Raw genomic sequence first — 230,686 nt, 5'->3', positions numbered from 1 at the left:
ACAACAAAAAGGCCTCTAACGAATTAGAGGCCTTTTTGTCATGTATAACTGCTTTATTGTCTATATATTGCTATCAATATTATTCAGCAGTTTTTGATACCACTTCATTTAGAATCCAAACTGGCTGCACTACATTTGAGCCTTCTGCGGTTACTGCTTCTTGGCGTACATCTAGGACATAACGATAGTTCGGCTCATAGGTAAAGCCTTGAATATTACCGTTTAGCGTGGTGTAGTTTTTCTGATAGGTTTGGCGATACTGCAAGCACTGTGATTCAACCATGCTGCCATCAGTAGCAGTCAAGTCACATACTGCTTTACGCGGTGCAATTTCCACTTCAAAGCTTGGGATATTAACTACTTTTACATTCATAGGTTGTCCTTCAACGACCATCGTGCGCTCATCATCCATATTCATCGTAGAGCAACCAGAAAGGGCAAAAGTTGTCATCAATGCTGCAAGTGCTAATTTCTTCATTATTCAATCCTCAGATAATTGTTATTAATTCTTTATTAATAGTTTAGTTACTGGCTTATTTATTGGTTTAGCTACTGACTTATCGTTACTTAAATAAGTTTATTATTTTGAACACCTTATCTTGCTTTGATACAAGCTAACAAGGCTGTTGGCTTTTTACTGAAACTAGTATAGGTCGCTAGTCGCCTTACCCTCTATGACTACTTTGTAAATTAACGTCAGCTTTTGCAACTGATGTTAATGAAGCGTATTGAATAGCAGAGTTATTTGCTACTGAGCAGAAGTTTGACATTAAAAAGCCAGAACAAATATTGTTCTGGCTTTGATTCAACTACACAAATTCTGTTTTATGGAGAAGTACTAGCTACGATAATCAGCGTTTATTTTGACGTAATCGTATGACAAATCGCAAGTATATACGGTATCGCTGGCATCGCCACGTGCAAGGTCGATATGAATGGTAATCTCAGATCGGCTCATGACTGTTTTGCCCGCCTCTTCTGTATAGTCAGGTGCAACACCGCCATTTTGGCAAATCATTACCTCGTCTAGATACACATCGACTTGCTCTGTGTCTAGATCTTCGATACCAGCATAGCCCACTGCTGCTAATATGCGACCCCAGTTAGCATCACTAGCAAAAAATGCCGTTTTTACTAAAGGTGAATGTGCGACTGCATAAGCCACATCGCAGCATTCTTGCGTGGTTTGACCGCCAGTCACTTTGACCGTCATGAATTTGGTAGCGCCTTCTCCATCACGTACAATCAATTGTGCCAGACGGACAAACACATCAGCTAATGCATCGAATACAGGCTTATAATATGGGTGCTCTGGACTATCAATCACCTCTGAGCTAGCAGCACCTGTTGCGATTAACACACAACAATCATTGGTTGAGGTATCGCCATCGACAGTAATGCGGTTGAAAGACTGCTCATTGATAGCGCTTAGCATTTCTTGTAATAAGTCAGCTGCGATGTTGGCATCTGTCGCCACATAGCCCAGCATAGTCGCCATATTTGGGCGTATCATTCCTGAACCTTTAGACATACCAGTAATATGATAGCTAGTACCTGCTACATCAACTTTTTGGCTGGCCAATTTAGGAATGGTATCCGTCGTACGAATGCCATTAGCAGCAGCTAACCAGCTATCAGGCGCTAGATTAGCCAATGCATTATCCAGACCTGCGATGACCGCATCACTATTTAACGGTTCACCAATCACGCCGGTAGAGAATGGCAATATTGTGTTGGTATCTACACCGGCCTTTTCAGCCAACGCTGTACAGATATCAATAGCGCGGCGCTTGCCATCAGCGCCCGTACCTGCATTTGCGTTACCCGTATTGGTGACTAAATAGCGCGGACTGACTGTAGCAAAGTGCTCACGCAATACTCGCACTGGCGCGGCGCAAAAGGTATTTTTAGTGGTTACAACCGCAGTAGTAGCTTTGTCAGGTATTTCGATAACTACTAGATCATCGCGGTCTTTGTAGCGAACGCCTGCCGCTGTGGCACTGAGTTTGATACCGTCGATAGGATAGATAACATCAGGTACTGATACATTTCCAACAGCCATAATAAAATCCTTATTTTTCAATTTTTATCGTTATTTACGGAGTACAAAGTGATAAATACTATCGTCATTTCAAGACAGTTCAGATACAAGAAGAACTAGCTACAACACTACAATAAGCAGACTGAACAAGCTGAGCGCCGTCGCTAATTGACATGAGATTGACTACATATAAATATTACGGTTTCTTTAGGTCAAATGCTGACCAAATTGGTGCATGGTCAGATGGTTTTTCCATAGCACGTAGCTCATAACTGATACCAGCATCGATACATTTACCGATTAAGTCTGAGGTACATAGAATATGATCAATACGTAACCCGCGCTTAGGTTCATCATTGAAGCCGCGACTGCGATAATCAAACCAGCTGTATAACTCAGTGCTCTCTGGATAATGCAGACGGTAAGTATCTGTTAACTCACGTGACATCAATGCTGAGTACCATTCGCGCTCTTCCGGCAGAAATGAGGTTTTTCTGTTTTTCAACCAACGCTTGGCATTAACTTCACCAATACCAATATCGATATCTTCTGGTGCAATATTCATATCACCCATGACGATAATCGAACGACCTTCCGCTTTTAGCGTATCAATATAAGCCATCAAATTGGCATAATAAGTACGCTTCATAGGAAATTTGGTCGGGTGATCCTGGCTTTCTCCTTGCGGAAAGTAACCATTGAGCACATCCACTTCACGACCTTCAAACTCATAACGTGCATGGATAAAGCGCTTTTGGGCTTCTTCATCTTCGCCAGGGAAGCCTTTTTGTACGAATATAGGTGCAGCTTTGGATAATAGTGCGACGCCGTAATGCCCTTTTTGTCCAAAGTACTCTACGTGGTAGCCCAGACCTTCAATATCGCTAAGCGGAAATTGATCATCATGAACCTTGGTTTCTTGTAGGCCCATGACATCAGGATCGATTACCTCGCGCACCGCCTCGAGCTGATGCTGACGTGCACGGATACCATTGATGTTAAAACTGACAAAACGGGTCATAAACTGTCCTATACTGATTGGTTGGAATATAGCGCTCTATAAATGGGGGAAATATAAACGGCTATGATAACAAATGTAAGCGGTTCTAGCGGTTGCATGGCCTGATATCTTGAGCTAGAGTAACTCTATTATAAGCACTATCTAATATTGGTCTATCTGAAACACTTTTATTCAACAATACTTATTAAAAATATCGAGCATCGCTATGACAACAATTAAGCAAAAAAATACGACATCAGCCATGAATGATGATACCAAACCACTATTTGCTAAAGATTATAACGTCTATATTAACCATACTGATGCTGGCGGTATAGTCTATCACGCCAATCATTTGGTGTTTTTTGAAAACTGCCGACGCGACTGGTTTACTGAGCTAGGCTTAAATGGATATTTTTTGCAGACTGACAGTGGTGAAGTACAGCATTTTGTCGTGAGTCAGGCGGACTTGCAATACAAAAGAGCCATTCTATTAGATGAGGTAATTAGCGTACGTATTGATAAAGTGGAGCTAAAACCTGCCAGCATCATATTTTATCAAAGTATATATCGCAATCTACCAAATCATGGCACTACCGAAACAGATGATAGCCAGCTACTAAGCAGCACCAAAATCGTCATTGCCTGCGTACAAAACCTCGTCAAACCAGAGCCAATGAGTAATGACGAAATAGGCAGCGATAAACCAGATACTTCAGCGACAACCCCACCAATGCGTCCTATTCGTGTACCAAAAAAACTGCGCGTTACGATCGAACAGGCTATCTCTGAGCAAGTGCATGGTCAGCAGTAGAGCGCTATGAGCATAGATACGGGTAGAGTGTTGCTTGAATTTGATAACCTATGGGTACATAGCCAACGGACGATAAATGCTCAAAGCATTAAAAATAGCAAAGAAGCACTGAAAAAACCTTCTATGCCGTCTAGCATTTATCAAAACTGGACAAGCAAGCTAACCGCAAACACTTCACTGGATAAAGAGCCATCAATTCATGATCGAACGCTAATAAGCGGTGCGAGCGGTACGCTATTGTCAGGGCAAGTCACTGTTTTGACAGGAGCGTCTGGCAGCGGTAAATCCGTACTATTGCGAATATTGGCAGGATTACTGCCAATGAGCAGCGGTACTGTTCGTTTGGATGATGACACGTCGAGTAATGTTTATCACGATATTCATGAGACTGCACCTGTACTGTGGCGCCAACAAGTTGCCCTACTTGCTCAGCATCCACAGCTGTTAGACGGTAGTGTCCTTGAAAACTTACAAATGCCTTATCAACTGTATGCTCATCAATCGCAGACTTTTAACATAGACTGGCATATTGTTCAACTTGAACACTTAGATAGAAGTGCAGATTTTTTGCAACAAGACGCCAAGCATTTATCTGGTGGCGAGCGCCAACTGGTCAATACATTGCGTCTATTGCAGCTTAGTCCAAAAGTTCTATTACTAGACGAGCCAACTGCTGCTTTGGACATTGACACTTCAGCACAGCTAGTCAACTTACTCATAAACTGGTTGCATGCAGATGCACAGCGCACACTCCTATGGGTGACTCACGACACAAAAGATATCATGCCTTTGGCAAATAGACATTGGCATATGCAAGCAGGTGTGCTCATTGCAGACTCTTGAAGAACTTTTATACAAGAATATCTAATTAAATAAGTAAGTCGTCGTATAGTTGCTCAGACAATTTAGCACGTTAATGACCTCAACCCTCACCTTCTATTATTACCATAATTACTTCCTAAATAAGCTCATATGAGTGGTACGAATGATATGCAAATTTTTCTCACTTATAGTGATATCGCTCTTGCTAGCAGCCTAATTATCATTGTATTACTCATCTCTTGGCGCTTACGTTTAAAACTAAGCAAGACCCTTCTAATAGCGGCCTTTCGTACGATCATACAACTTAGCTTTATTGGGCTGATACTGGCGTGGATTTTTGCACGTGAACAATGGTATGAAGTACTAATTATCTTAACGGTCATGACTCTAATTGCAGGAAGTGCCGCCAAAAATCGCGTTAAACGCAGCTATAAAGGGCTATTAACAGATACGTTATTGGCAGTCGGTATCTCAGCAATACTAGTAACGACGATTGCGATTATCGCGATTTTGAATGTGCAGCCTTGGTATACACCGCAATTCATTATTCCTATATTGGGTCTGATATTAGGAAACTCCCTGACTGCCATTTCGTTGACAAGCAATCAATTGATTGAATCCTTTCATGAGCAATCAGGGCGCATAGAAATGATGCTCAGTCTATCTGCTAGGCCATTCGAAGCCGTCCATGAGCAGATAAAGGCAGCTATCACTAATGGCTTGACCCCAACTTTAAACTCTATGCTAGTCGTTGGTATTGTTAGTTTACCAGGCATGATGACTGGTCAAATCCTAGCGGGCGCCGATCCCACTCAAGCCGTACGCTATCAAATAGTCACTATGTTTCTGATATGTGTCAGCAGCACGCTTGGCTGTACTATCAGTGCATTACTCATCTATCGACGTTTCTTTAATAAAAAAGATCAATTCATTTTACCGCAATAGTCTTAGCATTTACATTCCTTTGTTTTTTGTCAGCTCATCAATATTAATTATCTAATCCTTCTTTTATCAGCTAACAAAGGTAATATATTCTTATAAGTTAATATATGTACTGATCAGTATCGCTTACTGTTATTGTTTTAGACTAAATTCATGCTAATGTATTGCTCAAATGTATCGTTTTTTTGATACTTTATTTTTAAGCAGTAGATAAATAGTTTTAGGACGAACATCACTTTTATTACTAAACTTTTTATTTGTTCTATTTAACGCTTTGTTTAAATATTTATTGAATAAAATGCTGTGACAGCAGCAAAAAAACTAGCTATTAATCAATAGACAGGGATGCTATTGAATACGGTAGATACCACTTAAATCAGTAGTGGTTTGTACCATTGATAGATTGACAACTACCTTTTCAAAATACTTTAGCCTATATCAAATCGCAAGGATGCTAACTATGATATCGAACAAACCTTGGCTTTCTCAATATCCAGCCGGTGTGCCAAAAACCATTAACCCCGATAGATATAGCAGCATCATGGAGCTATACGAAGAATGCTTCGATCGCTTCCGTGGACATCCGATGAGCATTTGTATGGGAGTGACTCATACCTATGGTGATATCGATAACGCTTCAATGGCAGTCGCTGCTTGGCTACAGAACCAAGGCTTGCCAAAAGGCAGTGTCGTCGCTTTGATGATGCCAAACGTGCCACAGTATCTACCAACCATGATTGGAATACTGCGTGCAGGCTACGTTTGTACCCCTGTCAACCCACTATATACTGGCCGAGAATTACGCCATCAGCTTAATGATTCTGGTGCTCAAGCAATTTTTGTAGTCGATAACTTTGCCCAAGCGCTTGAGCAAGTCATTGAAGAAACGGCTATCAAACGTGTCATCCTATCGAAGATGGGCGATATGATGGGTTTGAAAGGTATTTTGGTCAATACAATTATTCGTCAGGTCAAACGCTTAGTACCCAAGTACAATCTTAATGACCCTAAGTACCACGTTACTAAATTCCCTGAAGTATTGAAAAAAGGTAAAAACCTACCTTTTCAACAACCAACCATGTCTCTGGACCAAAAAGCATTTTTGCAATATACAGGTGGCACTACAGGACTCTCAAAAGGCGCTATTTTATCGCAGCGTAATATTGTAGCAGCAGCGATGCAATCAGAAGCATGGACTCGCCCTATCACATCAGAAATTAACGAAGTATATATCAATATGGTGATGGCGCTGCCGCTGTATCATATTTTTGCATTCATGCTTAGTCTACTTGGTATGCGCTCAGGCTATACCTTTATACTAGTACCTAATCCGCGTGATATTCCTGGATTTGTTAAAACTTTATCAAAACAACCGTTCCATATTTTCCCTGCGGTTAATACCCTCTTTAAAGGACTGCTCGATAATCCAAACTTTAAAGATTTGGACTTTAGCTCTTTACGTATCTCACAAGCTGGTGGTATGGCGGCTACTGAGCAAACTGCGAATCGCTGGTTAGAAGTGACGGGCTGCGCGATGATCGAAGGTTGGGGTATGACAGAAGGCGTTGCAGTTGGTACCGCCAACGTTATTACCAATCGTGAGTTTAACGGTACTATCGGTGTACCAGCACCTGGCGTAGATGTCATCATTATTGATGAAGATGGCAAGCATGTAGGTTTAAACGAAGGGGGCGAGCTATGTATTAAAGGCCCTAACGTAACCTCTGGATATCTCAATAGAGACAGTAGTGCTGATTTTACTAGTGATGGTTATTTCCGTACTGGTGATATCGTCAGTATGGATGACAAAGGTTATATTAAACTGCTAGATCGTAAGAAAGACATGATCTTGGTTTCAGGCTTCAATGTATTTCCGAACGAAATTGAGTCCGTAATGCTTGACTGTGACGGTATTCTTGACTGCGCGGTAATTGGTATTCCTGATAGTCATCAAGGTGAAGCAGTCAAAATATACGTAGTGCCTGAAGACAATAACGTTACCAAAGAAGTCATTACAGATTTTGCATTAGATAATCTAACGGGTTATAAGTGTCCACGCCACATCGAGTTTGTGAGTGACCTACCAAAAAGTAATGTCGGTAAAGTACTGCGTCAAAAATTGCGTGAAAAACACAATGCAGACCATCCACAAAGATAAACGAATATCAAAATTTTAATTTTTCAAAAATTTGATTTTATTTTCACTCAAGAGCATTTTACATTTAATGTAAGATGCTCTTTTTATATATTCACTTTATGTCATTCAATTATGACACTACCCCACTATAATTACTGCAAATCTACTTTTATATTCAGTTATATAACATTTTTTGAATAAATGTCATGTTAATTACTTGATAAGAAAGTAAATAATTCTTCTAGGCGTTTTCTAACTATTCAACATATATTATTTCATTTATCAAATTTAACTGTAAACTATCAAGTTCTTGTATAAGAATAACAGGCACGGTTGTAGTTATGTTAATGTATTGCCAAAATGTGTCACTATACTTTCTGTTACTTTGATCTTATATAATTATGACTCATATCGATTGATTAGCAGCATTACTAGTAGCTATTTTCATTACCAAAACATTAATTGGTTTTTTAATCTGATGAGTTATTTATACTCTGTGGTTAAATCAAACTTTATAAGGGCCTCGTATTTTAGCAGTATGTGAATATATAGGATAACACTCGACAATTTCTTGCTAACGGAACAGCGATTTAAATTGTTGACATGGATGTGACTACTTTTTTATAGAGCCTTAATTTATTTTAATATTTAAGGACGCTAATCATGACTGTAGATAAACCTTGGCTTGCTCAATACCCAGAAAACGTACCTAAGACGATCAATCCTGATCAGTATGAAAGCCTCATAGAGTTATATGAAGAGTGTTTTAACCGCTTTCGTATGCATCCGATGACTATCTGTATGGGTGTTACGCATACTTATGGCGACGTTGATAACGCTTCACTTGCAGTCGCAGCATGGTTACAAGCTCAAGGTTTACCTAAAGGCAGCGTAGTGGCTCTGATGATGCCAAACGTTCCACAATACCTACCGACTATGATTGGGATTCTGCGTGCAGGTTACGTTTGTACACCTATTAATCCACTATATACAGGCCGTGAGCTGCGTCATCAATTGAATGACTCAGGTGCTCAGGTTATCTTTGTTGTTGACAACTTTGCCCAAGCGCTTGAACAAGTTATTGAAGAGACCAATATCAAACGTATCGTACTATCGAAAATGGGCGATATGATGGGTCTGAAAGGTATTTTGGTCAATACGGTTATTCGTCAGGTTAAACGCTTGGTTCCAAAATACAACCTGAATGACCCTAAGTACAATGTCACTAAATTCCCTGAAGTATTAAAAAAGGGAAAAAACCTACCGATTCAAGCACCAAAGACTACCCTACAACAAAAAGCGATTTTGCAGTATACAGGTGGTACAACTGGACTATCTAAAGGTGCTGTCCTAACACAACGTAATGTCGTTGCTGCTGCTATGCAATCAGAGGCATGGTATCGCCCTGTGACCTCAGGTATCAACGAGGTATATATCAATATGGTTATGGCCTTACCGCTGTATCATATTTTTGCCTTTATGCTGAGTTTGCTCGGTATGCGTTCAGGTTATACCTTTATCCTAGTGCCTAATCCGCGCGATATGCCAGGCTTTGTCAAAACCTTATCAAAACAACCGTTCCACATCTTCCCTGCAGTCAACACTCTATTCAAAGGGTTACTTGACCAACCAAACTTTAAAGATTTGGACTTTAGCTCGCTACGTATTACGCAAGCAGGTGGTATGGCGGCAACCGAGCAAACCGCAGCACGTTGGTTAGAAGTGACTGGCTGCCCCATGGTTGAAGGTTGGGGTATGACGGAAGGTGTGGCTGGCGGTACTGCCAACGTTATCACTGATCGCAAATTCAACGGTACTATTGGTATACCTGTACCGAGTGTCGATATTATCGTGGTTGACGAAAACGGTGAGCGTGTTGGCATGCATCAATCAGGCGAGATGTGTATCAAAGGTCCAAACGTTATGTCAGGATACTTTAATAAAGACAATAGCAATGACTTTACTCGCGATGGCTACTTCCGTACTGGCGATATTGTTAGCATGGATGAGAAAGGTTACTTTACTCTACTAGATCGTAAGAAAGACATGATCTTAGTTTCAGGCTTCAACGTCTTCCCGAATGAGATCGAGTCAGTTATGCTCGATTGTGATGGTATCGTCGATTGCGCCGTGATTGGTATTCCTGATGAAAATCAAGGTGAAGCGGTTAAAATTTATATTGTACCTGCTGATAATAACGTCACTAAAGAAGTTATCAAAGAATTTGCGTTGGACAATTTGACTGGTTATAAATGTCCACGCCATATTGAGTTTGTTAGTGAGCTACCAAAGAGTAATATTGGTAAAGTACTACGTCAAAAGCTGCGTGAACAGCATATGTCAAATAATCCTCAAACGTTGTAATACTTGCTCTGCTATTTAGAGTAAATAAAAGAAGAAGCCCACTACAATAATAGTGGGCTTCTTCTTTTCAGCATTAAGAAAACCTATTTGATTAGCTTAGTTTATTCATTACCTGTAATGGCAAGTGCTTCATCGCATGACTGACCATAGACCAAGGCAGGCTCGGTACACAGGCTTCATCTACGCCCGCTTCGATAGCCGCGACAATGGCTTTAGTACCAGTATCTGTATCGACTTCGAACGGTAATGGCTTAGAGCCTTCGTTGATTTCAGTGCGAATATAACCTGGGTAAATCGTAGAAACTTTGATAGGAAGATTGGTCAAAAGCATATCGGCGCGAATGCCTTCTGCTAAATGAGCCAAGCCAGCTTTACTTGCACCATAGGTTGTCAAATGCCTAGGTAATCCGCGCATGGCTGACATGCTCGATATCACGACCAAATGGCCACTGTTCTGAGCACGGAAGATATTCATAGCGGCTTCACACTGTGCCAATGCGGCGACAAAATTGACATCGGCAGTGCGACGATTGGTTTCAAAATGCCCTTTACCAATGCGGCGGCTATCACCAATACCCGCATTGACTACTACTCGCTCAATGCTACCGAAATCATCTGCAAAAGCATCAAATACTTGAAAGACCGTATCGTAATCACTCACATCTAGTGCTTGGTATTCGACTCGGATATCAGGATACTTCTGCATCATCTCCGATTTTAGGTGCTCCAAACGATCAGTACGACGCGCACATATAGCCAGGTTGTAGCCAAGGCTAGCAAACAGTCTTGCCATACCTTCACCCAGACCTGAACTGGCACCTGTGATAAGCACCGTTTTACCTTTGCCTACTTGCTGCTGACTCAAGTCTTTTAGATAGCTTGCAGGTCGAACCGCGCCTACTATCTGGTTTTTGCTATGGCGCGCACTTTTAGCAACCAATTTTATTAATTTATTTTGCATGTACCGTCCTTTGTATATCGATATTACACAGAATCAAATTGGTATTTCTTAGTATAAACGTCGATAAGGCTTATACTTTAAACAGATATGACACTACCTTACCTTACCTTACCTGCATAATCATGCGCAAATTTAACGCCATGTCACGAATGGTTTGCCATCAGAGAATAAATGACTGTATTCATTTAAAGACAATAAGCGAGAACTTTGATTCTTTAAAGTAATAGAGGTCACACCCGTATTAACCAAGCTTTTATTCAGCTGATAAGCGGTTTGACTGCCTTGCCGCAATAACTGTGCAGTGATTGCAGCGATGACGCCGCCTGAAGTGAATACGAGTACGGTACTATCCTGGTCTAAGCTCATGCTTGCTACTTTCGTACGTACTTGTTCAAGGGCTTGCTGTGCACGATTATTAAACTGTGGCCAGCTTTCAAGATAATCTTGATCATTGTCACCAGCATGCCAGCGCTGCATCGCTTGATCAAATAGCTCAGCCAGTCGGGTGGCTGGGGATTCCGCTTTGGCGATTTCAGCCGAGATGTCAGATCGATTGCCAGATGCCTCTGCTGACTTAACAAACACGTCTTTATGATTAAACTCATCAAACTGCGGCAGAATATAACTATCAGGCTGATCAAAGTTGATCACAGGCGTAACAGCAGTGCCATCGCTATTACTGGCATGTACAGATGATTGGTAACGCTCCCAAAAATGACGTGCTGAGTCTTGCTGCCGAACCAACCTACCAGTAAATATGGCATCGATGCGGCGCTGTGTGGCTGCATAGTGCTGACCTAGCATTTGGGCTTGGATAGTACCTAGTTCTGAGAGTTGATCATAGTTTTCTTGTCCAAAAGACGCTTGGCCATGACGTGCTAAAAGTATGGTTGTCATAAATTATTACCTTTTATCATATTTGCTAAAGTACAGTTTACTGAATGCTTACACTTCAGGAGAGTCAGGTGCTTTTGCAAAATAACCTTTTGGTAAAATACTTTTGACCACTTTTTGAACAGGGCTTGGTAACTGCTCGATAGCGGCAGCATCTACGCCTATGTCTTCTAAATGCGGCTGAACGTGCGCATTGAATAAAGCTTCGCCTTCATATTGCGCAATTAATTTGAGACATTTAGCATGCATGACATGTATAACGAGCCAAGCGTTTTTGAACGCTGGATTGGTGGTTTGCTTATGATAATAACGATAGTAGATTTGCTGAATAATGCCTGAGAGGCGGAACAATCCGAACACTTCATAAAAGGTCCAGTTATCTATCTCTAAACCTGACTGTTTTAGATAATATTCAACCACTTCATCACGCGTCATCATGCCTTCTAAATGTGTTGGCTGACGACGGAATTGCTGCATGATGATATTGTCATCTTCTTCAATCCAGTAAGCCAACGCACTACCCAAGTCCATTAATGGATCGCCAAGGGTTGCCATCTCCCAGTCGAGCACGCCAATAACTTTGGTCGGCTCATCCGCATCAAGTATGACATTGTCAAAGCGCCAATCATTATGAATGATACAAGTTTTGCTATCGGCAGGCGTGTGCTTAGCAAGCCATTGTCTAACCAGTGCAAAGCTCGGTACATTAGGTGTCTTTGCTTTCACATAACGTTTGTCCCAACCACTGATCTGGCGTTCGCAATAACCTTCACCGCGACCCAAATTAACCAAATCAGGATGCTCGGTATAGTCTATCTGATGTAACTCTACCAAAGCGTCTAATACATTGGTGCAAAGCAGACGCGTTTGCTCAGGATTTAGATCGATACCTTCTGGTAATTCTGCACGAGGAATAATACCTTCCATCCGCTCCATCACATAAAAGTCAGCGCCGATAACAGCTTCATCCGTACATAGCGCAATCATCTCAGGTACATAAGGATAAGCATCTTTTAACGCTTTTTGAACGGTGTACTCACGCACCATGTCATGGGCAGATTTTGCTTTGGTGCCTTTTGGTGGACGACGTAATATGAGGTCTTGGTTTTTATCTTCACCTTCATACTGTAGTCGATACGTCCAGTTTGATGCGCCGCCTGAGAACTGAGTGACTGTAGGCTCGCCTACCACGTCGACACCTTGACCGCGAAGCCATTCACTGACTGCTTTGGCATCAAGCTCTTCACCCTCGCGTACGGTACCGCCTTTGTCTAGTACTTTATTATCAGTTGCCATGAGACATTCCTTATCATGTGGTCATTTATTTTTATAACAGATATGCGAGCTAGTTCTCAATTCAATTTATCTCATTCTTCTCGCTATTTTTGAAATGAAAACTTGCTCTAGTGATGAAAAATTCACTACTAAGTCGTTAATAGTGAATTTTCAATTAGCATTTTGATTGGCTTATTCTTGATAGTTGCGTGAGCAAATCGAAACTAACTCACACAACCGTTTGTTAAGATTAAGCTTAAGACTAAGCTTTGTCAGATTTAGCAGAACGACTAAAGCCTTGGCGTTTTAGTTCCAGCTTAGCAATCATGGTTTTATGTACTTCATCTGGACCGTCTGCTAAACGTAGTACACGTGCTTGCGCATAAAAGTTTGGCAGTAATGTGTCTTGACACACGCCCATACCACCATGAATCTGAATCGCCATATCGACCACTTCTTGTAGCACGGTTGGCGCCACTACTTTGATAGCAGAGATTTCAGTCAATGCGGCTTTGGTGCCCTGAGCATCCATTTTTTGGGCGGCGTACAATGTGAGCAAGCGTGCTTGGTCGATTTTGATACGAGCCTCGCTGATACGCTCAAAGTTACCACCCAATTGCAGTAACGGCTTACCAAAGGCAGTACGCGACATACCACGCTTGACCGCTAATTCAAGAGATTTTTCGGCAGCACCGATACAGCGCATGCAATGATGAATACGGCCTGGCCCTAGACGACCCTGTGCAATCTCAAAACCCTTACCAGGTCCACCAATAAAGTGGCTGACAGGTACACGTACATTTTCAAAGCTAATCTCACCATGGCCGTGCGGTGCATCGTAATCGCCAAACACTTTCAGCATACGTTTAATGTTCACACCCGGAGTCTTGACTGGCACAAGTACCATCGAATGCTGATGATGACGGTCTGCACTTTCATCCGCGGTATATGCCATCACAATCAAGACATCAACCGCAGGATCGCCAAGACCAGATGACCACCACTTACTACCATTGATGACAATCTCATCACCATCTACTACGGCGGTTGCTTGCATATTGGTTGCATCACTTGACGCCACATCAGGCTCAGTCATACAAAATACAGAGCGCGTCTTACCTTCTAGGATTGGGGTAAGCCATTTGTCTTGCTGCTCTTGAGTACCGTAACGCCATAACAGCTCCATGTTACCGCTATCAGGTGCATTACAGTTGAATACATGAGGTGCTAGCAAACTACGACCAGTCAATTCTGCGATAGGCGCATAATCAGTGACTGACAGTCCTGCACCTAATGTGTCATCTGGCAAGAATAAATTCCACAAGCCTTCTTCACGTGCTTGCTTGCGCAAATTTTCGTAGGCTTCTGGCCACTCCCAATTTTCCCAATTACCATCAGGGTTTTTCTTATGACAATCTTCCCAGAATTGGGCTTCGATAGGTTCAATATTCGTTTCGATGAACGCTTTGACTTTGGCATGCATGGCTTGACCATGTTCTGTTGCGGTAAACATTAAATTGTCGTTAGACATAAATGACTTCCTTTTCTTTATTGATTGTCTAAATCAAATGTTGATAAAAAGCTCTACTAGAGCTTTAGTGCACGCACGTATACTGTTTTCCGTGTGCTACATTTATAACACAGCAATTGTCAATAAACAGCAAAAAGGCGCGACCCGTTAGGACACGCCTTTTACAAAATACAAACAGTGTATTGCTGAACATATGACCGTTAAAATATTAGCTATCAGACATCATAATGATATCTAACACTATTTTAGAATATTCAAGCGGCTGTTTGACTCAAAACGTGCGAGCGCATCTGGCAGTTTATCCACTGCCATACTGAGCGTCGCTTCTGCGGTTTGCGCAAGGCCCAGCTTCTCTGCCAGCGTCGGTTTCTGACGTGAATGTAATGCGTACACTTCATTGTCTTCCATACGCTCTAAAATGTAGCTGTCAGAGGTCTGCAAGCTGTCAATCAGGTTAAGCTTTAACGCATCCTCACCATACCAATGCTCACCTGTGGCCACTTTGGCAACATCAAGTTCTGGACGATAGGTATTGACGAAATGCTTGAATAGCTCGTGCGTCTGCTCTAGCTCTTCTTGGTATTTGGCACGATCTTCGGCATCGTTTTCGCCAAACACCGTCACCGTGCGTTTATAGTCGCCAGCCGTAAACATCTCATAATCGACATCATGGTTTTTGAGCCATTTATGAAAGTTTGGCAATTGTGATACCACGCCGATTGAGCCAATAATCGCAAATGGCGCTGCCACCACATTGTCTGCCACGCACGCCATCATGTAGCCACCACTCGCCGCCACTTTATCGACGCATACTGTGAGCTTTAGGCCAGCGTCCTTTAAGCGCACCAATTGCGCGGCTGCCAATCCATAACCATGCACCAAACCGCCACCTGATTCGAGGCGTACAATCACTTCATCGCCTTTGTTAGCGGTACTGATTAAGGTGCTGATTTCTTCGCGCAGATGCTTAACGGCAGTGGCTTTGATGTCACCTTCAAAATCCAAAACAAAAACTTGCGAGGCATTGTCAGTATTTTTTTTCTGCTTTTTACTTTTTGCTTTTAGCGCCTGCTTGGCTTTTTTTGCCATTGTTTTTTTGAATGCTTTAAGCGCAGCTTTGCCTTGGGTGGCTTCCATTAAATCTTCACGGCGCTGTTTTTGCGCTTCATTTAAATGTCTTACTTTTAGCTCAACCGGGTTTTTTGGTGGATGAAATAGCATGATTACAAATCCTCAAGTCAGTAGGTATATCAATATAGATGTTTTTATTCAGGTACGGTTGATATGCGCACGCTCGCTGGTATTTTCAAGCAAAATGACAATATTTAACCTAATATAGATATCGCTCAATAAATACAGCCGATACCAATGCATGGCTACGCTTTGATTGAACTCAGCCGGTTGTATAACAAAGGTAGATTAGGCATAATATGCGTTTATAACAAATTTTCTGCAGCCAACGTGATGACCATATGTCTTAATCGCGTTGTTTGTGTGTTTTTTTTGCAAATAGCTTGAAACGCACAACAATGGCTGCATTATTGTACTTCGAATTGGGCTGATAACTGGATAACCATATTATGACGCAAAGCACTATGACGCATAGCGAATACCGAGACGAGTATTGCGGAGCTGTAACCGAGAGCTTGCTTGAGCAAACCATTAGTATCGTAGGCTGGGTACATCGTCGTCGCGATCACGGTGGCGTGATTTTCTTAGACATGCGTGACCGCGCTGGTATCTTACAGGTCGTGGTCGACCCTGATACCCCTGAAGCATTTGCGACTGCTGATGCTGTACGTCCTGAATACGTGCTAAAGATAACTGGCCGCGTACGTCGTCGTTATGAAGGTACTGAAAATAATAATATGACCAGTGGCCAAATTGAGCTATTGGGCAAAGAAATTGAAGTACTGGCTAAGTCTGAAACACCGCCATTCCCATTGAATGACGAAAAAACGACGGTATCTGAAGACTTGCGTCTAAAATATCGTTATCTTGATATGCGTCGTCCGCAAATGCAAGAGCGTATGGTGTTCCGTGCCAAGGCAACGTCAGCGATTCGTCGTTATTTAGACGATCATGGTTTCTTGGACGTTGAGACACCTATCTTGACTCGTGCAACGCCTGAAGGTGCGCGTGATTATCTTGTACCATCACGTACCCGTCCAGGTAACTTCTTTGCCCTGCCGCAGTCACCACAGCTATTTAAGCAATTATTGATGGTGTCAGGTTTTGATCGTTATTATCAAATTGCTAAATGCTTCCGTGATGAAGATTTACGTGCCGATCGTCAGCCTGAATTTACTCAGGTGGATATCGAGACTTCTTTCTTGAACGAAGAAGAAATCATGAACATCAACGAAGGTCTTATCAAGCATTTGTTCAAGACCATGATGGATGTTGAGTTTGAGCAGTTCCCTCGCATGACTTACGCAGAAGCAATGCGCGACTATGCATCAGACAAGCCTGACTTACGTATTCCTCTAAAGTTGGTTGACGTTGCAGACCTGATGAAAGACGTCGACTTTAAGGTATTTGCCGGTCCTGCGAACGATCCTAAAGGTCGTGTCGCTGCCCTACGCATTCCTGGTGGCGCTTCATTGAGCCGTAAGCAAATCGATGCTTATACCAAGTTTGTTGGTATTTATGGCGCACGCGGTTTGGCTTATATCAAAGTCAATGACGCTAGCAGTATCAACAATGGTGTGGATAAAGAGTCTGGCCTACAGTCTCCAATCATCAAAAATATGACTGATGACGTACTTGTGAGCTTAATCGAGCGTACTGCTGCAGAAGATGGCGACATTATCTTCTTTGGTGCAGATAAAGCCAGTGTCGTGAATGATGCAATTGGTGCATTACGCCAAAAAATCGGTCTAGATCTTGAAATGACGACTTGTGAATGGGCCCCACTTTGGGTGACCGACTTCCCGATGTTTGAAGAGACTGACGATGGTCGCTGGACGTCGATGCATCATCCATTCACTAAGCCTAAAGGCTCAGTTGAAGAGTTGAAAAACAATCCAGAGTCTGCCCTTTCTATCGCCTATGACATGGTATTGAACGGTACTGAGATTGGTGGTGGTAGCTTACGTATCAATACTTACGATATGCAGCAAGCTGTACTTGAAGCCTTGGGTATTGGTGAGCAAGAAGCTGAAGACAAATTCGGTTTCTTACTTGATGCCCTAAAATTCGGTGCACCACCGCATGGCGGCCTAGCATTTGGTTTGGATCGTTTGATTATGTTGATGGTAGGCGCAAGCTCTATCCGTGACGTTATCGCTTTCCCAAAAACCAAAACAGCTGATTGCCCATTGACCCAAGCACCTGCTGGCGTTGATAGCAAACAACTGCGTGAGCTTGGTATCCGTGTGCGTGAAAAAGCACAAGCTGATACTAACAAGCCTGCTGAATAAATCGTTTGATGATGCGCGGTTGCTGTCTACAGTGCTTGTTATGTGATTCATTACCATGTGAGTGGTCATGAATCCGTATCATATTTTCAAAGTCGTGCCATTGTCTGTACTGCAGATGCTGGCACGTTTTGTTGCGTGGGTTATCATTAAGATACCCAGTCTAAGTATCATGCGTACCATTCAGATCAATCTGGCGCTGATTACTCACACACTGTCTGAGCAGCAAAAACGTGCGTTGACCAAAGACATCATCTATCATCAATGTTTGACCAGTATTGAATCTATAAAAAGCTGGGCGATGCCTCCTGAGTGGAGTATCGCTCAGATTTGTGATGTCCATAATAAAGACATTTTTTTAGAAGGTCTTGACAATCCAAATGGCATGCTTGCTATCGTCCCGCATCTCGGCACTTGGGAGATGATGAATGCTTGGCTCAACCAGTTTGGTGCGCCAACCATTATGTATAAGCCAGTTGACGGCAAATTCGCTAACGAGTTTATCCTTCAGGGTCGAGCGCGACTTAATGCCACTTTGGTACCTACTGATGGGAGCGGCGTTAAAGCCGTGTTTAAAACACTCAAGCAAGGTGGTTTTAGTATTGTATTGCCCGACCACGTTCCAGAGCCATCAGGCGGTGTTGTTGTTCCGTTCTTTGGTATCAAAACATTGACCAGTACCCTTGCCTCAAAATTGGCGAGCAAGACCAAATGTGCGCTGGTTGGCTTATCTTGTATTCGCCGTACCGATGGACGCGGTTTTGATATTTACTGCTACAAACTCAACGATCCAGCCTTGTATGACCGTAATGCTGAAGTGGCAACTCATGCTCTCAATCAGGCCATGGAGCGTATGATTACAGACAACTACAGTCATTATATGTGGGGCTATCGACGTTTTAAGCGTATACCAGACTTAGGCAATCCTTACCGAAAAGATAAAGAGACTTTAGCAGCCTTTATTCAATCTCACCATTCTAACGTTTCTAGTCGCTCTGATAGTAATATCAACGATAGCGTTAAAAATGACAATGTTGAAAGCGACAATGTTGAAAACGATAGTACTGTTAAAAATGATAACACTAAGCTCGACAATCATTAGTCATAACCAACCTAGCGTTGCACTATTTAGACGTACCATCAGTCACAGCTATGCTAATATTGGCTGAACTCTATATTCTTTTACTTTTATTAGTCCTTCATTTATCTGACTATTATCTCAATACGAGTGCATTATGACATCTGACGTAACTAAGACCTCATCTATAGACCCTCATCAAACCATCACAAATGCTGCTGAACAGCGTTATATCATCTGTATGAAATGGGGCGACAAATATGGTCCTGAATATGTCAATCGTCTCTACAACATGGTTAGTCGACATCTAACCTTGGATTTTAAAATGGTTTGCTTGACCGATGACAGCACAGGTATTGACCCTACGATTGCCTGCTATCCGATACCTGACATGGATTTACCAGCAGGTCCTGAACGTGGTTGGAAAAAACTGACTACCTTTAAGCCTGAGCTGTATGATTTAAAAGGTGTGGCCCTATTTTTAGATATTGATATCGTCATTGTCGATAATATCGATGCGTTTTTTACTTATCAAGCTGAGCATGAGGACAGTGTCGTCATCATCCGCGACTGGAAAAAACCTTGGCGCATGATTGGCAACAGCTCCGTCTACCGCTTTAATATTGGCATGAATACCTATCCTGATTTGCTGTCCAATTTTGAGCGGAACTTTGAAACCATTCGCACCCAAGTACGTCACGAGCAGGCTTACCTCTCTAACTATTTGCGTGAGCATCATCACCTAGAGTATTGGGACAAAACATGGTGTGTCAGCTTTAAGTACCAATGTATTGCGCCGATTCCTTTTAACTTTGTGCGCACACCTACTCTGCCGGATGATGCAAAAATCGTTATCTTCCACGGTGAGATTAACCCGCCCGATGCAATTGCTGGTAGTGGCGGTAAATGGTATCGGCATGTGAAGCCAAGCCCATGGTTGAAAGACCATTGGCAATAAATGCTTAGTAATTAACCATATGTAGGCAATTTATAATTAGCGTAAAGGCAGTGTATTAAGATATAAGATAGGTGAAATAAACGACTGGAAAATAGTATGGCGCTATATTTGAGATTACCTGCTACCGCTGGGTTCAACATTGATAATGAGCTCATCATTATCAATGCTTTTAATGCCAATGAACCTGAACAAAGCCTGCATGGAAAAGACGTCAATATTATCGCCTCAGGACCATCTATACAGCAGCTGCCGTTAGCAGAGCTCCTAGATACGCCTACTATTTTTGTTAATGGCAGTATCAGCCTGGTTGGGCAGCATCAGTTTACCGATATTGCTGGTTACGTCATCAGTGATGCGCGCTTTATCAATCATCAGCCTGAGATTTTACAGCAGTACTATACAGGGCAACCTCTATATGCAACGTTAGCTGTCTTTGAAGCGATGGCCACCACGCACCCTGATATTATGCGAACGTACCATCATGCCATGCGAGTGTTGTACCCAGTAGATAGGCCATGGGGAGTGAAGTCAAACAAGCTATCTTTTAATAAGCTGATCTTTAAGAAAAAATTACTCAATAAAAAAATGCCGCTATCCTACTTTATCAATAATCCAAACTTTATTATTGATAGTAATCATAAAGCGGCTGACATCGGCGTCTCTCTTAACATTACTCATGGATTTGTGGAAGCAGGTACTGTCGCTTATGTCGCAGCGCAATTGGCGTTTTCGCGTCAAGCAGCGTGTATTCATCTATATGGTATTGACCTGCTTAACAGTAAGCAACCACGGTTTTATGAAAATAAAAACAATAGTGCACCAAGTATGCTCAGCAAAGTCATGAACGAGCGCATTGTGCCTTCGTTTAACTTGCTAGGCAGAATCTATCAATCGCATGGTGTACCCGTCGTCAACCACTCTCCTATCTCTAAATCGCTATTTGATACTTTCTAGTTAATGACTCGCCGTTGATAACCTCTACTTGATGGCGTTTAATTAAGAACCACTACAAGTTATAAACCCTCATTTTTATCTGAATCTAAAACATAACCAAACGCTAAGTACTGTCTTGCAATATGTTCAGGCAGTAACTGCTGGTTTAGCGGCACGATATAATCTGTAAGGTTGTCTATGGCTTGATCGATGAGAGTGGCCAAGCCATCAATATCACCTACCGCAATCAAGTTCTGCTCGGGTAATAGCTCTCGTGGACCAAAAGGACAATCCGTACTGATTACTGGTACGCCCAGTGCTTGCGCCTCTACGATGACATAGCCAAAGCCTTCAAACTTAGAGGTGAGTACCATCAGTGCAGCTGATCTAATTAATGGATAAGGGTTGGTCTGGAAGCCTAAAAACTTAATACAATCGCTAATATTTAGTTGGACAGCCAACTGTTCAATCTCTGCTTCAAGCCTACCTTTACCTACTAGCACTAATGGCAGCTTTCGTTCTGTTTTGGCATACGCCTGTAGCAAGTCTCGATGACCTTTCATGTCATCAAATGAGGCGACATGTATAATGTACTCTTTATCTACTAATCCGAAATGTTCAAGATGGCTAGATGCTGCTGCTTTGGTCTTTATACCAGTAGCATCACAAGGATTATAGATTGTTGTGGTTTTGGTGATATTTCCTATAAGAGCAATCAAATCTTGGTGTGCACCCTTACTCACACAGCTACAAGGATGAGCGCCATAGACCAGTTTCAAATGATTTATAGTCTGTACTGGCGACTCTAATAACTGGTTTTGGAACTGCTTAGATAGCGCCGTATGCAGTACATTTACGATGTTTGGCAACTGGCTATATGCCATCATCCAGTTTATTTTATAGATATTAGCCAGTATCAAATCTGGCTTCCCTATTTGGCTAAGCACGTAAGTGTCAATACGCTTAGCGACTGATTCGTAGGCTTGTGCTTGCGTAGATTCTGGGTCGAGATTCTGCTCAGAAAACACCTCATCATATGGCACGATGTGATATTGCACACGAGCGTCTAGTAGCATATCTTGCGTCGCTTCCAAACATAGAATATGAGTACGATAGCCCATATCTGCATAAGTGCTTGCCAACGTCGCAACCATACGCTCAGCACCGCGACCTTCAAGCGCTTTTAAAATAAATAGAATAATAGGTGGCATTGGTGTCTCAGCTTGGTTTTTTAACGGTATAGGCATGATAGGTTAGCCAAATGAATGCATCTATGGTCATAATTATTGCAGCGTTCTAACTTTATATGCTAGTCTCACCTACCGCTGGTGCTCGGCATTTACTCAGTAAAGTACGAGCAGGATTTAACGGTATCTCTATAAAAAATGATAATAAGTCTAACTATCTGAATCGATTAAACCTTGTTAATAATCGCATCAGCAAATATCATAGCTGGTCTAATATAGCTACTAAAATAGATGCATATCCGATGAGAGCAGGATCAGTTATGAAGCAGCCTAATGAAAGTACATTAGACATCGTCATTGCTTGGGTAGATGGCGCAGACCCTATACTCAAACAAAAGCGAGAACAGTATAAGCCAACTAAAGAAGTGGCATCTGACGCAATAACTGACACGCGTTTCGCCAGTGACGATGAGATATATTATAATATTGCTTCTATCATCAAATATGTGCCTTTTTGTCGTCATATATATGTCGTCACAGATCAACAAAAGCCAGCGTTCATCGATGAGTTTGCCAAGCAAGGTATTTGCTCAGCAGATAAAATACGCATTGTTGATCATAAGGACATATTTTTAGGTTATGAAGAATTTTTACCGACCTTCAACACTCGATCAATTGAGACGATGATTTGGAATATCCAAGGATTGTCTGACTATTTTATCTATATGAACGATGATTTCTTTTTTAATCAACCAGTGACGATAGATGACTTTTTAGACAGTGAGAAGCTAATCATTCATGGTGAGTGGCGTAAAAGTGCTGCTTTGAATGCCAAGCTTAATTTTCGAAAATCACGCTTTAAATTGTTTGGCACATCGATACAGCCAAGGCATACTATCGCGCAAATGTTAAGTGCTAAAATACTGGGCATGAATCAGTTTTTTGAAATTCATCATTACCCTCATATTGTCGATAAAAACATCTTAAAGTCCCATTTGTTGAATCATCCGCAATTATTGACCGAGCAGATAAAATACAAATTCAGAGATGTCGCCCAAGTTAACCCTATAACACTGATGAATCATCTGAAAATTCAAAAAAGCGAAGCACACTTAAAGCATAATACCTCTATCAACTATCTAAAAAATGAGAATAGCGTAGAGGACTTTATCATTGCTTTAGAAGATAAAACTATCAAATATGGTTGTATTCAAAGTTTGGATCTTTTGAAACCAGATTTGTATAAAAAAATCAGTCAAGCTATGAGGCACAAGTTCTTAGATTATCTGCCTAATTCCGTGTTAGAAAACACAAATAATGAGCCTAAATGAATTCAGACTAAGCTTGAACTATAATGATGATTACTCACTCTTGATTTAAACCAATAAAAGCTTAAAAATTACTTGGATATATTATGAAAATAGCAGTAGTAGGTACAGGCTACGTAGGCTTATCGAATGCAATGCTGTTAGCACAGCATAATGAAGTCGTTGCTGTCGATGTCATCGCTGAAAAAATAGCCTTGTTAAATGCCAAGCAGTCTCCTATCGAAGATACAGATATCGAAGATTTTTTATTGCATAAAGAGCTCAATTTTTCTGCAACGCTGGATGCCAAAGAAGCTTATAAAGATGCAGATTTCATCATCGTTGCCACGCCGACTGATTATGATACCAAGACCAATTATTTTAATACATCAACGGTAGAATCAGTGATTGAGCAAGTACTTTTTGTCAATCAACAAGCGACCATTATTATTAAGTCCACAGTACCAGTGGGCTATACAACAAGTATCAGAGAACGTTATGCGACTGATCGCATTATTTTTTCGCCTGAGTTTTTGCGAGAAGGTAAGGCACTACATGACAACCTTTATCCTTCACGTATCATTGTAGGCGCACAGTCTGAGCAGGCTCGAATATTTGCCAATCTTTTACTTGAGGGTGCAGTCAAAAAAGATGCACCGCTGTTATTTGTAGAGTCTACTGAAGCTGAAGCGATCAAATTATTTTCTAATACTTATCTAGCGATGCGCGTGGCTTATTTTAATGAGCTTGATACTTATGCGCAAACCTTTGGACTTGAGACCAAACAAATCATCGAAGGGATTGGCTTAGACCCTCGTATTGGCAATCATTATAATAACCCTTCTTTTGGCTATGGCGGCTACTGTCTGCCCAAAGATACTAAGCAGTTATTAGCAAATTACGATGAAGTACCAAGCAACCTAATAAAAGCCATTGTCGATTCTAATAGGACCCGCAAAGACTTTATTGCAGATAAAATCATCGAAAGACAGCCAAAAATCGTGGGAATACATCGCCTAGTGATGAAAAGTGGGTCAGATAACTTTAGAGCATCTGCCATACAAGGCATCATGAAACGTATCAAGGCAAAAGGTATCGAGGTTGTTGTCTACGAACCTGTGCTAAAAGAAGACAATTTCTTTAATTCGCGTGTGATTCAAGATTTAGAAACCTTTAAATCAGTGAGTGATGTCATTGTCGCAAACCGCCTATCTGACGATATAAAAGATGTCGCAGACAAAGTATTCACTCGCGATCTGTTTGGGAGCGACTAATGAAAATACTGGTCACTGGTGCGGCAGGTTTTATTGGTTTTCATTTAATCAAGGCGATACTAGAAACAGATCTATCTGCTAGGGATTACTGTATCGTTGGTATCGACAATATCAACGACTATTATGATACAGATCTAAAAGAAGCGCGTTTGAGAATATTAGGTGAGATATCAGATCCAGAAATTTTTACATTTATTAAGTTAGATCTGGCTGATCGTGAAGCCATATCTGAGCTTTTTGCAACCTATCAATTTGATACAGTTGTTAATTTAGGTGCCCAAGCAGGTGTGCGCTATTCTATCGAAAACCCTAACGCGTATATCGACTCAAATGTGGTTGGCTTTGTTAATATTCTAGAAGGCTGTCGTCACCACGATATTAAGCACTTAATCTACGCAAGCTCTAGCTCTGTTTATGGTATGAATATAAAGCAGCCATTTACCACTGCTGATTGTGTTGATTTTCCTATCAGCCTATATGCCGCTACCAAAAAATCCAACGAGCTTATGGCACATAGCTATAGTCATTTATATAATATACCTACGACAGGATTAAGGTTTTTCACCGTTTACGGTCCTTATGGTCGACCTGATATGGCGTACTTTTCTTTTACTAAGAAAATTCTGGCTGGCGAGCCAATTAATGTATTCAATAATGGTGTTATGCAGCGTGACTTTACGTATATTGATGATATCGTCAACGGCATTATTCGTATAATTAATAAGGCCCCTTCGCCCCAGCATTCTACTATTACGACTGCAGCTGCCCCCTATAAGATTTACAACATTGGTAATAATCAGCCAGTCACTTTGCGCCGTTTTATTACTGCTATTGAAAACGCTTGTGGTAAAAAAGCGCAAGAAAACTTATTGCCTATGCAAGCAGGCGACGTACCGATTACTTACGCCGATATAGATGAGTTGGTAGAGGACATTGGCTTTAAGCCTGAAACCAGTATCGAAGAAGGTATCAAACAATTTGTTGACTGGTATAAACAGTATTATTCAGTCTAAACAAACAACAATGATCTCTAAGACTTATATTATAGAGATTACGGCGCTAATATCTTTATATATTTTTAGAGGATTTTGATAATATGGCTACACCTTCAAGTTGGCAGAGAAAATTGCTATTGATCTTTCGAAGCGAAAAAAGATTGAATGCAGGTAAGATTATCAAAACCTATAATGATAGAAGCTTTGATGAGATGAAAGCAACAACCATTACTGAATCAATGTGTGATATTGAAGCGTTAACTGATGAGCGTAAAAGCACAGATTTAGAAAACCATTTGAATAACTTGAAATACAAATCACTTGGTGAGTCTGAGCTCTGCTTTTATCACAACACGCTTATTATACTAATGCGCCGTAAGTACAAAATAGATAAAATATTCGCTGAATTTGAAAAGTTATGGGAGGCAGAGAGCGACTATTTATTGACACATCTGTCGTTGCGCTGGATTGTCTCTGCTTGCGATACGTTTATTGATCATTCAGACAATACTCATAGAGCAGCTATCTTGATGAATGTGGTCACTTTAATGAATACTTTACGTACTTATGAGACCAAAAACTTTCTGCAGTTATCCACTAATGCTAAATCTATGCCATTGCTAACTGAAAAAACAGATATGCTTTATGCTGGTGACCTGCCCCTATACGATGGTCTTACTTATTTTCGTATCGGCACCGATGATAGCTTGAGAAATATGCGAAAACGCTATAATAAATTTCAGAAAGTTGATAAATTGGCCACGACCATGTTACTGGCAGTGTTTGAAAAACTGCAGAATAATGACAGTGCTTTTGCTACTCTACGGCAGTTGCACAGAGATGATTGGTCTAAATGGTGGTTGGATTAGTCTATCTCATATATTACTACACGACTACGACCTGCACTTTTCATCAATGCTGTAACTAAGTGAGGCCTAACCATTTTTTGCCATAAAATCTATATATTGTTGAGCAATATTAATTGGTAATAACTCCATGTCAAACGAGGACTGATATGTATCAGCATTCTCCATTGCTTCATCCATCTTTTTAGCTAATGTATCCACATCTCCCACAGGGACGAGGTTGTGTGGTGGTAGCAACTCACTTGGACCCGATGGGCAGTCTGTACTGATAACAGGTGTCCCTAAAGCCAGTGATTCAGCAATAACCCGTCCAAATCCCTCAAATACTGATGACAAAACCATAAACTGTGCTTTTTGGATATAAGGATATGGATTTTTTTGAAAACCTAAAAAATGTACACGGTTCTCCAAACCTAAAGAAGTAACCAGCTCTTTCATTGACTCTAGCAATACACCTTCACCCAATAATAGAAGTGGCAATGTTTTCCGAGTCTTTGCATAACTTCTAATCAACACTTCATGAGCTTTTTGAGTCTTAAAACTACCAACGTGAATAATGTAACTGTCAAACTCTGGCTCGAACTCTAACGCCGATTGCACAATCTGTCTTTGGTCAATCGGGTTGTATATTGTCGTTGTATTCGTCACACCCAATGTAGCTTGAAAGTCTTTTTCGACTCCTTTACTAATACATATACAAGGATGCCGAGAATATATATTGCTTAATCTTTTATCATTTGCTTTTTTGCCTTGGCTTCTAAACAATTCAATTTTTTTAGAAATAGTATTTCTAATTACGTGTGCGATATTGGGCAGACTACTATGGCGCAAGACCATATCGGCTTTATCTAAATTCGCTAGCGTCAATATTGGAGTACCAATCTCTTTGCGCACGTATCTGTCTAATACTTTTGCAAAATACCAGTACCTAAGACGTTTCGTAGGTATAGAGTTATAATCATTTAGGTCCAGTTGATGATAAGAAATATCATTACTGAGCTCATAAGCTACTCTAGATTTAAAGCGTAAAATATGGACGTCATAACCTAACTCATGAAAACCTTGTCCCAGCGTCAAGACCGAACGTTCTGCACCGCCACCTTGCAAGCAGTTAATAACCAATAGCACTTTTTCTTTACTATTCGAATGTTCTTTTTTTTCTGTATTATTATCAATCATTTATTAAGTATTCTTAAAAATAAATATTTAGACTTAGAGATGTATCTGCCCAACTATTTTACCAGCTATAGATTTTGGGTAAATTCTACGTATTTTTCTGCTATTTTGGCTGGTAGCAGCGCTTCATCGAATGGCGCATGAAACGTTTGCGGATTACTCATCGCTTGCTGCATTTTTTCGGCAATGGCATCAATATCACCCATCGGCATCAAATTATGTTCTGGTAGTAATTCACTTGGGCCTGACGGACAGTTGGTACTGATAACAGGAGTACCTAGCACGAGAGCTTCGGCAATGACCAGAGCAAACCCTTCCCAGTCAGACGTCAATATCTTAAACTGCGCATTTTTGATGTAAGGAAAGGGATTATCACGAAATCCTAAAAATATTACCTTATCTTCTAGGCTTAACTCTGTTACCAGTCGCTCTGTTTCACTTTTATGCTTCCCTTGACCTAAAAGTAGTAAAGGCATAGATTGATCTGTTTTTGCATAAGCATTTACCAATACATCATGACGCTTGGCATCTTTAAAGCTCCCGACATGAATAATATAGTTCTGGTAGTCAGGGACAAAAGCATCGGCTTGTTGTTGAATACTGTTTTTATCAATTGGATTGTGAATGGCGGTGGTTGGCGTAATATGACCAAAGCTTTTGATAAAGTCTTTTTGAGCGCCTTCACTAACGCACACACAAGGGTGCTTGGCATATATATCTATCATTCTTTGCTTTAACTGCTCAGCGTTGTGATTTTTATTAAACTTATAGAGTAGTGATACTGTGTTATGAATAATATAAGTGATATTAGGCAGTTTACTATTACTTAGAATACTATCGGCACGATCTAGGTTGGACAGTATGATGTCAGGCTGACCGATATTTTTCGACACGTATTTATCAACAGCACGTGCAAAAATCTGGTCACGTCTTTGTGCCCCTGGTATAAGTTTATACGGCTTAAACTTAAGTACATGGTAGTTAAGATTCGGACTTAAGTCATACTGTACTAACGGCTTAAATCTTAGAATATGTACTTCATAGCCCAATTCATAAAACCCTTGCCCCAATGTTAATACGACACGTTCCGCACCGCCGCCTTGTAGACAATTAATAACGAGTAACACTGTTTTTTTATGCTGCTTCATACACGATAACCTATGGAGTAAGTTTTCACCTTCTTAAAAAGGCTTATCATTGCTTCATTAAAAAACTAGCGTTTAAATAGCTTCGAAAAAAATGATTTAGAAGCGTGTGGACGAGTCACCTTATTACCAGTATAACCTTCTTGAGATTTTTTAGGAAAATGACCGAAAGGTTCCACCCTATAACTGTCTAAATCGTATCCAGCAGCAAGTGCTTCGTTATAATATTCATCAAAAACCTCAGATAAATCCTGCCTTGGGTGCGACATTATTTCACCGTCAAACCAATGCTCAATACCTTCTTCACTGACTCTAGGTAATGAATATTTATGACTGAACTGTGTACCCATATCTGAATAATGCAAAATCCTAATATCTTCTAACGCTAAGTTTTCGCCATCTATACAGTTGTAACTATCCTGATAAGGCTCAATGAGCTGATTATTATCTTTGAATACAGCCATCATTTCTTTATGGCTTTTGGGATCTTTCTTGAGTTTTTTACTTGGTAGGACAATGTTTTTCGCCGCCTTGCAATCCCATACGCATGTACACAATCGAGTCATATCCGCATTAGTCTTAGCAGCTACAACAGACTGTCCTTCAATAGGATGGTGCCACAGCTTTGCCAAATCATCTAAAATAATGACATCAGCGTCCATGTAGATGGCACGACCAGAGTATTGACAGTACTCTGGAATTGCCCAGCGAAAGCCTGAAAAAGGCGTTGACCATTTAGTGGTATTCCAACCCTCTCCAGTCTCAGGATTAGAATACCAATAGCTATTAGGATCGCGTGACAGCTGCATCCATACTATCTCAACGGGTACACTGGTATGTTTATGAATACTATAATCTAATACCATCATCTGCTCTAGATCACAGTTATTTGGGTCACAACCAACAAAGACTTTAATAGTATCTTCTGTATTCATAATTTTATCCGTTCACTGACTAATATTTATCTTTGCTAATGCAATGCGATAATACTCAAATATATAATTAAGCCTATTCTTTCCAGTACTTTTCGATCCACCCTACTGGCAAGATAAAATGACGCAAGTGACGTAGCGGTCTTTTTAGATTTTTGGGCTCAGTTAATCTTTTTAAGTGATCTTTGGCATTGTTAGCAGCATTTTTATTATATCTACCTTCAATCGCATGTGTAGGATATAAATCACCAGGGAAAATAACGATGCGAGCGCCTTTAGGAATCTTTGGCTCTTTGATGTAGTTAAGTGGGAACGGTTGACGGCATTTGCGTCTAAAGTGCGCAACCCATGCCTTTGGAAATAATTTCACACCACCTGGCGCATTACGAGTGACGAAGCGCTGCTCAAAACGATACTCATCAGCGATACCTTGTGGATCAGCTTTGAATTTCTCTTGCAATGAGACGAGCGACCCGATCTTGAATCTAAAGCAAGACGTTTGCCCTAGGCGCTCTAATGGGTTACTCGGGTTATAAGATAAAATAACATCGTCTGGCTCGCCGTATTCAAAGAAAGGATCGAGGCTATCTACTATAATCACATCCAAATCTACAAATAATACTGTCCCTGTCAAATCACCTAACTTCTCACCCCACAAACGAGACTTTGGCCACTTGCCAAGTGTGTTGGTTGGCATGGTGACATCTAATGGTGGCAATGCTTGACATTCGATTTCTGGACGTACATCGGTGGTATCATCGGTAAAACAGACGAAGCGAAACGGTGGCGTGATATTGCGAGATACCATGCCATACAGTTTATTGGCGTAATCAGCCCCGTACTTTGTACCCCATTTAATACAAATAATTTGTTTGATATTGTTATTATCTGCTGTACTAGAATCTATTGGCATGGACTGCTCACTTTAATCTTAAGAATAAATATGATGGCTATATTAGCATAAAAAAAAGACTGAACAATTATGTTCAGCCTTTTTGGTCTTTAAACTAACGACTTTATTAGTCAATAAAGCTTAACCAATCCATATATTGCTCGTTACGACCATGAACCACATCAAAGTATAGGGTTTGGAGTTTCTCAGTCAATGGTCCTCGGCCGCCATTCCCGATAGTACGATCATCGTATTCGCGGATAGGTGTCACTTCAGCAGCGGTACCTGTCATAAATATCTCGTCTGCTAAGTAGAACTCATCACGAGTGATACGGCGTTCAACGACTTTGATGTCTAGATCAGCCGCGAACTGAAGGATAGTACGACGAGTGATACCATCAAGTGCACCGCCCGCTAAATCTGGCGTATGTAGCACGCCATCTTTTACCAAGAATAAGTTCTCGCCAGCACCTTGACACACATACCCTTGCGGATCCATCAAGATAGCTTCATCATAACCATTACGAGTGACTTCTTGGTTGGCCATGATAGACACAGGATAGTTGCTTGAAGCTTTTGCCTTACACATAGTGACATTTGGCATATGATGCGTAAATGAAGAGGTTTTTACACGGATACCATTTTTGATACCTTCCTCACCAAGATATGCACCCCAGTGCCATGCAGCAACCATAGCATTGATGCTATTGTCACGTGAAGATAAGCCAAGCTTTTCTGCACCTACCCAAATAAGCGGACGAATATAGGCTTCTGCCAAGTTGTTTTGCTTTACCACATCTTTATGTGCTTGCTCTAGAGTGGCCGCATCAAACGGTACGTCCATTTGAAAGATTTTTGCCGAACCAAGTAGACGTTCAGTGTGTTCCTTTAGGCGAAAAATAGCCGTGCGGTTATCAGCGGTTTGGTAAGCACGCACGCCTTCAAACACAGCCATGCCATAATGCAAGCTATGGGTAAGCACATGAACTTTAGCATCTGGCTGTTCGATCATTGTGCCATTCATCCAAAGCTTACCATCTTGTGTTGCCATATTCATTTTATAATCCTTATGCTAGCACTGACGTCTAACTTTTTTTAGGTAGGTTTTATTTAACAGTAGTGATCAACATCGTATGATAACACCGCAGTGCCCATTTTTATTGCTTAAAGCACAGCTTGATTATGACGAACAGCTAACAGTATTAAGATGATGTGTGACCGATTATATCACTGGCCGTATTGGCAAATGAAATCTTTTGGTTTGAGACCCTATAGTTTTTAATTACGCTTTTTAATTATCACAAGGCCTTACAGTTTAAGCGTCTCTTGGACTATCGGCAAGGCCTTAATCATACAAGTTACGATATTACTCGTCGTCTGTCTCCACACCCATAAGATGCTGCCATTGTGACTGTACTAACGCTCGCGTCTCCTGCCACAATGACTCATCAACGAGCAAAGACTGCTCTGATAGTGCCAATTGATGCGTGGCAGCACGTATTCTTAGATAGGCATCGGTCAAATCCTGACAGACTTGGTCATCCCAAATACCAAGCAAGGCAACTTCTGCAAAAATTCGCACATTATCGCTCCATTTGGTCAAACTCGGATATTCATGCGAGTAGGCCAATACGGCAAACTGTGCTAAGAACTCAATGTCTACAATACCGCCTGCATCTTGCTTAAGATGAAATTTGCCCGCTTCCTGCTGCCATTGGCTCGTGCCTAGATGCTTTTGCATTTTGATACGCATGCTAGTAACTTCACTACGTACTTGATCCAGTGTCCGTGGCAACGACAAGACATCGCGGCGAATATCACAGAAGCGTGCAGTGACTCGTCTGTCTCCACAAATCGCACGAGCACGTACCAACGCTTGATGCTCCCATGACCATGCTTTATCCATTTGATAGGTTTCAAACGCATGACAAGACACTACCATCATGCCAGCATTTCCTGAGGGTCGCAGACGCATATCAATCTCATAGGCACGGCCATCACGTGTTTGAGTATTGAGATAATTCATCAGTTTTTGTACAAGACGCGCGGCAAACTTCATACCACTGACTGATTTTTCACCAGTGGTCATGCCTTGCTCTTTTATCTTGTGTAAGAATACCAAGTCCAAATCTGAAGAATACGATAGCTCTAAGCCACCAAGCTTGCCATAACCGATAATTGCAAAGCCGCAGTCCGCTTCAGTGACTGGGTCGCCATCTTGGCCAATAGGATACCCATAACGATTAACAATCTCTGCAAAAGCGCGCTCTAATGCTGCTTCTAGTACGACTTCAGCGATATAAGTCAATGAATCCGATACTTTCATAATCGGGCGTTCAGCCAATACATCACTAGCAGCAACCGCCAACACCTGATTCTTTTTGAACAGACGTAGGACGCTTAACAGCTCTTCCTCATCGTTAGGCTCGACGCGTAGCAACTGTTGGCGCAAGATATCACGCAGCTCACGTTTATCTGGCAGATGGCGATAACGCTGCTGCAAAAATGTGTCTAATAATACAGGATACTGAGCCAACTCTTTTGCGATCCACGGGCTGGCAGATAGCATTGGAATCAGCTCAATCGTTGCATTGGGGTTTTCAGCAATCATGACCAAATAGATAGAACGGCGGCAAATCGCTTCAAGCAGTGAGATCAATCTCGGTAAAGCAGTATTGGCAAGTTGCTGCTGTTCTTGATGCGCTAACAACGCATGGACAATGACAGGATATGCGTCGTCTAAACGCTCTCTGGCTTCATCACTTAAATTAGCCACCATTTTTGATTGCCAAAAATTCTGTAGTACCTCGCGATTTTCTTTTGTTAGCACTTCATTTAAACGGGCAATTTGCTCATCTAAGTGCTCTGGTTCTAGATCAGTATCTTCGTTATCAGGTACTTGGCGCTCAGTTACCATACGCTCAAACGGCACATTGACACTTTCGCGATGACGATTAAGCTGATCTAATAAGGCATTCCAGTTTTCAAAATTCAGCGTCACTGCTAGATTATGCTGCCACTGCTCATCGTGTGGTAAGCGCTGGGTCTGCTGATCATTAATCGCTTGAATAGCATGCTCAAGCCGGCGTAAAAACCGATACGCGGCCTGTAGCTGCTCGTAAGTTGAATGCTCCAGATAGCCAAGCTCACATAATACTTGCATCGCTTGCAAGCAAGGTTTGATTTGCAGCTGTGGATGCCGGCCACCATAGATAAGCTGAAAGGCCTGTACGATAAACTCGATATCTCTAATACCGCCCGCACCAAGCTTGATATTGTCCAAGTCTTCACGCTGTGCAACTTGGTTTTGAATAAGAGACTTCATCTCTCTCAATGCTGAAAACGCACTGTAGTCCACGTAATAACGAAACACAAATGGCTTAATCAGCGCTTGTATCTCTTCATAAAATGGCTGGTCTATTTGTCCGACTACGCGCGCTTTTAACCAAGCAAAACGCTCCCATGCACGCCCATGCATCGTAAAGTATTTTTGTAATGCAGACAGATGAATGGCCAAATCACTTCCATCACCCCATGGACGTAAGCGCATATCTACTCGAAAGACAAAACCGTCAGCGGTCTTGTTATCAAGCAGTTTAATAATGCCTTGACCCAATCTGGTCATAAAGCGTTTGTTGTCTATGCTACGTGTGCCTTTTGCTTTATTGCCATTGGTCTCTCCGCGTGCTTGATGTACAAAGATTAGGTCAATATCACTTGATAAATTCAGCTCTTGCGCACCAAGCTTACCCATGGCCATGATTGCCATATCATCAATCTGTACATTGCCTTGTTCATTGATAAAGGTCGGCTCACCATATTTAGCAACCAAGTGCTGATAAGTGTAATCTTTAGCAAAAGAGATACAGCCATCTGCAAATTCAGACAACTCATCGGTCAGCTGCTCCAGACTGATCGTCTGCAAAGCATCTTGCCAAATCCAACGCATCATCAGTAGCGTGCGCAAGTGACGCAGACCACTCATGACCTTGATTTCATCAGCGAGTTGATAGTTCTCATCTAACGTATAATCTTGTATCAAATCATCGATTTGCTGGCGGGTCAGCGTACTATTCAATGGATAGCTACGCAAAAACGTCTGACATGAAACGGTCCGACTTTCCCAAATCTGATAAGCAAATTCGCTCGCTGTCTGCAGTACTTGCAGTTGTTCTACGGTAGGCTGATAATCTGTACCATTGTTCACACGTGAGGGCATAGCAGGTAACATAGTGACAAAAACTCCTTACATAGAATGGTAAGACTACGTGAACCTAGCTCATAAGTTTATTGTTTTTTCTTACGAGGCAGTCACAGCATCAGATAATAATACTCAGTGTGCCTATACTTGAGATAAAACCACGTTAAATAACAGTGACTCTATTTGGTTTGCGGCGCTTTATGTTAGCATAAACATCTTTGATAGAGACGACGCACCTCTCTTTTATGACATAACGCTATTTGATGTGACAGTATGATCCGCTGTATGTCGCATTATCAGTATAAATTCTGTTTTCTGTCACGCAAATTTGCACACAAGCACTATAATAATAACGACCAAATGACTTTATACAAAGCATTTATAGCAACTCGGCCATAATTTTTAAACTCTTATTTATAATATGTGATACCGCGCCTTATGACGACCACTACCCCGTTACTACTGATTACTGCTGACCCTAGTCACCCATTGGCACACTTGGCGTTACGCTATGCACGCGCTTACCTAAATGGCGCCGCGAATAGTGATGATATTGATCACACTGACACTAATAGCATAGGCAGCAGCGATAATACTACCTCTGAACAACCATTGCTCAATGTCTTCTTTTATGGCGACTCGGCTCATATAGCCAATCGATTGCGTTGGCAGTCAGCCGATCAATTAGACTTGACCAAAGAATGGCAGTCTTTGGCTGAGCAGTATCAATTACCTCTGCCTGTCTGTGTCAGTACAGCACTTAGCCGCGGTGTGAGTGATGTAGACAACAGCTCACGCCATCAGCTTGACGGTGCCAATCTTGCGACAGGGTTTACCTTAGTGGGACTCAGTGAGCTTGCGATGATGATGCAGGATGACTGTCGTTTGATACAGTTTTGATAGCGTGTCGTTTGATGGTTTGTCTATTGAGATCACTGGTAGCGGTAAATATTTTTAGGAATAGATCATGAGATTATTAATTCAGCTGCATACGCCTACTGAAGCAGCAAGCTACGAAGGCTGTGCACTTGCGCTAACTTTAGCGACATTTGGTCATGAGGTGCAATTGTTCTTAGATGCGCCGGTCTTTGGCTTATTGATGCAATCTGACTCGCGACTGCATGGCATGATTCAGTCACTTGAGCTTTACGATATGCCCGCAGCTTGGCTACCTGATGATGTCTTTAGTGGCTGGGTCACTGGTATGTTACCGACAGATCTGGCATCACAGCTCACACTCGTGCCAGAGGTCATCAACTCAAAAGACTTTGAGCAGATATTTACCTTTTAAACTACTATATTACTTATATTTATAAAATAATAAAGCACGTAATCGGACACCTTTATGGCAACTTTATATCAATTGCATAGTACGATGGATACCCTTAGACGCAGTACTGAAGAGATGTCTCGCACTTGGCGCACGGGCGATAGTATTATGTTACTCGGCAGCACTCCTGCTTTTATCGACTGGCTCAATGCTTATTTAAATGATAGCGATATCGAGGATATTGCTGGTATTTACGCATTAGCAGATGACATCGCCCAGCTCACAACAAATACAACTGGCAAACTTAATTTAGAAACTAAGTTGACTGCTATTTTAACCGACGCAGAATGGGTGAATCTGACTCAGAGCAGTCAGTTTGACAAAGTGGTGACGATTGCCTTATGAGTAATGACATGACCACTCACAACGCTGCATTATCAGCGGCTGATATCGAATTAGATCAAGACGGCCATCTATGTGACCATACGATTTGGACGCCTGCTATCGCGCAGCAATTGGCAGACACGTTAGAGGTTAATCTGAGCGATGAGCATTTAGAAGTTTTGCAACAAGTGCGCGCGTTTTTTGACAAATTTAATCACGCGCCAGCAACCCGTCCATTAATTAAATGGCTACAAAAGACTTTGCCAGAACTTGATATTAGCAATCAAAAGCTACAGCAATTGTTTAATACAGGTTTGGTTGCGCGTCATGTCAATCGTTTGGCAGGATTACCAAAACCACCGAACTGTTTATAAATAGTTCCGCTCTACTGTAAAGCTTTAGTACTCTCTTATCGTAAACTGAGAGTACTAAAATGAGCAGTACTTAACTACTCATTACGTATACAACTGCCTTTTAAGAGGATCTATTTTGGGTCATAGACTGTCAATGTCTCATAACCAACGCTACGACCTTCATCGCCTGTAAACCCTTGCTGTCGCCATATCTCGTACAAACAAATGGCTACGCTATTTGATAAGTTCAAACTACGCGAGTCAGCTAGCATGGGCAGTCTTAGCCAATTATTAGCACCGATATCTTCACGTATATCGTCTGCCAGACCTGCTGTCTCAGAACCGAAAACCAGCGCAATATTAGGCATAGCAGAATTATCAGATGCGTCAGAGTCCGAGTTTTTACCAAAGTCATAATCGTAAAACGGTTTGCTAAGCTTGGTTGTCAATGCCGTAACGACATGGCAGTCAGCAGCTTGTAGTGCTTGCCTTGCAGCTATCCAATCATCATGCACCTGTAAATGAGCATATTCATGATAATCCAGACCTGCGCGGCGTAGCTTTTTGTCATCAAGCTCAAACCCTAATGGTCTGACTAAATGCAGCTGCGCGCCGCTGTTGGCACACAAGCGAATAATGTTGCCAGTATTGCTTGGCATTTTTGGGGCGACCAACACGATATGAATGGTCATACTTGTTTACTCCACAAATATTCAACGCTCTATTATTTAAGTTTATGAGCAGTAGGTAATCGAAAGTTACAGTTTACTGCCAATAATTACATTTTGATACTGTGCAGCGTTTTTAACTTTCATTATGATGTCTGTAATGGATAGCGCGATAGCATTTATGTATGACTGTCTCATCCAATACCCCTTCAGTGAAGCTTGAGCACGATGCTTAGCGTCACTGTTGTTATTTATAACCATTCATTTATCTTTGAGGATACTATTATGAAAAAAGTAATCATCGCATCTTTAACTGCTATGTTCGTTCTAACTGGTTGCAACACGTTCAAAGGCCTTGGCCAAGACGTATCAAGCGCCGGAAATGCTGTAACTGGCGGCGCACAAGACGTACAAGATAAAATCTAAGGTCTGCTTTTTTTAGATTTTTAAAAAGGCTTATCATTCATTTGATAAGTCTTTTTTGTGTTCTTACTTCGCTGCTATTAAACAATTACTCAAGCAAGTTTTTATAAAAACGCGCGTAATATCTGATTGAGATAACGCTGTCCTAATACGGTCGGTTGCAACTGCGTATCACTATCTACCAACAATCCTTGTTTGACTAAACTGTTCACTTGTTCAGCAATACTATCAAGCGTTAATCCAGTTCTCTTTTCAAACAGTGACCAATCGACGCCGCCATGTAAGCGTAGTGCGTTTAGCATAAATTCGCTCACTAACTCCTCTTGATCAATCGCTTGCCAGCCAACCATTTTTGGTGTGATTTGGTGTATTTCAGACTTCTCTGTGGTATCTGGATTCATTACTACATAATCTTTTGGCAAACGTGATTTGCTAAAACGATAGATGCCTGACATTACTAACAAGTCATCTTCCATTTTGTCTTTTACGTCTGATGAATGACCACTATTGCTATCGTCACGACCAATCGTTACTTTACCATGTGCCCCAGCGCCAATGGCTAGATAATCGCCAAACTGCCAATAGTTGATATTATGACGACATGATTTGTCTGACGCACCTGCCCATGCTGACACCTCATAATTGCGATAGCCTAATTGCTGCAATAGCGACTGACCTGCTTGTTCGATATCTGCCAAATTGTCTTCATCGGGTAAAATAGGCTGACTGCGGTAAAATACGGTGTTTGGCTCAATAGTCAGTTGATACCAAGAGATATGCGTTGCGCCAGCATCATGCGCCATTTGGATATCTTCTAGCGCTTCATTCATGGTTTGCTGTGGTAGACCGTGCATCAGGTCGACGTTGACCCGTGCAAATCCAGCCGCTTTGGCAGCGCGAATTGCTGATAACGCTTGTACAGGATCATGGATACGCCCAAGTACCTTTAGCTTATCAGCGGCAAAGCTCTGTACGCCGATAGACAAACGATTGATACCAACCTCTAAATACTGAGCAAATGGTGCATGCTCAAGTGTGCCGGGATTGGCCTCCATCGTGACTTCGATGTCTTCTGCAAATTCAAAACATGTACGTAACCCAGTAAACAATCTCTGATACTGAGTGATAGGTAGCAAAGACGGCGTACCACCACCGATAAATATCGAACCAATCTCTCGGCCCTGAGCTAAAGGTTGCTGCATTGCGGCATCTAACAGTAACGCATCGACGTATTCCTCATACATGGATAGCTCACTGTCCATCGGTAGCTCATGCGAATTAAAATCGCAATAAGGACATTTCTTCACACACCACGGAATGTGAATGTAAAGAGACAATGGAATGTCGGTCACGTCTACCGCGATAGTATCCGTCGTTGGTTCAGTAAGACTTAACGTATTCAGGTCATTTAGCATACTGTCTGTATTCACTTTGGGCATAAATAAACTTATTTTGTAGTGAGCAATGATGATCGATATCAAAAGTAACGCTAGGATAGCGACTAGATGAGATAAAGAAAAGCCTATCTATCATAAAACTATTAACAAAAACACGTATAAACGCCCTATTCACCATGGCAACTTATGGGCAGTATATAGAGACTCTATTAAAAACAGCCTCTACTAAGAACAGACACTATTAAAAACGGGGTTGAGAGCGAGCTAAGAGAAACTAACTCTGATAATTTTAAGAACAAATTGAAAAATAAACAAAAAATCGAAGGACAAATATATGGCGTATTGGTTAATGAAATCCAACCCTAAATTTTTTGGTATTGAAGACTTGCAGCGCCTGGGCACCGACGGTTGGGACGGCGTTCGCAACTACCGCGCACGTAACTTTATGCGTGATGATATGAAAGTTGGCGACAAGGTATTCTTTTATCACTCTAGCGCCAAGCCGTCTGGAGTCGCTGGTATTATGACAGTTACTACAGCAGGGTATCCTGATTCTACTCAATTTCACCCTGAGCATCGTCATTATGATCCTATTGCGACCGAAGATGCACCTCGTTGGTATATGGTTGATCTTGCTTTTGAGCAAGCTTTTACAGAGGTGTTACCACTATCAGAGCTAAAGTTTTTGCCAGCTTTGGAAGACTCGTTATTACTAAGGAAAGGCTGTCAGCAATTAACAGTGATTCCATTAGAGCCCAAACATTGGCGAGCGATTATGGATATGGCGGAGACACTTGAGTTGTTACCGGAGCAAACTTATTGAATTGGCTATTGGCTATTGGCTATTGGCTATGAAGCAGAGTACAAAAAACCTAAGATTAATACCTGCATAGCGGCGCTAAAGCGTTGACATCATAGTGCGGCTTCTTTACCATCTTACTATGTATATGACCTGTCAATCCACTACTTGGATCGACGGGTTATTTTTATTTTAGTGTCTTTACTTTTATTTTCATACTCTGTCTATCTACTTATGCAACATTATAAGCTTGCTCATATTATTTATCGGAGTATTATCGTCGGCACTACGCTCTCCTTGCTGCGTCAATCTTAGTCGATTGATAGCAGTGTTTGTTTATTAATAATAACTACCTTAATAACAATTACCGCAAAGAATAAAAAGTTGCTTACCATGGTTTTTCCATTGTCTTTCAAAGATTTTAAAAGCTACAGCTTACGTTTAGGCGTACTCGCCCTCCCTATTTTAATCACTCAGTTTTGCCAAGCCGCACTTGGCGTGGTCGATGCCATCATGGCAGGTCAAGTCTCGGCACTTGACTTGGCTGCGGTAGCCGTTGGGTCTGGTATTTGGCTACCACTGTTTTTATTGGCCACAGGTGTGCTTATCGCAACCACGCCTCTAATTGGTGAAGCGATTGGTCAAGACCAGCACGGCCAAGTACCACATATCACGCAGCAGTCTCTATGGACCGCAGGTGTCATTGGCATTATCGGTTTTATCATTGTCAATTTGGCTCCCAATGTTCTTGGCATTATGGGTGTCCCAGAAAACATTCAGCCGATAGCGACACAGTATTTACATGGTGTCTCATTTGGTTTCCCAGCGCTCGCTGTATATGCTGTTCTACGCAGTTATTGTGAGGCATTGGGTCGTCCTGAGCCTGTAACTGTCATTAGTATCATTGGCCTGCTCGCAGATATTCCTTTGAACTATATTTTTATTCATGGGTTATTTGGGATGCCAGAAATGGGCGGTGCAGGCTGCGGGGTGGCGACAGCATTGGTATTATGGATAAATGTCCTATTGCTTGCAGCCTATACTAGCTTCACGAAACGTCGCGAATTTGTGAGCACACGATTTTTTTATGGCTTCTCTAGCCCTAATCGTACACAGATTAAAAAGCTGTTAAAACTCGGTATTCCTATTGGCATCTCTATTTTCTTTGAAGCCAGTTTGTTTAGCTTAGGCGCACTCGTTATCAGTCCATTGGGTGAACTGGCAACAGCATCACATCAAGTGGCACTGTCAGTGACCTCACAGCTATTTATGATACCGATATCGGTCGCCATGGCGCTCACTATCATGGTCTCCAATCGATTTGGTCAAAAAAACCTATTAGCACTGCGCCAAGTGCAAGCTACTGGACTGGTATGGACGGTATTGATCGCTTTGACCTGCATGCTTGGGATATGGCTATTCAGACCAGAACTCGCGGCAGCATTCACCGATAACCCAGAGGTTAGAGCCCAGTCTATGCATTTGCTTATCTTTGCACTTGCTTATCAGTTATTTGATGGCTGGCAGGTTAACGTCGCTGGTATATTGCGTGGTATGCAAGACACCACCATACCGATGTGGGTAACGCTCTTCTGCTATTGGTTAGTTGCCCTACCACTTGGCGTCTATCTAGTGCGTTTCACTGACGTTGGTGCACAAGGATTTTGGATGGCGTTGATTACAGGTTTATTCTTATCATCTATTTTACTTACTTTGCGTCTACGCTATCAGCAAAAACGCTTAACTGTGCTATGGGGTTAAGCCAATTGCTCATGGATTGTATTTTATAATCATTGTTAGCGTTATTTGATCATACAGACTATGAAAAATCGTGGATATTTTCTTACTAAAAAGATGGCTTACGTCAAAATATGTAAAAATTCTCAGTTAACAACTGTACATTGATTGCTCATTGCCCTGAATCTAGGTATCATTAGCAATTAATTAGACAATATTTAGTTACACTATTTCTCGAATTTAGTACAAGGCCAGATAAAAACTATGGATATTGAAAAAATACGCACCCTCATCGCCCTTATGGAAGAAAGTGAACTGGTTAATTTAGAAATCAGTTCTGACGACGAGCATATTAGCTTAACTCGTCACTATGACGCGCCTGTGCCAACTATGATGGCTGCCCCAGCTGCGAGCGCTGCCCCTGCTGCCGCTGTTGAAGGCAAACCTGCAGAAAAAGCGGGTAGCGTTGAGTCTTCACCAATGGTTGGTGTTTTCTATTCAGCACCAAGTCCTAATGACCCACCATTTGTAAAAGTCGGTCAAAAGGTTCAGGCAGGTGATACCTTAGGTATTATCGAAGCTATGAAAATCATGAACCCGCTTGAAGCGACTCAAAGTGGTATTGTTGACGAAATCTTGGTAGATAACTCTGAAGTCGTACAGTTCGGTCAACCTGTCATACGCTATAAAGCGTAACGATATTTGCCATACTTTATTTCATTATGGCTGACTTTTGGTATATATACCGCGTCAATGCTAAATAACCTGATGCTATGTATCGAAACTCAGTCAATGACTGACGCTTCGACAAGGATGAACCCATGATAAAAAAATTGCTCATTGCCAACAGAGGTGAAATTGCCCTGCGCATCGTCCGCGCCTGTAAAGCGCTAGGTATCGAAACGGTAGGTGTCTATTCTACTGCTGATGCCAACTTGATGCACTTGCGCTTTGTTGATGAGGCAATTTGTATTGGCAAGCCTAATGCTAACCAAAGCTACCTTGATATCAATACCATCTTAACCGCTGCTGAAATCACTGGTGCAGATGCTATCCATCCCGGTTACGGATTTTTGTCTGAGAATGCTGAATTTGCTGAACAAGTAGAAGAAGCCGGATTGACCTTCGTTGGTCCTAATGCTGATCATATTCGCCTTATGGGCAACAAAGTTTCTGCCATCAACGCCATGAAAAAAGCTGGCGTACCAACCGTACCTGGTTCAGTTGGCGCTGTGACTCTGCATAATGCTGAAGAGCAAGCCCGCAATATCGGCTTCCCACTATTGATTAAAGCGGCTTCTGGCGGCGGTGGACGCGGTATGCGTGTGGTTGAACGCTTTGACGAACTAATCGGTCAAGTACAAGCGGCCAAACAAGAAGCTGAGCTTTGGTTCGGTGACGACACTGTCTATATGGAGCGCTATCTACAGAACCCGCGCCACGTAGAAGTACAGGTGTTGGGTGATGGTAATGGTAATGCTATCCATCTATATGACCGTGATTGCTCATTGCAGCGTCGCCATCAAAAAGTGCTAGAAGAAGCACCTGCTCCAGACATCCCAGATGATGTACGTGAGCCAATCTTAAAGGCGTGCGTAAAAGCGTGCGAGCTTGTTAAGTATCGCGGTGCTGGTACGTTTGAATTCTTGTTTGAAAATAACGAGTTTTTCTTTATTGAAATGAACACTCGTGTACAGGTTGAGCATCCAGTGACTGAGATGATTACTGGTATCGATGTTGTGGTCGAGCAGCTCAAAATCGCAGCTGGTTACGGCCTGTCTTATCGTCAAAGCGAGATTGAGATCCAAGGTCATGCGATCGAATGTCGTATCAATGCTGAAGATGCAGCGACTTTCGTACCTTGCCCAGGCACTATCAGTCAATTGTTCACGCCAAGTGGTTCTGGTATCCGCTTTGACTCTCATCTATACCCTGGCTATGAGATACCGACCTATTATGATTCATTGATTGGTAAATTGATCTGTCACGGTCAAACTCGTCAGCAAGCTATTGCTAAAACAGTACATGCCCTTGATGAGCTGATTATCGAAGGTATCAAAACCAATATACCTTTACATCGTGATGTAATTTTGGCTGATGATAACTTTACTCGTGAAGCGCAAAACATTCACTATCTCGAAAGAGAGCTGCTGACTGCGAATAAAGCTAAAAAAGACTCGTAGGCTAAAATACTACTTATAGAGTTCGCTAAGTCTAGTAAATTTAGTCACAACTTGAATTAAAACAGCACATAAAAAACCGCTATTAATATAGCGGTTTTTTTATGTCATCAATAAGCTGTCAATCATACGTAAAGTGCAACGAGCATCTTTAATTATGGCAACACTCTATTAAAATTCATAAAGCATTCGTTACCATCAGGGTCAGCGCACCATTGCATCTGGTTGCCATCATGATTAATAAATGCAATCAACGCTTCATCAGTCTGGTCGATCTGATTGCCTGAGCAATCTACTTCATTATTATCATAAACAGTCTTGATCGCAATAACTGGCAGACCTTCTTCACGATGGGTGACCAGATAGCGGCCGTATGTCCACTCTTTGCCACTGACAGACCACATCTCATTATCTGCACTAAAGTTATATAGCTCGCGGCACTGGTTAGACTTACCAACTGATGCAAGTAAGTTCTTACTAGTAGTTGGTTGAATGTTTAGAACCCGCTCTTCACTTTGAGTCAGTACGCCGCCGTCCATGCCCGTCATCACCTTGGGCTCTACACTGCTAGGCTGTTGCACACTATTTGCCGACTGGTTAGCTTCCGCTTCCTTGGTCATCATAGCCTGAGTAGAATGAGCGCTACTGTCCAAGTCTATTTCCCATTGTCCGGCAATGGCTGGACTAATATGAGTAGTGATGGTCGGCTTGGTAATAGCCTCACCGTTCGCAGGCAACGAAGCCAAAATAGATGCTAGCGTGAATGAAGCAAATGAGATAGGTTCCATAATTAACCTTTTAATTATAATATTTTAATATATACATTAGCGTAAGTCTTAGACACCAAAAATACAAGTAACATTATGCTATTGCTCATAAACCTGTAGTCGGAATTTCATAGGTATTTATGGCAAAAAATAACGCCATCGCTTTACTTGCTAGAGACAAGGAGCGATGGCGTTATTAGCATACAGAATTTTGCGTGATATCAATGACTACTTAATATTAAGCAGCTTCTGTATTTAGCGCTTGAGCAAAGGCTGATAACGCCCCTTTTAGCATGGCTGATACCGTACTGCTGCAAGTACCGATGCCTGAATACACTTCGCCATCTACATTAAGCTGTATATAAGCAGCAGCATTGGCATTGGTTTTGTTATCACTATTGGTATCATCATCGATACCATTACCGCTATTATGATGCGGATTAATCGCATGCTCTGCATAGTTAATAATATGTAGTGATTTGCCCGTATGTTGCGCAAGTCCGTCAATAAACGATGACAATGGGCCGTTACCCGTACCATCAATATCGATGGTGTCGCTATTCATTTGTACTTGACCACTAAAGTAAACCGCACCGCCTTTATTGTTGACGCTATAATCTAGTAGTTCAAACTTACCCTGCTGCAAGTAAGTATCTTCAAAAGTCTGTAAGATTTCATCATTCTGCAGCTCGCGTGCCGCTGCTTCAGCTTGTTTTTGTACCACACGGCTAAAGTCAATCTGCATCCAACGTGGTAAGTTAAAGCCGTAGTTACGCTGCAAGATGTACGCGACGCCGCCTTTGCCCGACTGGCTATTGATACGTACTACATCTTGGTAGCTACGCCCAATATGCGCAGGATCAATAGGTAGATAAGCCACATCCCAGACATTGTCTGTTTCGCTTTGATTGCTTTCATTGTAATCAAGAGATTTTTTGATCGCATCTTGATGTGAGCCACTAAATGCCGTGAAGACCAACTCGCCTACGTAAGGATGACGTGGGTGCAATGGTAAGTTATTACACTCGCTCACAACCTGTACGATTTCACTCATGTTGCTAAAATCAAGCTCAGGATCGATACCTTGGCTAAACAAGTTCATGGCCATGACCATGATATCCATATTCCCTGTACGCTCACCGTTACCAAGCAATGTGCCTTCGATACGATCTGCACCCGCCAGCACACCTAACTCAGCCGCTGCTACCGCACAGCCACGGTCATTATGGGTATGCAAGCTCACAATCACGTGCTCACGCTGCGCTAGATTGCGGCAGAAGTACTCTACTTGATCAGCAAAGACATTGGGCATAGAAGCCTCAACCGTCGCTGGCAAGTTAAAAATAACTTCCTGACCCTGCTGTGGTTGCCACACGTCACACACTGCATCGCAAACCTCTACGGCATATTCAGTTTCTGTCTGGCTAAAGCTCTCTGGCGAGTACTGAAACACCCAATCTGTCTCAGGATACTTTGCTGCATATTCTTGTAATAGCTTGGCGCCTGCAATCGCAATCTCTTTGATTTCAGCTTTATCTTTGCCATAGACTTTTTCGCGTTGTACACGGCTGGTTGAGTTATAGACATGGACAACCGCACGTTTAGCACCTTTTAATGATTCAAAAGTACGGGCAATCAAATGCTCGCGCGCTTGTACCAATACTTGTAGCGTTACATCTTCAGGTACGTGGTTTTCTTCGATAAGCTTACGCGCAAAGTCAAACTCTACCTGCGCCGCTGACGGAAAACCAATCTCAATTTCTTTGAAGCCAACGTCTACTAAAGTCTTAAAGAAGCGCATTTTTTGTTCAATGGTCATCGGATCAATCAGTGCTTGGTTACCATCACGCAGATCCACACTTGCCCATATCGGTGACTTCTCAATTGTCTTGCTTGGCCAAGTACGATCTGGCAGCGATGGCGCAAATGCAAATGGACGGTATTTACGGAAGTCAAAAGCGGCACTTTTTGGTGTGATCTTTGCAGTCCCTGTGGCTGCAGTGTGCGTGGCTTGGTCAGACATAATCAATCCTTAGATGATATGGTTATTTATATATTTAGCTAGGCGATTAGCTGTTGATTAGATCAGTATTTATCATACGAGATAACTAGTGTTCATACCATAATAATATCAAAGTTTAACAGAGAGAAACCTGCTTTCTTTTACTTTATTTTCTGTTATTTTAGTGGAAAAACACAATTTAGACATTATAATCGAATAAATTCACTATTGAGGCTTAAGAAATGCCAGATAATCATATTGATAGTACAGGAACTGCAGATATAGACGAGATAGATAGACAGTTGCTACGCTTATTGCAAACACAGGCGCGTATGAGCATTACTGAACTCGCTGAACGCGTCAACCTGTCTGCCACCCCTTGCGCACGTCGTATCAAACGCTTAGAAGATGCGAACATAATCACTGGCTACCATACCAAAACCGATGCGCAAAAACTTGGCTATCCGCTAGCCGTGTTTATCGCTATTAGCATGGATCGACATACAGCAGAACGTTTCGAGCAGTTTGAACGCAAAGTTCAAAGCTTTGAAGAAGTCATCAGCTGTAGTATTGTCACAGGTCGCACCGAAGACTATCTGATTAAGGTTAGAGTACGTGATATGACACATTACGAAGAGTTTTTATTGCATCGCCTCAATCGTATCGAAGGCGTAGCCCAAGTTCATACCAGTTTTGAACTACGAGAAGTATTTAGCCGTAGCGTGGTTTAGACGATCTATACGGTCGTTGGTGACTGTCGACGAAACCATGCCAATAGTACAAACCCGATCATCAATCCGATAGCAGCGACAAGTAACCCTGCATTGAAATTGCCATCCTTCCCTGCCAGTGCTACTGTTACCAAGGGTCCTAAAAACTGACCCAATGCATAAGCTAACGTCGCTAGTGCAATCAGTAAATTAGAATAGGCAGGATTGATGTTTTTAAATAAAGTCAGTGTCATCGATACCATACCGACAAAGGTCAATCCCAAAATCGCAGCATTGCCATACAATCCAAGTGCACCATCAAACCATATCGGCAAGCACATACCAAATGCTTGCAATACCGTCAGCCCCATTAAGGTTTTTATCTCACCGATACGTTTGGCAAGCGCGCCCCATAGGGGGTTTGACAACATTGCAAAAATACCAACGACCAACCAAACCATCAATCCAGCATACGTCTGTGTTGTTAGACGTTGTGCTGCCATAACGGGTAAAAAAGTTGCTGAGCTAATATAACCAAACCCTGCCAGTACGTAGCTGACAAAAAGTAAAGTAAGCGCTTTATGATGTCCAGAAATTGCTTCGTATAAGGAGCGTTTAAAGTTTAAATAGGTTTGGTGCACTGACACGTGTTGTTTGGCATCAATCTGCTGTGAATCAACAGCCCGTACTTGTCTTGGCTTTATCGCATACAGTAGCCATACAAGCGGCAAACTGGTGACACCTGCGACCAGCCAAATTACATCGAAGTGATAGCCTAGTTTTAATAGCCACCACGTCACTATGGCAGAGGCGCTAATGCCAACGCCAATACCTGCATAATGGACTGCTGACAATACAGAACGGCGCTCAGGGCTAAGGTTTTGAATCACAAAAGATGAGCTTAGAATCATCGCCACGCCACTTGCAATACCTGCAATTAATCGGATGAAATACCATAGTGTGAGCGACATATTTGGTATAACGAGTAACATCGTGGTGACAACACTGATAATCGTCCAAAGTGTCATCGCCTGCCATGTCGAGCGCTGAGGTACAAACATGGCGATAAGAGCGCCAATAAAGTAACCGATATAATTGATTGATGCCAACCAGCCTGCAATCGTCGTTGATAGCGACAATTGCACCATAATATCCGGTAAGGTGGCGGTAAACAGAAAGCGGCCATAACCCATGACGACTGCCATGCAGTACATACCAATACAGGCAATGGCAGCTTCGTTGGTAATTGTCGGGACCATACGGCTTTTAAAAGCAGTCATCATGACAGAGCCATTTTTGCGGCAATTAGCACACAATCCTTTGTGTTAGACAGTCAAAAGCAGTAATAAATAAACGTAGAAATAGAAAAGTTATTAGATATATTAGGCCAGCATAAAGTACTAGAAAAGCTATAATACGTCTAACGTTGGCGTCTCTACTGTATCCTGCCCTAGCATTTGTACCCGCTGATCGCTAAACATATCCATATCAGGTGCTAGCGTACGCATAAACCGATCAAAATACAACATCTGTTTGGTTAATAGAGCAAAATCGCGTGGAAAGTGAATACCATGACGTTTACCAACTTCAACAATCTCAAGCATCATTTTATTAAGCTCATCAGCTTGTTCTTTACTATTAAACGGTACACCGCTGGTAAAGGTCTTATCTTCTGCCATGATGGTTGTCATCATACGCTGCAAGTCATTCCCCAATGCAGTCACATCGACTTTATTGCCACCATGTGTCATTTCCATATCAATCATATGGCGAGCCATGGCTTGATAGTCACTGTCTTGCATGGCTTGCATCATGCCCATGCACGCACGCCAGCTCTCAGCTTTGAGCTTGCCGACAATACCAAAATCCAAAAATCCAATACGGCCATCAGTCAATAGCATTAGATTACCAGCGTGTAGATCAGCATGGAAGCTGTTACACAGCATGAGGCTGGCAAACCATGTGTTCAAAGTGTCTGCCATGACTTGTGCAGGATCGGCACAGTATTGGCGCATGAGCGACTCATCGACCATAGAGACGCCATATAGACGGCTCATCGTTAGTACACGCTTGGTAGTCAGCTTTTCATAGACAGTTGGTGCAACGACACAAGTATTACCTGATACCGCTAAGAACTGTTGAAAATCGCGAATGTTCTGTGCTTCGGCGATAAAGTCAGTCTCGGCAAGCATACGCAGGCGAATCTCATCAATAATCGGTGCAATGCTAGCAAATTTCATCGATGGCATTAGTATTTCAAGTAGCTTAGTCACGCCATGTAATACACCCAAATCGGTCTGCATGATGGTTTCGACACCAGGCTTTTGCACCTTTAGCACTACTTCATCGCCATTGTGCAACCGTGCTGCATGCACCTGAGCGATAGAAGCTGATGCTAATGGCTCTGAGTCAATATGCGCAAATGTATCATCAAGCGTCCTGCCATCATTCGCTAGCTCCTCTCTTAGCACTTGCTCGATATAAGCATAAGACAATGGCGTGGTTTGATCCAAACAGCTCTGGAAAGCCTTGACATAATCACGTGGAAACAGCGACGGTGTACTGGCGATAAACTGACCGATTTTGATATAAGTCGTACCTAACTGCTCAAAGGTTTCTTTGAGTAGCATCGCGTCAGGTTTCTCACCTTTTGCCACTCTTAGCGCAGACAGACCTGCCACACTCGCTGTTTGGCGAACACGGTTCATGACATTAAAAGTATGCTTTAATAAATGCGGACGATGAATTTTCATAAAAAACAACTATGGTAATAAGAAGGAGGTTTGAAGATAGGCAATACAATATAAACACGCGTTAAAATCAGATTATTCAGTTATAGTCGGTTCGATATAATTTGGATACAAGGAAGGCAAGTGAAAGTACTACAACTCGTAGACTAAGCAAGCTTAACACCGTATCCAATTTATAGAGAGCTGACTATAGGACTGCTACAGACAGGACACTGTGAGTCTTTTCGATAGCCCATCAGCCGCTGCTGCATCTGACTACCATCCCATATGAGCAGCTTGTTTGTCAGTAGATTTTTGGTTAATCCTAAATATTGCAGTGCAGTATTGGCTTGTAGATTACCCATGACAGCGGTGGTACTGGCTAGCACACCAGAGTTGGCACACGTACGTTCGTCAGCGGCTTCGTCAAGCACCACTGAGCCAAACACGCAATGATAGCAACCAGTATCGAGCTGAGGTTCGAACAGTGCTAACTGCCCTTGCATCGCAATCGCTGAGGCTGATAACAGCGGAATCTGGTAGCGTACACTAATACGATTGATGATGTCGCGCGTGGCAAAATTATCCGTACAGTCTAAGAGTAAGTCAGGCTTGCCTGCTGCCATATCGAGCAACTCATAAGCGTTGTCTTCATCTAATCGTGCGACTGTGCCGCGAGTCTTTATCAAAGGATTGATGCGCGCTAACATATGCGCTGCGGTCAGTGCTTTAGACTGACCAACATCTTCTGGCAAAAACAGCGTTTGCCGTTGTAGATTGCTCGCCTCAATCTCGTCATCATCAATCAGATGGACATAACCTATCCCAGCACGCACCAATGTCTCAGAAGCAGGACAACCAAGGCCGCCTGCCCCTATTATGACCACACGTGCTGTCTTTAATCGCAGCTGAGCATCCATATCCCAACCGTCTAATAAAACTTGCCGAGCATAACGGAGCAGCTCATCATCCGATAGCTGTACCATCTCTTCTACCATATTCATCTACAACCTATAATCAAAGAAATCTACTACCAAAAAACTATCTACTGGACTTGCCCTAGCGTAACGCGATCATTATCACCGTAGTCTTTTACGGTATGTACTGACTCAAAACCACTATCCAAAAACAACTTGCGAACAGCATCACCTTGATCATATCCATGTTCAATAGCTAATAACCCACCTGTACATAGATATGTCGTCGCTTGCTGGACGATATGCTCGATATCAGCCAAACCCTGATTGGGTGCACTGAGCGCACTAATCGGTTCAGCTGTTAGATGGGCCAAATGCTCGTCTGTCTCGTCAATGTACGGAGGGTTTGACACAATCACGTCAAACTGCGGCTCATCGTTAGTAGGTAACGCTTGATACCAACTGCTTTGGACAAAATCAACATTGGCAACATTATTGCTCATAGCATTGTGCTGAGCCACTTTAAGCGCCTCTGACGATAAATCAACCGCCACGATTTGCCAGTTAGCTTGCTTGAGTTCATGAGCAAGACTAATAGCGATACAACCTGACCCTGTCCCTAAATCTAACAATCGCTTATTACTAAGTTGCCTTGGCTGAGCGTTTATCCAGTTCAGTACTTGCTCGACCAATACCTCGGTATCAGGCCTAGGAATCAAAGTATGCTCGTTTACCTTAAAGCTCATCGACCAAAACTCCTGCTGCCCAGTCAGGTACGCAAGCGGTATGCCTTTCTGCATCTTATTCACACCATCGTTGAAACGTGCGACCTCACTATCAGTTAGCTGATAATCTTCATCAGTCATCAATGCTATCGCAGGCTGGTCAATGACATGCAACAACCAATCCGTGAACCAAAATGACGGTAACTGATTATCTGACTCACCATTCGTCAGTTGTCCAATTTGCTGCTTGATTTGACGAATGGTTGATACGGTCATAGATAGCTCTCAAAAAACAGTGAATGGATAAAGGTACAATGCTGCTTAGCCTACTCTGATGCGCGTGGCGGCTCTTTGGTATCGGTCAGGTTAGGATTGGTTTTGCTCAGTTTGTCACCTATCCCGTTACCACCGCTGCCATCATTATTGTCATCGCCATAAATATCATCGTTATCACCAATGACAATATGTCTATCGACAAAGTAAATCAATGCCAGAATTGGAATACCAATAGCAAAGGTAAAGATGAAGAAAAATGGATAACCCATATTATCGACGATAGCACCAGAATAACCACCCATCACTTTGGGTATCAGCGTCATCAGTGAGGAAAAAATCGCATACTGTACAGCAGTAAAGCGAATCGAGGTTAGTGCTGATAAGAAAGCGATGAATACAGCACTCGCAAGGCCCGCAGCCAAGTTATCAAATATCACTGCCATATACATGAGTGGCAGGCTACCTGGGTTATATGTCAATACCACAAACAACAGGTTGGTCGCACACGCTAAAATCGCACCAATCATCATGGCATGCATGATACGGAAACGCTGAGCCAAAATCCCGCCCAAGAAGCCACCTGCAATTGCCATAATCACACCGACCAGTTTTACGGCATTGGCGATATCAGTTTTGCTAAAGCCCATGTCTTGATAAAAGACGTTGGAGATCACGCCTGCGACGATATCTGAGATACGGTATAGACCAATCAAGGCTAAGAGTAGCAAGGCTTTTTTGCCATAACGTCGGAAAAAGTCTAAAACAGGCTCGATCCATGTTGCCATGGCCACTTCTTTTTTCACCAGTCCTACTTGTACTAGTGCATAACCTGCTGCCATTGCCGCGCCTAGGCTTACTAACAAGTGCAAGGTTTCTACAAAGAAACTAGAAAACGCGCCTTCGAACTCTGGTAAGACTTGTCCCATCAATATATAAGCAGCGATAAAGGCAATCACTGAAAATACAAACAACGCTACCAGTCTGACGTAGTCTTCACGAGTTTCAGCGACCAACGGGGCTTTGTTAATGATTTTTGGTTGATTAATAATAAAGTACAGCAATAACAATGGTGCGCACGCGACCAATGCTAAAAAGTAAAACTTAATCGCTGGCATTACCATTAACGGTATCAAAGCCACTGTGCTATCAAATAATGTATTGATCAAAATATTAATCAGGTAAATAACACCAAACAGCAGACCTGGGATAAGCAGTAACGCAGAATAAATTAGGAATACTTTTAAGTTACCCTTCTGCTTTTTACTTTGCAGGGTCTCAGCGGTTGGCTCATAACTGGCAAACGTCGTTAATACCCCTAACGTCATGACTCCTGCCATGATGTAATAGGTATTGCGCCATGCTTCATAACTATAAAACGTCTCATTTGAGCCGAAATAATCAGCCAAATATAACGCGCCTGCCCCTGCGACAATCATACCGATGCGGTAGCCTGACACATAGATAGAGGACAAGATAGACTGCATAGACGGCGGCGCAAGCTCAATACGGTACGCATCAATCACGATATCTTGCGTCGCAGAAGAGAACCCAAGCAACACGGCCGCGCCTGCCATATAAACCAAGACATCTTCGCTAACAGGATTTACCCTTGCCATCAAAAAGATCGCCAGCACGATAAGCAGCTGTGATACCACCATCCAACTACGACGACGCCCTAGCCACTTGGTCAAAAACGGCACAGGAAGCGCATCAATCAATGGCGCCCAAATAAATTTGAACGAATACCCTAGGGCCGCCCAACTGAACATAGTGACGACACTACGATCAATGCCTGCTTCTCTCAGCCATAGCGACAGACTTGAGAAAATCAGCAGAATAGGTATACCCGCTGAGAACCCCAAAAACAGCATAATAATGACACGAGGATCGAGATAAGCTTTTGTAGCCTCGCCCCATGATTTTTTGGCAATTGGTTGATTGGGCGGTACAGATTTGACAGCAGACATAATAACTCACCAACAATTCAGACAAAGAACACAACCGCGCACAATTTTTATCAATCTTTAGAATCAGTTATCGACAAAAGGATCGATAAAAATTGCTCTACGTTGCACCAATATTATGATTACAACAAAATCCAGTTATGGTACTTGAGAACCTTTATCTTGACTAGATGTTTTTGCATTAACTTAGCGATTGCAGGCCATGTGCAATCGCTTATATTTCTTAATAGTAACGCAAAAAACCGCAGTGTTTTACCAAGGTTATCTTAGCTCTCTTTTTTATTGCTAATTTCTATTTTGAAAGATATCTGACAATGACATTATTTATAGGTAATATAAAGATAGTAGTAAAATTGACGCAGGCTTTATTGGTTGAGTGCAATCTATTGCTTTACTCTTAACTGGCGATGATAAGCAAGGGCGTTAATAAAGATTTAGATAAACAAAACATCAAGCATTTTATGATTTGTAATTTAAAACTTATAATTCTTATATATTAGTTTTATAAATATACTCAGCTTAGCTATGCTTTGTACATAAACAACGACTACCGAGATTCACGGTTTGTTCTTTCGATTATCATAGCCTAGGAGTTATACCATGTCCGACTCAACCAATAACACCACTGGCAAAAACACTGCCCCAGATGCTGCTCGTTGTCCTGTAGATCACGAAAACAACAATAATAATGCGCCTACCAACACAACCTACGATCAGGGTGACGGTCAAGGCCCAACGATCCATAGTGAAAACGTTGATAACTCGCACGAGCCTCAGCGTCCTAGCATGGGTGGCTGCCCTGTTATGCATCAAGCGCACACTACCACTGCTTCTGCTGCGACAGATTGGTGGCCAAATGCTCTAAACTTAGACATATTGCATCAGCAAGACAAAAAGACTGACCCAATGGGTGAAGACTTTGACTATGCTAAAGCTTTTAAACAGCTAGATCTAGAAGCGGTCAAGACTGACTTAAAAAACCTAATGACTGAGTCGCAAGAATGGTGGCCAGCGGATTGGGGACACTATGGTGGTTTGATGATTCGTATGGCATGGCATTCAGCTGGTACGTATCGTCGTTCTGATGGTCGCGGCGGTTCTAATACTGGCAACCAACGCTTTGCACCATTGAACAGCTGGCCAGATAACGTCAACCTTGATAAAGCACGTCGTCTATTGTGGCCAATCAAGAAAAAATACGGCAATAAATTGTCTTGGGCTGATTTGATGATTTTGGCAGGTAACATGGCTTATGAGTCTATGGGTTTTAAAACTCTAGGTTTTGCTGGTGGTCGTGCTGATATCTGGCATCCAGAAAAAGACATCTATTGGGGTTCTGAGCGCGAATGGCTAGCTGCTACCAAAAACCGTTACGACAGTGATGAAGAGCGCGAATCATTAGAAAATCCTTTAGCTGCTGTGCAAATGGGGTTGATCTATGTCAACCCAGAAGGTGTTGATGGCAATCCTGACCCAATCAAAACCGCACAAGACATCCGTACGACGTTTGGTCGTATGTCGATGAATGACGAAGAGACCGTTGCTCTAACCGCTGGTGGTCACACGGTTGGTAAGTGTCACGGTAATGGTGACGCGACGATACTAGAAGACGAGCCAGAAGCCGCTGATATCAAAGAGCAAGGCCTAGGCTGGCGCAACCCTAAGGGCCGTGGTAATGCAGGTGATACCGTTTCAAGTGGTATCGAGGGCGCCTGGACCACGAATCCAACTGAGTGGAACTATGAGTACTTTGATTTGTTGTTCAACCATGAATGGGCGTTGACTAAGAGTCCAGCTGGTGCGTGGCAGTGGGAACCTGTCGACATTAAGGAAGAAGATCGTCCGTTAGATGCGAATGATCCAAGTGTACGCCGCAACCCAATCATGACTGATGCTGATATGGCGATGATTAAAGATCCTATCTATCGTGAGATTTCAGAAAAGTTCCATAACAACCCAGAGTACTTTGATGAAGTATTCGCTAGAGCGTGGTTCAAACTGACTCACCGTGATTTGGGACCGAAGTCTCGTTACTTAGGTGCCGACGTACCGAGCGAAGACTTTGTATGGCAAGACCCTATTCCTACAGGTAATACGGACTTGACTGCTGATGATATTGCAACGCTAAAAGCACAGATTTTAGACAGTGACATTAGTCGTCGTGAGTTGATCATTACAGCATGGGACAGCGCTCGTACCTTCCGCGCTTCCGACTATCGCGGCGGTGCCAACGGTGCACGTATCCGTTTAGCTCCACAAAAAGACTGGGCAGGCAATGAGCCAGAACAATTACAGCGTGTACTTGAGACATTGACAAGCATTCAGTCTGGCTTTGAGAAAGACGTTAGCTTAGCAGATCTCATTGTGTTGGCTGGTAACGCTGCGATTGAACAAGCAGCAAACGATGCAGGCGTAGATATTACTGTACCGTTTAATCCAGGTCGCGGTGATGCTGACGCTGAAATGACTGACGCTGAATCTTTCGCTGATTTAGAGCCGCTACATGATGGTTATCGTAACTGGATTCAGGGCGACTATGCGGTATCACCGGAAGAGATGCTGCTTGATCGTACGCAGCTAATGGGATTGACAGCACCTGAGATGGTTGTATTGCTTGGTGGTATGCGAGTGCTTGATACCAACCACGGTCAGAGCCAACATGGCGTCTTTACTGAACGTGCTGGCGTGCTTACCAACGACTTCTTTGTCAATTTAACGGACATGAACTACACATGGCACCCTGTAAAAGCAGCCGACAACACTGCTAATAGCTACGAAGTACGTGAGCGTGGTACAGGAAATGTCAAATGGCAAGCGAGCCGTGTAGACTTGGTATTTGGCTCTAACTCTATATTACGTGCTTATGCTGAGCTATACGCGCAGGATGATAACTTAGAGAAATTCGTTCGTGACTTCGTCCGCGCTTGGAACAAGGTTATGAATGCAGATCGCTTTGATATTGCCAAATAGGCTGAGTTTGAAATTGGTCAATACCGACTAATTAATAGTAATAAATAACTTTATAACTAACGAACAGCTATCTTTTAGAAGGTAGCTGTTTTTTTATGCTTAGTTTTTTATGCTTAATAGTGACTGCTCTTTATGAATTGTTAGGTCAAATGGCTTCTCTGGATAAACAACGCTTACTGACTAAACAGCGTTTACTGAACAAATAATTTTTTAGCATTGCAAAATACAAATTCTATATTCATAATTATCATAAATTGATAGCTATTTATTATATACAAGAATAATAGCTTTGTTTTACACTACTTTATTACTGTATGTTCAGACATTTTTACTTTCATATACAGACGAGGTTTGTATATTTATACAATAGGATTAAGTTATGGCAATCGACGTAGTGGTCAACCAACGGCATTTGCAGATTCAGCTCAAACAGCTAGAAACAGTATGGCATACGGTGATTAACGGTTATAACTTAAGCCAAGCGGCGACCGTGCTACATACCAGTCAATCAAGCTTATCAAAGCATATTGCTGCACTAGAAAATCAGTTAAAGACAGAAGTATTCGTGCGCCAAGGCAAACGCCTGACGGGACTGACCACTATGGGCACAGCGCTCATGCCGCATATCGAGTCTATCTTTGCTGAAATTCGTACCATTGAAAACCTAAGTTTAGACTTTAATAATCCTAATATCGGTACGTTGACGATTGCCACCACCCACACTCAAGCGCGTTATGTACTGCCGCAAGTGGTTAAAGAATTCAAAGATCGTTTCCCAAAAGTAAATTTGATTTTGCAACAGGCAGATCCTGAGACCATCGCTCAGATGGTCATCCGTGGTCAAGCCGATATCGGTATTGCCACTGAGTCCTTGCTGCATAATAATTATCTTAGATGCTATCGTTACTATGACTGGACGCATCGCGTTATCGTACCAAGTGATCACGAACTGGCTAGCCAAGAGTATATTGACCTGCCCACGCTTGCCAGCTATCCGATTGTGACTTATCACGGTGGTTTTACGGGACGCGGCGCGATTGACAAGACGTTTGATGAAGCAGGACTGGAGCCGGATATCGTACTAGCGGCGCTCGATGCCGATGTAATCAGCACCTATGTCGGTCTGGGCCTAGGTATTGGTATTATCGCAGAAATGGCCTTTGAGCCAAGCCATTATCAAAACCTGACTGCCATACCCGTCGATCATTTTGGGCGCTTTACCAGTTGGATGGCAGTACGTGATGACGCAGAAATCCGTCAATATGGTCGCGCTTTCATGGAGCTATGTCAAAAGCAATTTGCAAATTAATGAGCATTTGTTAAATAAAGTATCTCAGACTTGCTCACCCTTACTAGACTGAGCTGTGGATGATAAAATAGATTCTAGAACGTTATTCAATGTTTCTTTTATATATTATTCACACTTGTATTGATATTTGGTCGAATGAAATTGATTTGCGACTAAATATCAATACATATTAACTTGCTCTTTTGTAAACAGGTGATACCGCTCATGGAAAAATTCGTAGCGATCATTATGGCAATTTTTGCCGCCCCTCTACTCATTGGCGGCGCTTATTTATTGTCCTTAGGCGGTAGTCCTTACTACCTTATTGCTGGCGTTATTATACTAACGACAGCTTTTTTATTGTTCAAAAAACACTGGAGTGCTTACGGGTTATATGCGCTATTTATCGTAGCAACCATGGCTTGGGCACTTTGGGAATCTGGGTTTTATTGGTGGGCGCTAGCACCTCGAGTTGGCTTCCCGCTTATATTTGGTTTGCTCATGTTACTGCCATGGGTATCCAACAAGATGCGTGGTCCTAAAACTCGAGTAAACGCAAATGCTGCATCTAATACATCAACCACAAACAACGTTAAGAAAAGCCCTCTGTATTATTGGGGACTGCTCGTAAGCGTGGCCGTAGGTGCACTGCTCTCTTTTGGTAGTCTAGCCAACAATGCCACCGACAAACTCGGTGAGCTTGATTTGACTGCTGCAAATGATGACGAGCAAAACGTCAGCTCAGATGAGACGTCAGCCAACCTTGGTGATCCGTTATCAAACGGTCAGCAAACACCAGATGGCGAATGGAGCGCGTATGGTCGTACTGATTATGGGCAGCGCTACTCACCTCTCGATAAAATCAATACCGATAATGTCAAAGATTTAGAGCTAGCATGGCAAATCCAAACAGGTGATGTCAAAGGTCCTAACGATGTCGGTGAGACCACTTATCAGGCAACACCATTAAAAATCGGCAACGGTTTATACCTATGTACCCCTCATAACTGGGTACTAGCGCTAGATGCCGACTCTGGTGAGACGCTGTGGAAGTTTGATCCTCAAGTAGAGGAAAACTTACAACGCCAGCATCAAACCTGTCGCGGTGTGTCTTACTATGCTGGTCAAGCAACCAGTCCTGTGCAAGTACAAAAAATTGCTGGTAATACCTTTGAAAACGCATCTAAGCAATGCGATGCCAAGATATTTATCCCAACTTCTGATGCGAAACTATATGCACTCGATCCAAATACTGGGCAACGCTGCCAAGACTTTGGGGATGATGGTGCATTAGATTTGATGCACAACATGCCGTTCAATCAAGCAGGTTACTATTACTCGACGTCACCACCAGTCATCGCGGGTGATACCATCATCGTCGCTGGTGCTGTCAATGATAACTATGACGTCAACTCGCCTTCTGGTGTGATCCGTGCGTATGATGTCAATACTGGTGAGCTTCTTTGGAACTGGGACTCAGGCGATCCTGATAATACAGCGCCTTTCGATGTCAATGATCCAACCCAAACTTATAAGACCAGCTCACCAAATTCATGGTCAGTCGCTACTGCCGATGAAGAGCTTGGATTGGCCTACTTCCCTATGGGTAACCGCACACCTGATCAGCTAGGTAGTTATCGAAATGCCGCTGAAGAAAAATATGCAACGTCTGTTGTCGCTCTAGATATCGAGACTGGTGAAGCACGTTGGGTTCAGCAGTTTGTCCATCATGACCTTTGGGACATGGATACACCTGCTCAGCCGACCTTACTTGATCTAGATACGGCCGATGGTGTACAGCCTGCGCTAGTTGTACCAACCAAACAAGGTGATGTATACGTCTTGAACCGCGCAACGGGTGAGCCTATTGTACCGATTAAGGAGCGTCCTGCACCGCAAGGCTATCTCATAGCGGGAGAGCACGCAGCGCCAACTCAGCCTTATTCTGGCTTGAGCTTTGAGCCTGAACCACTGACTGAAAAAGACATGTGGGGTGCCAGTCTCGTTGATCAAATGATGTGCCGTATTGAGTTCAATCAGCTCAACTATGATGGTCGCTATACCCCACCATCAACCAATGGTAGCTTGGTCTATCCTGGTAACTTTGGTACCTTTAACTGGGGCGGTATCGCAGTCGATCCTGAGAATGGCGTGATGTTCGGTATGCCGACTTACTTAGCATTTACCTCAAAACTCATTCCTAGAGATACGTTGGGCGATGCAGAGACCAATAAAGGCGAGCAAGGCGTCAATGCCAATGAAGGTGCAGATTACGCAGTAGAATTGGGTCCCTTCTTGTCACCATTAGGCGTACCTTGTCAGCAGCCACCATGGGGCACGATTGCTGGTGCTGATCTAGCCACAGGTGATATCGCTTATCAACGCAAAAATGGTACGGTACAAGACTTGTCTCCTATTCCTATCAAACTGGAATTGGGCGTACCTGGTATCGGTGGACCTATCATCACTAAAGGCGGCGTCGCGTTCTTGTCAGCAGCAACAGAAAACAACTTCCGAGCTTATGACTTGAAAAATGGCGACGTGCTATGGAATGTCCGTATTCCAGCAGGTGGTCAAGCCACGCCAATGACTTACTTGAACTCTAAAGGTGAGCAAATGGTCGTATTGGTCGCAGGTGGTCATGGCTCAGTTGGAACAACCATTGGTGATTATGTCTTAGCTTACAAACTTAGCGACCAAGACAAATAGTGTTACATTTGGTTCTTAAGATAATGATTATTTAATTTATCATTATCTTATAATCGAATAATTAGAGAAGCAGGTAACTTAGGTTGCCTGCTTTTTTTAATGCCATCTTTTTTTAATGCCATAGTATAATGCTGCTAAATCCTTTTATGACCTTACTTACGGTTTATTTATCGCTTATTTTGACCAACGACAACCTTTATAAATACACCTTAATAATTGTTAAGCGAGCTTAAAAACAGAGTTAGCTGACTTTGTTATGATTCATTAACAGTGACTAGCGGCACTTGAAACTACCACTGTATATAAGCATATCAGTAGAAAATAATTTACACACTACTGGAACATTTATGAGTAATAAAATCCCTTTATCTTTTCTAGATCTTGCGCCTGTACCTCAAGGCAAAACCATCGTTGAAGGCATCGCCCAAACGGTCGAAACCGCACAGCAAGCAGAAAAATCAGGCTTAAACCGCTACTGGATGGCAGAGCATCACAATATGCCCGGTATTGCCAGTGCAGCTACTTCAGTACTACTATCGCATATTGGTAGTCAAACCGACCGTATCCGTATTGGTGCTGGCGGCGTTATGCTGCCGAACCATGCCCCTCTCGTGATTGCTGAGCAGTTTGGTACTTTGCAGGCATTATATGGTGACCGTGTAGACTTAGGTCTAGGCCGTGCACCTGGTACTGATGGTGCGACGTTTCAGGCACTTCGTCGACAAATGAAAGATGCAGAACGCTTTCCACAAGATGTGCAAGAGCTGATGTATTTCCTAGGTAATGATACAGATGGCAGTCCTGTACAGGCATTCCCTGGTGCAAAATCAGGCATACCGATTTGGATATTAGGCTCTTCTCTATTTGGTGCGACTTTGGCTGCACATTTAGGACTGCCTTATGTGTTTGCTTCTCACTTTGCCCCACAAATGCTTGGGCAAGCAATTGAGGCTTACCGTGAACAGTTCAAACCGTCTGTCTATCTAGATAAGCCTTATGTCATGTTGGCTGCAAACTTATTGCTGGCTGATGATGATGCGACCGCTCAATATCACTTTACCTCAGCACAGCAGAGCTTTGTACGTCTGCGTCGTGGCGAAACAGGTCAAATGCCTAAGCCTACTCACGACATGGACAGTATCTGGAGTCAAGCAGAGAAAATGATGGTAGATAACGCATTGTCAGTATCATTCATTGGCTCTGTTGACACGGTCAAACCAAGACTCGCTGCGTTTTTGGCAACCTATCAGCCAGATGAGCTAATTGTGACGGCCAATATATATGACCAAGCTGCCCGTATCCGTTCACTTGAACTTACACCGGAGCTAAACTTATTTACTTTACAATGAAATGAGACACTTGCATAATTATTGATGAACCTTAACTGGATTTTTGACATGGAAGCAACTCCCATTATCGGTGCATCGCTCATGATTGGCTCATCAATATTTATGTATATCATTGCCTTTCTTGCAGTTATGGCTATCGGTGGTTATTTGACCTACCGTACTAGCCCAAAGCGCAAGCAGCGCCGTGAAGACAAGCGTAATAGTGAACGCTAGATTAATACAAAAAGCCCTCTTTTCTTATTTGAAAAGAGGGCTTTTTTAAGGCTATCAAAGTTAGATAAAGCGAAAGTACTTACTTATTTAAAAATAGTACAAAATCTGCATTACATCAATCCAAGCGCACGTAACGTCGCTGCCCCAATCGCCATACCGAACATGCCGACAACAGTGGTAAATGCCAAAATATTAGCCGCCAATACATCATTGCCACCCATTGCTTTTGCCATGACATAGCTGGCTGCAGCTGTTGGTGATGCCACCATCAAAAACAACACCCCCATATGCACCCCTGACAACCCGAACCCGAGCCCAACAGCGATAGCAATCAATGGTGCAATGACAATTCGCCCAATGCTTGCTTGCATGGATAAGCCAGAAGGATGCAACATAGACTTTAGGTTAATACTAGCACCTGCACAGATTAGTGCTAGCGGCAGAGCCACCGCTGCTAATAAGTCGCCAGTGGTATGAATCACCCCAGTAAGCGGTGGTAATGGTAGTGCTTTGTAGACGAATGCGCCAACCAATGCCAAAATTAGAGGATTGGTCAGTAACTTTTTCACAATCATTGTACCGCGACTAATCCATGTGTCATCCACGCTTTTGGATACGCGGCTCAAGGTAATGACCGCCAAAATATTAAACAGTATCGTCACCACGCCCATATAGACAGCACCGATACTTAATCCTTGTGCGCCGTAAGCGTTGGCCACGGTTGCAAGGCCAATGATGGCCATGTTGCTACGGAATACGCCTTGTACAAACACGCCTTGGTCTTCAGGACGCTTGACGAAGCGTTTGGCGTAAAACTCTGCGCCAATAAATAATATAAACGTCACCAAGATACCAACAAGGATAAGCGTAATTTGCTTACCATAATCGACGTCGCTATCGACCACGCTAAAAAACAATAAACACGGCAAGCAATAATTAAAGACAAAACTTGATGCCTGATCGATAAAAGTTTGGCTTGCCTCACCGCGTCGTTGCATAAAAAAACCCAACCACATTAAGGCAAGGTTGGGTAAGACAATGGTAATAGCAAAAACAATAGCATCAATCATAAGTAGACTCAGTTCGGTGACAAGCCCATCAATATATGGACATCAGCGATACAAATTAACAAGTAGTAAGAAAATTTACTGACCTAGTATAGAGACAAAGTAGCAAGTAGGACAAGGTTACATATGATTTTCTTTCAAAATCGATCATTTTTTTGACAAACAAAAGCCCGTAACGAAATATCGTTACGGGCTTTTTATACTATAAGTGCTTTATTATAAAAGGCTTTATTGCATAGCTATTATGAGTCCAATGCAGCTTTTGCTTTTTTATGCTTTTTAACCGTCATCGCCAACAACTGAATGGCAGCAGGGGTTACACCGCTTACGCGTCCCGCTTGAGCTAGCGTCGCAGGACGAACTTGCGTAAGTTTCTGTACTATCTCATTCGATAGTCCTGACACGATACTATAATCAAAATCTAGCGGCAGCACCGTGTTTTCTAAACGCTTCATTTGATCGATATCTTCTTGTTGACGATCGATATAGCCGGCGTATTTGACAGAAATCTCTATCTGCTCGCCCACTTGTGCATCAACGGTTGAGTCAGTGATAGCTGCGATATCAGCAAAATGTATTTGCGGACGCTTTAGCAAATCAAAGGCAGTCGACTCTTTAGACAGCACTTCACCTGTTTGCTCGGTCACTTGCTTACCTAAAGCATTAGCAGGCGTGGCCCACATGTCTTTTAAGCGTGACGTTTCTGTCGAAATGGCTTCCATTTTCTCTTGGTAGGCCTGCCAGCGTACATCATCTACCAATCCTAATTTACGACCCGTCTCAGTCAAACGCTGATCGGCGTTGTCTTCACGTAAGAGCAAACGATACTCTGCGCGGCTCGTAAACATGCGGTATGGCTCGGTCGTACCGTGAGTAATCAAGTCATCCACAAGTACACCAAGATACGCTTCATCGCGGCGCGGAGTCCACGTTTCAAACTCACTGTTATTGGTCGTCACCAATGCCGCATTGGTACCTGCTAGCAAACCCTGCACGCCCGCTTCTTCATAGCCAGTTGTACCATTGATTTGACCAGCAAAATACAAGCGATCAATCGATTTGGTCTCAAGCGTTGGCTTGAGATTTTGCGGATCAAAGTAATCATACTCGATGGCATAGCCGGGACGAGTAATATGAGCGTTCTCTAAGCCTTTCATACTGTGAATGAAGTCTAACTGCACATCAAATGGCAAGCTCGTTGAGATACCGTTCGGATATAGCTCATGCGTGGTCAAGCCTTCTGGCTCAATAAAGATCTGATGGCTGTCTTTATCCGCAAAACGATGAATCTTATCTTCAATCGATGGACAATAGCGCGGGCCTACGCCTTCGATTTTTCCAGAGAACATCGGTGAACGATCAAGGTTTTCGCGGATGATGTCATGAGTGCGCGCATTGGTATGCGTAATATAGCAATTGACCTGCTCAGGATGCATGGAGACGTCACCCATATAACTCATCACTGGCAATGGCGTATCACCCGGCTGTACTGTCATCACACTGAAATCAACGCTACGTGCATCGATACGCGCTGGCGTACCTGTCTTTAGACGACCGACTGGTAGCTTAAGCTCACGTAAACGATCTGCCAACTTGATAGAAGGCTGATCACCTGCACGGCCACCATTTGAATTCTCTAAACCAATATGAATGACACCGCCCAAGAAAGTTCCTGAGGTCAATACCACTGTTTCGGTCTTAAAGACAATACCTGTAGAAGTCACAACAGCCGTCGCACGACCGTTTTCAACCAAGATATCATCAGCGGCTTGCTGGAATATATCTAGGTTTGGCTGGTTTTCTAACGTATGACGGATAGCTGCTTTATAAAGAATACGATCTGCTTGCGCGCGCGTGGCACGAACGGCAGCTCCTTTACGGCTGTTTAGTACACGAAACTGGATACCTGCTTTATCTGTCGCCAGCGCCATTGCACCGCCTAACGCATCAATCTCACGCACTAAATGCGATTTACCGATACCACCAATCGCAGGATTACAACTCATCTGTCCGAGCGTCTCAATATTATGCGTCAACAATAAGGTCTGTGCGCCCATACGTGCAGCTGCCAGAGCAGCTTCTGTACCAGCATGACCACCGCCGATCACTATCACGTCGTAATGTTTTGGGTATTGCATGTGTGCCTCACTTGACTCATAACGCTGCTGATTGCCATATCTTATGTTCAAATAAGAAAATAGTCAGCAAATAAACGTCAGTCGTATTTATAAAAAAGATAACGACTCAGATAAGTCGTTCATAATTGGTTGAATAACCTATCATTATAACAATTTTTTGATACTTAAAAAACGTTAGAACAAAAACTATTAAAATTAAGCGAAAAGTTCTCTACTCTAGTTACTGTCTTACTAGTTGTTGCCTTACTAATGACTATTTTAACTATCATTTTAGTTATTATTGCCGGGGCTCAGCGGTACAATTTGATCTGACTGACCACTAGACAGCATATGATGGCTACCATACCCTTCTGGATTGATCTGTAGATAGGCATTCATTTGCCCGATCGCCTCACCATCATCACTCGCCAAAATCTGCTCTTTGATGAGCTCAACTGGCGGTAATGGTAAGTTTTTAAGCAAGGCCAAGCGCTGGTGGTTATCACCCTTGTTGACTACCAATTCGATAAGCTGACGAGCATCGATTGGCAAATCTGGCGTGTTTTGAGCCAGCAATGCCAAATGATAAGCACCTGCCGGATCTTGGTCCACAACAATGCGCTGTTCAATAGCGATATACGTCGCTTCAGTTGCCCCGCCCGCCACACTCAGCTGATGAATACACTTGAGTGCTGAGTTTGACTCATTACTAGCAATCTCAATGATACGTGTGGATTCATTTTTTAAACGTTCACGGCGCTTTTCAATCGCTGCCTGCTCAGCCGCTTCTCTTTGTTCATTTAACTGTTCACTGGTTTGGTTATTCATAAAGCTCTCTTATTCATCTGATAATTATTATTTATATCGCTGGTATCTTGGACAATATATGGGGGTAAATCCCATAAAAACAACGAAGCCTAATGACATACGCGCGTGGAAATAATAATAGGGACAAGAATAGATAGGGTATTAGTGACACTAATAGCAACAATAAAAAAACCCAAACAGCCATTAATGACCATTTGGGTTTGCTGTGCTTGTACCTTATAAAGGCTAATTGGACGTTAAAGACATCCAATTCACATTTTCAAGTATTAAGCAGCTGGACTGTTTGCTTCGATCAATGGCTTTAGCTCACCTGATTGATACATTTGCAAGATGATGTCTGATCCACCCATCAACTCGCCATCAATCCATAATTGTGGGAACGTTGGCCAATTAGCAACCTTTGGTAACGTTGCACGAATTTCTGGGTTTTCTAAAATGTTTACAAACGCAAATGGACGACCAATCTGAGTCAACACTTCGATAGAGCGCGCAGAAAAGCCACACTGCGGAAATTGCGGTGTGCCTTTCATGTAGATAATAACTTTATTGTCACGGATTTGATCACGGATCAATTGTTCAACGTCGTTTGCAGCAGTGTTTGGGGTTTGCTCACTCATAAAAGCTCCTATTGATAAAGCGGTTCATTAAAATGATTATTTATATAAAAATAATTGTATAAAGACGTGGCTGATACATGGGGCGACTGCCGCTGTATTACAAGCACGAATTTCTATCTATATAGGTTCGATAGCATTAGGGACTAATAATACCACGGCATTGGCCATGATGCCCTCTTGACGACCCGTAAATCCCAATTTTTCAGTCGTGGTGGCTTTCACACTGATATTGCTAATATCTGTTTGCAGGTCACTAGCGATATTAGCGCGCATGGCTAGATTATGCGGCGCTAACTTTGGACGCTCACACATCACCGTAATATCAGCGTTGCCTAGGCTATAACCAGCCTCTTGCACTTTACTATAAACATAGCGCAGCAAAATCCTTGAATCCAGTCCTGCATGTGCCGCATCGGTATCGGGAAAATGCTGTCCGATATCACCAAGCGCCAATGCACCAAGAAGCGCATCAGCCAATGCATGTAAAACCACATCCCCATCAGAGTGTGCGAGCAAACTATGAGAATGCTCAATCGGTACGCCTGCTAGAATGACATATTGTTGCTGCTGACCATTATTATGAAAAGCATGAACATCGATACCTTGACCAATTTTTATCATTATTATTCCAAGATGAGTTAAAGGTGATTAAAATAATTCAAAACCACTATCTGAATTTTCAAAGCGGTTTTACTAGTAGCCAGACACCATCGGTCGCCACCAGTTTCAATTAACTGGTATAATATGATGTTTATTTTATCATAATACCAGATCCAAAAGACAAGCTGACGTTGCTGTGCTGAAACTACGTATTGTAGTGATTGCATAACACTTGGCGTCGGCATGTACTTTGGATAACGTATAAATAGTTGAGCCGTTTTATGTCAGCCATACAATATACTTCAAGCACAACCGTTTCTGAGTCTTTTAATGCTCATCGCCCTTTAACACTTGCTGATGTCGAAAATCCTAGCACCAAGCATGTGATCGTCGGTATGTCAGGTGGGGTCGATTCTTCTGTATCAGCCGTATTACTTCAGCAGGCAGGCTTCAAGGTCGAAGGCTTGTTTATGAAGAACTGGGAAGAAGATGACGGCACCGAATACTGTACGGCGATGGATGATTTAGCAGACGCGCAAGCCGTATGTGACAAAATCGGTATGAAGCTGCACACGGCCAACTTTGCTATGGAATACTGGGATCGCGTATTCGAGCACTTTTTGGCAGAATATAAAGCAGGACGCACCCCAAACCCTGATATCTTGTGCAACAAAGAAATTAAGTTTAAGGCGTTTTTGGACTATGCGTTGACCCTTGGTGCAGATTATATCGCGACAGGTCACTATACGCGCCGCAGTGTGAACTATACCAATGCCGAAGGTGACGAGGTTGCGCAGCTCTTACGCGGACTTGATAACAATAAAGATCAAAGCTATTTCTTGCATGCGGTTGGCGGTGACAAAATCGCCAAAACACTGTTCCCAGTTGGTGAGCTCGAAAAGCCAGTGGTACGTCAGATTGCTGAAGAGCATGACCTAGCGACGGCTAAAAAGAAAGATTCTACAGGTATTTGTTTTATTGGTGAGCGCCGTTTTAAAGACTTCTTACAGCAATATCTGCCTGCCCAAAAAGGCGAGATACTTACTGATGATAATAAAGTCATCGGTACGCATGATGGCCTCATGTATTACACATTGGGTCAGCGCGGTGGCATCGGTATTGGCGGTGTCAAAGACCGTGTAGAGGCACCGTGGTTTGTATTGGCAAAAGACTTGGACAAAAACCGCTTAATCGTTGGTCAAGGACATGAACACCCAATGCTCATGAGCAATGAGCTAAAAGCGTATAAGCTCGATTGGACTGATGGCCTACCGCCTATAGAGGTGTTTAGTGACGAAGGCCTCGCCTGTATGGCAAAGTCTCGCTATCGCCAGCCAGATCAAGCGTGTCGCGTGTTTGCGACCAATGCTGATGGCAGTGAAGTGCGTGTGGTATTTGATGAGCCGCAGCGCGCTGTCACCCCTGGTCAGTCAGCGGTATTTTATATCGACGAGGTATGCTTAGGCGGCGGTGTGATTGAATCTATTGATGCACCATGTGGATTTTAGAGAGGATTAATTTAGTTTTTGACAGCGGAAGTAGTAACCGTTACTGTACTGCTTGTCATACCCTCGTCTGTATTTGAATTAGTATCATCAACTGTATATATTTGATAAGTCAGCTGCGCAACAGGCTGCAGCTCTGATGTAAATTGATAAAAACGAATGTCATAACTGCCTTTAAGCCAGCCATCGTCTGGCTTAAAGCTAACCCAATTTTGATTGCTGTTAGCAACAATATCTTTTTTCTCAAACAGTAATACTTGTCCTGTCTGATTATTGACCCATTTCACAAACACAAAAGGACTGGCTGGCACTTTGCCTGCGGTATCAAGATGCGCAAATATAGTGGCATTTTTTTCTATTGTTGAGGTATCCATGGATACCGATGGCATCACAGGCGTTAGTGACAACTTAACATCACCAACGAGTGGCTGATTGTCATTTTTTTTGTACAATTCCTCAACTGCACGCTGCGCAAATTGACGTTTATCAGAGAGCGCCTCACCTGCACCTTGAGTCATGAATTTATCAATATATTGTTCCAACATATAGTCTGGCATTTTATTGACAATATCCATCGCTTGTTCTTCTGAGTAATCATGCATAGAACCTACTGGTTGCGATCCTATCGCTGGTATATTGCTACCATTTTGATGTTCAAGCGCTTGCAATTCTACAGGTACCATACTTTCTTTTTTCTCAAACCCTGAATCAGTATTATCTTGCAGCGATGATATAGGCTGCTGCCTGCCCTGCATAACTTGATCCATCTGTTGCTTAGTCATCAATAAGTAAGTGCCTAGACTACCAAGGATAAAAGAAATAAGGATGGATGAGAAAAATAAAGTTTTGTCTTTCATAGTTATATTCTAGAGATAAGATACTTGAGTAATAGAGTTTGGTTCAATAAGCGCTATTAATATGGACAGCCTTTACTTTTAAGATGTTTTCATTTTTTATGAAAAAAGCCATTTTTATCTTTAATAAAAACGGCTTTTTTATTTTAAAACACCTGTTTTAACCAGAGAGCCCACTCGTTGGAAACTGACTGCTCATAGGTTTACAAACATAATCATATTTACCATTAGCACTTTCTATATCGCGCTTAATCTCATCACCATCACCATCTTTCGTAGTTATGATACTAAAGTTTGCATAGCCACGAGGTGGCGTACCTACAATCTGACAGCTTAATGAGAATTTCTTACCATTGTTGATATTAGATTTCTTAACTAAACAACCTCTACCAATCTCATTGACTGTAATGGTATTGCCACTGATTGCACAATTTGATAAGCCTTGAAACTGAACAGGCTCAGAAGATCCATATGAACCACTGCTATCACTATCACCGCCGCAAGCGCTAAGCGCCAATGCCGAGCCTAACACTAGAACGCTAACGAACTTATTCATACTTTGACTTCCATTTAGTAAACTATTGACGACAAAAGAAACATTAAATCACTTTTACATTAGAAAAACAATACCGTTACAAATATAAATTATTGGTTTTTATAAAAAATATGTATATCACATTATTATTATTCCTCTAGCAATATCAATAATGTCCTGTTTGTCCTTTAGCCTTACCTTTTTATTCCCAACAATAAACGCGAAATAGGGTAAACATTCACTTTTTTTATCAGTTTTTGCTATAATTGCGCCACCAAAATTTACTACTGTAGTAAGCATTCATTCACTTTCTGTTCACTCAAAGGCGATATCATGACCCCACTTACCGCACTCTCCCCAATCGATGGCCGTTATGCCAGCAAAGCTGATAGCTTACGTCCTTATTTATCTGAATTTGGTCTAATCAAAGCCCGCGTTACGGTAGAGATTCGCTGGTTGCAGTCTTTAGCTGACAACAGCGCAATTGGTGAATTAGCAGCATTTGATGACCAGACCAACGCTTTTTTGAATGCAATCGTTGATGACTTTAGCGAAGCAGATGCTCAAGCTATCAAAGACATCGAAGCGACGACCAATCATGATGTAAAAGCGGTTGAGTACTTTATCAAAGACAAGTTCCGTGGTCAGGATGCCTTGATTGACTCACTTGAGTTTATTCACTTTGCCTGTACCAGTGAAGACATCAATAACCTATCGTATGCATTGATGCTCAAAGACAGCCGCGAGCTAGTCGTTACAAAAATGCAGCAAGTGACTGACAGTATCGTTGATTTATCTATTGCTCACGCTGATCAGCCAATGCTATCACGTACACATGGTCAGACAGCCAGTCCAACGACATTGGGTAAAGAGATGGCAAACGTGGCCTACCGCCTAGCTCGTCAAATCAAGCAAATCAATCAAGTAGAACTGTTAGGTAAAATCAATGGCGCTGTTGGTAACTATAATGCGCATTTTTCAGCGTATCCTGACGTCGACTGGCAGACTCATGCTGAATCATTTATCAATCAGCGTCTAGAGCTAACATTTAACCCTTACACGACTCAAATTGAGCCACACGACTATATCGCTGAGTTGTTTGATGCTGTTAAGCGCTTCAACACAATCTTGATCGATTTCAACCGTGATATTTGGCAATACATTAGCTTAGGCTATTTCAAACAACGTCTAAAAGACGGTGAAGTTGGTTCTTCTACTATGCCACATAAAGTGAATCCAATTGACTTTGAAAACTCTGAAGGTAACTTAGGCGTTGCCAATGCTATGTTGGCACATTTGGGTGAGAAGTTACCAATTTCACGTATGCAGCGTGACCTGTCGGACTCAACGGTGTTGCGTAATATCGGTGTTGGTCTAGCACAGAGCATGATTGCGTTTGATGCTTGCCTAAAAGGCGTGGGGAAACTTGAGCTAAATGCACAGCGTTTAAATGATGACTTGAATCAAGCGCAAGAAGTGTTGGCAGAGCCGATTCAAACGGTCATGCGTCGCTACCGTGTTGAAAACCCGTATGAAAAACTAAAAGCCTTGACTCGTGGTAATGCCATGACTCGTGAAGCCATGCTAACGTTCGTCGAAAGCGATGAGCTATCGGCAGTTAGTGATGCGGATAAAGAACGTCTACGTGCATTGACGCCTGCTACTTATATCGGTAATGCCGCTGAGCAAGCACGCGCTATTAAAGAATGGATTGCCAAGCTTTAATAACTGATAAGGGCATACTGATAATAAGATCGGACTAGAAAGGTAGGAGCGCCTAGTATTATTTACTCGCTCCTACTTGATAGCACTTTTATCTTATTCAGTTGTTATCTTAATAGCTATTATCTGAATAAATAGTAACCTTACTTTGAACGCTATGATTGGTTTTGATTCAAAACCCGTAGTCGATAAGTAAGGTTTTATTTTTTATCATCATCGTCATCACTGTCACCCGGTATGATGGCTTTACCCACAGCAACGGTTCCTTTGACCACACCTTTGGTAGTTTTATAAGCGATTTTTGCGGGTACTGTGACGATTTTATGGACACAGGCTTGTAGCAAAAACACGCTAGCGATGATGACAACAAAATGCAGCTTTTTCATAACGTTCCTACGATTGAGTGGATGCTCTGATGACAGCTATTATTTTGATAATCGTGATTGCTTATATGTACTATATAAACGTCACCAAAATAATAGACATCAAATAGATGACAATCTTAAACTATTAAAACCTTCCTATAAAGCATCCCTTATTATTAATCTTGTACACCGCCAAAATATGGATTTATCAATGACCTCTATCCCTCTTTGTTTACCCGACTCTATCACGCCTGAGCAATTCTTATCTGAATATTGGCAAAAGAAGCCACTGCTTATCAAGCAAGGGTTGCCGCAGCTAGTTGATATGTTTGAGCCAGATGACATGATTGGTCTTGCGCTTGAAGAAGATGCTAGCGCAAGACTGCTGACTCAAGCAGCCAGTAAAAAAGAAGGTCAGGCACAGTGGCAACTCAAAAAAAGCCCACTGAATGAAACTGATTTTGAAAACTTGCCAGAGCAATGGACCGTATTGGTGCAGAATCTTGAACAATGGTCACCAGAGCTTGGTCAGTTGTGGCAAGCATTTGACTTTATTCCGCAGTGGCAGCGCGATGACATCATGGTTTCTTACGCGCCAGCAGGTGGGTCGGTAGGTAAGCATTATGACGACTACGATGTGTTTTTGGCACAAGGCTATGGCTCTAGACGTTGGCAGTTAGGTAAATTCTGTGATGACCAGACAGAGTTTGTTGCTGATGAGCCGCTTCGTTTATTTGACGACATGGGCGAGCTTGTTTTTGATGAGATACTAGAAGCAGGTGATGTCCTTTATGTACCGCCTAAATTATCACATTTCGGTGTGGCACAAGACGACTGTCTGACTTTCTCGTTTGGTTGCCGCCGTCCAAACCTGATGCAAATCATCGATAGCGTGGCTGACATTGCGACCAATGACAGCAAGTTGTTTATCCCGATGCTACTACCGCAAGCACTACAAGCGTCAGGTGAATTGCAAGCAGATAGTATTGCGGCTATTAAGGCGCAATTGCTAGAGATGCTACAATCTGATCGCGGTGATGATATGATTCGCCAAGCAGTTTCTGAAGTGGTTAGTAAACGCCAATATGATGCGCTGATGCCAGAAGAGACGTTAGATACCGATGAGCTAATACAGGCCCTATCAGAAGGGGCCACATTACAGGCGGACTATAGCAATCGCCTACTCTATAGCCAGACCACTGATGGCACCGTGCTGTATGCCAATGGTCAACGTATCGATGGGATTGATGAATCGGCGATAGCAGTACTAGTACGCTTGGCCAATGGTGAAGCATTACAACATAGCGACGTCACCGATGTTGATGCAGATGATTTGAGCGAATGGCTAGAAAACGGTTGGGTATGGGTTGATATTGCTGAATAACATCCTGTCATCAGGCTTCAGTTAAACAGCATAAACAAAAAAACCGCTATCTGATAATTACTCAGATAGCGGTTTTTTCTTATACATCTTATGCAGTTAATAGTTTGGTAGTTATAGCGTTACCAAACACCGCTTAGCCTTTATGAGAATTGATATAAAGGCTAAGCGGATTCGTAATTAATGCATTGACTCTACTCTGTACCAAGCTCAAGCAAGCTCGCGTTACCACCGATTGCTGTGGTATTGATAGTCTTGACTCGCTCAGTGACAAAACGATGCAGATAATCAGGCGTTAGCATTTCTGACAAGCCTTCCATATCAGTGACACTGATAACCTGTGTCAAAATACCGTCAGTATTGGCAAGCTCTTGACTGATGGCTTGCACTTCGCTGCGGCTACCAGAGACAGCCACCTGTGCTAGACGATCGATATATAAAAGTGTGACTGTTTGCGAATCGTTAGCCACACTCAATACATCTTCGCTGATACCTGTGTCGTGCAGTATCTTAGCAGCTTCATTACACATCTCATCTTGGCTTGGGCAATGCAATATAACTTCATTACCTGTTAGGAGTGCCGCGATAAGCTGACCTAATACTGCCATGGCTCTAGCAGTTTCGCCACCGATGACCATCGTCTTACCACGACCAGTCACATACAAGTCATTGGACTCGCCTGTTGCCCCTGTCATACGATGCATCTCATCCAAGCTAGGCGCAGCGCTCAACAAATGGTTGAATAAACGCTTTGCTTTATTGGCATCACCAGTGAGCAATGCCAGTTTTGGAATGGCTGCTTGTAGATACGTTGCGCGATTGACCGCGCCAAGTAGTCGCCAAGATTCACAAACCTGGGCATGATTTTTTTTGAATTCAGTCGCCATGTTGCTACTCCTTATGCGAGTTCTGTTTGAGTGGTAGTTTGGGTTTCGGTCGCTGTCATATGAGCAGCTGACTGTTCAGCGTTGACTGTTTCTGAGCTAAGTTGCATCAGACGCGCGACATAGTGCGGGCCACCAGCTTTAGGGCCAGTACCTGATAGACCACAACCACCGAATGGCTGTACGTTTACGACCGCGCCGATTTGGTTACGGTTGATGTAAGTGTTACCGACAAAGGCACGACGCTCAATGTGCTCAACGGTATTTTCGATACGGCTATGGATACCTAACGTCAAACCGAAGCCTGTGTTGTTAATGGCATCAATCAGCTTATTCAAATCACGTGCTTGGTAACGCAGTACGTGTAGAATTGGACCAAAGTGCTCACCACCGATCACATCGATGCTCTTCACTTCGATTGCGGTTGGCAATACAAAGGTAGACTTCTCTTGACTGACAACTGAGCTGGCACTCATTGGTGTCTGTGCCAAGATAGTAGCAGTAGGCTCAGCACTCATACGTTCGATGTGCGCCTCTAAACCATGCTTAGCATCTGCATCAATTACTGGACCTACATCTGTGGCAGCATATAGAGGATTACCTACAGACAGCTCAGCCATATTACCTTGCAATAGCTCGATTAAATCATCCGCCATCTCTTCTTGCACACACAATATGCGACAAGCTGAACAACGCTGACCTGCTGAACCAAATGCTGATAGTACCGCATCTCTAACGACTTGCTCTGGCAGTGCTGTTGAATCAACGATCATTGCGTTTTGACCGCCAGTCTCAGCGATAAAGACCGGCAACTCGCCACTGGTTTGTGCATGATCATTTAAGCTTTGGTTGATACGTTGGGCTGTTTGAGTCGAACCGGTAAATATCACCCCTGCGATATTGTCAGCCGCCGTCAAAGCACCACCTACGTCGCCTGCGCCAATGACCAATTGCAATGCTTCTGCAGGTATACCCGCTTGATACATCAACTGGGCACCAAAGTGAGCTACCAAACTGGTTTGTTCAGCAGGTTTCGCTACTACGGTGTTACCTGCAGCAAGTGCAGCTACAATCTGTCCCGTATAGATAGCCAATGGGAAGTTCCATGGACTGATACAAACGAAAGTGCCACGTGCTTTATACACTTGACGAGACTGCTTACCAGCCAAGTCTGTAAACTCATGCACGACATCATCTAGGCGCTCTGCTTCGTCAGCGTAGAAACGACAGAAATCAACGGCTTCTTTGATTTCATCGATGCCATCTTGCATGGTTTTACCCGCTTCAACTTGGCATAGTGCCATTAGCTCAGCGTAGTTCTCTTCGTATAGCTCAGCAATCTTGCGTAATATCTCAGCACGCTTAGCAGCTGGTACATTTTTCCATACATCTTGACCAGCAACAGCAACGTCAATCGCTTGGCGAGCTACTTCAGCGTTGGCACAAGTTACTTTACCAGCACTAACTTCATGGTTCCAAGGCGCAAGTACAGTTTGCGTATCAAGTTGATTCGTTTGACCATCTACTTCGTAAGTATCAACAGCTTTACCATTAATGATAGAGGTTGCTGACCATGTTTTGTGTAGATGGCTATCAATAGCTGACTTGAACGGTAGCCATTGTGACTCTACAAAGATATTAGGGCCAAAACTTGCACGACGTTCACCGTAAATCTCTAACGGTAACGGGATGTCTGGATTGTGCAATGTTGCATTACCAAGCAGCTTGTCATATGGATGCACTGTTAGCTTTTCGATTGGGTAAGACTTGTCTAGCAACTGATGAACAAACGAGCTGTTGGCACCGTTCTCAAGCAAGCGGCGTACCAAGTACGGTAGCAAGTCCTTATGTGCACCTACTGGCGCATAAATACGTACAGGAATCTCATAAGCTTGCAAAATATGATCATAAAGCGCATCACCCATACCATGCAGACGTTGGAACTCAAAGTCTCTATGTGCACTCATGGTCATGATTGATGACAGTGTATGCGCATTATGCGTCGCAAACTGTGGCCAGATTAGCCCGCGCAGATGGTCTGACAATAAGAAGCGCGCACAAGCAAGATATGCAGTATCCGTACCTTCTTTACGTGTCCAAACTGGATAGCCTGATAGACCTTTTTGCTGAGCAAGTTTGATCTCAGTATCCCAGTAAGCGCCTTTTACTAGACGTACTGGAATACGATCACCGACTTCAGTAGACAAACGAGCAAGCCATGCCAATACAGCGATAGCGCGTTTAGAGTACCCTTGTACAACGATACCTAAACCATCCCAGTCCGCCGTTAAATTATCACGGTACAAAGACTCAAACAGTTTTAGAGAAATCTCAAGGCGATCTGCTTCTTCAGCATCAATACTGATATCGACATTGACTTCACGTGCCGCTTCAATCAATAGTAGGCAGCGCTGACGCAATAAGCCCATTACTTGTGCTTCTTGCGTGGCTTCATAGCGAGGATGCAGTGCTGATAATTTGATAGACACTGACGGCTTTGGCATGCCTTCTTTAACTTTTACGTTCGCCGTAGCTCTGATCGCATGTAGATAGTCGTTGAAGTATTTTTCAGCATCTTTATGCGTGATCGCCGCTTCACCCAACATATCAAATGAATAGGTATAGCCTCTATTACGATATGGCTGGCTGTTTTTATTGGCGTCTTCGATGGTTTCGCCCAATACAAACTGATGGCCCATGATACGCATGGCTTTTTGCATCGCACTACGAATGACAGGCTCACCCATCTTCTTAGTCATGCGATCCAAGAAACCTGATGCAGTGGTGCTGCTGTCAATACTGACAACGCGACCAGTCATCATCATGCCCCAAGTAGAGGCATTGACCATAAAGCCATTGTCATTTTTAATGTGCTTTTTCCAGTCAGCCACACTCATTTTGTCATGAATCAATGCATCAGCCGTATAGTTGTCTGGCACACGAATCAAGGCTTCTGCCAAGCTCATTAGCAAGATACCTTCTTGGGTATCAAGGCTATACTCCAGCAATAATGAATCAACCATCTTGACGGCTTTACCATCATTACGTACGTGCTCGACCAGTTTGCGCGTTTGCTCAGCAGCAGCATCGCGTTCTTCTATACTGGGTTTGGCAAGTGGCAATAACTCAGACAACCAACGTTCTTCATCGGCGCTATATAGCGGCGAAATACGCTTATTTAGCGCTTCTGCTGACTGGGCGAGATACTCAGGCGACAGCATATCAACAGGATTAAACAAGATCGGCTCTTGCGGGGTAAACTGGTCTACTGGGTTCATAATAACTCCATAACTATCGTTTAAAAACCATAATAAATGGTGCTTTAGGAAGTCTGATCGTCCTGTATAACTGCTCATAACCGCTATCAAAAAATAGGGGTTATTGACGGATATTCACAGCAATAATCAAAAGACCAAACGGCGCCATCACAAAACTAAAAATCCAGCATAGGCTGGAGACGGTTAAGTAGGTCGTTCGACTGTTAAACGGGCTACGTTAACAATACAAAGGCAACAACGAAAAGCTAAGCGGCATTAGTGCCTTCTTCTTGTTAGTAGTGAAAGGAGTGTGATGACCAAATATCGCCTTATTGAACTTATTGAACCGAAAAATCGCTCTAATAATCACAAATCTGTCATCTTTGATGATGCTAATTCACTGTAAGAAAAACCTCTACGGCGTTGATTGAGGTGATGCGCTTAACTCGGCTATAATATCACGAAAGTTTTTTTCAAACTAACGAAATTTATTATTTTCATAAATTAATATATATCTAAATAACAATAACTTACAAGCACTTTATTGGCCATGACGCTTTGGTTACGTTTTTTTGTTTACTATTGCCCATAGTTTGGCATCACCCTACTTAATACTGGTATCAGAAATACTAAACATTTAACCCCAAGAATACCGAGCTTAAATTAAGACGATAGGCTTATAATGCTGACAAAAAAAACCCTCCTTATCATCAGCTGATAAGGAGGGTTTTTTGTTTAAGATACTATTAATGTCTTACTACACTTTGCATTATAGGAAGATAATCTTGAACAACAATATAGCAGTCAAAATCCAAACAGCGATACTGATATCTGCAAACTTGCCTGCAATTGCTTTTACGGCCGTAAAGGTAATAAAACCAAGTGCGATACCGTCAGCGATAGAGTATGTAAGCGGTGTGAATAGCAATACCACGACCACTGGTGCAGCCTCTGTTAAGTCGCTCCAATTAATGTCCTTTAGGGTACCCATCATAAGTACGGCTACATAAAAGATAGCGCCAGCCGTTGCATAAGCTGGAATCATACCTGCTAGTGGCGAGAAGAAGATACTGAATAGGAATAGCACACCTACCGTAACAGCCATTAAGCCTGTACGGCCACCTGAGGCGATACCAGAGATACTCTCAATATAGCTGGTCGTCGATGAAGTACCCAATAAAGAACCCGCTACTGTCGCTGTTGAATCAGCGAGTAGTGCTTTGCCCATGTTCGGGATATTGCCATCTTTGTCAGTTAGCTTTGCTTGGCTAGTGGTGGCAATCAAGGTACCAGCAGTATCAAACAAATCGACAAATAAGAAAGCAAAGATCACACTGATCATGCCCACATCAAATGCACCAGCAATGTCTAACTGCATAAGCGTCGGTGCAATAGAAGGCGGTGAAGAGATGATACCTGTGAACTGCGTATAGCCCATTAATAAGCTAATCAGTGCAACCAATAAAATACCAATGGTTACCGCACCTGGGACTCTCTTATAAGATAGGCCAATGATAACGACAAAACCTAGTGAAGCCATGACAGGACCAAACGATGTCATGTCACCAAGGCCAACTAAGGTTGCATCATGATTGACGATGATGCCTGCGCTTTGCAATGCGATAAACGCTAAGAACGCACCAATACCAGCGACTACGCCATTTTTGAGAGACGTTGGAATGGCATTAATGATTGCTTCACGAATCTTGAATAGACTCAATAGTACGAAGATACAACCAGACAAGAACACCGCACCTAACGCTGTCTGCCATGCGTAACCCATACCAAGCACCACACCATAGGTAAAGAAGGCATTAAGACCCATACCTGGTGCCAGCGCAACTGGTAGTCGGGCGTAGATACCCATGATGAAACAACCTACTGCTGCTGCTATACAGGTCGCTACAAATACGGCCCCTTTATCCATACCCGCATCGGCTAAGACGTTAGGGTTGACAAAGATAATATAAGCCATCGTCAAGAACGTGGTTATACCAGCGATGATTTCTGTTTTGATCGTGGTATTTTCACCATTAATCCCAAAATAGCGTTCAATTGCATTCATAAGTGTCGCCCCCGACTGGCTAATAAAAAGTCATCATTACCTAAAATTAAACATGACCTCAGCGAAAAAATAACGATGCCACAATAAGAATAATGTAGTAACAAAGCGTAACATATTAGACCAGTTATCTTACAAACTCAATCGTTGATAATGTCTATCTCGTACAAAATGCGATTTTGAGAGACTTCAAGACTATTGGTCAGAAAAGCCATATGAAAAGCCACATACAGCCATGTTGCCCTACGCTATTCGAAAAACTACTTTCTATTCGTCATTAAGGTAATATTCGGTTTGAGTCATGAGTTTTAGGTAGTAAGTATTTGCTCGGTCATTATTCATGTTATCCAACTAACTATTGAATGAATCAATAGCAGCCCAACTAAATAGTCGTTTAACACATTAATAATGACCTTTCTCTCATTTAGAAGTAAACTAGGGGGTTATTATACCGATACCTAAATCGCGATACTTACTGTTGCAGCATTTTTCTAAGCACAGTTACAAATTTTTAGTGAAGAAACGAGCTGCATATTAAATAATAAAAAGTAAATAGTGTTTGTTTAGAGGTTGTCTGGTTCGGATATGACTATTCCAGCCAGCTGTTATCAATTATTCGTGAGTCCATTACATGCCTGAATCATTAAATATTGTCGATCTTATTACCCAAGCCAGTCTATTGGTGCAGATTGTGATGGCACTATTGTTATTAGCCTCTTTGCTCAGCTGGGTTATTATCTTTCGCATGAGTGCTCGACTTGGTACAGCCAAAAACTTTGATCAACAATTTGAGACTTGGTTTTGGTCAGGCGAAGACTTGGCCAAACTATACCAAGGCATTCAGGGCTCTCCTGACCGTCAAGGACTTGAGCAGATTTTTTATGTGGGCTTTTCAGAATATCTGAGAATGCATAAAAAACGTCAACCTAAAGACGACATTATCGATGGTGTTGAACGCAAGCTACGTGTCGGCTTAGGTCGTCAGCAGCAATTGCTCGAGTCAGGACTGACGACGCTAGCCAGCATTGGCTCGGTTGCTCCGTACATCGGACTGTTCGGTACAGTGTGGGGCATTATGAATGCCTTTTTGGGACTGTCTCAAACTGAACAAGCTACCCTCGCCTCTGTCGCTCCCGGCATCGCCGAAGCATTGATTGCCACAGCCATGGGTTTGTTTGCGGCTATCCCTGCGGTATTGGCATACAATCATTTCACAGCAAAATCGAGCCGACTATATGACTCGCGCGCCTTATTTTGTGATGAGATGACAGGCATGCTACAGCGTGAGACCAGCGTACAAGCGCCTATTAGCAAAGAAACCCAAGTTAATGCAGGTCAGGTGACAGGGCTATGAAACCAAACCCCTACGGCCGTGAAAAAAAAGCCCTTAATGCAGAAATGAACGTCGTACCTTACATTGACGTCATGCTGGTGCTACTGGTGATATTTATGGTGACAGCGCCGATGCTGATTACAGGCGTCGATGTTGATTTGCCAAAAGAGCAAACCAATACTATGAGTCAAAGCCAATTACCTGTGATTGTTTCTTTGACTGATAAAGGTGATATTTTTATTAGTTATGAAAGCAATGTCGACGTGCCAGTAAGTGAGCCTGAGCTGATTAATACATTATCTAACCTGCAGTCTCAGAGCGATAATAGTAACGCTGAGCCAGTACAGGTAATGATCAATGCCGATCAAAACAATCAATATGGTGCCATCATGACACTCATGGCGACTTTGCAACAAGCAGGTATCGAAAAAGTTGGATTACTGACCGGTGCACCACTACCCACGCCTTCTTTATAGTGATAAGCGTCCTTTAGTAAATGTCTCATATCATAATAGCCAATTCTAGTAATCAATCTGACAAATCACGTTCATGAGTATCCTTACCATGCATAATGCTCCTGCCGTCTATGTACCTACCGAACCAGAAAGCAACGGCCTCACATTGCCGACGTTGCTAAGCTTGCTGGCGCATGGCCTTGTTATCGGCATACTGGTTTACAACTATCAAACCACTGAGGTTGAGACTGCTGGTAGTATCGAAACGGTCATGGTATCTCCTGAGCAACTTGCTGAAATGCAAGGACAAATACTGGCCAACCGTGCAGCAGCCAGTGCAATGCAGATGGATAGTAGCACTAGCGGCTCGTCCAGTAGTGCCCAGCTAGAAGTATCTGGCAGTAGCGTCAGTGCGCAAAATCCAAGTCAGACAAGCTCTCAACGTGTCCCTGTATTTACACGATCTGAGGAGCCAGCTGGTCAACCCATACTTATGAGCGAAGACCATCAACAACGTCTACTTGAGCAAAATCAAGAGTATGAGCGCAAAATGGCTGAGTGGGCAGCACAACTAGATGAATCAGCCATGGAAGAGCTTGATCAAGTCGATCAAAGCAAACGCGAGCAGCTCATAGAAGAACAGAAAAGGCTGGGAGAGTTTCGTCAAAAGCAAAATAATCCACCAAAGATAAAACGTCCTACTGCTACTGATCGCAATATTGAGATTGATACTGCCGGCTCTGGCAATGCAGGCAAAACCTTTAGCCTGTCAGATGGGCAGTCTACTATGTCTGGTGATACGTCAACTTCTAGTACGTCCAAGGGCAGTAGTCGTTCTGCATCTAGTGGTAGTCGTGGTGCCAGCAACAGCGAAATTATCAATTTAATCAAGCGCAACTATACGCCGCCTACTGCTGCGCGAGGCTCTACTCAACGTGCCACCTTGACTATCACTGTCAATGCAAATGGCGATGTAATCAATGTGACCGCCTCTGGACCTGATAGCACGGTCAATGAAGCGGCAAGACAAGCGGTACTCAATACTGGCAGTCTCCCGATTGATGCTGATGACCCTAAATACCCGACTTTTACCATACAATTTAAAGGCAGCAATTAATCAGTTGCTAGGTTCTTATAATATTGGTAACGTGACGTTAAGCGGCTTGTCTCGCATAGGTTACTGCCTCATCTAGATGCTTGTCTCATTAAATAAAAAATTAATATCATACTAATTTTAGGAGCTCCATTTACTCATGCGTACCCACAAAAAATTACTAGTCTCATTACTCGCCAGTACCTCAGCATTACTAGCATCGCAAAGCGTGCTCGCTGCACCTGTTGTACTAGAATTGGACTATGAGATTCCTGTTCAGCAAAACCAAGTTGCGTTTGTATCGTTTGCGGGTGACTCTGTCTTATCACCGATTATATTAAATGACTTGAGTAAAACCGAGCTAAAAGTAACCAATCAAGATCTGCCGCAGCAGCCGCACAGTAGTAAAGAGCTGACAGGCACATTACCCGTTTGGCAAAGCATGGGCATACCGTATTTGGTCGTCGGCAGTACGCGTACCAATCGTGGCAAAATAATCACCGATTATGAAGTCATCGATGTCAAATCTGGTCGTGTGATAGAAGGCAAGCAAAGCCTAACCGCCGACAACAATAGAGAAAGTATGCGTTATGCCGGTCATGTCATCGCAGACAAAGTGTACGAGCTGATTACTGGTATTCCAGGGGATTTCTCAGGACGTATTGCTTATATTGAAGAAACAGGAACAGGCAAGCAAAAGATCTCTCGTCTCAAAGTGATGGACGCTGATGGCGAAAATGCTAGAACCATTACTGAAGTCGCAGGCTCTATCTTCTCACCAGCGTGGTCACCTGATGGCAACCGTATCGCCTACTCAGTACAACGTGAAAAATCATATCCCGTCATCTACGTGCAAAACGTCAGTGGCGGCGGCGCAACTGTCCTAACGCCTTTTTCAGGTAGCAACCTAAGCCCATCATTCTCTCCTGATGGCAGCAAGATATTATTCTCTAGTAGTTTTGAAGGTAGCGCTGATATCTATGAGATGAGCGCTAGCGGCGGTACACCTAGAAGGCTCACCAATTTACCGAGCAGTGAAGTACAACCAAGCTATGCACCAGACGGCAAATCTTTTGTGTTTGTCAGTGATAAAACTGGCTTTAACAAGCCGCAAGTCTATCGCTACGAGTTTGCCACGGGACAAACGACTAAAGTGTCAAACGGTGGTTATGCAACCAGCCCACAGTTTAGCAGTGACGGTACACAAATTGCCTTTTTGAGTGGGCGCTCAGCGGCTATTATGAATAGTAATGGTGCTGTTACTACCAATCTTGGCAATACAGGTATTGACGAAGCTCCAAGCTTCTCACCAAACGGTAAACGCGTGGTCTACGCATCGACCCAAGGCGGCAAAGGCGTGCTGACTATCAAATCTCTTAATGGTGGCGAAGCGTTTGGTAAGTCAGGACAAGGTGTTATCCGCTCACCCGTATGGTCATCGAGCCCAAAATAACTGGTCGTGCACTAAAGTAGCAATTTTGATTATAGTGGAATAAAGATCAACTGTTAAGCAAACTGGTAAAAGCCCCAACCATAACGAATACGGTTGGGGCTTTTTTTGATTAAAAAACAGCAATAGAGCTGCCGATAGATCTTAGTACTTATATATTCTAAATGGTCAGCATCCTCGCCTTTAATCTACCTTCCAATGTTACCTAACCCTCCCTCCTTCGTAACAAAACTGTAAACTCACTAGTACCAAAAAAAACATTGCAATGACTTGTATTTTACCTATACCCTAAATAGACCTGACTAATTGGTCAGGTTGTTCAAATATTAGCCAACATATATTAGTTATTTTCATTGTTTATCTTACAGACGGATGCGTACCCCTATAGTTTACATCGATAAAAAACAAGTCAAAGATTGGGTTAAAACTTTGATCTCGTGATTTACCACATTGTCTGATATCTACAGTCAAGCGGGTACTAAGCAGTTATTTTAGGAGGAAACCACCATGAGTGAAAACGTTCCAGCGAATACCGATTTACTGTATAGACTGCATGACCGTCCTACCCCCATTAAAGCATTTTTAGGTGCTATACAGCACGTACTTGCAGCGTTTGTAGGTATCATCACACCCTCTCTTATCATAGGTGGCACATTAGGTTTAGGAGAGCATATCCCCTACCTTCTCAGTATGTCATTGATTGTATCTGGCGTCGCAACCTTTATTCAGACTCGTAAAGTAGGCCCTGTTGGCTCTGGCCTCATGGCGTTACAAGGCACCAGTTTTGGATTTTTGGCAGCGGTACTGACAGCAGGTTTTGTGGTAAAAAACCGCGGCGGTGGTCCAGAAGAGATTTTATCCGTTATTTTTGGTGTTTCCTTTCTCGGTGCATTTGTTGAGATATTTTTGAGTCAATTTATTACCAAACTCAAATCTTTTATGAGCCCTATTGTTACAGGCTGCGTAATTGTCACGATTGGTTTGTCACTAACCAAGGTAGGTCTGACTGACTTAGCGGGCGGGTTTGGTGCTGACGATTTTGGTAGTATTCCAAACCTACTCTTGGGCGGTGGTGTGCTGGCAAGTGTCGTACTAATTAGTATCATCAATAATAAAGTCATTCGCTCAAGCGCCATCTTTATCGGTTTGATGCTCGGCCTTGTCGCTGCCGTATTTATGGGACGTATCGATTTTTCACTGGTTTCTGAAGCGGCTTTTTTTACGGTGCCGATCCCTTTTAAATATGGCTTTGGTTTTGATTGGCAGGCTTTTATTCCTATTGCCTTTATGTATATCATTACCAGTATCGAGACCTCAGGCGATTTGACGGCGACCTCAATGATATCAGGTGAACCGATCAAAGGTCCTCTCTATGAGAAACGCATCAAAGGCGGCGTACTAGGAGATGGTGTTAACTCTCTGATTGCGGCAGTATTCAATACCTTCCCCGTGACGACCTTTAGCCAAAACAACGGTGTGATCCAGATGACGGGTATTGCCAGTCGCTATGTGGGTTTCTATGTGGGCGGCATTCTATGCCTGATGGGACTATTCCCTGTCCTTGGTGCTATTTTTACGCAATTACCGAAGCCTGTCGTTGGCGGTGTCACGCTACTGATGTTTGCGACGGTGGCGACTGCTGGCATTCGCATCTTATCTACCGTGCAATTTACGCATCGTAATGTCTTAATCATTGCCACCTCACTGGGTCTGGCAACGGGTATCGCCTTTGTCCCTGACGTACTGTCACAAACGCCGCAGTTCTTTCAGAATATCTTTGGCTCAGCGGTAACGATGGCAGGGATTGTGGCTATCACGCTTGATATGATTTTACCCAAAAACTATGGCATCGAGTTTGATACCAAAGCACAGCATGCTGAAGACGGTTTAGAACCAACGCAAGAAGTAGCGTAAGACTAAACGCAAGCTAGGGCTGAACATATCGAAGTGTTTCGCCATAAACGAGGTGCACAGAAAAATAGAAACAATCTGTGCACTTCACTGATTAAACACCTGACTTATTAAATAGGCATCCTGTCAAATAGCTATCTTGTTATCATTCAAGGCCACAGCCTTTTAAAATAAATGGCACCAGAAAATCTGCCGCACGCGCTTCATCTTCTGCGTCATACGCCGTCTTATCCATCAATCCAACGATTTCAATCTCAAATTCAGCATAACGTTGGGTAGTCGCCCAAATCAAAATCAGTAGTTGGAGAGGGTCAGTAATCCCAATTTTGCCTTGCTTGTGCCACTCTTTCATTACCTGTGCTTTATCGTGTACCCACTCCTTCATCGTAGTGGACATAAATTCATGCAAATGCGGTGCACCGCCGATGACCTCAATCGCAAACAATTTATGGCGACTTGGATTGACAAAGGCTTGATGTAGCTTGGTACGGACGAATTTTTCGATAACTGTTTTTGGATCGCTATCTACTGTCATGGTTACCAAACCTTCATTCCATTCTTGAATGATCGAGCGTAGCACTGCCATGTAGAGGTTTTTTTTATTTTTAAAGTAGTAGTGAACATTGGCTTTAGGCAAGCCTGCCCTATCGGCAATGCCCTGCATCGTAGCGCCGCGATAGCTCTGAAGCACAAACTCTTCTTCAGCTGCCGCTAAGATCAGCGCTTGATTCTGTGCGCGAATGGCTTGTTGGCTACGGTGCGAAGGCGTATCAGTCACTGAGGTTTCTTCCTTTTGATTGTTTTGAGTCATAGCAGTGGTATCTCACTCTAAGAGACAGGTTCGACAAAATAGTCGCTATATTTTGCTGTGTATTCTTATATAAACACATAGATTTGATCAGCATAACCTGTTAAATAAAAATATTTCGCATAAAACAGTTGACCAATTAGTCAGGTTTTAGCAAAATGGGAACTATAAATCAATTACGCCGTCATTAACTACCTCTTGCCAGACGTTTTGGACGGCTAAAATATCAGTGTTTCCTTAGCAAATCTGTTTCGTATTGTCAGTTCACTATAACTTGAAATTATTCAAAGCGTATATAAGCTCCAAAGGGCTGACTACGAACACATAGATTATCAGCTTTTGATTTTGTGCAAATTAGTAGCTGCTAGCTTAATCAAATTATTCATGAAGCTGAAGCAACCGCTGCTTATCAAGATTACTGCTTATACCTATAAGTTTATGCAAATAATCATAAGGTATAAACCTTTATCAAACATTTATCGCCCAATACAGATAACGGGCTACCCTATTAGAAAAGGATGTCATCGTGAGCTTAACCTTAGCGCAATTCAACGATTTATCACAAGAAGTCGCCATCGCCCAATTATTGACTTGTTGCACCAGTAAAAGTTGGGCCTATAAGCTTGCAGACGCTCGCCCTTTTGCAGACGTTAATGCACTGCTAGCAAGTAGCGACGCTATCTGGAACAAAGTGCAAAATGATGAGGCTAACTTATTAGAAGCGTTTGATGGGCATCCTCAAATCGGCAATGTGGCATCTCTAAAAGAGAAATACCGCAACACACAAAGTAGCGCCGCCCATGAACAATCAGGCGCTAACGATGCAGCCGATGAGGTGCTCGAAGCACTTGCCAAAGGCAATCGCGACTATCTCGATAAATTTGGTTTTATTTTTATTGTCTTTGCGACCGGCAAAAGCGCGCAGCAAATGCTAGATCTGTTATTAGCGCGCTTGTCTAACGATCGTGCTACTGAACTGGCAAATGCAGCCGCTGAACAAAATAAAATTACGCGTCTACGTTTAACTAAATTACTAGGTAATGCTTCGACAAGCAAATAGTAGTCGCAGAGTTAGACTAGCATTTTCACCCTATTTATATTTCTCACAAATTTAAAGGAAGCATTATGTCTGCCACGCTATCATCACATATCTTAGACACTCACCTTGGCAAACCTGCCGCTGATGTCGCCGTTACCTTACACCGCGTACAAGACAATGGTGTCGCCACATTATTGGCACATGGCACAACCAATAGTGATGGCCGTGTCATACCAGATGCTTGGCAATTTGATACAGCCATCGATAGCACAGAGCATCAGCTAAATATTGGCCGCTATACCATAACGTTCGATACTCAGTCTTATTTTGATGCTCAGCAGCTGACAGCATTTTACCCGCAAGTGGTTATCGACTTTGTGGTAAACGATGCCAGTCATTATCACGTGCCACTTCTGCTTAGTGCGCACGGTTATAGTACCTATCGCGGATCGTAACTTTGGTGCTATTTAGCTCTCTGCTTTGTTTTTAGATTGCAAGAAATACTATCAAAAGAAATTACCAAGACATTTTATTAAGACACTGTCATATTAAAGGACATTTATTACATGGGCGCCTATCTTCTCGAATGGTTGAGTTTATTTTTCCGCTGGTTTCATGTTATCGCTGGGGTAGCATGGATTGGTGCATCGTTTTATTTTGTGTGGCTAGATTTAAGCCTACGCAAACCGCCACAGTGGAAAACAGACAAAGGCATTTCGGGTGATCTTTGGGCCGTCCATGGCGGCGGATTTTATGAGATTGCCAAATACAAACTCGAACCAGAAGAGATGCCAAAGACGCTACATTGGTTTAAGTGGGAAGCTTATACCACTTGGCTGACGGGTGCGGCGATGATGTCTATCGTCTATTATGCCAATGCAACTGCCTACCTAATTGACCCAAGCAAAGTGCCTTTTACCAGTATCGGTGCCATTGCCACCAGCTTGCTTTTCTTGTTTGGTAGTTACTTCATTTATGAAGTTATCGTGCGCAGTCATTTGGGTAAAAACGCCTTTATCTTTAGTACCTTGATTTTTATCTTACTGGTCATCGCAAGCTGGGGTTCTTACCAGCTATTTAGTGATCGCGCCTCGTTTATTCATATCGGTGCTATCTTGGGCACGGTGATGGTAGGTAACGTATTCTTCGGTATTATGCCGGCTCAGCGTGCACTCGTTGACTGTGTGCGGCGCGGTGAAAAACCGGGTAAAGAAGTGGCTGAATTGGCATTACAAGCCAAAAATCGCTCACTGATGAATAACTACTTTACCCTACCGCTCATTTTTACCATGATCAGCAACCATTACCCAATGATGTATGCTCATGAGAAAGGTTGGTTGGTATTGGTCTTCGTCGGTATCATTACCGCGACTGCCCGTCATTACTTTAACCAAAAGCACTTAGGTCATAAAAAACCACGCTACTTGGTCATTCCAGCCGTATTAACCGTATTATTAATTATCTGGATGCGACCTGAGCCAATTGAGCCAGCGCCTGCAATGCCTGCTACTGCCTCAGTAGCACCTACGACGACTGATGGCACGTCGCCAGCTACAAGCGCGACTACTGGCTCAAACACTGATACTGTTGCTAACGCTAATACCAATTCTAATAGTAGTGCTAATAACAGTGCTAACAACAGTATTAGTAATGATGCAGCTACTGCCGAAGCCGTACCCGTGAGCGCATCAGCAGATGACGCTATGATGGATGTCGTGCATACGCGCTGTAGTACTTGTCATGCGGTACAACCGACGCAACAAGGCTTTGCCGCACCGCCAGCAGGAATCATTTTGCAAACACCGGAAGACTTAAAAATTCATAAAGCGAAAATCGTCACTGCGGTACAGACTGGCTATATGCCGCTTGGTAATATTACTCAGCTGACGGATGCCGAGCGCCAACAGCTTGTGGCATATGCATCATCACTTTAATTTTTGATAAAAAATAACTGTCCTTTATGAGCAATATTTTAATAAATATCTAAGGCTCTAAGCGATATAGGAATATAGATAATGAGCAAAAAAATTACCAGTGACTTTGATATCAGTACGTACCCGCGCGACCTAAAAGGCTATGCTGGCAATCCACCAAAAGCGAACTGGCCAGGCGGCGCAAAAATCGCCGTACAATTTGTATTAAACATCGAAGAAGGTGCAGAAAATAGCGTCATCCATGGCGATGGACAATCAGAGCGTTTTTTGTCTGATATTTTAGGCACACCAGAATTTAACAACCGTCACCAGTCTATCGAGTCTGCATTCGAATACGGTAGCCGTGTCGGTGTATGGCGTGTGCTAGATGTCTTTAAAGAATATGGTATTCCTATCACCACGTTTACCTGTGCTGCCGCTGCTGAAAAAACGCCGCATATTATTGAGCGGGTATTAGAAGACGGTCACGAAATTGCCAGTCATGGTCTACGCTGGATCACTTATCAGGATATGTACCGTGAGACGGAGCGCGAACACATTCGCTGTGCCACCCAGATATTTAAACGTATGCTAGGCGACCAACCTCTTGGTTGGTATACAGGACGTGATAGTCCAAATACTCGTGAACTGGTTGCCGAGCAAGGCGGCTATACCTATGACTCTGACTCGTACGGTGATGAGTTACCGTATTGGCTCAATGTAAAAGTCCAAGACGGCAATGTCATCACGCGTAAGCCGCATTTGGTCATACCTTATAGTCTAGAGACCAACGACATGCGTTTTTCTTCTAGCCCAGGATTCACCCATGCTGAACCATTTTATCAGTATCTCAAAGACAGCTTTGACACCTTATACGAAGAAGGCGCACATACCCCTAAAATGCTGACCATTGGCTTGCATTGCCGCATTATTGGGCGTGCAGGACGCATCAAAGCGCTAAAGCAGTTTTTGCAATATATCACCAATAAGCCCGACGTATGGATATGCCGCCGTGATGATATCGCTAAACACTGGTACGAAAACCATCCTGCCACGCCGGACAACACGGCTAACTGGATGTAAGCTAGGCTATCGCCCTGATACTCGTTCTGCTTAGCTGAGCGAGTGCGAATTAGCATAGATTAATATATAAAATAATCCATACGTTATTAATAAACACCATTATTAAAAAAGGAATCATTGTGAGTCAAAACACTTCAGAAGTTGGACAAATTATTTCCGCAAACAATCTACCTGATACCCTGCCAGCGTTTACCAAAAAATCAAACGTCGCTGACAGTCGCTTGGGTGCAAAATCACTGTTCGCCACCGATGACTTCTTTGCGGATAAAAGCCGTATTCTAAATCCTGATGCACCTATCTTTATCGTGGGTAAATTCGATGACAACGGTAAGTGGATGGACGGCTGGGAAACTCGTCGCAAGCGCCACTTGGGTTACGATTATTTAGTTATCCAGCTTGCTCGCCCAACCAAAATAGCTGGTTTAGACATTGATACCAGTCACTTTACGGGTAACTTCCCATCTTCCGCCAGTGTCGATGCCTTGTACGCGCCAGAGCTACTGCAGCAAGATGAAGCTGAACTTACCAGTCTAAGCAAAGAAGATTGGGACAATAAAAACTGGCAGGCGCTAGTAGGTATGACCCCGCTTCAAGGTCATAACCATGAGCTTATCGAGATTGATCATAAGCAAACGGTCACCCATATTCGTTTAAACATTTATCCAGATGGCGGCGTTGCCCGACTACGTGTCTATGGTGATATCCAACTTGATGCCAGCCTAAACATACAAGGCGAGACACTTGACTTGGCAGGCGCATTAAACGGTGGTCGTGCCATTGCCAGTAACGATGCGCATTTTGGTGCGGCTAGTAATTTACTACTACCAACTAAAGCGCCTAACATGGGTGATGGTTGGGAGACTCGTCGTCGCCGTGAGCCAGGCAATGACTGGTGCATCATCGCGCTAGGTCAAGCAGGTATCGTTGATTCCATCGAGATAGATACTGCTCACTTTAAAGGCAATTACCCTGATAAAGTCTCGATCCAAGCCGTCTACTCACCAAATACACCAGAGCAAACTTTAGTGACTCAGAGTATGTTTTGGGAAACCTTACTTGAACCACAAAAAACCAATGCTGATGACGTTCATACTTTTAGTAAAGATAAGCTTAAGATAGACCAGCCTATCACTCATATTCGGGTCAACATCTTTCCAGATGGTGGTATCAGCCGTGTACGCGTGTATGGCAAAATTGCTGAGGCTAATACTGATGCTGATACTGACAGTAAAGAGGCAAAATAATGAGTGTCACTCTAACGGCTAAGCCTTTAACCAAGGCAAACTTTGCCCCTTACGGCTCGGTTATCGAGCGCTATAGTGATAATGAGCAAACGGCTGACAATACTTATGAGATCAATAATGGCTATGCGGTTCGTCATCATGCACTTGCCGAAAGTAAACTCGTCGGTGGCTCAGTTGGCATGAGTATCTTTCGAGCCAAAAAGCGTGAGAATCCGATTGCCCTTTCGGTCATGGAATACCATCCGCTTGGGACACAAGCATTTGTATCTATGGAAGGCCAAGACTATATCGTCGTCGTCGCAAAAGCTGGTGTGCCGCCGCAATCACCTGATGACCTAGCCGTGTTTTACGCAAAATCTCACCAAGGTGTACAGTACGATGCTAATGTCTGGCATCACCCTCTACTCGCGCTTGGACGTGACAGTGATTTCTTAGTTATTGATCGTATCAATGGCGAGGGTAATAACTGTCATGAGATTGATATCACGGATTGGCATGTGTCTATTGAGTTAAAAGGCGAATGCAGTTAACTGAATAAAAAATAGTCGCATCCAACAAGTACAAACTTAACGCTAGCTAATTTCTATTAGCTGGCTTTTTTATGTTTATTGAGTTGTTAAATCATAGGCCTATCAATTGATTAAAGCCCGTCAGACGACCCAATTTGGGGCACATGGATATCCATTTTGGTGCTTTCATGACGCATCTGATCCTTCGAAAAACATTGTTTGTCACATATATATAAATGCACGGAAATTGGCTCTCTCATTTGAGAACAGTTAAGGACTATTTTGCTTATTTCTACCCTTATTAATGGCTAATAAGACTAAAAATTAGACGACTCTGTAGATGACAGCTCTCTAGGTCATTTGTGGCACAGTTATTGAATGCTCTTTAGTAGTAAGCATTTAAGCGCTATCAACCAACCGTTGTCTAACGAGCATTGGATTAATAGTTTGTTTACTAGCAAATAGTAACGATGCAGTTTTGGGGCAATCAACAATCAATTGTACATAAAGGGGTCATATTTTGCGTTTTGATTTATTAACGAGCTTATCCTGTCATACCAAATCATCTAGCCAGAAGCTAGCTTTACTCAAACCATTGTCGATGGCAGCTGTTGCTATCGCTGCTTTAGGTAGCATGTCGAACATCCATGCTAAGACCTTCTTTACTGATACGAGTGTCTCCGTACTTTACGGTGATGACTATGAACTTGTAGAAGACGGAGAGCTGACGACCGTCACATTAGAGCATGCTTCTGCGCATGACTGGGGCGGCGTATTCCTCTTTGTCGATCGAAACCAAGGTGCCGATGATATTGAAAACAATAGATTTAGAGAAACTTATGGTGAGCTGTCTCCTACATTCAAAATAGCAAATTTTAATGATAGTTTTATCAAGCAGGTCAATTTAGCCGCTACTTATGAATTTGGTTCGAACAGCACCGGCTTTGACCAAGATAACTATTTGGTTGGTATTGGTGCAGATCTTAATGTGCCTATTCCAGGTACGACATTTGCTTCCGCGACGCTATATCATGCATTTAATGACAATACTGACGATGATCAGCAAATTACCTTAACCTATGGTTGGGAACGCAACAACTTCGTGGTGGATGGTTTTATTGATTATTCATTTAATAATGATGACATTGAAGATAATATTCATATCAATCCGCAAATTAAATACAACTTACAAGAAGTGCTCGGTATTGATAACCGTTTAGAAGTCGGCATGGAGTATAGTTATTGGAAAAATAAATACGGTGTTGATGGCGTAAATCAAAACTCTCCTAGTGCGTTGGTAAAATTCCATTTTTAATACTCAATAGAAACTCTCTTGGCAGTAATAAACCCTTGTTCCTACAATATAGGAACAAGGGTTTGTTTTTTATATCTGAAAAAAGTCTCACTTGTTCCTGATTTAGGTACAGCGTTTATTTACACCTATAAAGTTGATTTACGATAGCGACTCACGCCGGCGATGACTGTCTGATCAATTACTCTATCATCGCCTAGCATCATTAGTACAAACAACTGCTCTTCCAGTGTCTTGGTCTGCGCCATACGTCGCTCAAGCAGTTCCGTTGCACCCATATCGATGACCACAAAATCCGCTTCTTTATTTGGCATAAAGTTACCGATTTTATTGTCCAATAATAGCGACTGGGCATTACCCAGCGTAATTTGGTACAGCCCTTGATGAGCGGATAACTGATTGCTTTGTAGTTGTTGAATTTTATACGCTTCTGACAGAGTCGTCAGCATCGACAGACTTGTCCCTGCTCCAACGTCAGTGGCGATACTGACACCGGTATAACTTAACGTTTTGGGTAAATTAAATAGTCCACTACCCAAAAACAGATTGGACGTCGGACAGTGTGATATTTGTGTACCAGTATCGCGTAAGCGCTCATACTCAGATATTTCAAGGTGAATACCATGTGCCAAAGTCGTACGTCGACCCAGTAATCCCATCGTATCATAGACATCGAGATAGCCTTTATGATTGGGATACAGTTGTTTCACAAAGGCAATCTCATCATGATTTTCTGCAAGATGCGTCTGTAGATAGACACTCTCGTAACTGGCATACAGCTCACCTGCCATTTGTAGTTGCTTGGGTGTCGAAGTAATAGCAAAGCGCGGAGTAATCGCCACATGCTGACGTCCGCGCTCATGCCAGTTATCAATGATATTTTGGGTATCTCGAATGCCCTGCTCAGCAGGCACACACAAATTATCAGGCGCATTTTGATCCATCAAGACATTACCTGTAATCATGCGGGTGTTGAGCTTGTGGCTTTCCGTAAAAAATGCGTTCACTGATTCAGGGTGGCTGGTAGAAAACACCATGGCGCTCGTCGTACCATTGGCTAGCAACTGCTTTAAAAAGAACTGTGCCGTATCATGTGCTACTTTCGGATCGCCAAAATTGGCCTCGGTGACGAAAGTATAATTATTAAGCCAATCAAGTAATTGCTCACCGTAAGCAGCAATCATATCTATTTGCGGATAATGTACATGAGTGTCAATAAAGCCTGGCATGATAAGCTTATCACTATAGTCATGCACCTTGACTACTAACTGTCCTGCTTGCTCAGAGGTATTAGTATATTTCGCTAATATTGTCTCGTTATGCCCATACTCTACAATGCACCCTGTCACATCATCTACGACAAGCGCACCATCAGCGATATATTCAGGATAAACCTGTACACCTTCAATCACTGGTAGCAACGTAATGTCTCGTTCCACAGCTAATGTCTGTGAATGATCAGAGGTTGTACGCTCAGTACGATCGCTTTCGGTCAAGTAGTGCAGCAGTCGAGCTTGATAAATATGTAGGGTCATTCGTAGATCTCACAATGGCTTGGTAGTCCTGAGCGTTTTGATAAATAGTACTGAGCGCTTTAATAATTTGATAAAAAGTATAAAAGTTATATGAAGTGAGCCGTTCAAGGAGTAGCCTGATGATACTGTTGTAGGAGCTGTGCCACGATAGAAACCGCCACCGCCATCGGCTCTTTTCCGCCAATTTGTAATCCAATTGGCATGACCAACTGATTCACCAGTTGCTCACTGTAGCCACGCTGAATCAAACGATTTCTAAAACGCTTGGCTTTGGTTGCCGAGGCAATGCAACCTATGTAAGGTGTCAAAGTATCTGAACATTGATCGTCAGATGAGCTAGTATCAGAAATAGTATCTAATGCTGCTCGTACTAGCTCAAAATCAACACTATGGTCATGAGTCATAACCAGAATAAAACGCTGACCACCCTGCTCGATAAATGGGCGCACAAAATCTACAGGCTCATCATCGATATGCGGACGGATATGCGCTGGTAAGTTATAAAATTTGGATTGATTAGTAGTAGATTCATCAACTAAGTAACGCTTAAACATCTCTGGGCGACTGTCCACCCAATCTACCTGACACGGCAACTCAGCAAGGATGGTCATGAGTGCTGAGGCTACATGTCCTGCCCCAAATACCAAGACTGACATAGGCGACGTCACATTAAAGCATTCAAACATAACGGTGACACTGCCGCCGCAGCACTGGGCCAATTTCGCACCTAGCGGATAATGTTTGGTATAGACCGCATCACGGCGCACAGCTTTAGAAGGTACTGACGTGCTTTCACTATCAGTTTCAGCAACTTTTGGTTTGACTTGTTTGGATACCGTGGCTGCTATTTCACCGTTTAGTAGTTGACGAGCAGTAGTAATCACATCGTGCTCAAGACCGCCACCGCCCAATGTATCTACGATACCATCCTGCGTGACGATCATCTTTGCCTGTAGTGCACGTGGTGCGGAGCCATTTACGGCTACGACCGTCGCCAACACGTGAGCGATACCTCGCTGCTGATATCGCGCTAGACCTTCATACCAGACGACTGGCGGTGCTAACGACTCATTCACTGTGCGCAGGACCTCTTGCCCCTGCTACATTTGGATGCTCTATCGCATTAGGCTGGTCATCAGTTTGTTTCCCTTTAACTTCTTTTGGATCGATGTCTTTGGCATGGCGTACGTCTTGCGGCATTGCTTTTTCGTTGTAAAGGTCACTGTTCTCTTCTGCGCCTTTTACTAAACTATCAACCGTATCTATATCTGCTTTAGTTGTTAAATCCCATGGCGTGCCCTGCATGCGCATCACTGCTTTTAATACCGCTTCTGGCGTCGCAGGCATGGTCAGCTCTGGATTCTTTTTATAGTCCCCAAGACTGGCCACTGCATTATTGAGGGCACACCACACGCTAGCTGCTAACATAAACGGCGGCTCGCCAACGGCTTTAGAGTTATAAATCGTTTGTTCTTCGTTTTTGCGATCATATAATTTGACATTCCACTGCTTAGGCAAGTCATGCGCAGTTGGGATTTTATAATTGGCAGGACTATCAGATGCGAGCTTACCTTTATCATTCCAGATCAGTTCTTCTGCTGTAAGCCAACCCATACCTTGCACAAAACCCCCTTCAATCTGCCCAATATCAATGGCAGGGTTGATCGATTGTCCCGCATCATGTAACACATCACAGCGCAGTACTTTGTACTCACCTGTCAACGTATCAATCTCAACCTCAGCACAAGCTGCACCCAAAGCAAAGTAGAAGAACGGACGACCCCACGCTTTAGAACGATCATAAAATATCTTAGGCGTTTTATAGTAGCCAGTAGACGACAAGCTGATACGGTTCTGGTACGACAGTTGGATTATTTCAGCAAAAGTCAGCGTTTCTTTGTCAGCGATATAGACATGATTTTTTTCAAAACGTATGTCTTCTTGCGCCACTTCGAAATGCTCAGCGGCAAATTCAAGTATGCGAGCTTTAATGCTTAAACAAGCATTTTGAGCTGCCTTACCATTGATATCTGTCCCTGATGACGCGGCAGTTGGTGAGGTATTAGGCACTTTGTCGGTACGTGTCGCTGATACTTTGACCGTGTCCAAATCAACATCAAATTCATTGGCAACAATCTGGGCAATTTTAATATATAAACCCTGCCCCATCTCCGTACCACCATGATTGAGGTGGATACTGCCATCAGTATAAATATGTACCAATGCACCTGCCTGATTTAGTGTTTGCACCGTAAATGAAATACCGAATTTTACTGGCGTTAAAGCAAGACCCAAACGTTTATCACTGCCTTCAGCGGCAGCTTTTTGATTGGCTTCTAGGATTTGCTGACGACGATTGTCATAATCACAATCGTCTGCTAACTTAGTCATGATGGTCGCTAAATCGAAATGCTCAATCGTCTGACCGTAATGCGTGCTTTGACCATCTTGATATAAGTTTGCCAAGCGTACTTGCAATGGATCTTGCCCCAGCGTATAGGCAATATGGTCCATCATATATTCAGCAGTCATCAGACCTTGCGGACCACCAAACCCTCGATAGGCAGTATTGGATACGGTATGCGTTTTGCAGCGATGACCTGCTACATGAGCAGCTGGATAATAATAAGCATTATCACAATGGAACATCGCTCTATCGACAATAGCATCAGACAAATCTGGCGCGTAACCACACAAACCAGCCAGTTGCATATCGACGCCCAATATACGACCAGACTCGTCTAAACCAACTTCATAACGGTTGGCAAACTCATGACGCTTACCCGTCACCACCATGTCATCTTGGCGATCTAGACGCATACTGACAGGGACATTATGGCGTTTGGCGATGATACCGCACAGACACGCCCAAGCAGCGGCTTGCGTTTCTTTACCACCAAACCCGCCACCCATACGGCGTACGACTGTATTTACCGCATGAAATGGCAAATCCGTCACTTCGGCGACCAACTGCTGTACTTCGCTTGGATGCTGTGACGACGTGTACACTTCTAGCCCGCCATCGTCGCAAGGCACGACATAAGACACTTGGCCTTCGAGATAAAAGTGCTCTTGTCCGCGCATATGAATATGACCTTCAATGCGAATCGGTGCGTTATCAAGCGCAGTCGCCGCGTCACCACGCTTCATAAAGTGACTCGGACGCACAAACAACGCTTGCTCTAACGCTTTATCAATACTAAGTACCGCTGACAATGGCTCATATTCTACCACTGCCTTGGTAGCCGCTTTTTTGGCAGCACGATGACTGCTCGCCACTACCACAAATAACGTTTGACCCACATACTCTGTGATGTTATCCACCATCAGTGGCTCACCATCAAACACCGCACCGATATCGGTCTGCGCCGGTAAATCTTTAAAACTTAAAACATCTACCACCCCATCCGCATCTCTGACAGCGCTCAGATCCATACTCATCACACGTGCGTGAGCGTGGCTGCTTTTACCTACTGCCAGATGTAGCGTGCCTTGCGGCTTTGCAATATCATCCACATAAGTCGCCGTTCCCATGACATGGCTAATCGCACTATCATGCTTAGCCGAGGTGCCAATTTTGTTTTTTGGCGGACGCACGCGGCGGATACTATAACTGTCAAATAAGGACGAATGATGGCTCATGGCGGATCTCTTTTATTAGGACGCTTTAATTAATGCTTTTTTATTCTTGGCAAATATAACGATAAGGCGGTATTACCAAACAACAACTCTGCTAGTTAAGCGGTCTCGGTCTGTCTACCTGCTACCAATTGCTTACCGCACTTCACCAGTAGACGCTGTACCACATGTGAGCGATATTCACGGCTGGCTCTGACATCAGTCATAGGCGTAACGTCTGCAGACAAGACTTGTGCTGCTTGCTCAAAACTTGCAATTTCAGCCGCTTGACCAATGAGCGCTTGCTGACAGTGCACCGCAAGCAGTGGTATCGCTGCCATACCGCCAAGCCCAAGCTTTGCATTCTCGATAATTGCACCATCTGCTGACACATCAAGTCGCGCCGCAAGCAAGCAAGCTGAAATATCATCCTCATAACGTTTGCTAATTTTATGAATAAATAAGTGCTGATTGTCGTGCATCAGAGGAACATGGATAGCGACTACGTAACTGCCTGCTTGCAGTTTAGTCTTTTTATAATCTAAGAAAAATTCTGATAAAGGTATGATCTCATCCGTATAAACCGAATCACTATTATCTAAATCGTTACCTGATTCTTCATGATTAGGCGCGCAATGACGCAGATGAATTGACGCATCTAACGCTAATAAAATCGGTGGTAAATCACCAATTGGAGAAGCGTTGGCTATATTGCCGCCGATGGTACCCATATTACGAATTTGCGGAGAGGCAATGCGCTCAAATACTTGCGCAAAACTTGGAAAATACTGCTCAAGTACAGGCAACATCTGCTGATAGCTCATGCCAGCACCTAATACTAGTGATTGGCTAGGAGCTTGCTTGTCATCCGACTCTTCATTGCTTGAGTCATACTTTGCGTCAAATAATGACCATGATTTTAATGCCTCAATACCCGAAAGTTGGATAATGACCTCGTGATCAACCAAATGCTGGGTTACACTCAATCCCAAATCCGTACCGCCTGCCCAAATCATTGCCTGCGGATAGGCCGCTAATACTTGGTTAAGCTCATCTAGTGACTTGGGCATATATAATTGTCGCCCAGCATCACTGATTACAGGGGCAATCGCTTTCGACTCTTCATTCTTTAATTCGACGTTATCTAGCACGTTTTCAGATACTGCTGATTCTTTTGTACTACGAATCGCGTCTGTGGCTAGACTGATAGTCAAGTCTTTCACCGCTGAATGCTCTGCTTCTCTCTGCTGACCGATATCACTCATCAGTAGGCCCGCCTCGATAATCGGTCGATAACCTGTACAGCGACATAGGTTGCCAGAGATTGAAGCAACCACTTCATCATAGCTTAGTTGCTTGGCATCGTTCTGACTTGCTGTCTCTTGACTTGTCTGCATACGATTGTTTTCGTAAACACAAGCCAGCGACATCACAAACCCAGGAGTACAAAAACCGCACTGCGATCCGTGACATTCAACCATCGCTTGCTGCGCTGGATGCAGCAGAGCACGTTCTGGATGATGCTCAGGATTATCTGCCAAATAAGAGGCCGTCATCAGATGATGACCATCCATAAGCGACACTAGCGTAATGCAGGAGTTAATCGTATAGAACGGTGGCGTAGCATTTTTTTCGTCGCCATCTTCCTCATTAAGCGTTGGCTGGCTAGCTTTAGGCAGGCGATGAACCATCACGGTACAGGCTCCGCAATCACCACTGCCGCAGCCTTCTTTGGTATCCGTTTGGCCTTCATGCAATCGTAGATACTCAAGCACCGTCGTATTAGGGTTAAGCTGGGTTAGCTCGTGGCGTTTCCCATTTAAGTAAAAACTAATCATAGCAAGACTCGGCTAAAATAAAATAATGAAGATAAGCATAAGGCTTAAGGCTTAAGGAATTTGACGGCTTAAATGCTGAAAGTAAGCATTTGGTTTACATCATGCTGCAACCGTTCAAGTACGGTTATTCTGTTTTATTTGCTAATACATTCTAAGAGATAAAAAATCAGGACATCGCGCCTTTAATATCAGGTAAGCTGGTTGCAAATATGAGCATTCATCGAACAAATTTGTTAGAAAACTCGTACTATAGGATACTTGACTATTTGGTCAGCTTTCAACATATTATCACTATTCTTATTTATAACACAACCCGTTAAAATGCCTATAGATACTATCGAATAATTGGCAAATAACTTCAATTTTAGGAATACCTATACGTTTTGTAGACTTTATTCATTGCTCAGCTACTTAATACCAGACGTTATTTTTATAAATAGCTTTAATTTTGTACATGACAAATCAAACGAAGCGTTAGATAAGCCATACTATAAACAGCTAGATAACCTGCGTAAAAACAGTACCGAATACATATATCGTCTTTAAACTGCTATCAGCAGCTGATTTTTATATATAATGTCTGCAAATAAGCCCGATTCTTCACTACTATTATTTCTAATGATGATTAGTCGTGAGATATCGTTGGGCTAAAATCGTTTTTGAGATATTACTATGAAGTCATTTGCCTTTACCTATTTGCTAATAGCAACGATGCTGTTAGGAGGTTGTCAATCATTTCAATTCGTTGACAGTCCTATTCCTGTGAAGCCTGCCCCTACTAAGCTTGTTGCTCCATAAAAAGCATAGCGCTTGATCGCACTTATCGCTCAATAAAAATTGGCACAAAAAAAGCAGACATCGATAATGTCTGCTTTTTTATTTGACTACTCTGTCGGTTCTAGCTGTTTTTATAGCTTAGCATCAGCTGGTTGATGCTTAATAATCGTTTTGGCTAAATGATCTCCAAACCAAATAGCAGTATCAATATCTCCTGAACCTGGCGTCTCTTCAGGTGGACCATCGAGCGACTGCGTCATTAGACCCAAAAAGCTAGACAGACGGTTTAAGTCGTGAGCCTCATGACCTGTCGGCATCAATGGCAGACCAATCCAATTCATACCATGTTGCATCGCATATAGAGAAATCTGCTGCAATACAGCAAGTTTATCACCGCTCAGACCGCCCGAATTGGCAAACGCTGCTGCCCACTTACCTTCCCATTTGCGATGATACCAACGCTTAGATGTCTCATCCATAAAGGTCTTAAACTCAGCCGTCACACTGCCCATATACACTGCACTACCAAAAACTAGCAAATCTGCCTGATCTAAATAATCCCAATCAACATCATACACATCGACAGCTTTGGCTTGCGCGGCTGGCAATTGCTGATGCGCACCTTGTACTATCGCCTCAGCGACACGCTTGGTATGACCATAATTACTATGGAAGATAACAGCGATTGAGACATTAGGCGCATTATCAGTAGATGTAGAGGTGTTAGACGATTTAGCAGGTGTATTCATACGTACTCTAATAATAAATAATTGGTTGAATATAAAACTTACAAGATATTTGATACTTAGTCACAGTCGATAGCTAGTAACTCTATTTTCATTGATAAATACTTATCGATAGCTCAAATTCTCAAAATATCAGTCGATACAATAGAATCAAGCAACGCTTCTTTGAGTCGATTTAACTGGCAGAAATATCAACGGTGACGGAACAATCGCATAGTCTTTAATTACACTGTCTTTAACTGCACAGTCTTTAATTACATAGTCTCTATACGTCAGCATATACGTACTAGTATATATGCGATGAACTTCATTGAATTCAAGCCCATTGTATCAGACGTATTTTCGTTTTTAAGTTATTTATTAAAGTCTGACTAATCAGATCACACATACTTTTAATATATTTTGTATAAATGGGTCAGTCGCATTAACTGATGAAATGGTAAAAACCATTCTGTGATAGCTGATAAGCCTATAATTATCAGCACTATAGATAACTATCGATATCAGGTCATATACACAGCAGCCCATTTATTCCATATAGTCATATACTAATTCTATTTTTTCTAATCTTTCCGTATTTACATTAAGGACAATAGGATTATGATGTAACGCTCCTTACTGCTTAACCAAATTAACAGAAATACCGTTTCCAATTCTGCAAACCTGCGTAACTATACTCATATAAATTCTTATAAAAATGATATCTGATAACATCATCGGATAAGGAAGCTATTACCTTGACTACTCTCGTTCAACCTGTAAACGATACGAAAGATCCTATCATTAGAGATGATCTGGCCCTAAATGCACCGCAAAAACCCTTGATTATGGGTGGTGGCATCGTAGGATTGATAGTGCTCGCGTATCTATTAGCCACTCAACATATCTCTCAATCATTGCTACTTGGCATAGGTCTTTTGTTAGGCTATACCCTTTTTCATGCCCGCTTTGGCTTTACTTCTGCTTTTAGACGTATGATGGCAGTGGGCAACGGTCAAGCGATGCGTTCTCACATGCTAATGTTAGCAGTTGCTGTCACGCTGTTTGCCCCAATCCTTGCTTATGGCACGACGCTATTTGGCGGTCCTGTCGCAGGTTATGTCGCGCCATTAGGGGTCAGTCTAATCGTAGGCGCGTTTGTATTTGGTATCGGTATGCAATTGGGCGGCGGCTGTGCCTCTGGTACGCTCTATGCGGTAGGCGGTGGACGCTCTGTTATGTTCATCACCTTTATTTTCTTCATAGTGGGCGCCACGATTGGTGCTTATCACTTGCCATTCTGGACAGAAGAAATGCCCGCTTATGCGCCTTTCTCTTTGGCAACCTCTACAGGTCTTGGATATACAGGAGCATGGCTAGTGTCGCTAGCCATATTCGGCATTATCGCATGGGTTACACTAGTCGTTGAGAAAAAAAGAAACGCACCAAAGATGGCGCCCGTGCCTTCTGAGTCTGGCTGGAAACGAATCTTTCGTGGTTCTTGGCCACTATTTGCTGCCGCAATCGTTCTGGCTTTACTTAACGGTCTGACATTACTTACACGTGGTCAACCGTGGGGCATTACGTCAGCATTCACATTATGGGGCTCTAAAATTGCAAGTGGCTTTGGCATGGATGTGGCAAGCTGGGGCTATTGGCAAGGTGCTAATGCAGCGGCGCTTGAAGCTTCTATCTTTGCTGACTCAACCACTGTATTAAATATCGGCATTATCATTGGCGCGTTTATTGCCTCTGCTGCGGGTGGTTTGTTCAAGTTTACTAAGATTACTACAGGTAACTTTGCAGCATCAGTCATCGGCGGATTGATGATGGGATATGGCGCACGTCTCGCGTTCGGTTGTAATATCGGCGCTTACTTCGGTGGTATCGCTTCTTTTAGCTTACATGGCTATATCTGGGGCATACTGGCAATGGCAGGTACGTTCTTGGCATTATATTTACGTCCTCTATTTGGCTTATCAGTACCAAAATCTAGCGACTCTGTTTGTTAATACAAATTTCGTGTTAATACAGACCTTGTATTAATACAAATGTAGCACTCAAATAAAAAAACAGCAGAATAATCTGCTGTTTTTTTATTGTTTATCACTTTGTTTCTACTATTCATTATTATATAGTCAAAGAAATCTAAAACAGCTACAAGGCAGCCGACCGTAGATTGTACATCTAGTACATCTAGTACATCTAGTACATCTAGTACATCTAGGGAAGGTAACACCGTAGCGGTTTAGTAGTTCACTGACTACAAAGCTGCTAACGACGGACGATGACTAGTGCCATCCGACCTGTTGCAGGCTGGTGCATATGAGTCTGACGGCGATACGAGTAATAGTGAGTATCTGCGTAACTACAGTCAACAGGCAAGTCATTCACAACTGTAGCACCAGCAGCTTCTAACTGCATGGCAGCAAGCTTCGGTAAATCCAGCTTGATTTTGTAATTATGAGACGATATAGAAAATAGCGAAACAAAGTTATCGATATGCGTCTCTGGCAACGTCTGATTGGCTATACACCCAGCCAATAGCTTATCGCGAACGTCTGTATTTACTTCATAATTTTCCTGACTGATACACACTCCTATCCAAGCTTGTATAGGGCCTGAATCGGTAAAGCGGTTGACAGTCTCTTGTATCACACCACAGGCCAATCCTTGCCAGCCTGCATGAATCGCTGCGATTTTGCCACTGGTGGGCTGATATAAGACAATCGGTACACAGTCCGCCGTCATGATTGCCAGACCGCGACCACTTTGTTGACTGACCATCGCATCAGCAGACAGTGGCGCCATATCCAACGTAGTAGCATCGACATCATGAATATGTTTACCATGAACCTGACTGACCCAATGTAAGCGATTAATAGCCGCATGCTGCTCATTTTGTGCAGACTTATCTGTCAGCTGCTCATTGATAGCAGCTAGTAGATTCATGCGGTTATCTAATACTTGCCGTGCATTATCATTGACATGCAGACCTAGATTTAGCTCGCCGTAATTTGACTGACCTTCGTAACCTGTACGCTGGTTTTTAGCAGCAGAGTCATCAATATCATCATGCACAAAAGCAGCCGTCTGAAAAACAGCCACATCATCAATTTGCGCAATCATTGTCATCGGGAACGTGTTCGTCATGGCTGCTCGCTCTCACCTCTCATCTAGTAAACGTTAGCATTTACTCTTCATAATAACCATCGCTTAGTACGGCCATCAGTTTTTGCATGTCTTCAGGTAGTGGCGTCGTGACTTCAATGTCCTCACCTGTCGTCGGATGAACGAATCCTAACGTATAGGCATGCAGTGCTTGGCGCGGGAAATTATTAATAGCTTGACGCTGGGCTTCTGTCAATCCAGAGCGCAACTGACGACGGCCACCATAGACACGGTCACCGACTAGTGGATAAGTAATGTGACTTAGATGCACACGAATTTGATGCGTACGTCCAGTCTCAAGTCCAACATCTAGCAGACAGTAGTTTTCGTTCAATGGTGTGACATTTAGCAGATGCGTTACTGCTTCGCGACCAGCAGTCATTACCGTCATTTTAGTACGCTGATTGCGATGTCGACCAATCGGCGCATCGATACGGCGATGACGAGATAGGCTTGCTTGGTCCCCTGCTACCACACACTTATAGTGACGATAAACAGACTTGTCTTTTAGCTGTTCCATCAGTGCCATCTGAGCAGGTTTGGTTTTGCCAATCAATAGCAACCCAGAGGTGTCTTTATCAATACGGTGCACAAGACCTGCGCGCGGTAAATGATGCTGCTGAGGATAGTGATATAGCAATGCATTGACCAAAGTGCCGTTTTGGTTACCAGCGCCTGGGTGAACCACCATACCGACAGGTTTATTAATTACCAATACGTCGTCATCTTCATAGACAACATCGATATCTATGTTTTCTGGTTGGTCTTCGCCATGCTGCTGTAACGTCGTTGATAGATGCAATACGTCATCTGCTTTGACACGGACTTTCGGTTTTTGAACACTGCCGTTATAGAGCAGACTACCATCAGTAATCCAGTTCTGGAGTTGTACACGCGAAAAGTCCGAAAACGCTTGTGAGGCGACCTTATCAATACGCAGACCAGCTTGATCTTCTGTGACCACATGCGTCATGTCTACAATCACTGGTACAGCTTGTCCCGCTACTGGAGCTTCATCGTCGTCGCCGTCCATATCGCTGTCATCAATATCATTATCATCAATGTCGCTATCGTTCAGATCATTACCATCATCGATGAGCAACTCTTCGTTATCAAGAGCATCATCATGCACTTGCTCACTCATCATTGGTTGATTATCAGGTAGCTCATTATTGTTCAAAACTTCATTTGGCATTGGTGACTCTTGTGCTGATGAATCAGTATCTAGCGATTGATTCGGTGATAAATTGGTAGTCATGGCATCATTATTCATAGCGGATTGATACATTGATACATGGCAAAGTCCCTGACAGTGTTATGTGAGGTGACTTCGAAGATAGTATTATAAATAGCAGTATAAAAAATTGTCGTTTTTTGATTATCGTTTTTTGCCTATAAATAGCAGATAACCACCTTCAAGGTACAAAAAAGCGAAGACAATACCGCTCTAGTGTATCATGTCGCACGCATAAGCCCTATAGAAGCTGCATGCTATCTGTTAATTTTTGAGCATACCTTTGGGCTGTAAGATGCTTCGCTTAACTCTCTAGAACATGACATTGCTGTAATTTACTGTATATTTACTCATGCTAGCGACATTCGATATCGCTCGTGACAGCCGCTCATGTTAAACTGCCTATACAATATAGATGGCGAAAAAATAGACGTAGCAAATGTTATTCTATAAAGTATAGCCATGTTTTGCTGTATGCTATGGCACTGTATGCGAATGCCGTATTTAGATACAGTATGAAAATAGCATTGGGGTTTGTTGACCGTGAGTGCCATTTAAGCCGTTTGATTATGATTAAATGCATGTGGTCTATGACTGACTTACTATACAAGCGCTATGTATCAGACCCAATCTATCAGTACAATACGTCATAACAAAAACTGCATTCGATAAAAAATTTTTGCTGGTGGATCGCTGACTATTTAGCGTCGTTTTTTATCACTAACCTTTTATATAGCATGATAGCGCCGCTGCTATTATGCGTCTTGTGTCGGAGAAGAAGTATGCAAGCTGTTGGCAATACGTTTATCAAACTGTCCTCAATAACCCTACTGGCGCTTAGCGTCAATCTAGTGGGTTGCCAGACTTTCAAAAATCTAACTGGCGCCAAAGATGGTGAGGCAGTAGAAACAGCTGAAAAATCAGAGCAAGGGTATTATAACGAGGCTGTCAATCAGATTGACAAAGGTCACTATATCCAAGGTATCGAAGAGCTGACCAATCTGCGTACATTCTACCCAACCGGACAGTACGCTGAGCAAGCCTTGCTTGACATGATGTATGCACAATACGAAGGTGATAAGTATGAGATGGCGGCAGCAAGTGCTGAGCAGTTTATCCGTCTCTACCCATCTAACCCACAAGTCAGCTACGCCTACTATGTGCGCGGCGTTGCTAATATGGAAGGCTCATCTGAAAGCCTAAAGCTATTTAAACTGAACCAAGCTGAGCGTGATACTGCGTATTTGCGTATTGCCTTTGCCAACTTCCAAGAGCTTATCAATAAATATCCAAACAGCCCATATGCACCAGATGCCGCTCAACGTATGACGTTCATCTACAATCAGTTTGCTGAGAGCGAAATGAGCGCCGCCAATTGGTATATCGAGCGTGAAGCTTATGTAGCAGCGGTCAACCGTGCCAAATGGGTATTCCAGTACTACCCGCTGAGTGAGTCAACGCCAGATGCTCTTGCAGTACTAGCTTATAGCCATGAAAAACTTGGTCTAACCGATTTGGCCAATGAGTACAAAACGCTATTGCAGATCAACTACCCAGAAATGCTAACCAGCAACGGTAGTGTAAAATTAAGTACTAAACGTGACCGTACTTGGCTCAATAAGATTACCTTTGGCAAGCTTGGTCGTTCGAACACGACTGACAAATCAGTCGCGTCTGGCGAGTATAACGGCGCAACCAAGACACAAATGATTCGTAATGCAGCCCAGTTGAGACTAGCAGGGACTAACACGACGCCTGCTAATACTCCAGTCGCTAATAATGCTGCTGCGCGTAATGGTATCAGTGTGGGCCTAGGTCTACCTGAAGCATCAGCTGAGCGCGTGACCAGTCAATCAAGCACTGGCTCGACTGCAAGAGAAGCCAATGTCGATCCACTAAACACCAATCCAACACGTCGCACTACGCTAAATGACGACAGTGTGAGTGATATGGATAATAATTGATTACGTTAAGTCTCTTCTTAGCTTAGCCCAACTAACACAGTCTGTATTCATTGATAATAAGGTCAACATTATGTTGGCCTTATTTTTCTAGCAGTACCTTATTACCTCTGCCCCAACATAATCGACCTATGGTAAACTGTTTTTTGTATGAGCATTCCTAACCATATTCTTGAACAATTAAATAGCCAAGCTGACCTGATCAGCATCATTGGCAAACACACCACGCTTAAACGCGCTGGTAGTGAATATAAAGGCTGCTGCCCTTTTCATGGTGAAAAATCGCCTTCTTTTTATGTCAATCCACAAAAAAACATCTATCACTGCTTTGGCTGTAGCGTCGGTGGCAATGCCATCAGTTTTTTGCGTGATTATGAGAATTTGACATTTATTGAAGCGGTCAATGAACTATCAAAACAAACAGGCATCGAAGTACCGAAAGAAGAACAGCAAAACGTTAGTTATCAACGTCGCGCACCCAAACCTATTGCACCGCCGCCTGTGCACAATGTGCCCAGCCCAACTGTAGAACATAGCAAAGTAAGCCAAGACGGTACAAATAAAGACAACCATCAGAATAATCGTCAAGACAGTCATCAAAACAATGTCGCTCAAAGCGACCAAAATTACATCGACCAGCCTAGTTACGATGACAATCAGGGCTATAATGACAATCAGGGCTACGAGAATTTCCCACCGTTAGAGGCGTATGATTCAGCCTCCTATTCGATGGACTCGTATTCCTCAGAGCCGTATTTGTCAAACCATGCAGATGACAATGGCTATCCGCCAGCATGGCTGACAGATACCGATACTAGCGCTGGTATGCAGGACGCTCATGGTATTGAGCAAAGCGATGATAAAGATGGCAATCTATATGAGCTACTAGAGCAAATCCAGCAATTCTATCAGCACAATCTGACCACGCATCCCCATGCCAAGCACTACTTTTTATCACGCGGTATCACCGAAGACATCTTTGAGACCTTTGGTCTGGGCTATGCGCCATTTGGTTGGCAGCATCTTGAGCATCAATTTCCGCAGGATATTGAGGGTCTAAAAGCTTTAGGATTGGTACGTCAGTCAGAGTCTGGCCGCGACTACGATCTATTGCGCGACCGAGTCATCTTCCCAATTCGTGATAACCAAGGCCGTACCATTGGTTTTGGCGGTCGGGCGCTCGATGACGAAGTAAAGCCTAAATATATCAACTCCTCAGACTCGCCCGTCTTTCATAAGCAGCATGTACTATACGGCTATTATGAATCACGTCAGCAGCGCGCAGACAGCTGGCTGGTGGTCGAAGGCTATATGGATGTGATCTCCCTGTATCAAGCAGGTATCTATGGGGCAATCGCCTCGATGGGTACAGCGATTAATGAAAGCCAAATATCGCGTCTACTGACACTCAATCCAACACTTACTTTGAGCTTTGATGGAGATAGCGCAGGACAAAAAGCCGCTTGGCGTACACTTGAAGTTGCCCTGCCTGTCTTGGCCGATGATAAAGAACTGCGGTTTTTAACCCTGCCTAACAATCATGATCCTGATACTTTTATTAAGAGTCAGGGCAGCGATGCCATGCGTGAGCAAATCGCTAATGCCATGCCGCTATCACAGTATATTTTTGCGTATTTGAGTGAGCGTTATGACATGAGTCTGGCTGAAGGCAAAGCCAAGCTCATGTCCCAAGTACGTTCGTTAACGACCGCTTTGCCCAAAGGCAGTAGCTTTCGCTATTTACTTAACAATGACGTTTATCAAAAGCTTGGCGGTAAACGCAGTCAGAATGTCGAGGCCAAAGATGCGCTGCTAGATTTTGATGGTGATATGACCATCAGTCAGCAATTGCAGCTTTGCTTTTTGTTTCAGCCGCGCGCGTTAATCGACGACCCTATTGAGTCTATTTGGCAACAGTCAGGGATTAATGGCTTACACTTACCTGCTCATATCAAACAAAAAGCATCACCTGATACTCTGCGTCCGCTTGCCTGGGAAGACTTGCAAGATGCTGCCCTGCTAGACATCGTAAGCACTATCAAGCGCTGTCTTAATTACCTACCAAAAGATGTCAATGCAGCGGCGCATTTTATCTTATCAAACGTAAAGCCTGCGACCCAAGACATGCTCAGCCGTAATTGGGGCGGCTTCTATAAAGCACTAACCGCACGCAATATTTTGGGGCTTGATGGCTTAATTGAAGAGCTAGTCAGTCAGCTGCTTGAGCGCAACATGAAGAAAAAAATACAAGAGCTGATACAGAACCCAGATCATATTAAGCTTGCGATCGTCCGCAAACAAACCCAATTATTGAATGATTGGCTACGCGCACAGCAGGCAGAGCAATCGGCCCAGATGGTCACTGTGCAGTCTTAATGTTTAATTTCAAATGTTGACCCTTTAAAAGTCTAGCAGCTGCCCCCACTACTAATGATTATGCCCAGTAGCATGAGTCGCCCCCAAATCATTTAGCTGATGGCAAATAATCAGTAAAAAATGGTTGGTAGCTATCACTAGCTCGTGCTTGACGACTGTGGTCTGTGTTAAACTGTGTCGCTGTATATTGACAGCACTGCTTGGTTAATGATTGTGAGCATGCATCGTTAAGCACAAATTTTAGGTATTATTTTTACGTGTCAGCTTTTAGATACTATTTTTTAAGTACTGTATTTTTTTAAGTACCATATTGAAGTCTTTTGAGCTTTTCTAATTTTTAGCTGTTTATCAGCATTGTTATTGTAGTGTTTTGAGCCTTTATTCATATCAACTCATTTTTGATATTATTGACAACCTCTACGCCATATTTTGATCAATCGATTGATAAGATCAACGCAAAGAGCGAGCGATAGCGAGTCACAATATAAAAATGTCCGATGCAAGTAAGCGAGTATTTATGAACGATAAGTCAGTTTCTAAGTCCACATCTCAACTGGCCACCTTAATCCAAATGGGCAAAGAGCAAGGGTATCTTACCTACGCTGAGGTGAATGACCAGCTGCCCGACTCTATTACCGAAAGCGATCAGATCGAAGACATTGTGCAAATGCTGACCGATGTCGGTATCAAAATCTTTGAATCAGCTCCTGATGCCGATGACATCTTGATGAACGATGATTCAAGTGATGATGATATGGCAGCAGATGAGGCAGCGGCAGTACTCGCCTCTGTTGAAACTGAGCCTGGTCGTACTACTGACCCTGTACGTATGTATATGCGTGAAATGGGTACGGTTGACCTACTGACTCGCGAAGGCGAGATTGCCATTGCTAAGCGTATCGAAGAAGGTATTCGTGATGTGCAGCATGCCATGTCTTACTGGCCTGGTACCGTGCAGTTTGTTCTTGACGAGTATCAAAAAGTACAAGACGGCGAAAAAAAGCTATCTGACGTCATCACTGGTTTCTTAGATCCTGAAACCGAAGAAGACAAAATCGCAGCCCAAGAAGCAAAAGAAGCGGCGAAAGAAGAGCGTGAGCGCATCAAAGAAGAAAAAGAGAACCCACCAGTTATCAAAGCCAAGGTCAATGCGAAAGCAGCGGCGCTTGATGATGACGACGAAGACGAAGATGACGTTGAAGACGAAGCTGAAGAAGAAACCAGCGGTCTTGATCCAGAAGAGGTTCGTTTGCGTCTAGAAGAGATTGAGCATCTATTTATCAAAGCTAAGCAAGCCTTGCTAGATTATGGCCGTGGTAGCGTACAGGCTGATACCGCGTATGCCCTACTTGCTGAACGCTTTATGATGCTAAAGCTAAACAATCGCTTGTCAGACCAAGTCATGGCTATCATGCATGACGTCTATGACGACGTACGTAAGCAAGAACGTCAAATCATGCGTTTGGTGATTCGCCGTGGTCGTATGCCGCGTGAAGAGTTCCGTAAGACCTTCCCTAGCAATGAAACCAACGTTGATTGGTTGATTGAACGTATCAAAGGTAAGCCTGCATTTGCTGGTACGCTAGAAAAAGTCACTGATGACGTCATTTTACTTCAACGTCGTATCCGTGATTACGAGCAACAGCTCGACATGAAAATCCACGACATGAAAGATGTGGCACGTCGTATGGCAGTTGGTGAAGCAAAAGCTCGCCGCGCGAAAAAAGAGATGGTTGAAGCTAACCTACGTCTGGTTATCTCTATCGCCAAAAAATATACCAACCGTGGCCTACAGTTCTTGGATCTTATCCAAGAAGGTAACATCGGTCTGATGAAAGCCGTTGATAAGTTTGAATATCGCCGTGGTTATAAGTTCTCGACCTATGCCACTTGGTGGATTCGTCAGGCGATTACTCGCTCGATCGCTGACCAAGCGCGCACCATTCGTATTCCTGTGCATATGATTGAGACCATCAACAAAATCAACCGTGTCTCACGTCAATTGCTACAAGAAATGGGGCGCGAGCCAACACCTGAGGAATTAGGCGAACGCTTAGAGATGGACGAAGTTAAAGTTCGTAAAGTGCTGAAGATTGCTAAAGAGCCTATCTCTATGGAAACCCCTATTGGTGATGATGAAGATTCGCACCTAGGTGATTTTATCGAAGATGGTACGATCTCAAGCCCTGTTGATGATGCGACTGCTGCTGGTCTGCAAGAAGCGACGCGTGATGTATTGGGCAACCTGACTGAGCGTGAAGCGCGTGTCCTAAAAATGCGTTTCGGTATCGATATGCCAACCGATCATACTTTGGAAGAAGTCGGCAAGCAGTTCGACGTAACGCGTGAGCGTATTCGTCAGATTGAGGCAAAAGCATTACGTAAATTGCGCCATCCATCACGTTCTGAGCATCTGCGCTCTTTCCTTGAAAATGACTAGATTCTCAGAGAAATACTGAGCCTAGCTAATAGGTTTTCGATGATCGCTAAAAATAAAAAAGCTGAGTATATCTCAGCTTTTTTTATGTCTGCTTTTCAACGAATTTCCGCAGAAATCCCCTAACTCTAACTCTAACTCTAAGATAGTGGGTTGTTCATTTCTAGAACTTATCAATCACAGTGTTTATTAATTATAAAGCTTCTTAATTGCAAAGCGTCCTAGTCATAAAACCCTTCAATCTGAGAGCTACTCGTTCAATATACACCCCTATTTACTTTACCTTCTACTATCTTCTCTTATTCAAAATTATCCAAGTTTTAATAAACACACTCCTTCAAAAATCACTTTATAGTTGACACTATCAACCTTATTCTATATAGTTGCTTCTATCAACTATATCTAAGAGTTTTTATGTCTAACAATTCAATGAGCGAAACACTACATCAATTGATGCATACCTATACCAATCTATTGCTAGAAGGCATTCGCCAGCAAGATGTGGAGTTGTCCGTGACCAATATCAGAACCTTAAAAGGTGTCTTCTATAACCCGAATAGCACTGCGCTATCGATCTCTAAAAACATGCAGCGAGACAAAGCGCAAATCACTCGTGCCTTAAATGACCTATTGGCGGCCGAGCTAATATTAAAGACAGACAACCCGCTTGATGGTCGCAGCCAATTACTACAACTGACCTCTAAAGGCGAAGAGGTTATGACAAAGCTTGATGCAGCAGAAGAATGGACAAGACAGCAATTAACGAAAGATTTAAGCCTCGTAGAGCTTGCGTTATTTTTCCGTGTCAGTCGCACCATGATAGACAACGTTAGCAACAGTAAGACTATCGATAAATAAGTAAGGACAGATCCATATGAATCACACAATAAATCAAAAACCAGTACGCGAAATCATGACCGTTGCTCACAAGCAAATGATTACTCCGCACTACATCCGTATATACCTCACAGGCCAAGCAGATACTATTGCCAATATCGCGACTATGACAGTTGGAGCAAATAACAAAGTACTTATCCCTGTCGATAAAGCTCAGTCAATTGATCTAAATGACAATACTACATTCGTTGTCCGCACTTATACTCACCGCGGCGCTGATGTAGCAAAACAACAGATCTGGATTGATTTTGTTGCTCATGGTGATGAGGCACCCGCTTCAGGTTGGGCTACTCATGCTGAGGTTGGCGACGAGATTGGTATCTTAATGAAGCCTAAAACCAAAGCCCTTTGTCCCGATGCAGATAATTTTCTACTGATTGGCGATGCCACAGCGATACCAGTGCTCGGCTCGATATTAGAGAGCTTACCTGCCAGCGCGACTGGACAATGTATCATTGAAGTGCACGGTGCAGAAGATGAGCAAGAATTGCCGACAGCGGCCAATATCGCCATGACATGGTTACATAACCCAGATCCAACGCAAGGCAGTCAATTAATCGACACAGTAAAATCTCTCGATTTGCCAACTGCAGAGCAGAGCCGTTTTGCTTATATCGCTAGCGAATTCTCATCTGTCAAAGCCCTTCGTCATTACCTAAAGGTCGAGCAACAGTGGTCTAAGGATGAACTATATGCCTTTTCTTACTGGAAAGCAGGTGTTGCAGAAGACCAATCTGTAAGCGATCGACAGGCAGAAAAAAACACCGACTAATTAAACGCTCTTTATGATGATAGGAAAATGGCTATGGCTCCAAATACTATGCCGGCAAATACCGAGACCCTGCTCATTTATGGCAATAAAAATAGTGGCGCTAAGAATGATGGCACTAAAAAAACACCGTTGCTCTACAAAGTGTTGTTAATACTTGCCTTAATGACTGTCATAGGTGGTCTCTTAACAGGTGTGATGACCTATATGAATGTCGGATATTCCGATACATTTTTTATAAACTGGTCTAGAGCGCTACTTGCAGCTTATGCGATCATGCCGATTGGCTTCTTGCTGATGGGTCTGGTCACAAAATTTATTAATCATAAGTTACCTAATACCAAAGCGTACAAGCGCAATCTCATTACAGGTATATTGATGGCTTGTATAATGGAGTCTATGTTGGCCTTTAGTACTGCCTCAAAGACGATTGGTTTTGCTAATCAAACGGCGTTTTTGAACGGTTGGTTAGAAGGGTTTCTAATTGCATTACCAGTAGGATTGACGTTAATGGTCATCATTTCTATGACTATTAAGCCAAAAATTGAGGCATTTCTAAAAAGCTAAAATATCACAACTATGCTTATTAGGTTTTTCGGTACTCTACCGCGATGCTAACTAAATTAATAAAAAAGCTTAATAAAATTTAAGAACATAAAGCATCAAGGGCGTGTTGAATATTCAATACGCCCTTGTTATGTCAGAAGCTTTCTAATACTATTTTACTGCTGGTTTTGCAAAGAACTAACGTGTATTTAATAAGTCAGTCGTAACAACGTTTAGTGTTAGATCCGATTTGAAACAGACTTTTTTTGCCCACCATATGTTGTTACTATTCGACAATATTCCGATGACTAGACAGTACAATTGTCATAATTAATCTAATTTTGGCTGTATACTCTACTGTTATAGAAACGTATAGTCAGAATATAAACGCTAGTTATAAGCAGTATCCTACTAGTAGCCGTTTATTTGTATATGGTTAGCACATTGGCGGTAGATAGATTCTACACCGCTTTATTGTTTCTACTCATAATGAGTAAGCTAAAAATCTAATGTCCCACTCTGACAGTTGTTGATTATTAACTAGGTATCGATATCACACATTTTATGAATACAGAAAACATAATATCTGCACTTAACAACCCCATGCGTCGTCAAATCATAAAGTGGTTGAAGGACAGGTCGAACTTTCCAGCGTCATTACCAGAGCATGCTAATCTGGATGGTGTATGCGTCAGCTACATTCAAGAAAAAGCTGGATTGTCACAATCAACCATTTCGAATTATATGGGTGTGTTAAAAAAAGCAGGATTGGTTACGTCCGAACGCCATGGACAATGGACGTTTTATCAGCGTCATGAAGCTAACATCGAAGCATTTCTCAATGAAGTCGAAAAAGAGCTGTTAAAGCTTTAAAAATTTCTTATAATATTTAGAGACACTTTGTTCCACTACAGAACATCTAGATATTTCAATATAACGATTATCTATCTCAATATCACACCATCGTCTAAACTAGTACCCTCTTCTCTTCTAGCTACCTTTTTCCTTCTGATTATCTATTGCCTCCTAAAATATTTATCCATAATAGAATATAGTCTTCTAATCAGTTTTTAATTTGCATAAAAAAAGCCAAGGTACGCTCAGCTTTTTTGTATTTATCAATATGACACTATTGATAAATAGCTAATTAATGCGCACCTAAGCTTTGCTCAGCATCTGGCTTATCATGCACACCGAAATTGTCTATCATCGCTTGGCTAGCTTCGTTCAAACCGATGAGCTCTACCTCAGTGCCTTCGCGGCGAAATTTAATAATCACTTTATCTATGGCGGCGACTGCTGTCACGTCCCAAAAATGCGCGCTCGACACGTCAATGACCACTTTAGAGACAGATTCTTTAATATCGAAGGAATCAATCATACGCTCTGCTGATGAAAAAAATACTTGTCCGTCAACTCGATAATAACGCGTTTGCGCTGCTTCATCCATGTGACTATGCACACTCATATAGCGTTCAATCTTATTGGCAAAGAACAGTGCTGACAGCAGCACGCCAATCAATACGCCATAGGCCAAGTTGTGCGTTGCGACCACCACAGCGACAGTCGTAATCATGACCACATTACTTTGCAGCGGCTTGGTTTTTAGTTCCTTAAACGAACCCCAGTTAAAAGTACCGATAGACACCATAATCATTACAGCGACCAATGCGGCCATTGGAATAATCTTTAACCAATCGCTTAAGAACACAACCATTAATAATAAAAATACGCCTGCCACTAAGGTAGAGAGACGCGTATAGCCGCCTGATTTGACGTTGATGATCGACTGCCCAATCATCGCACAGCCTGCCATCCCACCAAAAAAGCTACTAACCACATTGGCAATACCTTGACCTTTGCACTCTTGCGTACGATCGCCTTTGGTATCGGTCAAATCATCTACGATTGTCATGGTCATCATAGACTCAAGTAAGCCCACTATCGCCAAACTGATAGAGTACGGGAAAATAATAATCAATGTATCTAAGTTCAACGGGATATCAGGTATCAAAAACATCGGCAGGGTATCAGGCAGCTGACCCATGTCATTGATGGTTCGAGCCTCTGCACCTAATAAGATGGCTATAGCCGTGACCAGTACAATACTAACCAATGGTGATGGAATCACTTTTCCGATCTTTGGAATATATGGATAGCCATAGATAACGACGAGACCTAGCACTACAAGACCGTATACGTGTACTAGGTTTGAACCTGCCTGCGGCATCAGCTCAGGAACCTGCGACATGAAAATCAAAATAGCCAAGGCATTAATAAAGCCCAATATCACAGATTGAGACACATATTTCATAAGATTACCCAGCTTTAAGAAGCCAAAGATAATCTGTATAACACCTGTCAGCACACTGGCTGCTAATAAATACTGCAATCCATAGTCTTTGACCAGCGTCACCATTAGTAGCGCCATCGCACCAGTCGCCGCCGAAATCATCGCTGGACGACCGCCAACAAACGAAATCACTACCGCGATACAAAATGAGGCATAAAGCCCTACTTGGGGATCGACACCGGCAATGATAGAAAACGCAATCGCTTCAGGGATAAGCGCTAAAGCGACAACCATGCCAGCCAAGACATCGCCGCGCGCATTGGATAGCCAATGCTCTTTAATTGTATTTAACATATTTAACTCAGTTTTGGGGAACTGCTTTAGTCTGTCAATAAACGAGATATCTGATAGTTATTTGGAAAGCATCTAAAAAGTAGTTAAAAACCCGCTCACATGAAAAGTCTGACACATCTTTATTTAGATCCTTTGCTATCTAGGTACTTTGCCCATTGCCTATTAAATGACAAATACAAAAATGCGAACGATCATAGTCAGCGAGTTATCGTCATAACGTACTTTTAATGGAGTAGTGTTTATGATCCACTAGATATATCGAATAGTGATACAAACGTCAAAGCAGTGCGTGCGCACAAGAAAAAGCGTTAGACGCTTTATAAGAGTAATTGCTATAGGAAGCAATTATTACTGAGGAGGGGTACAGCTAGGGTGGCGTATTCATCTTTGTGGTGGCAGCTTTTATAGAGTTAAGAAGGAATATTTCGCGTCATTTTAACATAAATAAAGTGGATTAATAAAAACATCTCCCTTTTTGCCGAGGATTTCACTCCTATAGCTATCTCAATTACCGAGCTTAAGTGTTCACCTTACTTTTCTGTTTGAATAAATTTATAGTCTTTTGGGCTTTACAGAACTCGATTCTATATTAGAATCACATGGGACATTGAATAGTGTCTCCATATACCCCACCGCTAGGAAACTGACATGATTGTCCGGCAAACGCCCAATGCCCTTAAGATATTTTTCACTCTGCGTGGATCAATCATTCCAAAAATCTATCCGCAAATTTTGCTGATTACTATTCTTAGTACGCTCATCACGATTATCCAGCACTGGCTTCCTGACTCGTTTCCCTATTATGGTATGGCAACTTTTACCCTGCTCGGAATCGCCTTATCGTTGTTTCTTGGGTTTCGAAACAATGCCAGTTATCAACGTTGGTGGGAAGCGCGCGGACTATGGGGTCAGCTGGTCTATGATTCTCGTAGCTTAACGCGCCAAGTACTGTCCTTTATAGATGAGGACGATGCGACTGATATAGAGGATGACGAGGATAATAATGCAACTGGACACGATACTCAGCGAACGATGGTATATCTGACCATTGCCTTTGCCCATGCTGTGCGTCATCGGTTGCGTGGTACGCCACCTTGGGCGGATATTGAGCCTCTTGTTGCAGCGATACATCATGACCGTATGCACCAAGCGAAAAACGTACCTGATTATATAATGCGCCTAATGGGCAAACAGCTTGGCGATATTCGGCGTCAAGGACTGGTATCGGAGCAAGTCATCCAAAATATGGATGAGCGCCTGACCTCTATGACGATTGTCTTGGCAGCCTGCGAGCGCATTCATAACACACCGCTACCTTTTGCTTATATGCTGTTGGTACACCGCACGACTTATCTGTACTGCATTATGTTACCTTTTGGCTTAGTAGCCTCACTCGGTTGGGCGACCCCATTGATTTGTGCGGTGATTGCTTATACCTTTTTTGGTTTGGACGCACTTAGTGAAGAGTTAGAAGAGCCTTTTGGCTTGGCCGCTAATCAATTACCTTTGACTGCCTTGTCACGCACTATAGAGATTAACCTGCGAGAAGCATTGGGAGAGACAGATATTCCGCCTGATATCACTCCTATCAATGGCTATTTGCAGTAGTTTTATTAACAGCTATTAATAATAGCTAATTCATCTACTATTTCTCGTTAAACCTGACTAAATACAGACTTCACTTGAATAATCATCCATAGACCACTATAAACAGTGCATATATTCTCTGCCTAATATAGCCATTCCACTATAAAAGTATGACAGCGTTAACCTCGCTTGAAGTATCACTGTTACATCTACACTCGGTTGCCTTGTACTACTTTTAAATTGAATCGACTATAGCTTGACTGATTTAAATGCCACTAATGTCTACACTGAGCCTGTCTCAGATTTTTGCGTTATGATTTTGGCATGATTCAAGTGCATACTTTACTAACTAAATGTCTATAGCAGCGATTTTCGAATGACTTAATGTTAGTTACTTACTACTAATGACTGATTAACTTTTTTCTATTTACCTATACAAGCGAGGCTCATATCATGAGTGATGATTCAAAAGACAACAACGACAACAACGACAACAACGCAAATAACCCAGCCAGCAATCAGCCATCAGTTAAAGTCACTGACCTGACGCCAAATAAAGGCGCATTGGTAGGCAAAAAGACCGATATTCAAAACCCAGAGCTTTGGGAGTTCCCGATGAACTACCCACTAAGCATCATCGGTCATGAAGGCGAGCGTGAAAGTTTGCTTAATGAAGTAAAGCTAATTTTGGGTAGCCAGTTCCCTGATTTTGATTTGGCGTCTATCGAAGTTAAGCCATCTAAAACAGGTCGTTTTCACTCGGCACGGGTCAATTTGTACCTAACGGCTGCTGAGCAAGTAAATGCGCTTTATGCCTCACTTGATAATGCAAAAACGGTTCGTATTGTTTTATAAGTGGCATAAAAAACTTTAACGCCTTTTTAGTCCAAATCGTCACTCGCTAGTAATAAGTTATGGGTGGCGATTTTTTGTGGTTTGATGTACAATCTGCGCCCGCATTATTGCCGCCATGACTCCCATTATCAGTCGACAATAACCGAGAGAATGAAAAGTAAATCTCACGATATTTTTACAAAAATTTTATTATTGACCGCATTTGCGTCTAACCCTTATCCCATCGTCCTTTGCCAAAATTTGGACTGCCTACAACCTTGTAGCAACATAGTTTTATTCTAAAATCAATATAGTATTTTCAAAATTTTCCCGCTATATTGTGCCTACCAATTAACAAACACGCTATATGTAGTACTCAGTGATTTTAACCGTCACTATGAGTAGTGGTAGCTTTTTGTCCAAAAAAACCAGCTAGCACAACCCCGCATAATAGCGTTATAAAGAATGTCTGCCGCCCACTCGGCGCGCAGCATCACAATAAGCAATCAAAATAGAGGCCAGCATGACACATATTGACAAAATCCAAGTAACCAAACGTGATGGACGTTTAGAGCCTATTGATTTAGACAAAATTCACAAGGTAATAGCGTGGGCAGCGCACGGCTTGGACAACGTGTCTGTGTCTCAAGTTGAGCTAAAGTCGCACATTCAGTTTTATGAAGGTATCAAGACTCGTGATATTCACGAAACCATCATCAAGTCTGCCGCCGACCTAATCTCTGAAACCACGCCTGATTATCAATATCTGGCTGCGCGTTTGGCTATCTTCCACCTACGTAAGATTGCTTATAACAAATTTACCCCGCCGCATCTATATGACCATGTCAAAACTTTGACTGATGCTGGCAAATACGATCAGCACATCCTAGCTGACTATAGCCGTGCTGAATTTGATGAGTTAGAAGAATATCTGGATCACTGGCGCGATATGAACCTTGCTTATGCCGCTGTTGAGCAAATGGCTGGTAAATACTTGGTACAGGATCGTGTGAGCAAGACTGTCTATGAAAGTCCGCAGTTCTTATATATGCTCGTCGGTATGTGTCTGTTTAGCCAATACGACAAGTCAGATCGTCTTGATTTCGTCAAACGCTTCTATGATGCGACCTCAGATTTCAAAATCTCATTACCAACGCCTATCATGTCAGGCGTACGTACGCCATCGCGTCAGTTTAGCTCGTGCGTATTGATCGAATGTGGTGATAGCCTAGACTCTATCAACGCCACCACTAGCGCCATTGTACGCTATGTGTCACAGCGTGCTGGTATCGGCATCAATGCAGGTCGTATCCGTGCCCTTGGTAGCCCTATCCGTGGCGGCGAAGCGCAACATACTGGTTGTATCCCGTTCTACAAACTGTTCCAAACTGCGGTGAAATGCTGCTCACAAGGTGGCGTACGTGGTGGTGCTGCGACCCTATTCTATCCACTATGGCATTTAGAAGTTGAGTCATTACTGGTACTCAAAAACAACCGCGGCGTCGAAGACAACCGTGTTCGTCATATGGATTACGGCGTACAGTTAAACAAGACGATGTATACGCGCCTAATCAAAGGCCAAGACATCTCGCTATTCTCACCAGGTGACACACCAGGCTTGTATGATGCGTTCTTTGAAGATCAAGACAAGTTCGAAGAGCTATACACCAAGTACGAAAACGATCCTAACGTACGTAGTCGTCAGATTCCAGCTGCTGATTTGTTCAGCCTAATGATGCAAGAGCGCGCCAGCACAGGCCGTATCTATATCCAAAACGTCGATCATTGCAACACGCATAGCCCATTTGACGCGACGGTTGCCCCGATTCGCCAGTCAAACCTATGTATGGAAATCGCGCTACCAACCAAGCCACTTGATAACATCAATGACGAAGAAGGCGAAATCGCGCTTTGTACGCTATCAGCAGTCAACTTGGGTAAAGTCGAAAACGTCAGCGACATCGAAGAGCCAGCTGAGCTAATCGTCCGTGCGCTTGATGCCTTGCTCGACTATCAAGACTATCCAGTAAAAGCGGCTCAAAACGGCAGCATGCGTCGTCGCACGCTTGGTGTGGGCGTAATCAACTATGCTTACTACTTAGCTAAGAATGGCGCTCGCTACTCTGATGACAGCGCGCTTGGTCTAACCCATCAGACGTTTGAAGCATTGCAATTCTATCTTTTGAAAGCGTCGAACAAATTGGCAAAAGAGCAAGGCGCATGCCCTGCGTTCAATGAGACCACTTACTCACAAGGTATCTTGCCGATTGATACGTACAAAGCCGACTTGGACAAAATCTGCCAAGAGCCGCTACACCTTGATTGGGAAACGCTACGTGGCGAGATCACTGAGCACGGTCTACGCAACTCTACCCTAACTGCCTTGATGCCGTCTGAGACCTCTAGTCAGATCGCCAACGCGACCAACGGTATCGAGCCACCACGTGGTCTGGTCTCTATCAAAGCGTCAAAAGATGGCATCCTAAAGCAAGTCGTGCCTGAAATTGATAAGCTAAAAGATCAGTACGAGCTACTATGGCAAATGCCAAACAATGACGGTTACCTAAAGCTGGTCGCTATCATGCAGAAGTTCGTCGATCAAAGTATCTCTGCCAATACCAACTACGATCCAGTTCGTTATGCTGGTGGCCGTGTACCGATGAAGATATTGTTAAAAGATTTGCTAAACGCTTATAAGATGGGTGTGAAGACGTTGTACTACCACAACACTCGTGATGGTGCGAACGATGCCCAAGCGGATATGGAAGATGATTGTGCTGGCGGTGCATGTAAGATCTAGGTTATTGATTGATGGCGGGTTTGGCTTATTTAGTTGAGTCCGCTGTTTATTCTTATCTATAAGGTACTGGAATCATATGAATGCATATACCGAGTATCAGATAAAAAACTTCTATGAGAAATATAAGGATCAAACTTTCGATCAAGACGATATAGCGCTTTTTATTACTGCAAGTCGAGATGATACTGATCATGGAAGTATTTTTAAAGAATTAGGAGACTTTATAGCGCATCCTAATCTTAAAGATCGTGGAATGGTAATTAAGAATCTCAAACCTGCTATCAAGTATTTTGAAGAAAACACTGATGATATGTTGGATGGCAAACGGCCAACAATAGAATTACCGTTTTCGATAGGCTTTAATAATGAAATCTTAGATGAATTGTATTCGGTTTTTGGAATGGTGGGAATTTATCCATCCTCTAGAAATATACATAGCCCATCTTTCAGAGAATTTATGTTTTGTTTAATTTTTCTTCTAGGTAACTTCAAGCTAGAACTAAATAAAAAAACTTGTCCATTGGTAGTCACATTTTCTGGAGCTTTAAGTTTAACTGTTTTATATCCTAGCAATAAGTATCCAAAGTATTTAGCAGAGTTTACTTTAGCTTTTCTAGGAAATGTCTATACAGGAGGACTACCTAGCTTTTATAAGAAAAAGTTGGATGAACATATTGTGAGAAGACTATTTGATGGAAGTCTCGCTGCTATACCCTACGAATTTGATAAAGATTGCTATCTAACTGGTGAAAAACCATTTCCTAAAGGTGTGGGCTTACCATTGGGGGAAAAGCTGAAATCATAGGTGCAGGGTGCATCCAGCGCACCGATGATATGGAAATTTAGCACGTAGGTTGGGTTGACGAAGGAAACCCAACAATTCTCATTATATAAACATATCGTGTTGGGTCTCGTACCTCGACACCAACCTACTCTAAAGCATAGAAAGTTGTAGGATGCGCCCAAACGGAAGAGTCCTTAAGAAAAAAGAAAGCCGCCCTGACAAGGCTTTTTAGCCCCGACTATAGTGGTATCCTGCTGACGACGATGGCGATGCGGTCTGTGACTGAGCGTAGTATCGAGACAACAGGAATGCGGTCAGACACGATAGACTGCACGCCAGCGGCAAAGCAGATACAAGCGGTAGGCGGGATTGGCTACTGTTATAATGAAAACATACAGATAGAATTAAAACGACGGAGGTCATGTGCAATATACCGCAATCATCAAAGACGGTGGTTTGTTTATCCCAAACGTATTTTCAGACCTAAACGATGGTGGCTCGCATATCGTACAAGTCGAGGTTGATATTGCAGAGGTGCGTCAGCAGTTAGGTGTAGACGAAGCACCAAAGGCAACCGTCACCAAAAAAAGCGTGGCAAAAGCAGCCAAAAAGCCCGTATCGAGAGCGGCTAAAAAAGACTTAAAAATAGCAGCGGAAGAGTCTGATGTGAGTACCCTACGCAAAAGCGCACTTGATGAGTTAGAAGCACTCGATGATAGTGAGCTGAGCGAGATATTCAAAGCCTATATGAACGATGGGCAAGAGTCGTCGCAGATATCGCTAGAGAACCTCTAAGCTAAAACGCTATAATCCAAAAACATGTCATAACATCAAATCAAAACCAGTCAAACCCCTATAAATTAATAACCGTATCAATTATAAAGGCAGTCCCATGACTTACTCGATTTTTTCTCAAACGCCAAACAATGCGCTAAAAGAGCCGATGTTCTTTGGTCAGCCCGTCAACGTGGCGCGCTATGACCAACAAAAACACCCTATCTTTGAGCAATTGATTGAAAAGCAGCTATCGTTCTTTTGGCGTCCAGAAGAAGTCGATGTATCACGCGATCGTATCGACTTTAGTAATCTGTCCTCGCATGAGCAGCACATATTTTTGAGCAACCTCAAGTACCAGACCCTACTCGACTCTATTCAAGGTCGTAGTCCAAACGTGGTGCTATTGCCGCTAGTGTCTATCCCTGAGCTTGAGACGTGGATTGAGACATGGTCGTTCTCTGAGACCATTCACTCACGCAGCTACACGCATATCATCCGTAATATCGTCAATGACCCAAATATTATCTTTGATGACATTATGCAAAACGAGCACATCTTAGGTCGTGCCTCTGATATCGCCCAGTACTATGATGAGCTGTATCGCAACTCACAGCTATATAGCTTGTACGGTCCAGGTACGCACAACATCAATGGCGAGCAAGTGACGGTTGATTTAAGATCACTGAAAAAGCAGATGTACCTGTGCATCATGGCAGTCAACGTCCTAGAAGCCATTCGTTTCTATGTATCGTTTGCTTGCTCGTTTGCGTTTGCTGAGCGCAAACTGATGGAAGGTAATGCCAAAATCATCAAGCTAATCGCTCGTGATGAAGCGCTGCATTTGACTGGTACGCAGCATATGCTGAACCTTATGCGTAACGGTCGTGACGACCCTGAAATGGTTGAGATTGCCGCAGAGTGCTATGAGGAAAGCATTGAGATTTTCCGCAAGGCGGCTGAGCAAGAAAAAGAATGGGCAGGTTATCTGTTCAAAGATGGTTCGATGATTGGTCTAAACAAAGACATTTTGTGCCAATATATCGAATACATCACTAACTTGCGTATGGAAACCGTCGGCTTGCCAGCAGCGTTCCCGAACTCAAAGTCAAACCCAATCCCGTGGATCAACACATGGTTGTCGTCTGACAATGTGCAAGTAGCACCGCAAGAGACCGAGATTAGCTCGTACTTGGTTGGTCAGATTGACTCTGACTTATCAGACAGTGATTTTGACGACTTTGAATTATAAGAGCTTTGAGCTAGAAAAATATAAATTATAAGAGCTGAGTTGTAAGAGCTTTGAATGATAGAGACTTGAGCGGTAAAGATTTTAAATTATAAAATTTTTACCGTTGTAATCGTCTTATGGGTTAATAGTAGGGATAGTAATAGTACAGACATATCCCAATAGGATTAACGATGACTTGGGTAATGACCAGTAAAAAGCAGTTCTATCTACATGATGACGAGAGTCTGCTAGATGGATTGCTACGCACCGGACACGATGTAAACTATCAATGCCGCGAAGGCTATTGTGGTAGTTGCCGAGTCAAGCGTATTGCTAGCTCGCATACGGTCGATTATCCATTTGACCCACTGGCGATGATTGAAGAAGATGAAATCCTGCCTTGCTGTTGCCGTGTGCAAGGTGTTATCTACATCAATCATGACCCTATTGAGAAGTTATAGCAGGGTTATATATAGATAAAGCTAGCCCTTAAAATTTAGAAAAATCAGCTCCAACAAAAAGCGCGCTCCTTTAGATAAGGAGCGCGCTTTTTTATGCTATTAGATAAATAAATGTACTGACTCATACATACACTATGAGCCAGCACATAGTGGTAACAGTAACTACGACTTACTGCGACGCGGCATCTTGTTCAAACAATTTCATCAGCTCTTCGCGCATACGATCACGCTCTGCCTTTGACATCATTGGCGTTTCTTCATCACCTTGAATGTTTGGCTGCTCCATTCCGCCCATGCTCTCATTTTGCAGTACGACAGGACGCTCAAGTGGCTCTTGTGCTGGACGCTCTTCTAACGTGATTTTTACTTGGGCGTTTTTACCTTGACGTAGTATCTGCGCATCCAGTTCAGTATTTGGCGGTTTACGAGCAACATACTGAATCAAAGTATTGGCATCTGTCATCTCGACATCGTCGATGGTTAGGACGATATCACCGACACGTAGACCGCTTTTCGCCGCTGGACTGTTATCAATGACGTTTAGCACTTCTACACCTGTTGACGTCTCTAGCTGCGTTGGGTCACGTAGCTGTGACTGAATCTCGATACCCAACCAGCCACGACTGACACGGCCGTCTTTAATTAATGCATTCATCACTTGCTCAACCAATGCCGTCGGAATCGCAAAGCCAATACCCATCGAGCCACCAGAGCGCGAGAATATGACGGTGTTGATACCAACTAGCTCACCGTGAGCATCGACCAGTGCGCCGCCTGAGTTACCCGGATTGATCGCCGCATCAGTCTGGATAAAGTCTTCAAACTTATTGACGCCCAGTCCAGTACGTCCAGTCGCTGAGATAATCCCTTGTGTCACTGTCTGACCCACGCCAAATGGATTACCAATCGCTAGCGCCAAATCACCCACACGAATCGGATCTTCGCGGAAGCCAAGTGGTGTCAGCCCTGTCATATCGACCTTGATCACAGCTAGGTCACTATCAGGATCTGTACCAATGATTCTGGCACGACTCTTACGACCATCATTGAACGCGACTGTGATTTCATCTGCTTTTTCGATCACGTGGGCATTGGTCACGATATAGCCATCTTCTGATACGATCACACCAGAGCCTAAATTGGTATTACCCTGCTCTTGTGATGGGCCACCATGATATTCAAAAAACCGGCGCAGTACGGGATCATCCATATAAGGATGCTCGGTCATCGTTTGTGTCGTATAGATATTGACTACAGACTGCGACGCACGCGCAACTGCATTATGATAAGAAGAGATAGGTGCTGGCGTGTCCGACACTGGTTCTGCTGCTTGCTGTTCCGCAGGCGGGGTTCTCGGCGGCTCCCATGTGGCCTCCGACGTCGATTTCATACTCGTGAACAACCAGATAAACGCTGCCAACACTAGCAGCAATAAGACCCAAGGTAACCATTTTAATAAAGATGCCTTGTTATTGGTGTTCCGGGATGACGACATATAAAACCTCTATAAATTTATTGCAAACAGACAGTGAAAAACGATGTGAGATAACGGCGACCGCTTAGCTATTCTTGACTCATCAATTGAATGGTCAAATGCTATACAGCTAGGCAGACTCACGTGTATAAATTATAACCGCAATACCAGTAAATAGTAACGTATCGTGTACCATTTCAGTTATCCAGCTTGTCTGCTTGCTTACAACGGCATGTTAAAATAGCTTTTACGATACTCGACACTTAAGCATCTTGAGAGTTGAATATAAAGTCAAAAGAGCAAAACCAAACACTCTCAAACATGACAGATAATACATAATTTTTGCTTAGTTAATCTACAGCACCTTACGACCTACATTTTATTGATGACAGGAAAACATAATGACTGCAAATCATACGATAGCTGAATCAAATACTCAAAGCATTAGCGTTCAGGCATTGACACAGTTCTGTGACGACTACTTATCTACTAGCGCGTTTAAAGACTATGCGCCAAATGGTCTACAAGTCGATGGTGGACGTCCGATTCAACGTATTGTCACTGGTGTCACGGCTTGTGAAGCCCTAATTGATGCTGCGATCGCTAACAATGCTGATGCGATTATGGTGCATCATGGATACTTCTGGAAAGGCGAACCTGCTACGCTTACTGGTATGAAAGGTCGACGCGTGCGCAAGTTGATGCAACACGGTATCTCTATGATTGGCTATCATCTACCGCTCGATGCACACCCGCTCTCTGGCAACAACGCAAAACTTGCTGACATGCTCGGCATGACAATTACTGATGCGCTCTATCCCTCCGAGTCACATCCTGTGGGCAATATCGCTACTTGTACACCGCAAAGTGCTGACGATCTTATTGCCACCATTACTCAAGCCTTAGGTCGCGCGCCATTACATATTTCAGCTGAATATCATACAGACGCCTCTGCTCAGACAAATGGTAGGCTGATCGAACGTGTGGGTATATGTACGGGCGGTGCGCAGGATATGATTGAGCAAGCGGCTAGCATGGGTTGTGATGCGTTTATCTCAGGAGAGATATCTGAGCGTACCACGCATAGCGCGCGTGAGCTTGGGATTGATTATTTTGCTTGTGGTCATCATGCAACGGAGCGTGGCGGTATTCAAGCGTTAGGAGAGATAGTCGCTCAAAAATTTGGTCTACCAGTTACTTTTATCGATATCGAAAATCCAGCATAAGGTAGCCACTTAAATTATCAGTTTAAACGGTTGTCATTTATAGAGAAAAGTCTGCAGAGAAAAACTTGTAGGAAAAATGATAGTTCGACAGCCAAACTAGACTTGCTAACACCTATAATCAAACCATAAGCATAAAGTCTAGTTTGACTACTATTTAAACTTTGTTATTCTATTTTTGATTATTATGTACCAAATATCTGGAAAATTAACCGTTTATATCTTAATTGTTAAGTTTTATCGCTTTTTTCTTAACTCCACTTGAATAATGCAATTAGTAACCGCATATTACTACCCGTAAGAAAGAACGTTTTGTCATGAAACTTCCCATTATTACAGCTTCCGGTTATGGCACCAAAATAATGTTGGTAGTTGTTTAAGACTTTATCATGCTATATCAGCGATAAGATTTTAAACCGCTACCCATTGAAATACTATGTTTGCACTATATATGTTAGCAGCATGGTATTTTTTTATTTTTGGTGTCGCGATGACGGTATGACATAGTCAGTTTGATAGACAGATATAAACTATCAATCCTGGTTATTTTGCTTACCCTCATTGCTGGACAAACAACTTTAGTAGCCAGCTATCCTATTACTAGTAACGTAATATTAGTGATTCAAAGTATAGCCAGCCATCAAAGTTAGCATAGTTAAAACAGATGAATGTATTTGCCTCATTGGCAAAACCTTACATCAATGTTTCAAGCTATGTTTTTGTCTCAATAATTTAATCATGACCTTACCTATGTTTGATATATAGTTGTTTGGCCACTAGCCATATTTAGTTATCGATGAAGGAATCATCTGATTTATATCCTTCGCATTGTTGTGCGTTCAGTATTTTAAACCAGTATTTATAAATACGGTTTAGAACGCTTTTGTGACATATCGATAGCTGGCTGACGACAAACTATCCCACTAACTCAGAGAGAGTACGCTAGTGGCGCTATAATCAAACAAGATAGAGTGGCATTCATCCTATTAAAAATGCCACTCTATTTAAGATACGATATCGATATATGTCAATATTATGCACATATATTTATACGTGTTTTTGCGGTAAGAAGGATGGCTAAAATCAGGAGACATCCATGCAGCGTATTACTTATCGTGTAAAAGTATCTGCGCAAGGGGCCAAACGCCGTATTTCTTATTTACTGCGTCCATCTAAACGCCTACTAAACACCAAAAGTAACATCGTTTCATCCGTTACCCCTATTGCGTCTAATCGTTTTGCCAGAACCAAGAAGCTGGCACAAATCTCTAGCATCGCTCTACTCTCGTTGCCCGCTGAGAGTTTGACGACCATGAACACATCGGTACCAGCCTATGACAATGTCATGCTGGAAAACACTTTGACCATTGCTGCGGTACCAGGCGATAGCACTTACTTTGCTACCGATGGCTTCCAACATGGTTTTGGGTTTGATCTGGTGCGCACTTATGCCGACGAGCTCGGTGTCGATATCAATCTAAAAGCTTATGCTAGTGAAGAAGCGGCGCTAAAAGCACTAAGAACCGGCAACGCTGACATGGCGTTGACTACGGCTAGCACTAAGCTAAAAAGTCAGCTGAACCTATCGTCTATCAATGTCAGCTGTGGTTATGATTCTAGTCTGACTAAGAACGGACTACACCCTAAGGTAAGTTGGACGTTTAGCTCATCCAATGATCCACTATCAAGAAAGGCCAGTTACTTTTTGTGCGATAGCATCAAGCTACAAAACACACAAAAACTTGCCGCGTTCTACAATCAAAACTTGCTAAAAGATGCCTATAGTCAGGATCATTTCCAGAAAACGTTGACGGAAAAATTACCAGACTATCAGTCTTCGTTTGAAGAGCAAGCACGTAATTATAATCACGATTGGGAACTATTGGTCGCGATGGGTTACCAAGAGTCACACCTTGATGCCAACGCTGTCTCGCCGACTGGCGTACGCGGGTTAATGATGCTGACCAATAACACTGCAAAAGCGATGGGCGTCTCAGACCGTGTTGATCCTTACCAAAGCATTGGCGGCGGTGCACGCTATCTAGAGCAAGTGAAAGCAGACTTCTCTGATGTGCCAAAAACTGACCGTATCTGGTTTGCCCTTGCAGGTTATAACATGGGTCCCAATGCGGTAAAAAGAATCCAGCGCGAACTACGAGCTCAAGGTATCGATGATAAGAGTTGGGCGAACGTCTATGCTTATTTAGCAGATAATAGAGCGTCGAATAGCCGCTATGGTCAAGCCATGCATTATGTCAGTAATATCAGAAGCTATCTTGAGACTATTAAAACTCAGACGGTCTAATCTATAAATATTATTAGATTTTTGAGAATGAAGTTTCCAAATACAAAAAAGCTGCTCTTATAAAGAGCAGCTTTTTTTATGCGTTACAATTAATAGTCAATATTAATGACGTCTTGTTTAAACGGTATCCATTAATATCTTATTCATTAACGATTAGGTACAGTCAGACGCTGACCACGCTGCAACATCGTATCAGCGGCGATATTGTTCATATCAGCCAGCTCTTGTGTTGAGACACCATATTTACGTGCTAGACCAATCAAGCTATCGCCCGAGCCAACCGTGTAGCTTACTGTTGCTTTTGGTACTTTAAGCGTTTGGCCGCGTTGTAGCTGAGCATTGGTCGCTAGATCATTGGTCGCTGCCAGATCCTCTACTGAGATGCCAAACTGACGTGCTAAAGCAATTAGGCCATCGCCAGATTTTACTTTATAGCTTTCAGTATTACCTAATTTCGTACCACTGCTTGCTGAACTACTACTGTTACTACTAGCAGAACTGCTGCTTTGGCTGCTACTAGATGCACTTGCAACACTGCCGCTAGCAGGAATAGTGATAGTACGGCCCAGTATCAGATTCGAATTGGTATTCAAGTTATTTGCTGATGCCAAATCACTTAAGCCAATATTGTAGCGTTTGGCGACACCCGTTAAGGTATCACCTGATTTTACTTTGTAGCTGACCGCTTTGTCATTCAACTGACGATCGACCAACTCTTTAGTAGCAGGAACTTTAATCGTTTGACCACGTTGCAAGCGAGCTTTCGCATCAAAGTTGCTGTTTACCGCCGCAAGTTCCGTTGCACTAACTCCGATGCTATTCGCAATACCAATCAGCGTATCACCTGATTTTACTTTGTAATTGGTGGTCGCGACCGAGCTTGAGCTGTTACTACTGCTAGTACTTGTCGTGCTTGCAGCATCGAAATCAACACTGGCTGGCACTTTAAGTGTCTGACCAACATATAGCGAACTTGTGCTGTTGATACCGTTGAGACCGGCTAAAGTATCTGTCGACACGTTGAATTGACGTGCCAATGCAATTAAGCCGTCCCCTGCTTTTACTTTATAGTTTTTGGTCGCAGTGCTTGATTTACTCGACTTGGTAGAAGGCGCGGCAGGTGTCGTCGCAGGTGCAGTCACTTTACCCGGTATGAGCCATAGTTTTTGACCTCTGAGCAGATCAGCACGGCTGCTCAGATTATTGTAGCTGGCTAGCTGAGTAACCGATAAGCCAAAACGATTGGCCGTACCGATAAGCGTATCACCGCCTTGTACGACGTAACTGTCAGGCTGACTAGCGGCGGCGTTGTTAGCAGTGCTTAATGGCTCAATAGTCTTGGCATTATATAGATATAACGTACTGCCAGAGAGCAGATTGGCACTGGCATCTATCTGGTTCCATTCTGCAATATCACGCCAGCTGACTCCTGCTCGACTCGCAATGTTCGAAAGCGTATCGCCACGTTTTACCGTATAAGTGGTACGTGCGCCTTGTGGTTTTGGTTTACTTACCGAGGTTTTGGCAAAGCTAAGTTTCTTCTCTGCGCCACTCGCTTCTAAGATAGACTGCTGCGTCTGTACGGCTGATAGATTGATGTTGCCGTCAGCATTGATAACATCGGTCTCAGAAGTATTTCTACGGATTTGATTGGCAATAAAATCACGCTCTTCTTTGCTAAGCGGTGGCTCTTGGACAATCGTATTGTTCTGAGTAATCTGAGCTGAGGTGGTCGGTAAGCTGTTACTGCTCTTAAGCTCAGCATTGATCTTGTTGGTCTCTGCTGTGGTCAGTGGTGGCTCAGTACGAGCTGAGGAATTGCCACTGTATACCGAGCTGCTAGTTGGCGTCGCAGATGGTGAGATATAGCTGGTAGTCTGCTGAGGTACACTTGCGCTAGCCGCATAATCAGCCAATGCGCTACCAGTAGATGGTAGAGATGAGGCAGTATATGGTTTGTTATTATAGCTTGGCGTAGTCGCTGTTGTGCTTGAGCTACCTGCGTTATTTGAGGCGAGTACATTACCTGTACCGTTACCTCTGAGCCCACTTAATTTGGCATCGGCATTGAGGCTGACGTCGTTTGGAATGATGACACGCTGTGGACCTGAAGAGTCAACGCGGCCTGATGTCAGTGCAGTGTTTAGACGCTCTAGCTCATCGTAGCTAACGCCAGTTAACTGCGATACTTCTGCCAAGCTCACACCATAGTTAACAGGTACACTGCGGAAATGCTGACGGTTAGCGATAGCGGGTAAATACACACCATACTGCTCAGGCTTGGCGACGATTTCGGCTACAGCTAAGAAACGCGGCACATAGTTCATCGTTTCAGTCGGTAATTGAAGTGACCAATAGTCTGTTGGTAGTCCACGCGCTGCGTTGGCATCAATTGCTTTCTGTACACGGCCAGGGCCAGCGTTATAAGCAGCCAATGCTAGCTCCCAACTACCAAACTGGTTGTGCAATGCTGTCAAGAAGTCATAGGCAGCACGTGTCGATTCGATAACATCGCGGCGACCGTCATAGGTGCTGCTTTGATTCAAGCCATAGATACGGCCCGTACTTGGGATAAACTGCCATAAACCCGCAGCTGCTGCACTACTCGTACCACTTGGATCGTAAGAGCTCTCAATAACTGGTAACAAGGCAAGCTCTGTTGGGATATTGCGACGCTCTGCCTCTCGTACCGTATGATAGATATAACGACTGGCACGTGCAGTTAGGCGGTTGAGATAATCCTGTCTACTGGTAAACCAGCTTTTTTGACCTTCAATACGCTGATTATAGATTGGCTTACCACCATTCATGCGGTAGCCTGCGCGTAGACGATTCCACAAATCACCATATTGCTGAATAGCAAGCTGGTTACCTTCTACCATGGTCATGTCAGTGGCTTCTAACAAGTCAGCCAACTCATCCAAACTCTCTGCATCTAAAAACGCAGTTGAGTAGTCTGCACTACCTGTATTAGCCCCTTGATTGGTAGGACTTTTGGTGATGACAGATGAGCTATTGGTCGCACCTTTGTTTTTTACCGCTGATGTATTGCTACACGCACTAATCAGTAAAGTGGATACCGCAAGCGTCAATGGCAACGCAATAAATGAGCGAGAGTGTGATAGCACAGTAGACATGATATTGGAGGTTTCCTAACGACAGAAATTAATAAGATAAAGTTGATGGATAGTATAGTATGCAATGTAAAGCAAAGACTAGCCTAATATAAAAGATAATCATAGACGCTTAAGTAGCCTATAAAACTAAGTAATGACCGTTAGCTAACTAAGACTCTTTATAAATTAGAATCTCAGCCAGTCAGGTTAGCTATTACTTATATGACTTATTGTATTTTGAGTCTGATTTAGTCAAATGGCGACTTAATTAATAGCCACCTGTGATACTGCGCGCAAGAGCACTGCATTACCAGTAGATAAGGTCAAGGTCACACGAGATGTAGTGACAAATGATACTTGCTGACCATTTTTTACCCAGCTCTCATTGGTCGTCACATTGGCTTTGGCTTGTGAACCAGTAATCACCACATTGTCTACCGAAATATCATAGCGATAATTAGACGTATCATTCCAGCTGTTTTGAAGCAGCTTTAAGTACGCATCTTTGTCTAGACTGGTAGATTTACCTTTTCTAGATAAAGAAATAAGTGCGTCATCCGATACTAGGCGCGATACCTGATTGATACTCTGGCTATTCGCTGATGCTTTCATTGCGGCGGCATAGTTCTGTACCAAATCTTCGGTCATAGTTGCCGCTTGTGCATTGATACTGATGGTGCTGGCTACTGCTACGATTGCAGTGATGCTGGCGCTTTTCACCAATAGAGCTAATAGCCTATTTCCCAATAATTTTTTCATGATAATCCTTAGCGATATTTTTTTCGTTAGTGTCATATAGTGACGATTAACGCTCTTTTATCATTTATTTTGGCAGTGTATCTGTATAGATATATCTATATAAGTATACTCATATCATATGCCGAGCCTATCATCGAATTCTCACAGCCATGTGACACCCTGTGTAATTATTGCGAATAGAAACACAGGCTATCAAATCAAATACTCTTAAGGTTTTATGCTGTAAATCCTAGCTCAAACGGTTAGATGCTTTGTAGCTCTAGCTTGATAGTCAGTCCATAATGAGCTGACCATTGTTAAACCATCAATCTTTAGAACCGTCAATACTTATGGTTAAGCTATTAACGTTAGAGTTTGGCTTCATTAAGGCTTCGTTAGGGCTTAGGTTCGTTGTTACTGTCTTCATACTGCTCATCATCGCTGAGCTTCATACCCAAACGCTCTACCCGTCTATCCATCATCTGACGAGCCAAGGCCTGCATGTCTTCGACGCGGTCTATTTCATCAACAATCTCAAGACCTAACAATGTCTCAAATACATCTTCTAACGTGACCAAGCCTTTAACCTCACCATATTCACCGACTGTAATCGCAATATGAATACGATTTTTTAACATCAACTCTAACAAATCAAACAGCTTCATTTTAGAGAAAACAAAAGTGATGTCTCGTTGAAACTGCGTCAACGGCTTGTGCATAGCATGATTAACTTTAGCCAACAGCATGTCGGTTTTTAGGACAAAGCCTGTAATGTTATCTAGGTCACCATCATAGATTGGCAGGCGAGAAAACGTCAGCTTTGGACGATCAACCAATAGCTCAGCAACAGTTTTATTCTCTTCGAATGCAAGCATCACTGAGCGCGGTGTCATGATGTCTTCGACTTTAATCGCGCCAAATGCAAGCAAGTTACGAATAATACGCGACTCTAGTGGGTCAATTTGACCTGACTCTTCACCGATACTAGCAAGAGCAGCAAATTCGCGGCGGCTAAATGTTTGCGGCTCTTTACCGCGTACCAATAGTTTCGTCAGACGCTCTGAGAACCAAATTAACGGGTATAGCAGCAGGATGATGCCACGGACGAAATAAGCAACCAAACCACTCAGCTGACGCCAGTAAACCGTACCCAAAGTTTTTGGGATAATCTCAGACAAGAATAAAATAGCAAGCGTCATGAGGGCAGAAAATAGACCAAACCACGCACTACCAAATACGATCGTGGCCTGTGCACCCGCACCGATAGAGCCGAGTGTATGGGCAACGGTATTTAACGTTAAAATAGCAGCTAGTGACTGGTCAATATTGTCTACTTTGAGACTTTTAAGCATTTCTGCTTTTTTGGGACTGGTTTCTTGCACATCCGCAATAAACGATGGCGTCATGCTCAGCAAAACAGACTCTGCTAATGAACAGACGAAAGAGACACCAATGGCGAGTAAGACAAAAAATATCAATAAAGAAACACTAAGCGCAGTTGGTGCTGCCGCCTCGCTGGATGTTGATACAGCACCAGCTGCCCACACTGCCTGCGGTAGCATAAGAATTGCTAATGCAGATAGCGCCGAAAAAGAAGTATAACCAAATCGAGAACTAGTAGTCATTCTCGGGGGAGGTTCTGCAGATGCGTCTTTACGATGAGCGCGCGGACGACATAAACGAGGTACAAACATAAAAGTGGTGAACAAGTTAGGTAACCTAAAAAGAGAAAAAGGAAGATAATGTCATGAGCAATTTATATCGATTTGCAGAATACTATTACTAAAGTAATAAAAGACATCTGTCTATCGTATAAATAGTTACTCAAAGCTGATTTAATCGCTACTTCAAAGCCATACCATGCCTTAAAAAGCCATAATATGGTTCAATATGTAGCATACTAAATGCAGGCAATCATTGCCATTTGATAGTAGCATTGATGATACCATTTCACAATAAGTCACCATTTTTAAGTTTTTGTTTTTTGATGACTTTTATTACCCTACTATTAACGGTTGTATGACGACATCTTTACTATCCAATTCATGACAGTTATTTAGCCCAAGGCTTTATATGGATTATCTGAATATAGTAAAAACATTGTTGTCCTATCCGTTGGCTGATAGTATGCCTTACGCTAAGAAAAACACGCTCAGCCTATGATTAACAGTTACCAAGTCTGGGATTTTTTGTTACTATGCGTCTAATTTTATTATTGTCTATGACTTACTGAGAGATATTATGAGCTTATTTATTCAAGCTGCCCATGCTGCACCAGAGACTGCAGGTGCTGCAGGTCTATTTGGTCAGATTTTACTGCCTGTTGCGTTTTTTGCGATTTTTTACTTCTTGGTCATTCGCCCGCAGTCTAAGCGTACCAAAGAACACCGTGCCATGGTTAACGCATTGACCGTTGGTAGTGAAATCATTTTTGCTGGTGGCTTAATGGGTCGTATTAAAGCAATCGAAGGCGATTATGCCGTTGTGAGCCTAAACAACAATACTGACGTGAAAGTACAACGTGCTTCTGTTATTTCAGTATTGCCTGCTGGCACGATCGAAAGCGTCTAATGAGAATGTTCACTGGCTTTTATTAGTGAACATTCAATAGTCGTCACATTAATGAATGTAATGACTAAAAAATGACCGTATATGATTTACGGTCATTTTTCGCTATTAACACAGTAAGGTAAAATTGCTATATAAATTAGGCTTACTGTTTAGATGTCCTATCTTTATCCAAGTCAGCCATATGATTTTTGGTGACCGGATAAACAGACATCTGTATTATTTGCTTTACTGTTTTATGCGTTACTATCATCGCGGATGATCGCAATGGTGCATGATGACGGCTGCTGAACATAGCACTCGACCGTTGCTATCGCTAACTTCCCATCTGCTAACTTGTGGCCTACGTCGCCAGTCGTTTATCAACTTAAAGAAGTGATTATGCAATATCCCGCTTGGAAATACTTACTAATTGCCGTCGTGCTACTCGTTGCCGGTCTATATGCTGCCCCCAACCTTTATCCTGACGAACCTGCTGTGCAGATTACGAGCGCAGCCGCAGGAACTCAGCTATCTGAAGGCATCTTAACCGAGTCTCAAAGCTTACTCGAAGAGGCAGGTCTAGATAACCACGATGGTACGTTTGAGGGCAACAGCGCGCTGGTACGCCTCAACAACCCAGTCGATCAGCTAAAAGCGCAAGAAGTGCTACGTCAAAACTTGGGCGAAGACTATGTCGTTGCCCTTAACCTAGCACAGACTACCCCGCAGTGGCTACGTGATATCGGTGCAAGACCGATGAAGCTTGGTCTCGATTTGCGTGGTGGTGTACGCTTTGTACTCGAAGTCGATATGGACAAGGCGCTTGAACAGCGTTTGACCAGTGCCAGTCGTGATATGCGACGTGAGCTACGTGCTGAGCGAGTAGCAATCAAAGGTATCAAAACCGAAGATCGCGGCGTGGTATTGCACTTTGCTGATACTGATACCCGTAACCGTGCCCAGAACGTATTGCAAGGCTCGATGAGCAATACGTTTAACTTGCAGTCTTCTATTGATGATCAAGGTCCTGCATTGGTCTTATCGTATAACGATGCGACACTTGACGAAATCAATAGCTACGCGGTCAATCAGAACTTAACGACTCTACGTAACCGTATTGCTGAGCTGGGTGTTACCGAAGCTTTGGTACAGTCGCAAGGCGCTAGCCGTATCGTCGTTGAGCTACCTGGTGTACAAGATACTGCTGAAGCAAAACGTGTACTTGGTCGTACTGCAAACCTTGAGTTCCGTATGGTGGCAGAAGACGCCGATACCTATACTGGCGGCATACCTCCAGCGGGCACAGAAGCATTTCCATTTGAGACACTTGATGGTCCGCCTGTATTGTTAGATCGTCAAGCGATCGTCACCGGGGACAAAGTAACTAACGCACAAACTGGCTTGGATGAAAGTGGTCTACCTGAAGTAAGTATTACCTTGGACAGTGCTGGCGGCAAGCTCATGCAGAACGCCACTCGTACAGCAGTTGGTCAACAGATGGCTGTATTGTTCATTGAAAACAAACAAAGAATCACTTACGAAGAAGATCCAGCGACTGGTGAGACGACTGAAGTACGCACACCTTATGCTGAAACCAAAGTCATCAACCGTGCCAACATTCAAGCGGTATTGGGTTCATCATTCCGTATTACTGGTCTAGATAGTAGTGCTGAAGCAGCTGAGCTTGCCCTATTGCTACGTTCAGGCGCACTTGCTGCACCGATGTACTTCGTAGAAGAGCGCACTATTGGTCCATCACTCGGACAAGAAAACATTGATAAAGGGTTGTTCTCTACGCAGGTCGGCTATCTACTAGTCTTCGCGTTTATGATTATCTTCTATCGTCTGTTTGGTGTGATTGCCAACGTTGCGCTAGCCGTTAACGTTATTATTATCATTGCGATTATGTCAATTTTAGGTTCATCACTTACCCTACCGGGTATCGCAGGTATCGTTTTGACCATCGGTATGGCGGTTGATGCTAACGTACTGATTTTTGAGCGAATACGAGAAGAGATTGCCAATGGTGTACGGCCAAAATCAGCCATTGTGGCAGGTTTCGATCGCGCATTTAGCAGTATTTTCGATGCCAACATTACAACCTTATTGGTCGCGTTTATCCTATTTGCGATTGGTACTGGTCCGATTAAAGGCTTTGCGATTACGCTAGCTATTGGTATTGTCAGCTCGCTATTCACCGCAATTTTGGTGACACGTGCACTGGTACAAATTGCTTATGGTAAGCGTAAATCCATCAAAAGTCTGAGCATCGGTTAGGAGAATATTATGGCGATCGATAATAACAACCCTTTAGAACAGCAGAATAATCCTGATCGAAATGGCTCAAACGGTGACACGACCAATGCAAGTACGCGTCGCCGTAACAAACCGCGTCGTGATGGTAAAGGTAGCAATACTAAAACCAATAACCCTACTACCGCAAAGTCAGGAAAAAGCTCTAGTCGTCGCGGTGGTAAAGGTCAGAATGCCAAAGACAGTCAAGCACTGTCTACCGCTGTTGATTCTGACGTAATATCAGGTGACGCCGCTGATGATGCCGCAGCTGTCGCTGAAGGTGGCATCAAGGCAGTTGGCAACCAGCGTATCATTCCATTTATGAAGATAGAAAAGCCGATGGCACTACTATCTTTATTTATGGTGATCGGTAGTATCATTGCTATTGCGGTAAATGGTCTGAACTTAGGTCTTGATTTTACTGGTGGTGTCTCTGCTGATGTACGCTATGAGCAGCCTGTTGAGCAAGTTGCTGTTGTACAAGCACTGGCAGACAATGGCTTCGATGATGCAGTTGTACAGTACTTAGGTACGCGAGAAGAGCTATTAGTACGTCTACCCCCTCAGTCTGATAACGTCGATGGGCTAAGCGCAAATCTGACGCAAGCATTGGCACTACCTAGCAACACCGCTACAATTAGCAACGTCAATATCATTGGTAGCCAAGTTGGTAATGAGGTTTATCTAAACTCAGTCATGGCATTGGTATTGGCACTGGTATGTATGCTTGGCTATGTTGCCCTACGCTTCCAGTTCAAACTGTCTCTAGGTGCTGTACTGTCACTATTCCATGATGCTGTCGTAACCATTGGTGTATTTGCACTATTTGGCTTCCCATTTGATTTGACGGTATTGGCTGCGGTATTGGCATTGATTGGTTATTCATTGAACGATACGATTGTTGTCTATGACCGTATCCGTGAAAACTTCCGCCGTGTTCGTGGAATTACGCCAGAACAGACGATTGATTTATCATTGACCGAGACGCTACGCCGTACGATTATGACCATTTCAACTGTTTTGTTGGTCGTACTAGCCATGCTCTTCTTGGGCGGTGATGGATTATACTGGTTCTCAGTAGCTCTGTTTATTGGTTTGCTTGCGGGTACTTACTCATCGACTTATATCGCCAGTTCGATTCCGCTGCGCATGGGTCTGTCGCGTGATGACTTTATCGTAAAAGTAAAACCAGAGTTTGAAGAAGAAATCGTTACTTTCAACGATCCAAAAATGTTTGAGCAAGACAACGTTTAGTAAGGTATATTAGATAGATTGATACGTTGAACTAGCGTGTTGTCACACTTTATATAATTACTGATTGTACAGCTACAACGTTTAAATAAGAGCACCTGACTCATGAATAATGAGTCTAGGTGCTTTTGTCTTTATAGCTATTTTGTCTCTTATATTAAATGTACTGCCTTACAATTTTATTATCATTTAACGAACACACCTCTTTATCGTTCACGTATAAACGAGTCACCCATGTCAGCTAAATCCGCACCTTCTCACGCGATGCCACCTATTGACACAAGCTATAAGCGTATTGTCGCGATTGCATTGCCTGTACTACTGGCTAATTTGGCTATGCCATTGCAGAGCGTCATTGATACGGCCATTGTAGGTAATATGAATGACACGGCGAAACTTGCTGGTATGGGTTTAGCCATACAACTGCTGTCGCTATTACTTGTTAGCTTTAACTTTTTGCAGTATGCATCATCTGGGCTTGCTGCGCAGGCATTGGGACAATTGGCTAATAATAGTAATACATCAGCTGTATCAGTGCCCACGCCTTTACTGTCTATCTTGCAACGCGCTTTACTATTGGCATTTGTTATCGGAGCGATATTACTACTCGCAAAGCCATGGCTGATTGATTTTGGCTTACAAGCACTATCAGCCAATCCTGAAAGTGGCCGCGCGGCAAAAACCTACTTAGACGTACGCTTTTGGGGCGTGATCGCGGAGCTGATGAATTTTGCATTTATTGGTTGGTTTGCAGGACAAGGTAAGACCCGTTATATGCTGTATCAACAGGGCTTTATTGCTGTACTTAATATCGTACTGACTCTGTTTTTTGTATTTGCAATGCAGATGGGATTGGCTGGTGTCGCACTGGGAACGACTATTGCATTTTGGTTTGGAATACTGATGGCATTATGGTTGAGCCGCCAACATTTAAAAATATCGTGGTCTGTATTATTTAAAGCGGATCGACAGTATTTTACGAAAGAAAAAATGCTTAGGCTATTTTCTTTAAACAAAGACATTTTTGTACGTACGCTTATTTTAACGCTAAGCTTTGCTTGGATTACTCGACTGTCTGCCCAAAGTGGTGACGTCATACTGGCCGCCAACGCTATTTTATTGCAAGTACTAAGCATATCTGCCTTCGCTTTAGATGGCGTCGCTGTCTCTGCTGAAACACTAAGTGGACAAGCTGCAGGGCGACGTGATTGGCCACGTTTTCGTATTATTGTGAAGCGTACAGGCGTGGTTAGTTATGGCCTTGCTATCATGTTAAGCGCCATTTGGTGGCTTGCAATGCCTACGTATTTGGGATTTATGACCAATATTGATTCGGTATTTGCCCTCGCCTATGACTACCATTTATACGCTGTATTATTGCCTCTTGTAGGCGTTGGCGCCTATTGGCTAGATGGGATATTTTTTGGTTTAACGGCTGGTAGCGTGATTCGTAATGCGGCGCTGATACTGGCTGCTATTTTCTTCCCTTTGAGCTGGTTGCTCTATCAGCAATGGGATATGACAGGTATTTGGCTTAGCGTGTGGTGTCTATTATTATTGAGACTAGTCATTCTAGGTGGGTTTTTGTACCGTGCCAATCAGACTGGCAGTTATGAGAAGCTACAACCTGAAGCTTAGTTAATTTTATACTATGTTTGCTCTATCAATTTTCGATAAATCATTTTTATTAAGCTCGTTTTTTACTTTTTAATTTTGCAGTAATACCGTTTGAATTAATAATTTTTATATCGATAGATTTATAAAAATATCATAAGAAAAATTTAGGATGTCATGTGAATACTCATTCAAATGAATTAAGCCATCAACATGAAAACCACTATCAATGGGCTGAGGGCTTTAAAAAAAGCTTGCCAGTTGCTATGGGATATCTGCCTGCCGGTATTGCCTTTGGTGTACTCGCACAGGTGGCAGGTATCCCGATATGGGCAACGATTATGCTCAGTATCGTTCTCTATGCTGGTGCAGCTCAGTATGCTTGTCTGCCGATGCTAAGCGCTGGCTTACCGATTGGCAATATCGCCACCAATATTGCCGCGATTAATCTACGTCATGTATTCTATGGTATGCCGTTATTACAGTATTTACCAAAAAACAAGCTTGCCAAGACGTATTGTCTGTTTGCTTTGACTGATGAGACTTTTTCGATTATGACAAGCTTGCCAAATGAGTCGCGACGAGCGCTTATACTTCCTATCAGTCTCTTCAACCAAAGCTGGTGGGTGCTGGCGAGTACGGTTGGCATAATGATCGGTAGTACGCTCAGTGACTTGGTGCCAAATTTAGATTTTGCATTGGTTTGTCTGTTTGCAATTCTCGCTTATGAGCAATTTCAAAGTATCAAACGCTACTTCCCGATTGGTATTGCCGTGCTTGGCTTAATCATTGCTTCGCTATTTACCAGTGACTGGTTGCTACTAGTAGCCATTACTATCTGTATGTTTATGATCTTGGTACGTGGGTTTTGGATAGAGCGTCAAAAGATGGGAGAACTCTTATGACCAGTAGTTATCTTATTCTTGCTACGCTTGCCATGGCAGCTGTGACCTTTATCACTCGTGCGCTACCCGCACTGATACCTAGAAAGCTGCTGGATACACCTTGGCTACATCGATTAAATGAGAGCTTACCATTATCGGTAATGGTATTGCTTATTTTGACTAGCCTTTCCTATCAGGACTTATCGACGACTGTTACTTTAAATGACACCGAACTACATCTATTAATGGCGCAAGTCGGTGCACTTATTTTGGTATTGTTTATCTATCATATCAGCCGTCAGCTTTTGGTCAGTATGGTTGTCGGTATCGCAGCAATCAATGGTCTGTTTTGGCTATTTAGCAGTTTCTTAGGCTAAAATCACTTCTTTCATTCATACGATTGTTAATACTCTTAGCTATATTTTAAACATAAAAAAGCTAGATTCTATTTGGAATCTAGCTTTTTGTTATCTGAAAACAATGGCTTTAGTACGACTTAAAGCTCTTCTACACCCATCATATCAACTGGGGTATCAGCTACTATTTGTACGCCTTTTTTACCAGTTTTGGCCGTATCATTACGCTGCTCTTGCAGATGATCAAGATACGCTTCATTGATCTGACCAGTGATGTAACAGCCGTTAAATACCGCACAATCAAAACCTTCTACTCGGCTATGTTTGGTATCTTTTACTGCGTCGATCAAATCATCCAAATCTTGGAAGATCAAACGATCTGCACCGATGATATCACGTACTTCTTCAACGCTATTGCCTGAGGCAATAAGCTCGCTACGTACTGGCATATCAATGCCGTATACGTTTGGAAATTTCACTGGTGGCGCAGCACTGGCAAAAAACACCTTGTTAGCACCAGCATCTCGTGCCATTTGAATGATTTCATGACAGGTCGTACCACGAACGATAGAATCATCAACCAACAGTACGTTTTTGCCTTTGAACTCTAGCGGCACAGCGCTGAGTTTCTGGCGAACTGATTTTTTACGCTGCTGCTGACCTGGCATAATAAACGTACGACCGATGTAGCGGTTTTTCATAAACCCTTCACGGTACTTGACATTCATTTTTAGCGCCAGCTCCATCGCTGAAGTACGAGACGTATCTGGAATTGGAATGACCACGTCGATATCGTGATCTTCACCCCATTCAGCAAGGATTTTATCTGCCAGTTTTTCACCCATGCGTAGGCGTGATTTATAAACTGAGATATTGTCCATAATCGAATCTGGACGAGCAAAATAAACATATTCAAAGATACAAGGCGTGTATTCTTTTTGCTCGACGCACTGATGCGTATGTAGCTTATGGTTCAAATCGATAAAGATTGCTTCGCCTGGTTTTACATCACGAACGATAGTAAAGCCAGAACCTGTCAACGCCACTGATTCAGAGGCAACCATATACTCAGTGCCGCCATTCGGTGCCATACGCTTACCAAAGATAAGTGGACGGATACCATTTGGATCGCGGAATGCAAGTAGGCCATGACCAGTGATCAAAGCGACAACACCATAAGCGCCTTCACAGCGTTTATAGACGGCTTTTACTGCTTCAAAGATATCATCAGCCGTTGGATGTGTTTTGCCTAGATTCTGCATCTCATGTGCCAGTACATTTAACAGTACTTCAGAATCTGAGTCAGTATTAAGGTGGCGGCGATCTTCGATGTACAAAGATTTGGCCAAACTCTCAGCATTGGTCAAGTTACCATTATGCGCAAGGGTAATACCATATGGTGAGTTGACATAGAATGGCTGAGCTTCGGCACTGCTAGAAGTACCAGCTGTCGGGTAACGAACGTGACCGATACCGAACTTACCAACCAGTTTCATCATATGACGATTCATAAATACGTCACGTACCATGCCATTTTCTTTACGTAGATAGAGTCGCCCATCTTGCAAAGTGACAATACCTGCTGCATCTTGCCCGCGATGCTGTAGCATCGTCAAACCGTCATAAAGAATCTGATTGACTGGTTCGTGAGCTGCAACTCCAATGACTCCACACATAATAGCTATATCCTATTTTGACTCATACATTAGTACGACAATAACGGCAAACTTAACGACAGTATATTGCTAAAATCATTCACTGTCGCACGCCGCTAACCTGATGATATTGTAAGAAACTTAACGAGATTTTTCGATAATCTGTTTTTGATTATCAGTGACACGTGCAAACATTTAGAAGTATAAAAAGAAGTAAAATAATAGACAGTTAGATAAAATAATAGGCAATTAAACAATTATGACTGATTGACCTGATCCCAAGCCATGCCCAATACTTCCGATACTAGAGCCTTGCCCATCGGTGCATATGGCATTAGCTCTGGCGCTAGTACGGAGGTTTGCCACTGCGGCATCTGCACTAGCAATGGCGCACTGACGCTCAATACAACCAAGACCATTAGTACGTTTTTGGCAGCACCCAGTACGCCGCCTGCCATTTTATCCAAGACGCCCAAACGTAAGGTTTTGAGCACGCCTGAGAACACGAAAGCCATCAGATGCATGACTGCCAATATGGCAATAACTACCAATAAAAAAGCCATGGCCATCTGTAACACAGGGTTTTGGACGATACCCGTTAATTGGGGTGACACTACTCCTGCCAACCTAGTAGCAGCGATAAGAGCGATAAACCAACCTACCAAGCCTATTGCTGTTTTAATCAGTCCTACTTGAAAGCCGCGCCATAAGCCAATCAAGACAACAATAGCAATCACAATATCTAAACCACTCATGCTCTACGCCTTATTACCTTATTTATTGGATTAGCTTTCCATGGCATCGTAATAGCCACCGATTGCCTGAATGCAAGACTGCACCAGCCCAGGACCACGATAGATAAGCCCCGTATAGAGCTGTACCATGTCTGCGCCTGCTTCGATTTTTTTGACGGCTTTGGCACCACTATCGATACCGCCTACGCCTATCAAAGCGACTTTACCATCTAACTGATCAGAGAATTGTTGCAAAATCTGGGTACTAATATGACTTACAGGACGACCCGATAGACCACCCATTTGATCACCATCACGCAAGTCTTCGACACCTACGCGGCTCAATGTCGTATTAGTGGCAATCAAACCATCAATTTCAAAGTCTATTAATTGCTGTGAGATATAATCAACTTGCAATGGCTCTAAATCTGGAGCAACTTTAAGCACTAATGGAACATAGAAACCATATTCAGTAGCTAACTGACTGTGACGATTTTTAATTGTATCCATCAGCTGAGTCAGCGCTTCACCACTTTGCAAATCACGTAGGTTTTTGGTGTTTGGCGATGAGATGTTGACCGTGATGTATGAGGCATGCGGATACACACGTTCTAAGCAATACACATAATCATCGGCGGCTTGCTCTACCGGCGTATCAGCATTTTTACCAATATTGATACCAATATTGCCTTTATATTTGCAGCGTTTAACATTGTCGATTAGATAATCAACGCCTTCATTGTTAAAGCCCATACGATTGATAATCGCGTCTGCTTGCTTGATTCTAAACAGCCTTGGCTTGTCGTTGCCTACTTGCGGTCTTGGCGTGACGGTTCCTACTTCTATAAAACCAAACCCTAACTCAGCCAGCGCGTCAATATAATCGCCGTTTTTATCCATGCCTGCTGCCAGACCGACTGGGTTAGAAAACTGCAAACCCATACAGTCTGTTGGTTGCATTGACTGACCGTACGCCAAGCCTAAAACACGCGCTTTATGCGCTTTATCCAATAAAGAGAGCGTCATCTCATGGGCGTGTTCGGGATCCATATTAAATAAAAAAGGACGAAGTAAGGCATAAGACATAGTGATGGCAGACCCTGCTTGGAAGAAATAGTGAATAAAAAATGCGAATGAAATCGGGCGCAGCGATTATATCAGCTTAACAGAAATAAGAGCAAAGTTTCAGTCGCTAAATTTCTACATTTAAGCAGTAACCAATACTGATGAATCTCTACTACATAATAATAAATTGCCGTTTTCTAAGCTAAAGACATAGCACAAAGGTACTCTTAAACATCTACGGTACTGGACGCCCATCAGTCAACGCAATCCAACCACGTATAATGCGATATAAATGCCAGATAAAGGTGAAAGTCATAATCAGTAAACCAAGCCCGGCCAATAATATTGAGCCAATAGCGATATTGCCACTATCCGCTAGTACGCTAACGCCAAAGCCACCTAGCGCAAAGGTAATCAAAATGATGCCAATGACGAACCAAACGATACTGTACCAAAAGGTCTTGATTTGCCAATCGAAATGCGTGGCCAACCATGACCCATTAGCATCATGGCGCTTGGCATAGTTCATGACGATCGGCACAATCCACAATAGACCTGCAGTAAAGTAGCTGATCACATATAAGAAATAAGTGATATGGTTATAAGTAATTAAAGAACGGCGCTTATCGTTGCTCATACTGTCCCGCATTATGTGAGGTTTTCCTTACTGGTAATATTTTTATTCAATAGTCATATGATTAACTATTTAATGGAGCCGGATAAATGGCTTTTCAATGACACCAGCGATAAAGCATTATTCTGCTGTCGAGGATTGAGTGTCGAGTACTAGACACTCAGTGTTATAAGTATCTAAAATTTCTATCACAGTCTGACGCGTTTTAAGAAGTGACCGTTGCTTGTACCTGAATAGATTTATTGGTCAGATCTTGCTGCATGGACAGCTGTGTAAATTGCCAACCTTGCTGTTCAAGCTTACCCAGTGCAGTGCTGACAACCGCTTGACTAGGATGCGTAAAGCTCAGTTGCACTGCATCACCAGTCGCAACCACCTGAGCACCTGCTATACCTGAGTTATTGAGCAGCGCATTGATACGACTAGCAGGCGGCATATCAGCCTCTCCAGTAGCGTTGTTACCAGCATTCAATGCACTACTATCAATATTACCTGCTTGAGCACGCAACCAAAAATAATCTGCCACTTGCTCCTGATAGTCGTTTTTACTATCGCTCGCTGCTTGATGAACGCTATAGCCACCATAGCCGCCTATAAACAACAGTAAAAATATAGACAATATAGCTAATGCTAGCTGATCACGTGGAGGTAATGCTTGCCAGCGCGTCGTTAGTACATTTTGATAATTGTTCATACGCTCTGAGAATACATGAGCCTTAGTACTGGTTGCAGAAACAGCTGCATTACGTTTGGTACGGCGTTGTAATCGTTTCATGTTTTGACCTTTATTACCAATACCTTGATGAGTTACGACGCTGCCGCATTATTTGCCATGTCGCTGTTGTCTGCAAAATTATTTTCTATCACATTGACAGTGACTTGACCACTAAACTGACCTTGCTCATTACTATTCACTTGCGCAAGTTTGGCATTTAAGCCTTGTGCTACCAGTATGCTTGTGAATTTATCAAGACTACCGCGATCTGGGGCAATCAAGGTAAAACTGAGCGCTGATGGCTGCATTACCAGTGACTGAGCATGCAATGAAGACTGTTTTATCAATGGTGATATGCGTGACAGTGCGGCCATATGCGATGCAGGCGCTTGGCTATCGCTACGCAGTTTTGGTTGCAGCTGTACTTGCAATTTGGTGCGCGTACTCAGTGGCTCATCGGCAAACCAAGACTGGTATTGTGCCGCAATTGCAGTCTTGGTTGCTGCGGTCGCTTCATTATACTTATACCACTGCACACCATCGGTTGCCATTTGCAGCACTAACGCTGATAGCGCAACCATCATCGCCACTCGCAAATATGGCGATAATTGTGAGTCAGTAGATTTCATAAAGAAATTAAGCGCGTGACGTTCGGGACTGTCAATTGGCTTAGGTACTTTAGGCAGGGTCGTCAGTAGCAGCTGATGATCGGCGATCAGCGCTTTAGTTTGCGCTATAAAATCCATGGGCGATGAGGAATCTAGTGAGTCAAGCGATGCGTCAATAGCTGCCTCAATAGACGGCAGTACCATTACCTCACTTAAATGCGGGAAACGCTCAAACATTAGCGGTAAATAGCTGACGGCCATACCCTGACGCAATGATTGGCGCAATAGCATAGTCTGCGAATCTTGATAAAGGGTTACTTGTTGACCTGCGCCCTCTTCTGGCGGTGGCAACAATAAAAAATCTGGCAGTAACGCCACTATATTCATACCGGCTAGCTGCGCGCTTTGTTGCCAGGACTCAATGTCGTTTTGTGCCAGTGCATACAGTTGCGTCGTATCAGCATGGCTCAATTGGCGGATTTTTAATTGCTCAATAGGTGTTAATGACGTTTCTTCAAATAAGTACTGCTTGCCGCTATTACCAAGCTGTTTAAGCTGAGCAGCATTAAGTGCCGTATCCACTTGCAATGCATGACTTGAGGGAAAATATAGACAAAGCGCCTTTTGGCTATTGGACTTATAGTTACCATAGATTGTTTGCAGCTGTTGCCAACCATCAACCATTTGCCATTGCTGTACATCTTCGTGCCAGACAGCTAGCGGGCTATGCTGCGCTCGTAACCAAACATGTAACACTAAACGTGTCCTCAATTGTTGCTGCGGTTATCAAAATAACTGGAAGATTTTATACGATTAATAAGTGGCATGCTTCTCGCAAATACCACTTCAGATCCGTTATATTCAATCAACTATGCTCTAGCAAATCGTTTCTAAGCAAAATATTAGAATGTCTAGTCTAATAAGGCTGGTCAGGAACAAAACGATCAACTTCCGTTGCCATGCCAGTCATCACAAACTCCATATCAAACACTCTGGCTTCCGCTAGAGAAAATGACTCAGGATAATCGCCTGTCAGCAATCCCGCGATATAAGCGACGATAGACATATGACAAACAACGACCAAACACTCGGCTTCAATATTGGCAATATCTATCAGAGCTTGGCGAGCATCATCCGAGGGCGTGATATTGTCCTGCACAGATGAGGCGACTTGCGGCGCGCGCGACTGGAACGCAGATAAAGTCTGCTGCGCTCTAATATAGGGGCTAACCACAAAACGATCTGGGCTATAGTGAGTGGTCACATACTCTGCCGTTTGCGCTGCCTGCTGCTGACCAAAGTCCGTCAGCTGACGCGCGCTATCTGGACGTGTCTCGTCTTCTGCTTGACCATGACGTACTAATATAATTTTCATAACCTTCCTTGGAGCGCTAAGCTCGACTCTTTTGATACTGATTTTTAATGGTGTGTCTTACTTATCAGCATCGCTGTCTTTGCTTTTGGTATTGCTACCAGAGGTTTTCATATGAGCGGTAAGTGCAGCATTGCTATGATCATGCGCCATGACAAACTCAACATCGCTACGGAACCCAGCTTCCATCAGATGTAACGCAACGCCTAGAGCAGCTTTGTCTTCATAAATGACTGCATAGAGCGCATGGGTAATTGGCATATAGATACCCGCTTTGGTCGCCTTTTCATGTACTTGCTGAATAGTATTCACCCCTTCAGCAGTTTGGCCAAGCTTTTTGACCGCAGCATCAATACTCATACCGCGACCGAGCATATTACCGATACGATAGTTACGACTCAGCTCTGAGCTACAAGTAGCATATAAATCGCCTACCCCTGATAAGCCTAAGAAAGTGAGCGGATTGGCACCTTCTTCAACACCAAAACGACTCATCTCTGCCAAAGCACGAGTAAGAATCATCGCTTTAGTATTCTCACCTACTTCATAAGCTGCCGCCATACCCATGGCAATTGCGTAGATGTTTTTTAGCGCGCCGCCAAGCTCGACGCCGCGTATATCATCACTAGCAAATACTCTAAAGAAAGCACTGTGTAATGCTGCTTGCACGGCATGACGCAATGGTTCCGACTCACTTGCGATAACCGTAGCAGACGGCATGTTTTTCATGATTTCGATAGCGAGATTCGGCCCTGACATAACGCCAAAGTTCACTTCTGGCAACACTTCTTTGATGATATCGCTCATCATCGCAAAGGTGTCTTTTTCCATACCTTTAGTCAACGACACAATGGACTGACCACTGATGAAAGGCGCGATGTTTTTTAGCGTTTCGCGAAAGGCTAAACCTGGCACAGCGATAAAGATAATGTCTTTATCTTTGACGCTTGCCGCCAAATCATGGCTGTATTTCAGTCGATCATCAAGCTTATAGCCTGGTAGATACTTTTTATTGGTCTGTGTTTTGGCCATTGCTTTTACGGTACGTTTGTTACGTACCCATAGCGTGGTATCACAGCCATTACGTGCGGCTAAATTTGCCATTGCTGTACCGAAGCTACCACCACCTAAAAATGCCAAACGCAGCTTGGTTGGATTGCTATGAATGTCGGCCATATCCTTTGCCACAGCTGATTCAACAGGGCTAGGATTTGACTTTTTACGGCCAAGACCTGACTTGGTTGCTCGCTCAAAAATACCTGCAAGCATACCATTCTGCTTTTCAGACGACTCTTTGTCCGTCTCATTATTAGCACTGGTGTTGTTTTTATTACTATTGTTAGGGCTTGTCATGTTCTTTTATCCGTGTTGACTGACGTATTATCAATAGAATCTATCGTGCTCAGCTACTGGCCTTATTATCTTTGAATTACAACTTTGTGCAATTATAATCTTATTAATAGACAGTACTAAGCTACATTACGACTCGAAGCGAACTAGCGGTTCGATATCAATAGGTTTGCGTTTGGACTCATCCTTGGGACTTGTTCCAGTATAAACAAAAGCAGCCACATAATCATCTGCACCCACTCCGAAATATGCTTTTACCGCAGGCTCATTACATAGCAGCCCAGTGCGCCAAACGGTACTAAACCCTTGAGCTTTTAATGCCAAAATTAGATTTTGTACAGCAGCACCCGCACTGAGCATCTGCTCAAAAGGCGGTACTTTTTTGTGTTCTTGCATTTGAGTCACAGCCGTTATAATTAGCGGCGCTCGCAGCGGCATATTTTTAGTTTTAGTGATGGTTTTTTCAGACAACTCTTCGCCATCTTGTAGCGCTTTTGCTTGGGCAGCTTCGAGCAAGGCACGGCCTAATTCATGGCGCGCCTCACCTTGCGTCACGATAAAGCGCCACGGACGCAATTTTTTATGATCTGGCGCAGTTGCCGCACACTCAATGGCAGACTCAATCTGCGCACGCGTCGGTGCTGGCTCATCTAGATTGCCCATGCTGCGTCTTGAATTGATCCAACCTATCAGCTCGTCACTGGTAGATGAGATATCATTCGCTGCTACGTTCTTCACAGACAGTTTTTTGTCTTCTATTTCTTGGCTTTCATTATCAGATGTAGTCATTTTTTTATCCTTAATTTATTATTATCTATCACTACTTATTATTTATAATATCATTTTCTTATTTTTTAACGGCTATAGAGCAGTTGAGAGCTACACACAGGCAGTCTCAACTCAGCGATAAACTACGCAACATCTTCGACTCGATGATCCATGCGTAGATAGTCCTCTGACTGCATCTCAAGCAAGCGTGAACGAGTACGCTCAATCTCAAACGCCAACTTTTCTCCTTGGTACAAGTCTAGAATCGGCTGCTCTGCCCGTACCAATAGTTTTACACGGCGATCATAAAACTCATCGACGAGATAAATGAAACGGCGCGTTGGATCACGCAAGTCGTCATCTAACGCTGGCACGGAGTCAACTAAAACGGTACTAAATCGTTTGGCAAGCTCAATAAAATCAGCGGCTGATCGCGGTGCCATACAGAGATGACGGAAGTCACAGAATAAGATATCTTCGGTACAAGCGTTGATTTTTACTTCCCGTCCATTGATAGTAATAGGCTCTTTACTGATTTTCTGATTATTCGATAAGCTCGCAAAACGGTTGGCTAGCCAATGATAGTTCGCCTTAGTAAGCGGCGCTTCGTATAGCTCAGCTTGTTGCAATACGCGCAGACGATAATCAATCCCAGAGTCGATATTCATTACCGTCGTATGACGCTCAACTTCCGCAATGGCAGGCATAAAACGGTCACGATGTAAGCCATCTTTATACAATCCAGCTGGCTCAATGTTTGAGGTCGCAACCAAAGTAATACCGCGATTGAACAGCATAGTGAACAAATCGCCCAATATCATGGCATCAGAGACATTAGAAACAAAAAACTCATCAAAACAGATGATAACCGCTTCTTTATAAATAATATCGGCGACTTTTTCGAGTGGATCGCTCTCACCTTGTAGTTTGTTAAGCTCTCTATGGACACGCTGCATAAAATGATGGAAATGCAGACGCATCTTGCGCTCGATGATCAACGAGTCATAAAACATATCCATCATCCACGTTTTACCACGGCCAACCCCGCCCCACATATAAAGACCCGTTGGCGCGACTGGCTTAGATTTTAAAAAGCCAAAAAAACCTTTCTTTTGCGGTGCGCTATTGATGAGCTGATGGTATATCTCATCAAGATAGCTCATGGCCTGAAATTGCTGCTCATCCCGAGTAAACTCATCTGTACTGACAGCTTTCTCGTAACGTTGCAATGGAGATAAACTCATAATACGACTCATCGTTGAATTAAATAAATATCAAAATAGTAGGATAATTTAGCATAACGCTGGCGCTACCAAGCAAGCCATGCTAAACCATATCAAAACTGAAACCATCAAGCTGAGTTAGCTATGAATAAACTTAGCTGTCCTGCCCAAAGCTATGCTTGTCTAATAAACCTTTGAGCTCTGATAAGCGACCATGGAAGAAATGACCCGCGCCATCGACCACGCTGACTTCAATGCCTAATCGGTCTGCAAATGCCTGCATATTATCAGGTTCAATTACTTCATCCGCATTACCATAAATCTCAAAAGTTCTATCCGCAGGCAAATTAATATCAGTACTGTCGTTTTTTTCGACTGATGGTGCGATCAGGGCAATTTTCGTTACTTCAAAGTCACCCAATCCCCATATATGTGCGGCTTCAAGCACTTGCTCAGCCACGCGTGCAGTGACATAACCACCAAAAGAAAAACCACCCAGCCATAGCTTTCGAGCATTGGTTTGTTCAGCAATCCATTGTAGCACGGTCATTGCATCGACCACTTCACCTTCCGCATAATCATGCTCGCCTGTCGATTGACCAACGCCGCGAAAGTTAAAGCGCACCACATGCATACCATTATCACGGGCAAAGCGATACATGGTAGTGACCACTTTATTATTCATCGTACCATCAAACAACGGATTGGGATGGCACAGCAGCGCCACCGTGTCTGTATTTGGATCATTAGGATTGTCATTTTGCCACAGTGCGTCAACCTCGAGCACGCCAGCAGGAGCAGGAATCAATTGCATAGTATTACTTATTAATAAAAAATGAATGGCTCAATTATCCTAGATACAATTTATATTTCAAGTGATTTGCTGTGTACGGATACGACTTGTTTTATTTTTGGTCAATAACGGTTGTCTGCCGTTTTGGAATATTGCTGTTCTTGAAGTTTTAAATTGATTTATATCTAGGGCAAGGTTCATCGGTAATATACCCGTAATACAGCACACAATAACTGTCTAGACAGGTAATATCTAGATAAGCTACATTCATAAAGCTTTGCCTATAGCTAAGACGTTCTGCTTATATAAATCAGGAATTATTTATGAATACTTTTAATAAAACTGCCAGTTTGACGGCAACGTTAGCGGCTGTACTTGCTTTGAGCGCCTGTCAAAGTACGCCTTCCTCACCAGTTATCCAGCGTGCCAACTCTATCTATGAGACAACAGGTATCGCTGATACCAAAGTCAAAGCACAGCAAAATGCAATCGATAGTGCTCAAAAAACTTGCCGAAGCAAGCAAGTAATTATCGTGGATGACAACGTAAAATATAATGGTATTTTAAATGAGCGTACTGGCCGTATGGTTGGTCAAGTAGGTGCTGTCGTTGGCTCGATATTTGGCACGGGCACACCAGATTTGTCACGTAGCGATGATTATGAATACACCATTAACTTCCGTTGCCAATAAATATCTTCAATACCATATAAATCAGATACAGTGTCAGGCTCACTCAGTCTACTATTTGTAGCACTTTCACTTGCCTTCCTTGTATCTAAATTATCTCGAACCGACTATATCTAGCTAAAAATATCCATCTACTTTTCTCTACACGACAATCTCTTTTAGACGCAAACAGGTTTACGATCTAACCGCTAACATTAAGTGACATACAATCCTTCTCTGATTAAACAGCCAACAAACTTCGCTATAGATAATATATCAATCAAAGCTTGTTGGCTTCGCTTTTTGTGCTCTCCTTTTTAAGTTAAACTATCCGCTATCGTATTTAGCACATCCTCGTCAGTCTTTATATTTTCATTATCTTTGGTCTAATATTATGCGCAAACCCAATCTTTCAAATATTAAACAGGCCAAAGTATTAGCACCTGCCAAAGATTTGGCCACTCTAGAGGCGGAACTCGCTGAGCAGGAAGACCATCTAGAGGATACCGTCCTACGCCTAAGTGATTATTTATCAGCGGTTGAGATGGTCATTAAACAAACCTTTGATCATAGAGTGTGGGTCAAAGCAGAAATTCGTAATCTGTCGAGTAAAGGTGGTCATTACTACTTTGAACTGGCAGAAAAAGATGACGATGGTAAAGTGGTCGCCAGCTGCCGTGGCAATCTCTGGCGTTTTAAAGCTGCTCGTGTATTAGCTAAATTTGAACGTGCAACGGGTATGCCGCTTGAGCGTGATTTGACCGTACTTCTTAAAGTATCGGCAGGGTTCCATGCCCAGTACGGATTTTCAATCACCATTGAAGATATCGACCCTAGCTATACGCTAGGCGACTTGGCACGGCAATATGCAGAAATGGTTGACCGCCTAACAGGTGAAGGGTTGTTACATCTCAATCAGCAGTTACCTGCCCCTTTTGATATCGAGCATGTACTGGTCATCGCTCCTGAAAAGGCAGCAGGATTGGGTGATTTTCAAGCAGATGCGGATCACTTAGCCAGTACAGGTGCGTGTCACTTCCACTATCATAATGCGACTTTTCAGGGCAATCATGCGCCCGCTGAAATCCGCCAAGCCATCGTTAGCGCCCAGCAGCAGTTTTACGATACTTATCAGCGTCTACCAGACTTGTTGGTTATTATTCGCGGTGGTGGTGCGGTTGGTGACTTGGCTTATCTCAATGATTATGAGCTGGCAGCTCTGGTTGCTGAGCAGCCCGTCCCTGTCTGGGTGGGCATCGGTCATGAGCGTGACAAAGTCATCTTAGATGAAGTGGCACATACCAGTTTTGACACCCCCTCAAAGGTAATCGCTGCTATCCATAGCCATTTAGCCCAGCTCGTCACTCAAACGCTACAATATCAAGCACAAATTAAGCAAGCGGCTCAGCGTCAATTGAATACTGCTGAGCAACAAACCGCACGCCAGTTGAGCCAAATACAGTCGCAAACGATCGGGCAACTAACCGCTCTACGAAAAGACAGTGACTATGCATGGCGCAGTATTCAACAAAGTGCCCAGCGCCAAGTAAAGCAAGCAGTCAGACTGACAGCTGAGCGATACACACAAACGCAAACCTTGGCCCATCAACAGCTCGCGAAAGCCGCGACTAATAGCAGAAGTCATCAAGAGTCAATCGTGCAAAACGCGCAGCAGCAAATTGTGCAAGCACAGCGCGATAGCGAACATCTACGTGATATTGTGCTGTTACATCGCCCGTCTCGTGTGCTCAAGCAAGGCTACACCATGCTCACGAATGCTAAAAACAAGCAAACACTCACTAGTAGTACTCAACTGTATCCTGAGCAAACCGTTAATATCATTTTAAAAGATGGCAACGCAAAAGCGCAGATTCTCGATATCACTATGGATAAAGAAGCGACGAAAAACTCAGACACTCTAAATTAACCAAATAATAATATCTAACGATTATTCACCGACTTACCTTTAAAAATTAGGAAATTTTATGACTACCCCTACTCGCAGACGCAAAAAAGCCGCCCCAAAAACCTTTAAGGCGGCTTACGATATCTTAAAAACCAATGCGGCTGAACTACAGCAACAGGATGAGCCTGATATTGATAATCTGATGACAACGGTCGAAGAATCTATTGCCGCTTATCGCGTTTGCGAGACTCGTATCAATGCTGTACAGCAAGCACTAGATGCGGCCTTTGCCGAAGAAAAATCTACCAGCAGCGTTGATAATTAAAAAAACAGCCACTAGGTAGCAGCTGTTTGGTCAAACCAAGCGCATCAATCTCATTTGGCAACGCAACAGTTTGATATTCTGTTTACTATGGTTCGTCAACCTCAAAGACCTGGCGTAGATAGGCAAGATACGTGTCGTTATTGATCATGGTCTTGCCTGGGCTGTCAGACAGCTTGGCGACTGGCTGACCATTACACTCTACCAATTTAAGCACGATATTAATCGGCGTGATGCCCATATCATTGGTCAGATTGGTGCCGATGCCGAAACTGGTTCTAATGCGCCCTTTAAAGTATTGATGCAACTCCCACGCCTTCTCTAAATCTAACCCATCGCTAAAGGTCAAAATCTTTGTTTTTGGATCTATTTTTAACTTCTCATAATGGGCAATCGCCTTATCGCCCCAAATATAAGGGTCGCCGCTATCATGACGCAGACCGTCGAATAGTTTAGCAAAATACAAGTCGAAATCACGTAAGAACGCATCCATTCCGACTACGTCTGTCAATGCAATACCCAAGTCGCCACGATACTCATGCACCCATGCTTCAAGCGCGGCCTTTTGTGAATCTCGCAGACGCACATCTAATGCCTGAAACGCCTGCATAAACTCGTGCGCCATCGTGCCTATCGGCGTCATTCCTAATTGCTTGGCCAAATACACGTTTGATGTACCACCTACTATCTTTGGCTCGGCTTTATGTAGCGTCTCCACTACATGTGCCTGCCAGCGTCGACTAAAGCGTCTACGCGTGCCAAAATCAGCGACTATAAATGGCGGCGTATCCTGACCGTACTGAGTTTGCGCATCGGCATACTGATGTAAGAGCGCTACTTTTGCATCGAGGCGACGTTGCCCTTCTTCAATCACGCTGTCATTAGAGAGAGCATTAAAATACAGCTCATTGACAATGGCTAGTACAAATACTTCAAAGAACATCGCTTGAATCATTGGCCCTTCGATATCGATAAACAAGCGACCTTTATCGTCTGTACTTACCTTAATAAAACGCCGTTTTAGCTTAAACAATTCTAGATAGTCAACGAAATCTGAGCGAATAAAGCGTAAGCTACGCAAGTACTCGAGCTCATCTGGCAAAAATCGCAATTCGCATAAGCTGTCTAGTTGCTGCTCTAGATCTTTTTGGATATCAGCCAATGGATAGGCTGCATCTTTGTTATTACGGCAGCGAAAGCGATAAACACCATGGGTTTGCGGGAACTGATGCAGCATGGCTTGTAACATCGTAAATTTGTACAAATCATTATCAAGCAATGAAGTAATAATAGGTGCATAAGAAACGGTCATGCTATGGCCTTAAAAGTGCAAAATAAGAAACAAACGTCATTTGATAGACAAAGCGACATCATATGTGAACGATAAACAATACACGCTCATTCATTATGAGCCATCGATAAACCGTTCAGTATAACGAAGTTTGGTATTTATTTCAGAGTTCACTTTTGATTGCAGCAAAATGATAGTGAAAAGCCAGTAAAATGATTTCGATTATTTAAACCATTTATAAAAACATCGTATAAGTCTATCCAGAAAACCTATTCATAGGTGGTTATCATAGCTTACGCTTTTGCACTCATAAACTGCTCGACATAGTCATCAGCAGGATTGTACCGCAACTCGCTTGGCGTGCCCGTTTGTACGAGTCGACCACCATTTAGCATACTAATACGCTGACCTACTTTGACAGCTTCATCGATATCATGGGTAATGAATACGATGGTTTTGTTCAATCGCTCTTGCAATTCGAGTAGTTGGTCTTGCAGCTGAGCGCGAATGAGCGGATCAAGTGCAGAGAACGCTTCATCCATTAGCAAAATTGGATTGTCCGTCGCTAAGGCGCGAGCTAGCCCGACGCGCTGCTGCATACCGCCTGATAGCTCATCAGGGTAGCTGTTTTCCAAATTGGATAGCCCTACTTCATTCAGCCAATGTCGAGCCGTTTCATGTCGCTCGTTTGCGCTCATCTTTCGGACACGCAGGCCATAAGCGACGTTTTGTATGACCGTCATGTGCGGCACTAATCCGAAATGCTGAAAAACCATACTGACGGTCTGCTGACGATAATGCTGCAACTGCTTATCGTTGAGCGCTAAAATATTAATAGCCGTAGCAGAGCTTTCTTCTACTACCTTACTTACATTATCTGTCACTGATTTCCTATCAGCCATCGTGTGGGTCGCATGATCTCTATTCAGAGCAGTATCTACCCATATCTCGCCACTGGTTGGATCTATCAAGCGGTTAATATGGCGTATCAGCGTTGACTTGCCAGAGCCTGATAGCCCCATAATACAATGCAACTCGCCTGCCTTGATATCTAGATTGATATCATAAAGACCAACTGAATAGCCCGTTTGCTCTTTTACTTTGATGCTATCCATACCCTCAGCCAGCAATGCCAATGCAGACTGTGCTTGCGTGCTACTGGCATTATAAATCTTACTGATATTTTTTAATTGGATATGATTCATCGGTGCTCTCACTATTCACGTGGTTTTTATCATTATGGTTCGGTCGATTACCATGGATTAAGTCGTATGCCACTAGACGACTTTTTATCCAATCGGACGTCTGCCTGCTTCGATGGTTTTTTGACGGGTACGCTTACCTTGACCGAATGCTTGCGTAATACGGTCAATGATAATGGCAACGATAACGATGGCCGTACCTGCTTGTAGACCCTGACCGATATTGAGCGTTTGGATAGACTGCAATACATCTTCACCAAGCCCAGGAGCACCAATCATTGAGGCCAATACCACCATGGCAAGTGACATCATCACAGCCTGATTGATACCTGCCATAATACTGGGCAACGCTTGTGGCAATTTAATCCAGAGAAGTAGCTGTAAATGCGTACTACCAAAAGAGCGTCCTGCCTCGACCATTTCATGATTGACTTGTGTAATCCCTAATGTCGTCAGACGAATCAAGGGTGGCAGCGCATAAATCACAGTCGCGAATAACGCAGGCACTTTACCAATACCAAACAGCATCAGCACTGGTATGAGATATACAAAACTCGGCATGGTCTGCATGATATCTAGCACTGGCGTCACAATCTTGCGTAGCAGTTTGCTACCTGACATGGCAATACCAATAGGAATACCAATCACCACCGTGACCAGTACCGATACGATAAGCAGCGCTAGAGTGTCAATTAATGCGCCCCATAAGCCAAAAGCACCAATCAAAAACAACCCTGCACCACATGCCAGCGCGAACCAAACCTTGCGGACACCAAACCAGCCAAGCACAGTCACAAATGCAATAATAAGCCAAGGCGGGACAACCGTTAATAATCGTTCAATAGGTAGTAGCAAATAAGTAAGCGCCATCGTGCTAATAGTACGGAATACATCGCCATAGTTTTGGACCACGTTTGCTAAAGCGTTATTGAGCGGGGTCTCAAGTGACCATGAAGGAAAGCTTGATGCGAGCGCTGACGCATTGATACTAGATGCAGTTGTACCGGTCGAGACAGCACCCGTTGAGCTAAGGCCTAACGTGGTAGTGAGGTTGGTAGCAGCCTCATCGGATAACCATGCTTGCCAAACCTCTGGGTTGTCACGCAAAAACACCACGGCTTGCTCATCGCCAGTGCGTTTACTTTCGCTCATCTCCAAGATAGCACCGTTTAGCTCATCAGAGGTAAATTGCACCTTTTCAAAGACAGCTGCTAGTTCAGGATTGGATTCGACAAACGGGGTAGAAACGGCTATACCTAACGGTGATACTGGGAATCCTGACACGCAATCCATCTTACCATCAGCGAGCAAAAGATTTTGCCAACAAGCATCCTCATAAGCTGGAAACTCTAATGGCGCAAGGTCATATTTTGCCATTAGCCCAGTGGGTTGCCAGTAGTAAAACAACAGTGGCTTATACTGTTCAAAAGCGGAGGCAATTTCGGCATCGAGAGCAGCACCCGTACCAGGGTGTGCGTTGTTAAAAAGGCTGTCTAGACCGGTTGTTTTTAGCAAACGTGTGTTAAAAATCTCACACGTCCAACCAGAGGGACAGTTCATAAAGCGTGATCTACCAGGATCTTCAGGGTCTTTAAATAGCTCAGTATATTTAGGCAAATCTTGATAGCTGCGTAGTCCTGGATTCTCTTCCAAGACGTATCGCGGGACATACCAGCCTTGAGTTGCACCACCTTTTAGCGTATCACCGATGATGGCCACTTTATTCTGCTCAATGGCTTTTTCCATGATTGGCGAACGGCCAACCCACTGCTCCCCGATGACCTGAATATCATTCTGTGAGAGCGCTGTATCAAGTGCAGGCCCTGCTCCTGGTACTTCCTCTACCGTACAACCGTATCCATCTTCTACGATATGTCTGAGTACGCCGGAGGTGAACTGTCCACTCTCCCAGGTTAGCGCCCCAAATTTGATCGGTGATTCACACGCCGCTGACGCCGATACAGGCAGTAGTATCGCGCTCATCCACAGTAAGCTTAATGCAATCCATTGGCGCATACTCTTTCCTATTATTATGTTGTATCGGCATGAAATCACTATCAAAACAATAGAACTAAAAAGCAGCTGAACGTCGCTATATCAAGTTTACCAATGCTAGCCATAGACCATTCAGCTACTATCTACTGTTGTTTAGACTTACTACAAAGTGTAGCGATTTATAGAAGTGATGACAAACGCTTATTTGTCGATTAACGCATTAGATAAATTTACGATAATTTTGATAAAGCTCTTATGAAAAGTCGCTCTTAATTTTAGAAACCTATATTTGTAAATTGGTATTTTAGACAAAAAAATAGCACCTATCTGGATAGGTGCTATTAGTTATGATATCGACTAAAAAAGGTCACTATTAATTTCTATAGCTACTATAAAATGTCTAATTCAAGAATTGTTATTTTAAAGACTGTTATTTCAAGAACAGTTATTTCAAAAACAGCGCCATCGCCTTTTTAAACAGTCCACCGTAAGGCGGCAATAGTAAATTCAGACCATTGAGCTTGGTTTGGACAAAAATCGGCTTCATATGGCTGAGACGTTCAAAGCCAGCCTTACCATGGTACGCACCAGTACCAGAGTCACCCACGCCACCAAACGGCAAGTCGTGCTGAGCCACATGTATCAAAACTTCGTTGATACATAAGCCACCCGAGACCGTATTGTTACGCACGTTTTCGATACTGCTGTAATTGTCACTAAACACATATAGTGCCAATGGCCGTGGACGCGAGTTTACAAAGTAAATGGCATCATCAAGCGTCTCATAATGCATCAGCGGCAAAATCGGGGCAAAAATCTCATTTTGCATGAGGTCGCTGTCAGGCTCAGGCTCGCTGACGATGACTGGCGGCATTAGACGGGTTTCTATATTGGGTTCGGCGCCAGTTAACGCATGTACCTCGCCACCTGTTAGCGCATCTAGATAGCCTTTTACCCGTTTAAACTGCTCACCATTAATAATGCGAGAGTAATCTGGGTTTTCTTCGATATCAGGATAATGCTTGGTCATCCACTCTTTTGCGAGTTCGATAAACTGGTCATGGTATTGGCGCTGAATCAAGACATAATCTGGCGCAATACACGTCTGTCCAGCATTTAGTGTCTTACCCATCATCACTCGATTGACGACAGACTCTAGATTGGCATCATCTAGTACGATCACTGGTGATTTACCACCAAGCTCAAGCGTCACTGGCGTTAGATTTGGTGCAGCGGCAGCCATGACTTTTTTGCCCACCGCAGTCGATCCGGTATATAGAAGATGGTCAAATGGTAGCTCACTAAAGGCGGCGGCAATCTCAACTTCACCGAGCACCACACAGATCATATCTGGCGAAAAATAACGAGCAATGGCGTCAGCAAACGTCTGAGCAAATTGCGGCGCGGCCTCACTCATTTTGACCATAATGCGGTTACCTGCGGTGATTGCATCAATCATCGGGCCAATTGCTAAAAATAACGGATAGTTCCAAGGCACCATAATACCGACCACACCCAATGGCTGAGGCTGGATTTCATTATGGGCTGGCATATACAGCGCTGAAATCGGCGCACGATGTGCTTTCATCCATTTTTTGCCGTGTTTTTTGGCATGGCTAATACCGGTAAAGCTAGGAAATAACTCAGCAAACTGCGTCTCTGACTGGCTACGATAGCCAAAATCTGCACTAATCGCCTTTGCAAAACTCTCTTGGTTATCGCTAAGCATCACTTCTAGATTGTCTAGCTGCGTCGTACGAGTGCCCCAATCATTGATTGGCTGGGTACGGCTTAACATTTGCAAGCGTGAAAATTGCGCTTTCATCTCATCGATAGTCGTCGCCGTACTTAGGGCTTCAGGCACACGCTGCAGCGCAAAACCGGTCTCGGTCACTGCCTGCTCATGAGTGCTTTGGTTGCTATCTGTCATTTGTCTTCCTTGTCATAATCATAGTAATAGTCATAAGGTTTGTAGTCACTACATTATATTGGGTTAGAGGCTCTATCTTTCTAGTCAGGTGCACTCTTTGATAACCTACTCTGACTATAAATTTCATCAGATTCCATTCATCACACTTTAATGTAGCGCATTGACTGAGCAATGAACAGCACCTTTGGTTGACTACTGCGTCTGTACTAGCAGTACCTTTATAAGCGACCTACCACTGTTCTATACCTGTTATTTCATCAGCCATTGTTAGCTGTTTATTATTAGCATTTATGCCATTTACAGACATTGCGCCAGTATATATCTTTGGGCGATAGTCGCCAAAACTGCTACACTACCGATGAGCATTATTTATTTTACACTTGATAATAATAAGACAGATACTCTCATGCAAAATGACACACAACCCCTCAATGATACGCTTGTCAGCAAATCTCTATCAGCGGCCGATTATGTCCCTACTCTCGATGCGATGCTGGCACGCACCCTCGAACGTATCGATCTAAAGAAACGACAAGGGCTGCGTACGCCTGATGAATTGTGGATTGTCGATCATAACGATGTCTACACGCTTGGACAGGCAGGTAAAGAAGAGCACATATTACAGCGTACTGATACGCCTATCATCAAGACCGATCGCGGTGGTCAGGTAACATGGCATGGTCATGGGCAGCTGGTTATCTATTGGTTGTTTGATTTGGACAGCCTCAAATGGAGTGTGCGCAATCTTGTCTCCCATGCTGAGCAAGCGATAGAAGACGTCATCAATGACTGTTTGCGTAGCTCACCATCTAGTAGCGACAATATCAGTGCTCATGCACGCCGCGATGCCCCAGGTGTCTACTTATATGCAGATACTGCTGCAACAGATGACAGCACTTCTACAGAAGACAGTTCTCTTGATAATAAGATTATGCTTGGCAAAATGGCCTCGCTAGGCTTTAAAATTAAGCATGGCTTTAGCTACCATGGTATTGCGATTAACTTAAATTGTGACCTGTCTTCATTTAACGCCATTAATCCTTGTGGCTATGCCGGCATGCAAATGTTGCGACTGTCTGACTTTGTAGCCATGCAAACAGATTCAGAGGCGCAAACAGAGCAGAAAATGAGCGATTCATTCAGCTATGAGACAGTCACTCAGAAACTTATTGATAACATCGCCAAGCGCCATGCTGGACTGATTGAGTTGCGAGCTATCGCGCCCAAGTAAGTTTTGAGCCTATTTTTGCATAATCTTTTTTTGCATAATATCTTGCACGCTTAGACTTAAGCATTAAGAGAAAATTCAGTACAAACTTGCTATAATCGCATGCAGTACAAATCGGACGCAGCAACTATCCTTACTGGATCCCTAGCTCAACCCCTTATTCAAACATTTAAAACAAAAGCAAATTGGAGCATTTTATGGCAGATTTTAACAAAATTTTGGACGCAGGCGACGTAGACGGCGGCATCATCAACGTAGTAGTAGAAATCCCAGCTGGTAGCAGCCATAAAATTGAGTGGAATCGCGAATTAGCGGTATTTGAGCTTGACCGTATTGACCCACAGATTTTTGCCAAACCTTGTAACTATGGTTTCATCCCACAAACACTTGACGAAGACGGCGATGAGCTTGACGTATTGCTATTGACTGAGCAGCCACTACCGACTGGTATTTTCTTAAAAGCCAAAGTTATCGGCGTGATGAAGTTTGTTGATGATGGCGAAGTAGATGATAAAATCGTTGTGGTCCCTGCTGACGACCGTGACACAGGCAATGCTTATAACAGCTTAGAAGACCTACCAAAGCAGTTGATCAACCAGTTAGAGTTCCATTTCAGTCATTATAAAGACCTGAAAAAAGCTGGTACGACGGTTGTTGAATCTTGGGGTGATGTAAGCGAGGCCAAAGAAGTTATCAAAGAGTCTATCCAACGTTGGAAAGATCTATAATTATCAAATATTGGCAAAACTGCCAATAACGATAAATAATAAAATACCGCAGTCACCATAGTGGCCGCGGTATTTTTTTGCTTGAACATTGCTTATCTAACATGGTTATAATGAGCATATAACTCATTCCAACTTATACGCCGTAATAAGGACAGTCATGTTTAACCCCGACCCTAGCGCAAAACCGGTCAATACCAAGTTGCCAAGAGACGTCATTATGATGGTCGAAAAAAACAACCTAGTAATGGCTATTAAAACTTTGGCGGCAGACGAAAACATCAGTATGGATGAAGCCAAAAGTAGAATTGATGCTTATGAGACCCAGCTAAAAGTAAAGCAACAACAGAAGCTCAATACTATCGCTAGTAAACAAGGCATTCCAAATCAAGCCATCAGCTTTGATAGAGAGCAAGAGGAAGACGAGCCTGGACCATTGGTAAAAAATCGTGTTAAAACCACCAAACAGAGTCAAGGGTTTAAGGGGCTACAAGATGGTGTCGATAGTCAGTTGAATGACTTAGGCTATAAGAAACCTCTACTGCCTTATTGGCTAAAACGATTGCTCGTGATCGCTGTCTTAATGATAGGAATATTTTGGATATTATGGCGAGTATTTGGTTAAGTGATTTAGCTAAATAAGAAACTGGCTCAACATATTCCCCATATAGCCACATACCGACTAGCTATCATTTAAGAATGTAGCTAGTTGGTATGCTAATTGAAAACCTGCCCTTGAATCCTTTCAAACATCCATTAATCTCAAATTACTTAGAGCAATCCTTTATATAAGAAGTAACAGCCTACGACGGTTAACAGTATTGCAAAGCATTTTTTTAACAACTGCGGCGATAATGCGTGAGCGACTTTTGCGCCTAGCTTAGCGGTGAAAAAGCTCATGATGCTAATACCTAAAAAAGCATAGATATGGACAAAGCCAATCGTATTTGGCACGTCGACTTGAGCTTGCATACCAAAGAACATAAACCCTAGCGCACCTGCAATCGCGATAGGCAATCCACATGCGGCTGAGGTTCCAACGGCTTTTTGCATAACCACACCGTAACGCGTGAGGTAAGGTACGGTTAAGCTACCACCGCCAATCCCAAAAATAGCAGAAGCGATACCGATACCCGCCCCTGCTGCTAGTTGCTTAGGCTTTGAAGGCAAAGCTATATGAACATTACCAGCATCGCTATTTGCTTTCTTTTTGCCACCCATAAACATTTTATAAGCAACCCAAAGCAAAAACACACCAACAATCAACTGAAGATATAAACCAGATATCTGTCCTGCAATTCCTGCTCCTAAAAAGCAGCCTATTGCTAAACCTGGCGTCAGATTTTTAAATACTGGCCACATGACTGCGCCTTTCTTGTTGTGCGCCATGAGCGAGCTTATGGATGTAACGATAATAGTCGCCAGTGAAGTACCCAAGGCCAAGTGCATAATACTGTCAGGACTGTAACCCATTTGCGTAAAGACAATAAATAGCAGTGGTACGATAATAGTCCCACCGCCTACTCCAAATAGCCCTGCAGCAAATCCTGCTAGCGCCCCTATTATTAAAAAAGTTATTAATTCCACAGGATAGTTACTTCTTATTTAGATTTAATGAGATGATAATTATAGTTAAACGACTGCTTAATGTTGAACGAGCAATAGCCCATAGGCTCAGGGGTTGGACTATAAATACTGGATTAAATAAGTTCCACTTGCCCCACTCTAGAGTAGGCACGGTTAAAGTAAACCAACCCTTCATCAGTGCCGCCTTGTGGCTCAGCCTGATTGATGGCGACAATGCGGCACATAAAGACGCTATGCGTGCCGACTTCTTGAATTTGTTCAATCTCACAATCAAAGCTGACCAAGGCATCCTCCAGTACAGGAGCGCCTGTTTGTAATTGTGTCCAAGAACCATATTCAAACCGTTCTTCTGAACACAATTTAGAGGCAAAAGCATTGGACAGCTGCTCATGTTGCGCGCCTAACACATTGACACTTAAAATCTTGTTTTCCAGAAAGTAACCATGTGACCGAGACGTTTGATTCATACAGACAAGCAAGGTCGGCGGTGTGTCTGTGACACTACATACTGCCGATGCTGTAAACCCATGCATGCCCGTCGCACCTGCTGTGGTCACCACATTGACCGCAGTCGTTAGCAAAGACATGGCATCTCTAAAGTCGGTCGCGTCAATCCTATCTTTAATCATTGCTTCAATCCCGAGAAACGTTAAAAAATAACGTTAAAAAATTGTGCTTCAATTTTAGTTTTGCAAGGGAAATTCTTTAAATAGAATTTCCTAAACTTCTCAACTCTAAGCAGTCAGTTCTTGACGAACGATTTGAGCACCAGCGCTTAAGGCCGCGAGCTTACCACGTGCGACTTGGCGAGACAAAGGTGCCATGCCGCAGTTAGTGGCAGGATACAGCTTGTCAGCATCGACAAATTGTAGCGCTTTGCGTAGCGTATCTGCCACCTCTTCTGGTGTCTCGATAGTGTTGGTTGCCACATCAATGGCACCGACCATCACTTTTTTACCACGAATCAACTCAATCATATCCATGGGTACACGTGAGTTTTGACACTCCAGTGAGATAATATCGATTTTTGATTGTTGCAGTTTAGGAAATGCTTTTTCGTATTCGCGCCACTCTGAGCCCAGTGTCTTTTTCCAATCGGTATTGGCTTTGATGCCGTAGCCATAGCAAATATGCACAGCTGTCTCACATTTTAGACCTTCAATGGCACGCTCTAAAGTTGCAATACCCCAGTCGTTCACATCATCAAAGAACACGTTAAATGCTGGCTCATCAAACTGGATAATATCAACGCCAACCGCCTCTAATTCTTTTGCTTCTTGGTTCAGGATTTTAGCAAATTCCCAAGCCAATTTTTCACGGCTTTTATAATGACCGTCATATAACGTATCAATCATCGTCATCGGCCCTGGCAGCGCCCATTTAATTGGCTGATCGGTTTGCTGACGTAAAAACTTGGCATCATCAACGAATACGGACTTTGGACGGCTCACCGCACCAATGACTGATGGCACGCTCGCATCGTAGCGATTACGGATTTTGACCGTCTCACGCTTCTCAAAGTCGACACCATCAAGGTGTTCGATGAACGTAGTTACAAAATGCTGACGAGTCTGCTCGCCATCACTCACAATATCAATCCCTGCATGCTGCTGCTCTTGCAATGATACACGCAGCGCATCTTGCTTGGCTTCAAGCAACTGCTCGCCCTCTAACGCCCAAGGTGACCAAATTTTCTCAGGTTCTGCTAGCCAAGACGGTTTTGGTAAGCTGCCAGCGGTAGACGTCGGTAATAGTAGTTTCATACGATTTATCTTCTAGTTAATTTATTTTTTATTATGTTGATGAGTGATGCTCAGTTAAGCGGCTTGCTTCCTAGCCGCTTTCTTGTCAGCGGCTTCTTTTTGAGCAGTCTCGCCTGTTACATCATAGCTTGCAGCCCATTCCTCAAGGATGGTTTGATACGGCTTGATAAAGTGTGTCTCAGTAAATCTGCCTTGGGTTACTGCCATCTGACTACGTTCGGCGCGGTCATAGACTACTTGCGTCAATGAATAGTCTTGGTAATTCAGGCTAGGTTGATACACTTGTCCAGCGCTTGAGTTGGCATTGTAAATCTCAGGACGGTAGATCTTCTGAAAGGTCTCCATGGTACTGATTGCACTAATCAGTTCAAGATCAGTGTAATCACTGAGCAAGTCCCCTGCAAAATAAAATGCTAATGGCGCGGCGCTACCCTCAGGCTTAAAATAACGTACCGTTAAGCCCATTTTATGAAAATAATCGTCGGTCAACGAGTATTCATCTTGCTTGTATTCAATGCCCAATACAGGATGCTGATTGACAGTACGATAGTAAGTCTTGCTGGTTGAAACGCTCAGGCAAATCACAGGTTTTTTGTGAAAATGAGCGTTGTAAGCCTCTGAGTTCAGTAAGTATTGAAACAATTTGCCATGCAACTCACCAAAATTATCTGGCGTTATGGATGCTAGGTTTTTGTCGCGATGCTCTGGTAACACAATACTAAAATCATAGTCACGCACATAAGATGAGAAGCTGTTGCCAACCATGCCGTCGATACGCTTGTTTTCTTTGTGATCCACAATCGTGGTTTTTAGCGTTTCGATAATAGGAAACGTCTGACCATTGCCTTTAACATCTAGATCGACAGAGATGATATCAACTTCAACAGAATAACGATCTGCTGTCAGATTGTCCCAATGCGCCAATGCATTAAAGCGGTTATTGATCATGGTTAACGTTTTGCGTAAGTTCTCTTGGCGGTGCTCGCCGCGTGCCAAATTTGCAAAGTTAGTCGTCAAACGCGTGCTATCTGCAGGCTGATAGTTTTCGTCAAAACGAATGTGCTTAATTGAACAATTGAATTCTTTACTCATGGTGATCCGCTACCTTATTTATCTGAGATAAAACCAAATCTGTGTATGAGGTGAATCATACCGAAATCTAAACATGAATAAAAACGATACAATTTAAACATAAGATGAATTTTATTCATCTTGTTAAAAATTAGAGATATAAAGGAAATTTAACAGTGGAAGTTTTAAGGATTTATTTAACGTATAACTAAGCCTTTCACACACTGGCGGCGAAGAAGGTTCTTATACTGCTTAAGCATATTTTTAAGGCATAAAAAAAGGATACCGTAGTATCCTTTTTATTCAAATTCGAGCCTGATAACACATCGACTCTAGTGGTGCTCACCAGGAAGAATTTTGGCAAAGGCACGCTGAGCAAGATTAGGCTTGCTATCAGTCGTTTGTGCAGCAGTCGAACTTGGGAAAATGCGATAGCCAATGGACTGAACGCCAACGTTAAAGGCTGGTACCAACGAGTAAGTCGCTGAGGCAAATTTACCCATATTACTCGCAATGCTATTTGGCTTATGAACGATGGCTTTTGCGACCATCATCGCTGCTTCGTCAGGCATCAATGCTGGCATATAGCGATATAGCTTGGTTGGCGCAATCATTGGGGTACGTACAAGTGGCATAAAAATGTTGGTCACTTTGATATTATCGCCTTTGACTTCAGCAGCCAAACAGCGACTAAATGCATCTAAGGCAGCCTTTGACGCGACATACGCTGAAAAACGAGGGCTATTAGCCAATACCCCAATTGAGGAGATATTCACGATTTGACCAGTTTGGCGACCAATCATCGTTGGCAAGAAACCAAGAATGATTTTGACCGCGCCAAAATAATTAATCTCCATGGTACGTTCAAAGTCATGAAAACGGTTGACCGACTCATGCACTGAACGACGAATCGAACGTCCCGCATTGTTGACTAGTACATCAACATGTTTAAAGTCAGCCAAAATCTTTTCACTGGTTTTTTCAATCTCATCCATATTGGTCAGGTCGCATGGATAGTAGCTAGCCGCGCCGCCAAGTGTTTCAATATTTTCTTTGACCATTTTTAGCTTATCTTCAGTACGGGCCAGCAAAATAACATGCGCGCCGCATTCACTGAGCAAAAAAGCCGTACGCTCACCGATACCACTTGAAGCGCCTGTGATGATAATATTCTTGCCTTTGACGGCTTTGGTAATTGCTTTTTTCGAGAGATTGGCCATAAAAAGTCCTTTTCGTTTATTCTATAGTTATTGGTATTCGGTTATAGCATAGCAAAAAAATGTCGTATGGAGTGAACAAAACCATAGTGGGCGTTAGCTAACGGGACTTTTACAAATTTCGTCGTCGACATAGATATTTATAGATACATTTTTAGCTTATTGTTAATTACTAAATGCTAAGTACTAAGTGTTAAGTGTTAAGCTTTTTTTCTGATTAATTATGAGGAGTATCTACTTTGATAGACACACTAACTCACTATATCGACTTAATTGCCAAAATGATCGAAGTCATTGGCGTCCTCATTATGTTTTTTGGGCTATTTCTTGCCTTGTATAAAGCTTTTCGAGCGTCGGGGCACTTCAACAATGATACCTACGTCGAGATCAGACAGACCGTAGGCAAATCTATATTGTTGGGGTTAGAAGTACTGATTGCCGCTGATATCGTGGCTACTGTCGTCACCGAGCCATCGCTACGCAGCGTACTGGTGCTAGGTTTCATCGTACTGATTCGAACCTTTTTAAGCTTATCGCTACAAGTTGAACTAGAAGGTCGATTCCCTTGGCAAAATAGAAAACCTGTGCCTGACAAACAGTCTGATACTGACAATCATACTGTGCCAATTGATAAAGCATAGCTGTTGGACAAAAATGCCATCAAGAAACGATGCATAGAAATAACTAGCACTGATTTATAAAACAATATTTAAGCGATTACTACTCGTGCGCCTGCAAAAAAGTCTCGACCACTTTAAATTGCCCAACCGTACTTTCTTCACCATACATCGCCTGTCTAAAGGCGTTAGAATTTGGAATACCTGTCGTATACCATGCAATATGTTTGCGAGCGATACGGCAGCCTGAGTACTCCCCATAGAAATCATAGAGCTCTTGCAAATGGGCCAGTACGATCTCTTTTATCTCACTAACGCTCGGTGCCTCTAGGCGCTCGCCAGTACGCAAAAAGTGCTCAATATCGCGAAATATCCACGGCTGCCCTTGTGCAGCACGCCCAATCATCACCGCATCACAGCCTGTCATCTCATAGACGTGTTGGGCTTTTTGTGCGCTGTCGATATCGCCATTGGCAATGACAGGAATACTGATACTTTCTTTGACTTCGCGTATTAGCTCATAGCGTGCATTGCCTGTATACATGTCTTCACGCGTACGGCCATGAATAGCAATCGCTGCAATGCCGGCCTGCTCAGCACGCTTGGCGACTCGTAAGATATTTTCACGACCATTCTCAAAACCCAGACGTGTCTTTAGCGTGACAGGTGCATCCACGGCATTGACCGTTGCATCTAACAATCGCGCGACCAAATCTTCGTCTTGCAACAATGCAGAACCTGCCAGCTTACGACAGACCTTTTTGGCCGGACAGCCCATATTGATATCGATAATCTGCGCACCATTATCAATTTGATAACGAGCCGCTTCAGCCAGTTTGTCCGGCTCAGCACCTGCTATCTGTGCCGAGATAGGCGCAATCTCATTGTCAAAATTGGCACGATACAAGGATTTTTTGCGTGCATAAAGGGCCGTATCAGCGATGATCATCTCGCTGACCGCATGACCTGCACCAAATGATTTACACAGTCGGCGAAAAGGATTGTCCGTCACGCCTGCCATCGGTGCGACCATTAGACGGTTTTCAATCGTCAGGCCACCTATGTTCAATGGCTGTAATAGCGGATGATCAGATAAAGTCGAGGACGAAGATAAAATGGGAGAATCAATAGACATAAAAAAACGGCTTGATTTGTAAGGAAAACAAGCCGTTATTCTAAGGATTGCTGCGTTTATTGCAAGCGATTAACGTGAATAGCTTGCATAAGCGTTGGTCATTTTTGATACATTTCATGCACTACTTATCAAGCACACTGCCCTGCTCTAGCGTGATGTCATCATCATGCTCTTGCATGCGCCACGGTAGACTATCAGGCGATACATTGAGGAAATGTAAATACTTCTCAAACTGATCAATGATGTCATTAATCACTGATTCAGATTTGTAGCCGTATAAATCATAGGTCTGACCACCACGGCGTAGATACACCTCAGCGCGATGATGGTGCTCTTGTGGCAAAGTATCTGCGCTGTCTTCAGTATAATAATCAGGCGCATCATGCTCAGATAAGCGAACTTCGTACCAAAACTCGACATCGTCACCGCGCTGTAGCTCTAATACGGCTCGGTTATTGACCGCGTCATAATTGACCTCAGTCGTCCAGCCGGTTTCTGCAAATTTAGACGACACCTCCATCATCGAAGGCATAACTACTTCTTTAATATAGCTAAGAACCTTTTCACGCGTTGGCTTATCGGTCATATAATCAATACGCTCGCGCCATGCAGACGGTTTGAGTAAATGCGGCGGCAGTCTGTTGTCATTACCAAGGCTCTGATTACGATGTCCTTCGATACGCAGCGCACGCCACATACCAAACATTGAAATAAGAATAATAATCGCAAATGGTAACGCACTAACGATAGCCGCTGTTTGTAGGGCTTCTAAACCCCCTGCAAGTAGTAATACTGCGGCGACAGCACCTTCAGTCACTACCCAAAAGCTACGCTGCCACCATGGTGTATCACTGCGACCACCTGCCGCTAGCGAGTCGATTACCAATGAGCCAGAATCCGATGACGTCACAAAAAAGGTAATAATCAATAAAATGGTCAACGACGACACAAATTCAGTAAACGGTAGATTCTCTAACAGTTTAAACAAAGCAATTGCTTGGTTGTTTTGTACTTCACTGATTAATGAGGTATAACCATCGACCATAATCATATGTAGTGCGGTATCGCCAAACACCGAAAACCAAAAGAATGTAAAGAAAGTCGGTACTAGCATCACACCCAATACGAACTCACGAATAGTACGACCACGGCTAATCTTGGCGATAAACAGACCTACAAAAGGTGCCCATGCAATTGTCCATGCAAAAATAAACAAGGTCCAGCTACCGATCCAATTGCTATTTTCGTATGCCTGCAAGCTAAAGGTACGTTCAACGATATTACCCAGATAGCTACCCGTATTTTCCATAAAGGCGTTCAAGATAAAAATAGTCGGACCGACGACAAATACGAACAGCATCAACGCAGTTGCCAATAGCATATTTAAAATAGATAAGCGTTTTACACCCTTATCCATCCCTGCCAACACCGATACCAATGCCGCGGCGGTCACCAAAGCAATGGCAATCACCTGTACGGTCGTATTCACTGGAATGATATCTGGCAATAGATAATTGAGTCCCGCATTGATTTGCGACACTGATAAGCCAAGACTGGTAGCAATACCAAACATCGTACCTAATATCGCAAACACATCGACTGTATGACCGATAGGGCCATGAATCCTGTCACCAATAATCGGGTATAGCGTCGAGCGTATTGATAGTGGTAAACCATGACGAAACGCAAAATAAGCTAGTGATAAACCAACGACACCATAAATTGCCCAAATATGAAAGCCCCAATGGAAATACGCAATTTGCATCGCCTCTTTTGCCGCGGCAATAGTCTGCGGATCCGACATTGGCGGACTAGAAAAGTGCATTACTGGTTCCGCTACCCCATAAAACAGTAGCGCAATCCCGTAACCTGCCGAAAACAGCATGGCAAACCATTCAAGAAATCCGTACTCCGCCTCAGCATGATCAGGGCCCAGCTTGATACTGCCATAAGACGAAAACGCCAGTACAATAATGAACATCAAAAACAGTGCCACTGCCAGCATATAAAACCAGCCGAATGTCTCAGTCGTAAAACTAAGCACGTCACTAAACAGAGCACCCGCTGCTTCAGGATTGATAGCCGTACCAATAACCAGTAGCAGCATAATAATTGCTGCAGGTACAAAGACTGGTAATAAAATAGTCGAACGAGGTAATTTACTCATGAAAGATAATATCCTCAAAAGTTGACGATGCCTTTTTATAGAAAAGTTTTAATTAAGGCAAAGATTAGAAAATGTGTGTGAATGGTTATAATAATTATCACACTCTTTTCCAAAACCCTAGACAAGCGTTCAACTCGTAACATGACTTTAACGAATGTTACATGACTATTACCAAGAAAATAAAAAAGGCAGCTTGCTAGCTGCCTTTTGATTGTATATGTATTTTTTTAGTGATTTATAATCTATAAATGCTCGCTAATTCGTAAATACCAATATTTTTTATACCTAAACAGAAGCACTCTGTTTCCTAATTAGGCATCAATCACTACCGCCAACTTCTGCGCAATATCTGCCAAATCATTGTTGTCGGCTTGGGTCACTGCATGACGTCCTAACTCATGGATACTTGATGGAATGAGATGTACATGATAATGAAAGACTGTTTGACCTGCTTGTGAGCCATTCAACTGCATTTGGATAACGCCTTCACGCTCAAATACTTGGCGCTGAGCTTGCATGACTTTCTTAGACGTCATTAGCACCGCAGCAGCATATTCAGGCTCAAGATCCGCCAAATCAACGGCTTTCTGTTTGGGTATGACCAATACATGGCCTTCTGCTTGTGGCATGATATCCATAAAGGCCAGCGTTTTATCATCTTCATATACTTTGTGATATGGAATATCACCATCTAACATTTTGGCAAAAATATTATTGTCGTCATAAGCAGTCTTTTGATTTACTTCAGTCATTATTTTTTCCTTTAAGAGTTTTATTATTAGTTAATTAATAGCTCAATAGCTCAATAGCTATCCAAAATAGATAAAAGCATCTGTCATATAGTGGACGAAATATAACTTTAGTACAAGTCAGTATGACAACCGAATTTGAAAAATATCAAGCCATATTCCAACCATGCTAGCTCACTAATTTATTGGCGAGTCATGCCCTTAAAATGTTATATTAACCCTCTATTTTAATAACGCTATGTTTATGGATTTGCCTACTTTGCCAACTCAACCAGATATGGATAACACTACCGCAACCCTTGATAATCAGGAAGAACACTCTGATATTGAGAGTGAAAGTGGTACTCAAACTATCGATCCAAACGCTATCATATTAGCAGAAGCATTGACTGATAAAGCCATCAGCTGGCAGATACACAATTGTAAAATTATAAAGAAGACTGTCACGCAAGATTTGCCACTGCCTTTTTTGTATCACTATGACAGTTTAGATGATGCGATCAAACAGACGCACCCGCTTACTCCTGAGCTACTGCTTCAATTCAATAAACCCATGTCAGCTCATCAAGCTGCCAAGTTAATTGGTATTGACGAGGAGCTGCTGACCAGTCCTTGGCATGTAAAAATTATCGGCTCGTTAGTGGTATTTAGTGAGGCATTGCAGTTGGCTGTACGACTACATTGGACCAATACGGGTAAAGAGACGCAGCAGGTATATACTAAAGATGCTGCCGACGCTATTATTGCCGCTTTTAAAGACTGGCAGTTTTTTGGTCGTGTAGACGTCCTCTATAAAAATAATAAGCAAATATTAATTAGTATTGACGAGCAAAACCCTAATACGCCAGCACTCTCTGCCGAGTCGCTGTTGACGATTGAAGCTAGTAGTGATTATCAGCAGCTACTAGCTACTCATGCGCTTGCAGCCATTGTGAAATTAGAAGCAGACAAAGCTGATCTTCCTTGGTTTGACAAAGCCATATTAGAACGTATTGAATAGATGTTTTGAATAACTGTTTTTTTGCTCATCGCTTGTGATTATTAATTCGTTATTATTAATTCACTGTTATTAGCATATTGTTTTTAGTTATTCATATCTAATGGTATGGTAACGAATTAGTATTATTCACTAGTACTCACTCTCTATAAAAAGCACACTATCCCTATTAAAACTGAGGGTGCACATTTTTATAACCCCGCCTATTTGTAAGGAATATCACATGGATTATCGCTCAAAAACCTCTACCGGCGGTCGTAATATGGCAGGCGCGCGCGCATTATGGCGTGCAACCGGCATGACTGACGGCGACTTTGGCAAGCCAATCATTGCGATTGCTAACTCTTTTACCCAGTTTGTACCCGGCCATGTGCATCTAAAAGACCTTGGACAGCTGGTCGCCCGTGAGATTGAGCAAGCAGGCGGCGTTGCAAAAGAGTTCAATACCATTGCGGTTGACGATGGTATTGCGATGGGCCATAGCGGTATGTTGTACTCGCTACCAAGTCGTGATTTGATCGCTGATTCTGTCGAGTATATGGTCAATGCTCACTGTGCAGATGCACTAGTTTGTATTTCTAACTGTGACAAAATCACCCCGGGTATGTTGATGGCCGCCATGCGCCTTAACATTCCAGTGGTGTTTATCTCAGGTGGCCCAATGGAAGCGGGCAAAATATTAGCTAGTACCGTTGGTAAGAGCCATAATACTGATAGTAGTGACAGCAGTGCTGTTCGCAAACTTGACCTTGTCGATGCGATGATGGACGCTGCTGATGATAGCATCAGTGATGAAGACGTCGCTGCTATTGAAGCCTCAGCCTGCCCTACTTGTGGCTCATGCTCTGGTATGTTTACAGCCAACTCGATGAACTGCTTGACCGAAGCTTTAGGCTTAGCACTACCAGGTAATGGCTCACTGCTAGCTACTCACTCATTGCGCCGCGAGCTATTCTTAGAAGCGGGTCGTACCATTGTGTCGCTTGCCAAGCGTCGCTACGAGCAAGATGATGACTCTGTGTTACCACGCTCTATCGCTACCAAAGCTGCTTTTGAAAATGCCATGAGCTTAGATATTGCCATGGGCGGCTCAACCAATACCATCTTGCATCTACTTGCTGCGGCTAATGAAGCAGAAATCGACTTTAAAATGGCTGATATTGACCGTTTGAGTCGCGGTGTGCCTTGTCTGGCAAAAGTAGCCCCTGCCTCACAGAAATACCATATGGAAGACGTGCATCGTGCTGGCGGTGTCTTTGCATTACTTGCTGAGCTTGATCGCGCCGAGTTACTAAAAACTGACGTGCCAACTATCCATAGCGCCACGATGAAAGAAGCGATCGATAAGTGGGACATCATGAACCCTGACAATCATGAGGCACGCGCTCGCTTCCTTGCAGCACCTGGTGGCGTACGTACCACAGAAGCATTCTCGCAATCAAAAGAGTGGTCAAACCTCGACGTCAACCGTGAGTCAGGCTGTATCCGTAGTGCCAAACACGCCTACTCTACAGATGGCGGCTTAGCCGTACTATATGGTAATATCGCTGAGCGCGGCTGTGTGGTCAAAACCGCAGGCGTCGACGAAAGCATCTTGACCTTTACTGGTCGCGCGCGTCTATTTGAATCACAAGATGATGCGGTTGCTGCGGTATTGGCTGACGAAATCGTTGCAGGCGATGTGGTCATCATTCGCTACGAAGGCCCTAAAGGCGGCCCTGGTATGCAAGAGATGCTATACCCAACGACTTATCTGAAGTCAAAAGGATTGGGTAAAGAATGCGCCCTACTGACTGATGGTCGCTTCTCTGGTGGTACATCAGGTCTATCAATTGGCCATGCTAGCCCAGAAGCTGCTGAAGGCGGGGCGATTGGTTTGGTCGAAGAAGGCGATAGTATTCATATCGATATCCCAAACCGTACCATCAACATGAAAGTGAGTGATGCAGACTTAGCCGCTCGCCGAGAAGCTATGGAAGCGCGTGGTCGTGATGCATGGAAACCCGTCAGTCGTGATCGTCATGTCTCGCCAGCATTACGTGCTTATGCGGCTATGACCACCAGTGCTGATACTGGTGCCGTACGTGACGTGAGCCAAGTCGAACGCTAGTCTGTAAACTATTGATGATACAGACATACTGATAAAATTATATTAAGCCTGCACAATGCAGGCTTTTTTTTCACCAAAAAACAACGTAGCTGTCGTTTTGATAACTATTTTTTGCGGTAATTATTTTATTTTGACGTCATGATAAAGAGTATCAGTGACTGACTATCAACTATTGCTGTGAATTGTCATCAATATCTAAAATCACCCTCTTAAAATCGATCCTTAAAACATAACGACGTGCGTAAACCTTATGATTGAAAAATATAACTTATTCTTATTAATCTGCGGGATTGCCTTTTTACTAGGGGCCTTGTTTCCTGTTATTTTTAAGCGCACCTCTATCTCATTACCGATGCTCCAAGTCAGCTTCGGTCTGATGATGGGCTACTGGTGGACGTCTTTGTCCTTTTTAGACCCACTTGATAACGGTTTACTCATCGAGAAACTGACTGAGATTGTTGTACTGGTCTCATTGGTTGGTGCTGGTATTAAAATCGATACAGAGTTGTCTTGGCGATTGTGGCGCCCAACAGTAAGACTGCTACTCATTACCATGCCTATTGGTATTTTTGCGATGGCAGTCTTGGGGTATTACGCGTTTGGTTTAAGCCTTGGTGCAGCTATCTTATTAGGTGCAGTGTTAGCACCTACTGATCCCGTGTTAGCTTCGAGCATTCAGGTGGGACCTCCCAATACAGGAGGAGAAGACACACCGCGCTTTACCTTAACGTCAGAGGCCGGGTTGAACGATGGTCTGGCTTTTCCGTTTGTGTACCTAGCGATTAAGATTGCAGAAGCGTTCAGTGAAGGCAAAGCCTTTACTTACGAGATGCTATGGTCGTGGTTTACTCATGACGTCTTGTGGAAGATTGGCGCAGGTGTAGTGGTGGGTGTATTGGTTGGTAAAATATTGGCCAAAGTCGTGTTTTCTAAACATACTCGCGAGACTACCATCTCGCAAGGCTATGTGGTTATTGCGTTGACGCTACTAGCCTATGGTCTTGCCGAGTATGTACATAGTTATGGCTTTATCGCTGTATTCGTGGCCGCATTTGCGTTTCGTCGCTCAGAGTGTGAGCATACTTATCATCAAAAACTGCATGATTTCGCTGAGCAACCAGAAGGCTTATTGATGTCATTAGTGCTAGTTATCTTTGGCATGTTCCTCGGTCAAGGGCTGCAGGCAGGTGTCGAGTTGACATGGCGCGTCTATATCGTCAGCTTTACCTTCTTACTACTTATACGTCCGATTGGTGGATTTATTGCCTTATCAGGATTGAACTTACCACATACCGAGAAATACGCAATATCGGCTTTGGGTATTCGTGGTATCGGTACTTTGTATTATCTGTCCTATGCGCTCAATCAAGGGTTTTTCGCAGATGAAGATGCGCTTAAACTGTGGATTGTTTGTTCGATTGTCATTTTGACTTCTATCTTTATCCATGGTCTCAGCGCATCAAGATTGCTTAAAATGACACCAAACAAGCAGCATTAAAATTAATGCTGCTTATATTTGAAACAGAATCAATTCGCGATTGAAGTTGGCGTTATTAAAGCATCTCTTCTACCCAGCTCAAGACGGCTTCTGTCAGCGCAAACTGACGAACGTCATTGAGCATAGTGGTATCAAAATTATGAGTAAAAGCAAATGACAACTGGCGCTCAGGGTCGCACCAAGCAACCGATCCGTTATATCCCATATGCCCAAATCCTGATAATGCAGGACTCATTCTCTTATCCGTATCATCGTTGTTAGCATACAAGCTGAATAATCTATGGTAGCCCAATCGCCATTTCATAGCCGCTGGCATAACCGCATCTAAACCCTCAACCTGCGGCGTAGATAACTGCTCAAAAGTAGCACTATCAATCAGCGTCTTTCCTTGCCATATACCACCATTAGCAAGCATCGCATAAATCGTTGCCAGTGCTTTAGCGGAAGCGACACCATTTGCCGCTGGAATGACCGCCTGTAATGTTTGACGCTTATGATAATCAAGGGCATGTTTGCCAGCAGGTATCAGCGCCGCCTTATAGTTTTTTAGATTAAGCTGACTGGTATTGAAATATAAGCTATTAATACGCGCCGTATTCAATACAGGTTGTACGTTATCAGTATCAGAGCTATCTAGATTTTCATCAAGGCTGTCATCAAGGCTACTTTGCGTCTCAGCTGCACGTTTGTCATTTAGCATTTTCTGTTGCCAGTAATGATAACTAGGTAAGCTTGCATAAGTACGTAAAGTCTCTTGAGAGTCTACTTTTAAGGTCGGTTTTTGACGTCTCGATTTTAATTGAGAACTCGTATCCTCTGTTTCTTCAAAATCTTTGGCTAATTTTGCCACCTGATCTACTTTGCTATCTGGCACACCAAAATAGCAGCTGTCGGCGATACCCAGAGGCTCTGTTAGATACTGGCGCAGTGCTTCAGAGAACGATAGATTCGTGACCGCCTCTACTACGCCGCCCAATACCCAACCGTAGACCAATGCACTATAAGCGCTGTCATACTTAGTAGCATCTTCGGGAGAGGTAATAGGCATCGCTGCAATGTGGCGCAGCATCGTATCCCAATCAAGTACCGTCTCGCTATCGACATCAATACTTTGAATCGAAAACAAATCGGCTTGATGTGACATGACTTGTCGCAACGTAATTTGGTCTTTGCCGTTTGCAGCAAATTCTGGCCAGTAATGGGCAATAGGTTTGTCATATTCGATCAGTTGCTGCGAAACCAGCACATGAACCAATGTTGCCAGTACCCCTTTACCGGTAGAAAAATTAATAGCCAACGTATCAGGCTGCCACGACATATCAGAGCGTGCCATACCTGTACTGGCTTGTGCTATACACTGACCTGCTTGATACACGGCTACAGCCCCGCCAGCAGGTGCATCATCAAGCTGTAAATCTGTCAGTAATTGCTGTAATTTTTTTTGAAAGTCAGCGTTTATGGGTGTATTAGAATTTTCTGTATTATGATCCATTATTATTACCTTGCTCCAGTGATATAAATTATTCTAGTTTTAAGATGATAGTAATACATAAGCTATAGTCAAAGAAGTCTAAAACGCATACAAGGTAGCCGATTACAGATTGCACAAGTATTTCTTTGACTATATAAAATATTTGAACCAGTATAAATGAATTGTGAGCCAATAAAAAAGGCCACCTATTGGTCGCCTTTTTTATTATTTATTTCGATGTTATTTTTAGAGTTTACCAACGTCTAAGACAGCACTAATATTCAACGCCACAAATCTAGTTAACGCGGTACTAGCAAACGATTATGAACTTCTTGTTCAAGCTTGGTCAAACCATGACTGCGACCACGCTCCATCGCTGTATCCATCTTACGTCCACGCAACCATCCTGCCCGCAGCGCTATTGCAGCTCCTACTCTATTACCCGACCCACAGTGCATAGCGATTTTTTTGCCATGGTGCTGGCGTAATACATTATCAAACGCCAATATCTTAAGCTGCTTTAGCTCTTTAGCACCGCTGATAGGCAGCTGTTCGTAGTGCATACCTGCTTGCTCAACTGCTGATGCCTCATCAAAGCTTAACTCGTCATCAGGCTGCAAGTTGATGACCAGCTCGACACCCGCTTTCGCTAAAGCCGCAACTTTTTCGTCATCTAATGCACCGCACACGATAGTGTTTGCATCTGGACGAAAATAAGGCTCAAAGATATCGGCCAAATCAACGCCATTATCGGCACTAACATAAATGTTAGTGCCGCTATCGTTAGCAGCGGCCGTATCAGTCGTCATCGAGCTATCTGTTTGATCTACGTCTATCGCGTTTTCTTCTGAAGGCATGTTTTGTGAAGTCATAATAATAAATATGTACGTTAAATATGGCTGTTAAAATAGAAGCTTTAAGATGTTTATGCTACTTGCTGTCACTCTTTAAGGTTACAACACCCGCCAAATGCAGTTTATTGTTTTTAGAGCTATACAGTCCAAACTCACAAGTATCATCTACGTTTGTAAGCTGGGCTACTGGCTCAGCAATCAGCTCTACTTCAGCTGGCAAAAAGATAGGCAGCTTAAATGAGACGTCAATTGTATAAGTATCAGGCAAGTCACCCATTAGAGCAAGGCACTTAGCCTTTGACCACATACCATGTGCAATCGCTTTAGGAAAACCAAACGCACGTGCTGATAGCGGATGCAAATGAATCAAGTTAAAATCGCCTGAGACAAAAGCATAACGACGACCGATATCTTCTGGCACTTCAAAAATGCTATGAACACCTGCTTCGTTTACTTCAGGCTTGACCATGACCGGACGCGGAGCGCTCTTCTTATCTTTACTGCTAGGTTTCTTGCTACGTGATAAATAAGTCGATGTACCTTCCCAGATGACTTCATCTTCTGACTTTACGATAGTGACAAAGTCAAACTGCTGACCTTGAGCATGATCACGCAGGTTATCAAAAGTGACCGACATTGCTACCGTTTCACGCTCTCCAATCGGGCGATACTGGGTGACGCTATTATCAACGTGGACAAGACCTAACATGGCAAATGGGAATGGCTCTTTGACCATCATGTTCATCTGCAGCGTCTGTGACAATACCGAGAAGTAAGTCGCTGGCACTTTACCATCATCAGCAAAACCGCAAATTTTGCGATAGTCATCTAGATTTTCTTGATCGATATGCAAGTCATCTACATAGTAAGTAGATTGTGGCAACTGGTCTCTACTGACCTTGCCACCATTACCGATAGGCAATAAGCTTTTGACAATATTGGCATAAGTGGTGTGCGCTTTTGGCAACGCATCATAATGTTTGTCTGACATAAGTACATCCTAAGTGTGGCTTGAACAAGTTCTTTAACGTTTATAAAGACAGTCTGCAGTCATTGACTAAAGCCTACTATTAAATCATCTAATAAGCATTAAATTTAATCAACCTCATGAGTATCTTTAATAGCAAAAAATAGTTTGGCTATTGGTTCTTGTGTTTTTATCATAAAAAAGCCACCCTTGGGCAGCTTTATTACACTTTATCAAAGATTATTTCGTAAGCATATGTGATACAAACGAGAAATAATAGCTTATATGATACAACTACTGTCTCTATCTGTACCTTATTTCTCACATATACCTGTCAATTAATCAACATTACGCACCAAGTAAGCTTTGACCACAGACGCGAACCGTGTTGCCATTTAGACCGCCAGAGGCAGGTGAAGCGAACCATGCAATAGTTTCAGCCACATCTACTGGCAGGCCGCCTTGGCTCATTGAATTCATGCGGCGACCAGCTTCACGAATAGCAAATGGAATGGCTTCTGTCATTTGGGTTTCGATGAAACCAGGAGCGACTGCATTGATCGTCATGCCTTTAGCATTGTCTTCTAATTGCTTGGCAGTTGCGTTAACCAAACCAATCACACCAGCTTTAGAAGTGGCATAGTTGGTCTGACCCATGTTGCCAGCGATACCTGAAATTGACGACACACATACGATACGTGCGTTTTCTTTCAGTACGTCATTGTCCAACAAGTAGCGGTTCAATCTAGCGATACTGCCCAAGTTGATATCGATGACCATGTTCCACTTTTTCTCATCCATCTTAGCCAACGTCTTATCACGAGTCACGCCAGCATTATGGATGATTGAATCTAGACCACCACGTTTTTGAGCAGCGTCAGCGATTTCTGCACCAGCATCTTCACTAGTGATATCTACCGTCAAAGCAGAACCACTGATTTCGCTAGCAACTTTTTGTAAGTCAGCTTGCTGCTGTGGTACATCTAGACAGATCACGTGAGCCCCTTCACGAGCCAGTACACGAGCGATAGCTTCGCCAATACCGCGACTTGCGCCAGTCACTAGCATAGTTTTGCCGCCCAAAGGCTGGTTCCAATCAACATCGACTGAGCTGCCTTTACTGACACGTACTACTTGTCCTGATACATAAGCTGAACGAGCTGAGGTAAAAAAGCGTAAGGTTGAATCTAGGTTTTGCTCTGCGCCTTCTTCAACATAAATCAGCTGCGCTGTGATACCGCGCTTAAACTCTTTACCCACTGACTTCACAAAACCCTCAAGCGAGCGTTGAGCCATTGCTGTTTCAATATCAGTGATGTTCTCTGGCGTACGACCCACCACAACCACACGGCCTGATTTTTCTACGCGGCGTGCAACTGTATGGAAAAACTCATAAAGCTCTTTTAGCTGTTCAGCATTGCTAATATTACTGGCATCAAAAAGCAGTACTTTGAATTGATCATCGCCGCCCGTGTTGGCTTTTGCCTCGACGCCTGCATCAGCAAGTGCGTCTTTGATATCATCACTGCTGTTTACATATACTTCGGCATGGACATCTGAGAGGATACGGGCAACAGACTCACTGACACTCTTGTCATCACCAGTAGCACGGCCAACCAATACGCTACCACGCACCAAACGCTCACCGCTTTCGAAACGATCAAGCGTCGTTGGCATTGGCAAACCTAAGTTTTTTGCTACTTTTTTGCCAATAGCAGATTGAACAAAATCACCATAACGGTCTGACATAATATAATCCTTATAATTAATGATTCGTATAATAATAAAAAATGCAATGAATCTATTATATAGAGACATTGACATCGTAATTATTTAAATTTAGTAAATCGCCTCAAAACTAGCCTAACTATACACTTCCCTTATAAACAAGTCCAAAAACAGATAATGTCTACAACAATCTGTAAACAAGTCAGTATACAAGCCAGTCGTTTTTAGCAGCATTAAGCGCCACTATAACATGTTAAAATCTGACCTATAGGTTATGGCATACTTAATTATTGATAACAATATATTATCAAACGTACTGTTATGCAATGCTAATATTTCTTACTAGTCAGCTATTAGAGCGATGCGTCATGGTCATGAATCTACTACCGACCTCATACAAGCGTCACATAGTTTGCTAAAGAGATACATTAAGTGAATAAAAAACGCCTTATGATAAACAGCTGTATTGCGTAATAAATGATAATATTTGCTTGTATAAAATAACTTAACTATTTTTTATTGTTACCTATCACTTTTTACTTCTACCTATACTTTTTAAGGATAATATTATGAGTAATAAAAACAATCATCCAGATAGCCCTGTTGTTGAAAGTACGGTTGTTAAAGCAACGGATACAAAATCAGATACAGCAAAAAAAGAAACCGCTGCAAAAAATACCTCGACTAAAGACGCTAGTGCTAAAGAAACTACTAGCAAAAAAGCGGTCGATGAAAAAGTAGAAACCACTGCTGCCAAAAAACCTGCTCCAGCTAAAAAAGTCAGCGAAACCAAACCAGCTTCGAATCTGAATCGTGTTGCTATTTTAGGTGGTAACCGTACTCCATTTGCGCGCTCAAATGGAACATACGCTGATGTTAGCAACACAGACATGCTAACCGCTGCATTGGACGGTTTGATTGAGCGTTATAACCTACAAGGCGAAACCGTAGGTGAAGTGGTATCTGGCGCAGTTATGAAACTTAGCCGTGATATCAACCTTACTCGTGAAGCCACATTGAATACTGCGCTAAACCCACATACGCCAACTTATGATATCTCACAAGCTTGCGGTACTGGCTTACAAGCGACATTTGCTTCTGCTAACAAGATTGCACTTGGTCTGATCGATTCGGCAATCACTGGCGGTGTAGATACTACTTCTGACGCTCCTATCGCTGTCGGCGATGGCTTGCGTAAAGTACTGATCAAACTTGGTGCAGCAAAAGACAACAAACAACGTCTAAAAGCACTAATGGGTCTCAATCCAAAAGACTTAATCGACTCACCACAAAACGGTGAGCCACGTACTGGCCTATCAATGGGCGATCACCAAGCGATTACCACGCTTGAGTGGAATATCAGCCGTGAAGCGCAGGATGAGCTTGCATTTAACAGTCATCAAAACCTAGCACGCGCTTATGACGAAGGTTTCTTTGACGACTTGATCACGCCATACAAAGGCCTAACTCGTGATAACAACTTGCGTCCAGATACTACATTAGAAAAACTGGGTAAATTAAAGCCAGTTTTTGGTAGAAAAAATGCCAATCCAACGATGACAGCTGCCAACTCTACGCCGCTTACTGATGGTGCTTCTTGTGTACTACTAGGTACTGATGAGTGGGCAAAAGAGCACGGTCTAAAACCACTTGCTTATATCGTCCATCAAGAAACCGCAGCGGTAGATTTCATTGGTAAATCTGGTACCACAGAAGGCTTACTAATGGCACCAGCTTATGCGGTACCACGTATGCTTGAGCGCGCTGGTCTGACTCTACAAGACTTTGATTTTTATGAGATTCATGAAGCCTTTGCTTCACAAGTACTATCAACCTTAGCTGCTTGGGAAGATGAGAAATTCTGTGAAGAGCGCTTAGGCTTAGATGCCCCGCTAGGTTCTATCGATCGTAGCAAATTAAACGTAAACGGTTCATCACTAGCGGCAGGTCATCCATTTGCAGCAACTGGTGGTCGTATTCTAGCCACTGCTGCTAAATTATTGGATCAAAAAGGTTCAGGCCGTGCACTTATCTCTATCTGCGCAGCAGGTGGTCAAGGCGTGACTTGTATCCTAGAAAAATAAGCTTGGTCACTTTTAAGTGAAAAAGATACGCTGACTTATTACTTTGATCAGTACATATCTATCAATAAAAAATGCCCTTTAATTTATTTAAAGGGCATTTTTTATTGTCTGTACTTTGCTATGATAGAAACGACCTAGATAGTAGCCTCTTAAAAAAGCCGATACGCAAAACAAAGGTAATATTTATGGGTAAGACAAAAATTTTATTAAGAAAAATGAGGCAAGTCATTTTTGGCTCTGAAAAACTGGTGATGACAGAACCGCTTGCAACCGCTGATTTTCAATCTCTAACGACTGAGGAGGATGTAGATCGGTACCATCAGGAACAAGCCATTCTTACTGAACGCATTGAAAAAGACATTCTTGATGATGATTTACGTCGAAAAATGCACCAAGACTTAATCGATACATATGATGAAGAACTAGAAAATGAAATAGATGACTATGCACGTGACTTTCGTTTTAACGGACGTGAGATGAGCGAGCAAGAAAAACTGGATCGACGCACCTACTTTCAAGAGTTGGTACGACTACAGCGAGAACTGATAAAACTACAAGATTGGGTCGTTGATCGCGGTGAACGTATTGTCGTTATTTTTGAAGGGCGGGATTCTGCTGGTAAAGGTGGTGCCATTAAACGCATTACCCAACGATTGAACCCACGCGTGTGCAGGGTAGCTGCCCTGCCGGCTCCCACTGAGCGTGAGCAAACACAGTGGTACTTCCAACGTTACGTGGCCCACTTGCCTGCAGCAGGCGAAATCGTATTGTTTGACCGTAGTTGGTACAACCGCGGAGGCGTTGAGCGTGTCATGGGGTTTTGTACTGACGCGCAATATGAGGAATTTTTTCAATCAGTACCAGAATTTGAGCGTATGCTCGTACGCTCAGGCATTCGCTTAGTAAAATACTGGTTTTCTATCACTGATGATGAGCAACATGCTCGATTTATGAGCCGAATATATGATCCGCTTAAGCAGTGGAAACTCTCACCAATGGACCTACAGTCGCGCCGACGCTGGGAAGATTACACCAAAGCAAAAGAAACCATGTTTGAGCGCACTCATATTCCTGAAGCACCCTGGTGGGTTGTCGAAGGCAATAATAAAAAACGTGCTAGGCTGAACTGTATTGCCCATTTGCTCGACCAAATCCCTTACAAAGAAGTGCCTCGTGACGAAATTGAGTTACCCAATCGCAAACGCGATGATGAGTATTACCGTGAACCTATTCCCGATGATATGTATGTACCGCCTCGTTATTAAGCGACTAACGCCTACTACTATAAAAAATTAAAGAAACTTGATCGAAAAAAGCAGCCTTACTAATTAATAAGGCTGCTTTTTTATATTAATAAGTTAAAAATCACAGCCAAACTCATCAAAGATACAGGTGTGATTTCTAGATACTACCTAGTTATTAATAGATACTACATAGTATAAGTCGATTGCAAGCTATCGATTTTTCCCGCTAGCAAGCGCTCAACTTCATTCTTGATTCTTTGGCCAGAGACATCATTACCAATTTGCACAGCAAACCCTGCAGGTCGACTGCCCTGACTCTTAGAGTTAATCCAAACAACCTTACCATTCATTGGTAGGCGCTCACTAGAGTTGGGTAGCGTGATAGCGATAAACACCTCATCACCCAATTGCTGAGATTTGTCAGATGGTACAAACAAAGCGCCATTACTGACAAAAGATAAATAGCTGGCATATAACATTTCGATACTTTCATAATGACAGGTTAAAATCCCGCCACGTCCTGGCATTGCCATAGTCAGCTTCCTTCATCAACTGGGTTTAATATGTGTATATAAATAATTGATAGTATATAGTTAAGAACAATTGTAAATTTTCGAGCACTAATTAAATGCTCAAGCATGGCTCTATAAGCTTGCCAACTCTTGCATTAGCTTATCATAGGCAAATTTTTCTTGCACATTTTGTTGCAGTGCGATTTTGGTCTGCTGCACACTGTTAGCAAATGCCTCTAACCCGCTATCAGCAGGCTGACAAGTAGCCAATACCGTTGATAGATTGACATCCTTTTGTAGTTCACTCAGCCCCAAACAGACACGGCGTATATCAAGGAGCATCAGCTCAGATAACTGTATAAACTCTTTAATATTAAGCTGACTTTGCCAATAATCACTCGCCGCCACACCACTACGTTTACCGCTACGTAGCGCCTGCCATGTGGTCAGCCATAGGCTGCGCTTGCTATACCATGGTGCTTGCGCTAAGGCGATAGCAGCTAACGGCGCACCATTGGCCAGTTGTATCAACTGCTCAATCGCAGCGGTACCGACGGCTTCGCGGTTAATCGTATGACCTAGCGCCTGCGTCACATAATCGACAGCAACAGTCGGCTCAATTGTCTGTAATGCTAACTGTTGCACACGACTCTTAATCGTTGGCAATAGTTGAGCAGGCGTATCACTAATCAAAAACAGATGCACCTGCGCTTGCGGTTCTTCCAATGTCTTAAGCAGCGCATTAGCAGCGGCCACCGTCATTTTTTCAGCGTGATCTAATACACAGATGCGCATCCCTTGCCCGCCTTGATAAATAAAAGGCTGCAAAGCACGAATATCATCTACTTTGATCTTAAGTGCGCTATTGCTAGTAGCTTTAGCGCCTTTTTTATCTTTTGCGCTATTTGATTTTTCTTGAAGCGCATCGCTTTCGGCACTGATAGGCATACTAACGAGTGGTAATACTTGCAAGCTCGGATGAGTTCCCGATTTGAGCCACTGACAGCTCTCACACACTTCACAAGCACCTAGTGGATGTGCGCCACGCTCACGGCATAATAGCCAAGCGACCAATCGCCATATAAAGGCGCGTTTGCCCATACCTTGCATACCAGCAGCAAGCAATGCATGCGGCAAGGACTGCTGCTTAAGTACGCGCTCGGTCAACTGTAACCACAGTACTTTTTGCCATGGCAATAGTGGCGCAAAATACATACGGTCTGTGTTATCTAGTGCGTCCATATTTCCTGTCAAATTATTCATGGTTATGGCTCTGTCACATTGATTAGGTACTTTAGGTATAGCTACGACAACGATACTTTAGCGTTGTATGAAGCTTAGAATCGCACGCAACTTTGCTCAGACTATTACTTAGTAGGGTTTTGAAAGTTATCTAAGCTCATCGCGTTCAGACGGTCTAGATCTTCTTGTGTATCGACACCTGCTGGTAGCTGACAGGCAGCTTCTGCGATGGCGATATGCTGACCATTTTCTAAAACACGTAATTGCTCTAAGCTTTCGAGTATCTCAAGTGGCGTTTGTGGCCAGTTTACGAACTGCTGCAATAGACTGACACGATAAGCGTATAAACCCAAATGGCGATAGGCGTTCTTTGGTGATTGCATCTGATTATTATCAGCTAGTACAACGTCACGGTCACAAGGAATCGGTGCGCGGCTAAAATAGAGCGCACGCTGTAAGTTATTAGCAGATTGGCTGACCACTTTTACTACCGATGGTCTTTGGAACGTATCATAGTCATCGATAGGCTCACAGAGTGTGGCCATCACGCTATCCTCATCCGCTACCAAAAGCGCCTGTACTTGCTCCAAAAGCAATGGCGGTACAAGGGGCTCATCGCCTTGCATATTCACCACAATATCGTGGTCAGCCCAACCTTTGATAGCTGCTACCTCTGCCAAACGATCCGTCCCTGAAGCATGCTCACTACTGGTCATAACCACATCAAAACCTGCATCGGTGCAAACTTTTGCAATTTGCTCATCATCAGTCGCTATACACATGTCATCAGCAAAACTTGCTGTCTGCGCTTTTTCTGCTACCCAAAGTATCATTGGCTTACCATGAATAGTTAGCAATGGCTTACCAGGTAAACGCGTACTCTTAAAACGCGCAGGAATCACGATATGGGTTTTGGCGGGCGTGGTGGCGAACGACATGGCGTATTCCTATAAAAATTATACGGCGATTTAAAACATTAGCTGATATTTATAATAAGGCTGACGTGTTCATATCATGGTCGATACGAATCCCTAGTGCCTTTAGCTGCTCATCTAGATTATGATAACTATTCTCTGATAATACAGCCGTCACTGGTAACACCCATAGTCTACTGACAAGTTCTACATACTCATCACTGAGTGCTTGTGTCGCTGTATAGTCTGCCAATAATGCGCTGATTTTTACCGCATCTTTACTGGTTACGATGATAGGATAGTCACCATATTGTAAAAGCTCAGCCAAACTAAAATCATAGTGATCAGGGTAAGGATGCCCTATGACCTCAAAGCCAATAGATTCCAAGGTATCAAAAAACCGCTGTGGATAGCCGATACCACTAACAGCATGGACGCGGCTATTATTAGTAGGTTTAACACTATTTAGTTGAGCTGTGCTCGATGTATGACTCCATAGGCGCTGTAACTCAGCTGGTTGCAAATGCATGGTCAAACGGTCAGTAGACTGTATCTTATTACCACCTCTAGAAGTCTGAGTTAAATGCGTACTTGGCTTTTCATGATAAATAACATTTGCACCCTCTAATCGTGACATCGGCTCACGCAAAAAACCCGTTGGTAATAGCTGCTTATTGCCAAACCCACGGGCAGCATCTACCACAATCCATTCGATATCGCGCTGTAGTGCATAATGCTGCAAACCATCATCTGCAATAATCAATTGCAAATCAGGCTCTGCCTTTAATAGAGTAGCAATCGCTTGCTGGCGATCGGGGCACACTGCTATAGCAGTGCCTGTCATATGAGCAATCAAGCACGGCTCATCCCCGACTATATGGGGTAAGCTGGTAGCACTAACCAATGCAGGCATTTGACTCGTATCACCGCCATACCCACGACTGATTATCCCTACCTTTACGCCTTTTTTCTGTAAGTAGCTAACCAGAGCAATAATCAGCGGCGTCTTACCACTACCGCCCACACTGATATTACCAATGACCATCACGGGAATAGGTGCTCGATAGCTTGATAGTAGGCCAGCCTTATAAGCTTGACGACGCAACAAGGTAATGAAACCGTATAACCAACTGATAGGCAGCAACAACCACAACCAAACAGCTTGACGTTGCCATGCGCGGGTGACTGTCGTCTCAATACTCATTAATCAATATCGCTTATCTTATTGGTTCATGGCTGCGTGAAAATTGGCTAAAAACTTATGAACTGACTACTCGAAATCTCGAGCATACATTTGCGCATAGTGGCCTTGCAGCTGCATTAGCTCATTATGCGTTCCTAATTCAACAATCTGACCGCCATCCATCACAGCAATACGATCAGCTGATTCGATAGTCGTCAATCGATGGGCAATGACCAACGTGGTGCGGTCTTTCATCACATTATCGAGCGCTTGCTGGATATAATATTCAGACTCATTATCAAGCGCGCTAGTAGCTTCATCTAAAATTAGAATCGGTGCATCTTTTAATAGTGCACGAGCAATAGATAATCGCTGACGCTGACCACCAGATAGTTGCAACCCTTCAGCACCAATTTCGCTTTGATAACCGTTTGGCATTTTCATAATAAAGTCATGAGCGAAGGCATCTTTTGCGGCTCGTTCAACCTCAGCTTGAGTCTTGTCAGCTAGGCTGCCGTAAGCAATATTATTAAATACGGTGGTATTAAACAATACTACCTGCTGGTTCACCATTGCAATCTGGGCACGCAGACTCTCTAACTTAATGTCTTCAATTGGCATACCATCTAATGTGATTTGCCCTGAAGACGTCTCTAGAGTACGTGTTAATAAATTGACCAATGACGACTTGCCCGCACCACTTCGCCCTACTAATGCAACTGTCTCACCTGCTTTTATATTCAAGGTAAAGTCACGTAGAGCCACCGTCGAATCTGGATATACCAAGCTGATATTGCCTAACGACATTTGCCCTGATAGCGCTTTACTGATTGTGCCTGTGTCTTCTTCTTCTGGCTCATCAAGTAGCGCAAAAATCGACTCACCAGCAGCCAGCCCTTTTTGTAGCTTCTGATTAATATCAGTCAGCGAACGTACTGGCTTACTCAATAAACCTGCTGCTGCAATGTAAGAGATGAACTCACCTGCTGAAATATCATCTATTACTGCAGGTCGCAACGCAAGCCAGACGACAACGGCCATCGCAACCGCCATCAACAGCTGTACGGCTGGCGTATTAATACTATTGGTAACAACCACCTTCATACCTTGGCGTAAGTTTTTCTTGGATGTTTTGTCAAAACGTGCTGACTCGTATGATTGACCACCGTAGTTTTTGACCACTTGATAGCCGCCGATGACTTCATTGGTAATGTGACTGACATTACCCATCGTCTCTTGGATACCTTTTGAGAGCTTAAGATAGCGCTTTGATGCAATGCGCACCAGCCATAGTATTGGTGGCAGTACCACAAATAGAATAAGCGTTAGACGCCAATTGCTATAAAACAAAAAACCAATCAACGCGACAACGGTCAAACCATCACGCAGCAAGGTCTTCATTGAGTCTGTACTGGCAGCCGTGACCTGTTCAACATCAAATATCAATTTCGATGAAATCGTACCGGCTGGATTGGCCAAATAAAATGAACTAGGCAAGCGCAGTAATTTATTGAAAACTTCTACACGTAGCTCATAGACTAAGTTGCGTGAGACCAATGCAGAGTAATAGTTACCCAAAAAACTACCAACCCCGCGCACAAAGAATAGCAATATAATCAATAGTGGAAATAAGGTTTGTTTGCTTCGATCATTCTGATTGATAGCATCAGTAATATATTGCAGAAGCTTGGCAGTCCAAATCTCTGTCCCTGCATTAATTGCAAAACCTAAAGCCGTCAATAGCAATGCCCACCAGTAAGGCTTTAAATACCTTAATAAGCGTAATAGTGTCTTACTCTTAGGCGTAATGGGCGATACTGCCGATGCATTTTTATCAGAAGATTTTTTAGAGTCAGGTAAATAAGCTTGGCTCATAAAAGCCTCAATTTGGGTATCGTGGTATGAATGGGCTGTGTGTCACACAGTTTTATGATGATAAGGCTATATATTTTATTGCGGCAGCGTTTGGCCAAGTGGCACCACTGTACTGATGTTTAAATTCAAAAATCCGAGCTTTCCAGCGATATCCATCACTCGTACCACAGACTGATGGGTCGCATTGGCATCCGCTGCAATGACAAATAGCATATCGCGATTGCTGCCCGCCTCTTGCTGCAACATACTGGTCAGTTCAGCCTCATTGCTACTAGCAAGTGTAATACCGTTGACCAAATAGCTACCATCCTCTTGCACAGCTACTTCGATACTGTTGTTTTGCTCTGTCAGTGCAACACCTTCCGCTTCCGGAAGAATAATATTTAAACGACTAAAGTGATTGAATGAGGTAGCAAGTAATAAAAATACAATCAAAAACAGTAAACAATCAATCATCGGTGTTAGATTAATTTCAAGTGGTTCAACCGTTGGTTTTCTAAAACGCATATCAATCTCTTTAATTCAGCTACCATTTATAGGCTTAAGATTTCTATTCTTTAAAACCGCATTGACTACACTGCCGCTATGCTAGTCTTATCCGAATCCAACCCACCGAATGAACGTTCTTGCACAACACTATCGTCTATTGACGTACGGCTAGAAGATGTAGATGGCTGCGCACTAGCAAGCAAATGATAATCATACAGCTCTTGAATCATAAGCCCTGCTTGAGTCTCAAACTGAGCATTAACATCAATGATACGGCGCTGAAAATAACGATAAGCAACCAACGCAGGGATAGCAACAATCATACCAGCAGCGGTAGTGATTAGTGCCTGTGATACGCCAGCGGCTAGCATCGTCGGATCTTGCATTGCACCATCAGTAATCGCCAAGAACGACGAGATGATTCCTAGTACCGTACCTAACAGACCAAGCAACGGCGCTATCGCACCGATAGTTCCTAACATATTGATGTTTTTCTCTAACTGATGAACTTGGACGCTGGCACGATTTTGCATGTGCATTGTCATCGATTCTAGCCCATACTGACGATATAGCAACCCCGTTGCCAAGATATCGCCAAGCGCCGTCTTTTCTTTCACATTCATCAATTGTGTGCGGCCAATATCGCCATTTTCACGTAAACGAGTTATTAGCTGTTCGCGCAACCTGCTAGGAGCGACTTTGTTAAACTGTAGCGTATGGCTACGTTCAATAATGATGACTAATGCCAATATAGAACAGACCATGATAGGTGTCATTAGCCAGCCACCTGCTTTTACCAACTCCCACATACCTACTCTCTTCCATATTTTTGCAAAAATAAATGTTCAGAGGCGACTTAGCAATTGGATAGATACGGCTAACTCGCAAACGTTATTAAGCTTGAGCTTCTACAAACGTTATTAAGCTTGAGCTTCTATATGTTTAATCAACGCAGCTAATTGGTCTTGATTGTGGAAAAATATCTCAACACTACCTTGACCATCTTTTTTATGCTTTAGTTTGACTTCAGCACCAAGCATGTCTGTCAATCTTTGGGTCAAACGCTCTACATCACGAGATTGCGCTTGTTCAGCACGATTGATTTTGGGCGCTGGCTGCAAGATTGACTTGACCAATTTTTCAGCTTCTCGCACAGTCATACCACCATCGATAATCTTTTGCGCGATGATAGGTTGTTGTTCAGAGGACAACGCCAACAGTGTACGAGCATGACCCATATCTAGCGCACTGTTAGCCAAATGATCTTTTACTGTATCATGCAGCTGATTTAAACGAAGTAGATTCGATACTGTTGTACGTGCCTTGCCAACGACTTCAGCAATCATGGCATGACTCATACCAAACTCCGTATGAAAGCGCTGCAACGCCGCTGCCTGCTCAATCACTGATAAGTCTTCACGCTGGATGTTTTCAATCAGTGCTAGTGCAATTGCCAACTCGTCGGATAAAGCGCGCTCAATCGCAGGGATAACTGCTTTTCCTGCCATTTTTGCTGCGCGCCAGCGGCGTTCACCAGCGATAATTTCGTGAGTGACAAATGCTTCACTCTTATCTTCGTTTGCCAACAGTGGACGGATAACAATAGGCTGCATCACACCATGCTGCTCGATAGAAGACGCCAACTCTGCAAGTGCCGTCTCACTCATATCGCGACGAGGCTGATACTTACCTGCTTGCAAGAGTGTGACATCGATCTGGACAAGGCTAATCTGGTCTTCGCTAGCGCTCGTATCTGCACCATTGTTACGTGACTTGTTGAGCGACGCCTTGCTGGTAGCACGAGGTGAACGTGGCGCGCGAGCACTACTCTCACTAGCAGCATCGTTATCAGTAGTCTTCGCAGATGATTTTTTACTGGTTTTTGTCGGAGTGATATCAGGCGCTATGTCTGTGGACACAGTATTTACAGGCGCATTAGTATCTGGCGCAGCATTTTCACGCGCCACCATGTCGTCTTGCAAGGCAGAGGCGGTAATTTGCTTTTCTTTTTTGATTGACCCTAATAAGGCATCTAAGCCCCGATTAGCAGCCAACCCTCTTTTCTTCGCCATGATTACCTATCCTCTAACGCTAAAATAAAAGCCAATTGATTACTGATGCGGCTTACTAAATACAATGTTAAGTGTTCTATACTTATACTATTCATTCACTGTGCTGACCAGTGACGATTTTTATCTAAAAACCCTTTGTAAGGAATTTAGATAAAAACTAGTTGCTTTGTTTCATCACTTCAGCAGCTAGCTTTTGATACGCGCGTGCGCCTTTTGACCACCTCTCATACGCAATAACTGGTAAGCCGTGCGCGGGAGCTTCTGCCAAGCGAATATTCCTTGGAATATGGGTCTTGTACATGATATCGCCAAAATGCGCTTCTAGCTCAGTAGAGACATCACGGGCAAGCGTGTTACGCGCATCAAATAGCGTTCTGACCACACCGCGAATGTATAGCTTAGGGTTCAACTCTGTAAGGCGTTCAATCGTTTGCGATAAGTCAGCCAACCCTTCTAGTGCATAGTACTCACACTGCATAGGGATAATCACACTATCTGTAGCCACCAACGCATTAATCGTTAGTAGATTCAAACTAGGCGCACAATCGATAATCACATAATCGTATGGCTGCTTTTGCGTAGATACCTGATCGTTAATCAATTCGGCCATCGCAGTTTTGAACAGCTCATGACTATCCGTCTTGCTCATTAAGGTAATGTCCATGCCAGCCAAATCGCGATTGGCACCGATGACATCGAACCCTGCAGGACTAGTAACAATCGCTTCAGACAACGCGATACCATCTAGCAAAACGTCCGCTATGGTAAGATCCAACTCGTTTTTGTCAACACCTGTACCACTGGTCGCGTTACCTTGTGGGTCTAAGTCAATCAGCAGTACATGCTTGCGTTTAGCAGCCAAGCTGGCGGTCAAATTTACTGCCGTTGTGGTTTTACCCACACCGCCTTTTTGATTCGCAATTGCTATGATTTCCATACACTCACTCAATTTTATTAGGGTCTATTACTTTTGACTCGGTTGGTACAATTATTTTTTTATTCAATCTTGTACAGCGACACTCGCTCAGTATCTAAAAACAATCAATTCATGGTCTAAAATGCTCAGTTTGCGGTCGAGCATTTTAAATGCTTTTAAATACTATGTCATTTAGATACAGACGTAAACTGTGTTTCACAAAAAACAGTGCCTGTTTCATGACTGCGAAGTGTTTATGCTTTAGCTTTCTTTGGCAGACATTTCAATTAAATGACGACTGTCGTGCAAACGTGGCACCGTCAATCTAATGGTTTTGATATGCCAATCACTATCAAGTGCTTGCAGCTCTTCCTCACTCGGTACTTTGCCTTTCATAGCACATAAGAAGCCGCCATCTGCTAATCTTGGCTGCGCTACTTCTACAAAATCTATCAAACTGGCAAACGCTCGTGATGTCACCACCGCATAACTTGCTTCATGCGCTTCAATACGCGATGCGATCGGCTGCATATTACTCAAACCGAGCTCGCTGCTGATTTGCTTAATAAAGCGGATTTTCTTCTGATTGCTATCAAGCGCAGTACACTGACGATCAGGCTGACAAATGGCAACAATCACTGCTGGCAACCCTGCTCCCGTGCCGATATCTAGCAACGATCCGGCAGGTAAATGCGTTATAATAGACAGACAATCTATCACATGCTTGATCAGCGCTTCTTCTGGATCAGTGATAGCGGTCAGATTATACGCTTTATTCCATAGTAAAAGCTGGTCTAAGTACAATAATAACGTGCGCTGCTGCATTTCACTTAACGGTAGACCCAGCTCATTTATCGCTTGCGCCAAGGTATTAGCCAGCTTTGGCAGTTGCGCACCAAGCTTTACGAAACCAGTCGGATCAATATTGATAGTATCCATACTAGCAGACGATGAAGAGTTTTTAGCGGAAGCTGACATACAACGAGTTATCCAGTTTTGACTTGTGAACCGTTTATTTTATCATGCAGTCTGCCCATTGAATAGTTGCAGATTGCGCCAATGTGGGACATCTTATACTATCTACGCTGATCATGAGGCGTTATTCTGCTTTGATTGCCTCCAATTCGTTGATTAATTCATTCGTTTTTTACCAGTTTTACTCAAGCATTTGTCTAAATATGATACAAAACTGCGCTTAATGACTTCGCTAATAGGTGACTATATCTTGTAAGATGTCATGATTGATTATAAAAAACTCAGAATACGTATGACTAGATAAAACCAATCACTTCTCATATTCCTTTAATACTTTTTAAGATGATTTTTCAAACGCCTATGACAGAACAACCCTACACCCCTATATCGCAAGTATCAAAAGACGCTAACAATATGGTAGTACCTGCTACCGATACAAAAAACACTAAGCAAACAGCACCTGATACCCCAAACCCTATCTTCATAGAAGTTCAGCAAAATTGTCGCATTTCCGCTGAGCAATTAAAACGCTATAGCGACCCTGATGAGTTGCCTACAGACACACGTACTGCGCCCGACTTAGATGTGGGCTTCGGTCAACAACGCGCGCTTAAAGCATTGCATACAGCGCTGGATATTAAAGCCAGTGGCTACCATGTGTTTGCTGCTGGTGAAAACGGTTTGGGTAAGCGTACCGTGATTAGTCGTCTGTTAACACGTATTGCCGCCGACGCACCGACGCCTGATGATTGGGTATATGTGCATAACTTTACCGATCCACGCACACCATTGGCGCTGCGTCTACCAGCTGGTCAAGCCTCGCTATTACAGCAGCAAGTTAATAACTTATGGCAGCAAGCAAAAAAGCGTTTAAGCCAACGCTTTCGTAGCGATCAATACCAGAGCAAAATTGAAGCCATCAAAAACAGTACTCATCAAAAAGAAAGTCATGCCTATGACGCGCTTAATGCTGAAGGCAAGCAATACGACCTAGCATTGACGTTTCGCTCGTTCGATAATAAAGCAGTATTTGTTCATCCTAGTCAGCTGCCTACAGAAAGCAACAGCGATGATGACAAGCAAATAAAAATACCTAGCAATCATAAAGATTCAGAAAGGCTCAATGATAGCGAAAAAGTTAATATCTTGAGCAATAAAGATAATGAGAGTAAAGAAAATAAAGACTCTACATATGGCAATAATGAATACGAAGCTGAGCTGAATAACTTCGTGCAGAAGAACCATATGCAAAAGCGCCTGAGTCAATTGACTATCGCCTTAGAGCAACTAGAAGACGAAGCCAATGATGAAATAGAGGCATTACATCGTAGTATTGCCCAACGTGCTTTACAGCCATTATTTACCCCTATCTATGAGCAGTTTGCGACTCATCCACTTGTCGTGGCATATCTCAAGGCTGTATTTGATGACATGGTCACTCACGTAGAGCGTATCGTCAATGGCGATGATGAGGAGTTTGTGACGGCAGTGTTGGCTACGACTCCCAGTCGTTATGCGGTCAATGTTATTGTCAGTCATACACCTGACAGTGGCGCGCCTGTGGTCTTTGAGGATTTGCCAACCCATCTCAATTTGTTAGGTCATGTCGAGCAAATCACTCAATTAGGCACAGTAACCACTGATGTAAGTATGATTCGTGCAGGTGCTCTACACCGCGCTAATGGCGGCTATTTACTGTTAGAAGCCAGCCACGTACTTGAACATCCTTATGCATGGCAAGGCTTAAAGCGCGCCCTGCAATCACGGAAAATCAAACTATCAAGTCTAGAGCAAATGCTGACGCTAACCGGTAGCTTGTCTCTCTCACCAGCGCCTATTGATTTAGATATCAAGGTTATCTTGTTAGGGGAAGCAGATTTATATTACGAGCTACTAGAGCTTGAGCCTGAATTTGATGCGGTATTCAAAGTCCGAGCTGACTTTCATGACGATGTGCCTCGTACCATTGAGCATGAATTGGCACTGGTCGCAAAAATGGCCGATATCATCGATTATGCCGACCTTTACCCATTTGATAGCAGTGCGCAAGCTACGCTACTTGAGCATTTAAGCTTACAAGCTGAAGAACAAGATCGTTTAAGCCTACACAGTGACTTATTGATCAAACTATTGCATGAATCAAACCGTCACGCTCGCTTAAATAATGAGACTATGGTGACAGCAGATCACGTCACTCAAGCAATCGATGACATGGATGAGCGTTCAGGATATTTACGCGATCTGTACTGGGACGAGCTTAAAAACGGCCAGCAGCTGATCCAAACGCAAGGCGATGCTATAGGGCAAGTTAATGCATTGACTGTGGTCAGTTATGCAGATAGTGAGTTTGGCATGCCAGCACGGCTTACTGCGGTCATTCAGCCCAATATTGGCACAGGTGAAATTCTTGATATTGAGCGTGATGTAGACTTGGGCGGTAGTTTACACGCCAAAGGCATGCTGATTATGACCAGCTATTTGCGAGCGTTATTTAGTCAACATCATGCACTGAACTTTAGTGCCTCACTGGCATTCGAGCAAAGCTACGCACAAATCGATGGCGATAGTGCTACCGTTAGCGAAGGCTGTGCATTGCTATCCGCATTAGCAAACGTCCCCATCAATCAGTCTCTCGCGATTACTGGATCTATGAACCAGCTAGGCGAAGTACAAGCAGTTGGTGGCATCAATGCCAAAATCGCAGGTTTCTTCGACGCTTGCCGCGAGCAAGAGCTAACAGGCGATCAAGGCGTTGTCATTCCGATGGCCAATGTCAAACAACTGATGCTACGTGACGACATTATCGATGCGGTAAATAGAGGCAAATTTCATATCTATGGCGTCTATACTCTCAGTGAGGCCCTGACGCTGATGACTGGCTTGCCCATCGACACCATGAATAAGAAAGGCCGTTATCGTAAAGATACTTTATTTGGCAAAGTATTAAGCCGTCTGATGCTGTGGGATGAAAACCAGGAAAACACTGATGACATCGATGATGAAAAGTCCAAAAAGAAAGCGAAGAAAAAGCGTAAAGAAAAACGTCAAAAGAAAGAAGGTAAGAGAATAAAAGAAAAGCGTAAAGATGAGAGAAGTAATGAGAAATGCAGCGAGGAAAGTAACAAGCAAAGCGATGCTAAGCCTATTGATGACACCCTAAACGATAGCGAGACAACAGCTGTCGATGAGGATGGCAATTAAAATTTAAACGGTACTACCGATACGTACGCACATTGCTGTTCGACTAGATTCATTGTTATATCTATGGCTAGATCGAACAGTAACCATCGAATAGCAACCTTCAAATAAACATACGCATGCATGAACGTCGCTAGACGCTACGCTGCTTTTCTGCGATGATTAACGGTTCCTGATCGAGCAATATCGTGCCAGAAACCGACTTGTAACTTCATAAAGGGTATCTCTTAATGACTGTACATCCTACTGATGCTGATAACATCCAAGCTCAGTCCAATCCTAGTGAGCAGGCAGGTGCGCTTGCAGCTGTAGACACTGGTACCTCAAAAGAGGCCAATGCCGCCAATATTAGTGACAATCGACATGGTGCGGCAACGACTGCTCGGCAATGGCAGGTACTATCACAGCTACAGCGCAATCGTTGGGTAGGCACTACGCATATTTATGAGCAGCTGATGATGGCAGGCTTTGATATCAGCCTACGTACTGTCCAACGTGATTTGAACGCCCTTGCCAAACGCTTCCCTATTGAAAAAAACAATGCCAATCCTCAGGGTTGGCGCTGGAAAGAAGACGCGCCATTGCAAAGCTTGCCGCATATGAACTTATCACAAGCGGTTGCTTTTAATATGGTTGAGGCCAATTTGACCCAGTTACTGCCCCCTGTTATTTTAGATGAATTATTTCCTTGGTTTGACTTAGCACGGCGACAGCTCAAGAACAGCAAAGTGACCCACTCTTGGATAGACAGAGTGCGTATCGAGCCTGCCACCCAGCCGCTTATTGCACCAGATATAGATTTGGATAGTAAAGACAATATTTACCATGCGCTATTTTATCAGCTGCAGATTCATGCTTGTTATACTCGTAGCAACAAATTACAAGCCAGCGAATATATTCTAAATCCAATCGCGATTATCCAGCGCGGCGTGATTATCTATCTACTGGCAACTCGTACTGACGATCCAGAAGCCACCATTCGCACCTTTGCCTTACATCGTTTTGATAGTGTTGAGATTCTCGAAACCGCTGCAAAAACGCCAGAGAACTTTCAACTCGATACATATTTGGATGAAGGCAGCATGGGCTTTAGTCACCCACTGTTTGGCGAATTGGACGAGCGTGGCAAGAATACCGCTGTTGAGCTTAGATTTACTAGGCAAGCTGGTAAGAGTCTGACCGAAAGTAAGCTTAATGACGATCAAACCGTGACGCTAAATGAGGATAACACCCTTACTGTCACAGCCACTATTAACTTGACCTCACAGCTGGTCTGGTGGCTACGTGGATTTGGTAGTGGGTTATTAGATGCTAAACCTGAGCTACTTTATCAAGCAGTATTAGATAAGTCTTCGACAGCAATCAGTGAGTGACATCACTGGCCTGAGATAGGCTAACATCCGCACGCCTAATGTAAGCAAACATCAAATCTAGATAACGGTTAGAAACTAAGAATAAAAAAGGAGAGTTATGTCGACCACTGCCCCATCACCACTGTTGTCAGATAGTTTACGAGGACTTGGACTAGACGCAGGGACTTTGTTCTTTGCGCTCAATTATGAATTTACCAAAATTGAGCCAAAAGGCATGTTTAAGCGCTTTAAGAAAAATCAAAGCGCGATGGATATTGATCTGGCTTGTGTGTTGTACGATGACAATTGCGTCATCAGTGACATCGTTTGGTTTAAACAACTACGAGATAAAGCTGAGTCGGTCAAGCATCAAGGTGACAGTTTAAATGGTAAGGATCGCGGCGAGCAAGCCATGTATCTTGCCCCGCTTGATCAAGAGCAGATCAGACTGGAGCTTGAGAAAATACCCACTCATATTACTCATATTGGTTTAATCGCCAACTCATACCACGGTCATTCGTTCTCTAGGGTGAAAAAAGGCGAAATTCATCTGAGTGACGATGAAGGAAACCGTTGTTTCGAAGTCAACCTTAAGCAGCTCCCACGCGACTGCACCACGCTATGGGTAGCACATTTGCGTCGATCTGTTGACGACTGGCATTTAACATTGCAAAACTTACCACTCACTGCAGAAGATCTAGCAGATGCAGCACAAGAAGTGGCTCATGAGTTAGCACGTGCATTGCCTATTCCTCAGGGAATATAAGAGCAATTAGTAATCGCATATAAAAGAGGTCTTGTGCTATGTAAACACAAGACCTCTTTTTATGGTCAAAATATTAACTACGATTAACTGCTAAAAACCTATCTCTCATAAATCATTTAATACTTGCCTATAAAACTTCACCGCAATGCGGACAGAAGTTCTTTTGGCGCGTTTCAACTTCTTTTTCACGCCGTTCAAGCTCTTGCTCTCGAAGTACTTGTAGGACGATATTTTGTGCCTGCTCTTTATCTAAACCTAGCTCTCGACGAATTTTATCAATCATCATTTGATTCTGTACCAGATCAAAGTCGCTATCAATGAGCTGCTCACGAAAATGCTGTTCAAGCTCTTCACGGCGCTGGGCCAACTCATTCGCCAATCCCGTCGCTAGAATACCAGCCGGTAGGGCTGCGAGACCAACGCCCAATATCGTAATGACAGCACCCAATATTTTTCCCGCATTAGTAATTGGCGTGACATCTCCATAGCCTACTGTTGTCAGTGTCACTACAGCCCACCACATCGCTTTAGGTATGGACTCAAACTCGTCTGGCTGTGCGTGATTCTCCACTAGATAAATACCGCTAGAGGCGGTCACAATCATAATGATAAGAATAAAGATAACAGCCTGAAATGAGCCTCTCTCTTTACTAATCACGACTAGCAAAATACGCATGGAAGCAAAATAACGAGTCAGTTTTAGGATTCGAAACAAACGTAAAATACGTAAGAAACGCAAATCAATATTGACAAAGAAATTCAAAAAGGCGGGCACGATAGCTACTAAATCAATCAATGCGGATGGGCTTCTAAGCCAATCCCATCGCTGTTTCCACGTTGTGTTATCAGGCTTGGCTTCAGCCACACTCCACAGACGCAGTAAGTACTCAATAGAAAAGACAACGATAGAGAAGTTTTCGAATAAGGTGAAGTAATCTTGATAAGGGTAATACCACTGATCGACAGACTCTGCTATCACAGCCGCTACGTTAGTCATAATCAAAAATATAAGAAAATAATCAACGTAACGGCTAAATAACGTGTCATGTTCTTCACTTTGTAAAATATCATAAACAAAATGACGCAAGCGCCGTATAGATTGGAATAACATGCCAGCCCTATGCGGTGAAATACCGATTTGATATTAGTAGAATAAAACAACGGTCAAACCATAAAAACCAAACTTTCATCACAGGACATAGGATATATTTGCAGCAATCATCCGTGACTTTTATCAGAAGCACTTCATTTCAGTACTGACCTATCCATTATTAGCCATGACTATCGGCTATACAAAATGCAGATAATAAATATAGATTGATACCAATAGTATAAACACAATCAATAGCATAGAGAACCTTAAGAATTGCTCGTAACTACGAAGCTGCTGACTTATGTCTTGAGCTGGTATTAAATGTAAGTGACATTTCGGACAACAAGAATCCACTTGGTTCAATAACTTTGTATTGCGCGCATTTTGACAGCGTAGAGGCGAATTACTGCAATAACCAAGCATAATATATTGCACCTCTTGTTGAATCGTAAATAAGAGATACCGACTTACGTCAATGACACTTACTTAAAAAGCAGCTTTTGTTGTGTTTAATTATAGACTGTAGACAATTGAATTACACGTAAATGTAATTTATTGCAGAAACATTGCTAATTTACATTTAAAACCTTACCAACAATAATGATTTTCGTATTATAATAGACATTAAATGTTACAGATTAAACTTTAATCAGGACATTGTGTATCAGTAGCTAATGCCATCCCTCATTAGAACACTGCTGATAATTTTCTATTACGTTAAGGAATGAAATGATGAAACTACAATCCCTAGTTTTAGCAACTGCTGCTGCACTTACAATGACAACTGCTTTTGCTGTCCCAGCTGGTACTTGGTCTGTTGCTGCTGGTGCACACTATGTTGATCCTAAAAGTGACAATGGTACTCTAGATAACGGTTTATCTGTTGATGTTGATGGTGATGTACGTCCTACTATCAGTGGTGAGTATTTTATCGCTAACAACGTTGGTGTCGAACTACTAGCGGCGCTTCCATTCCATCATGATTTTGATTTAAATAGTGCTGATGGTACAAAAGTTTTAACAGGTAAAACACAGCATTTACCACCTACTCTTTCTGTACAGTATCACTTCGATAATGGCAGTATGCCAATGAATATCAAGCCTTTCATTGGCGTTGGTGTGAATTACACAACCTTTTTCAAAGAAAGAATTTCTACTGGTGGTGACTTAGACCTTGATGATAGCGTTGGTGTGGCTGGTCATGTTGGTCTTGATATTCCTTTTGCTCCTACCGAAGCTTTCCGTATCGATGCTCGTTATATGGACATCAAAACGGACGCTACTTTAGATGGTACAAACCTTGGCGAAATTGACATTAGTCCTTGGGTATATGGCGTAGCATTCGTTAAACAGTTCTAAATTAGTCAAAATATTATGTGTAATAAAAGCCAGCTTGATAGCTGGCTTTTTTGTGCCTATTAATTACGGCTACTACCGTTTTTCTACACCAGCTACTAGGCAATTATTTATAAAAATAGCTAATAATATACAAGAACAAATAATCTCCATAAAAAAAGACCATCCGTGGGCAGTCTTTTTTAATTGCTAGCTAGTTTTAGATCAAGATACGACGTGGGTCTGCCAGTAGCGTTGCGATATAACGAGTGAATACAGCAGCGTCTGCGCCATTGATCACACGGTGGTCATAAGACAAAGACAGTGGCAACATCAAACGTGGCTCAAAGCTTTGTGTCTTCGCATCCCAACGTGGCTGCATACTTGCTTCAGAGACACCTAAAATACCAACCTGTGGCCAGTTAACTAATGGCGTAAATGCCGTACCACCCAAGTTACCTTGGCTCGATATAGTAAAGCTTGCCCCTTGCAAATCTTTGGTACTGAGCTTCTTATCACGAGCTTTTACAGCAAGCTCGCCGATCTCAATCGCAATTTGCTTCAGACCTTTATCTTGTACGTTTTTGATAACCGGTACGATAAGACCATCATCTGTTGCCACAGCAATACCCATATTGACACTTTTACGCAATATGACCTGAGTATTGTCATCACTCAAGTGACTGTTGAATCGTGGGTGCTGGGTCAATGCGTAAGCAGTTGCTTTAACCACAAAGGCCAAGATAGTAAAGCCAATACCTTCAGCTTTCATGCCACCTTTTAGCTCACCGCGTAGTTTTTCGGTCTCAGTGATATCAGACAGATCGAACTGCGTTACTTGCGGTAGCAAAGTATTGTAGTTGAGCTGTGGTATCGAGACTTTCTGCAAGCGGCTGAGGTCTTGTGTTTCTGTCTCACCCCAGATCTCAGCGTTACTCATGTCAGGCAGTTTCGGTAGACCTGAGCTAACAGGATTACTGCTCACAGGTGCCGCTTTCTGCTTGGTTAGACTGTTTTTAACATGTGCAAACAAGTCCTCTTTTAGAATGCGATCGTTTAGAGCTGAGCCATTTACTTGTGTGATATCAACACCTAACTGACGCGCTAGTTTGCGAACAGCAGGACCTGCATACACATCAACCAATTTTTCATTGACCTGTGCTTCAGTTAACTTACCCTCTGTTTTGCTAGCAGCTGTATCAGTATTGGTCGGTTTGGCCGCTTGCTTTGGCTCACCAGTAATTTTAGCAGCTGGCTTATCTTCTGTTTTGGCTGGTGCTGACTCTTGTGGCTTAGGAGCTTCAGATTCACTATCACTAGCATCATCTGTACTACTTTCCATGATAACGATAAAGTCCTGACCATTAGCAACCATATCACCTGCTTCAACCAAGATTTTCTCAATCTTACCGGCAACTGGCGCTGGTACTTCAACCGAAGCTTTATCTGATTCGATTAGCAAAATCGACTGTTCAGCGCTAACAGTATCACCAACGCTCACCATAATTTCAGAAACTTGTGCCTCATCAACACCTAAGTCAGGTAATGCATGAGTAGTTGCTTTACCAGCATTAGCGGCTGGCTTGGCAGCAGACTCTGATTGCTTTGACTCAGTTGTAGCAGGTTCAGGTTTTGATTCTGGTTTAACATCGTCTGTGCTGTTCGCTTCTTGCTCTTCAGCAGCAGCACTGTCATCGTTGCTTTCTGCGCTATCATCTGCGCTTTCAAGCTCAATCAGCACCATACCTTCGCTGACTTGATCACCGATAGCAACGCTAATCTTAGTCACTTTACCAGCAGCAGAGCTTGGTACTTCAACCGATGCTTTGTCAGATTCTAATAATACAATGTTGTCGTCTTTTGCAATGACATCACCAACTTCTACCATAATCTCGCTGACTTCGGCGCTATCCACACCTAAATCGGGGGCTTTAATGTCCATGATTTATTTCCTCGTCTTATGGTTATTATTATTTGACATCTTTATCATCAAGTACGTTTGCATCTGCTTGATCTTCAGCACGGCCTTCATTACTGATTTCATCATCGTCTTCAGCGATAAATTCAGGTACAGGATTTGGATTTACGTTACCTGGCGCTGGTGCATCTGGAGACTGATCATAGTAAGACTGCTGTTGCCATGCAGGTGGATGATCCACATCGATACCTAAGCTTGAAATCGCGTCTTTAACCAAACGCATCTCAACTTCGCCTTCATCGGCTAGACGTTTAAGCGTTGCCACAACGATATGCGCAGCATCAACGTTAAAGAAACTACGTAGGTTTTCGCGCGTATCAGAACGGCCATAACCATCGGTACCCAGAGTCGTATAAGGACGGTTATCTGGTAACCAAGCACGGATTTGCTCTGAATAGTTACGCATATAATCTGTTGCTGCCACTACGATACCTTCGTGCGGTGCTAATTGCTCAGTAACCCAAGGTACTTTCTCTTCGTCCATTGGATGTAGACGATTGTAGTCATCACAAACCATACCGTCACGAGTCAGCTCGTTAAAGCTGGTTACACTCCAGACGTTAGACGTAATATTAAACTCGTCTTTTAGTATCTGTGATGCTTTTTGTACTTCGCGTAAGATAACGCCAGAACCTAATAGCTGTACTTGTGTTGAACCATTGTCTTCAAGTAAGTACATACCACGTTTGATACCTTCCTCGGCACCTTCTGGCATTTCAGGTTGCTCGTAGTTTTCGTTCATCAACGTCAAGTAATAGTAAACGCGCTCGCCTTCACCATACATACGGCGTAAACCGTCATGCATAACCACAGCTAACTCATAACCAAAGCAAGGATCATAGCTGACACAGTTTGGCACGACATTGAACAGAATTTGTGAATGACCATCTTGATGCTGTAAGCCTTCACCATTTAAAGTCGTACGACCCGCAGTGGCACCTAATAAGAAGCCTTGTGCTTGACAGTCACCTGCTGCCCAAGCCAAGTCACCGATGCGCTGGAAACCAAACATTGAGTAATAGATATACATCGGAATCATCGGTAATGCGTTCACAGAGTAACTGGTTGCTAAGGCAATCCAAGTACTCATCGCACCCGCTTCGTTGATACCTTCTTCTAACATATGACCATCGATGGCTTCTTTATAGCCCATCAATGCTTCGCTATCTTCTGGCGTATATTTCTGTCCGACCGCAGAGTAAATACCCAATTGACGGAACATACCTTCTAAACCAAAGGTACGTGCTTCGTCCGGTACGATTGGCACAACGCGATCTTGGATGTCTTTGTTTTTCAGCATCGCTGATAACAAACGCACGAATACCATCGTCGTTGATTGTTCTTTGCCATTACTGCCTTTTAAGACGCGATCAAATATCGACAGCTCAGGGATGTTCAGCGGAATATGACCACTGCGGCGGTTTGGCAAATGACCACCCAATGCTTCACGGCGACCTTTTAGATACTTCATTTCCGCCGAGCCTTCTTCAGGACGGTAGAATGGTAGGGTTTCTAATTGCTCATCGGTAAATGGCAAATCAAAACGATCACGGAAATAAACAAGCGCCTCTTGATCAAGTTTCTTGATTTGATGCGATTTATTGACCGCTTGTGTTGTGCTGGACAAACCATAGCCTTTAACAGTTTTGACCAGTACGACCGTTGGCTGACCTTTGGTTTTCATCGCTTCGCTAAACGCAGCGTACACTTTTTGTGGATCATGACCACCACGGTTTAGGCGTGCAATGTCTTCATCAGTCAATGCATCTGCCATTTCTTTTAATTCAGGATATTTACCAAAGAATTCTGTGCGAGTAAATTCAGGCGTACGCGCTTCATATAGTTGGTACTCACCATCGACCACTTCTTCCATACGATGTTTGAGAACACCAGTATCATCATTGGCAAGCAGGCTATCCCATTTACCACCCCAAATGACTTTAATCACACGCCAGCCAGCACCGCGGAATACCGACTCTAGCTCTTGAATAATTTTGCCATTACCACGTACTGGGCCATCCAGACGCTGTAAGTTACAGTTAACAACCCAAATCAGATTGTCCAACTTCTCACGACCAGCAAGAGAGATTGCACCCAAGCTTTCTGGCTCATCCGTCTCACCATCACCTAAGAATGCCCAAATTTTACGGCCTTCTTTTTCTAACAGTTTGCGGTTTTCCATATAACGATGCACGTGAGCATGGTAGATCGACATGATTGGACCTAGGCCCATTGATACCGTTGGGAACTGCCAATAATCAGGCATTAGGTATGGATGCGGATAGCTTGATAGACCTTTGCCACCGACTTCACGGCGGAAGTTATCGAGCTGATCTTCAGTCAAACGACCTTCTAAATAAGAACGCGCATAGATACCTGGCGCTGAGTGACCTTGATAATAAATCATGTCACCACCGAAGTGATCGCTTGCCGCACGGAAAAAATGGTTAAAACCTGTTTCATAAAGCGTGGCACTAGAGGCAAATGACGCCAAGTGACCACCTAGATCATCGTCGTTTTTATTGGCACGCATGACCATCGCCAAAGCATTGTAACGAATCAACGCACGAATCTTACGCTCCATACCAAGATCGCCTGGATACATTGGCTCGTCTTCAACAGCGATACTATTGATATAGGCGGTATCCAATCTATTAAATGGTAGCCCTTCTTGAACAGCCATATTGTACAAGGCTTTTAGAAGAAACTGAGCGCGATCCTTATCTGCATGTTTGAGAACAGACTCAAAGGCTTGTAACCACTCTTTGGTCTCGGTGCTATCAGCATCCTTGTAATAATTCATTGTTGTCGATCCTTTTATATCAGTCATACCTACCTATCTAGACGGTAGGGCTTTGTTAAATACTGGTGTGAAGTGAGATATCGGTTTACTTATGACTTCCTTGCTATGTCCAAGCATTCCCTTGTTTTATACGATGATGTACAGCTCGATTATACAAAATAGCGCTACTGTGAATTGACGTATGCGTCAAATGGACGCAATTACAAAACAGATCATACTGTTGTCCCTGTATATTCAGTCATAGATGATTTTGACATTCTATTATAAGCGTTTGCGAGGGAATTGTTTATGGCTGTAGAGAAATGGAGAAATAACAAGTATTTTTTAAATAAATAATGATTAGTTGTTAGGTAAATAATTATAGGCTTGCCGTAAACTTAATACGCCATTGGACACATATACGCTATCGATAACACCTCTTAGGCACAGATGCACATAATTCTGGCGTGCCTTACTCTTTCTAATGAAAAAATTTTAAGTGTTTTGTGAAATCCCTATTTAAATATCACTAAGGTGTTGCCATCGGAACCGTGAAAACTACCGACTGTCGTCTATTGGATGCTAATATGTAGTCAATCTGTAATAATATTGTAGGAGAAGTATTTTTTGGTAACGTTTTTTTTCATACTTTTTCACACATTCTAATTATTGGAAATGGTGCCATGCATAAAGCTCAACACTTTTTAGATTTAGTCAGTTCACGTACCTCTGGTAGCTATCTATACCAACTACTGAGCCTGATGGGCTTTGTGATACTGTTATTGGTTAGCAATTTTGCAGTTGCTAACCCTTTTGCTACACCTAATGATTTTAGTGCGGAAAGCTGCCCTTCGGGTCATAAAAAATACAATATCGCAAATAATGCTAGTACAGCTCCAAGTTTATCATCTTGGAAGAGTGGAGAGGAATTACGTACTTTTACCTTTAATGAAAACTCAGGCAGTAAAGTATTTACGATTTCATTTTCAGATATAGAAGATATATATCTTGGTAATGGGCGAAGTAAATCACCCTTTTATGATTCTTTAAATGGTGTTACGTCTTCAGCCATCACCTTATCGCATATTTCTACGACCGTTAAAACCAATCACAGTTTAACAGTTCAAGTAGATCGTTCTGTGAGTAAGATTGGTTACAAAATACAGGACTTAGACTCAACTGGAAGTTCTAACCAAATTCCTTATATAGAAGAAGCTGAAGCATTTAATAACGGTCGGTTAACATATTTTCCTTACTTTCATGAAATTACTAATAATAGTAAAGTGACAGGCCGCGCAGGAAGAAACTGTTCTGTAAATGAATGTAATATTGACGCAACATGGCCCTACAGTACAGCCAATTCTCCTGTAGTTCTCAAGCATCGCAATACTAGAAGTGATAGGGGTCTAACTAGTACACACTCTGTTGGCTATTCAGATTTCTATTTTTGCCTTGCGCCGCCAAAAATTATCGTTAACAAACTATTGGATGGTAGCCGCGTGGACGGTGACGATCAGTTCCGTATCGAACTGCGACGTACGGATAATAATACCTTTGTAGAAGCTTTTACTACGAGCGGGTCTGGTGCAGTAATATCCGACAATACGACCACAGTCACCACACTAACTGAAGGCGTTAACTATACCGTTACTGAACAAACCATTAATGGTAACCTACTTGATTACCAGACCACATATACGTGTTCAAACGCAACGACTGGCACTGATGTGGTCTTTAGCAGTGGTGAGATGGCAGTTAACAATGCTGGTACGCGTCGCACCTTTGCGATAAATAATGTGAGCTATGGTGATGAGATTACGTGTACAATTACTAACACTCCTGCTAGTTATACTTTCTCAGGTTTTGTATTTAATGACAACGGTAATGTTTTAAGTCCATCTAAGGATGATATATCTAGCAAATACCTAAGTAATAGTTTTTATTTCAATGGCAAATACGATTCACCGACTGAATCTGGTATTCCCTTTACTACGGGTCATACCGTTACTCTAAATAAATGTACAACTGATAGTGGTACGTTCTCACCTCAGACGGTAAACATTGGTAATGATGGAACCTATAGTTTTAGCTTGACGGCAGCACAAGTAGGTAGTTATACAAGGCTTTGCGTTACTCAAAATGAGCCTAGCAATTATACATATTCTGTAGATACTACGAGCAATGTCCTACAAATAGACATTACTAACAGTAAATACAACTACCCTAGCAATAATTTCGGTGATGTTGTTCAAGAAAATTCTGCGTTGGTATTAATCAAAAGTCAGTATGTCCATGACTGTAGCCTAAACAACCTTGCCACAATTGGTGTTAATTATGACGGTAGTGCTAGTAGTGCGTATAGTACAAAACCAATATCTGACATTATCCCTGGACAATGTATCGCTTATAGAATTGAAGCTATAAATCGTGGTAACGTTTCCCTAGCAGATATTATTATCAAAGATACACTACAGAGTAGAAATGACTCTAATAATTCGTCGATTACCTCCACCTTAGTCAATCCAACACCTATTGGTGAGAATAGTGGCACTCCATCATTTGCAACAAATTCGGTATCTATTGGCAACAACGGTACAGTTACCACCAATACTTTTTCTTTAGGTGCTACCACCGCCACTCGCCGTCAGGCTATTCGTTTTAATACTAAATATGGTACTACCATTAGCAACTAAACACCTGTTTATCAAATCACTGAGCATTTAATCAAGCCCTGTCTAGCCAGACAAGGCTTTTACCGTTTGTATGCTCCAAAATGCCAGTTATCATTCTTGTTATGATTAATTGTATTAATTATGTGAAAATAGAAAAAAGGGAGATAGATGCCTTTTAAATGACGAATGATATTAGATTACTAGTTTCTCTACCATAATATACGACGTTCGCTTTTTACTGATAGTCATGTTCTAAGAAAGGATTTTATATGAAACGTTTTAACTTCTTACATAATGTCATGCTAGCAACCTTTGCCTCCACTTGTTTGCTAGGTACTGCTCATGCTGACGACGCTCTAAAAATGGAACTGACTGCTAATCAGGTCATTAAGAATGCGGACGGCAAAACAGTATATTCACCAGTACGTACAGCACCAGCTGGTACTGTCATTCAATACAAAGCAACTTATACCAATACCATCAATAAAGACATTAATGATCTGATGGTGACATTGCCTATCCCTGCAAACATGACATTTACTGGTGAGGCAAATCCTGCCAGCGCACAAGCCAGCACTGATGGTAAGAACTATGCTGATATGCCGCTAATGCGCAAAGTCGATGGCAAAATGGTTAAAATTCCGTATTCTGAATACCGTACCTTACGCTGGAATATCAAGTTGTTGCCAGCTAAAAAATCAGCTGCTGTGGCTTTAAACACTACTGTTAACTAATTAACAGAAGATTAAACCTTTATTTTTCACCCTTCCATTATTAATTCGGCCTTTTACCATCCATTTTGGAGTACTACATGAAATCAAATACTTTTAACTATAGCTTGCTTGCTGTCGGTATTGCCGCAGTAATGGGTATCTCTGGTGGTGCTAATGCAGCTACTCCTAATACTACTGGTGGTGTTAGTGCAGGTGCTGCTGCCATCAATAACGTTGCAACCGCAAACTACAGTGTTGCTGGTATCGCTCAGCCAAACGTGACGTCAAACATCGTGACTGTCAATGTTAGCGAAACGGCTAACTTTGCACTCACGTCGACTGTTGATGATGGCAGCATTGGTGACGATATTGCTATCAATCAGACTGCTACGCCAGGTGGTACGACTACCTTTACTCATAATTTAACCAACACGGGTAACGTGACGGATACTTATACCATTAATACCACAGGTAATGACTCAGCACTAGTAACGGCTAATCCAGACTATGCTTTAGGTACTGCGCCTGTTACGTTTACTATTGTACAAGCAGATGGTACTCCTTTAACTTCTACTCAAGTAGCCGCTTTAAATGGTCAAGCACAGACAGGTACCATAGCTAATGGTGGTACTATTAGACTACAGCCAGGTACTAGAGCTAACTTAAGCTACGAAGCAACTACGCCAGACGCTCGTAATGGTAATGACAAAGGTGTAGGTACATTAACAGCAACCAGTACTTTCTTTACTGCTAATCTTCCAGCAAATGCGACATTGGTGAATGAAAACCAAACTATCGTGAGATTGCCTACCTTCAAAATTGTAAAAACAGCGACGAGTACTGTCGATTTGACAGTAGCTAATCCGCAGATCAACTATAGTATCGTAGTGACTAACGCTACTACTGACTATAGTGCTGCTGCGACTGATATTGTCATCAGGGATGTCCTTCCTGCAGGTTTAAGTTTGCCTAATGGCGCAGCATCAGACGTGACCGTAACTGGTGCTGGTACCGCTACGATTTCTACTGTTGGTACTCGACAAGCTATTAATGTTGCCGTAGCAAACTTAGCTGTTGGCGCAAGTCGCACGATTACTTTCACAGTTAATGTCGATAGAGATCAGTATACAGCTGCTAATAGTTCAGTAACTAACCACGCAGAAGTCTACGATAAGTTCGTCGGTCCGGTTAGCCCGTTAATTGCTGCTCCTGTACTTGGTACTGACTATGATATTTTTGATAGTACAGATGGCACTATAGGTGTTACTAGAATACCTGATGATGCGGGTGAAGGTAACGGCGATGGTATAGATACTCCTGGTGTGACTAACTTCACCAGACGATCGGTTATAGTGAGCAATCCAACGACTAGAGAAATTGCCCCTGCCTCAGGTACTGATGGTCAAGTCACACAGAAGACTACTATTATTAACAGCGGTCAGGATGCTGAAGGTACTAATACCAATCCATTGACTTTCACTATTGCTGATGGTGGCAATAATGCGGCTGTCAGACCGGTTACTGGTCCTATCAGTGTTACTTATACACCGCCTAATGGTGGAGCTCCAGTTACTATAACGCTACAACCTACCGTTGCTGGTGGTAATACATATACTCTTAATAGCACTACACTACCAACCGCTCAATTTCCAAATGGTATTGCACCTGGTGGCACATTAGCGATCAACTACAATGTCTCTTCAGGTAATGTCACTACTCCTGCAACTGCTGCTGATGCGGCGGCTGTTGGTAGCACTGAAACGACTATCGTAACTTTGACCCCAGCTGGTGTTGGTGCGCCTGCTGCTACTTCAGTGACTGATACGACTAATGTCAGAGGCTTATCTTTAGTGAAGTCTCAATCACTAGATACTGCTTGTGAAGCTACCGTTGCTGCAAGTACCTTTGTTCAAACTGTGCTCAATGCAACCCCTGATCAATGTGTTATCTATCGTATTCAGGCGACTAACACTTCTTCAGCAGCATTAGGTTTTAATCTTACTGGTGTAACGATTTCGGATTTGTTGTCTAACTTTTCAGCTGGTGCGGATTTAGTAGCTAATTCACCTGCTACTTCTGCTACTACGTCATCTACTGCAGGCACAGCTAGTACTACCAGTACTGCGGTTCTTGGTACTAACTATACATTAGTTCCTGGTGGCGTTGGCACCTTGACCTTTAAGATCAAAATCAAAAACGCTCGTTAATTTATATTTAATATTGCAAAGTCTATAAGCTTCACAAGACGCTTATAGACTAACGCTCCAGCTTGACCTAATCGATTTTGATTAGCCAAGCTGGAGAGTTACTACTCTACCCCTTTATATTTTATTGGATAAGCGACATATGACTAAATCTTTAATGACACTGTCTAATCGTGCTACGTTGCATACAGCGAAGATCTCTGCGCTGTCATTTGCAATGTTGCTTATGCAATCAAATACCGCATCTGCTGCAACTGATACATTGGTACAGCTGATCAGCAATACTGCTCAAGCCAGCTACAACGTTGGCAGTGAGACCAGCACGACTATCAGTACTGACTCAAACCAAGTACAAGTAAAAGCCTCAAATTTACCTGAATATGGTATCAGTTTGACTCAGCATGCTTTACGTACAGTCATGCCTAATACACAGGTAAGTTGGGTCAACGTACTGAGCAACACAAGCTATAGCGATCAGACTGTCGAGCTGACACTTGCTATATCACCAACTGTTTCTAATTTAAAGGTCTATCAAGACCTTAATAATAATGAAAAGGTTGATTCAGCAGACAGACAAATCATGCTCGATAACTTGAGCGCTCAGATCAAGCTTGGTCAGAGCGAAAGTATTCAACTTATCGTACAGGCTCTATCAGATGCCGAGGGTGAAGATGGCGATACCGCTGATGTAAAGATTGGCGCTATCATACTAGAAGATCCATCAATAGCAGGTGTCGAAGCAATTGACAGACTGGTTATTGTTGAACCTAAAATCAACTTTACTACCTCTCAACTTGACAGTACTAAAACCACCTCGCAAATCGGTGACAACGTTTATATTGATGCCAGTTACGCACAGTGTAACGTCAATCCTAATGAGCCTGATGAAGTTTGGATTACCATTAAATCCTCTAATCGACCTACTGGTAGTGGTGATAGTTACACCCTAAAAGCGATAGAGACTGGTAACAATACTGGTAAATACCGCCTGTCTGCTCCGACACAAAACAATGCCAACGCCATCAATGATGATATTATTCAAACCTTAAAAGGTGATGCTTTAATCGCCACATTGGATGCTTGCGTTGATCCGACAGCTGATAGTATTAGCAGCAACCTCAGCAGTAATATTGCCATCATAGACAATTCATCTGCTTTAAAAGTAGAAAAGGAAGGCGATGTAAAGACCGCAGAGTTTGGCGATTATGTCAATTACACTATCAAAGTCACCAATGATGGTAAATTCCCAGCCTACAATGTTGAGTTGAAAGATGCGCTGCCACGTGGCTTTGATTATGTCGATAATAGTGTGCGCGTTAGCCCAACTTCTGATATCACTATCAACCAAACGCAAACGACTGAGTTCAAAGCGGACGGTAAATACCAAGTACTCAACTTGGGCACGCTCACTGCAGGCGAAACCAAAAATATTACTTACCGTGTCCTTATCGGATCAACAGCGTTAGGGGGCGATGGTATCAATCGCGCGACTGCATACGGTCGTGATGACAGCAACAATACATTGACATCAAGAGAAGCGCAGTGGCCTGTCGAAGTAAGCCGCGGCGTGATGAATACCGATGGTATTATCGTAGGTAAGGTCTATCACGATATCAACCGCGATGGTATTCAGCAAAAAGAAGATGGCGAGCTGGGTGTCGCTGGTGTACGTATCTATATGGAGAACGGCAACTTCATCGTGACTGATCCTGAAGGTAAATATAACTTCTATGGTATCAGTGCAAAAACACACGTACTAAAGGTCGATCGTACTACCATTCCTAGAGAAACTGAACTGGTCACTCAAAGCAATCGCAATGCTGGTGATGCCGGTAGTCGTTTTGTTGATTTGAAATACGGTGAACTGCATCGTGCGGATTTTGCAATCGTTGGTGGCATGGCAGATAGCACTGAGCGCTTGAACACCGAACTGGTCGCTCGTAGCAAGCGTATCAGTGCAAAAAACGACACACTTGAGCAAGCGGTGAAGTCTGAGCTGACATTAGAGCCTGATTATGATACCGACACGACCGACAATGTAAATGCTAGTGGCTGTAACATCAATGGTGACTTAGACCTTGGTAATAACTGTGATTCGGCTATCGTTAATGAAATGGTCAATCCAGTAGATAGCCGTGTTAATATGACGGTAACCACTGTTGCTCCACCAGTAGAAAAAGAGCTCGAAGAATACTTAAAAGAAGTGGCGAGTAACGATGTTGCCTTCATTAACCTAAACGAAGGTCAGCAGCTTAGCACTTATAAACAAATGGTACAGGTTCAGGCACCGCTTGGGTCTGTGTTCACACTATATGCCAACGGCAAAGCTGTATCAGAACAAAAAATAGGTAAAACTGCTGAGCAAGAAAAACAGAATGTAACGGCTTTCGATTACTATGCTGTTGATTTACAGCGCGGCAAGAACACCTTACGCGGTGTTGCGACTGATATAAATGGTCAGATCATCTCTGAGCAGACGATTAAGGTACTAACTCCTGATAGCCTAGAAGCTATCGACTACCGTACTCAAGCACAGTTAGTTCCAGCTGATGGCATTAGTGAATACCAAGTCGTCATCAGCCTAAAAGATCGCGATAATCGCCCTTATATTGGTACTACTTCTCTTACGCTTGATACTAATATCGGTCGTATCAATTTGGAAGACAGCAGCAAAGATCAAGCTGGCACCCAAGTGACTGTATCAGGTGGTGAGCTGTTAATACCCGTAACTGCACCTAGCGTACCAGGTAAGGGCGAGCTAGTAATTGACACTGGTAGTAGCAAACAAATCATTCCGTTACAGTTCACCGCTCAACTACGTCCACTACTTGCTGTTGGTATTGTAGAAGGCGCTATTTCACTAAAAGACTTTGATGGTAGCAGCATTACTGATGCTCAAGGTGCATTTGAGCAAGAGCTAAATGACTTTGCTGGTAACGATGATTACACAGCTTCTGGTCGTGCTGCGATGTTCCTCAAAGGAAAAGTACGCGGCGACTATCTGCTTACGCTTGCGTATGATAGTGATAAAAAAGGCGAGCGTTTGTTCCGTGATATCGATCCGGGCGAATACTATCCTGTCTATGGCGATTCATCAGCCAAAGGCTTCGATGCGCAGTCTACTAGCAAGCTTTACGTGCGCCTTGATAAAGGTCGCTCGTTCGCTATGTATGGTGATTTAAAAACGCAAATTGACAATGATGAAGGCATTGAGCTTGGTCAATACAACCGTACATTAACTGGTCTAAAAGCTCAATTTGAAGATAGCAACACTCGTGTTACTGCCTTTTTAGCAGAGACCAGTACTAGCCAACGTGTAAATGAGACTCGCGGTTTGGGCATTTCAGGCCCATATCCATTGGCTGAGAACTTCGATGCGGTATTAGAAAACTCTGAAACGGTTGAAGTTATTACTCGTGACGCCAACAACCCTGGGCTTATTATCAATCGTGAGACGCTTACTCGCTTTGCTGATTATGAGATTGACCCTATCAGCCGTAGCTTATTCTTGACGGCACCGATTGCTAGTCAAGACATCGAGGGCAATCCTATCTATATCCGTGTCACTGTAGAAGTTGATGAAGGTGGTGAAGATTATTTGGTCGGTGGTATTGCAGCGAAGCAGCAACTAACGAATAAAGTCGCCATCGGTGGTAGCTATGTGAATAGCGATGACCCATTGAACAAAGAAGAGTTGGCTAGTGTCAATAGTGTTGTTAAATTCAATGACAAGCTAAAGCTGGTCGCTGAATATGCGATGAACAAAGCTGAGAATCCAAATTTTCAGTCAAGCAATCAAATTAACGCGACAGAACTGACTGATAGTAATGTTGAAGGCAACGCACTACGTATTGAGCTTGATTTTGATAATAAGAAAAATACGCGAGCTAAAGCTTATTATAATGATGCTGACGAAGGTTTTGTCACTGGTGCATCACCACTTACTGCTGGACGTACTGAGTCTGGTGTAGAGGTTACTCATACTCTAAATGATAAGCAGACTGCTCTTAAGTTAGAAGGCGTACGCACAGAAGAGCATACTACTGACGCTAGCCGCGAAGGCGTGCAAGCAAGCGTTGAGCATCGTTTAAGCGAGAACATCGTTGGTGAAATTGGGGTTCGTTATTACAAACAAGACGCGACTGCTGCCTCACGTAATACTCAAGCCGCGACAGACGTTGTAGATATTACAGACGACACTCTGTTTAATGATGACATAATCAATCAGTCAGCGTTAAGCAGCGTTAGTAACGCTGAAGAAGATATTGAAGGTACGACTGTTCGTGCTCGTATTACCTCTCGTCTACCTAAGTTGAATAACAGCTTGGTATTTGCAGAGTATGAGCAAGATATCGAAAATAGCTCACGTAATGCAACTTCTATCGGCGGTGAGACACCGCTCGGAAATCTAGGTCGACTATACGCACGTCATGATTTGATTAATAGCCTATCTGGTACTTATGGTCTTGATGATACAGATGAGCGTCAACGTACTGTTTTTGGTTTTGACGCGACTTACATGAAAGATGGTAAGGTTTATAGCGAATACCGCATGCGCGATGCCATTAGTGCACGTGAGGCAGAAGCAGGTATTGGTCTAAAAAACAAGTGGTATGTTCAAGAAGGGCTAACTTTAAATACTTTATTTGAGCGTGTCGAATCTCTCGAAGGTGAAGAAAGTAACACTGCAACAGCGGCAGGTATCGGTGTTGAATATCTTGCTAAAGAGAATTATAAAGCATCAGGACGTTTTGAAAAACGTTGGGGTGAAACAAGTGATACGCTACTTGGTAGCGCTGGTATCGCCTATCGCTATACCGATGAGGTTACCTTCTTAGCCAAAGACATCTATTCACGCACTGACTATAGTGATGGCGATCGCACTATCAATCGTTTTCAGCTAGGTGCTGCGTATCGTGACTACGATAGCAATCAGTTAGATATGCTTGCAAAATTCGAATATCGTTTGGATGATAATAATACTGGCGATGATGCTTACCAAAAAGACACTATGGTTTGGTCATGGAATGGTAATTACCATCCTACGCGTCCGTTGACGTTGTCTGGACGTTATGCTGGTAAGTATACAGAATACGAAGCAGATAGCTTAACCAGCGATAACACGGCTCATGCTGTTTATGGCCGCGGTCTTTATGATATCAGTGAGCGTTGGGATATTGGTTTACAAGCAGGTACTTACTGGAATAATCAGGCAAATGACTTAGCTTATATGCTTGGTGCAGAAGTGGGTTATAGCCCAATGACCAACCTTTGGTTATCACTTGGTTATAACTTCATGGGCTTTGAAGATGAAGATATTGCTTATGATGACAGTACTCAGCAAGGTGCTTACTTTAGATTGCGCTTTAAGTTTGATGAAGACTTATTTAAACGTGAAGACCCACGTAAGAACCAACGTCTGAGCAGCAATTCTGCATTTTAATTGTTTGATACTAATGATACTGTCGTAAGTACAACCTTATAACAGTATCATGATTATCTTATGATGAATTATTTTGTCATTCAATAAACAACTAAGTCAGCCCTAGTAATGGTAAATAATACCAACGTTTATTACCTTAACATAAGGTTTACACCATGTTTGATTCAGCCATCAAAGCAGCACCTTTCAAGCGCTCAGTATGCGTTACACTATCAGCTTTATTTTCGTTAACCTTTATGCAGCCAGCTTTAGCTAAGAGTGAGACTGTCCAAGTAGCTAACTCAACTAGCATGGGTGAATATTGCCGCGATGATAGTCAGACTCAAACACGCTCTTATAGATATCAAAGCGAACAGCAGCGCCTATTAAATTGTATGGTAACGCAGTTAAAACCTTATCAACAAAAAGACAAGACAGTAGCTCAACAGTATTTCGCATATAAAGCGCAAGCGTGGTTGAACTATGCTATTCATCAAAACAGTATGAATAGCCGCTCATCTGCTGGTCAAGTTGCGTTAGAAATGGCAGAGCCTATATTGCAAGCGCTAGATAATGACACGGTACAAGACTTGGGCTTGCATCAAGATATTCCGTCTACCTCTGCTCTAATGCGTCCTGATCTATGGGCAACTTTAAGCGCGCTTAAAGACGGTGATGGCATAGCGTCAGCACCACGTGAGATGGCTTTTAGTGAAGTGGCTTTGATTTGGGCTGCGACCAATCAATGCGCGCGAGGCTGGCGCGAATCTGGCATGCATTTTCGCATGGCTGATCGCTGGCTTGAGCAGGCCCGCGAAGCTTACGTCAATGCCAATGACTCACAGACCAATGTAGCACTAGAGAAGTCAATAGTCAGTTACCATAAGCAGTACTCACCTTTAGACGCGAGCGATGATACTTGCCGTGGACAAGATTTGACATCTAACCGTTAAAATAGTCGCTGTTTTATTGGAGATATTAATCTTTATTACTTCCAATCCTATACTAAAAATTAAACATAAAAAAGCCGACATATTTGTCGGCTTTTTTATGTTTAAAGTAAGCTCAATTATCGGTTTTTACGTGGCAACTTTTCTGGTAGGTAACAACGTAAATAAGCAATAAATGCTGTATTTGCTTCTTGGATATACTCTTCAGTGATGCCCTGATGACGGCGATAAGACAACGTAAAGATAGCATTTACGATGCTATAAGCAATCAACAAGGTATCTTGGATATCATGAAAGTTTGGCATCTCATAACGCTCTGACAAACGCTTATAGACCAGATCAACAATTTGATGATCCATATCTTCACCAAAGCTGTCACCTTCAAAATCAGGTGTATTGGTGTCATATATAAGCTTGGCTTTTGTCTCATCGTTATGGAATATCGTAATACAACGATCGATAAGCGCCGTTAGATACCCTTGCCATCTGTCATAGTTGCCAATATCGACCGTCTCTACCATCTCTAATATTTCAATCGCATTCAAAAAACGCAATGCTAAAAATATTGCTTCAATATTAGGGAAAAAATGGTAAGCAGACGCTCTTGGTATGCCTGCTTCTTCACACACAGCTGCTAACGTAATATCGTTAATAGCATGCGTTTCGCTCAATTTTTTGGCACCAGCCAATAGTTTTTGACGACGTGCACGGCCTTGCTGGCTAGTAAACTTAAACTTATTAGGTACAAGCTTCTTTGCCAATTCCGAATCTACCAACACATCTTCAATCTTTTCGTCTTTGTTATCACTCATTGTGAATCTCTTAATGTTGCGCCCTATTTTATAAATATAATCTTCATTGAATAGTATTTATCCTCAGATAAAGGATGGTTGACTGTTGGCTAAAATACAAAGCCTATATGGTCACTACTATGTTCAATGTAGAGGCATCATAAACGCTTGCACATTATCAAGCAAGGGACATGAATAGGTTGAAAAATAATACTACGATCAGCAATTTAATAGAGCTAACCGTCTAATTTTATAAAGTTAATCTTTGAGTTTTATTTTCGCCCTTATAATACCATGATCAGTGACTCTATCGGCATAGTCCCACTTCAAATGATCATTAAAATAATCAACTCGTTCGACATAACCGAGCGAAAATTTACTATCGGGCAAAAACTCTTCTGAGACAAATAACTGGTCGATAACTTCTGGCATACCTTGATATATATGGGTATAGGCAACATCCTTCATCCAGCCATATCGTGCTTGAATACGAGCAGCATCAAAAAGTGCAACATCACGCATACTTTTATCGTAATTGACTTCCCCAGTTTCTGTCATCAACTGAGTAGTCACGCTACCTGTGACATCATTCATATCACCCAATAGAATCAATGGTTCACGGGTATGTTGCAATCGCTCTATGACAGACATACGGATAGAGGCCGCTTCTGCCGCGCGCATACATAAACTACGAAGCTTAGCGCGAACTCGAATATTTGGATCGTCCATGTCTTCTAATAGGTCACCATTTTCATCACGTAAGAAAAAAGCACGTTTGCTTTTTAGATGCGCTGTAATAATTGTAATGGGCTGCCCGTACGCGTCAACACGTAGCACTAATGGAGGACGGTTGAAGCGTTGATAAGGACCGATATCAGGTACATCAATAATGGCTTTTGGTGCTATATCTTTTAGCAAACTGGTTTCTAACTGCTCAAATCGGCTGATAATACCGACAGCAGGTGTATTCTGTGCACCCATGCCTTTGGTGTATATACTGGCGCTATCATTACTAGCAAGTGGAATGACCGCATGCTCGGGCTTGAAACCTAGTGAAACAGCCAGCGCTTCTAATGCATCACTATCCCAAACCTCTTGTACTGCGATAATGTCAGCATGCGCTTTAGCCAATAAATCTGTAAGACCTCGCAGCTTATGTTCATAGGCTTTATCGTTATAAGCTGGCGCATTTTCATAATAAGTTCGATTAGGGTTCGCAAAGTTCAGCAAGTTTGCCGTTGCGATATAAAACTGTTTATTGCCTTCAGTGTTATTACTCATATATTCCCCATCGTTCTCATTATTATAGTACATAATATTCACGTATGTGTATACGCTGCAAATTTTATGCCTAAAAAAACTCCCAAAGTTAAGCCTTGGAAGTTTTAAAATAACATATATGTAGATAGGTAACTCTATTAATAGAGCCGAGAAAACAATCGAGCTGTATTGTGCAATAAAATAGTAATCTCATATACTAGCCAATTACTAATCCGCACGTTTACTAGGATATCTAACATACAGCTCCATGTACTACCTATCGTTTATTATGATACACGGTGCCATGCATCACGCGATGCTTTACGTGCTTCATTCCATTCCAAACGAGACTCACCCTTCACTTCGTGCCATGAGCGCTCTAAATCTGCCTCATGATCTTCAAAACGTGCATCTACTGGATAACGAGCACGGTTTGCGTAACCTACTGCATAAGCTGGGTGCATATCGCGATCGAAGTCATACCCTTCTTTAAAGTAATCGGCGTTCGCGTATTCTGCACGCCAGTACGCTTCTTCGTGAGTTGGATCAATGGCTTCAGCTGCTGCATGACCTGCGCCGCCACCAACGATAGCACCGATAGCACCACCAATTAGCGTACCTAGTGGACCTGCCATTGTGCCGATAGCTGCACCTGCTGCTGCACCGCCTACACCGCCGATACCTGTACCTACTGGATGCGAGCCTGGCTCACCGGTAATAATGTCTGCGTTTAAATCTTCTTTTGTCTCTTTTGACATATGTTTTACTTCACTGCGATCGATAGCATCATGGTTACTCATAGTATTGTCCTTAAATTATTTATTATTTATTATTTATTGAATTATTTATCTGCTAAAAACTAGCGGTCTTACTAAATCCAATTGAAGTATAAAAATTTATAGGTAAAGACAGATAGGCCGATTTTGTAAACTGTGTCCGTATTGCGATTATCTTGCGTTACAGCCTGTATCTTTATCACACTTGTGTACGGCAGCCTCATACTTTGAGTAATTATAAATGTACGATCACAATAAATTTACTAAGTAAATCAATCTTATAACGGCATCAGGGACCTTTTGATAGCCTGTTGCCATTTAACAAGATGTCGCTCACGAGTATCAGTCGACATACTTGGTTCAAACACGCGATCTACCTGCCATGAAGCTTTCATGGTCGATTCGTCATATAGCCCAGTTTTCAGTCCTGCGAGGAGTGCTGCGCCCTTTGCCGTAATCTCTGTATCTCTAGGACGTAATACTGGAACACCTAACAAATCTGCTTGGAACTGCATGAGTAAATCATTATTTGCAGCGCCGCCATCTACTCTCAGCTCAGTCAAAGGATGAGGGCTGTCCTTTTGCATAGCGATAAGCACATCATAGGTTTGATAAGCAACGGCCTCCAATGCAGCGCGTGCAATATGAGCTTTGGTAGTACCGCGGCTCATGCCAGTGATGCTAGCACTGATATCAGAGCGCCAGTAAGGCGCGCCCAATCCAGTAAAAGCAGGTAATAGAACAACATCTTCGCTACTGTCTACTTGACGGGCTAAGTCTTCGACGTCACTACTCTGCTGAATCATACCCAAATTATCACGCAGCCATTGAACGATAGCCCCTGCCATAAAGACACTGCCCTCTAGGGCATAAGTGACTTCCTTTTTAGGTGGCTGTAGCATGCGTTTGCCTGACTGTACGATTTGGTCAAATGATAAATTGTCCGGACGAATTGGTGACGTTTTACGTTGCCACGCGATGGTGGTTAGCAGCTTATGCTCACTCAGTTTTGGCTGTTGGCCAATATTCATTAGCATAAAACAGCCTGTACCATAAGTGTTTTTGGCCATACCTGCATCAAGGCAACCTTGTCCAAAGAGCGCTGCTTGCTGATCACCCAATACTGCTTGAATGGGTATTTGCTTTGCAAACAGACCTTTTTTGGTTTTGCCAAAATCACCGTCGGACGATAGTACTTTAGGCAATATATGCATAGGTATAGCAAATCGGTCACAGAGTGTCTCTGACCATGCCAGCTTATGGATATCGAATAACAATGTACGAGAAGCATTGGTCACATCGATGACATGCTCCCCGCCTGTGAGCTTATAAATCAGCCAACTATCAATCGTGCCAACCGCTATCTCCCCTCTGCTGGCTCGTACACTCAGCTTCGGGTTGTTTTCGAGCAACCAAGCAATCTTACTGGCACTAAAATACGGGTCTAAACGCAGACCTGTAATACGCTGAACCTCATGTGCCATGTTGACGCTCTCAATGTCCTGATGCACAGGGTCATTCATACTATTGCTAGCGCTTTCAGCAGCAAGCGTCTTACAGTAATTTGCGGTACGCCTGTCTTGCCAAATGATGGCAGGAGCCAGTGGCTTGCCAGTTTGCTTATCCCACATCACAATCGACTCACGCTGATTGGTAATCGCGATACTGGTAACGTCAGTGGCAAGCAGCCCTGCCCGATTAATAACATCATGTGCACAACTAATCTGAGTTTGCCAAATCTGCTGTGCATCTTGTTCAACGAATCCAGCTCTTGGCGTTTGCAGCGTCGTTGGCTGTTGTACCATTTTGATAGGACGCGCATGATCATCGTACAATATCGCTCGACTTGACGTGGTCCCTTGATCCAACGCTAAAATATACCCTGCCATGACACACCCTCTACTAATATTATTTATTCTACTTAATAGCCATTTAGTGACTATTCATTGACTGCTACTTATTAATTGCTACTGATTGACTGATTGATTGACTGATTGACTGATTGATTGACTGATTGACTGATTGACTGATTGACTGATTGACTGAT

Annotated in this window: 179 protein-coding genes; 87 read left to right on the top strand and 92 right to left on the bottom strand. The window is 43.0% G+C overall.

The genetic code is table 11. The annotated features are described in order from the left end of the window. Positions 1-79: 79 nt before the first annotated feature. The 3 genes from QL886_RS05345 to xthA form a co-directional block, all read right to left on the bottom strand. The gene (locus QL886_RS05345; protein ID WP_290177884.1) at positions 80-478 is read right to left on the bottom strand and encodes a DUF4377 domain-containing protein; all 399 of its coding nucleotides are present in this window, start codon (positions 476-478) and stop codon (positions 80-82) included. Between the two features lie 360 nt (positions 479-838). Next, complete coding sequence (gene argJ / locus QL886_RS05340; RefSeq protein WP_290177883.1) at positions 839-2,062, bottom strand: bifunctional glutamate N-acetyltransferase/amino-acid acetyltransferase ArgJ; 1,224 nt, start codon at positions 2,060-2,062, stop codon at positions 839-841. Positions 2,063-2,237: 175 nt separating this feature from the next. Continuing rightward, on the bottom strand, positions 2,238-3,062 hold the full coding sequence (xthA, locus tag QL886_RS05335) for an exodeoxyribonuclease III (protein WP_290177882.1): 825 nt from the start codon (positions 3,060-3,062) through the stop codon (positions 2,238-2,240). 241 nt (positions 3,063-3,303) lie between these two features. On the opposite strand from xthA, the gene QL886_RS05330 reads away from it, so the two are divergent. The 5 genes from QL886_RS05330 to QL886_RS05310 all read left to right on the top strand — a co-directional run bounded on the left by QL886_RS05330 (position 3,304) and on the right by QL886_RS05310 (position 10,120). After that, positions 3,304-3,855: a thioesterase family protein gene (locus QL886_RS05330; RefSeq protein ID WP_356625802.1), complete on the top strand. Its 552-nt coding sequence runs from the start codon at positions 3,304-3,306 to the stop codon at positions 3,853-3,855. A gap of 6 nt (positions 3,856-3,861) precedes the next feature. Continuing rightward, complete coding sequence (locus QL886_RS05325; RefSeq protein ID WP_290177880.1) at positions 3,862-4,698, top strand: ATP-binding cassette domain-containing protein; 837 nt, start codon at positions 3,862-3,864, stop codon at positions 4,696-4,698. 147 nt (positions 4,699-4,845) lie between these two features. Continuing rightward, entirely contained in the window at positions 4,846-5,622 is a 777-nt protein-coding gene (gene fetB, locus QL886_RS05320; RefSeq protein WP_290177879.1) for an iron export ABC transporter permease subunit FetB, read from the top strand. Positions 5,623-6,079: 457 nt separating this feature from the next. Beyond that, entirely contained in the window at positions 6,080-7,777 is a 1,698-nt protein-coding gene (locus QL886_RS05315; protein ID WP_290177878.1) for an AMP-binding protein, read from the top strand. 642 nt (positions 7,778-8,419) lie between these two features. Continuing rightward, a complete protein-coding gene (locus QL886_RS05310; RefSeq protein ID WP_290177877.1) occupies positions 8,420-10,120 on the top strand; it encodes an AMP-binding protein in 1,701 nt (566 codons plus the stop codon). Between the two features lie 91 nt (positions 10,121-10,211). Here QL886_RS05310 and QL886_RS05305 read toward each other — a convergent pair whose 3' ends face one another. The 5 genes from QL886_RS05305 to sohB all read right to left on the bottom strand — a co-directional run bounded on the left by QL886_RS05305 (position 10,212) and on the right by sohB (position 16,002). Then, entirely contained in the window at positions 10,212-11,081 is an 870-nt protein-coding gene (locus QL886_RS05305; RefSeq protein WP_290177876.1) for an SDR family oxidoreductase, read from the bottom strand. 132 nt (positions 11,082-11,213) lie between these two features. Further along, complete coding sequence (locus QL886_RS05300) at positions 11,214-11,978, bottom strand: histidine phosphatase family protein (protein WP_290177875.1); 765 nt, start codon at positions 11,976-11,978, stop codon at positions 11,214-11,216. A gap of 48 nt (positions 11,979-12,026) precedes the next feature. Further along, positions 12,027-13,271 (bottom strand): phosphotransferase family protein, encoded by a 1,245-nt coding sequence (locus tag QL886_RS05295; protein WP_290177874.1) that lies wholly within the window; start codon positions 13,269-13,271, stop codon positions 12,027-12,029. Positions 13,272-13,512: 241 nt separating this feature from the next. Continuing rightward, positions 13,513-14,763 (bottom strand): acyl-CoA dehydrogenase family protein, encoded by a 1,251-nt coding sequence (locus QL886_RS05290; protein ID WP_227679216.1) that lies wholly within the window; start codon positions 14,761-14,763, stop codon positions 13,513-13,515. Between the two features lie 258 nt (positions 14,764-15,021). Next, positions 15,022-16,002 (bottom strand): protease SohB, encoded by a 981-nt coding sequence (sohB, locus tag QL886_RS05285; protein ID WP_290177873.1) that lies wholly within the window; start codon positions 16,000-16,002, stop codon positions 15,022-15,024. A 374-nt stretch (positions 16,003-16,376) separates the two neighbouring features. On the opposite strand from sohB, the gene aspS reads away from it, so the two are divergent. The 4 genes from aspS to QL886_RS05265 all read left to right on the top strand — a co-directional run bounded on the left by aspS (position 16,377) and on the right by QL886_RS05265 (position 21,190). Further along, a complete protein-coding gene (gene aspS / locus QL886_RS05280) occupies positions 16,377-18,203 on the top strand; it encodes an aspartate--tRNA ligase (RefSeq protein ID WP_102092879.1) in 1,827 nt (608 codons plus the stop codon). Between the two features lie 67 nt (positions 18,204-18,270). Beyond that, a complete protein-coding gene (locus QL886_RS05275; RefSeq protein WP_102092861.1) occupies positions 18,271-19,302 on the top strand; it encodes a lysophospholipid acyltransferase family protein in 1,032 nt (343 codons plus the stop codon). A 133-nt stretch (positions 19,303-19,435) separates the two neighbouring features. Further along, positions 19,436-20,236 (top strand): glycosyltransferase, encoded by an 801-nt coding sequence (locus QL886_RS05270; RefSeq protein ID WP_102092860.1) that lies wholly within the window; start codon positions 19,436-19,438, stop codon positions 20,234-20,236. Positions 20,237-20,344: 108 nt separating this feature from the next. Then, positions 20,345-21,190: a hypothetical protein gene (locus QL886_RS05265; RefSeq protein ID WP_290177872.1), complete on the top strand. Its 846-nt coding sequence runs from the start codon at positions 20,345-20,347 to the stop codon at positions 21,188-21,190. A gap of 59 nt (positions 21,191-21,249) precedes the next feature. Here the strand turns inward: QL886_RS05265 and QL886_RS05260 are convergent, their stop codons facing one another. Continuing rightward, complete coding sequence (locus tag QL886_RS05260; protein WP_238053013.1) at positions 21,250-22,416, bottom strand: glycosyltransferase; 1,167 nt, start codon at positions 22,414-22,416, stop codon at positions 21,250-21,252. Positions 22,417-22,676: 260 nt separating this feature from the next. On the opposite strand from QL886_RS05260, the gene QL886_RS05255 reads away from it, so the two are divergent. From QL886_RS05255 to QL886_RS05240, 4 genes are all read left to right on the top strand, one after another. Then, a complete protein-coding gene (locus QL886_RS05255) occupies positions 22,677-23,687 on the top strand; it encodes a Stealth CR1 domain-containing protein (RefSeq protein ID WP_238053014.1) in 1,011 nt (336 codons plus the stop codon). Positions 23,688-23,770: 83 nt separating this feature from the next. Beyond that, a complete protein-coding gene (locus QL886_RS05250) occupies positions 23,771-24,937 on the top strand; it encodes a nucleotide sugar dehydrogenase (RefSeq protein ID WP_238053015.1) in 1,167 nt (388 codons plus the stop codon). Beyond that, positions 24,937-25,950: an NAD-dependent epimerase gene (locus tag QL886_RS05245; RefSeq protein ID WP_160021885.1), complete on the top strand. Its 1,014-nt coding sequence runs from the start codon at positions 24,937-24,939 to the stop codon at positions 25,948-25,950. The genes QL886_RS05250 and QL886_RS05245 overlap by 1 nt, the downstream gene beginning before the upstream one ends. Positions 25,951-26,033: 83 nt before the next feature. After that, positions 26,034-26,801, top strand: a complete 768-nt coding sequence (locus tag QL886_RS05240; protein WP_290177871.1) for a hypothetical protein — start codon at positions 26,034-26,036, stop codon at positions 26,799-26,801. A gap of 66 nt (positions 26,802-26,867) precedes the next feature. Here QL886_RS05240 and QL886_RS05235 read toward each other — a convergent pair whose 3' ends face one another. The 6 genes from QL886_RS05235 to glnE form a co-directional block, all read right to left on the bottom strand. Further along, positions 26,868-27,977 carry a glycosyltransferase gene (locus tag QL886_RS05235; RefSeq protein WP_238053017.1) on the bottom strand — a complete coding sequence of 370 codons (1,110 nt, stop codon included), beginning with the start codon at positions 27,975-27,977 and terminating at the stop codon, positions 26,868-26,870. Between the two features lie 65 nt (positions 27,978-28,042). Next, entirely contained in the window at positions 28,043-29,122 is a 1,080-nt protein-coding gene (locus QL886_RS05230; protein WP_238053018.1) for a glycosyltransferase, read from the bottom strand. 65 nt (positions 29,123-29,187) lie between these two features. Then, positions 29,188-30,054, bottom strand: a complete 867-nt coding sequence (locus QL886_RS05225; RefSeq protein ID WP_290177870.1) for a glycosyltransferase — start codon at positions 30,052-30,054, stop codon at positions 29,188-29,190. 73 nt (positions 30,055-30,127) lie between these two features. Beyond that, positions 30,128-30,964 (bottom strand): glycosyl transferase, encoded by an 837-nt coding sequence (locus QL886_RS05220; protein ID WP_238053020.1) that lies wholly within the window; start codon positions 30,962-30,964, stop codon positions 30,128-30,130. A 106-nt stretch (positions 30,965-31,070) separates the two neighbouring features. Beyond that, the gene (locus tag QL886_RS05215; RefSeq protein WP_102092191.1) at positions 31,071-32,000 is read right to left on the bottom strand and encodes a branched-chain amino acid transaminase; all 930 of its coding nucleotides are present in this window, start codon (positions 31,998-32,000) and stop codon (positions 31,071-31,073) included. Positions 32,001-32,309: 309 nt separating this feature from the next. Next, a complete protein-coding gene (gene glnE, locus QL886_RS05210) occupies positions 32,310-35,174 on the bottom strand; it encodes a bifunctional [glutamate--ammonia ligase]-adenylyl-L-tyrosine phosphorylase/[glutamate--ammonia-ligase] adenylyltransferase (protein ID WP_290177869.1) in 2,865 nt (954 codons plus the stop codon). Between the two features lie 408 nt (positions 35,175-35,582). Here glnE and tusD point away from each other — a divergent pair, with 408 nt between their 5' ends. The 4 genes from tusD (at position 35,583) to QL886_RS05190 (ending at position 37,172) form a co-directional block, all read left to right on the top strand. Beyond that, entirely contained in the window at positions 35,583-36,044 is a 462-nt protein-coding gene (gene tusD / locus QL886_RS05205) for a sulfurtransferase complex subunit TusD (protein WP_290177868.1), read from the top strand. A gap of 67 nt (positions 36,045-36,111) precedes the next feature. Then, positions 36,112-36,435: a hypothetical protein gene (locus QL886_RS05200; RefSeq protein ID WP_290177867.1), complete on the top strand. Its 324-nt coding sequence runs from the start codon at positions 36,112-36,114 to the stop codon at positions 36,433-36,435. Between the two features lie 54 nt (positions 36,436-36,489). After that, positions 36,490-36,819, top strand: a complete 330-nt coding sequence (locus QL886_RS05195; RefSeq protein ID WP_290177866.1) for a hypothetical protein — start codon at positions 36,490-36,492, stop codon at positions 36,817-36,819. Then, positions 36,816-37,172 carry a TusE/DsrC/DsvC family sulfur relay protein gene (locus QL886_RS05190; protein ID WP_179797279.1) on the top strand — a complete coding sequence of 119 codons (357 nt, stop codon included), beginning with the start codon at positions 36,816-36,818 and terminating at the stop codon, positions 37,170-37,172. Before QL886_RS05195 ends, QL886_RS05190 begins: the two co-directional genes overlap by 4 nt. Positions 37,173-37,282: 110 nt before the next feature. Here QL886_RS05190 and QL886_RS05185 read toward each other — a convergent pair whose 3' ends face one another. Beyond that, complete coding sequence (locus QL886_RS05185) at positions 37,283-37,843, bottom strand: tRNA (cytidine(34)-2'-O)-methyltransferase (RefSeq protein ID WP_201571845.1); 561 nt, start codon at positions 37,841-37,843, stop codon at positions 37,283-37,285. Between the two features lie 261 nt (positions 37,844-38,104). Here QL886_RS05185 and QL886_RS05180 point away from each other — a divergent pair, with 261 nt between their 5' ends. Then, positions 38,105-38,245, top strand: a complete 141-nt coding sequence (locus QL886_RS05180) for an entericidin A/B family lipoprotein (RefSeq protein WP_101204419.1) — start codon at positions 38,105-38,107, stop codon at positions 38,243-38,245. A 101-nt stretch (positions 38,246-38,346) separates the two neighbouring features. Here the strand turns inward: QL886_RS05180 and hemW are convergent, their stop codons facing one another. Next, positions 38,347-39,657: a radical SAM family heme chaperone HemW gene (gene hemW / locus QL886_RS05175; RefSeq protein ID WP_290177916.1), complete on the bottom strand. Its 1,311-nt coding sequence runs from the start codon at positions 39,655-39,657 to the stop codon at positions 38,347-38,349. A 316-nt stretch (positions 39,658-39,973) separates the two neighbouring features. Here hemW and QL886_RS05170 point away from each other — a divergent pair, with 316 nt between their 5' ends. From QL886_RS05170 to accC, 4 genes are all read left to right on the top strand, one after another. Next, positions 39,974-40,462: an EVE domain-containing protein gene (locus QL886_RS05170; RefSeq protein ID WP_290177865.1), complete on the top strand. Its 489-nt coding sequence runs from the start codon at positions 39,974-39,976 to the stop codon at positions 40,460-40,462. A 369-nt stretch (positions 40,463-40,831) separates the two neighbouring features. Then, a complete protein-coding gene (locus QL886_RS05165; protein WP_179797481.1) occupies positions 40,832-42,199 on the top strand; it encodes an MATE family efflux transporter in 1,368 nt (455 codons plus the stop codon). A 240-nt stretch (positions 42,200-42,439) separates the two neighbouring features. After that, positions 42,440-42,871 (top strand): acetyl-CoA carboxylase biotin carboxyl carrier protein, encoded by a 432-nt coding sequence (gene accB, locus QL886_RS05160; RefSeq protein ID WP_290177864.1) that lies wholly within the window; start codon positions 42,440-42,442, stop codon positions 42,869-42,871. Between the two features lie 125 nt (positions 42,872-42,996). Then, positions 42,997-44,358, top strand: coding sequence for an acetyl-CoA carboxylase biotin carboxylase subunit (gene accC / locus QL886_RS05155; protein WP_057759692.1), 1,362 nt, complete (start codon positions 42,997-42,999; stop codon positions 44,356-44,358). 152 nt (positions 44,359-44,510) lie between these two features. Here accC and QL886_RS05150 read toward each other — a convergent pair whose 3' ends face one another. Both QL886_RS05150 and leuA read right to left on the bottom strand, forming a co-directional pair. Beyond that, positions 44,511-45,143, bottom strand: a complete 633-nt coding sequence (locus tag QL886_RS05150) for a hypothetical protein (protein WP_290177863.1) — start codon at positions 45,141-45,143, stop codon at positions 44,511-44,513. A gap of 217 nt (positions 45,144-45,360) precedes the next feature. After that, positions 45,361-47,145, bottom strand: a complete 1,785-nt coding sequence (leuA, locus tag QL886_RS05145; RefSeq protein WP_160021915.1) for a 2-isopropylmalate synthase — start codon at positions 47,143-47,145, stop codon at positions 45,361-45,363. A gap of 221 nt (positions 47,146-47,366) precedes the next feature. On the opposite strand from leuA, the gene QL886_RS05140 reads away from it, so the two are divergent. After that, on the top strand, positions 47,367-47,855 hold the full coding sequence (locus QL886_RS05140; RefSeq protein WP_057759684.1) for an Lrp/AsnC family transcriptional regulator: 489 nt from the start codon (positions 47,367-47,369) through the stop codon (positions 47,853-47,855). A 5-nt stretch (positions 47,856-47,860) separates the two neighbouring features. On the opposite strand, the gene QL886_RS05135 is transcribed toward QL886_RS05140, so the two are convergent. The 5 genes from QL886_RS05135 to QL886_RS05115 form a co-directional block, all read right to left on the bottom strand. Beyond that, positions 47,861-49,117 carry a YbfB/YjiJ family MFS transporter gene (locus tag QL886_RS05135; protein ID WP_290177862.1) on the bottom strand — a complete coding sequence of 419 codons (1,257 nt, stop codon included), beginning with the start codon at positions 49,115-49,117 and terminating at the stop codon, positions 47,861-47,863. A 126-nt stretch (positions 49,118-49,243) separates the two neighbouring features. Beyond that, positions 49,244-50,587 carry an AarF/ABC1/UbiB kinase family protein gene (locus QL886_RS05130; RefSeq protein WP_290177861.1) on the bottom strand — a complete coding sequence of 448 codons (1,344 nt, stop codon included), beginning with the start codon at positions 50,585-50,587 and terminating at the stop codon, positions 49,244-49,246. Between the two features lie 170 nt (positions 50,588-50,757). Next, the gene (locus QL886_RS05125; RefSeq protein ID WP_290177860.1) at positions 50,758-51,567 is read right to left on the bottom strand and encodes a HesA/MoeB/ThiF family protein; all 810 of its coding nucleotides are present in this window, start codon (positions 51,565-51,567) and stop codon (positions 50,758-50,760) included. A gap of 41 nt (positions 51,568-51,608) precedes the next feature. Continuing rightward, positions 51,609-52,481: a peptide chain release factor N(5)-glutamine methyltransferase gene (gene prmC / locus QL886_RS05120; RefSeq protein ID WP_290177859.1), complete on the bottom strand. Its 873-nt coding sequence runs from the start codon at positions 52,479-52,481 to the stop codon at positions 51,609-51,611. Positions 52,482-52,531: 50 nt separating this feature from the next. Further along, complete coding sequence (locus QL886_RS05115; protein WP_290177858.1) at positions 52,532-54,448, bottom strand: MFS transporter; 1,917 nt, start codon at positions 54,446-54,448, stop codon at positions 52,532-52,534. A 783-nt stretch (positions 54,449-55,231) separates the two neighbouring features. Here QL886_RS05115 and katG point away from each other — a divergent pair. The 5 genes from katG to QL886_RS05090 all read left to right on the top strand — a co-directional run bounded on the left by katG (position 55,232) and on the right by QL886_RS05090 (position 62,974). Next, positions 55,232-57,415 carry a catalase/peroxidase HPI gene (katG, locus tag QL886_RS05110; RefSeq protein WP_290177915.1) on the top strand — a complete coding sequence of 728 codons (2,184 nt, stop codon included), beginning with the start codon at positions 55,232-55,234 and terminating at the stop codon, positions 57,413-57,415. Positions 57,416-57,794: 379 nt separating this feature from the next. Continuing rightward, positions 57,795-58,724, top strand: coding sequence for a LysR substrate-binding domain-containing protein (locus QL886_RS05105; protein ID WP_290177857.1), 930 nt, complete (start codon positions 57,795-57,797; stop codon positions 58,722-58,724). A 204-nt stretch (positions 58,725-58,928) separates the two neighbouring features. After that, positions 58,929-61,412 carry a glucose/quinate/shikimate family membrane-bound PQQ-dependent dehydrogenase gene (locus QL886_RS05100; protein WP_290177856.1) on the top strand — a complete coding sequence of 828 codons (2,484 nt, stop codon included), beginning with the start codon at positions 58,929-58,931 and terminating at the stop codon, positions 61,410-61,412. Between the two features lie 347 nt (positions 61,413-61,759). After that, the gene (locus QL886_RS05095; protein WP_290177855.1) at positions 61,760-62,761 is read left to right on the top strand and encodes an LLM class flavin-dependent oxidoreductase; all 1,002 of its coding nucleotides are present in this window, start codon (positions 61,760-61,762) and stop codon (positions 62,759-62,761) included. 48 nt (positions 62,762-62,809) lie between these two features. Then, positions 62,810-62,974, top strand: a complete 165-nt coding sequence (locus QL886_RS05090) for a hypothetical protein (RefSeq protein ID WP_160021934.1) — start codon at positions 62,810-62,812, stop codon at positions 62,972-62,974. Positions 62,975-63,084: 110 nt separating this feature from the next. Here the strand turns inward: QL886_RS05090 and QL886_RS05085 are convergent, their stop codons facing one another. The 5 genes from QL886_RS05085 to ispF all read right to left on the bottom strand — a co-directional run bounded on the left by QL886_RS05085 (position 63,085) and on the right by ispF (position 68,224). Beyond that, positions 63,085-64,044 carry an AEC family transporter gene (locus QL886_RS05085; RefSeq protein WP_101204815.1) on the bottom strand — a complete coding sequence of 320 codons (960 nt, stop codon included), beginning with the start codon at positions 64,042-64,044 and terminating at the stop codon, positions 63,085-63,087. A gap of 239 nt (positions 64,045-64,283) precedes the next feature. Beyond that, on the bottom strand, positions 64,284-66,179 hold the full coding sequence (mnmG, locus tag QL886_RS05080; protein ID WP_290177854.1) for a tRNA uridine-5-carboxymethylaminomethyl(34) synthesis enzyme MnmG: 1,896 nt from the start codon (positions 66,177-66,179) through the stop codon (positions 64,284-64,286). 270 nt (positions 66,180-66,449) lie between these two features. Then, positions 66,450-66,986 carry a hypothetical protein gene (locus tag QL886_RS05075; protein ID WP_290177853.1) on the bottom strand — a complete coding sequence of 179 codons (537 nt, stop codon included), beginning with the start codon at positions 66,984-66,986 and terminating at the stop codon, positions 66,450-66,452. 266 nt (positions 66,987-67,252) lie between these two features. Continuing rightward, positions 67,253-67,603, bottom strand: a complete 351-nt coding sequence (gene grxD / locus QL886_RS05070) for a Grx4 family monothiol glutaredoxin (protein ID WP_201600586.1) — start codon at positions 67,601-67,603, stop codon at positions 67,253-67,255. Positions 67,604-67,720: 117 nt separating this feature from the next. Next, positions 67,721-68,224, bottom strand: coding sequence for a 2-C-methyl-D-erythritol 2,4-cyclodiphosphate synthase (gene ispF / locus QL886_RS05065; protein ID WP_290177852.1), 504 nt, complete (start codon positions 68,222-68,224; stop codon positions 67,721-67,723). Positions 68,225-68,484: 260 nt separating this feature from the next. Between ispF and mnmA the strand changes: the two genes are divergently transcribed. Further along, positions 68,485-69,711, top strand: coding sequence for a tRNA 2-thiouridine(34) synthase MnmA (gene mnmA, locus QL886_RS05060; protein ID WP_290177851.1), 1,227 nt, complete (start codon positions 68,485-68,487; stop codon positions 69,709-69,711). 11 nt (positions 69,712-69,722) lie between these two features. Here the strand turns inward: mnmA and QL886_RS05055 are convergent, their stop codons facing one another. Together QL886_RS05055 and QL886_RS05050 are read right to left on the bottom strand one after the other, a co-directional pair. Beyond that, positions 69,723-70,565 (bottom strand): hypothetical protein, encoded by an 843-nt coding sequence (locus QL886_RS05055; protein WP_075106141.1) that lies wholly within the window; start codon positions 70,563-70,565, stop codon positions 69,723-69,725. A 157-nt stretch (positions 70,566-70,722) separates the two neighbouring features. Further along, positions 70,723-71,118, bottom strand: coding sequence for a hypothetical protein (locus QL886_RS05050; protein ID WP_075106140.1), 396 nt, complete (start codon positions 71,116-71,118; stop codon positions 70,723-70,725). A gap of 312 nt (positions 71,119-71,430) precedes the next feature. On the opposite strand from QL886_RS05050, the gene purB reads away from it, so the two are divergent. Continuing rightward, the gene (gene purB, locus QL886_RS05045; protein WP_290177850.1) at positions 71,431-72,822 is read left to right on the top strand and encodes an adenylosuccinate lyase; all 1,392 of its coding nucleotides are present in this window, start codon (positions 71,431-71,433) and stop codon (positions 72,820-72,822) included. A gap of 197 nt (positions 72,823-73,019) precedes the next feature. Here purB and QL886_RS05040 read toward each other — a convergent pair whose 3' ends face one another. After that, positions 73,020-73,205, bottom strand: coding sequence for an NF038104 family lipoprotein (locus QL886_RS05040; protein WP_057759633.1), 186 nt, complete (start codon positions 73,203-73,205; stop codon positions 73,020-73,022). Between the two features lie 190 nt (positions 73,206-73,395). Between QL886_RS05040 and QL886_RS05035 the strand changes: the two genes are divergently transcribed. Then, a complete protein-coding gene (locus QL886_RS05035; protein WP_290177914.1) occupies positions 73,396-74,568 on the top strand; it encodes a cupin domain-containing protein in 1,173 nt (390 codons plus the stop codon). A gap of 191 nt (positions 74,569-74,759) precedes the next feature. Here QL886_RS05035 and QL886_RS05030 read toward each other — a convergent pair whose 3' ends face one another. The 3 genes from QL886_RS05030 to QL886_RS05020 form a co-directional block, all read right to left on the bottom strand. Further along, positions 74,760-75,452 carry a 1-pyrroline-5-carboxylate dehydrogenase gene (locus tag QL886_RS05030; RefSeq protein WP_101204808.1) on the bottom strand — a complete coding sequence of 231 codons (693 nt, stop codon included), beginning with the start codon at positions 75,450-75,452 and terminating at the stop codon, positions 74,760-74,762. An 11-nt stretch (positions 75,453-75,463) separates the two neighbouring features. After that, entirely contained in the window at positions 75,464-78,727 is a 3,264-nt protein-coding gene (putA, locus tag QL886_RS05025; RefSeq protein WP_290177849.1) for a bifunctional proline dehydrogenase/L-glutamate gamma-semialdehyde dehydrogenase PutA, read from the bottom strand. A 748-nt stretch (positions 78,728-79,475) separates the two neighbouring features. Next, on the bottom strand, positions 79,476-80,771 hold the full coding sequence (locus QL886_RS05020) for an NCS2 family permease (RefSeq protein ID WP_101204806.1): 1,296 nt from the start codon (positions 80,769-80,771) through the stop codon (positions 79,476-79,478). 628 nt (positions 80,772-81,399) lie between these two features. On the opposite strand from QL886_RS05020, the gene tolQ reads away from it, so the two are divergent. The 5 genes from tolQ to QL886_RS04995 all read left to right on the top strand — a co-directional run bounded on the left by tolQ (position 81,400) and on the right by QL886_RS04995 (position 87,013). Then, the gene (gene tolQ / locus QL886_RS05015; RefSeq protein WP_057759620.1) at positions 81,400-82,122 is read left to right on the top strand and encodes a protein TolQ; all 723 of its coding nucleotides are present in this window, start codon (positions 81,400-81,402) and stop codon (positions 82,120-82,122) included. Further along, positions 82,119-82,577, top strand: coding sequence for a protein TolR (tolR, locus tag QL886_RS05010; protein WP_101204804.1), 459 nt, complete (start codon positions 82,119-82,121; stop codon positions 82,575-82,577). Before tolQ ends, tolR begins: the two co-directional genes overlap by 4 nt. A gap of 73 nt (positions 82,578-82,650) precedes the next feature. Then, positions 82,651-83,673 (top strand): cell envelope integrity protein TolA, encoded by a 1,023-nt coding sequence (locus tag QL886_RS05005; protein ID WP_290177848.1) that lies wholly within the window; start codon positions 82,651-82,653, stop codon positions 83,671-83,673. 136 nt (positions 83,674-83,809) lie between these two features. Continuing rightward, complete coding sequence (locus tag QL886_RS05000; protein WP_290177847.1) at positions 83,810-85,102, top strand: translocation protein TolB; 1,293 nt, start codon at positions 83,810-83,812, stop codon at positions 85,100-85,102. 504 nt (positions 85,103-85,606) lie between these two features. Continuing rightward, positions 85,607-87,013 (top strand): nucleobase:cation symporter-2 family protein, encoded by a 1,407-nt coding sequence (locus QL886_RS04995; protein WP_290177846.1) that lies wholly within the window; start codon positions 85,607-85,609, stop codon positions 87,011-87,013. 142 nt (positions 87,014-87,155) lie between these two features. Here the strand turns inward: QL886_RS04995 and QL886_RS04990 are convergent, their stop codons facing one another. Continuing rightward, positions 87,156-87,821: a TetR/AcrR family transcriptional regulator gene (locus QL886_RS04990; RefSeq protein WP_290177845.1), complete on the bottom strand. Its 666-nt coding sequence runs from the start codon at positions 87,819-87,821 to the stop codon at positions 87,156-87,158. A gap of 523 nt (positions 87,822-88,344) precedes the next feature. On the opposite strand from QL886_RS04990, the gene uraD reads away from it, so the two are divergent. The 7 genes from uraD (at position 88,345) to QL886_RS04955 (ending at position 94,921) form a co-directional block, all read left to right on the top strand. Next, positions 88,345-88,878, top strand: coding sequence for a 2-oxo-4-hydroxy-4-carboxy-5-ureidoimidazoline decarboxylase (gene uraD, locus QL886_RS04985; RefSeq protein ID WP_290177844.1), 534 nt, complete (start codon positions 88,345-88,347; stop codon positions 88,876-88,878). A 65-nt stretch (positions 88,879-88,943) separates the two neighbouring features. Then, positions 88,944-89,312, top strand: a complete 369-nt coding sequence (gene uraH, locus QL886_RS04980) for a hydroxyisourate hydrolase (RefSeq protein WP_290177843.1) — start codon at positions 88,944-88,946, stop codon at positions 89,310-89,312. Between the two features lie 111 nt (positions 89,313-89,423). Beyond that, positions 89,424-90,791, top strand: a complete 1,368-nt coding sequence (locus tag QL886_RS04975; protein ID WP_290177842.1) for a urate hydroxylase PuuD — start codon at positions 89,424-89,426, stop codon at positions 90,789-90,791. Between the two features lie 81 nt (positions 90,792-90,872). Further along, entirely contained in the window at positions 90,873-91,853 is a 981-nt protein-coding gene (gene puuE, locus QL886_RS04970) for an allantoinase PuuE (protein ID WP_290177841.1), read from the top strand. A gap of 152 nt (positions 91,854-92,005) precedes the next feature. Next, entirely contained in the window at positions 92,006-93,097 is a 1,092-nt protein-coding gene (alc, locus tag QL886_RS04965; RefSeq protein ID WP_290177913.1) for an allantoicase, read from the top strand. Further along, positions 93,097-93,627: an ureidoglycolate lyase gene (locus tag QL886_RS04960; protein ID WP_290177840.1), complete on the top strand. Its 531-nt coding sequence runs from the start codon at positions 93,097-93,099 to the stop codon at positions 93,625-93,627. Before alc ends, QL886_RS04960 begins: the two co-directional genes overlap by 1 nt. A 499-nt stretch (positions 93,628-94,126) precedes the next feature. Continuing rightward, positions 94,127-94,921, top strand: coding sequence for a DUF5020 family protein (locus QL886_RS04955; RefSeq protein ID WP_290177839.1), 795 nt, complete (start codon positions 94,127-94,129; stop codon positions 94,919-94,921). Between the two features lie 125 nt (positions 94,922-95,046). Here QL886_RS04955 and guaD read toward each other — a convergent pair whose 3' ends face one another. The 5 genes from guaD to QL886_RS04930 all read right to left on the bottom strand — a co-directional run bounded on the left by guaD (position 95,047) and on the right by QL886_RS04930 (position 103,435). Beyond that, positions 95,047-96,453 (bottom strand): guanine deaminase, encoded by a 1,407-nt coding sequence (gene guaD / locus QL886_RS04950; protein WP_290177838.1) that lies wholly within the window; start codon positions 96,451-96,453, stop codon positions 95,047-95,049. A 104-nt stretch (positions 96,454-96,557) separates the two neighbouring features. Then, positions 96,558-97,529, bottom strand: a complete 972-nt coding sequence (locus tag QL886_RS04945; RefSeq protein ID WP_290177837.1) for an XdhC family protein — start codon at positions 97,527-97,529, stop codon at positions 96,558-96,560. Further along, positions 97,522-100,095 carry a xanthine dehydrogenase molybdopterin binding subunit gene (xdhB, locus tag QL886_RS04940; RefSeq protein WP_290177836.1) on the bottom strand — a complete coding sequence of 858 codons (2,574 nt, stop codon included), beginning with the start codon at positions 100,093-100,095 and terminating at the stop codon, positions 97,522-97,524. The genes QL886_RS04945 and xdhB overlap by 8 nt, the downstream gene beginning before the upstream one ends. Positions 100,096-100,190: 95 nt before the next feature. Further along, positions 100,191-101,909, bottom strand: a complete 1,719-nt coding sequence (locus tag QL886_RS04935; protein ID WP_290177835.1) for an FAD binding domain-containing protein — start codon at positions 101,907-101,909, stop codon at positions 100,191-100,193. 908 nt (positions 101,910-102,817) lie between these two features. Beyond that, a complete protein-coding gene (locus QL886_RS04930; RefSeq protein WP_290177834.1) occupies positions 102,818-103,435 on the bottom strand; it encodes a flavodoxin family protein in 618 nt (205 codons plus the stop codon). Positions 103,436-104,169: 734 nt separating this feature from the next. Here QL886_RS04930 and QL886_RS04925 point away from each other — a divergent pair. Then, a complete protein-coding gene (locus tag QL886_RS04925; RefSeq protein ID WP_290177833.1) occupies positions 104,170-105,423 on the top strand; it encodes a YeeE/YedE family protein in 1,254 nt (417 codons plus the stop codon). Positions 105,424-105,685: 262 nt separating this feature from the next. On the opposite strand, the gene QL886_RS04920 is transcribed toward QL886_RS04925, so the two are convergent. Next, positions 105,686-106,564 (bottom strand): polyphenol oxidase family protein, encoded by an 879-nt coding sequence (locus tag QL886_RS04920; RefSeq protein WP_290177832.1) that lies wholly within the window; start codon positions 106,562-106,564, stop codon positions 105,686-105,688. A 40-nt stretch (positions 106,565-106,604) separates the two neighbouring features. After that, the gene (locus QL886_RS04915; protein ID WP_240991014.1) at positions 106,605-107,840 is read right to left on the bottom strand and encodes an RluA family pseudouridine synthase; all 1,236 of its coding nucleotides are present in this window, start codon (positions 107,838-107,840) and stop codon (positions 106,605-106,607) included. Positions 107,841-108,598: 758 nt separating this feature from the next. Here QL886_RS04915 and QL886_RS04910 point away from each other — a divergent pair. From QL886_RS04910 to QL886_RS04880, 7 genes are all read left to right on the top strand, one after another. Beyond that, positions 108,599-109,780 carry an outer membrane protein assembly factor BamD gene (locus QL886_RS04910; RefSeq protein ID WP_057759574.1) on the top strand — a complete coding sequence of 394 codons (1,182 nt, stop codon included), beginning with the start codon at positions 108,599-108,601 and terminating at the stop codon, positions 109,778-109,780. 147 nt (positions 109,781-109,927) lie between these two features. Continuing rightward, the gene (locus QL886_RS04905; protein WP_290177831.1) at positions 109,928-112,153 is read left to right on the top strand and encodes a CHC2 zinc finger domain-containing protein; all 2,226 of its coding nucleotides are present in this window, start codon (positions 109,928-109,930) and stop codon (positions 112,151-112,153) included. 517 nt (positions 112,154-112,670) lie between these two features. Continuing rightward, on the top strand, positions 112,671-114,593 hold the full coding sequence (rpoD, locus tag QL886_RS04900; protein WP_191115137.1) for an RNA polymerase sigma factor RpoD: 1,923 nt from the start codon (positions 112,671-112,673) through the stop codon (positions 114,591-114,593). Positions 114,594-115,004: 411 nt separating this feature from the next. Then, positions 115,005-115,448 (top strand): hypothetical protein, encoded by a 444-nt coding sequence (locus QL886_RS04895; RefSeq protein WP_290177830.1) that lies wholly within the window; start codon positions 115,005-115,007, stop codon positions 115,446-115,448. Between the two features lie 16 nt (positions 115,449-115,464). After that, positions 115,465-116,259 carry a siderophore-interacting protein gene (locus QL886_RS04890; protein ID WP_290177829.1) on the top strand — a complete coding sequence of 265 codons (795 nt, stop codon included), beginning with the start codon at positions 115,465-115,467 and terminating at the stop codon, positions 116,257-116,259. A gap of 33 nt (positions 116,260-116,292) precedes the next feature. Beyond that, positions 116,293-116,823 (top strand): DUF2798 domain-containing protein, encoded by a 531-nt coding sequence (locus tag QL886_RS04885; protein ID WP_290177828.1) that lies wholly within the window; start codon positions 116,293-116,295, stop codon positions 116,821-116,823. A 543-nt stretch (positions 116,824-117,366) separates the two neighbouring features. After that, the gene (locus QL886_RS04880) at positions 117,367-117,675 is read left to right on the top strand and encodes a metalloregulator ArsR/SmtB family transcription factor (RefSeq protein ID WP_101204781.1); all 309 of its coding nucleotides are present in this window, start codon (positions 117,367-117,369) and stop codon (positions 117,673-117,675) included. A gap of 274 nt (positions 117,676-117,949) precedes the next feature. On the opposite strand, the gene QL886_RS04875 is transcribed toward QL886_RS04880, so the two are convergent. After that, positions 117,950-119,449, bottom strand: a complete 1,500-nt coding sequence (locus tag QL886_RS04875; protein ID WP_290177827.1) for a SulP family inorganic anion transporter — start codon at positions 119,447-119,449, stop codon at positions 117,950-117,952. A 648-nt stretch (positions 119,450-120,097) separates the two neighbouring features. Here QL886_RS04875 and QL886_RS04870 point away from each other — a divergent pair. The 7 genes from QL886_RS04870 to yfaE all read left to right on the top strand — a co-directional run bounded on the left by QL886_RS04870 (position 120,098) and on the right by yfaE (position 127,920). Then, positions 120,098-121,057: a bestrophin family ion channel gene (locus QL886_RS04870; RefSeq protein WP_290177826.1), complete on the top strand. Its 960-nt coding sequence runs from the start codon at positions 120,098-120,100 to the stop codon at positions 121,055-121,057. 432 nt (positions 121,058-121,489) lie between these two features. Beyond that, positions 121,490-121,891 (top strand): DUF493 domain-containing protein, encoded by a 402-nt coding sequence (locus QL886_RS04865; protein WP_290177825.1) that lies wholly within the window; start codon positions 121,490-121,492, stop codon positions 121,889-121,891. Positions 121,892-122,393: 502 nt separating this feature from the next. Further along, positions 122,394-124,670: a class 1a ribonucleoside-diphosphate reductase subunit alpha gene (nrdA, locus tag QL886_RS04860; protein WP_290177824.1), complete on the top strand. Its 2,277-nt coding sequence runs from the start codon at positions 122,394-122,396 to the stop codon at positions 124,668-124,670. A 76-nt stretch (positions 124,671-124,746) separates the two neighbouring features. Continuing rightward, on the top strand, positions 124,747-125,475 hold the full coding sequence (locus tag QL886_RS04855) for a hypothetical protein (protein WP_290177823.1): 729 nt from the start codon (positions 124,747-124,749) through the stop codon (positions 125,473-125,475). A gap of 402 nt (positions 125,476-125,877) precedes the next feature. Next, positions 125,878-126,249: a hypothetical protein gene (locus QL886_RS04850; protein WP_290177822.1), complete on the top strand. Its 372-nt coding sequence runs from the start codon at positions 125,878-125,880 to the stop codon at positions 126,247-126,249. A gap of 97 nt (positions 126,250-126,346) precedes the next feature. Continuing rightward, the gene (gene nrdB, locus QL886_RS04845) at positions 126,347-127,480 is read left to right on the top strand and encodes a class Ia ribonucleoside-diphosphate reductase subunit beta (protein WP_057759544.1); all 1,134 of its coding nucleotides are present in this window, start codon (positions 126,347-126,349) and stop codon (positions 127,478-127,480) included. Positions 127,481-127,650: 170 nt separating this feature from the next. Further along, positions 127,651-127,920, top strand: a complete 270-nt coding sequence (gene yfaE, locus QL886_RS04840) for a class I ribonucleotide reductase maintenance protein YfaE (protein WP_057759542.1) — start codon at positions 127,651-127,653, stop codon at positions 127,918-127,920. Between the two features lie 169 nt (positions 127,921-128,089). Here yfaE and QL886_RS04835 read toward each other — a convergent pair whose 3' ends face one another. Next, a complete protein-coding gene (locus QL886_RS04835) occupies positions 128,090-129,415 on the bottom strand; it encodes a trypsin-like peptidase domain-containing protein (RefSeq protein WP_201566687.1) in 1,326 nt (441 codons plus the stop codon). Positions 129,416-129,795: 380 nt separating this feature from the next. On the opposite strand from QL886_RS04835, the gene QL886_RS04830 reads away from it, so the two are divergent. Together QL886_RS04830 and QL886_RS04825 are read left to right on the top strand one after the other, a co-directional pair. Beyond that, positions 129,796-130,620 carry a Nif3-like dinuclear metal center hexameric protein gene (locus QL886_RS04830; RefSeq protein ID WP_290177821.1) on the top strand — a complete coding sequence of 275 codons (825 nt, stop codon included), beginning with the start codon at positions 129,796-129,798 and terminating at the stop codon, positions 130,618-130,620. A gap of 1,093 nt (positions 130,621-131,713) precedes the next feature. Continuing rightward, positions 131,714-132,922 (top strand): transglycosylase SLT domain-containing protein, encoded by a 1,209-nt coding sequence (locus QL886_RS04825; protein WP_290177820.1) that lies wholly within the window; start codon positions 131,714-131,716, stop codon positions 132,920-132,922. A gap of 146 nt (positions 132,923-133,068) precedes the next feature. Here the strand turns inward: QL886_RS04825 and QL886_RS04820 are convergent, their stop codons facing one another. The 3 genes from QL886_RS04820 to QL886_RS04810 form a co-directional block, all read right to left on the bottom strand. Continuing rightward, positions 133,069-136,059, bottom strand: coding sequence for a LysM peptidoglycan-binding domain-containing protein (locus QL886_RS04820; protein WP_290177819.1), 2,991 nt, complete (start codon positions 136,057-136,059; stop codon positions 133,069-133,071). A 243-nt stretch (positions 136,060-136,302) separates the two neighbouring features. Next, the gene (locus tag QL886_RS04815) at positions 136,303-136,797 is read right to left on the bottom strand and encodes a hypothetical protein (protein WP_101205368.1); all 495 of its coding nucleotides are present in this window, start codon (positions 136,795-136,797) and stop codon (positions 136,303-136,305) included. A 374-nt stretch (positions 136,798-137,171) separates the two neighbouring features. After that, positions 137,172-138,401, bottom strand: a complete 1,230-nt coding sequence (locus QL886_RS04810) for a hemolysin family protein (protein WP_290177818.1) — start codon at positions 138,399-138,401, stop codon at positions 137,172-137,174. A gap of 616 nt (positions 138,402-139,017) precedes the next feature. Here QL886_RS04810 and yajC point away from each other — a divergent pair. From yajC to QL886_RS04780, 6 genes are all read left to right on the top strand, one after another. Next, on the top strand, positions 139,018-139,347 hold the full coding sequence (gene yajC, locus QL886_RS04805) for a preprotein translocase subunit YajC (protein WP_057759529.1): 330 nt from the start codon (positions 139,018-139,020) through the stop codon (positions 139,345-139,347). A gap of 378 nt (positions 139,348-139,725) precedes the next feature. Further along, on the top strand, positions 139,726-141,603 hold the full coding sequence (gene secD, locus QL886_RS04800; protein WP_101205370.1) for a protein translocase subunit SecD: 1,878 nt from the start codon (positions 139,726-139,728) through the stop codon (positions 141,601-141,603). A 9-nt stretch (positions 141,604-141,612) separates the two neighbouring features. Beyond that, positions 141,613-142,875, top strand: coding sequence for a protein translocase subunit SecF (secF, locus tag QL886_RS04795; protein ID WP_290177817.1), 1,263 nt, complete (start codon positions 141,613-141,615; stop codon positions 142,873-142,875). 231 nt (positions 142,876-143,106) lie between these two features. Then, positions 143,107-144,510, top strand: coding sequence for an MATE family efflux transporter (locus QL886_RS04790; RefSeq protein WP_290177816.1), 1,404 nt, complete (start codon positions 143,107-143,109; stop codon positions 144,508-144,510). 155 nt (positions 144,511-144,665) lie between these two features. Further along, positions 144,666-145,391, top strand: coding sequence for an AzlC family ABC transporter permease (locus tag QL886_RS04785; protein WP_290177815.1), 726 nt, complete (start codon positions 144,666-144,668; stop codon positions 145,389-145,391). After that, on the top strand, positions 145,388-145,747 hold the full coding sequence (locus tag QL886_RS04780; protein WP_290177814.1) for an AzlD domain-containing protein: 360 nt from the start codon (positions 145,388-145,390) through the stop codon (positions 145,745-145,747). Before QL886_RS04785 ends, QL886_RS04780 begins: the two co-directional genes overlap by 4 nt. A gap of 119 nt (positions 145,748-145,866) precedes the next feature. On the opposite strand, the gene purF is transcribed toward QL886_RS04780, so the two are convergent. The 11 genes from purF to QL886_RS04725 form a co-directional block, all read right to left on the bottom strand. Continuing rightward, positions 145,867-147,402: an amidophosphoribosyltransferase gene (purF, locus tag QL886_RS04775; RefSeq protein WP_101205374.1), complete on the bottom strand. Its 1,536-nt coding sequence runs from the start codon at positions 147,400-147,402 to the stop codon at positions 145,867-145,869. Positions 147,403-147,638: 236 nt separating this feature from the next. Further along, entirely contained in the window at positions 147,639-148,136 is a 498-nt protein-coding gene (locus tag QL886_RS04770) for a CvpA family protein (protein WP_290177813.1), read from the bottom strand. Positions 148,137-148,166: 30 nt separating this feature from the next. Next, complete coding sequence (locus tag QL886_RS04765; protein ID WP_114700991.1) at positions 148,167-149,201, bottom strand: quinone-dependent dihydroorotate dehydrogenase; 1,035 nt, start codon at positions 149,199-149,201, stop codon at positions 148,167-148,169. A 214-nt stretch (positions 149,202-149,415) separates the two neighbouring features. Beyond that, positions 149,416-149,817: a hypothetical protein gene (locus QL886_RS04760; protein WP_227526596.1), complete on the bottom strand. Its 402-nt coding sequence runs from the start codon at positions 149,815-149,817 to the stop codon at positions 149,416-149,418. A 202-nt stretch (positions 149,818-150,019) separates the two neighbouring features. Next, positions 150,020-150,589 carry a type II secretion system protein GspM gene (gene gspM, locus QL886_RS04755; protein ID WP_290177812.1) on the bottom strand — a complete coding sequence of 190 codons (570 nt, stop codon included), beginning with the start codon at positions 150,587-150,589 and terminating at the stop codon, positions 150,020-150,022. A gap of 32 nt (positions 150,590-150,621) precedes the next feature. Next, complete coding sequence (gene gspL, locus QL886_RS04750; protein WP_290177811.1) at positions 150,622-151,893, bottom strand: type II secretion system protein GspL; 1,272 nt, start codon at positions 151,891-151,893, stop codon at positions 150,622-150,624. Between the two features lie 160 nt (positions 151,894-152,053). Then, positions 152,054-152,512: a phosphohistidine phosphatase SixA gene (gene sixA / locus QL886_RS04745; protein ID WP_290177810.1), complete on the bottom strand. Its 459-nt coding sequence runs from the start codon at positions 152,510-152,512 to the stop codon at positions 152,054-152,056. Between the two features lie 57 nt (positions 152,513-152,569). Then, entirely contained in the window at positions 152,570-153,862 is a 1,293-nt protein-coding gene (locus QL886_RS04740; protein WP_290177809.1) for an NAD(P)H-dependent glycerol-3-phosphate dehydrogenase, read from the bottom strand. A gap of 126 nt (positions 153,863-153,988) precedes the next feature. Then, entirely contained in the window at positions 153,989-154,648 is a 660-nt protein-coding gene (locus QL886_RS04735; protein ID WP_290177808.1) for a nitroreductase, read from the bottom strand. 122 nt (positions 154,649-154,770) lie between these two features. Beyond that, a complete protein-coding gene (gene zapE / locus QL886_RS04730) occupies positions 154,771-155,871 on the bottom strand; it encodes a cell division protein ZapE (RefSeq protein WP_290177807.1) in 1,101 nt (366 codons plus the stop codon). A 133-nt stretch (positions 155,872-156,004) separates the two neighbouring features. Then, a complete protein-coding gene (locus QL886_RS04725) occupies positions 156,005-156,664 on the bottom strand; it encodes an alpha/beta fold hydrolase (RefSeq protein ID WP_102094774.1) in 660 nt (219 codons plus the stop codon). Between the two features lie 302 nt (positions 156,665-156,966). Here QL886_RS04725 and QL886_RS04720 point away from each other — a divergent pair, with 302 nt between their 5' ends. The 3 genes from QL886_RS04720 to xseB all read left to right on the top strand — a co-directional run bounded on the left by QL886_RS04720 (position 156,967) and on the right by xseB (position 159,542). Next, a complete protein-coding gene (locus QL886_RS04720) occupies positions 156,967-157,335 on the top strand; it encodes a hypothetical protein (RefSeq protein ID WP_165597309.1) in 369 nt (122 codons plus the stop codon). 370 nt (positions 157,336-157,705) lie between these two features. Continuing rightward, positions 157,706-159,238 (top strand): exodeoxyribonuclease VII large subunit, encoded by a 1,533-nt coding sequence (xseA, locus tag QL886_RS04715; RefSeq protein WP_290177806.1) that lies wholly within the window; start codon positions 157,706-157,708, stop codon positions 159,236-159,238. 58 nt (positions 159,239-159,296) lie between these two features. After that, the gene (xseB, locus tag QL886_RS04710; RefSeq protein ID WP_290177805.1) at positions 159,297-159,542 is read left to right on the top strand and encodes an exodeoxyribonuclease VII small subunit; all 246 of its coding nucleotides are present in this window, start codon (positions 159,297-159,299) and stop codon (positions 159,540-159,542) included. An 85-nt stretch (positions 159,543-159,627) separates the two neighbouring features. On the opposite strand, the gene pncB is transcribed toward xseB, so the two are convergent. The 4 genes from pncB to QL886_RS04690 all read right to left on the bottom strand — a co-directional run bounded on the left by pncB (position 159,628) and on the right by QL886_RS04690 (position 165,957). Further along, on the bottom strand, positions 159,628-160,851 hold the full coding sequence (gene pncB, locus QL886_RS04705; RefSeq protein ID WP_290177804.1) for a nicotinate phosphoribosyltransferase: 1,224 nt from the start codon (positions 160,849-160,851) through the stop codon (positions 159,628-159,630). Between the two features lie 272 nt (positions 160,852-161,123). Beyond that, positions 161,124-162,035 carry an ATP-binding cassette domain-containing protein gene (locus QL886_RS04700; RefSeq protein ID WP_290177803.1) on the bottom strand — a complete coding sequence of 304 codons (912 nt, stop codon included), beginning with the start codon at positions 162,033-162,035 and terminating at the stop codon, positions 161,124-161,126. 84 nt (positions 162,036-162,119) lie between these two features. Beyond that, entirely contained in the window at positions 162,120-164,048 is a 1,929-nt protein-coding gene (locus QL886_RS04695) for a glycine betaine ABC transporter substrate-binding protein (protein ID WP_290177802.1), read from the bottom strand. Between the two features lie 424 nt (positions 164,049-164,472). After that, positions 164,473-165,957, bottom strand: coding sequence for a coniferyl aldehyde dehydrogenase (locus tag QL886_RS04690; protein WP_290177801.1), 1,485 nt, complete (start codon positions 165,955-165,957; stop codon positions 164,473-164,475). A gap of 406 nt (positions 165,958-166,363) precedes the next feature. Here QL886_RS04690 and lipB point away from each other — a divergent pair, with 406 nt between their 5' ends. From lipB to QL886_RS04675, 3 genes are all read left to right on the top strand, one after another. After that, positions 166,364-167,188 carry a lipoyl(octanoyl) transferase LipB gene (gene lipB, locus QL886_RS04685; protein WP_290177800.1) on the top strand — a complete coding sequence of 275 codons (825 nt, stop codon included), beginning with the start codon at positions 166,364-166,366 and terminating at the stop codon, positions 167,186-167,188. Between the two features lie 194 nt (positions 167,189-167,382). Beyond that, the gene (locus QL886_RS04680) at positions 167,383-167,913 is read left to right on the top strand and encodes an inorganic diphosphatase (RefSeq protein WP_290177799.1); all 531 of its coding nucleotides are present in this window, start codon (positions 167,383-167,385) and stop codon (positions 167,911-167,913) included. 157 nt (positions 167,914-168,070) lie between these two features. Next, the gene (locus QL886_RS04675; RefSeq protein ID WP_101205393.1) at positions 168,071-168,535 is read left to right on the top strand and encodes a hypothetical protein; all 465 of its coding nucleotides are present in this window, start codon (positions 168,071-168,073) and stop codon (positions 168,533-168,535) included. Positions 168,536-168,681: 146 nt separating this feature from the next. On the opposite strand, the gene QL886_RS04670 is transcribed toward QL886_RS04675, so the two are convergent. The 5 genes from QL886_RS04670 to QL886_RS04650 form a co-directional block, all read right to left on the bottom strand. Further along, on the bottom strand, positions 168,682-169,497 hold the full coding sequence (locus QL886_RS04670; RefSeq protein WP_290177798.1) for a sulfite exporter TauE/SafE family protein: 816 nt from the start codon (positions 169,495-169,497) through the stop codon (positions 168,682-168,684). Positions 169,498-169,610: 113 nt separating this feature from the next. Beyond that, complete coding sequence (locus QL886_RS04665; protein WP_160020865.1) at positions 169,611-170,126, bottom strand: flavin reductase; 516 nt, start codon at positions 170,124-170,126, stop codon at positions 169,611-169,613. 105 nt (positions 170,127-170,231) lie between these two features. Then, on the bottom strand, positions 170,232-171,260 hold the full coding sequence (locus tag QL886_RS04660) for a methionine synthase (protein WP_290177797.1): 1,029 nt from the start codon (positions 171,258-171,260) through the stop codon (positions 170,232-170,234). A gap of 54 nt (positions 171,261-171,314) precedes the next feature. After that, positions 171,315-172,352 (bottom strand): DUF1852 domain-containing protein, encoded by a 1,038-nt coding sequence (locus QL886_RS04655; RefSeq protein WP_290177796.1) that lies wholly within the window; start codon positions 172,350-172,352, stop codon positions 171,315-171,317. Between the two features lie 311 nt (positions 172,353-172,663). Continuing rightward, on the bottom strand, positions 172,664-173,551 hold the full coding sequence (locus QL886_RS04650) for an SDR family NAD(P)-dependent oxidoreductase (RefSeq protein ID WP_057759469.1): 888 nt from the start codon (positions 173,549-173,551) through the stop codon (positions 172,664-172,666). A 236-nt stretch (positions 173,552-173,787) separates the two neighbouring features. Between QL886_RS04650 and QL886_RS04645 the strand changes: the two genes are divergently transcribed. Further along, positions 173,788-174,189 (top strand): DUF1622 domain-containing protein, encoded by a 402-nt coding sequence (locus QL886_RS04645; RefSeq protein WP_290177795.1) that lies wholly within the window; start codon positions 173,788-173,790, stop codon positions 174,187-174,189. A 79-nt stretch (positions 174,190-174,268) separates the two neighbouring features. On the opposite strand, the gene dusB is transcribed toward QL886_RS04645, so the two are convergent. The 3 genes from dusB to QL886_RS04630 form a co-directional block, all read right to left on the bottom strand. After that, entirely contained in the window at positions 174,269-175,300 is a 1,032-nt protein-coding gene (dusB, locus tag QL886_RS04640) for a tRNA dihydrouridine synthase DusB (RefSeq protein ID WP_290177794.1), read from the bottom strand. Positions 175,301-175,421: 121 nt separating this feature from the next. After that, positions 175,422-177,467: a BCCT family transporter gene (locus tag QL886_RS04635; RefSeq protein ID WP_191115093.1), complete on the bottom strand. Its 2,046-nt coding sequence runs from the start codon at positions 177,465-177,467 to the stop codon at positions 175,422-175,424. A gap of 311 nt (positions 177,468-177,778) precedes the next feature. Further along, positions 177,779-178,219 (bottom strand): HIT domain-containing protein, encoded by a 441-nt coding sequence (locus QL886_RS04630; RefSeq protein WP_290177793.1) that lies wholly within the window; start codon positions 178,217-178,219, stop codon positions 177,779-177,781. Between the two features lie 241 nt (positions 178,220-178,460). On the opposite strand from QL886_RS04630, the gene QL886_RS04625 reads away from it, so the two are divergent. The 3 genes from QL886_RS04625 to QL886_RS04615 all read left to right on the top strand — a co-directional run bounded on the left by QL886_RS04625 (position 178,461) and on the right by QL886_RS04615 (position 182,821). Further along, positions 178,461-179,216 (top strand): hypothetical protein, encoded by a 756-nt coding sequence (locus QL886_RS04625; RefSeq protein ID WP_290177792.1) that lies wholly within the window; start codon positions 178,461-178,463, stop codon positions 179,214-179,216. Between the two features lie 220 nt (positions 179,217-179,436). Continuing rightward, positions 179,437-181,323 carry a dihydroxy-acid dehydratase gene (gene ilvD / locus QL886_RS04620; RefSeq protein WP_290177791.1) on the top strand — a complete coding sequence of 629 codons (1,887 nt, stop codon included), beginning with the start codon at positions 179,437-179,439 and terminating at the stop codon, positions 181,321-181,323. A gap of 250 nt (positions 181,324-181,573) precedes the next feature. Continuing rightward, positions 181,574-182,821: a cation:proton antiporter gene (locus tag QL886_RS04615; RefSeq protein WP_290177790.1), complete on the top strand. Its 1,248-nt coding sequence runs from the start codon at positions 181,574-181,576 to the stop codon at positions 182,819-182,821. 55 nt (positions 182,822-182,876) lie between these two features. Here QL886_RS04615 and QL886_RS04610 read toward each other — a convergent pair whose 3' ends face one another. The 4 genes from QL886_RS04610 to QL886_RS04595 all read right to left on the bottom strand — a co-directional run bounded on the left by QL886_RS04610 (position 182,877) and on the right by QL886_RS04595 (position 187,862). After that, complete coding sequence (locus QL886_RS04610; RefSeq protein WP_290177789.1) at positions 182,877-184,313, bottom strand: serine hydrolase domain-containing protein; 1,437 nt, start codon at positions 184,311-184,313, stop codon at positions 182,877-182,879. Positions 184,314-184,591: 278 nt separating this feature from the next. Next, positions 184,592-185,101, bottom strand: coding sequence for a sulfur transferase domain-containing protein (locus tag QL886_RS04605; protein ID WP_290177912.1), 510 nt, complete (start codon positions 185,099-185,101; stop codon positions 184,592-184,594). A 121-nt stretch (positions 185,102-185,222) separates the two neighbouring features. Beyond that, positions 185,223-186,137 (bottom strand): MaoC/PaaZ C-terminal domain-containing protein, encoded by a 915-nt coding sequence (locus QL886_RS04600; RefSeq protein WP_290177788.1) that lies wholly within the window; start codon positions 186,135-186,137, stop codon positions 185,223-185,225. 324 nt (positions 186,138-186,461) lie between these two features. Beyond that, positions 186,462-187,862, bottom strand: a complete 1,401-nt coding sequence (locus tag QL886_RS04595; RefSeq protein ID WP_290177787.1) for a 3-oxoacyl-ACP reductase — start codon at positions 187,860-187,862, stop codon at positions 186,462-186,464. Positions 187,863-188,410: 548 nt separating this feature from the next. Between QL886_RS04595 and QL886_RS04590 the strand changes: the two genes are divergently transcribed. Then, entirely contained in the window at positions 188,411-189,925 is a 1,515-nt protein-coding gene (locus QL886_RS04590; protein ID WP_290177786.1) for an acetyl-CoA C-acetyltransferase, read from the top strand. Between the two features lie 185 nt (positions 189,926-190,110). Continuing rightward, the gene (gene ppk2, locus QL886_RS04585; protein WP_238053100.1) at positions 190,111-191,190 is read left to right on the top strand and encodes a polyphosphate kinase 2; all 1,080 of its coding nucleotides are present in this window, start codon (positions 190,111-190,113) and stop codon (positions 191,188-191,190) included. A 164-nt stretch (positions 191,191-191,354) separates the two neighbouring features. On the opposite strand, the gene QL886_RS04580 is transcribed toward ppk2, so the two are convergent. From QL886_RS04580 to rsmG, 10 genes are all read right to left on the bottom strand, one after another. After that, complete coding sequence (locus tag QL886_RS04580) at positions 191,355-191,702, bottom strand: PilZ domain-containing protein (protein ID WP_102090942.1); 348 nt, start codon at positions 191,700-191,702, stop codon at positions 191,355-191,357. A 111-nt stretch (positions 191,703-191,813) separates the two neighbouring features. Beyond that, positions 191,814-192,944, bottom strand: coding sequence for a DNA polymerase III subunit delta' (locus QL886_RS04575; protein ID WP_290177785.1), 1,131 nt, complete (start codon positions 192,942-192,944; stop codon positions 191,814-191,816). A 104-nt stretch (positions 192,945-193,048) separates the two neighbouring features. Beyond that, the gene (gene kdsB, locus QL886_RS04570) at positions 193,049-193,861 is read right to left on the bottom strand and encodes a 3-deoxy-manno-octulosonate cytidylyltransferase (protein ID WP_290177784.1); all 813 of its coding nucleotides are present in this window, start codon (positions 193,859-193,861) and stop codon (positions 193,049-193,051) included. A gap of 49 nt (positions 193,862-193,910) precedes the next feature. Then, positions 193,911-195,041, bottom strand: a complete 1,131-nt coding sequence (lpxK, locus tag QL886_RS04565) for a tetraacyldisaccharide 4'-kinase (RefSeq protein ID WP_290177783.1) — start codon at positions 195,039-195,041, stop codon at positions 193,911-193,913. A gap of 66 nt (positions 195,042-195,107) precedes the next feature. After that, a complete protein-coding gene (gene msbA / locus QL886_RS04560) occupies positions 195,108-196,895 on the bottom strand; it encodes a lipid A export permease/ATP-binding protein MsbA (protein ID WP_290177782.1) in 1,788 nt (595 codons plus the stop codon). A gap of 75 nt (positions 196,896-196,970) precedes the next feature. Further along, entirely contained in the window at positions 196,971-197,402 is a 432-nt protein-coding gene (locus QL886_RS04555; protein ID WP_057759437.1) for a biopolymer transporter ExbD, read from the bottom strand. A gap of 65 nt (positions 197,403-197,467) precedes the next feature. Next, complete coding sequence (locus tag QL886_RS04550) at positions 197,468-198,193, bottom strand: MotA/TolQ/ExbB proton channel family protein (protein WP_290177781.1); 726 nt, start codon at positions 198,191-198,193, stop codon at positions 197,468-197,470. A 111-nt stretch (positions 198,194-198,304) separates the two neighbouring features. Then, a complete protein-coding gene (locus QL886_RS04545) occupies positions 198,305-199,456 on the bottom strand; it encodes a ParB/RepB/Spo0J family partition protein (protein ID WP_290177780.1) in 1,152 nt (383 codons plus the stop codon). 157 nt (positions 199,457-199,613) lie between these two features. Further along, positions 199,614-200,393: a ParA family protein gene (locus QL886_RS04540; protein WP_290177779.1), complete on the bottom strand. Its 780-nt coding sequence runs from the start codon at positions 200,391-200,393 to the stop codon at positions 199,614-199,616. Between the two features lie 240 nt (positions 200,394-200,633). Next, on the bottom strand, positions 200,634-201,350 hold the full coding sequence (gene rsmG / locus QL886_RS04535; RefSeq protein ID WP_290177778.1) for a 16S rRNA (guanine(527)-N(7))-methyltransferase RsmG: 717 nt from the start codon (positions 201,348-201,350) through the stop codon (positions 200,634-200,636). Positions 201,351-201,707: 357 nt separating this feature from the next. Here rsmG and QL886_RS04530 point away from each other — a divergent pair, with 357 nt between their 5' ends. From QL886_RS04530 to QL886_RS04520, 3 genes are all read left to right on the top strand, one after another. Then, the gene (locus QL886_RS04530) at positions 201,708-204,548 is read left to right on the top strand and encodes an ATP-binding protein (RefSeq protein ID WP_290177777.1); all 2,841 of its coding nucleotides are present in this window, start codon (positions 201,708-201,710) and stop codon (positions 204,546-204,548) included. A gap of 227 nt (positions 204,549-204,775) precedes the next feature. Further along, the gene (locus QL886_RS04525; RefSeq protein WP_290177776.1) at positions 204,776-205,918 is read left to right on the top strand and encodes a WYL domain-containing protein; all 1,143 of its coding nucleotides are present in this window, start codon (positions 204,776-204,778) and stop codon (positions 205,916-205,918) included. Positions 205,919-206,015: 97 nt separating this feature from the next. Beyond that, positions 206,016-206,663 (top strand): TerD family protein, encoded by a 648-nt coding sequence (locus QL886_RS04520; protein WP_201566792.1) that lies wholly within the window; start codon positions 206,016-206,018, stop codon positions 206,661-206,663. A 127-nt stretch (positions 206,664-206,790) separates the two neighbouring features. Here the strand turns inward: QL886_RS04520 and QL886_RS04515 are convergent, their stop codons facing one another. Then, entirely contained in the window at positions 206,791-207,774 is a 984-nt protein-coding gene (locus QL886_RS04515) for an ion transporter (RefSeq protein WP_290177775.1), read from the bottom strand. Positions 207,775-208,488: 714 nt separating this feature from the next. Between QL886_RS04515 and QL886_RS04510 the strand changes: the two genes are divergently transcribed. Next, on the top strand, positions 208,489-209,115 hold the full coding sequence (locus tag QL886_RS04510; protein WP_114700943.1) for an OmpW family outer membrane protein: 627 nt from the start codon (positions 208,489-208,491) through the stop codon (positions 209,113-209,115). Between the two features lie 196 nt (positions 209,116-209,311). On the opposite strand, the gene QL886_RS04505 is transcribed toward QL886_RS04510, so the two are convergent. After that, positions 209,312-211,033: a 2-oxo acid dehydrogenase subunit E2 gene (locus QL886_RS04505; protein WP_290177774.1), complete on the bottom strand. Its 1,722-nt coding sequence runs from the start codon at positions 211,031-211,033 to the stop codon at positions 209,312-209,314. Positions 211,034-211,061: 28 nt separating this feature from the next. After that, entirely contained in the window at positions 211,062-213,872 is a 2,811-nt protein-coding gene (gene aceE, locus QL886_RS04500; RefSeq protein ID WP_290177773.1) for a pyruvate dehydrogenase (acetyl-transferring), homodimeric type, read from the bottom strand. Positions 213,873-214,534: 662 nt separating this feature from the next. Here aceE and QL886_RS04495 point away from each other — a divergent pair. From QL886_RS04495 to QL886_RS04475, 5 genes are all read left to right on the top strand, one after another. Beyond that, complete coding sequence (locus tag QL886_RS04495; RefSeq protein WP_290177772.1) at positions 214,535-216,544, top strand: hypothetical protein; 2,010 nt, start codon at positions 214,535-214,537, stop codon at positions 216,542-216,544. 248 nt (positions 216,545-216,792) lie between these two features. After that, entirely contained in the window at positions 216,793-217,257 is a 465-nt protein-coding gene (locus QL886_RS04490) for a hypothetical protein (RefSeq protein ID WP_114700939.1), read from the top strand. Positions 217,258-217,334: 77 nt separating this feature from the next. Beyond that, complete coding sequence (locus QL886_RS04485) at positions 217,335-219,443, top strand: hypothetical protein (RefSeq protein WP_290177771.1); 2,109 nt, start codon at positions 217,335-217,337, stop codon at positions 219,441-219,443. Between the two features lie 139 nt (positions 219,444-219,582). Beyond that, positions 219,583-224,883: a hypothetical protein gene (locus tag QL886_RS04480; RefSeq protein ID WP_290177770.1), complete on the top strand. Its 5,301-nt coding sequence runs from the start codon at positions 219,583-219,585 to the stop codon at positions 224,881-224,883. A gap of 155 nt (positions 224,884-225,038) precedes the next feature. Beyond that, the gene (locus tag QL886_RS04475) at positions 225,039-225,815 is read left to right on the top strand and encodes a hypothetical protein (RefSeq protein ID WP_290177769.1); all 777 of its coding nucleotides are present in this window, start codon (positions 225,039-225,041) and stop codon (positions 225,813-225,815) included. 116 nt (positions 225,816-225,931) lie between these two features. Here the strand turns inward: QL886_RS04475 and QL886_RS04470 are convergent, their stop codons facing one another. The 4 genes from QL886_RS04470 to glpK all read right to left on the bottom strand — a co-directional run bounded on the left by QL886_RS04470 (position 225,932) and on the right by glpK (position 230,528). Next, positions 225,932-226,624: a TetR/AcrR family transcriptional regulator gene (locus tag QL886_RS04470; RefSeq protein ID WP_165597175.1), complete on the bottom strand. Its 693-nt coding sequence runs from the start codon at positions 226,622-226,624 to the stop codon at positions 225,932-225,934. 237 nt (positions 226,625-226,861) lie between these two features. Further along, positions 226,862-227,884 carry an endonuclease/exonuclease/phosphatase family protein gene (locus tag QL886_RS04465; protein WP_290177768.1) on the bottom strand — a complete coding sequence of 341 codons (1,023 nt, stop codon included), beginning with the start codon at positions 227,882-227,884 and terminating at the stop codon, positions 226,862-226,864. Positions 227,885-228,150: 266 nt separating this feature from the next. Further along, positions 228,151-228,663 carry a hypothetical protein gene (locus QL886_RS04460; RefSeq protein ID WP_290177767.1) on the bottom strand — a complete coding sequence of 171 codons (513 nt, stop codon included), beginning with the start codon at positions 228,661-228,663 and terminating at the stop codon, positions 228,151-228,153. Between the two features lie 254 nt (positions 228,664-228,917). Next, positions 228,918-230,528 (bottom strand): glycerol kinase GlpK, encoded by a 1,611-nt coding sequence (gene glpK, locus QL886_RS04455; RefSeq protein WP_290177766.1) that lies wholly within the window; start codon positions 230,526-230,528, stop codon positions 228,918-228,920. Positions 230,529-230,686: the final 158 nt, after the last annotated feature.

Source organism: Psychrobacter sp. APC 3281 (assembly GCF_030407815.1).
Taxonomy (GTDB): domain Bacteria; phylum Pseudomonadota; class Gammaproteobacteria; order Pseudomonadales; family Moraxellaceae; genus Psychrobacter.
The sequence above is the reverse complement of the archived record's forward strand: the minus strand, read 5'-3'. Positions and strand labels throughout refer to the sequence as shown.

What these genes read in the sequence shown, in the direction of transcription:
- QL886_RS05020 (WP_101204806.1), bottom strand. Translation starts at nt 80,771, where the DNA reads ATGAATGCAATTGAACGCTATTTTGGGATTAATGGTGAAAATACCACG.
- QL886_RS05245 (WP_160021885.1), top strand. Translation starts at nt 24,937, where the DNA reads ATGAAAATACTGGTCACTGGTGCGGCAGGTTTTATTGGTTTTCATTTA.
- secF (WP_290177817.1), top strand. Translation starts at nt 141,613, where the DNA reads ATGGCGATCGATAATAACAACCCTTTAGAACAGCAGAATAATCCTGAT.
- QL886_RS04780 (WP_290177814.1), top strand. Translation starts at nt 145,388, where the DNA reads ATGACCAGTAGTTATCTTATTCTTGCTACGCTTGCCATGGCAGCTGTG.
- QL886_RS04675 (WP_101205393.1), top strand. Translation starts at nt 168,071, where the DNA reads ATGTTTAACCCCGACCCTAGCGCAAAACCGGTCAATACCAAGTTGCCA.
- nrdA (WP_290177824.1), top strand. Translation starts at nt 122,394, where the DNA reads ATGACACATATTGACAAAATCCAAGTAACCAAACGTGATGGACGTTTA.
- QL886_RS05140 (WP_057759684.1), top strand. Translation starts at nt 47,367, where the DNA reads ATGCCAGATAATCATATTGATAGTACAGGAACTGCAGATATAGACGAG.
- QL886_RS04610 (WP_290177789.1), bottom strand. Translation starts at nt 184,313, where the DNA reads ATGGATCATAATACAGAAAATTCTAATACACCCATAAACGCTGACTTT.
- QL886_RS04740 (WP_290177809.1), bottom strand. Translation starts at nt 153,862, where the DNA reads ATGACAAGCCCTAACAATAGTAATAAAAACAACACCAGTGCTAATAAT.
- QL886_RS04530 (WP_290177777.1), top strand. Translation starts at nt 201,708, where the DNA reads ATGACAGAACAACCCTACACCCCTATATCGCAAGTATCAAAAGACGCT.
- gspM (WP_290177812.1), bottom strand. Translation starts at nt 150,589, where the DNA reads ATGAAACGATTACAACGCCGTACCAAACGTAATGCAGCTGTTTCTGCA.
- pncB (WP_290177804.1), bottom strand. Translation starts at nt 160,851, where the DNA reads ATGACCGTTTCTTATGCACCTATTATTACTTCATTGCTTGATAATGAT.
- sixA (WP_290177810.1), bottom strand. Translation starts at nt 152,512, where the DNA reads ATGAAAATTATATTAGTACGTCATGGTCAAGCAGAAGACGAGACACGT.
- QL886_RS05315 (WP_290177878.1), top strand. Translation starts at nt 6,080, where the DNA reads ATGATATCGAACAAACCTTGGCTTTCTCAATATCCAGCCGGTGTGCCA.
- QL886_RS05190 (WP_179797279.1), top strand. Translation starts at nt 36,816, where the DNA reads ATGAGTAATGACATGACCACTCACAACGCTGCATTATCAGCGGCTGAT.
- QL886_RS04855 (WP_290177823.1), top strand. Translation starts at nt 124,747, where the DNA reads ATGAATGCATATACCGAGTATCAGATAAAAAACTTCTATGAGAAATAT.
- QL886_RS05005 (WP_290177848.1), top strand. Translation starts at nt 82,651, where the DNA reads ATGAGTATCCTTACCATGCATAATGCTCCTGCCGTCTATGTACCTACC.
- QL886_RS04665 (WP_160020865.1), bottom strand. Translation starts at nt 170,126, where the DNA reads ATGATTAAAGATAGGATTGACGCGACCGACTTTAGAGATGCCATGTCT.
- ispF (WP_290177852.1), bottom strand. Translation starts at nt 68,224, where the DNA reads ATGATAAAAATTGGTCAAGGTATCGATGTTCATGCTTTTCATAATAAT.
- QL886_RS05225 (WP_290177870.1), bottom strand. Translation starts at nt 30,054, where the DNA reads ATGAATACAGAAGATACTATTAAAGTCTTTGTTGGTTGTGACCCAAAT.
- QL886_RS04885 (WP_290177828.1), top strand. Translation starts at nt 116,293, where the DNA reads ATGGCTCCAAATACTATGCCGGCAAATACCGAGACCCTGCTCATTTAT.
- QL886_RS04690 (WP_290177801.1), bottom strand. Translation starts at nt 165,957, where the DNA reads ATGACAGATAGCAACCAAAGCACTCATGAGCAGGCAGTGACCGAGACC.
- dusB (WP_290177794.1), bottom strand. Translation starts at nt 175,300, where the DNA reads ATGTCTATTGATTCTCCCATTTTATCTTCGTCCTCGACTTTATCTGAT.
- QL886_RS05215 (WP_102092191.1), bottom strand. Translation starts at nt 32,000, where the DNA reads ATGAATATGGCAACACAAGATGGTAAGCTTTGGATGAATGGCACAATG.
- QL886_RS04465 (WP_290177768.1), bottom strand. Translation starts at nt 227,884, where the DNA reads ATGAGTAATAACACTGAAGGCAATAAACAGTTTTATATCGCAACGGCA.
- QL886_RS04835 (WP_201566687.1), bottom strand. Translation starts at nt 129,415, where the DNA reads ATGTCGTCATCCCGGAACACCAATAACAAGGCATCTTTATTAAAATGG.
- QL886_RS04470 (WP_165597175.1), bottom strand. Translation starts at nt 226,624, where the DNA reads ATGAGTGATAACAAAGACGAAAAGATTGAAGATGTGTTGGTAGATTCG.
- QL886_RS04870 (WP_290177826.1), top strand. Translation starts at nt 120,098, where the DNA reads ATGATTGTCCGGCAAACGCCCAATGCCCTTAAGATATTTTTCACTCTG.
- guaD (WP_290177838.1), bottom strand. Translation starts at nt 96,453, where the DNA reads ATGACCCTACATATTTATCAAGCTCGACTGCTGCACTACTTGACCGAA.
- QL886_RS05055 (WP_075106141.1), bottom strand. Translation starts at nt 70,565, where the DNA reads ATGAAAGACAAAACTTTATTTTTCTCATCCATCCTTATTTCTTTTATC.
- QL886_RS04825 (WP_290177820.1), top strand. Translation starts at nt 131,714, where the DNA reads ATGCAGCGTATTACTTATCGTGTAAAAGTATCTGCGCAAGGGGCCAAA.
- yfaE (WP_057759542.1), top strand. Translation starts at nt 127,651, where the DNA reads ATGACTTGGGTAATGACCAGTAAAAAGCAGTTCTATCTACATGATGAC.
- tolR (WP_101204804.1), top strand. Translation starts at nt 82,119, where the DNA reads ATGAAACCAAACCCCTACGGCCGTGAAAAAAAAGCCCTTAATGCAGAA.
- QL886_RS05275 (WP_102092861.1), top strand. Translation starts at nt 18,271, where the DNA reads ATGAATCCGTATCATATTTTCAAAGTCGTGCCATTGTCTGTACTGCAG.
- QL886_RS04830 (WP_290177821.1), top strand. Translation starts at nt 129,796, where the DNA reads ATGACTGCAAATCATACGATAGCTGAATCAAATACTCAAAGCATTAGC.
- secD (WP_101205370.1), top strand. Translation starts at nt 139,726, where the DNA reads ATGCAATATCCCGCTTGGAAATACTTACTAATTGCCGTCGTGCTACTC.
- purF (WP_101205374.1), bottom strand. Translation starts at nt 147,402, where the DNA reads ATGTGTGGAGTCATTGGAGTTGCAGCTCACGAACCAGTCAATCAGATT.
- QL886_RS04760 (WP_227526596.1), bottom strand. Translation starts at nt 149,817, where the DNA reads ATGAGCAACGATAAGCGCCGTTCTTTAATTACTTATAACCATATCACT.
- QL886_RS04540 (WP_290177779.1), bottom strand. Translation starts at nt 200,393, where the DNA reads ATGGAAATCATAGCAATTGCGAATCAAAAAGGCGGTGTGGGTAAAACC.
- QL886_RS04635 (WP_191115093.1), bottom strand. Translation starts at nt 177,467, where the DNA reads ATGAGTAAATTACCTCGTTCGACTATTTTATTACCAGTCTTTGTACCT.
- xseA (WP_290177806.1), top strand. Translation starts at nt 157,706, where the DNA reads ATGCGCAAACCCAATCTTTCAAATATTAAACAGGCCAAAGTATTAGCA.
- QL886_RS04625 (WP_290177792.1), top strand. Translation starts at nt 178,461, where the DNA reads ATGGATTTGCCTACTTTGCCAACTCAACCAGATATGGATAACACTACC.
- aceE (WP_290177773.1), bottom strand. Translation starts at nt 213,872, where the DNA reads ATGAATTATTACAAGGATGCTGATAGCACCGAGACCAAAGAGTGGTTA.
- QL886_RS04600 (WP_290177788.1), bottom strand. Translation starts at nt 186,137, where the DNA reads ATGTCAGACAAACATTATGATGCGTTGCCAAAAGCGCACACCACTTAT.
- QL886_RS05085 (WP_101204815.1), bottom strand. Translation starts at nt 64,044, where the DNA reads ATGATTGATGCTATTGTTTTTGCTATTACCATTGTCTTACCCAACCTT.
- QL886_RS05310 (WP_290177877.1), top strand. Translation starts at nt 8,420, where the DNA reads ATGACTGTAGATAAACCTTGGCTTGCTCAATACCCAGAAAACGTACCT.
- QL886_RS05125 (WP_290177860.1), bottom strand. Translation starts at nt 51,567, where the DNA reads ATGAATATGGTAGAAGAGATGGTACAGCTATCGGATGATGAGCTGCTC.
- leuA (WP_160021915.1), bottom strand. Translation starts at nt 47,145, where the DNA reads ATGTCTGACCAAGCCACGCACACTGCAGCCACAGGGACTGCAAAGATC.
- aspS (WP_102092879.1), top strand. Translation starts at nt 16,377, where the DNA reads ATGACGCATAGCGAATACCGAGACGAGTATTGCGGAGCTGTAACCGAG.
- QL886_RS05075 (WP_290177853.1), bottom strand. Translation starts at nt 66,986, where the DNA reads ATGAATAACCAAACCAGTGAACAGTTAAATGAACAAAGAGAAGCGGCT.
- QL886_RS04720 (WP_165597309.1), top strand. Translation starts at nt 156,967, where the DNA reads ATGAATACTTTTAATAAAACTGCCAGTTTGACGGCAACGTTAGCGGCT.
- QL886_RS05100 (WP_290177856.1), top strand. Translation starts at nt 58,929, where the DNA reads ATGGAAAAATTCGTAGCGATCATTATGGCAATTTTTGCCGCCCCTCTA.
- QL886_RS05345 (WP_290177884.1), bottom strand. Translation starts at nt 478, where the DNA reads ATGAAGAAATTAGCACTTGCAGCATTGATGACAACTTTTGCCCTTTCT.
- QL886_RS04480 (WP_290177770.1), top strand. Translation starts at nt 219,583, where the DNA reads ATGACTAAATCTTTAATGACACTGTCTAATCGTGCTACGTTGCATACA.
- QL886_RS05105 (WP_290177857.1), top strand. Translation starts at nt 57,795, where the DNA reads ATGGCAATCGACGTAGTGGTCAACCAACGGCATTTGCAGATTCAGCTC.
- QL886_RS05240 (WP_290177871.1), top strand. Translation starts at nt 26,034, where the DNA reads ATGGCTACACCTTCAAGTTGGCAGAGAAAATTGCTATTGATCTTTCGA.
- lipB (WP_290177800.1), top strand. Translation starts at nt 166,364, where the DNA reads ATGCAAAATGACACACAACCCCTCAATGATACGCTTGTCAGCAAATCT.
- QL886_RS04550 (WP_290177781.1), bottom strand. Translation starts at nt 198,193, where the DNA reads ATGTGGGAGTTGGTAAAAGCAGGTGGCTGGCTAATGACACCTATCATG.
- QL886_RS04590 (WP_290177786.1), top strand. Translation starts at nt 188,411, where the DNA reads ATGAGTAATAAAAACAATCATCCAGATAGCCCTGTTGTTGAAAGTACG.
- lpxK (WP_290177783.1), bottom strand. Translation starts at nt 195,041, where the DNA reads ATGAGTATTGAGACGACAGTCACCCGCGCATGGCAACGTCAAGCTGTT.
- QL886_RS04975 (WP_290177842.1), top strand. Translation starts at nt 89,424, where the DNA reads ATGGGCGCCTATCTTCTCGAATGGTTGAGTTTATTTTTCCGCTGGTTT.
- QL886_RS04790 (WP_290177816.1), top strand. Translation starts at nt 143,107, where the DNA reads ATGTCAGCTAAATCCGCACCTTCTCACGCGATGCCACCTATTGACACA.
- QL886_RS04700 (WP_290177803.1), bottom strand. Translation starts at nt 162,035, where the DNA reads ATGAATCATATCCAATTAAAAAATATCAGTAAGATTTATAATGCCAGT.
- QL886_RS05255 (WP_238053014.1), top strand. Translation starts at nt 22,677, where the DNA reads ATGAAGCAGCCTAATGAAAGTACATTAGACATCGTCATTGCTTGGGTA.
- QL886_RS04485 (WP_290177771.1), top strand. Translation starts at nt 217,335, where the DNA reads ATGAAATCAAATACTTTTAACTATAGCTTGCTTGCTGTCGGTATTGCC.
- QL886_RS05260 (WP_238053013.1), bottom strand. Translation starts at nt 22,416, where the DNA reads ATGCCTATACCGTTAAAAAACCAAGCTGAGACACCAATGCCACCTATT.
- mnmG (WP_290177854.1), bottom strand. Translation starts at nt 66,179, where the DNA reads ATGCAATACCCAAAACATTACGACGTGATAGTGATCGGCGGTGGTCAT.
- QL886_RS04820 (WP_290177819.1), bottom strand. Translation starts at nt 136,059, where the DNA reads ATGTCTACTGTGCTATCACACTCTCGCTCATTTATTGCGTTGCCATTG.
- QL886_RS05235 (WP_238053017.1), bottom strand. Translation starts at nt 27,977, where the DNA reads ATGATTGATAATAATACAGAAAAAAAAGAACATTCGAATAGTAAAGAA.
- QL886_RS04930 (WP_290177834.1), bottom strand. Translation starts at nt 103,435, where the DNA reads ATGAATACACCTGCTAAATCGTCTAACACCTCTACATCTACTGATAAT.
- QL886_RS05170 (WP_290177865.1), top strand. Translation starts at nt 39,974, where the DNA reads ATGGCGTATTGGTTAATGAAATCCAACCCTAAATTTTTTGGTATTGAA.
- tolQ (WP_057759620.1), top strand. Translation starts at nt 81,400, where the DNA reads ATGCCTGAATCATTAAATATTGTCGATCTTATTACCCAAGCCAGTCTA.
- prmC (WP_290177859.1), bottom strand. Translation starts at nt 52,481, where the DNA reads ATGACCGTATCAACCATTCGTCAAATCAAGCAGCAAATTGGACAACTG.
- QL886_RS04910 (WP_057759574.1), top strand. Translation starts at nt 108,599, where the DNA reads ATGCAAGCTGTTGGCAATACGTTTATCAAACTGTCCTCAATAACCCTA.
- QL886_RS05250 (WP_238053015.1), top strand. Translation starts at nt 23,771, where the DNA reads ATGAAAATAGCAGTAGTAGGTACAGGCTACGTAGGCTTATCGAATGCA.
- QL886_RS05135 (WP_290177862.1), bottom strand. Translation starts at nt 49,117, where the DNA reads ATGATGACTGCTTTTAAAAGCCGTATGGTCCCGACAATTACCAACGAA.
- QL886_RS05185 (WP_201571845.1), bottom strand. Translation starts at nt 37,843, where the DNA reads ATGACCATTCATATCGTGTTGGTCGCCCCAAAAATGCCAAGCAATACT.
- nrdB (WP_057759544.1), top strand. Translation starts at nt 126,347, where the DNA reads ATGACTTACTCGATTTTTTCTCAAACGCCAAACAATGCGCTAAAAGAG.
- argJ (WP_290177883.1), bottom strand. Translation starts at nt 2,062, where the DNA reads ATGGCTGTTGGAAATGTATCAGTACCTGATGTTATCTATCCTATCGAC.
- QL886_RS04725 (WP_102094774.1), bottom strand. Translation starts at nt 156,664, where the DNA reads ATGCAATTGATTCCTGCTCCTGCTGGCGTGCTCGAGGTTGACGCACTG.
- QL886_RS04920 (WP_290177832.1), bottom strand. Translation starts at nt 106,564, where the DNA reads ATGACGAACACGTTCCCGATGACAATGATTGCGCAAATTGATGATGTG.
- grxD (WP_201600586.1), bottom strand. Translation starts at nt 67,603, where the DNA reads ATGAGTGAGCAAACCCCAAACACTGCTGCAAACGACGTTGAACAATTG.
- QL886_RS04905 (WP_290177831.1), top strand. Translation starts at nt 109,928, where the DNA reads ATGAGCATTCCTAACCATATTCTTGAACAATTAAATAGCCAAGCTGAC.
- QL886_RS04525 (WP_290177776.1), top strand. Translation starts at nt 204,776, where the DNA reads ATGACTGTACATCCTACTGATGCTGATAACATCCAAGCTCAGTCCAAT.
- QL886_RS04555 (WP_057759437.1), bottom strand. Translation starts at nt 197,402, where the DNA reads ATGCGTTTTAGAAAACCAACGGTTGAACCACTTGAAATTAATCTAACA.
- QL886_RS05050 (WP_075106140.1), bottom strand. Translation starts at nt 71,118, where the DNA reads ATGAATAAGTTCGTTAGCGTTCTAGTGTTAGGCTCGGCATTGGCGCTT.
- xthA (WP_290177882.1), bottom strand. Translation starts at nt 3,062, where the DNA reads ATGACCCGTTTTGTCAGTTTTAACATCAATGGTATCCGTGCACGTCAG.
- QL886_RS05090 (WP_160021934.1), top strand. Translation starts at nt 62,810, where the DNA reads ATGGAAGCAACTCCCATTATCGGTGCATCGCTCATGATTGGCTCATCA.
- hemW (WP_290177916.1), bottom strand. Translation starts at nt 39,657, where the DNA reads ATGCTAAATGACCTGAATACGTTAAGTCTTACTGAACCAACGACGGAT.
- QL886_RS04875 (WP_290177827.1), bottom strand. Translation starts at nt 119,449, where the DNA reads ATGTTAAATACAATTAAAGAGCATTGGCTATCCAATGCGCGCGGCGAT.
- purB (WP_290177850.1), top strand. Translation starts at nt 71,431, where the DNA reads ATGACCCCACTTACCGCACTCTCCCCAATCGATGGCCGTTATGCCAGC.
- yajC (WP_057759529.1), top strand. Translation starts at nt 139,018, where the DNA reads ATGAGCTTATTTATTCAAGCTGCCCATGCTGCACCAGAGACTGCAGGT.
- QL886_RS04890 (WP_290177829.1), top strand. Translation starts at nt 115,465, where the DNA reads ATGAATCACACAATAAATCAAAAACCAGTACGCGAAATCATGACCGTT.
- QL886_RS05035 (WP_290177914.1), top strand. Translation starts at nt 73,396, where the DNA reads ATGACCTCTATCCCTCTTTGTTTACCCGACTCTATCACGCCTGAGCAA.
- rsmG (WP_290177778.1), bottom strand. Translation starts at nt 201,350, where the DNA reads ATGTCAGCTTCCGCTAAAAACTCTTCATCGTCTGCTAGTATGGATACT.
- QL886_RS04495 (WP_290177772.1), top strand. Translation starts at nt 214,535, where the DNA reads ATGCATAAAGCTCAACACTTTTTAGATTTAGTCAGTTCACGTACCTCT.
- mnmA (WP_290177851.1), top strand. Translation starts at nt 68,485, where the DNA reads ATGTCAGCCATACAATATACTTCAAGCACAACCGTTTCTGAGTCTTTT.
- QL886_RS04960 (WP_290177840.1), top strand. Translation starts at nt 93,097, where the DNA reads ATGAGTGTCACTCTAACGGCTAAGCCTTTAACCAAGGCAAACTTTGCC.
- kdsB (WP_290177784.1), bottom strand. Translation starts at nt 193,861, where the DNA reads ATGTCGTTCGCCACCACGCCCGCCAAAACCCATATCGTGATTCCTGCG.
- QL886_RS05040 (WP_057759633.1), bottom strand. Translation starts at nt 73,205, where the DNA reads ATGAAAAAGCTGCATTTTGTTGTCATCATCGCTAGCGTGTTTTTGCTA.
- QL886_RS04510 (WP_114700943.1), top strand. Translation starts at nt 208,489, where the DNA reads ATGAAACTACAATCCCTAGTTTTAGCAACTGCTGCTGCACTTACAATG.
- puuE (WP_290177841.1), top strand. Translation starts at nt 90,873, where the DNA reads ATGAGCAAAAAAATTACCAGTGACTTTGATATCAGTACGTACCCGCGC.
- rpoD (WP_191115137.1), top strand. Translation starts at nt 112,671, where the DNA reads ATGAACGATAAGTCAGTTTCTAAGTCCACATCTCAACTGGCCACCTTA.
- QL886_RS04695 (WP_290177802.1), bottom strand. Translation starts at nt 164,048, where the DNA reads ATGCGCCAATGGATTGCATTAAGCTTACTGTGGATGAGCGCGATACTA.
- zapE (WP_290177807.1), bottom strand. Translation starts at nt 155,871, where the DNA reads ATGAGTTTATCTCCATTGCAACGTTACGAGAAAGCTGTCAGTACAGAT.
- QL886_RS04990 (WP_290177845.1), bottom strand. Translation starts at nt 87,821, where the DNA reads ATGACTCAAAACAATCAAAAGGAAGAAACCTCAGTGACTGATACGCCT.
- QL886_RS05230 (WP_238053018.1), bottom strand. Translation starts at nt 29,122, where the DNA reads ATGAAGCAGCATAAAAAAACAGTGTTACTCGTTATTAATTGTCTACAA.
- QL886_RS04655 (WP_290177796.1), bottom strand. Translation starts at nt 172,352, where the DNA reads ATGAGTAAAGAATTCAATTGTTCAATTAAGCACATTCGTTTTGACGAA.
- QL886_RS04650 (WP_057759469.1), bottom strand. Translation starts at nt 173,551, where the DNA reads ATGGCCAATCTCTCGAAAAAAGCAATTACCAAAGCCGTCAAAGGCAAG.
- sohB (WP_290177873.1), bottom strand. Translation starts at nt 16,002, where the DNA reads ATGCTATTTCATCCACCAAAAAACCCGGTTGAGCTAAAAGTAAGACAT.
- QL886_RS04915 (WP_240991014.1), bottom strand. Translation starts at nt 107,840, where the DNA reads ATGACTACCAATTTATCACCGAATCAATCGCTAGATACTGATTCATCA.
- glnE (WP_290177869.1), bottom strand. Translation starts at nt 35,174, where the DNA reads ATGTTACCTGCTATGCCCTCACGTGTGAACAATGGTACAGATTATCAG.
- QL886_RS04460 (WP_290177767.1), bottom strand. Translation starts at nt 228,663, where the DNA reads ATGAGTAACCATGATGCTATCGATCGCAGTGAAGTAAAACATATGTCA.
- QL886_RS05325 (WP_290177880.1), top strand. Translation starts at nt 3,862, where the DNA reads ATGAGCATAGATACGGGTAGAGTGTTGCTTGAATTTGATAACCTATGG.
- QL886_RS05130 (WP_290177861.1), bottom strand. Translation starts at nt 50,587, where the DNA reads ATGAAAATTCATCGTCCGCATTTATTAAAGCATACTTTTAATGTCATG.
- QL886_RS05330 (WP_356625802.1), top strand. Translation starts at nt 3,304, where the DNA reads ATGAATGATGATACCAAACCACTATTTGCTAAAGATTATAACGTCTAT.
- QL886_RS05295 (WP_290177874.1), bottom strand. Translation starts at nt 13,271, where the DNA reads ATGGCAACTGATAATAAAGTACTAGACAAAGGCGGTACCGTACGCGAG.
- QL886_RS05290 (WP_227679216.1), bottom strand. Translation starts at nt 14,763, where the DNA reads ATGTTTACCGCAACAGAACATGGTCAAGCCATGCATGCCAAAGTCAAA.
- QL886_RS05165 (WP_179797481.1), top strand. Translation starts at nt 40,832, where the DNA reads ATGGTTTTTCCATTGTCTTTCAAAGATTTTAAAAGCTACAGCTTACGT.
- putA (WP_290177849.1), bottom strand. Translation starts at nt 78,727, where the DNA reads ATGAACCCAGTAGACCAGTTTACCCCGCAAGAGCCGATCTTGTTTAAT.
- QL886_RS04520 (WP_201566792.1), top strand. Translation starts at nt 206,016, where the DNA reads ATGTCGACCACTGCCCCATCACCACTGTTGTCAGATAGTTTACGAGGA.
- accC (WP_057759692.1), top strand. Translation starts at nt 42,997, where the DNA reads ATGATAAAAAAATTGCTCATTGCCAACAGAGGTGAAATTGCCCTGCGC.
- QL886_RS05150 (WP_290177863.1), bottom strand. Translation starts at nt 45,143, where the DNA reads ATGGAACCTATCTCATTTGCTTCATTCACGCTAGCATCTATTTTGGCT.
- QL886_RS05000 (WP_290177847.1), top strand. Translation starts at nt 83,810, where the DNA reads ATGCGTACCCACAAAAAATTACTAGTCTCATTACTCGCCAGTACCTCA.
- QL886_RS05095 (WP_290177855.1), top strand. Translation starts at nt 61,760, where the DNA reads ATGAGTAATAAAATCCCTTTATCTTTTCTAGATCTTGCGCCTGTACCT.
- xseB (WP_290177805.1), top strand. Translation starts at nt 159,297, where the DNA reads ATGACTACCCCTACTCGCAGACGCAAAAAAGCCGCCCCAAAAACCTTT.
- katG (WP_290177915.1), top strand. Translation starts at nt 55,232, where the DNA reads ATGGGTGGCTGCCCTGTTATGCATCAAGCGCACACTACCACTGCTTCT.
- QL886_RS04545 (WP_290177780.1), bottom strand. Translation starts at nt 199,456, where the DNA reads ATGGCGAAGAAAAGAGGGTTGGCTGCTAATCGGGGCTTAGATGCCTTA.
- tusD (WP_290177868.1), top strand. Translation starts at nt 35,583, where the DNA reads ATGACGACCACTACCCCGTTACTACTGATTACTGCTGACCCTAGTCAC.
- QL886_RS04735 (WP_290177808.1), bottom strand. Translation starts at nt 154,648, where the DNA reads ATGACTACATCTGATAATGAAAGCCAAGAAATAGAAGACAAAAAACTG.
- QL886_RS04605 (WP_290177912.1), bottom strand. Translation starts at nt 185,101, where the DNA reads ATGACGACTGATACGGCCGCTGCTAACGATAGCGGCACTAACATTTAT.
- QL886_RS04995 (WP_290177846.1), top strand. Translation starts at nt 85,607, where the DNA reads ATGAGTGAAAACGTTCCAGCGAATACCGATTTACTGTATAGACTGCAT.
- QL886_RS05200 (WP_290177867.1), top strand. Translation starts at nt 36,112, where the DNA reads ATGAGATTATTAATTCAGCTGCATACGCCTACTGAAGCAGCAAGCTAC.
- QL886_RS04765 (WP_114700991.1), bottom strand. Translation starts at nt 149,201, where the DNA reads ATGTCTTATGCCTTACTTCGTCCTTTTTTATTTAATATGGATCCCGAA.
- QL886_RS04935 (WP_290177835.1), bottom strand. Translation starts at nt 101,909, where the DNA reads ATGATTAGTTTTTACTTAAATGGGAAACGCCACGAGCTAACCCAGCTT.
- QL886_RS05270 (WP_102092860.1), top strand. Translation starts at nt 19,436, where the DNA reads ATGACATCTGACGTAACTAAGACCTCATCTATAGACCCTCATCAAACC.
- QL886_RS04810 (WP_290177818.1), bottom strand. Translation starts at nt 138,401, where the DNA reads ATGACTACTAGTTCTCGATTTGGTTATACTTCTTTTTCGGCGCTATCT.
- glpK (WP_290177766.1), bottom strand. Translation starts at nt 230,528, where the DNA reads ATGGCAGGGTATATTTTAGCGTTGGATCAAGGGACCACGTCAAGTCGA.
- QL886_RS04575 (WP_290177785.1), bottom strand. Translation starts at nt 192,944, where the DNA reads ATGAATAATTTGACAGGAAATATGGACGCACTAGATAACACAGACCGT.
- fetB (WP_290177879.1), top strand. Translation starts at nt 4,846, where the DNA reads ATGCAAATTTTTCTCACTTATAGTGATATCGCTCTTGCTAGCAGCCTA.
- QL886_RS04880 (WP_101204781.1), top strand. Translation starts at nt 117,367, where the DNA reads ATGAATACAGAAAACATAATATCTGCACTTAACAACCCCATGCGTCGT.
- QL886_RS04490 (WP_114700939.1), top strand. Translation starts at nt 216,793, where the DNA reads ATGAAACGTTTTAACTTCTTACATAATGTCATGCTAGCAACCTTTGCC.
- QL886_RS05115 (WP_290177858.1), bottom strand. Translation starts at nt 54,448, where the DNA reads ATGTCTGCTGTCAAATCTGTACCGCCCAATCAACCAATTGCCAAAAAA.
- QL886_RS04475 (WP_290177769.1), top strand. Translation starts at nt 225,039, where the DNA reads ATGTTTGATTCAGCCATCAAAGCAGCACCTTTCAAGCGCTCAGTATGC.
- ilvD (WP_290177791.1), top strand. Translation starts at nt 179,437, where the DNA reads ATGGATTATCGCTCAAAAACCTCTACCGGCGGTCGTAATATGGCAGGC.
- QL886_RS04895 (WP_290177830.1), top strand. Translation starts at nt 115,005, where the DNA reads ATGTCTAACAATTCAATGAGCGAAACACTACATCAATTGATGCATACC.
- QL886_RS04630 (WP_290177793.1), bottom strand. Translation starts at nt 178,219, where the DNA reads ATGACTGAAGTAAATCAAAAGACTGCTTATGACGACAATAATATTTTT.
- QL886_RS04595 (WP_290177787.1), bottom strand. Translation starts at nt 187,862, where the DNA reads ATGTCAGACCGTTATGGTGATTTTGTTCAATCTGCTATTGGCAAAAAA.
- QL886_RS04505 (WP_290177774.1), bottom strand. Translation starts at nt 211,033, where the DNA reads ATGGACATTAAAGCCCCCGATTTAGGTGTGGATAGCGCCGAAGTCAGC.
- QL886_RS04515 (WP_290177775.1), bottom strand. Translation starts at nt 207,774, where the DNA reads ATGTTATTCCAATCTATACGGCGCTTGCGTCATTTTGTTTATGATATT.
- QL886_RS04865 (WP_290177825.1), top strand. Translation starts at nt 121,490, where the DNA reads ATGAGTGATGATTCAAAAGACAACAACGACAACAACGACAACAACGCA.
- ppk2 (WP_238053100.1), top strand. Translation starts at nt 190,111, where the DNA reads ATGGGTAAGACAAAAATTTTATTAAGAAAAATGAGGCAAGTCATTTTT.
- QL886_RS05300 (WP_290177875.1), bottom strand. Translation starts at nt 11,978, where the DNA reads ATGACAACCATACTTTTAGCACGTCATGGCCAAGCGTCTTTTGGACAA.
- QL886_RS05030 (WP_101204808.1), bottom strand. Translation starts at nt 75,452, where the DNA reads ATGGCGACTGAATTCAAAAAAAATCATGCCCAGGTTTGTGAATCTTGG.
- uraH (WP_290177843.1), top strand. Translation starts at nt 88,944, where the DNA reads ATGTCTGCCACGCTATCATCACATATCTTAGACACTCACCTTGGCAAA.
- QL886_RS05305 (WP_290177876.1), bottom strand. Translation starts at nt 11,081, where the DNA reads ATGCAAAATAAATTAATAAAATTGGTTGCTAAAAGTGCGCGCCATAGC.
- xdhB (WP_290177836.1), bottom strand. Translation starts at nt 100,095, where the DNA reads ATGAGCCATCATTCGTCCTTATTTGACAGTTATAGTATCCGCCGCGTG.
- QL886_RS04770 (WP_290177813.1), bottom strand. Translation starts at nt 148,136, where the DNA reads ATGAGTGGTTTAGATATTGTGATTGCTATTGTTGTCTTGATTGGCTTA.
- QL886_RS05195 (WP_290177866.1), top strand. Translation starts at nt 36,490, where the DNA reads ATGGCAACTTTATATCAATTGCATAGTACGATGGATACCCTTAGACGC.
- accB (WP_290177864.1), top strand. Translation starts at nt 42,440, where the DNA reads ATGGATATTGAAAAAATACGCACCCTCATCGCCCTTATGGAAGAAAGT.
- QL886_RS04580 (WP_102090942.1), bottom strand. Translation starts at nt 191,702, where the DNA reads ATGGCAATGCCAGGACGTGGCGGGATTTTAACCTGTCATTATGAAAGT.
- QL886_RS04815 (WP_101205368.1), bottom strand. Translation starts at nt 136,797, where the DNA reads ATGAAAAAATTATTGGGAAATAGGCTATTAGCTCTATTGGTGAAAAGC.
- QL886_RS05180 (WP_101204419.1), top strand. Translation starts at nt 38,105, where the DNA reads ATGAAAAAAGTAATCATCGCATCTTTAACTGCTATGTTCGTTCTAACT.
- QL886_RS04615 (WP_290177790.1), top strand. Translation starts at nt 181,574, where the DNA reads ATGATTGAAAAATATAACTTATTCTTATTAATCTGCGGGATTGCCTTT.
- QL886_RS04680 (WP_290177799.1), top strand. Translation starts at nt 167,383, where the DNA reads ATGGCAGATTTTAACAAAATTTTGGACGCAGGCGACGTAGACGGCGGC.
- QL886_RS05220 (WP_238053020.1), bottom strand. Translation starts at nt 30,964, where the DNA reads ATGCCAATAGATTCTAGTACAGCAGATAATAACAATATCAAACAAATT.
- msbA (WP_290177782.1), bottom strand. Translation starts at nt 196,895, where the DNA reads ATGAGCCAAGCTTATTTACCTGACTCTAAAAAATCTTCTGATAAAAAT.
- QL886_RS04660 (WP_290177797.1), bottom strand. Translation starts at nt 171,260, where the DNA reads ATGAAACTACTATTACCGACGTCTACCGCTGGCAGCTTACCAAAACCG.